Annotated in this window: 219 protein-coding genes, 3 tRNA genes, 2 rRNA genes, 1 other RNA gene, 1 pseudogene and 1 riboswitch (2 of these 227 only partly in view); of the genes and pseudogenes, 125 read left to right on the top strand and 101 right to left on the bottom strand. The window is 58.8% G+C overall.

What is annotated here, in order from left to right; genetic code table 11:
• The 12 genes from queG to guaA all read left to right on the top strand — a co-directional run.
• Positions 1 to 152, top strand: partial view of a tRNA epoxyqueuosine(34) reductase QueG gene (queG, locus tag ATU_RS01400; protein WP_085944105.1) — the final stretch only. Its footprint begins 1,000 nt before the window's first position; only the last 152 of its 1,152 coding nucleotides appear in the window; its start codon lies off the left edge, out of view; its stop codon occupies positions 150 to 152.
• A 3-nt stretch (positions 153 to 155) separates the two neighbouring features.
• Positions 156 to 1,028, top strand: a complete 873-nt coding sequence (locus ATU_RS01395) for an SDR family oxidoreductase (RefSeq protein ID WP_010970799.1) — start codon at positions 156 to 158, stop codon at positions 1,026 to 1,028.
• 426 nt (positions 1,029 to 1,454) lie between these two features.
• Positions 1,455 to 1,823, top strand: coding sequence for a septal ring lytic transglycosylase RlpA family protein (locus ATU_RS01390; protein WP_010970798.1), 369 nt, complete (start codon positions 1,455 to 1,457; stop codon positions 1,821 to 1,823).
• A 61-nt stretch (positions 1,824 to 1,884) separates the two neighbouring features.
• Positions 1,885 to 3,174, top strand: coding sequence for an RsmB/NOP family class I SAM-dependent RNA methyltransferase (locus ATU_RS01385; RefSeq protein WP_010970797.1), 1,290 nt, complete (start codon positions 1,885 to 1,887; stop codon positions 3,172 to 3,174).
• 155 nt (positions 3,175 to 3,329) lie between these two features.
• The gene (locus ATU_RS01380) at positions 3,330 to 4,607 is read left to right on the top strand and encodes an imelysin family protein (protein ID WP_010970796.1); all 1,278 of its coding nucleotides are present in this window, start codon (positions 3,330 to 3,332) and stop codon (positions 4,605 to 4,607) included.
• A gap of 59 nt (positions 4,608 to 4,666) precedes the next feature.
• Positions 4,667 to 6,190: a di-heme oxidoreductase family protein gene (locus ATU_RS01375; protein ID WP_035256673.1), complete on the top strand. Its 1,524-nt coding sequence runs from the start codon at positions 4,667 to 4,669 to the stop codon at positions 6,188 to 6,190.
• The gene (locus ATU_RS01370) at positions 6,190 to 7,311 is read left to right on the top strand and encodes an imelysin family protein (RefSeq protein ID WP_010970794.1); all 1,122 of its coding nucleotides are present in this window, start codon (positions 6,190 to 6,192) and stop codon (positions 7,309 to 7,311) included. Before ATU_RS01375 ends, ATU_RS01370 begins: the two co-directional genes overlap by 1 nt.
• 3 nt (positions 7,312 to 7,314) lie before the next feature.
• The gene (locus ATU_RS01365; protein WP_010970793.1) at positions 7,315 to 8,409 is read left to right on the top strand and encodes a DUF1513 domain-containing protein; all 1,095 of its coding nucleotides are present in this window, start codon (positions 7,315 to 7,317) and stop codon (positions 8,407 to 8,409) included.
• 50 nt (positions 8,410 to 8,459) lie between these two features.
• A complete protein-coding gene (locus ATU_RS01360; protein WP_010970792.1) occupies positions 8,460 to 8,912 on the top strand; it encodes a TspO/MBR family protein in 453 nt (150 codons plus the stop codon).
• 78 nt (positions 8,913 to 8,990) lie between these two features.
• Positions 8,991 to 9,440, top strand: a complete 450-nt coding sequence (locus tag ATU_RS01355) for a PaaI family thioesterase (RefSeq protein ID WP_006310129.1) — start codon at positions 8,991 to 8,993, stop codon at positions 9,438 to 9,440.
• Positions 9,437 to 10,075 carry a 5'-methylthioadenosine/S-adenosylhomocysteine nucleosidase gene (locus ATU_RS01350; protein ID WP_010970791.1) on the top strand — a complete coding sequence of 213 codons (639 nt, stop codon included), beginning with the start codon at positions 9,437 to 9,439 and terminating at the stop codon, positions 10,073 to 10,075. Before ATU_RS01355 ends, ATU_RS01350 begins: the two co-directional genes overlap by 4 nt.
• Before the next feature lie 83 nt (positions 10,076 to 10,158).
• Entirely contained in the window at positions 10,159 to 11,736 is a 1,578-nt protein-coding gene (gene guaA, locus ATU_RS01345; RefSeq protein WP_006310127.1) for a glutamine-hydrolyzing GMP synthase, read from the top strand.
• Positions 11,737 to 11,810: 74 nt separating this feature from the next.
• On the opposite strand, the gene ATU_RS01340 is transcribed toward guaA, so the two are convergent.
• Together ATU_RS01340 and ATU_RS01335 are read right to left on the bottom strand one after the other, a co-directional pair.
• Positions 11,811 to 12,299 carry a hypothetical protein gene (locus ATU_RS01340; protein ID WP_010970790.1) on the bottom strand — a complete coding sequence of 163 codons (489 nt, stop codon included), beginning with the start codon at positions 12,297 to 12,299 and terminating at the stop codon, positions 11,811 to 11,813.
• 141 nt (positions 12,300 to 12,440) lie between these two features.
• Entirely contained in the window at positions 12,441 to 13,019 is a 579-nt protein-coding gene (locus ATU_RS01335; protein ID WP_010970789.1) for a TetR/AcrR family transcriptional regulator, read from the bottom strand.
• A gap of 169 nt (positions 13,020 to 13,188) precedes the next feature.
• Here ATU_RS01335 and ATU_RS01330 point away from each other — a divergent pair, with 169 nt between their 5' ends.
• Positions 13,189 to 13,905, top strand: a complete 717-nt coding sequence (locus ATU_RS01330; protein WP_035256117.1) for a 2'-5' RNA ligase family protein — start codon at positions 13,189 to 13,191, stop codon at positions 13,903 to 13,905.
• 174 nt (positions 13,906 to 14,079) lie between these two features.
• Here ATU_RS01330 and ATU_RS26505 read toward each other — a convergent pair whose 3' ends face one another.
• On the bottom strand, positions 14,080 to 14,247 hold the full coding sequence (locus ATU_RS26505) for a hypothetical protein (protein ID WP_003503889.1): 168 nt from the start codon (positions 14,245 to 14,247) through the stop codon (positions 14,080 to 14,082).
• A 233-nt stretch (positions 14,248 to 14,480) separates the two neighbouring features.
• Here ATU_RS26505 and ATU_RS01325 point away from each other — a divergent pair, with 233 nt between their 5' ends.
• From ATU_RS01325 to ATU_RS01315, 3 genes are all read left to right on the top strand, one after another.
• Positions 14,481 to 14,828: an ArsC family reductase gene (locus tag ATU_RS01325; RefSeq protein WP_010970786.1), complete on the top strand. Its 348-nt coding sequence runs from the start codon at positions 14,481 to 14,483 to the stop codon at positions 14,826 to 14,828.
• Between the two features lie 12 nt (positions 14,829 to 14,840).
• Positions 14,841 to 15,317: a Cys-tRNA(Pro) deacylase gene (gene ybaK / locus ATU_RS01320; protein ID WP_010970785.1), complete on the top strand. Its 477-nt coding sequence runs from the start codon at positions 14,841 to 14,843 to the stop codon at positions 15,315 to 15,317.
• Positions 15,318 to 15,405: 88 nt separating this feature from the next.
• Positions 15,406 to 16,644 (top strand): aminopeptidase, encoded by a 1,239-nt coding sequence (locus ATU_RS01315; protein WP_010970784.1) that lies wholly within the window; start codon positions 15,406 to 15,408, stop codon positions 16,642 to 16,644.
• Positions 16,645 to 16,652: 8 nt separating this feature from the next.
• Here ATU_RS01315 and pecM read toward each other — a convergent pair whose 3' ends face one another.
• Positions 16,653 to 17,516 carry a 4-hydroxybenzaldehyde efflux transporter PecM gene (gene pecM, locus ATU_RS01310; protein WP_010970783.1) on the bottom strand — a complete coding sequence of 288 codons (864 nt, stop codon included), beginning with the start codon at positions 17,514 to 17,516 and terminating at the stop codon, positions 16,653 to 16,655.
• Between the two features lie 81 nt (positions 17,517 to 17,597).
• Here pecM and ATU_RS01305 point away from each other — a divergent pair, with 81 nt between their 5' ends.
• From ATU_RS01305 to ATU_RS01295, 3 genes are all read left to right on the top strand, one after another.
• Positions 17,598 to 18,098: a MarR family winged helix-turn-helix transcriptional regulator gene (locus tag ATU_RS01305; protein WP_035256110.1), complete on the top strand. Its 501-nt coding sequence runs from the start codon at positions 17,598 to 17,600 to the stop codon at positions 18,096 to 18,098.
• A gap of 110 nt (positions 18,099 to 18,208) precedes the next feature.
• Positions 18,209 to 18,916 (top strand): FadR/GntR family transcriptional regulator, encoded by a 708-nt coding sequence (locus ATU_RS01300; RefSeq protein ID WP_010970781.1) that lies wholly within the window; start codon positions 18,209 to 18,211, stop codon positions 18,914 to 18,916.
• A gap of 50 nt (positions 18,917 to 18,966) precedes the next feature.
• Positions 18,967 to 20,169 (top strand): mandelate racemase/muconate lactonizing enzyme family protein, encoded by a 1,203-nt coding sequence (locus tag ATU_RS01295; RefSeq protein ID WP_010970780.1) that lies wholly within the window; start codon positions 18,967 to 18,969, stop codon positions 20,167 to 20,169.
• Here ATU_RS01295 and xseA read toward each other — a convergent pair whose 3' ends face one another.
• Positions 20,170 to 21,768, bottom strand: coding sequence for an exodeoxyribonuclease VII large subunit (gene xseA / locus ATU_RS01290; RefSeq protein ID WP_010970779.1), 1,599 nt, complete (start codon positions 21,766 to 21,768; stop codon positions 20,170 to 20,172).
• A 189-nt stretch (positions 21,769 to 21,957) separates the two neighbouring features.
• Here xseA and ATU_RS01285 point away from each other — a divergent pair, with 189 nt between their 5' ends.
• Positions 21,958 to 22,200: a hypothetical protein gene (locus ATU_RS01285; protein ID WP_010970778.1), complete on the top strand. Its 243-nt coding sequence runs from the start codon at positions 21,958 to 21,960 to the stop codon at positions 22,198 to 22,200.
• Between the two features lie 11 nt (positions 22,201 to 22,211).
• Positions 22,212 to 22,565, top strand: coding sequence for a hypothetical protein (locus ATU_RS01280; protein ID WP_010970777.1), 354 nt, complete (start codon positions 22,212 to 22,214; stop codon positions 22,563 to 22,565).
• Here the strand turns inward: ATU_RS01280 and ATU_RS01275 are convergent.
• Positions 22,562 to 23,545, bottom strand: a complete 984-nt coding sequence (locus ATU_RS01275) for a Gfo/Idh/MocA family protein (RefSeq protein ID WP_010970776.1) — start codon at positions 23,543 to 23,545, stop codon at positions 22,562 to 22,564. The genes ATU_RS01280 and ATU_RS01275 overlap by 4 nt on opposite strands.
• 180 nt (positions 23,546 to 23,725) lie before the next feature.
• Here ATU_RS01275 and ATU_RS01270 point away from each other — a divergent pair, with 180 nt between their 5' ends.
• From ATU_RS01270 to ATU_RS01255, 4 genes are all read left to right on the top strand, one after another.
• Positions 23,726 to 24,286 carry a cysteine hydrolase family protein gene (locus tag ATU_RS01270; protein WP_010970775.1) on the top strand — a complete coding sequence of 187 codons (561 nt, stop codon included), beginning with the start codon at positions 23,726 to 23,728 and terminating at the stop codon, positions 24,284 to 24,286.
• Positions 24,286 to 25,269, top strand: coding sequence for a GlxA family transcriptional regulator (locus ATU_RS01265; protein ID WP_010970774.1), 984 nt, complete (start codon positions 24,286 to 24,288; stop codon positions 25,267 to 25,269). The genes ATU_RS01270 and ATU_RS01265 overlap by 1 nt, the downstream gene beginning before the upstream one ends.
• Positions 25,270 to 25,377: 108 nt before the next feature.
• The gene (locus ATU_RS01260) at positions 25,378 to 26,328 is read left to right on the top strand and encodes an aldo/keto reductase (RefSeq protein WP_010970773.1); all 951 of its coding nucleotides are present in this window, start codon (positions 25,378 to 25,380) and stop codon (positions 26,326 to 26,328) included.
• A 1-nt stretch (position 26,329) separates the two neighbouring features.
• Positions 26,330 to 26,773, top strand: a complete 444-nt coding sequence (locus ATU_RS01255) for a GNAT family N-acetyltransferase (protein ID WP_010970772.1) — start codon at positions 26,330 to 26,332, stop codon at positions 26,771 to 26,773.
• On the opposite strand, the gene ATU_RS01250 is transcribed toward ATU_RS01255, so the two are convergent.
• Positions 26,774 to 27,664, bottom strand: coding sequence for a LysR family transcriptional regulator (locus ATU_RS01250; protein WP_010970771.1), 891 nt, complete (start codon positions 27,662 to 27,664; stop codon positions 26,774 to 26,776). It abuts the gene before it with no gap.
• A 116-nt stretch (positions 27,665 to 27,780) separates the two neighbouring features.
• On the opposite strand from ATU_RS01250, the gene ATU_RS01245 reads away from it, so the two are divergent.
• The gene (locus ATU_RS01245) at positions 27,781 to 28,782 is read left to right on the top strand and encodes an aldo/keto reductase (RefSeq protein WP_010970770.1); all 1,002 of its coding nucleotides are present in this window, start codon (positions 27,781 to 27,783) and stop codon (positions 28,780 to 28,782) included.
• 59 nt (positions 28,783 to 28,841) lie between these two features.
• On the opposite strand, the gene pheT is transcribed toward ATU_RS01245, so the two are convergent.
• The 6 genes from pheT to infC all read right to left on the bottom strand — a co-directional run bounded on the left by pheT (position 28,842) and on the right by infC (position 34,782).
• Positions 28,842 to 31,265: a phenylalanine--tRNA ligase subunit beta gene (gene pheT / locus ATU_RS01240; protein WP_010970769.1), complete on the bottom strand. Its 2,424-nt coding sequence runs from the start codon at positions 31,263 to 31,265 to the stop codon at positions 28,842 to 28,844.
• 24 nt (positions 31,266 to 31,289) lie between these two features.
• Positions 31,290 to 32,372, bottom strand: coding sequence for a phenylalanine--tRNA ligase subunit alpha (pheS, locus tag ATU_RS01235; protein WP_006310105.1), 1,083 nt, complete (start codon positions 32,370 to 32,372; stop codon positions 31,290 to 31,292).
• A complete protein-coding gene (locus tag ATU_RS01230) occupies positions 32,365 to 33,243 on the bottom strand; it encodes a lipopolysaccharide kinase InaA family protein (RefSeq protein WP_010970767.1) in 879 nt (292 codons plus the stop codon). Before ATU_RS01230 ends, pheS begins: the two co-directional genes overlap by 8 nt.
• A gap of 164 nt (positions 33,244 to 33,407) precedes the next feature.
• Positions 33,408 to 33,812 carry a 50S ribosomal protein L20 gene (gene rplT / locus ATU_RS01225; protein ID WP_010970766.1) on the bottom strand — a complete coding sequence of 135 codons (405 nt, stop codon included), beginning with the start codon at positions 33,810 to 33,812 and terminating at the stop codon, positions 33,408 to 33,410.
• Between the two features lie 40 nt (positions 33,813 to 33,852).
• Positions 33,853 to 34,056: a 50S ribosomal protein L35 gene (gene rpmI / locus ATU_RS01220; RefSeq protein WP_003493355.1), complete on the bottom strand. Its 204-nt coding sequence runs from the start codon at positions 34,054 to 34,056 to the stop codon at positions 33,853 to 33,855.
• A gap of 189 nt (positions 34,057 to 34,245) precedes the next feature.
• Positions 34,246 to 34,782 (bottom strand): translation initiation factor IF-3, encoded by a 537-nt coding sequence (gene infC / locus ATU_RS01215; RefSeq protein ID WP_080728780.1) that lies wholly within the window; start codon positions 34,780 to 34,782, stop codon positions 34,246 to 34,248.
• A 187-nt stretch (positions 34,783 to 34,969) separates the two neighbouring features.
• On the opposite strand from infC, the gene ATU_RS01210 reads away from it, so the two are divergent.
• Positions 34,970 to 35,758: an alpha/beta hydrolase gene (locus ATU_RS01210; RefSeq protein ID WP_010970765.1), complete on the top strand. Its 789-nt coding sequence runs from the start codon at positions 34,970 to 34,972 to the stop codon at positions 35,756 to 35,758.
• A gap of 119 nt (positions 35,759 to 35,877) precedes the next feature.
• Positions 35,878 to 36,492, top strand: coding sequence for a transglutaminase-like cysteine peptidase (locus ATU_RS01205; protein ID WP_006310099.1), 615 nt, complete (start codon positions 35,878 to 35,880; stop codon positions 36,490 to 36,492).
• A gap of 64 nt (positions 36,493 to 36,556) precedes the next feature.
• On the opposite strand, the gene mbfA is transcribed toward ATU_RS01205, so the two are convergent.
• Positions 36,557 to 37,540: an iron exporter MbfA gene (mbfA, locus tag ATU_RS01200; RefSeq protein WP_006310098.1), complete on the bottom strand. Its 984-nt coding sequence runs from the start codon at positions 37,538 to 37,540 to the stop codon at positions 36,557 to 36,559.
• Positions 37,541 to 37,680: 140 nt separating this feature from the next.
• On the opposite strand from mbfA, the gene ATU_RS01195 reads away from it, so the two are divergent.
• Both ATU_RS01195 and ATU_RS01190 read left to right on the top strand, forming a co-directional pair.
• Positions 37,681 to 38,154 (top strand): group III truncated hemoglobin, encoded by a 474-nt coding sequence (locus ATU_RS01195; RefSeq protein WP_035256104.1) that lies wholly within the window; start codon positions 37,681 to 37,683, stop codon positions 38,152 to 38,154.
• A 127-nt stretch (positions 38,155 to 38,281) separates the two neighbouring features.
• Complete coding sequence (locus tag ATU_RS01190; RefSeq protein WP_010970762.1) at positions 38,282 to 39,385, top strand: TRAP transporter substrate-binding protein; 1,104 nt, start codon at positions 38,282 to 38,284, stop codon at positions 39,383 to 39,385.
• Positions 39,386 to 39,388: 3 nt separating this feature from the next.
• Here the strand turns inward: ATU_RS01190 and ATU_RS01185 are convergent, their stop codons facing one another.
• Positions 39,389 to 40,480 (bottom strand): helix-turn-helix domain-containing protein, encoded by a 1,092-nt coding sequence (locus tag ATU_RS01185; protein ID WP_035256670.1) that lies wholly within the window; start codon positions 40,478 to 40,480, stop codon positions 39,389 to 39,391.
• Between the two features lie 143 nt (positions 40,481 to 40,623).
• Between ATU_RS01185 and ATU_RS01180 the strand changes: the two genes are divergently transcribed.
• Positions 40,624 to 41,697: an alpha/beta hydrolase family protein gene (locus ATU_RS01180; RefSeq protein WP_010970760.1), complete on the top strand. Its 1,074-nt coding sequence runs from the start codon at positions 40,624 to 40,626 to the stop codon at positions 41,695 to 41,697.
• A 14-nt stretch (positions 41,698 to 41,711) separates the two neighbouring features.
• On the opposite strand, the gene ATU_RS01175 is transcribed toward ATU_RS01180, so the two are convergent.
• From ATU_RS01175 to ATU_RS01165, 3 genes are all read right to left on the bottom strand, one after another.
• On the bottom strand, positions 41,712 to 42,230 hold the full coding sequence (locus ATU_RS01175) for a GNAT family N-acetyltransferase (protein ID WP_010970759.1): 519 nt from the start codon (positions 42,228 to 42,230) through the stop codon (positions 41,712 to 41,714).
• A 17-nt stretch (positions 42,231 to 42,247) separates the two neighbouring features.
• Positions 42,248 to 42,829, bottom strand: coding sequence for a helix-turn-helix domain-containing protein (locus ATU_RS01170; RefSeq protein ID WP_010970758.1), 582 nt, complete (start codon positions 42,827 to 42,829; stop codon positions 42,248 to 42,250).
• A 96-nt stretch (positions 42,830 to 42,925) separates the two neighbouring features.
• Entirely contained in the window at positions 42,926 to 43,327 is a 402-nt protein-coding gene (locus ATU_RS01165) for a ketosteroid isomerase-related protein (RefSeq protein WP_010972626.1), read from the bottom strand.
• A 72-nt stretch (positions 43,328 to 43,399) separates the two neighbouring features.
• Between ATU_RS01165 and ATU_RS01160 the strand changes: the two genes are divergently transcribed.
• From ATU_RS01160 to lepA, 3 genes are all read left to right on the top strand, one after another.
• Entirely contained in the window at positions 43,400 to 44,005 is a 606-nt protein-coding gene (locus ATU_RS01160; protein ID WP_035256100.1) for a GNAT family N-acetyltransferase, read from the top strand.
• Positions 44,002 to 44,871, top strand: coding sequence for a carbon-nitrogen hydrolase family protein (locus ATU_RS01155; RefSeq protein WP_010970756.1), 870 nt, complete (start codon positions 44,002 to 44,004; stop codon positions 44,869 to 44,871). Before ATU_RS01160 ends, ATU_RS01155 begins: the two co-directional genes overlap by 4 nt.
• A gap of 72 nt (positions 44,872 to 44,943) precedes the next feature.
• Positions 44,944 to 46,770, top strand: a complete 1,827-nt coding sequence (lepA, locus tag ATU_RS01150) for a translation elongation factor 4 (protein ID WP_010970755.1) — start codon at positions 44,944 to 44,946, stop codon at positions 46,768 to 46,770.
• Between the two features lie 67 nt (positions 46,771 to 46,837).
• Here lepA and ATU_RS01145 read toward each other — a convergent pair whose 3' ends face one another.
• Entirely contained in the window at positions 46,838 to 47,245 is a 408-nt protein-coding gene (locus ATU_RS01145; protein ID WP_010970754.1) for a DUF2000 family protein, read from the bottom strand.
• Positions 47,246 to 47,339: 94 nt separating this feature from the next.
• Between ATU_RS01145 and ATU_RS01140 the strand changes: the two genes are divergently transcribed.
• Complete coding sequence (locus tag ATU_RS01140) at positions 47,340 to 48,116, top strand: AraC family transcriptional regulator (protein WP_035256096.1); 777 nt, start codon at positions 47,340 to 47,342, stop codon at positions 48,114 to 48,116.
• Here ATU_RS01140 and ATU_RS01135 read toward each other — a convergent pair.
• The gene (locus tag ATU_RS01135; protein ID WP_010970752.1) at positions 48,113 to 49,006 is read right to left on the bottom strand and encodes an NAD(P)/FAD-dependent oxidoreductase; all 894 of its coding nucleotides are present in this window, start codon (positions 49,004 to 49,006) and stop codon (positions 48,113 to 48,115) included. The two genes, ATU_RS01140 and ATU_RS01135, sit on opposite strands and share 4 nt — an antisense overlap.
• Before the next feature lie 154 nt (positions 49,007 to 49,160).
• Here ATU_RS01135 and ATU_RS01130 point away from each other — a divergent pair, with 154 nt between their 5' ends.
• Positions 49,161 to 49,619: an Rrf2 family transcriptional regulator gene (locus tag ATU_RS01130; protein WP_010970751.1), complete on the top strand. Its 459-nt coding sequence runs from the start codon at positions 49,161 to 49,163 to the stop codon at positions 49,617 to 49,619.
• Between the two features lie 71 nt (positions 49,620 to 49,690).
• On the opposite strand, the gene ATU_RS01125 is transcribed toward ATU_RS01130, so the two are convergent.
• Positions 49,691 to 50,008, bottom strand: coding sequence for a hypothetical protein (locus ATU_RS01125; protein WP_010970750.1), 318 nt, complete (start codon positions 50,006 to 50,008; stop codon positions 49,691 to 49,693).
• Positions 50,009 to 50,103: 95 nt separating this feature from the next.
• Positions 50,104 to 51,477, bottom strand: coding sequence for an aminotransferase-like domain-containing protein (locus ATU_RS01120; protein ID WP_010970749.1), 1,374 nt, complete (start codon positions 51,475 to 51,477; stop codon positions 50,104 to 50,106).
• Between the two features lie 131 nt (positions 51,478 to 51,608).
• Between ATU_RS01120 and ATU_RS01115 the strand changes: the two genes are divergently transcribed.
• A complete protein-coding gene (locus ATU_RS01115) occupies positions 51,609 to 52,484 on the top strand; it encodes a DMT family transporter (RefSeq protein WP_010970748.1) in 876 nt (291 codons plus the stop codon).
• 3 nt (positions 52,485 to 52,487) lie between these two features.
• On the opposite strand, the gene ATU_RS01110 is transcribed toward ATU_RS01115, so the two are convergent.
• The 4 genes from ATU_RS01110 to ATU_RS01095 form a co-directional block, all read right to left on the bottom strand.
• Complete coding sequence (locus ATU_RS01110) at positions 52,488 to 53,585, bottom strand: glycoside hydrolase family 25 protein (RefSeq protein ID WP_010970747.1); 1,098 nt, start codon at positions 53,583 to 53,585, stop codon at positions 52,488 to 52,490.
• 182 nt (positions 53,586 to 53,767) lie between these two features.
• Positions 53,768 to 53,956 carry a YegP family protein gene (locus tag ATU_RS01105; protein WP_010970746.1) on the bottom strand — a complete coding sequence of 63 codons (189 nt, stop codon included), beginning with the start codon at positions 53,954 to 53,956 and terminating at the stop codon, positions 53,768 to 53,770.
• A gap of 87 nt (positions 53,957 to 54,043) precedes the next feature.
• Positions 54,044 to 54,742, bottom strand: coding sequence for a type 1 glutamine amidotransferase (locus tag ATU_RS01100; RefSeq protein ID WP_035256093.1), 699 nt, complete (start codon positions 54,740 to 54,742; stop codon positions 54,044 to 54,046).
• Positions 54,743 to 54,878: 136 nt separating this feature from the next.
• Positions 54,879 to 55,328 (bottom strand): DoxX family protein, encoded by a 450-nt coding sequence (locus ATU_RS01095; protein WP_010970744.1) that lies wholly within the window; start codon positions 55,326 to 55,328, stop codon positions 54,879 to 54,881.
• A gap of 137 nt (positions 55,329 to 55,465) precedes the next feature.
• Between ATU_RS01095 and ATU_RS01090 the strand changes: the two genes are divergently transcribed.
• Together ATU_RS01090 and ATU_RS01085 are read left to right on the top strand one after the other, a co-directional pair.
• Positions 55,466 to 55,771 (top strand): Rdx family protein, encoded by a 306-nt coding sequence (locus ATU_RS01090; RefSeq protein ID WP_010970743.1) that lies wholly within the window; start codon positions 55,466 to 55,468, stop codon positions 55,769 to 55,771.
• 119 nt (positions 55,772 to 55,890) lie between these two features.
• Positions 55,891 to 55,977: transfer RNA gene (locus ATU_RS01085), tRNA-Leu, on the top strand.
• Between the two features lie 186 nt (positions 55,978 to 56,163).
• On the opposite strand, the gene ATU_RS01080 is transcribed toward ATU_RS01085, so the two are convergent.
• Positions 56,164 to 56,547 carry a pilus assembly protein N-terminal domain-containing protein gene (locus ATU_RS01080; RefSeq protein ID WP_010970742.1) on the bottom strand — a complete coding sequence of 128 codons (384 nt, stop codon included), beginning with the start codon at positions 56,545 to 56,547 and terminating at the stop codon, positions 56,164 to 56,166.
• Between the two features lie 443 nt (positions 56,548 to 56,990).
• Here ATU_RS01080 and ATU_RS01075 point away from each other — a divergent pair, with 443 nt between their 5' ends.
• The 9 genes from ATU_RS01075 to ATU_RS01035 all read left to right on the top strand — a co-directional run bounded on the left by ATU_RS01075 (position 56,991) and on the right by ATU_RS01035 (position 65,907).
• Complete coding sequence (locus tag ATU_RS01075; protein WP_006310069.1) at positions 56,991 to 57,182, top strand: Flp family type IVb pilin; 192 nt, start codon at positions 56,991 to 56,993, stop codon at positions 57,180 to 57,182.
• Positions 57,183 to 57,283: 101 nt separating this feature from the next.
• The gene (locus tag ATU_RS01070) at positions 57,284 to 57,796 is read left to right on the top strand and encodes an A24 family peptidase (RefSeq protein WP_006310068.1); all 513 of its coding nucleotides are present in this window, start codon (positions 57,284 to 57,286) and stop codon (positions 57,794 to 57,796) included.
• A gap of 133 nt (positions 57,797 to 57,929) precedes the next feature.
• The gene (cpaB, locus tag ATU_RS01065) at positions 57,930 to 58,736 is read left to right on the top strand and encodes a Flp pilus assembly protein CpaB (protein ID WP_006310067.1); all 807 of its coding nucleotides are present in this window, start codon (positions 57,930 to 57,932) and stop codon (positions 58,734 to 58,736) included.
• Positions 58,733 to 60,316 (top strand): type II and III secretion system protein family protein, encoded by a 1,584-nt coding sequence (locus tag ATU_RS01060; RefSeq protein WP_010970740.1) that lies wholly within the window; start codon positions 58,733 to 58,735, stop codon positions 60,314 to 60,316. Before cpaB ends, ATU_RS01060 begins: the two co-directional genes overlap by 4 nt.
• Positions 60,317 to 60,372: 56 nt before the next feature.
• Positions 60,373 to 61,065, top strand: a complete 693-nt coding sequence (locus ATU_RS01055) for a CpaD family pilus assembly protein (RefSeq protein WP_035256089.1) — start codon at positions 60,373 to 60,375, stop codon at positions 61,063 to 61,065.
• A gap of 34 nt (positions 61,066 to 61,099) precedes the next feature.
• Positions 61,100 to 62,383 (top strand): CpaE/TadZ family protein, encoded by a 1,284-nt coding sequence (locus tag ATU_RS01050; protein WP_010970738.1) that lies wholly within the window; start codon positions 61,100 to 61,102, stop codon positions 62,381 to 62,383.
• 33 nt (positions 62,384 to 62,416) lie between these two features.
• Entirely contained in the window at positions 62,417 to 63,892 is a 1,476-nt protein-coding gene (locus ATU_RS01045) for a TadA family conjugal transfer-associated ATPase (protein WP_010970737.1), read from the top strand.
• Between the two features lie 14 nt (positions 63,893 to 63,906).
• Positions 63,907 to 64,911 carry a type II secretion system F family protein gene (locus tag ATU_RS01040; protein ID WP_010970736.1) on the top strand — a complete coding sequence of 335 codons (1,005 nt, stop codon included), beginning with the start codon at positions 63,907 to 63,909 and terminating at the stop codon, positions 64,909 to 64,911.
• Positions 64,912 to 64,920: 9 nt separating this feature from the next.
• The gene (locus tag ATU_RS01035; RefSeq protein ID WP_006310061.1) at positions 64,921 to 65,907 is read left to right on the top strand and encodes a type II secretion system F family protein; all 987 of its coding nucleotides are present in this window, start codon (positions 64,921 to 64,923) and stop codon (positions 65,905 to 65,907) included.
• Between the two features lie 63 nt (positions 65,908 to 65,970).
• Here the strand turns inward: ATU_RS01035 and ATU_RS01030 are convergent, their stop codons facing one another.
• Complete coding sequence (locus ATU_RS01030) at positions 65,971 to 66,795, bottom strand: tetratricopeptide repeat protein (RefSeq protein ID WP_010970735.1); 825 nt, start codon at positions 66,793 to 66,795, stop codon at positions 65,971 to 65,973.
• A 142-nt stretch (positions 66,796 to 66,937) separates the two neighbouring features.
• On the opposite strand from ATU_RS01030, the gene ATU_RS01025 reads away from it, so the two are divergent.
• Complete coding sequence (locus ATU_RS01025) at positions 66,938 to 68,332, top strand: leucyl aminopeptidase (RefSeq protein WP_006310059.1); 1,395 nt, start codon at positions 66,938 to 66,940, stop codon at positions 68,330 to 68,332.
• Positions 68,333 to 68,390: 58 nt separating this feature from the next.
• On the opposite strand, the gene pncB is transcribed toward ATU_RS01025, so the two are convergent.
• From pncB to ATU_RS00985, 8 genes are all read right to left on the bottom strand, one after another.
• A complete protein-coding gene (gene pncB / locus ATU_RS01020) occupies positions 68,391 to 69,695 on the bottom strand; it encodes a nicotinate phosphoribosyltransferase (RefSeq protein ID WP_010970734.1) in 1,305 nt (434 codons plus the stop codon).
• Between the two features lie 191 nt (positions 69,696 to 69,886).
• Positions 69,887 to 70,246: a hypothetical protein gene (locus ATU_RS01015; protein WP_010970733.1), complete on the bottom strand. Its 360-nt coding sequence runs from the start codon at positions 70,244 to 70,246 to the stop codon at positions 69,887 to 69,889.
• A gap of 95 nt (positions 70,247 to 70,341) precedes the next feature.
• The gene (locus ATU_RS01010; RefSeq protein WP_010970732.1) at positions 70,342 to 71,193 is read right to left on the bottom strand and encodes a C40 family peptidase; all 852 of its coding nucleotides are present in this window, start codon (positions 71,191 to 71,193) and stop codon (positions 70,342 to 70,344) included.
• Positions 71,194 to 71,211: 18 nt separating this feature from the next.
• A complete protein-coding gene (locus tag ATU_RS01005; protein WP_010970731.1) occupies positions 71,212 to 71,556 on the bottom strand; it encodes a MarR family transcriptional regulator in 345 nt (114 codons plus the stop codon).
• A 364-nt stretch (positions 71,557 to 71,920) separates the two neighbouring features.
• Positions 71,921 to 73,027, bottom strand: coding sequence for a DUF475 domain-containing protein (locus tag ATU_RS01000; protein ID WP_010970730.1), 1,107 nt, complete (start codon positions 73,025 to 73,027; stop codon positions 71,921 to 71,923).
• A gap of 290 nt (positions 73,028 to 73,317) precedes the next feature.
• A complete protein-coding gene (locus ATU_RS00995; RefSeq protein WP_169539081.1) occupies positions 73,318 to 74,244 on the bottom strand; it encodes a DMT family transporter in 927 nt (308 codons plus the stop codon).
• A gap of 116 nt (positions 74,245 to 74,360) precedes the next feature.
• Positions 74,361 to 75,242: a LysR family transcriptional regulator gene (locus ATU_RS00990; RefSeq protein WP_010970728.1), complete on the bottom strand. Its 882-nt coding sequence runs from the start codon at positions 75,240 to 75,242 to the stop codon at positions 74,361 to 74,363.
• Positions 75,239 to 75,529 carry a putative quinol monooxygenase gene (locus ATU_RS00985; protein WP_035256082.1) on the bottom strand — a complete coding sequence of 97 codons (291 nt, stop codon included), beginning with the start codon at positions 75,527 to 75,529 and terminating at the stop codon, positions 75,239 to 75,241. Before ATU_RS00985 ends, ATU_RS00990 begins: the two co-directional genes overlap by 4 nt.
• A gap of 198 nt (positions 75,530 to 75,727) precedes the next feature.
• Here ATU_RS00985 and ATU_RS00980 point away from each other — a divergent pair, with 198 nt between their 5' ends.
• From ATU_RS00980 to ATU_RS00970, 3 genes are all read left to right on the top strand, one after another.
• Positions 75,728 to 77,224 carry a CoA-acylating methylmalonate-semialdehyde dehydrogenase gene (locus ATU_RS00980; protein WP_035256080.1) on the top strand — a complete coding sequence of 499 codons (1,497 nt, stop codon included), beginning with the start codon at positions 75,728 to 75,730 and terminating at the stop codon, positions 77,222 to 77,224.
• A 223-nt stretch (positions 77,225 to 77,447) separates the two neighbouring features.
• Complete coding sequence (locus ATU_RS00975; RefSeq protein ID WP_010970725.1) at positions 77,448 to 78,551, top strand: YjgN family protein; 1,104 nt, start codon at positions 77,448 to 77,450, stop codon at positions 78,549 to 78,551.
• Positions 78,541 to 79,611: a M48 family metallopeptidase gene (locus ATU_RS00970; protein WP_035256078.1), complete on the top strand. Its 1,071-nt coding sequence runs from the start codon at positions 78,541 to 78,543 to the stop codon at positions 79,609 to 79,611. The genes ATU_RS00975 and ATU_RS00970 overlap by 11 nt, the downstream gene beginning before the upstream one ends.
• A 24-nt stretch (positions 79,612 to 79,635) precedes the next feature.
• Here the strand turns inward: ATU_RS00970 and ATU_RS00965 are convergent, their stop codons facing one another.
• Positions 79,636 to 80,685, bottom strand: a complete 1,050-nt coding sequence (locus tag ATU_RS00965) for a Fe(3+) ABC transporter substrate-binding protein (RefSeq protein WP_046033477.1) — start codon at positions 80,683 to 80,685, stop codon at positions 79,636 to 79,638.
• 173 nt (positions 80,686 to 80,858) lie between these two features.
• Between ATU_RS00965 and rirA the strand changes: the two genes are divergently transcribed.
• The 7 genes from rirA (at position 80,859) to ATU_RS00930 (ending at position 87,125) form a co-directional block, all read left to right on the top strand.
• Positions 80,859 to 81,329 (top strand): iron-responsive transcriptional regulator RirA, encoded by a 471-nt coding sequence (rirA, locus tag ATU_RS00960; RefSeq protein WP_006310047.1) that lies wholly within the window; start codon positions 80,859 to 80,861, stop codon positions 81,327 to 81,329.
• Positions 81,330 to 81,497: 168 nt separating this feature from the next.
• Positions 81,498 to 82,544: an AbrB family transcriptional regulator gene (locus ATU_RS00955; RefSeq protein ID WP_010970722.1), complete on the top strand. Its 1,047-nt coding sequence runs from the start codon at positions 81,498 to 81,500 to the stop codon at positions 82,542 to 82,544.
• A 150-nt stretch (positions 82,545 to 82,694) separates the two neighbouring features.
• Complete coding sequence (gene osmF / locus ATU_RS00950; protein WP_010970721.1) at positions 82,695 to 83,606, top strand: glycine betaine ABC transporter substrate-binding protein OsmF; 912 nt, start codon at positions 82,695 to 82,697, stop codon at positions 83,604 to 83,606.
• Between the two features lie 83 nt (positions 83,607 to 83,689).
• Positions 83,690 to 84,856: an ABC transporter permease gene (locus ATU_RS00945; protein WP_035256075.1), complete on the top strand. Its 1,167-nt coding sequence runs from the start codon at positions 83,690 to 83,692 to the stop codon at positions 84,854 to 84,856.
• Positions 84,853 to 85,791 (top strand): ABC transporter ATP-binding protein, encoded by a 939-nt coding sequence (locus tag ATU_RS00940; protein WP_010970719.1) that lies wholly within the window; start codon positions 84,853 to 84,855, stop codon positions 85,789 to 85,791. Before ATU_RS00945 ends, ATU_RS00940 begins: the two co-directional genes overlap by 4 nt.
• The gene (locus tag ATU_RS00935; RefSeq protein WP_010970718.1) at positions 85,788 to 86,528 is read left to right on the top strand and encodes an ABC transporter permease; all 741 of its coding nucleotides are present in this window, start codon (positions 85,788 to 85,790) and stop codon (positions 86,526 to 86,528) included. Before ATU_RS00940 ends, ATU_RS00935 begins: the two co-directional genes overlap by 4 nt.
• A gap of 108 nt (positions 86,529 to 86,636) precedes the next feature.
• Positions 86,637 to 87,125 carry a gluconokinase gene (locus ATU_RS00930; RefSeq protein ID WP_035256071.1) on the top strand — a complete coding sequence of 163 codons (489 nt, stop codon included), beginning with the start codon at positions 86,637 to 86,639 and terminating at the stop codon, positions 87,123 to 87,125.
• Positions 87,126 to 87,224: 99 nt separating this feature from the next.
• Here ATU_RS00930 and ATU_RS00925 read toward each other — a convergent pair whose 3' ends face one another.
• The 7 genes and pseudogenes from ATU_RS00925 to ATU_RS00895 form a co-directional block, all read right to left on the bottom strand.
• A complete protein-coding gene (locus ATU_RS00925) occupies positions 87,225 to 88,526 on the bottom strand; it encodes an NAD(P)/FAD-dependent oxidoreductase (protein WP_035256068.1) in 1,302 nt (433 codons plus the stop codon).
• 1 nt (position 88,527) lies between these two features.
• Positions 88,528 to 89,889 carry a glutamine synthetase family protein gene (locus ATU_RS00920; RefSeq protein ID WP_035214563.1) on the bottom strand — a complete coding sequence of 454 codons (1,362 nt, stop codon included), beginning with the start codon at positions 89,887 to 89,889 and terminating at the stop codon, positions 88,528 to 88,530.
• A gap of 172 nt (positions 89,890 to 90,061) precedes the next feature.
• Positions 90,062 to 91,310 (bottom strand): annotated as a pseudogene (locus tag ATU_RS00915) (NAD(P)/FAD-dependent oxidoreductase).
• Positions 91,311 to 91,409: 99 nt separating this feature from the next.
• Positions 91,410 to 93,050: an ABC transporter ATP-binding protein gene (locus ATU_RS00910; RefSeq protein ID WP_010970714.1), complete on the bottom strand. Its 1,641-nt coding sequence runs from the start codon at positions 93,048 to 93,050 to the stop codon at positions 91,410 to 91,412.
• Between the two features lie 5 nt (positions 93,051 to 93,055).
• Positions 93,056 to 94,201 carry an ABC transporter permease gene (locus ATU_RS00905; protein ID WP_010970713.1) on the bottom strand — a complete coding sequence of 382 codons (1,146 nt, stop codon included), beginning with the start codon at positions 94,199 to 94,201 and terminating at the stop codon, positions 93,056 to 93,058.
• Positions 94,201 to 95,295, bottom strand: a complete 1,095-nt coding sequence (locus tag ATU_RS00900; protein ID WP_006310022.1) for a microcin C ABC transporter permease YejB — start codon at positions 95,293 to 95,295, stop codon at positions 94,201 to 94,203. Before ATU_RS00900 ends, ATU_RS00905 begins: the two co-directional genes overlap by 1 nt.
• A gap of 141 nt (positions 95,296 to 95,436) precedes the next feature.
• Complete coding sequence (locus ATU_RS00895) at positions 95,437 to 97,281, bottom strand: extracellular solute-binding protein (protein WP_010970712.1); 1,845 nt, start codon at positions 97,279 to 97,281, stop codon at positions 95,437 to 95,439.
• Positions 97,282 to 97,483: 202 nt separating this feature from the next.
• On the opposite strand from ATU_RS00895, the gene mepA reads away from it, so the two are divergent.
• The 4 genes from mepA to dapB all read left to right on the top strand — a co-directional run bounded on the left by mepA (position 97,484) and on the right by dapB (position 101,041).
• The gene (gene mepA, locus ATU_RS00890; protein ID WP_006310018.1) at positions 97,484 to 98,539 is read left to right on the top strand and encodes a penicillin-insensitive murein endopeptidase; all 1,056 of its coding nucleotides are present in this window, start codon (positions 97,484 to 97,486) and stop codon (positions 98,537 to 98,539) included.
• 99 nt (positions 98,540 to 98,638) lie between these two features.
• Complete coding sequence (locus tag ATU_RS00885; RefSeq protein ID WP_006310016.1) at positions 98,639 to 99,022, top strand: methylglyoxal synthase; 384 nt, start codon at positions 98,639 to 98,641, stop codon at positions 99,020 to 99,022.
• Positions 99,023 to 99,049: 27 nt separating this feature from the next.
• Positions 99,050 to 100,072 carry a glucokinase gene (locus ATU_RS00880; RefSeq protein ID WP_010970711.1) on the top strand — a complete coding sequence of 341 codons (1,023 nt, stop codon included), beginning with the start codon at positions 99,050 to 99,052 and terminating at the stop codon, positions 100,070 to 100,072.
• A 141-nt stretch (positions 100,073 to 100,213) separates the two neighbouring features.
• Positions 100,214 to 101,041, top strand: coding sequence for a 4-hydroxy-tetrahydrodipicolinate reductase (gene dapB, locus ATU_RS00875; protein ID WP_006310011.1), 828 nt, complete (start codon positions 100,214 to 100,216; stop codon positions 101,039 to 101,041).
• Positions 101,042 to 101,050: 9 nt separating this feature from the next.
• Here the strand turns inward: dapB and phnF are convergent, their stop codons facing one another.
• Positions 101,051 to 101,788 carry a phosphonate metabolism transcriptional regulator PhnF gene (gene phnF, locus ATU_RS00870; RefSeq protein ID WP_010970710.1) on the bottom strand — a complete coding sequence of 246 codons (738 nt, stop codon included), beginning with the start codon at positions 101,786 to 101,788 and terminating at the stop codon, positions 101,051 to 101,053.
• An 82-nt stretch (positions 101,789 to 101,870) separates the two neighbouring features.
• Here phnF and phnG point away from each other — a divergent pair, with 82 nt between their 5' ends.
• The 16 genes from phnG to ATU_RS00790 all read left to right on the top strand — a co-directional run bounded on the left by phnG (position 101,871) and on the right by ATU_RS00790 (position 116,262).
• Positions 101,871 to 102,332, top strand: coding sequence for a phosphonate C-P lyase system protein PhnG (phnG, locus tag ATU_RS00865; RefSeq protein WP_010970709.1), 462 nt, complete (start codon positions 101,871 to 101,873; stop codon positions 102,330 to 102,332).
• On the top strand, positions 102,332 to 102,940 hold the full coding sequence (gene phnH / locus ATU_RS00860) for a phosphonate C-P lyase system protein PhnH (RefSeq protein WP_035256060.1): 609 nt from the start codon (positions 102,332 to 102,334) through the stop codon (positions 102,938 to 102,940). Before phnG ends, phnH begins: the two co-directional genes overlap by 1 nt.
• A 1-nt stretch (position 102,941) precedes the next feature.
• Positions 102,942 to 104,051, top strand: a complete 1,110-nt coding sequence (locus ATU_RS00855; protein WP_010970707.1) for a carbon-phosphorus lyase complex subunit — start codon at positions 102,942 to 102,944, stop codon at positions 104,049 to 104,051.
• A gap of 133 nt (positions 104,052 to 104,184) precedes the next feature.
• On the top strand, positions 104,185 to 105,087 hold the full coding sequence (locus tag ATU_RS00850) for an alpha-D-ribose 1-methylphosphonate 5-phosphate C-P-lyase PhnJ (RefSeq protein WP_006310001.1): 903 nt from the start codon (positions 104,185 to 104,187) through the stop codon (positions 105,085 to 105,087).
• Entirely contained in the window at positions 105,084 to 105,860 is a 777-nt protein-coding gene (gene phnK, locus ATU_RS00845) for a phosphonate C-P lyase system protein PhnK (protein ID WP_003524419.1), read from the top strand. The genes ATU_RS00850 and phnK overlap by 4 nt, the downstream gene beginning before the upstream one ends.
• A gap of 67 nt (positions 105,861 to 105,927) precedes the next feature.
• Positions 105,928 to 106,635 carry a phosphonate C-P lyase system protein PhnL gene (gene phnL, locus ATU_RS00840; protein ID WP_010970706.1) on the top strand — a complete coding sequence of 236 codons (708 nt, stop codon included), beginning with the start codon at positions 105,928 to 105,930 and terminating at the stop codon, positions 106,633 to 106,635.
• Positions 106,632 to 107,249 carry a transferase hexapeptide repeat family protein gene (locus tag ATU_RS00835; RefSeq protein ID WP_010970705.1) on the top strand — a complete coding sequence of 206 codons (618 nt, stop codon included), beginning with the start codon at positions 106,632 to 106,634 and terminating at the stop codon, positions 107,247 to 107,249. The genes phnL and ATU_RS00835 overlap by 4 nt, the downstream gene beginning before the upstream one ends.
• Positions 107,250 to 107,465: 216 nt before the next feature.
• On the top strand, positions 107,466 to 108,326 hold the full coding sequence (phnC, locus tag ATU_RS00830; RefSeq protein ID WP_010970704.1) for a phosphonate ABC transporter ATP-binding protein: 861 nt from the start codon (positions 107,466 to 107,468) through the stop codon (positions 108,324 to 108,326).
• A gap of 85 nt (positions 108,327 to 108,411) precedes the next feature.
• Positions 108,412 to 109,317, top strand: a complete 906-nt coding sequence (gene phnD / locus ATU_RS00825; protein ID WP_010970703.1) for a phosphonate ABC transporter substrate-binding protein — start codon at positions 108,412 to 108,414, stop codon at positions 109,315 to 109,317.
• A 70-nt stretch (positions 109,318 to 109,387) separates the two neighbouring features.
• Positions 109,388 to 110,374, top strand: a complete 987-nt coding sequence (phnE, locus tag ATU_RS00820; RefSeq protein WP_010970702.1) for a phosphonate ABC transporter, permease protein PhnE — start codon at positions 109,388 to 109,390, stop codon at positions 110,372 to 110,374.
• Entirely contained in the window at positions 110,374 to 111,723 is a 1,350-nt protein-coding gene (gene phnE, locus ATU_RS00815; protein ID WP_010970701.1) for a phosphonate ABC transporter, permease protein PhnE, read from the top strand. Before phnE (ATU_RS00820) ends, phnE (ATU_RS00815) begins: the two co-directional genes overlap by 1 nt.
• A gap of 274 nt (positions 111,724 to 111,997) precedes the next feature.
• Positions 111,998 to 112,696 carry a DUF1045 domain-containing protein gene (locus ATU_RS00810; RefSeq protein WP_162180288.1) on the top strand — a complete coding sequence of 233 codons (699 nt, stop codon included), beginning with the start codon at positions 111,998 to 112,000 and terminating at the stop codon, positions 112,694 to 112,696.
• Positions 112,693 to 113,829 carry an alpha-D-ribose 1-methylphosphonate 5-triphosphate diphosphatase gene (locus tag ATU_RS00805; protein ID WP_010970699.1) on the top strand — a complete coding sequence of 379 codons (1,137 nt, stop codon included), beginning with the start codon at positions 112,693 to 112,695 and terminating at the stop codon, positions 113,827 to 113,829. The genes ATU_RS00810 and ATU_RS00805 overlap by 4 nt, the downstream gene beginning before the upstream one ends.
• Positions 113,826 to 114,425, top strand: coding sequence for a phosphonate metabolism protein/1,5-bisphosphokinase (PRPP-forming) PhnN (gene phnN / locus ATU_RS00800; protein WP_035256056.1), 600 nt, complete (start codon positions 113,826 to 113,828; stop codon positions 114,423 to 114,425). The genes ATU_RS00805 and phnN overlap by 4 nt, the downstream gene beginning before the upstream one ends.
• 87 nt (positions 114,426 to 114,512) lie before the next feature.
• Entirely contained in the window at positions 114,513 to 115,553 is a 1,041-nt protein-coding gene (locus ATU_RS00795; protein ID WP_010970697.1) for an AraC family transcriptional regulator, read from the top strand.
• Positions 115,554 to 116,016: 463 nt separating this feature from the next.
• Positions 116,017 to 116,262 carry a helix-turn-helix domain-containing protein gene (locus tag ATU_RS00790; RefSeq protein WP_010970695.1) on the top strand — a complete coding sequence of 82 codons (246 nt, stop codon included), beginning with the start codon at positions 116,017 to 116,019 and terminating at the stop codon, positions 116,260 to 116,262.
• 220 nt (positions 116,263 to 116,482) lie between these two features.
• On the opposite strand, the gene ATU_RS00785 is transcribed toward ATU_RS00790, so the two are convergent.
• The 8 genes from ATU_RS00785 to ATU_RS00750 form a co-directional block, all read right to left on the bottom strand.
• A complete protein-coding gene (locus tag ATU_RS00785; RefSeq protein ID WP_010970694.1) occupies positions 116,483 to 117,472 on the bottom strand; it encodes an Ldh family oxidoreductase in 990 nt (329 codons plus the stop codon).
• A gap of 142 nt (positions 117,473 to 117,614) precedes the next feature.
• Entirely contained in the window at positions 117,615 to 118,538 is a 924-nt protein-coding gene (locus tag ATU_RS00780; protein ID WP_010970693.1) for an energy transducer TonB family protein, read from the bottom strand.
• Positions 118,535 to 119,038: a TonB system transport protein ExbD gene (gene exbD, locus ATU_RS00775; RefSeq protein ID WP_010970692.1), complete on the bottom strand. Its 504-nt coding sequence runs from the start codon at positions 119,036 to 119,038 to the stop codon at positions 118,535 to 118,537. The genes ATU_RS00780 and exbD overlap by 4 nt, the downstream gene beginning before the upstream one ends.
• Positions 119,039 to 119,044: 6 nt before the next feature.
• Positions 119,045 to 120,139 (bottom strand): tonB-system energizer ExbB, encoded by a 1,095-nt coding sequence (gene exbB / locus ATU_RS00770; RefSeq protein ID WP_035256051.1) that lies wholly within the window; start codon positions 120,137 to 120,139, stop codon positions 119,045 to 119,047.
• Between the two features lie 193 nt (positions 120,140 to 120,332).
• Positions 120,333 to 121,070 carry a histidine utilization repressor gene (hutC, locus tag ATU_RS00765; RefSeq protein ID WP_010970690.1) on the bottom strand — a complete coding sequence of 246 codons (738 nt, stop codon included), beginning with the start codon at positions 121,068 to 121,070 and terminating at the stop codon, positions 120,333 to 120,335.
• Positions 121,071 to 121,104: 34 nt separating this feature from the next.
• Entirely contained in the window at positions 121,105 to 121,890 is a 786-nt protein-coding gene (locus tag ATU_RS00760; protein WP_010970689.1) for an ABC transporter ATP-binding protein, read from the bottom strand.
• Positions 121,890 to 122,663 (bottom strand): ABC transporter permease, encoded by a 774-nt coding sequence (locus tag ATU_RS00755; RefSeq protein WP_006309981.1) that lies wholly within the window; start codon positions 122,661 to 122,663, stop codon positions 121,890 to 121,892. The genes ATU_RS00760 and ATU_RS00755 overlap by 1 nt, the downstream gene beginning before the upstream one ends.
• 138 nt (positions 122,664 to 122,801) lie before the next feature.
• Positions 122,802 to 123,743 carry an ABC transporter substrate-binding protein gene (locus ATU_RS00750; RefSeq protein WP_035256048.1) on the bottom strand — a complete coding sequence of 314 codons (942 nt, stop codon included), beginning with the start codon at positions 123,741 to 123,743 and terminating at the stop codon, positions 122,802 to 122,804.
• 206 nt (positions 123,744 to 123,949) lie between these two features.
• Here ATU_RS00750 and ATU_RS00745 point away from each other — a divergent pair, with 206 nt between their 5' ends.
• A complete protein-coding gene (locus ATU_RS00745) occupies positions 123,950 to 124,660 on the top strand; it encodes a YoaK family protein (RefSeq protein WP_010970687.1) in 711 nt (236 codons plus the stop codon).
• A 12-nt stretch (positions 124,661 to 124,672) separates the two neighbouring features.
• Here the strand turns inward: ATU_RS00745 and ATU_RS00740 are convergent, their stop codons facing one another.
• A complete protein-coding gene (locus ATU_RS00740; protein ID WP_010972625.1) occupies positions 124,673 to 125,191 on the bottom strand; it encodes a hypothetical protein in 519 nt (172 codons plus the stop codon).
• Between the two features lie 78 nt (positions 125,192 to 125,269).
• On the opposite strand from ATU_RS00740, the gene ATU_RS00735 reads away from it, so the two are divergent.
• On the top strand, positions 125,270 to 125,908 hold the full coding sequence (locus tag ATU_RS00735) for a trimeric intracellular cation channel family protein (RefSeq protein ID WP_006309976.1): 639 nt from the start codon (positions 125,270 to 125,272) through the stop codon (positions 125,906 to 125,908).
• A 75-nt stretch (positions 125,909 to 125,983) separates the two neighbouring features.
• On the opposite strand, the gene irrA is transcribed toward ATU_RS00735, so the two are convergent.
• Positions 125,984 to 126,403: an iron response transcriptional regulator IrrA gene (gene irrA, locus ATU_RS00730; RefSeq protein ID WP_006309975.1), complete on the bottom strand. Its 420-nt coding sequence runs from the start codon at positions 126,401 to 126,403 to the stop codon at positions 125,984 to 125,986.
• A 317-nt stretch (positions 126,404 to 126,720) separates the two neighbouring features.
• On the opposite strand from irrA, the gene fabA reads away from it, so the two are divergent.
• From fabA to ATU_RS00705, 5 genes are all read left to right on the top strand, one after another.
• Positions 126,721 to 127,236 carry a 3-hydroxyacyl-[acyl-carrier-protein] dehydratase FabA gene (gene fabA, locus ATU_RS00725; protein ID WP_006309974.1) on the top strand — a complete coding sequence of 172 codons (516 nt, stop codon included), beginning with the start codon at positions 126,721 to 126,723 and terminating at the stop codon, positions 127,234 to 127,236.
• A gap of 75 nt (positions 127,237 to 127,311) precedes the next feature.
• Positions 127,312 to 128,535 (top strand): beta-ketoacyl-ACP synthase I, encoded by a 1,224-nt coding sequence (gene fabB, locus ATU_RS00720; RefSeq protein WP_010970685.1) that lies wholly within the window; start codon positions 127,312 to 127,314, stop codon positions 128,533 to 128,535.
• Between the two features lie 6 nt (positions 128,536 to 128,541).
• The gene (fabI, locus tag ATU_RS00715; protein WP_010970684.1) at positions 128,542 to 129,348 is read left to right on the top strand and encodes an enoyl-ACP reductase FabI; all 807 of its coding nucleotides are present in this window, start codon (positions 128,542 to 128,544) and stop codon (positions 129,346 to 129,348) included.
• A gap of 184 nt (positions 129,349 to 129,532) precedes the next feature.
• The gene (locus ATU_RS00710; protein WP_010970683.1) at positions 129,533 to 130,129 is read left to right on the top strand and encodes a TadE/TadG family type IV pilus assembly protein; all 597 of its coding nucleotides are present in this window, start codon (positions 129,533 to 129,535) and stop codon (positions 130,127 to 130,129) included.
• Complete coding sequence (locus ATU_RS00705) at positions 130,126 to 130,719, top strand: TadE/TadG family type IV pilus assembly protein (protein WP_006309970.1); 594 nt, start codon at positions 130,126 to 130,128, stop codon at positions 130,717 to 130,719. Before ATU_RS00710 ends, ATU_RS00705 begins: the two co-directional genes overlap by 4 nt.
• A 38-nt stretch (positions 130,720 to 130,757) precedes the next feature.
• Here the strand turns inward: ATU_RS00705 and ATU_RS00700 are convergent, their stop codons facing one another.
• The 3 genes from ATU_RS00700 to ATU_RS00690 all read right to left on the bottom strand — a co-directional run bounded on the left by ATU_RS00700 (position 130,758) and on the right by ATU_RS00690 (position 139,756).
• Positions 130,758 to 132,527 carry a sulfite reductase subunit alpha gene (locus ATU_RS00700; RefSeq protein ID WP_010970681.1) on the bottom strand — a complete coding sequence of 590 codons (1,770 nt, stop codon included), beginning with the start codon at positions 132,525 to 132,527 and terminating at the stop codon, positions 130,758 to 130,760.
• Positions 132,524 to 138,028 (bottom strand): glutamate synthase-related protein, encoded by a 5,505-nt coding sequence (locus tag ATU_RS00695; protein ID WP_035256044.1) that lies wholly within the window; start codon positions 138,026 to 138,028, stop codon positions 132,524 to 132,526. Before ATU_RS00695 ends, ATU_RS00700 begins: the two co-directional genes overlap by 4 nt.
• A gap of 405 nt (positions 138,029 to 138,433) precedes the next feature.
• The gene (locus tag ATU_RS00690) at positions 138,434 to 139,756 is read right to left on the bottom strand and encodes an MFS transporter (protein WP_006309966.1); all 1,323 of its coding nucleotides are present in this window, start codon (positions 139,754 to 139,756) and stop codon (positions 138,434 to 138,436) included.
• A gap of 305 nt (positions 139,757 to 140,061) precedes the next feature.
• On the opposite strand from ATU_RS00690, the gene cyoA reads away from it, so the two are divergent.
• From cyoA to ATU_RS00645, 9 genes are all read left to right on the top strand, one after another.
• Positions 140,062 to 141,135, top strand: coding sequence for a ubiquinol oxidase subunit II (gene cyoA, locus ATU_RS00685; protein ID WP_006309965.1), 1,074 nt, complete (start codon positions 140,062 to 140,064; stop codon positions 141,133 to 141,135).
• Positions 141,136 to 141,211: 76 nt separating this feature from the next.
• Complete coding sequence (gene cyoB, locus ATU_RS00680) at positions 141,212 to 143,215, top strand: cytochrome o ubiquinol oxidase subunit I (protein WP_010970677.1); 2,004 nt, start codon at positions 141,212 to 141,214, stop codon at positions 143,213 to 143,215.
• A 6-nt stretch (positions 143,216 to 143,221) separates the two neighbouring features.
• Positions 143,222 to 143,848, top strand: coding sequence for a cytochrome o ubiquinol oxidase subunit III (cyoC, locus tag ATU_RS00675; RefSeq protein WP_010970676.1), 627 nt, complete (start codon positions 143,222 to 143,224; stop codon positions 143,846 to 143,848).
• A complete protein-coding gene (gene cyoD / locus ATU_RS00670; protein WP_006309962.1) occupies positions 143,848 to 144,240 on the top strand; it encodes a cytochrome o ubiquinol oxidase subunit IV in 393 nt (130 codons plus the stop codon). Before cyoC ends, cyoD begins: the two co-directional genes overlap by 1 nt.
• Positions 144,241 to 144,418: 178 nt before the next feature.
• Entirely contained in the window at positions 144,419 to 145,180 is a 762-nt protein-coding gene (locus tag ATU_RS00665) for an SURF1 family protein (protein WP_035256654.1), read from the top strand.
• A gap of 115 nt (positions 145,181 to 145,295) precedes the next feature.
• On the top strand, positions 145,296 to 146,516 hold the full coding sequence (locus ATU_RS00660; protein ID WP_006309960.1) for a phosphopentomutase: 1,221 nt from the start codon (positions 145,296 to 145,298) through the stop codon (positions 146,514 to 146,516).
• Positions 146,513 to 147,490 carry an adenosine deaminase gene (locus ATU_RS00655; protein WP_010970674.1) on the top strand — a complete coding sequence of 326 codons (978 nt, stop codon included), beginning with the start codon at positions 146,513 to 146,515 and terminating at the stop codon, positions 147,488 to 147,490. The genes ATU_RS00660 and ATU_RS00655 overlap by 4 nt, the downstream gene beginning before the upstream one ends.
• Positions 147,491 to 147,585: 95 nt before the next feature.
• Positions 147,586 to 148,215: a uracil phosphoribosyltransferase gene (gene upp / locus ATU_RS00650; protein ID WP_004439188.1), complete on the top strand. Its 630-nt coding sequence runs from the start codon at positions 147,586 to 147,588 to the stop codon at positions 148,213 to 148,215.
• 134 nt (positions 148,216 to 148,349) lie between these two features.
• Complete coding sequence (locus ATU_RS00645; RefSeq protein ID WP_035256042.1) at positions 148,350 to 148,871, top strand: TIGR02281 family clan AA aspartic protease; 522 nt, start codon at positions 148,350 to 148,352, stop codon at positions 148,869 to 148,871.
• On the opposite strand, the gene deoA is transcribed toward ATU_RS00645, so the two are convergent.
• The 10 genes from deoA to ATU_RS00595 all read right to left on the bottom strand — a co-directional run bounded on the left by deoA (position 148,864) and on the right by ATU_RS00595 (position 158,085).
• The gene (gene deoA, locus ATU_RS00640; RefSeq protein ID WP_010970672.1) at positions 148,864 to 150,180 is read right to left on the bottom strand and encodes a thymidine phosphorylase; all 1,317 of its coding nucleotides are present in this window, start codon (positions 150,178 to 150,180) and stop codon (positions 148,864 to 148,866) included. The two genes, ATU_RS00645 and deoA, sit on opposite strands and share 8 nt — an antisense overlap.
• Positions 150,177 to 150,950: a deoxyribose-phosphate aldolase gene (gene deoC / locus ATU_RS00635; RefSeq protein ID WP_010970671.1), complete on the bottom strand. Its 774-nt coding sequence runs from the start codon at positions 150,948 to 150,950 to the stop codon at positions 150,177 to 150,179. Before deoC ends, deoA begins: the two co-directional genes overlap by 4 nt.
• A 2-nt stretch (positions 150,951 to 150,952) precedes the next feature.
• Positions 150,953 to 151,753 (bottom strand): purine-nucleoside phosphorylase, encoded by an 801-nt coding sequence (locus tag ATU_RS00630; protein ID WP_010970670.1) that lies wholly within the window; start codon positions 151,751 to 151,753, stop codon positions 150,953 to 150,955.
• Positions 151,753 to 152,157: a cytidine deaminase gene (locus tag ATU_RS00625; RefSeq protein WP_010970669.1), complete on the bottom strand. Its 405-nt coding sequence runs from the start codon at positions 152,155 to 152,157 to the stop codon at positions 151,753 to 151,755. The genes ATU_RS00630 and ATU_RS00625 overlap by 1 nt, the downstream gene beginning before the upstream one ends.
• Positions 152,158 to 152,161: 4 nt before the next feature.
• On the bottom strand, positions 152,162 to 153,133 hold the full coding sequence (locus tag ATU_RS00620; protein WP_006309952.1) for an ABC transporter permease: 972 nt from the start codon (positions 153,131 to 153,133) through the stop codon (positions 152,162 to 152,164).
• 6 nt (positions 153,134 to 153,139) lie between these two features.
• Positions 153,140 to 154,243, bottom strand: coding sequence for an ABC transporter permease (locus ATU_RS00615; protein WP_010970668.1), 1,104 nt, complete (start codon positions 154,241 to 154,243; stop codon positions 153,140 to 153,142).
• Positions 154,244 to 154,250: 7 nt separating this feature from the next.
• The gene (locus ATU_RS00610; RefSeq protein ID WP_010970667.1) at positions 154,251 to 155,756 is read right to left on the bottom strand and encodes an ABC transporter ATP-binding protein; all 1,506 of its coding nucleotides are present in this window, start codon (positions 155,754 to 155,756) and stop codon (positions 154,251 to 154,253) included.
• Positions 155,757 to 155,838: 82 nt separating this feature from the next.
• Complete coding sequence (locus ATU_RS00605; protein WP_006309949.1) at positions 155,839 to 156,831, bottom strand: BMP family lipoprotein; 993 nt, start codon at positions 156,829 to 156,831, stop codon at positions 155,839 to 155,841.
• 213 nt (positions 156,832 to 157,044) lie between these two features.
• Positions 157,045 to 157,695, bottom strand: a complete 651-nt coding sequence (gene msrA / locus ATU_RS00600; RefSeq protein ID WP_006309948.1) for a peptide-methionine (S)-S-oxide reductase MsrA — start codon at positions 157,693 to 157,695, stop codon at positions 157,045 to 157,047.
• A 72-nt stretch (positions 157,696 to 157,767) separates the two neighbouring features.
• Complete coding sequence (locus tag ATU_RS00595) at positions 157,768 to 158,085, bottom strand: hypothetical protein (protein WP_006309947.1); 318 nt, start codon at positions 158,083 to 158,085, stop codon at positions 157,768 to 157,770.
• 221 nt (positions 158,086 to 158,306) lie between these two features.
• On the opposite strand from ATU_RS00595, the gene ATU_RS00590 reads away from it, so the two are divergent.
• The 3 genes from ATU_RS00590 (at position 158,307) to dnaJ (ending at position 161,828) form a co-directional block, all read left to right on the top strand.
• Positions 158,307 to 158,396, top strand: a tRNA-Ser gene (locus ATU_RS00590).
• Positions 158,397 to 158,702: 306 nt separating this feature from the next.
• Positions 158,703 to 160,604 (top strand): molecular chaperone DnaK, encoded by a 1,902-nt coding sequence (gene dnaK, locus ATU_RS00585; protein WP_006309946.1) that lies wholly within the window; start codon positions 158,703 to 158,705, stop codon positions 160,602 to 160,604.
• A gap of 90 nt (positions 160,605 to 160,694) precedes the next feature.
• Positions 160,695 to 161,828, top strand: coding sequence for a molecular chaperone DnaJ (dnaJ, locus tag ATU_RS00580; protein ID WP_006309945.1), 1,134 nt, complete (start codon positions 160,695 to 160,697; stop codon positions 161,826 to 161,828).
• A 68-nt stretch (positions 161,829 to 161,896) separates the two neighbouring features.
• On the opposite strand, the gene ATU_RS00575 is transcribed toward dnaJ, so the two are convergent.
• The 10 genes from ATU_RS00575 to polA form a co-directional block, all read right to left on the bottom strand.
• Entirely contained in the window at positions 161,897 to 162,448 is a 552-nt protein-coding gene (locus tag ATU_RS00575; protein ID WP_010970666.1) for a DUF924 family protein, read from the bottom strand.
• Between the two features lie 13 nt (positions 162,449 to 162,461).
• The gene (locus tag ATU_RS00570; protein WP_010970665.1) at positions 162,462 to 162,674 is read right to left on the bottom strand and encodes a SlyX family protein; all 213 of its coding nucleotides are present in this window, start codon (positions 162,672 to 162,674) and stop codon (positions 162,462 to 162,464) included.
• A gap of 146 nt (positions 162,675 to 162,820) precedes the next feature.
• The gene (locus ATU_RS00565) at positions 162,821 to 164,326 is read right to left on the bottom strand and encodes a tripartite tricarboxylate transporter permease (protein ID WP_006309942.1); all 1,506 of its coding nucleotides are present in this window, start codon (positions 164,324 to 164,326) and stop codon (positions 162,821 to 162,823) included.
• Positions 164,327 to 164,335: 9 nt separating this feature from the next.
• Positions 164,336 to 164,797, bottom strand: coding sequence for a tripartite tricarboxylate transporter TctB family protein (locus ATU_RS00560; RefSeq protein WP_006309941.1), 462 nt, complete (start codon positions 164,795 to 164,797; stop codon positions 164,336 to 164,338).
• Positions 164,798 to 164,896: 99 nt separating this feature from the next.
• Positions 164,897 to 165,880, bottom strand: a complete 984-nt coding sequence (locus ATU_RS00555; protein ID WP_035256651.1) for a tripartite tricarboxylate transporter substrate-binding protein — start codon at positions 165,878 to 165,880, stop codon at positions 164,897 to 164,899.
• 199 nt (positions 165,881 to 166,079) lie between these two features.
• On the bottom strand, positions 166,080 to 167,426 hold the full coding sequence (locus tag ATU_RS00550) for a sigma-54-dependent transcriptional regulator (protein ID WP_006309938.1): 1,347 nt from the start codon (positions 167,424 to 167,426) through the stop codon (positions 166,080 to 166,082).
• Complete coding sequence (locus ATU_RS00545) at positions 167,423 to 169,225, bottom strand: sensor histidine kinase (RefSeq protein ID WP_035256037.1); 1,803 nt, start codon at positions 169,223 to 169,225, stop codon at positions 167,423 to 167,425. The genes ATU_RS00550 and ATU_RS00545 overlap by 4 nt, the downstream gene beginning before the upstream one ends.
• 186 nt (positions 169,226 to 169,411) lie before the next feature.
• Positions 169,412 to 169,597, bottom strand: a complete 186-nt coding sequence (gene rpmF / locus ATU_RS00540) for a 50S ribosomal protein L32 (protein WP_003507205.1) — start codon at positions 169,595 to 169,597, stop codon at positions 169,412 to 169,414.
• A 193-nt stretch (positions 169,598 to 169,790) separates the two neighbouring features.
• Positions 169,791 to 170,510 (bottom strand): DUF1868 domain-containing protein, encoded by a 720-nt coding sequence (locus ATU_RS00535; RefSeq protein WP_010970661.1) that lies wholly within the window; start codon positions 170,508 to 170,510, stop codon positions 169,791 to 169,793.
• 76 nt (positions 170,511 to 170,586) lie between these two features.
• A complete protein-coding gene (gene polA, locus ATU_RS00530; RefSeq protein ID WP_010970660.1) occupies positions 170,587 to 173,583 on the bottom strand; it encodes a DNA polymerase I in 2,997 nt (998 codons plus the stop codon).
• A 91-nt stretch (positions 173,584 to 173,674) separates the two neighbouring features.
• Here polA and ATU_RS00525 point away from each other — a divergent pair, with 91 nt between their 5' ends.
• The 3 genes from ATU_RS00525 to ATU_RS00515 all read left to right on the top strand — a co-directional run bounded on the left by ATU_RS00525 (position 173,675) and on the right by ATU_RS00515 (position 176,365).
• Positions 173,675 to 174,085, top strand: coding sequence for a hypothetical protein (locus tag ATU_RS00525; protein ID WP_006309934.1), 411 nt, complete (start codon positions 173,675 to 173,677; stop codon positions 174,083 to 174,085).
• Between the two features lie 289 nt (positions 174,086 to 174,374).
• On the top strand, positions 174,375 to 174,809 hold the full coding sequence (locus ATU_RS00520; RefSeq protein WP_035214523.1) for a MarR family winged helix-turn-helix transcriptional regulator: 435 nt from the start codon (positions 174,375 to 174,377) through the stop codon (positions 174,807 to 174,809).
• A gap of 164 nt (positions 174,810 to 174,973) precedes the next feature.
• Complete coding sequence (locus ATU_RS00515) at positions 174,974 to 176,365, top strand: dipeptidase (protein WP_010970659.1); 1,392 nt, start codon at positions 174,974 to 174,976, stop codon at positions 176,363 to 176,365.
• 411 nt (positions 176,366 to 176,776) lie between these two features.
• Here the strand turns inward: ATU_RS00515 and ATU_RS00510 are convergent, their stop codons facing one another.
• Positions 176,777 to 176,986 carry a cold-shock protein gene (locus ATU_RS00510; RefSeq protein WP_006309931.1) on the bottom strand — a complete coding sequence of 70 codons (210 nt, stop codon included), beginning with the start codon at positions 176,984 to 176,986 and terminating at the stop codon, positions 176,777 to 176,779.
• Positions 176,987 to 177,455: 469 nt separating this feature from the next.
• Here ATU_RS00510 and ATU_RS00505 point away from each other — a divergent pair, with 469 nt between their 5' ends.
• The 3 genes from ATU_RS00505 (at position 177,456) to ATU_RS00495 (ending at position 181,339) form a co-directional block, all read left to right on the top strand.
• Complete coding sequence (locus tag ATU_RS00505; protein WP_010970656.1) at positions 177,456 to 177,914, top strand: YbaK/EbsC family protein; 459 nt, start codon at positions 177,456 to 177,458, stop codon at positions 177,912 to 177,914.
• Between the two features lie 116 nt (positions 177,915 to 178,030).
• Positions 178,031 to 180,325 (top strand): transglycosylase domain-containing protein, encoded by a 2,295-nt coding sequence (locus ATU_RS00500; RefSeq protein ID WP_010970655.1) that lies wholly within the window; start codon positions 178,031 to 178,033, stop codon positions 180,323 to 180,325.
• Between the two features lie 288 nt (positions 180,326 to 180,613).
• Positions 180,614 to 181,339, top strand: a complete 726-nt coding sequence (locus ATU_RS00495) for a sugar transferase (protein WP_006309927.1) — start codon at positions 180,614 to 180,616, stop codon at positions 181,337 to 181,339.
• A 94-nt stretch (positions 181,340 to 181,433) separates the two neighbouring features.
• On the opposite strand, the gene ATU_RS00490 is transcribed toward ATU_RS00495, so the two are convergent.
• Positions 181,434 to 182,012, bottom strand: a complete 579-nt coding sequence (locus ATU_RS00490; protein ID WP_006309926.1) for a c-type cytochrome — start codon at positions 182,010 to 182,012, stop codon at positions 181,434 to 181,436.
• Positions 182,013 to 182,162: 150 nt separating this feature from the next.
• On the opposite strand from ATU_RS00490, the gene ATU_RS00485 reads away from it, so the two are divergent.
• Positions 182,163 to 182,918 (top strand): 3-deoxy-manno-octulosonate cytidylyltransferase, encoded by a 756-nt coding sequence (locus tag ATU_RS00485; RefSeq protein WP_010970654.1) that lies wholly within the window; start codon positions 182,163 to 182,165, stop codon positions 182,916 to 182,918.
• Positions 182,919 to 182,929: 11 nt separating this feature from the next.
• Entirely contained in the window at positions 182,930 to 183,793 is an 864-nt protein-coding gene (locus ATU_RS00480) for a prephenate dehydratase (RefSeq protein ID WP_010970653.1), read from the top strand.
• A 15-nt stretch (positions 183,794 to 183,808) separates the two neighbouring features.
• Here the strand turns inward: ATU_RS00480 and nudC are convergent, their stop codons facing one another.
• Together nudC and ATU_RS00470 are read right to left on the bottom strand one after the other, a co-directional pair.
• Positions 183,809 to 184,768, bottom strand: coding sequence for an NAD(+) diphosphatase (nudC, locus tag ATU_RS00475; RefSeq protein WP_035256649.1), 960 nt, complete (start codon positions 184,766 to 184,768; stop codon positions 183,809 to 183,811).
• A gap of 2 nt (positions 184,769 to 184,770) precedes the next feature.
• Positions 184,771 to 185,199 (bottom strand): HIT domain-containing protein, encoded by a 429-nt coding sequence (locus ATU_RS00470; protein ID WP_035256036.1) that lies wholly within the window; start codon positions 185,197 to 185,199, stop codon positions 184,771 to 184,773.
• Between the two features lie 65 nt (positions 185,200 to 185,264).
• Here ATU_RS00470 and ffs point away from each other — a divergent pair.
• From ffs to ATU_RS00455, 3 genes are all read left to right on the top strand, one after another.
• An RNA gene (gene ffs / locus ATU_RS00465) (signal recognition particle sRNA small type) lies at positions 185,265 to 185,361 on the top strand.
• A 79-nt stretch (positions 185,362 to 185,440) separates the two neighbouring features.
• A complete protein-coding gene (locus ATU_RS00460) occupies positions 185,441 to 187,315 on the top strand; it encodes a DNA polymerase III subunit gamma/tau (protein ID WP_010970650.1) in 1,875 nt (624 codons plus the stop codon).
• 24 nt (positions 187,316 to 187,339) lie between these two features.
• Entirely contained in the window at positions 187,340 to 187,663 is a 324-nt protein-coding gene (locus ATU_RS00455; protein WP_006309920.1) for a YbaB/EbfC family nucleoid-associated protein, read from the top strand.
• Between the two features lie 59 nt (positions 187,664 to 187,722).
• Here ATU_RS00455 and ATU_RS00450 read toward each other — a convergent pair whose 3' ends face one another.
• A complete protein-coding gene (locus ATU_RS00450) occupies positions 187,723 to 188,358 on the bottom strand; it encodes an MOSC domain-containing protein (RefSeq protein WP_006309919.1) in 636 nt (211 codons plus the stop codon).
• 37 nt (positions 188,359 to 188,395) lie between these two features.
• On the opposite strand from ATU_RS00450, the gene recR reads away from it, so the two are divergent.
• Together recR and ATU_RS00440 are read left to right on the top strand one after the other, a co-directional pair.
• Positions 188,396 to 189,001, top strand: coding sequence for a recombination mediator RecR (recR, locus tag ATU_RS00445; RefSeq protein WP_006309918.1), 606 nt, complete (start codon positions 188,396 to 188,398; stop codon positions 188,999 to 189,001).
• Positions 189,002 to 189,035: 34 nt separating this feature from the next.
• Positions 189,036 to 190,301, top strand: a complete 1,266-nt coding sequence (locus ATU_RS00440) for a lytic murein transglycosylase (RefSeq protein WP_010970648.1) — start codon at positions 189,036 to 189,038, stop codon at positions 190,299 to 190,301.
• A gap of 22 nt (positions 190,302 to 190,323) precedes the next feature.
• Here the strand turns inward: ATU_RS00440 and ATU_RS00435 are convergent, their stop codons facing one another.
• Positions 190,324 to 191,952: an MFS transporter gene (locus ATU_RS00435; protein WP_035214521.1), complete on the bottom strand. Its 1,629-nt coding sequence runs from the start codon at positions 191,950 to 191,952 to the stop codon at positions 190,324 to 190,326.
• A 288-nt stretch (positions 191,953 to 192,240) separates the two neighbouring features.
• On the opposite strand from ATU_RS00435, the gene rimP reads away from it, so the two are divergent.
• The 9 genes from rimP (at position 192,241) to ATU_RS00390 (ending at position 203,496) form a co-directional block, all read left to right on the top strand.
• Positions 192,241 to 192,837 (top strand): ribosome maturation factor RimP, encoded by a 597-nt coding sequence (gene rimP, locus ATU_RS00430; RefSeq protein WP_010970647.1) that lies wholly within the window; start codon positions 192,241 to 192,243, stop codon positions 192,835 to 192,837.
• A 63-nt stretch (positions 192,838 to 192,900) separates the two neighbouring features.
• Complete coding sequence (gene nusA, locus ATU_RS00425) at positions 192,901 to 194,517, top strand: transcription termination factor NusA (protein ID WP_006309913.1); 1,617 nt, start codon at positions 192,901 to 192,903, stop codon at positions 194,515 to 194,517.
• The gene (locus ATU_RS00420; protein ID WP_010970646.1) at positions 194,514 to 195,215 is read left to right on the top strand and encodes an RNA-binding protein; all 702 of its coding nucleotides are present in this window, start codon (positions 194,514 to 194,516) and stop codon (positions 195,213 to 195,215) included. The genes nusA and ATU_RS00420 overlap by 4 nt, the downstream gene beginning before the upstream one ends.
• 102 nt (positions 195,216 to 195,317) lie before the next feature.
• A complete protein-coding gene (infB, locus tag ATU_RS00415; RefSeq protein ID WP_010970645.1) occupies positions 195,318 to 198,059 on the top strand; it encodes a translation initiation factor IF-2 in 2,742 nt (913 codons plus the stop codon).
• A 75-nt stretch (positions 198,060 to 198,134) separates the two neighbouring features.
• Positions 198,135 to 198,551, top strand: coding sequence for a 30S ribosome-binding factor RbfA (rbfA, locus tag ATU_RS00410; protein ID WP_006309910.1), 417 nt, complete (start codon positions 198,135 to 198,137; stop codon positions 198,549 to 198,551).
• A 3-nt stretch (positions 198,552 to 198,554) separates the two neighbouring features.
• Positions 198,555 to 199,502, top strand: a complete 948-nt coding sequence (gene truB / locus ATU_RS00405; protein ID WP_006309909.1) for a tRNA pseudouridine(55) synthase TruB — start codon at positions 198,555 to 198,557, stop codon at positions 199,500 to 199,502.
• 165 nt (positions 199,503 to 199,667) lie between these two features.
• The gene (rpsO, locus tag ATU_RS00400) at positions 199,668 to 199,937 is read left to right on the top strand and encodes a 30S ribosomal protein S15 (protein ID WP_006309908.1); all 270 of its coding nucleotides are present in this window, start codon (positions 199,668 to 199,670) and stop codon (positions 199,935 to 199,937) included.
• Between the two features lie 265 nt (positions 199,938 to 200,202).
• Entirely contained in the window at positions 200,203 to 202,344 is a 2,142-nt protein-coding gene (gene pnp / locus ATU_RS00395) for a polyribonucleotide nucleotidyltransferase (protein WP_010970644.1), read from the top strand.
• A gap of 135 nt (positions 202,345 to 202,479) precedes the next feature.
• Complete coding sequence (locus tag ATU_RS00390; RefSeq protein ID WP_010970643.1) at positions 202,480 to 203,496, top strand: class I SAM-dependent methyltransferase; 1,017 nt, start codon at positions 202,480 to 202,482, stop codon at positions 203,494 to 203,496.
• A 6-nt stretch (positions 203,497 to 203,502) separates the two neighbouring features.
• Here the strand turns inward: ATU_RS00390 and ATU_RS00385 are convergent, their stop codons facing one another.
• A complete protein-coding gene (locus ATU_RS00385) occupies positions 203,503 to 204,447 on the bottom strand; it encodes an AEC family transporter (RefSeq protein ID WP_010970642.1) in 945 nt (314 codons plus the stop codon).
• Between the two features lie 477 nt (positions 204,448 to 204,924).
• Here ATU_RS00385 and ATU_RS00380 point away from each other — a divergent pair, with 477 nt between their 5' ends.
• Positions 204,925 to 205,917 carry an adenosine kinase gene (locus ATU_RS00380; RefSeq protein ID WP_010970641.1) on the top strand — a complete coding sequence of 331 codons (993 nt, stop codon included), beginning with the start codon at positions 204,925 to 204,927 and terminating at the stop codon, positions 205,915 to 205,917.
• Here ATU_RS00380 and ATU_RS00375 read toward each other — a convergent pair.
• On the bottom strand, positions 205,910 to 206,443 hold the full coding sequence (locus tag ATU_RS00375) for an SH3 domain-containing protein (protein ID WP_035214555.1): 534 nt from the start codon (positions 206,441 to 206,443) through the stop codon (positions 205,910 to 205,912). The genes ATU_RS00380 and ATU_RS00375 overlap by 8 nt on opposite strands.
• A gap of 180 nt (positions 206,444 to 206,623) precedes the next feature.
• Between ATU_RS00375 and ATU_RS00370 the strand changes: the two genes are divergently transcribed.
• Positions 206,624 to 207,628 carry a 2-hydroxyacid dehydrogenase gene (locus ATU_RS00370; RefSeq protein WP_006309901.1) on the top strand — a complete coding sequence of 335 codons (1,005 nt, stop codon included), beginning with the start codon at positions 206,624 to 206,626 and terminating at the stop codon, positions 207,626 to 207,628.
• Between the two features lie 48 nt (positions 207,629 to 207,676).
• Entirely contained in the window at positions 207,677 to 208,366 is a 690-nt protein-coding gene (locus ATU_RS00365; protein ID WP_010970640.1) for a hypothetical protein, read from the top strand.
• A gap of 6 nt (positions 208,367 to 208,372) precedes the next feature.
• On the opposite strand, the gene ATU_RS00360 is transcribed toward ATU_RS00365, so the two are convergent.
• The 3 genes from ATU_RS00360 to recF are packed head-to-tail and all read right to left on the bottom strand — an operon-like array spanning position 208,373 to position 210,764.
• Positions 208,373 to 208,849: a GNAT family N-acetyltransferase gene (locus tag ATU_RS00360; RefSeq protein ID WP_006309899.1), complete on the bottom strand. Its 477-nt coding sequence runs from the start codon at positions 208,847 to 208,849 to the stop codon at positions 208,373 to 208,375.
• Between the two features lie 3 nt (positions 208,850 to 208,852).
• Positions 208,853 to 209,614, bottom strand: a complete 762-nt coding sequence (locus tag ATU_RS00355; RefSeq protein ID WP_010970639.1) for a molybdopterin-synthase adenylyltransferase MoeB — start codon at positions 209,612 to 209,614, stop codon at positions 208,853 to 208,855.
• A gap of 22 nt (positions 209,615 to 209,636) precedes the next feature.
• Positions 209,637 to 210,764 carry a DNA replication/repair protein RecF gene (gene recF / locus ATU_RS00350; protein WP_010970638.1) on the bottom strand — a complete coding sequence of 376 codons (1,128 nt, stop codon included), beginning with the start codon at positions 210,762 to 210,764 and terminating at the stop codon, positions 209,637 to 209,639.
• 151 nt (positions 210,765 to 210,915) lie between these two features.
• On the opposite strand from recF, the gene ATU_RS00345 reads away from it, so the two are divergent.
• The gene (locus ATU_RS00345; RefSeq protein WP_035256033.1) at positions 210,916 to 212,028 is read left to right on the top strand and encodes an alpha/beta hydrolase; all 1,113 of its coding nucleotides are present in this window, start codon (positions 210,916 to 210,918) and stop codon (positions 212,026 to 212,028) included.
• Positions 212,029 to 212,057: 29 nt separating this feature from the next.
• On the opposite strand, the gene nrdF is transcribed toward ATU_RS00345, so the two are convergent.
• The 8 genes from nrdF to ATU_RS00305 all read right to left on the bottom strand — a co-directional run bounded on the left by nrdF (position 212,058) and on the right by ATU_RS00305 (position 220,258).
• A complete protein-coding gene (gene nrdF, locus ATU_RS00340) occupies positions 212,058 to 213,032 on the bottom strand; it encodes a class 1b ribonucleoside-diphosphate reductase subunit beta (RefSeq protein ID WP_010970636.1) in 975 nt (324 codons plus the stop codon).
• A gap of 16 nt (positions 213,033 to 213,048) precedes the next feature.
• Entirely contained in the window at positions 213,049 to 215,235 is a 2,187-nt protein-coding gene (gene nrdE / locus ATU_RS00335) for a class 1b ribonucleoside-diphosphate reductase subunit alpha (RefSeq protein ID WP_080728778.1), read from the bottom strand.
• The gene (gene nrdI, locus ATU_RS00330; protein ID WP_006309893.1) at positions 215,223 to 215,621 is read right to left on the bottom strand and encodes a class Ib ribonucleoside-diphosphate reductase assembly flavoprotein NrdI; all 399 of its coding nucleotides are present in this window, start codon (positions 215,619 to 215,621) and stop codon (positions 215,223 to 215,225) included. The genes nrdE and nrdI overlap by 13 nt, the downstream gene beginning before the upstream one ends.
• Positions 215,622 to 215,634: 13 nt before the next feature.
• A complete protein-coding gene (gene nrdH, locus ATU_RS00325; protein ID WP_010970634.1) occupies positions 215,635 to 215,856 on the bottom strand; it encodes a glutaredoxin-like protein NrdH in 222 nt (73 codons plus the stop codon).
• A gap of 308 nt (positions 215,857 to 216,164) precedes the next feature.
• A riboswitch (cobalamin riboswitch) is annotated at positions 216,165 to 216,388 on the bottom strand.
• Between the two features lie 132 nt (positions 216,389 to 216,520).
• Positions 216,521 to 217,150: a nucleoside triphosphate hydrolase gene (locus ATU_RS00320; RefSeq protein WP_010970633.1), complete on the bottom strand. Its 630-nt coding sequence runs from the start codon at positions 217,148 to 217,150 to the stop codon at positions 216,521 to 216,523.
• Entirely contained in the window at positions 217,147 to 217,929 is a 783-nt protein-coding gene (locus ATU_RS00315) for an ATP-binding cassette domain-containing protein (protein ID WP_006309890.1), read from the bottom strand. Before ATU_RS00315 ends, ATU_RS00320 begins: the two co-directional genes overlap by 4 nt.
• Positions 217,929 to 219,011, bottom strand: a complete 1,083-nt coding sequence (locus ATU_RS00310; RefSeq protein ID WP_006309889.1) for an ABC transporter permease — start codon at positions 219,009 to 219,011, stop codon at positions 217,929 to 217,931. Before ATU_RS00310 ends, ATU_RS00315 begins: the two co-directional genes overlap by 1 nt.
• A gap of 224 nt (positions 219,012 to 219,235) precedes the next feature.
• Positions 219,236 to 220,258 carry a sugar ABC transporter substrate-binding protein gene (locus tag ATU_RS00305; RefSeq protein WP_006309888.1) on the bottom strand — a complete coding sequence of 341 codons (1,023 nt, stop codon included), beginning with the start codon at positions 220,256 to 220,258 and terminating at the stop codon, positions 219,236 to 219,238.
• A 264-nt stretch (positions 220,259 to 220,522) separates the two neighbouring features.
• On the opposite strand from ATU_RS00305, the gene ATU_RS00300 reads away from it, so the two are divergent.
• Positions 220,523 to 221,755: an ROK family transcriptional regulator gene (locus ATU_RS00300; protein WP_010970632.1), complete on the top strand. Its 1,233-nt coding sequence runs from the start codon at positions 220,523 to 220,525 to the stop codon at positions 221,753 to 221,755.
• Positions 221,756 to 221,804: 49 nt separating this feature from the next.
• On the opposite strand, the gene recQ is transcribed toward ATU_RS00300, so the two are convergent.
• From recQ to ATU_RS00280, 4 genes are all read right to left on the bottom strand, one after another.
• A complete protein-coding gene (gene recQ, locus ATU_RS00295) occupies positions 221,805 to 223,613 on the bottom strand; it encodes a DNA helicase RecQ (protein ID WP_010970631.1) in 1,809 nt (602 codons plus the stop codon).
• 155 nt (positions 223,614 to 223,768) lie between these two features.
• A tRNA-Met gene (locus ATU_RS00290) sits at positions 223,769 to 223,845 on the bottom strand.
• 240 nt (positions 223,846 to 224,085) lie between these two features.
• Positions 224,086 to 224,200 (bottom strand): 5S ribosomal RNA (gene rrf / locus ATU_RS00285).
• A gap of 267 nt (positions 224,201 to 224,467) precedes the next feature.
• Positions 224,468 to 226,808 (bottom strand): 23S ribosomal RNA (locus ATU_RS00280); it runs 481 nt beyond the window's last position.

The following is a 226,808-nucleotide window of genomic DNA, read 5'->3' as shown; positions in this document are numbered from 1 at the left end:
CGGAGGCCGACCCTTCCGCGGAAGTGCGCGGCATGGCCGCATGGGCTTTGTCGCGGCTTATGGACAGGGACGAATTCCGTACATACTCTGCCGGTCGCGCACCGGAGACTGATCCGGAGGCGGAAATGGAATGGCAACTGGCAGAGGCATGAAGCATGCATGTGATGATTTTCGGCGCGGGATATTCAGGGAAAGCCATTGCCAACGCGTTGAAAACCAAGGCTGCAAGTGTCTGCGGCACCACACGCAGCGCGGATAAGTTCGCAAACCTCGCCGCCGCCGGCATGACGCCGCTGCTCTTCGACGGCGTCCATCTCGATGACGATCTCATCGCTGCGATGCGCAATGTTACCCATCTCGTGCAATCCATCGCTCCAGGCAAGGACGGCGACCCTCTGTTTGCGCTTCTGGGCGGCGATCTGAAAAAGCTCCTGCCCAATCTGAAATGGTTAGCCTATCTTTCCACCGTCGGCGTCTATGGCGACCATCACGGCGCCTGGGTGAACGAGACGACACCCTGTCGCCCGGTCTCCGCACGCTCCGTGGAGCGGGTAGCCGCCGAGGCCGCGTGGACTGAGGCAGCCCAAAGCGCAGATGTGCCGCTTTCCATCCTGCGCCTGTCCGGAATTTATGGCCCGGGACGCAATACCTTCATGAATTTCGAGAAGGGAACGGCGCGACGGCTGGTGAAGAAGGATCAGGTATTCAATCGCATCCGTGTCGAGGATATCGGCGCGGCAATCGCCTTTCTGGCACTGAAGAACGAACGCGGCATCTTCAACGTGACCGACGACGAACCCTGCCCACCGCAGGATGTGGTGAGCTTCGCGGCCGACCTAATGGGTGTTGTCCCCCCTGCTGAACAGGATTTCGGAACCGCCGATCTGACGCCGATGGCGCGCTCTTTTTATGGCGAAAACAAGCGCGTTTCCAATGCTAAAATAAGGGAACTCGGCTTTGATTTCCGCTTTCCGGAGTATCGGCAGTCGCTGAAGCAATTATGGGAAAGCAGCCTCTGGCGTGGCTGAAAACAACCCCGTCAAAAACGACGAAAAATCCATCCAACGCCGTTTTGGCGGATAGTTTTCGTTGTATTTAAGCGAATTAAGACTTAATTAACTACGGCGAATCGCTAAAATCCTACTCATTGGAAAAATATTTCACTCACATTTCGTGAAGTGGATTCACGAAGCCGTGACTTGCAATAGCATTTCCATTGAACGTTGATTCTGCGTTATTTTTTCCGAGTTTTGACGGGAACGTCCACGCGACGCCTCTCCGGCTAACGATCACGAATATTACAGACTGTAACACTTCGTGATTTGAGATCAGCTTTTTTTCGCCATTTTTCCCTCGCCCTACAATCTCGCATCAAAAGGCGTTCAGGCCAGTTCATGGCCGTTTAGCAAGGGCACAATCAATCGGCGCGGGGCCGATTTTCAGGGAAGTACAGTTTGTTGAATATCCGTCGTATAACTTTCACCGCTGCAACTATAGCCGCCTGTTCCATCATCGCGCCTCTTCAGGCGAATGCGGCAAATGGTTGTGGAGGCGCATCGTGGTATGCGTTGTCCTCCAAGACTGCTTCGGGCGAGCGCATGAACGCCGCCAACCTGACCGCCGCTCACCGCTCCCTGCGGTTCGGCACCAAGGTCAAGGTGACGAATGCCCGCAATGGCAAGGCCGTTGTAGTGCGCATCAACGACCGCGGGCCGTTCATCAAGGGCCGCGTTCTCGATCTTTCCAAAGCTGCCGCCAAGAATATCGGCATGATCAGCTCCGGCACTGCCAAGGTCTGCTACGAGATCGTCAAGGCCGATTGAGCCTTGCCCTCGCCGCCATTCGCGTCTACCAACCGGGCTTATCAGCAAGAAGAGGTAGACAATGCGTTTGGGCGGGCGTTTGGCCGGAGCAATCGAAGTATTGGCGGATATTGAGGGACGCAGGCGTCCCGTCGCCGATGCGCTGAAGGATTGGGGTCTCGCCCATCGTTTTGCCGGCTCCGGCGACAGGGCCGCCATCGGCAACATCGTTTATGACGCGCTTCGTATGAAACTGTCGCACGCCTGGCTGATGGATGACGATAGCGCCGCCTCGCTTGCCTATGCTGTTCTGCTGCGGCAATGGGGCAAAAGCTTTGCGGAACTGACGGCGGAATTCGACGGCGATAAATTCGCCCCCGCCGCGCCCGACGCGGAAAGGCAGCAGGCCTTTCTTTCCCGTTCACTTTCCGACGCGCCGGCCTATATTCAGGGCGATGTTCCCGAATGGGTTCAATCTTCCCTCGAAACTGCCTTCGGGGAGCGTTGGCTCGCCGAGGCGCAGGCGCTCAACGAGCGACCGACCCTAGACCTGCGCGCCAACACGCTGAAGGCAACCCGGGACAAGGTTCTGAAGGCGCTTGAGGAAAGCGGCGCGGAAGCCACTCGGATTGCCCGGCAGGGTCTGCGTATACCCGCCGGTGAAGGCCCTTCCCGCCTGCCGAATGTCACCGCCGAACTTTCCTTCCAGAAGGGTTGGTTCGAGGTGCAGGATGAAGGCTCACAGATCGTCGCCGATCTTGCCGGTGCCCGGGAAGGTGAACAGGTCCTCGATTATTGCGCCGGTGGTGGCGGCAAGACGTTGGCCATGGCCGCCAGCATGAACAATAAAGGTCAGGTCCACGCTTTCGATGCCGATCGCAAGCGGCTCGCGCCGATCATCGAGCGGCTGAAGCGGGCCGGTACGCGCAATGTGCAGGTGCATGATCGCGCAGCGGGTCTTGCGCCGTTCCAGGAAAAATTCGACCGCGTTCTGGTCGATGCACCCTGCACCGGCACCGGAACCTGGCGCCGCCGCCCCGACACCAAATGGCGGCTGACGGCGCGCAATCTGGAAGAACGCGTGCAGCAGCAGGGCGAGGCGCTTTCGCAAGCCAAGGGTTTCGTGCGCCCGGGCGGCGAGCTACTTTATGTTACCTGTTCGGTTCTGCCCGAGGAAAATGAGCAGCAGGTCAGGCGCTTCTGCGAGGAAAATCCAGAATTTGCCATCGGTTCGGCTCTGGAGCGCTGGCAGTCGATTTTCAGTGGCAATGCGAATAAACCGCATTCTTCAGATGGCAAGACGGTGACGCTCACGCCTGCAACCACAGATACGGACGGTTTCTTCTTCTGCTTGATGAAACGCAAAGCATAAAGCAGGTTTTGCACGCAGCGATTTTACTTGGGAAATACCGCGCGGGCTTGTTTCAAAGCATTCTAAACTAGAATGTTTGACACAAGTTTGTGATTGGGTCAGAACTCGCTGGCCGCAGCCTGATGTCTTTTCATGGCTGCCCAAGGAGAGGGATCATGATCCGCAAAACCATTCTCAGCGCGTCTTTCGTGCTTCTGGCCGCATCGGCGGCCTTCACCGCGCTTCCCGCACAGGCTGCCACCGACGCTGCCGCCGTCATCAAGCATTATGCCGATGTCGCGCATGCCAAATACGAGGATTCGCTGACCACGGCGAAGGCGCTGGACAAGGCTATCGACGCTCTGATCGCAACGCCGAGCGAAGAAACCCTCAAAGCCGCGCGCGAAGCCTGGATCAAGGCACGTGTTCCCTACCAGCAGTCGGAAGTCTACCGCTTCGGCAATCCGCTTGTCGATGCTTGGGAAGGCAAGGTGAATGCGTGGCCGCTGGATGAAGGCCTGATCGACTATGTCGACGCCTCTTACGGCACCGAAAGCGACGAGAACGAACTTTACGTCGCAAACATCATCGCCAATCCGAAGATCAAGATCAGCGGCGAAGAGGTCGATGCCTCCAAGATCACCCCGGAACTGATCGAAAGCCTGCACGAGGCGGGCGATGTCGAAGCCAATGTGACGACCGGTTATCACGCCATCGAATTTCTGCTCTGGGGCCAGGATCTGAACGGCACCGGGCCGGGCGCGGGCAACCGCCCCTATACCGACTATGACAAGGCAAAATGCACGAATGGCAATTGCGACCGCCGCGCCGATTACCTGAAATCCGCATCGAGTCTGCTGGTCAAGGACTTGCAGGAGATGGTAGACGCCTGGGCGCCGGAGGGTGAAGCCACGAAGACGGTGGAAGCCGATCCGAAAGCGGGCCTCACCGCCATTCTGACCGGCATGGGCTCACTCTCCTATGGTGAGCTGGCGGGCGAGCGCATGAAGCTCGGCCTGCTGCTGCACGATCCGGAAGAAGAGCATGATTGCTTCTCCGACAACACCTATAACTCCCATCTCAACGACGCCATCGGCATCGCTTCGGCCTATACCGGCGACTATACCCGCGTCGACGGCACGAAGATGACCGGCGCCTCGCTGGCAGAACTCGTCGGCGCCAAGGACAAGGCGCTAAACGACGAAATGACGGCGAAGCTGAACAAGACGCTGAATGCCATGCATGCGATGGAAAAGCGCGCCCAGACGGTTGAAGCTTATGACCAGATGATCGGCGAAGGCAACAAGGAAGGCAACGCCGTGGTTCAGGCGGCCATCGACGGTCTCATTGACCAGACGAAGACCGTTGAACGTGTCATCGCGGCACTTGATCTTGGTAAGATCGAGCTTGAAGGCTCCGCGAGCCTCGACAACCCGAACGCCGTCTTCAAATAAGCGGCAAGGCGGGCCGCGATCCACTGCGGCCCGCCTACCAAATGTGCCTTCCGACCCCCATGGAATTGTCGCTGTCCCCGATCCGCAAGCCGTTTTTCTTCGCCGGGGCAGCCTGCCTTGTGGCCTCAGTGACGCTTGCCGCGCCGCTGCGTGACGACCTGACGGAGAAAGACCGAAGCCGCGTCCTGGCTGTCACTGCGCCTACGACCGATTTTACGAAGCCGAATCCCTTCGAGGCCATGTCCGGCGGCGCAACCACCAGCACCGGCACAGCCGGTGGCAACGCATTTTCCCAGCCCTCCGCCACCATGCCTTTCGAGCGGAAGCAGGATTTCAAGCTCGGCAACGCGCTGTTCCAGAAGCTCTGGGTCTCCTCACCCTCCTCCACGCAGGCTTCGGATGGGCTCGGCCCTTTTTATAACGCCCGATCCTGCCAGACTTGCCATGTGAAGGATGGCAGAGGCCGCCCGCCACTTGCCGGCGAAGACGCCGTTTCCCTGTTTCTGCGGTTGGCGCGACCGGCCCGGGACGAGACGGAACGGGCCGCGATTGCGCGCCATGAGGTGCTGAATTTTCCCGATGAGACCTATGGCCGGCAGTTGCAGAATCTTGCGATCCCCGGCCTCGCCGCCGAGGGCAGGCCGGTCATCACCTACACGGAAAGGCCCGTGCGCCTTTCGGATGGCGAAGTGGTGTCGCTGCGCAAGCCCACTTATGCCGCTACGGCCCTGAGATATGGCCCGCTCGGTACGGACACAACAGTCTCGGCCCGCATTGCGATGCCGACGCTCGGCCTGGGCTTGATCGAGGCCATTGCCGATGCCGATATTCTCGCCGGCGCAGACCCCGATGACAAAAATGGCGATGGCATTGCCGGGCGCCCGGCCTGGGTCAAGGATCATCGCACCGGCGAGATAAAACTCGGACGGTTCGGCTGGAAAGCACAGAATGCAAGCGTGCGCGACCAGAGCGCCAGCGCCTTCTCCCACGATATCGGCATTTCTACACCGGATGCGCCGAATGCCTATGGCGATTGCACCGATGCCCAGAAGGACTGTCTGGCCATGCCAACAGGCGTGCAGCCGCGGCTGGGGCCGGTGGAAGCGCCAGACCCCGTTCTCGATCTCGTGACCTTCTACACCGAAAACCTCGCGGTGCCACAGCGGCGCAATGCGGGGGATCGAACAGTTCTTGAGGGCAAGCAGCTTTTCTATACATCCGGCTGCACAGCCTGCCATACACCGAAATTCGTCACCCGCCGCGATGCTGGCGATCCGATGCATTCCTTCCAGCTGATCTGGCCCTATTCGGACTTCCTCCTGCATGACATGGGAGAGGAGCTTGCCGATGGCCAGCAGGTGGGGGAAGCCAGCGGTCGGCACTGGCGCACGCAGCCGCTCTGGGGCATAGGTCTGACGCAAAGAGTGAATGGCAACGGCTTTTACCTGCATGACGGGCGGGCGCGCAGCCTTACGGAAGCCATATTGTGGCATGGCGGTGAAGGGCAAAAAGCGCGCAACGCCTTTGCCGCCTTGCAAAAATCCGACCGGCAGGCTTTGCTGGCTTTTCTGGAGTCTCTCTAATGAACTTTGCCATGCGAAAAATTTCCGGCGTCATCTCCGTGCTGCTGCTTCTCACCACGCCGCCGGCAAGGGCACAGGATGTGGAACTGTTGCCACCCCCACCGCTCGACCCTGCGCAGGTGCGGGGCGTGATGGAAAAAGCGGTGAATGGCTTCATCCGTCCCGGTTATGACCACTTCCGGCAATCTGCGGAAACGCTGGAAGGCAGCATGAAGGCTTTCTGCGCCGCGCCCTCCAAAACGACGGAGGCGGCGGCACAGGCGGCTTTTATTGAAACGGTCTTGAACTGGTCGACAATCGAGATCGTGCGTGTCGGCCCTGTCATCGAGAAGAACCGTTTCGAACGCGTGCTCTATTACCCCGACAAGAAGGGTCTCGGACTGAAGCAGGTGCAGCGTTACCTCTCGGACAAGGATGAAAGCGTTACCACCGCCGACGGCTTGAAGGGCAAGAGCGTCGCGGCACAGGGGCTTGGCGCGCTGGAGTTCGTGCTTTACGGCACCGGCGCGGAAGAACTGCTAGACAAGAAAGGCGATTTTCGCTGCCGTTTCGGCGCCGCCATCGCCGGTAACATCGCCAATGTGGCGACGGAGCTTTCCAATAGCTGGAACGCACCTGACGGTGCGCAGAAAAACTGGACACAGCCGGGACCGGACAACCCCGTTTTTCGCGATGAACGCGAGGCGTTGGTTGCGCTGCTCGGCATTCTCGTGCACGGTGCAGAGGCTATCCGCGACCAGCGGATCGAAACCTTCTACAAGGGGCCGGACAAGGCGAAATTTCCCCGCACCGCCATCTACTGGCGCTCCGGCCTGACCTGGAAGAGCATCTCCACCAATATCAAGGCCGTGCAGACTCTCCTGCATACCGCCGACATGGTCGAACTCGTACCGCCCGATCAGCGCTCCATCGTCAACTCCATTGACTTCATCGCCAAATCGATGATCCGCGTTGCCGCAACGATCGATACGGATGTGGAAAAGGCACTGGACAAGGACGACCAGCGCGCCAAGGTGGATTACCTGTTGCTCAACGGCAAAGACCTGATCTACCGCCTCAACGACCAATATGGCGGCGCCATCGGCCTCAGCTCCGGCTTTTCCTTTGCTGACGGAGACTAAACGATGATCTCCGGCAGCAAGCGGATGCTGATCGACCGGCGCAGCTTCATCAAGGCGGCGGGTATTCCCTTTCTTGCCGCCCTCGCCCCGCGGTCGCTCCATGCGCTGGAACGCACAGACGCCGTCTTCGCCTCCGCCTTCCGCGCCCGTGATGGATCCTACGGCATTGCGACGGTAAGCGAGCGCGGCGAAATCATCGACCGCGTTGCGCTTCCCGCCCGCGCCCATGGAATGGCGACGAGCCATGCGACCGGTAGGACCGTGGCCTTCGCGCGCCGTCCCGGCACTTTCTTCATGGCTTTCGATCCCGTGCAACGTCAGGAGCCTGTCGTGATGCACGCGCCGGAGAACCGGCACTTTTATGGCCACGGGCAATTTTCACCCGATGGCGCAATTCTCTATGCCAGCGAAAACGACTTCGACGGTAACCGCGGCGTCATCGGCCTTTACGACGCCCGCAACGGCTTTGCCCGCATCGGTGAATATGACGCGCATGGTGTCGGCACCCATGACATGACGGTCAGCGATGACGGACGGCTGATCGTGATCGCCAATGGCGGCATCGAGACCCACCCGGATTTCGGCCGAACAAAGCTCAATATCGACAGCATGGAACCGTCACTCGTGCTTCTGGACGCCGCCACCGGCCAGCTGATCCAGAAACATGTAATGCCGGAGCAGCTGCGGCAGCTTTCCACCCGCCACGTCGATCTCGGCGATAACGGCCGCATCTGGTTCGCCTGCCAATATGAAGGACCGCGCAACAATCTTCCGCCGCTTGTCGGCCATTTCTCGAAGGGTGAGGATGTAGCCTTTGTCGATCTGCCGGAGGAAACGACGGTGCGGCTTGCCAATTATGTCGGGGCCATCGCCGTCAACCGGCGCGAAGGGCTGGTGGGTCTGACCTCGCCGAGCGGCAACGCCGCCGTGACGCTCGATGCAAAGACGGGCAGTGTGGTCTCCGAGGTCACCGTGCGGGAGGCGGCGGGCGTTGCGACGGCTGCAGGCGGCATTGCGGTTTCCTCTTATGACGGATTTTTCGAGGCTATTCGCAGCGACGTGGCCTGGGACCAGCATATCGTACGCCTGTCCGGCTAAAATACTGAAAAGGCAGGGAACAAAAGCATGGCCAGCGCATTTGAGGCGTCATGAAGAACCTTGCCGTGTATATTATTTTTGTGGTTGTTGTTGTTGCCATCGGGGCGTTGATCGGCGTCAACAATGTGCCGGGCGAATGGTATCAATCGCTGCAGAAACCATTCTTCAATCCCCCCAACTGGATTTTCGGGCCGGTCTGGACTGCGCTTTACGTGCTGATCGGCATCGCCGGCGCACGGACGTGGATACGGAAACCGATGGGGACGCGCATGCGCCTCTGGTTCACGCAGATGGTGCTGAATTTCCTGTGGTCGCCGATCTTTTTCGGCATGCAGAGCCCGGCCGGCGCGCTCGTCATCATCATCCCCATGCTGATCTGCATCATCGCCTTCATGGCACTGACCTACCGTCGCGACCGCATATCCATGTGGCTTTTCGCACCCTATGCCCTATGGGTCGCCTTTGCCACGGTGCTCAACGCAAGTATCGGCATGCTGAACTAATTCGCCTTACGCCCTTGCCTTGCCCGACGCCACGCGCCATGTCAGTCTGCGACGGGGCAGAAGGCAGGCAGGTAGGCCATGGAGATTACGGATCCCGGCGATTTTCGCCAGCGGATAGAAACAAGCTTCGCGCGGCAGGGCGTGGTGCAGGCCATCAATGCCGAGATAAGCCGCATCGAACACCGGCTGGTGGAAATAGAACTGCCCTTCCATGAAAAGCTGACACAGCAGCATGGCATATTGCATGCGGGCGTCATCGCCGCTGGCCTCGACACCGCCTGCACTTACGCGGCCTATACGATCATCGAACCGGAAGCCTCGCTACTGACCATCGAATTCAAGGTCAACCTCATGTCGCCGGGACGTGGTGAGCGGTTTCTGTTTCGCGGCGAGATCATCAAGCCCGGCAACAATCTGATCGTGGCGGATGGTCGTGCCTATGCCCTGTCCGATGGACCGGCGAAGCTGATCGCCTCGATGACGGGCACGATGATGGTGGTGAAGGGGCGCGAGGATATTACCGGATGAGCTACCGGCTTTCGCATGTTGCGGATAAATCCGTTCTTTTCGTTATGGCGGCCTCCGCTGAATACGGCCCCCATCTGCAGGCGCGCATCGCGCCACTCATGACCGGCGTCGGCCCAGTCGAGGCGGCCATTTCGGTGACCGCCATTCTTGCCGGTCTCGATGCCGCCGACAATTTGCCCGACCTCGTCGTTTCGCTTGGCTCCGCGGGTTCGCGGACATTGCAACAGACGGGCATCTATCAGGCGGTTTCGGTTTCCTATCGCGATATGGATGCATCCGCCTTCGGTTTCGAAAAGGGGCGAACGCCGTTTCTCGATCTGCCCGCCGAAGTTGCCCTGCCTTTGCGGATACCCGATATTGCCGAGGCTAGGCTTTCCACCGGCGGCAACGTCGTTTCCGGAGAGGCCTATGGGTTGATCGATGCCGATATGGTGGAAATGGAGACCTTTGCGGTCCTGCGAGCATGTCAGCGCTTCGGTGTGCCGCTCATCAGCCTGCGCGGTATTTCCGACGGCAAGGCCGATGTGAACCATGTGGATGACTGGACGGCGTATCTTGATATCATCGATGAAAAGCTCGCCAATGCCGTCGATCGGCTCTGCCGCGCCATCGAGGATGGGGTGATTGCCCTTTGAAACCTTGCGATTTTCGCAAATTTCCGCCCTTTGACGCCCGCTTCCGGGTTGCCTAAAGCCCCGCTTTTCTTTAAAGGCTCGCCATGACCCAGATAGCCCATCCCGACAGCATTCTCATCATCGATTTCGGCAGCCAGGTGACGCAGCTGATTGCGCGCCGCATCCGCGAAGCCGGGGTCTATTGCGAAATCCACCCGTTCCAGAATGCCGCAGAGGCTTTCGAGAAGCTTCAGCCCAAGGGCGTGATCTTCTCCGGCGGCCCCGCATCCGTAACGGCTGAAGGCAGCCCGCGCGCGCCGCAGGCGGTGTTCGACAGCAAGGTTCCGATCCTCGGCATCTGCTACGGCCAGCAGACGCTCTGCACGCAGCTCGGCGGTGTGGTCGAAGGTGGCCACGCGGCGGAATTCGGCCGTGCGGATATCGATATCAAGAAGGCTAGCCCGCTGTTCGAAGGTTTCTGGGAACAGGGCAAGAGCTACCCGGTGTGGATGAGCCATGGCGACCGCGTAACAAAGCTGCCGGAAGGTTTCGAGGTCATCGCGACCTCCGAGAACGCTCCTTTCGCCATCGCGGCTGACGAGAAGCGTCACTATTACACCACCATGTTCCACCCGGAGGTGGTGCATACGCCTGACGGCGGCAAGCTGCTCTCCAATTTCGTGCACAAGATCGTCGGCCTCAAATCCGACTGGACGATGGCTGCCTACCGCGCCGAGATGATCCGCAAGATCCGCGAGCAGGTCGGCACTGGCCGGGTGCTCTGCGCACTTTCCGGCGGCGTCGATTCCTCGGTTGCAGCCATTCTCATTCATGAGGCGATCGGTGATCAGCTGACCTGCGTTTATGTCGACCACGGCCTGATGCGGCTTGGCGAAAGCGAGCAGGTCGTCGGCATGTTCCGCGATCACTACAATATTCCGCTTGTTCACGTCGACGCCGCCGATCTGTTCCTCGGCGAATTGTCTGGCGTTTCCGATCCGGAAGTGAAGCGCAAGACCATCGGCCGCCTGTTCATCGAGGTGTTCGAAGCTGAGGCGGCCAAGATTGCCGCCGATGGCAAGGGTGCGCCCAAGTTCCTCGCTCAGGGCACGCTTTACCCTGACGTCATCGAAAGTGTATCCTTCTCCGGTGGCCCTTCGGTCACCATCAAGAGTCACCACAATGTCGGTGGCCTTCCCGAGCGCATGAACATGCAGCTCGTCGAGCCGCTGCGTGAACTCTTCAAGGATGAAGTGCGCGCACTTGGCCGCGAACTCGGCCTGCCGGAAAGCTTCATCGGTCGTCATCCCTTCCCCGGTCCAGGTCTCGCGATCCGCTGCCCGGGCGCGATCACTCGTGAGAAGCTCGATATCCTGCGCAAGGCGGATGCGATCTATCTCGACGAAATCCGCAAGGCCGGTCTCTACGATACCATCTGGCAGGCCTTTGCCGTGCTGCTGCCGGTGCAGACCGTGGGCGTGATGGGCGACTACCGCACCTACGACTTCGTCTGCGCGCTGCGCGCCGTGACGTCAGTGGATGGCATGACGGCGGATTTCTATCCCTACGACATGAACTTCCTCGGTCGTGCGGCAACCCGCATCATCAACGAAGTGCGCGGCATTAACCGTGTGGTCTACGACGTGACGAGCAAGCCGCCCGGCACGATCGAGTGGGAGTAAGGACTATAATCGACACAGCGTGTTGCTGCGGCAATACCACTGTGTCGAGCACAGTTTGAACGATAACGCCGCGACTAGTTCGCGGCGTTTCTGTTTTGTCTTGCGAGATAGATGATCTGGGCGGCAAGACCGACAACGAGGATCGCCAGCAAACCCGCCTGAACGCCGAGAAGCAGCGGTGATTTCAGATCGGTGACAAAAGGATGACCGTCCGGAACACGGCGCAGCGTCTCGGTCGCTGTCGGCACCATCAATAGAAACGCGCTGACACTGAGACAGATGGTCTCAACATATCTGGCGACGCGCGTTGAGCCGAGAATGCGCTCGATCCCGTAACCTGCAAGCAGGAACAGGATGGTCAGCGCGCCAATGGCGTAGCTGACCGGCTGATGCGCCACGAGGAAGGCCGTCGCAGCACCGATCAGCATGGAAACAAAATAGATTGCACCCGGCGTGGATCGGGGAACGATTCGACCGTGACGGGCAAACATGTAGATGGCCACGGGAATGGCCGGCAGGCTGCCGAGTGTGTGGACCCAGCCAAGCGGAGAAATACCGAACATATGAGATTGCCTTTCTCTTCCAGAAAGATGGGTGGTCCTGGGAGCAGATTGTCACCGACATATCTGCAAGCGTAGCGTTGTCTGTTGATTGGTCGGCAGCTCGCTCGGGTCATGCATCCACGCCCCTTACAAGGTGTAATTTCAAGCGGTGATGCGCTCCAGCATGGGGCGGGTTATCGCGCCAAAGGTCGCGGCATCGCCGTGCGCACGCGCTGAAAGCATTGCGCCGTGCACCGTAGCCATGAAGATTTCAGCATTGGCCCGTGCTGTTCCCGTCAGTACAAGGCGTCCCTGGGCAATGCCGCGCTCCAGCACGGCGGTGAGCCAGTCCGAGAGACTTCTAAAATGCGCACGCACTTCAAGAACGACCGTTTCGGGAAGAACCGGTATCTCGCTGGCAAGCAGCGCACAGACGCAGAAAGGATGGGTCGCGTCAGCGATACAGCCTTCCCAATAGCCGATATAGGCGCGAAGCTGTTCCAGCGGATCAGAAATGTTTTTTTCCAACTCGGCGATCCCTGCTTCAGCTTCCTGCCTGTATTGTGAGACCAGTTTGCAGACCAGGTCAGATTTGCTGGGAAAATGGTGGTGAATGCTCGCATTGCGAATACCAACTACCTGGGAGATATCCGCGTAGCTGAAACTGTTATAGCCACCTCTTATGATCAGGGTGCGTGCGCACTGGAGAATATCATCGGCTTTGCTTTGAGGGTTTTTCATGCGCGATACCTACCAATTAGTAGGTAGATTGTCAATGGTGCCGTGTCATAAGGCTATCGATCTTTCCGGCATGCGGCGCGGACACCGCAATTCGTTCTCTTTTTGTTCTTTTAATTTCTCATTGGCGATGATAATGTCGCGAGCTTGGAATAGACCGTGGAGCATCGTCATGGGTTTGGAGTTGACGGATAAAGAAGGGTTGAGGCAGCTTTTCCTTGAAGGGTTCGAGCTGGAGAAACAACGCCGGATCAATCCGCGATTTAGCAGCAAGGTTCTGATCGTGGTGAAACCGCCGGCGGCCTTGGCGGAGAGAATTTTCACCGATGCGTCGAGCCATGCCGCAGGGCGGACGAAGCGTGAGGCCTATCCTGCGGAGCTTCTGCATATCACCCTGCTCTGTGTCGGGTGTTTCGACACCGTGCCTCGCGGCCTGGCAAACCGGCTGAAGGAAGCACTGGGGGAGATAAGGGCGCGGCCCGTTCCGATCACATTCGATGGGAGTTCGCTTTTCGGCAATCGCAACTGTCTGGTGCTAAACAGCCGCCGCGAGATGCTGGAGCTCAGGGCTTTGGCGAAGGTGGTGCAGCGCGCCCTCTGGCGGGCAAATCTTCCCTATATCGCCGCATCATCGTTTATGCCGCACCTGACTATGATCTATGGCTGCGGGAAAATCGAAACCATGCCGGTTGAAAAACCCTATAGCTGGCTGGCAGGCAGTTTCGAAGTCATCTTCAGCCATAATGGGGAAACGCGGCACGAGTCCCTGGGACGCTTCGCGCTTTCCGCGAAGGCGGACCGCTACGAGCAGCCGGAGAGTCAATTATATCTGCCGCAAAAAGTATTCGGTCCATCGAAGCGGCCAACCCATAAGATAGCGGCGCGATAAGGTGGGGCCAAAAAAGCGTGGCTCCCATGCCCGAAATTATCCGCCTCCGCTGCTGGGCAACTATACGAACAAAGGCGCAGTTCAAATCATCCGAGGCGCCTGCGGAAAACCGACGTGGATTCCGGTGCCAGGCGCAAGCGAGGCGAAGTCGCCTCGCTACAAACGATAACCAGCTTAGAGCTGGACCTTGTCGAAAGCCTTGCCGTCGATACCGAGAGCTTCGAGATCGGCGCGAGCGGGCTTGCGATGTGCGCGAACAGCGGCCGAAACCGAGAGCGCTGCACCGAGAACGGCGAAAGTTTCACCGAAGAAGTTACGCGATGTCTTTGCAACCTGACGCATTTTTCTCTCCATCTTTGATGCCTAAATAATGGGGATTTCCACCGCGTTCTACAACTCATGATGTAGCAGGGAAGCCATGCAGCTTTGCTCGCGCTCGTTCGGATATCAGCCACTTCGATTTTGCATGGCTCAGGCATCATGCTTCGAAAATGGCGCAACGCACCTCAGGCGGCGGCTTGAATAAGATGGATATTTTGTTATGCCGAAAAGCTTAAAGACGAAGAGGCGGTAGCATGACGGTCACGATTTACGGCATCAAGAATTGCGACACGATGAAGAAGGCCAGAAGCTGGCTGGAGTTGAACGGCATCGATTATTCTTTCCACGACTACAAGGCAGCCGGCATCGACCGCGCCCATCTGGAAACATGGTGTGATGCCGCCGGCTGGGAAACGGTTCTCAACCGGGCCGGCACGACCTTCAAGAAACTCGACGACAGCCAGAAGGCCGATCTTACCCGCGAAAAGGCCATCGGACTGATGTTGGATCAGCCCTCGATGATCAAGCGCCCGGTGCTGGAGGCGAAGGGCAAGATAACCGTCGGCTTCAAGCCGGAAATCTACCAGACCGTTTTTGCCTGAACGCAGCCCACCATGTCCAAAACGACCCGCGCCACCCAGATGCTGACGAAGGCCGGCATTGCCTTCGCCACCGTCACCTATGATTACGACCCGAATGCCGACCGCATCGGCCTGCAGGCGGCCGAGGCGATCGGTGAGGCTCCGCATCTTGTGCTGAAGACGCTGATGGCGGAGCTGGACGGCAAGCCGGTTTGCGTTGTCGTCCCCTCCGACCGCGAGGTGAGCATGAAGAAGCTTGCCGCCGCCTTCGGTGGCAAATCCGCCAACATGATGAAACCCGCCGATGCGGAGCGGGCGACGGGTTACCATGTCGGCGGCATCAGCCCTTTCGGTCAGAAGAAACAGGTGCCGACAGCCATTGAAGCCGATGCCATGGTGCATGATTACGTCTACATGAATGGCGGGCAACGTGGTTTGCAGGTAAGGCTTTCGCCCCGTGATGCCCAGAAAGTGCTTGATGCCATTGTCGCACCGCTGGTCGCGGAATGAGGCGAAACGGCGGCCCTTGAAAGCATTTGGCTTTCGGAAGGAATGGGCTATGGTCGGCGCCTCCTATTGAAATAGACGAAGGCAGATCATGACCGTTTCCCCCATCGATCCCGTCAAACTCGAAAAACTCGCGGAAGTCGCCATCAAGGTCGGCCTGCAATTGCAGAAGGATCAGGATCTGGTGATCACTGCCCCGCTGGCGGCCCTGCCGCTGGTCAGGCTCTTGACCAAGCATGCCTATATCGCGGGCGGCGGGCTCGTTACCACTTTCTACTCTGACGAGGAAACCACGCTTTCGCGCTACCGCCACGCCAGCGACGCGAATTTCGACCGGGCTTCCGGCTGGCTCTATGAGGGCATGGCGAAGGCCTATGCCAATGGCGCGGCGCGGCTGGCGATTGCCGGTGATAACCCCATGCTGCTTGCCGAAGAGGACCCCGCCAAGGTCGCGCGCGCCAACAAGGCCAACTCCACGGCCTATAAGCCGGCGCTGGAGAAGATTTCCAATTTCGATATCAACTGGAACATCATTTCTTATCCCAACCCCTCCTGGGCAAAGCAGGTCTTCCCCGGCCTCACCGAGGATGAAGCGGTGCGCAAGCTCGCGGATGCCATCTTCGCCGCTTCGAGGGTGGATGTGGCCGATCCCGTCGCCGCATGGGCGCAGCACAATGCCAATCTCGCTAAGCGCTCCGCATGGCTGAATGGCGAACGCTTTTCTGCGCTGCACTTCACTGGCCCGGGCACCGACGTAAAGATCGGCCTGGCGGATGGCCACGAATGGCATGGCGGCGCTTCCATGGCGAAAAACGGCGTGACCTGCAACCCGAATATTCCGACCGAAGAAGTCTTCACCACACCGCATGCGCTGCGCGTTGACGGTTACGTCTCCAGCACCAAGCCGCTGTCGCATCAGGGAACGCTGATCGACGATATCCAGGTGAAGTTCGAAGCCGGTCGCATCGTCGAAGCCAAGGCTTCCAAGGGCGAAGCCGTGCTGAACAAGGTGCTCGACACCGATGAAGGCGCGCGGCGTCTCGGCGAAGTGGCGCTTGTGCCGCATTCCTCGCCGATTTCGGCAAGCGGCATCCTGTTCTACAACACGCTGTTCGATGAAAACGCCTCGTGCCATATCGCGCTCGGCCAATGCTATTCAAAATGCTTCCTCGACGGCGCCTCGCTGTCGCAGGATCAGATCAAGGCGCAGGGCGGCAATTCCAGCCTCATCCATATTGACTGGATGATTGGCTCCAACAAGGTGGATATCGATGGCGTGAAGCCGGATGGCTCCACGGTTCCTGTCATGCGCAAGGGCGAATGGGCCTGACGGGCCCCCTACCTCGGTAACTGGCTGCGCTGACTGAGCCAGATGCTGAAAAGCACGGCAATGAACCCGGCAATCTGCGCTGGCGCAAGGCTTTGGCCAAGCGCCAGCCAGCCCAGCAGGGTGGCCACGACAGGACTTAAAAAACCGAGCGATGCGGCCGCAGAAGGCTCGATGCGGGCGAGCCCACGAAACCACAGAAGATAGGTGAGCGCCGCACCGATGAGGCCGAGATAGGCCATGCCCATCACATTGACCGCCGTTGGCGCTGGCAGGGCCGGCTCCAGAGCATAAGCGACCGGCAAAAGAAGAATGCCACCGGCCGTCAATTGCCAAGCTGTGAAGGTGAGGTTCGAGACGGGCGGGCGCCATTTGCGGGTCAGCACCGTTCCGAAGGCCATGGAAACGGCGCCGGCAAGACCCGCGGCAACACCGATACCATCTAGTGCCGCGCCGGGCGTTAGCACCAGAAGCGCAACACCGGCAATGCCGAGAAAACCGGCGCCGATGGCGAGCGGCCGCACCGGGGTTGAGAGAAACAGCCGCGACAGACCGATAACGATGAGTGGTTGCACCGCCCCCACCGTTGCGGCGACACCGCCGGGCAACCGATAGGCCGAAACGAAAAGCATTGCCCAGAAAAACGAGAAATTCAGCGCGCCGAGAATGAAGCTGCGCGGCCACCAGATACCCTGTGGCAGCTTTCGGACGAGAAGCAGCAGCAGGATACCGGCCGGCAAGGCGCGCAGCATGGCGACATGCAACGGATATCCCTGCGGCAAAAATTCCGTCGTGACGAAATAGGTGGTCCCCCAGATGGCGGGAGCAAGTGCTGTGACCAGCACATCGGCGGCATAGGTCATATTTTTCTTCATCTCAAGAATCTCTATATCAAGATAGATTCAGCTTAGTCGATTTTATCTTGACGTCAAGATATCAATTGTTATGCCTTGGTGATGAGCAAGAAACCCATGGACCACGTCGACCATATTCTCGCGCAATGGCGCAAGGAACGACCCGATCTCGATGTCGGCCCGATGGGGCTGCTCGGGCGCCTGCACCGGCTCAGCACGTATCTTGGCCGCGAGGTGGAGGCGGTGCTCCTAAAACATGGCCTCTCCTCCTCCGCTTTCGATGTGCTGGCGACATTGCGACGCGCGGGCTCGCCCTACCAACTCTCTCCCGGCGATCTGCTGGCTATGACCATGGTTAGCTCCGGCACCATGACAAACCGGATCGACCAGCTGGAAAAAGCCGGGCTGGTGGAGCGCATTCACAATCCGCAGGACCGGCGCAGCGTCTTGATATCGCTGACGGAGCGTGGCTTTGCCATCGTCGAGGAGGCGGTGGGTGCGCATGTCGACAACCAGCATCGTCTTGTCGCCCATCTCAGCGAAGAGGAGCGGGATACCCTTGATGGGTTGCTGAAGCGGTTTCTGCAGGACTTCGAGGAATAGATTTACGTCGCAGATGGAACCGTGCAATCGCGCGGGCCAGGGCGCTTGTCTACGTAGAGAAAATCCTGTAAGCAATTTTCCATAAACCTGTACTACAGGTTGGAGGAAAAATGTTAAACGCCATTTCGCATGATTCCGGCCTCGTCAGCAGCACGATCGGCGCGATCACCCGCCATATCCGCGAAAACGAGCTGGCGCCCGGCGCGAAGCTGCCGAGCGAACTTTCGCTCTCGCAACAGCTGGGCGTCTCGCGCACGGTCGTTCGCGAGGCTTTCCGGTCTCTGTCGGCCATGCGGCTGATCGACGTCAACGCGGGCAAGCGCGCAACCGTGGCGACGCTGGACCATGGTGCGATGTCGCTGATGTTCGAGCATGGCATTCACACCGAGCAGATCAACATCCAGCAGATTTACGACGTACGCCGCACCATCGAAGTCAGAACCGTAACGCTCGCAGCGCTCCGGCGCACCGACGCGGAAGCGCTTACCATCCTCGACCACGCCAACAATATGGAGCGGGACTTCAGCGACAATGACAGGGTGATGGAGCATGACCTTGCCTTTCACCTTGCTGTTGCCAGAGCCTCCAAGAACCCGGTTTTCGAACTCATTCTCGGCGCTTTCCAGAATGTGACACGCCAGACCTGGCCGATCGGCTGGAAAAGCCGCACCTCCGATGCACAGCGCCTCGCCGCGTGCGAACTGCATATCGCCATCGGACAGGCCATTGCCGCAGGCGACCCGCAAACCGCCTCAACGCTGATGGCGCGGCATTTCGATGAAAGTGTGCATGCACTTCTGGCAGCCGGCATCGCCTGATTTTTTCAACGCAGTCCCAGATGGAAACGACTGCCTCTGGAGGAGACACCATGAAAATCACAAAACTCGAGACCGTCCGTGTGGCGGAACGGACGAACCTGCTCTGGGTTCTGGTCCATACGGATGAGGGCATTACCGGGCTCGGCGAAACCTTCTTCGGAGCGGAGACGGTGGAGACCTATGTGCATGAATATATCGCCCCCCGCGTGATCGGCCGCGATCCGCTGCAGATCGACCTGCTGGCTCAGGACCTTGTCGGTTATCTCGGATTCCGTTCATCGGGAGCGGAAGTGCGCGGCAATTCAGCCTTCGATATCGCGCTGTGGGACATTTTCGGCAAGGCCACCAACCAGCCTATCGCCCAGCTGCTCGGCGGCTTCAGCCGCAGGGAAATCCGCACCTACAATACCTGCGCGGGCACCGAATATATCAAGAAGGCCACCGGCCAGCAGACGGCTAATTATGGCCTCTCCGGCGGCAAGGACTATGATGATCTGAACGGCTTCCTGCATAGGGCGGACGAGCTTGCCCATTCGCTGCTGGAAGACGGCATCACCGCCATGAAGATCTGGCCGTTTGATGCGGCGGCGGAAAAGACGCGCGGGCAATATATCTCGATGCCGGACCTGAAAAGCGCGCTCGAGCCGTTTGAAAAAATCCGCAAGGCGGTGGGCGACAAGATGGATATCATGGTGGAGTTCCACTCCATGTGGCAGCTTCTGCCCGCCATGCAGATCGCCAAGGCGCTTACCCCCTACCAGACCTTCTGGCATGAAGATCCGATCAAGATGGATAGCCTTTCCAGCCTGACACGGTATGCCGCCGTGTCGCCCGCACCGATTTCCGCGTCCGAAACGCTCGGTTCCCGCTGGGCTTTCCGCGATCTCCTGGAAACGGGTGCTGCCGGTGTTGTCATGCTTGACATCAGCTGGTGCGGCGGCCTTTCGGAAGCGCGCAAGATCGCCTCCATGGCGGAAGCCTGGCACCTGCCGGTGGCGCCGCACGATTGCACGGGGCCGGTGGTGCTCTGCGCCTCCACGCATCTGTCCCTCAATGCGCCGAATGCGCTGGTGCAGGAAAGCGTGCGCGCCTTCTACAAGACCTGGTATCGCGATCTCGTCACCGCTTTGCCCGAGGTGAAAAACGGCATGATCACCGTGCCGCCGGGTGCTGGCCTCGGCATGGAGCTGCATCCAGATATCGAAAAGACCTTCACCGTCAGCCGCCGTTTTTCGGATGCGGCGTCGATCTGATCAGAACAGGTTGCCCTGATTACCCGGGTCAGAAGAAGCCGGTTTCGCCGGCTTCTTTTTTGGCGCGGCGGCGGTCTCCGGGGCGGGTGTCCCCTCTCCCGTCGTGATGGCAGAAACGCGACCATCGGCAAATTCCATCGAGACCGCAGCGCCTGAGGCAATGGCGGCGGCACGGGTCAGCGGCCGGTTCTCTTCGTCACGGATCACGGCATAACCGCGATTCAGCACGTTCTTGTAGGACAGAGATTGCAGGATACGATCATGAGCGGCGAGACCGGAACGGTTCTGCGCCATGCGGTGCAGCACCGCTGTATCGGCCCGGCGTGCTGCGGTGACGACCCGTTCCTTCTGCCGTTCCAGCTGGCCAAGCAGGCGGGCAGGAAGCGAACGCAGCGCGGAATCGAATGAATCAACCCGGCCTTTGCCCTGCAACAGACGGCGCTCCACCAGGGTCTCGGCCCGGTGCATACGCTCGGTGATGCGCTGCCTATGGTGTTTGAGGCCGTTCAGCAGGGTTTCCGGTCTCAGTCCCGAGGCGGAACGTTCGAAAGCGCGGCGCTTGTTCAGCGTCGTCAATTCCAATCCACGCCCAAGACCACTCGCAGCCTCATCGAAACGGCGGCGCGGCAGGGCCAGAAGTTGATCGAGCGACGGCAAAGCGCGCACCAAAGCGCGCACGCCCTGGCGGCGATTGTCCATTTGCCGCGAGACCGAACCGGAAAGGCGGGCAGCGAGACCGGAAAGCTGCGCTTCGAGTTCCGCCCGTACCGGCACCGCCATTTCGGCAGCGCCTGTCGGCGTCGGCGCGCGCACATCAGCGGCATAATCGATCAATGTCGTATCGGTCTCGTGTCCGACGGCAGAAATCAGCGGGATTTCGCTCTCAGCTGCCGCGCGCACGACGATTTCGTCGTTGAAGCTCCAGAGGTCTTCCAGGCTGCCGCCCCCGCGCGCGACGATCAGCACGTCGGGACGGGCAATGTCGCCACCGGGCTTCAGCGCATTAAAACCGCGAATGGCGTTCGCCACCTCCTCGCCCGAGCCTTCGCCCTGCACCTTGACCGGCCAGACGACGACGTGGACCGGAAACCGATCCGAGATACGGTGAAGAATATCGCGAATGACCGCACCCGTGGGCGAAGTGACGACGCCGATGACACGCGGCATGAATGGCAGGGGACGCTTGCGGGCCGAATCAAAAAGCCCCTCTGCCGCCAGCCGCCGGCGGCGATCTTCCAGAAGCGCCATCAGCGCGCCGGCACCGGCAGGCTCCAGGCTTTCGATGACGATCTGGTATTTCGAAGAGCCGGGGAAGGTGGTGATCTTGCCGGTGGCGATCACTTCCATCCCCTCTTCCGGGCGGAACTTCAGCCGTGAAAACGTGCCCTTCCAGATCACCGCGTCGATACGGGCACGATCATCCTTCAGCGAGAAATAGGCGTGGCCGGAAGAATGCGGGCCACGATAACCGGAAATCTCGCCGCGCACCCGCACCTGCTCGAAAGCCGTCTCCACCGTGCGTTTGATGGAACCCGACAGTTCGGACACCGAAAATTCGGCAAGATTGCTCAAGGCGGTGTGGGAGAAGATATCGCTCATGACCGTTTGTAACCAAAAGCCGTCGATTCGGAAATGCCGACATCGGCTCACCGATTTTAACGTCGATGAAACCATATCCTCAACTAACGAGTTAGCAAAACAGGGATTGGAGGAGAAAACAAGGGTTCGTTAGGGAACGAGACGCTACGTCTTGTTCCAGACCCGGCAACCAAAAGAGGAGGCGGCATCATGATTTTTCTTACCGCCACAGTGCTTGGCGTAACCGCAGTGGCGTTGCGCTCTGTCTTCAGCATCGTTTTCATCTGCATGATGATTATCGGCGCCTACGGTGTCGCGATGGTGCTTTCTTCCACGGCCGTGCCGCTGATGTCGCTGCTTCTGGCGCTTGCCGGTTATAATTTCGGCGTCGTGGGTGTCGTGATCGGCCTTCTGGTGCTGCAGCGCCCGCGCTCCACGCAGCCGACGCTTTAAAGCCCACCCCGTTGAGACTTCCGCACTTCGCGCTGACCGAAATTTGCGGATTGGCCGTCGATCTTGCCGTTACCTGTGTGCTTATTTTCTATCTCCGCGTCGATCCGCTGGTGGCCCGGTTACCGGGTGCGGCGGCGGGACTTGCGACGAGCTGGCAGCTTAACCGTTCGAATGGCGCAGAGTTGAACGGCTTTCTGAAGAATGCCGTCACACTCATATCCCGGATCGTCGGCGTCGGCCTGTTTGCCCTGTTGCTATGGCGCAACCCGCTTTTGCAGCCGTTCATCCCGCTCGCACTTTCAGCGATCGCAGCATTGGTCCTGGCGCTTTACGGATATTTTCGGCTGCAAAAACAGCGGACTTAAACCGTTTCCCAACCATCCTTTTCCGCCGCGCGGTAGATGGCGTCGATGAAAAGCTGGTTCTTCCTCGAATTTTCCAAAGTAACGACCTCTCCCTCGCCTCTCACCGCACGGGCAAAGGCCTCCGCCTCGAGCTTGTACTGACGGCTATCCTGAAACCGGAAGACCTGCGACTGGTTATGGGCCTGATTGGTCAGTTCGATTTCCTCAGCCCCCCAGCGATTGGCGTTGAACGGAGATTTGACCTCGATGTAGCCATCGGTGCCGTGGAAGACCATGAGCTGACGGGAGGCAAGCTGGGTTGCCAGATAGAAGCTCAGCTCGAACGTGCCGAAATCGGCCCGGACGCTGGAATAGATATCGGTGCCGAATTCCCTGTCACGCTCCACCGTGGCCTGCACGCGCCTGGGCTCGGCGCCGGTGGCGAAGCGGGTAACGATGGTCGGGTAGACGCCGATATCAGGCAGCGCCCCACCACCCAATTCGGGAATATTGCGCATATTGCCGGGATCCCGATTGAAATAGCTGAAAGCGCCCTGCACATGTTTCAGTGTACCGATGGCGCCCGACGCCAGCAATTCCTTCACCTTGGCCCAAACAGGGGAATAGGTGACCATGAAAGCCTCGGACACGATGACACCATTGCGGTCCCTCGCAGCGATGAGCGTATCGATCTCTTCTGCCTTCAACGCAATCGGCTTTTCGCAGAGAACATGTTTGCCGGCATTGGCGGCCTTGATCGTCCACTCCACATGTTGCGCGGTGGGAAGCGGAATATAGACCGCATCGATCACATCCGATGCGAGCATCTCCTCATAGGAACCGAAGGCATGAGGCACGGAAAAACGCTCGGCAACCGCGCGCGCTCTGGCGTGATCGCGGCTGGCGATGGCACTGACCACGCAGTTTTCCGCATCCTGTATCGCCGGAATGACGTGATCCTGAGCGATTTTCGCCGTTGAGATTATTCCGAAGCGCAGCATTCCATTCTCCCACTCTGCCATTTGCCGGAAACTTATCACCATCGCAGGAGCTGGCAAGCCGCCGGCAGGCAACGAGATAAGGTATGGCCGGATTTGTCCTCCCTTTGTCGGTTTTTTTGCTTTTATCCGCATAGGAGAAGGAGAATTATGCTACCCATGACCACACTGGAGAATCATAAAATGTCCTCGTCCAACACCGCACTTCTCGTCATCGACGTTCAGGAATCCTTTCGGCATGCCCCCTATTTCGAGGAAAGCGGGCTTGCCGCCTATCTGGAGAAGCAGCAGGCACTGATCGACGGCGCCAAGGCAGCGGGAATCCCCGTCGTGCAAATCTTCCATGTCGATGGCGACCGGGCCTTCTCGAAAGACAGCGGTTATATCCGCGCGCTGGAGGGTGTGCGGATTACCCCTGATGTCACCTTTCACAAGAGCCGGCACTCGGCCTTCGCCGGCACCGGTCTCGAGATCTGGCTGACGCAGAGAGGCATAAACCGGCTGATCGTTTCCGGCATCCGCACTGAGCAATGCTGCGAAACCACCACCCGGCACGCATCCGATCTCGGATATAGCGTCGATTACATCACCGAGGCGACGCTGACCTTTCCGATGACGCATCCCTCCGGCACGGTGTTCAGCGCGGATGACATCCGCAAGCGGACCGAGCTGGTGCTGGCCGGCCGCTTCGCGCGCATCGCCACTGTGAGCGAGGCACTTGCACCGCTGAAGGCGGCAGCCTGATGGATAAAGGCGGCACACGCGTCATTCCCTTTTATACGCTTGTGCCGCCGCACGCGTTGCTGCTCGATATTGCCGGGCCATTGCAGGTGATCCGCTATGCCAATAACGAGCAGAACGATGTTTTTTTCGACTGCCGCTACATCGCAGCACAGGAAAAGCAGCAGTCCTCGATCGGCCTTGGCATTTGCGGGCTTGAAACACTGCCTGCCACCCTGCCGGAGAATGCCTTTCTGCTGATCTCCGGCAGCACCTCGCGCTCCGAGAGCGAACCGGAAACCCGGCGGGAGCGGCAGGCATTGGCAGCATGGCTGCGCCGCGTCGTGGGTCTCGACACGACAGTCATTTCCATCTGCTCCGGCGCATTGCTGGCGGGTGAGGCCGGGCTTTTCGACGGGCGGAGCTGCACCACGCATAGCGACTGCATCGAGACGCTCCGCCGTGTCGCGCCCTTGTCCCAGGTGGCCGAAAACCGGCTGTTTGTCGAGGATGGCAACCGTTTTTCCAGCGCAGGCATCTCCACCGGCATCGACCTGATGCTGCATGTGGTTTCGCGGCTGACATCCCTCGCCGTCGCGGCGCGCATCGCCCAAACCATGGTCGTTTACCTCCGGCGCAACGGCAATGATCCGCAGATTTCCCCCTGGCTGACCGGCCGCAACCACATGCACCCCGCCATCCACCGGGTGCAGGACCGGGTGATGGCCGAACCAGCGCGGGACTGGTCGCTGGAGAGGTTGGCCGATATCGCAGCACTCAGCGAAAGGCATCTGTCGCGCCTGTTTCGCGAGCATACCGGCATCAGCGTCATCGATTACGTCAACCTGATGCGGGTCAATCTGGCCCGTGACATTCTTTCAAATAGCCGTCTCGATATGGAAGCCATCGCCGAGCGGGCGGGCTTTGCCTCTGCCCGGCATTTGCGGCGCGTCTGGCAACAGCATAATCGTTATCCGCCCAGCCATTATCGCGGCTTTCAGGCCTGATTTTCCCGGCTGTCACCCGCTCGCTGATGAGTGACATCAAAGGAATTGAATGGTTATGCAGGCGGGCAGTTGCTAACCTGCGGCAAAGTCAGCAACAGGAGCATTCCCGTGGAAAAACGAAGCCTTGGCCGCACCGGCCTCTCCATCGCGCCGATCGTCTTCGGTGGCAACGTGTTCGGCTGGACAGCGGATGAAAAGACTTCGTTTGCCCTGCTCGATGCATTTTTCGACGTCGGGTTCAACGCCATCGACACCGCGGATGTCTATTCCGCCTGGGTGGACGGGCATGTGGGCGGCGAATCCGAGGCGATCATCGGCAAATGGCTTAAGCAATCGAGCGTGAAGCGCGAGGATGCCGTTATCGTCACCAAGGTCGGTTTCGACAATCGCGGCCAGAAGACCGGCCTCAGCGCCAAGTGGATCGCGGAAGCTGTCGAAGCCTCGCTGAAGCGGCTGCAAACCGACTATATCGACCTTTATCTCGCCCATAAACCCGATCCTGAAGTGCCGCTGGAAGAGACGCTTGCCGCCTTCGCAAAACTGAAGGAACAGGGAAAAATCCGCGCCATCGGCTGCTCCAACTATTCCGCGAGCCAACTTCAGGAGGCGCTGGACGTGGCCACGAAGAATAATCTTCCGCGTTATGATGTGCTGCAGCCCGAATATAACCTCTATAACCGCGCGGATTTTGAAGGTCCTATTGCTGACCTTTGCGTCAAGGAAGAGATCGGCGTCATCAATTATTACAGCCTCGCCGCTGGTTTCCTGACCGGGAAATATCGCGCCAAGGCCGATACGGAAGGCGTCGCCCGCAGCTATCGCGTCGGCGACTATGTCAACACACGGGGTCTTGCCGTTTTGGGCGCCATGGATGCTGTGGCAGTACAGACCGGGGCCAAGCTCGCGGATATCGCGCTGGCCTGGCTGTTGCGGAAAAAAGCGGTGACGGCGCCAATCGCGAGCGCCACAAGCCTGTCGCAGCTTGAAAGCTTCAAACGCGCCGTCGATCTGAAGCTGACGGATGAGATGATGACCCTTCTCGACAAGGCAGGCGCATAAGATGGAACTCACAATTCGCGACACAAAGCCCGCTGACCGGGCGGAATGGCTGCGCCTCTGGAACGATTACCTTGCCTTTTACAAGGTCGATCTTGCCGAGGATGTGACGGAACACACTTGGGCGCGTATCCTCGATCCCACATCCCGCGTTTCCATGCGCGTGGCCATGCTCGGTGAGCGAATGGCCGGTTTCGCCATCCACCATTTCCATGATTCCACCTGGGTGAAGACACCGGACTGCTATCTGGAAGATCTGTTTGTCGATGGCACGATCCGCGGGAAGGGAACGGGCCGGGCGCTGATGGACGACCTGATCACTATTTGCAAGGATAGGGGCTGGTCGCGGCTTTACTGGAACACCGACGAAGGCAATCACCGCGCCCAGAAGCTTTACGACAACTACGTGAAGAGCGACGGGCATATCCGCTATCGCATCACGTTCTGATCAACCGCGGAAGCGGAAGAAATCCACGAAGGCCCTCAGCGCCGGGCGCATCTGCCGGCGCGAGGGATAATAAATATAAAAGCCGTCGAAGGGTGCGCACCAGTCTTCCAGCACGCGGATGAGCCGGCCTTCCGCGATATCTTCCTCAACGCGCTGCTCGAAAACAAAGGCGAGCCCTGCGCCGTCGATTGCCGCCCGACGAATGAGGCTCTGGTCCGACAGGATCAGCGGCCCTTGAACATCAACCACCAGTGGCTTGCCGTTTTTCTCCAGTTCCCAGCGATAGATCAGGCCACTGGAGAAGCGCCGGCGAATACAGCGATGGCGGATGAGATCTCTTGGCTCGCGCGGCGGTGCATTTTCCGCGAAATAGGCGGGAGCGCCGACGATCGCCCCGCGCCATGCGCCGCTCGCCTTCACCGCAATCATATCCGCATCGAGATGTTCTCCGAGACGCAGACCGGCATCGAAACCCTTCGCGACAATGTCTTCGAAGCGATCATCCGTTGAGATTTCGAGGGAAATATCGGGATAAAGTCGGAGGAATTCACCCAGCCGTGGCACGATGAGATCCTCGGCGGCCAGTCTCGGCAAGGTGATGCGCAGGGGGCCAGCGGGTCTTCCACCATGCTCGGCAAGGGTCTCGATAACCGCATCAATGTCGGCAAGCGCTGGACCCAGTGTCTCTAGGAGCTGCCTGCCCTCCTCTGTCGGTGAAACGCTGCGGGTGGTACGATGCAGCAGGCGTAGGCCCAGGCTTGCCTCAAGAGATGATACCGCATGGCTGACGGCGGAAGGCGCAATGGCCAGCTCGGCGGCGGCCTTGCGGAAGCTGCGGCCTTCGGCGACGGCGGCGAGAACTGCCAGCTGGGAGAGTTGCACACGGTTCATTGTTCTAAATGATAGAACAACCCAAGCGGATTTGCAGCGATTATTTTTACCGCCATGAGACGCTATTTTCTGATCACGCCCTGATGACGGGCGGTTCCTTATGGAAGGACGAACAGATGAAAAAAAGAACCCTCGGAAACAACCTTTCCGTTTCGGCGCTTGGCCTGGGCTGCATGGGAATGACCCATGCCTATAGCCCGACCGGCGATGAAAACAGCGCAATAGCGACGCTGCACCGCGCCGTGGAACTTGGTGTCACCTTTTTTGATACGGCAGAGGTTTATGGGCCTTACAATAACGAAATTCTCGTCGGCAAAGGTTTGAAGCCCTATCGCGATAAGGTGGTCATCGCCACCAAGTTCGGTTTCAGGATCGACCCCAGCAAACCCGCAGGCCAGATGATGGTGGGCACCGACAGCCGGCCGGAAAACGTGCGCGCCGTCGCAGAAGCTTCGCTCAAACGCCTCGGTGTCGATGTCATCGACCTGTTCTACCAGCACCGCGTCGATCCCAATGTCCCGATCGAGGATACGCTAGGCGCCATGGCCGAGTTGGTCCAACAGGGCAAGGTGAAATATCTCGGCCTGTCGGAAGCGAGCGCTGAAACTCTTCGCAAAGCGCACGCTGTTCATCCGATTGCGGCCATTCAGAGCGAATATTCGCTGTGGACCCGTGACGTGGAGGAAAACGGCGTGCTGGAAACCTGCCGCGAACTCGGCATCGGTTTTGTCCCCTTCAGCCCGCTCGGTCGCGGCGCTTTGACGGGCGCGCTGAAGTCACTCGACGGCCTTGCCGCCGATGATTTCCGCCGCGGCCTGCCGCGCTTCCAAAGCGAGAACTTCGACGCCAATCTGGCGCTCATCAAGCTTCTGGAGGACATGGCTGCCGAGAAGGGCGTCACCGCCGGGCAACTGGCACTCGCCTGGGTTCTGGCGCAGGGCGACTTCATCGTTCCAATCCCTGGCACCACGAAGATTGCCAACCTGGAAAAGAACGTGGCTGCAACGGATGTTTCGCTGACGGCGGACGAAGTCGCCAGCCTCGGTGCGTTGCTCTCGCCGGCAAAGGTTGCAGGGGAACGATATCCCGAACGCATGTCGCAGATGGCCAACCGCTAAAAAGAAAAGCCGCGGCAACTGCCGCGGCTTTTTTCATTCTATCATCCGCTCTCAGGCTTTCAGGCGCGTAGAACGCCGCCCGTCGATTTCTCGACATTGCCAACGATCTTGGCCGTCAAGGCTTCGAAATCCTCGTCGGTCAGCGTCTTGTCGACTGGCTGGATCTGGACCTCGATGGCCACCGACTTGCGGTTTTCGCCGAGCGATGCGCCTTCGAAGATGTCGAATACGTTGACGCCGGTGATCAGCTTTCGGTCAGCGCTCGTTGCGGCCTTGATGATGGCTCCTGCTTCCACCGACTTGTCGACCACGAAAGCGAAGTCGCGCTTGACCGCCTGGAACGGCGAAAGCTCGAGTGCAGGCTTGGTGCGGGTCGCTTTCTTCTTCGGCTCTGGCATGGCGTCGAGATAAATCTCGAAACCGCAATAGGTGCCAGAAACATCCAGCTCGGACAGCGTCTTGGGATGGAACTCACCGAAATAACCGAGCACGACCTTCGGACCCATCTTGATGGTGCCGGAACGGCCGGGGTGATACCAGGCGGGAGCGCCTGCTTCGATCTGCACATTGGCCATGGGCAGGCCGCAGGCTTCCAGCACCGAGAGAGCATCGGCCTTGGCATCATAGACATCCACCGGCTTGCCGCCACCCTTGGCCGCGTTGGACCACATGCGGCCGCTGCCAGCGAGCGAGGCCGTGCCACGGCGGATACCGCCGGCAACGCGACGCTGCTTCTCAGGCGTATCGCCCTCATAGGTGCCGGAAACCTCGAAGATCGCCACGTCGCCATGGCCCTTGTCGGCATTGCGCTGGGCGGCGGTGAGAAGGCCCGGCAGCAGCGAGGGCCGCATATCCGACATGTCGGCCGCGATGGGATTGGCCAGTTTCAGCGCGGGCGAACCGCCGCTAAAAAGCTTCGCCTGCGCTTCCGGGATGAAGGACCATGTGACGGCCTCCAGCATGCCACGGCTTGCCAAGGCACGGCGCGCAGTACGGGTGCGGATCTGCAGCGTGGTCAGGATACGGCCGTTGACGGCACCGAAGTTTTCCAGCGGTTCCGGCTTGATATTGTCAACGCCGTGGATGCGCATGACTTCTTCGACCAGATCAGCCTTGCCGTCGACGTCAGGACGCCAGGACGGGACGGTAACGGATACGCGCTCGCCCGTTCCTTCGACGCCAAAACCGAGGCCTTTGAGAATGGCGAGGCTTTCTTCCGACGAAACTTCGAGACCGGTCAGGCGCTTCACTTCCGACAGCGGAAAATCCACGACCTTGGGCTGATGCCCCTTGTAACCGACGATCTTGGCTTCGCCAGCGATGCCGCCGCAAAGTTCCAGAACCAGTTCGGTGGTGCGTTCGAGACCCGGAACCATATATTCCGGATCGACGCCGCGCTCGAACCGATAACGCGCATCGGTGATGATGCCGAGCGAACGGCCGGTCTTGGCAATGTTGATCGGATCCCAGAGAGCGGATTCGATCAGCACGTCGATGGTGTTTTCGTCGCAGCCGGAATGTTCACCGCCCATGACGCCGCCGATGGACTCGAGGCCCTTTTCGTCGGCGATGACGACATTGTTCGGGCCGAGCTTGTATTCGCGCTGATCGAGCGCGAGGATCGTCTCGCCGTCTTTTGCGCGACGCACGGTGAGATCACCCTTGACCTTGGCGGCGTCGAAGACGTGCATCGGCCGGCCCTGATCGAAGGTCATGTAGTTGGTGATGTCAACAAGCGCGTTGATGGGACGCAGGCCAATCGCCATCAGGCGCTGCTGCATCCATTTCGGACTCGGGCCGTTCTTGACGCCGCGCACGATACGCAGGGAAAAGCCGGGGCAGAGGGCCGCATCGTCCAGTTCCAGCTTCACGTCGACGGGCGTTGCGCCTTCCACCTTGAAGGAGGGCGCAGCCTTCGTCTTCAGCTTGCCGAGGCCGGAAGCGGCGAGATCGCGGGCAATGCCGTAGATCGACGTGCAATCCGGACGGTTGGGTGTCAGGTTGATCTCGATGACCGGATCGTCGAGACCGGCATAGGTGGCGAAAGACGTGCCGACAGGCGCATCTTCCGGCAGATCGATGATGCCGTCGTGATCGTCGGAAATGTTAAGCTCCTTTTCGGAGCACATCATGCCGTGGCTTTCGACGCCGCGTATCTTGCCAACGGCAAGCGTAACATCGATGCCCGGAACGTAAACGCCGGGACGCGCCAGCGCGCCGACGAGGCCGGCGCGCGCATTCGGCGCGCCGCAGACGATCTGCACCGGCTTGCCGTCACCCGCATCCACCATCAGCACCTTGAGACGGTCCGCCTCCGGATGTTTTTCGGCGGAGACGACCTTAGCGATGACGAAAGGCTTGTAGGCCGCCTTGTCATCGACATCCTCGACTTCAAGACCGATCGCCGTCAGCCGTTCGCAAATCTCGTCCAGAGTCGCATCCGTTTCGAGATGCTCTTTCAGCCAGGAAAGAGTGAATTTCATGTCGTTGCTCCTTGGCTAACCGGATTAAACGCTCAGACCGCCGAACAGCGTCGGCATGTCGAGCGGGCGGAAGCCGTAATGGTTCATCCAGCGGACATCGGCGTTGAAGAAATCGCGCAGGTCCGGCATGCCGTATTTCAGCATGGCGATGCGGTCGAGGCCCATGCCCCAGGCAAAGCCCTGATATTCATCCGGATCCAGTCCGCCGGCGCGCAGCACATTGGGGTGCACCATGCCGCAGCCGAGGATTTCCATCCAGTCCTTGCCTTCGCCGAACTTGACGATGGGGCCGGAACGGTCGCACTGGATGTCCACCTCGAAGCTCGGTTCCGTGAAGGGGAAGAAAGACGGGCGGAAGCGCATGACGACGCTATCGACCTCGAAGAAGGTCTTGCAGAACTCTTCCAGCACCCAGCGCAGATTGCCGACATGCGCCTTCTTGTCGATGACAAGACCCTCAACCTGATGGAACATCGGCGAATGGGTGGCATCGGAATCCTGACGATAGGTCTTGCCAGGAATGACGATGCGGATCGGCGGCTTCTGGCTTTCCATGGTGCGGATCTGCACCGGCGAGGTGTGGGTGCGCAGCACCTTGCGCTCGCCTTTTTCGTCCGGCTGGAAGAAGAAGGTGTCGTGCATCTCGCGTGCCGGATGGCCTTCAGGGAAATTCAGTGCCGTGAAGTTGTAATAGTCGGTCTCGATGTCAGGACCTTCGGCGATCGAGAAACCCATATCCGCGAAGATGGCGGTGATTTCATCGACGATCTGGCTGATCGGATGGATACGGCCACGTTCGGTAGGCGACTGGCGCACCGGCAGGCTGACATCCACCGTTTCCGCCTTCAGCCGGGCGGCGATGGCCGCATCCTTCAGCGCGTTCTTGCGCTCGCCGATAAGGTCGGTGATTTCGGTCTTCAGCTGGTTGATGGCAGCGCCACGGGTCTGGCGCTCCTCCGGCGTCATGCTGCCAAGCGTCTTCAGAAGCTCCGAAACCGAGCCCTTCTTGCCGAGCGCGGAGACGCGCACGGCCTCGATGGCCGGCTCATCGGCAGCGGCGGCGATCTCCGACATCAGTTGCGATTTCAAGGTATCAAGTTCAGTCATCTTTTCCTGCCTTGCCGGACTTTTTAACAGCGGCGTCGGTGTTCACAGCATTCATCAGATAGTCGGTCGCCATGATAAAGCGTCGCAGATCACTACCCATCCGCACGCGCCCGATCAACCGGGCAAGCGGTAAAAATCGCCCGAGAATGCCGGTCAGGCGGCTTAATTCTTCGACTGCCCGGGGCGGGGTGTTTTCAAGCCAGCGTGAAAAGGCTGCGTCGCGGGTTTTAGGGGCATCACAGGCACGGGTCGCGACCTGCAGAAACAGCAGCCAGATATCGCGGGCCTGCGCCGTTTCAAGCGGCATGACCTCCTGCGGGCGCTCCTCGAAATCCATGAAACCGACACGGCCGTCCTTTAAAAAGAAATCACGCACATGCGGGCGGCCGTGGCAGAGGCCCGCAGCATGCAGCTCGCCGAGCGCTTCCGCGGATTTCACAAGCAAGGCATCATGCTCCACCGGATCGGACGACTTCAGCGCATCCATCCGCTCCATGAGCGTCGGTCCGACATCTCCCAGCACCACCGCCGTGCGTGAAGAATAGATCAGCGGCGGAACCGGGAAGCCGCGTTGCTGGAACTGCTGCAATGTTTCCAGTTCTCGCTGCATGAGGCCCGCACCGTCAAGCGGTTCGGAAGGACGAAGAAAGGTGTAGGGCAGAAGTTTCGACAGCAGCTTCTGCATTTTCATCCACCAGGTCACCCGTTCCGTGCCCTGCCGTTTGATCCATACCGTCAGCTGCGAAAGCTCGACCTTCTGAATGCGCCGGTCACTTTTCAGGAGGACGCGCATCACGGTTGCGATGTCATCGTCGTCAAGATGAACGCGAAAACCTTCCGTTTCCACAACCTCACTTTTATTGACCAGCATTTTCGTCCACCAAAGGTTTCGCTCCAAACGGCGTGAATACTCCAACTCTTCTAAATTTCTAAATTAAAAAACACCGATGGAAATGTATCAGCAGCTCAAAACGAAAAACCCGCGCCGGTTTCCCGACGCGGGTTTAAAATGACAACAGATTGTCCGCGCCGTAATTACTTTACAGCGGTTTCAAACTCGTTGGTCGTACCGGCATCCTTGAGGTACTCAAGCGCCTTCTTCGCGGCTTCAACGAGCGCGCCGAATGCTGCCGGCTCATGGATAGCCATGTCGGACAGAACCTTGCGGTCGACTTCGATGCCAGCCTTGTTCAGGCCGTCGATGAAGCGGCCGTAGGTCAGGCCGGATTCGCGAACAGCAGCGTTGATACGCTGGATCCACAGAGCGCGGAAGTTGCGCTTGTTGACCTTGCGGTCGCGGTAAGCGTACTGCTTGGAACGATCCACGGCAGCCTTTGCTGCGCGGATGGTGTTCTTGCGGCGGCCGTAGAAGCCCTTGGCTGCCTTGAGTGTCTTGGTGTGCTTGGCGCGGGAAGTTACGCCACGTTTTACGCGTGCCATGTCATGATCTCCTTAAAGTGTCCAAAAGTGCGGAAAAGTCTCAGAGACCGTTCGGCAGGTAGTTCTTGACGACTTTCTTGCCGTCAGCTTCGGCGAGAACCATGGTTCCACGCGCGTCGCGAATGAACTTGTTGGTACGCTTGATCATGCCGTGGCGCTTACCGGCGGCGGCTGCAACAACCTTACCGGTGGCGGTGATCTTGAACCGCTTTTTTGCAGCGGACTTCGTCTTCATCTTGGGCATTTTGCTACTCCGTTTTTTGTATCGAAACAGGCAGACGAGGCCTATTTCAAGCTATTCAGGAACGGCCTCGGCATGCCCTGCCGGACCGTTCGGACGCGCGCTTATAACCGCAGTCGGCTAAAAGCGCAACGGGGAATGAAAATTTCCCCTTGCGGCGGTGATTTACGCAGCTTTCAGAACTGGCGCAAATTATCTCGGGGCGAGAACCATCATCATCTGACGGCCTTCCAGCTTCGGCTCGGCTTCCACCTTGGCAATTGCCTGGGTATCTTCCTTAACCTGAAGGAGAAGCTTCATGCCGAGTTCCTGGTGGGCCATTTCACGGCCACGGAACTTCAGGGTCACCTTCACCTTGTCACCCTCGTCAAAGAACCGGTTCATCGCCTTCATCTTCACGTCATAGTCATGCGTGTCGATGTTTGGGCGCATCTTGATTTCTTTGACTTCGACGATCTTCTGTTTCTTGCGCGCTTCAGCGGCCTTTTTCTGGGTCGAGTACTTAAGCTTGCCGAGATCGAGGATCTTGCATACCGGCGGTTCAGCGTTAGGCGAAATCTCGACGAGATCGAGACCGGCCTCTTCCGCCATTTTCAAAGCCTGATCCGTCGGCATGCTACCGAGGTTCTGGCCCTCTTCATCAATAAGCTGAACTCTGGGAACCCGAATTTCCCGGTTGGAGCGCGGGCCCTCCTTAACGGGGGCATCGGCTTTGAAAGGTCTGCGAATGGTCGTATTCTCCTGATCTGTTTCTGGATCACGTCAGCAAAAAACAGCTTGTTTGGTACAAGCGGCGGAAATGTCGTTATTGCCGTGGCGAAGTCAATAGCATATCTGCCCGAAAAGATCACCTGTTGCCACGGTTTTTGCAAATACGCCGCCGATATTGCACGAAAATCAGGAGAACTGCATATACATGACCGAACAAGCTGCTGAATTCCTGCATATAGGAATGGGCGAGGATGCCCGCAACATCGCCTTCCTCCATCGCCCAGCAACATCTCAGCCGGATGCACCCACGCTCGTCTGGCTCGGCGGCTATCGCTCCGACATGACGGGAACCAAAGCGGTTGAACTCGATCGCTTCGCAGCGGAAAACGGCCTTGCCTGCCTGCGGCTCGATTATTCCGGCCACGGCGCTTCCGGCGGCGATTTCAACAAAGGCACGATCTCGCGATGGCTCGAAGAGGCACTTGCAGTAGTGCGCGCCAAGGCATCGTCGCGCGTCGTTCTCGTCGGCTCGTCGATGGGCGGGTGGATTGCGTTGCGCATGATCGAGGAGTTGCGCAAGTCGGGTGGCGCGCCCTCGGTCGCCGGTCTGGTTCTCATCGCGCCTGCGCCCGATTTCACGCAGGAACTGATAGAGCCCAGCCTTTCGGACGCGGAAAAGACCTCTCTCGCAGAGCGGGGTTATTTCGAGGAACATTCGGACTATAGCCCCGAGCCCAACATCTTCACCCGCGCGCTGATGGAAGACGGAAAGCAGAACCGTGTGCTCACGGGCATCATCACCACCGGCTGCCCGGTTCATGTTCTGCAGGGCATGCGCGATCCCGATGTTCCCTATCAGCATGCGCTAAAGCTCATCGAACATCTTCCGTCCGACGATGTCGTGCTGACGTTGATCCGCGACGGCGACCACCGGCTTTCCCGGCCGCAGGATATCGAGCGGATGCTCGCGGCCGTCAAAGCCCTTGCAATATAGGCATTTGCGCAACGCTCTTAACCATATTCAACGAGTCTTGCGCGCCATCGATTGCTAATGATTGACTCCTACCCCCCATCCCTCTTAACTTTTCGTTAAGAATTTAAGGGACGGGTTTCATGATGAACGCACCGCTGGCGCGTGCTCTGCTGTTTGCAGTTGCTGCCGGGCTAATGACTGCTGCCTCCGCCATGGCGGAAATCAAGGGAAGCCCTTCCATGGTAACGGGCGGGATCACGTCCCAGCCAATCGGCCATTACGAGTTCTGTCAGAAATACGCCGACGAGTGCAACATCCGCAGCAAGGTGACACCGCCGCCGCGCGTCACCGACTATGGCTGGGGCGTCATTCGCGAGATCAATACTTCCGTTAACACCACCATCGTGGCGATGACCGACCAGGAAATCTACGGCAAGGACGAGGTCTGGGAATATCCGACGACCGCCGGCGACTGCGAAGATTTCGTGCTGCTGAAGCGCAAGAAGCTGATCGAGCGCGGGTTTTCCGTGGCCGATCTGCTGATCACCGTCGTCCGCAAGCCTGACGGAGAAGGCCATGCCGTGCTGACGCTTCGCACCACGGATGGAGATTATATTCTCGACAACCTCACCGACGACGTGAAGCTGTGGACCGACACCAACTACACCTATCTGAAGCGGCAGGCGTCCTTCAATACGGGCCGCTGGATTTCCATCGAAGATGGTCGCGACGTTCTGGTCGGCGCGTTGCGCTGACACTCAAATTCCAAGTCTGATAGAATTCTGATTGAGCCCGCCATCGCGGGCTCTTTCTTTTTTTTCACGCGTTGCCGATGATAATGCCGGCCGCCAGCACCAGCGAGCCACCCAGCACCACCTGAAACACCGCCCGCAGGAACGGCGTTTCCATGAAGCGGTTCTGAATGAAGGCAATGGCCCAGAGTTCCACAAAAACGACGATGGCGGCAATCGCCGTGGCCGTCCAGAAATGCGGGATGAGATAGGGCAGCGCGTGGCCGAGACCGCCAACGGCCGTCATGATGCCCGACGCCAGGCCGCGCTTCAACGGTGATCCACGGCCGGAAAGCTTGCCGTCGTCATGAGCGGCCTCCGTAAAGCCCATGGAGATACCCGCACCGACCGAGGCGGAAAGACCGATCAGGAAGGTCTGCCACGTATCCTGTGTGGCAAAGGCCGCCGCGAAGATCGGCGCCAGCGTCGAGACGGAGCCGTCCATAAGGCCGGCAAGGCCCGGCTGCACATAGGTCAGAAGGAACTGCCGCTTGGCGGTTTCCTCCTCTTCCGTGCGGCCGCCCTCATCAAGATGTTTTTCCTCCAGCATTTGGGCGATGTCTTCATGACCCCGTTCCGCCTCGGCCAGATCACCCAGGAGCTTGCGGGTGGATGCATCGGTGGTGCGCTTGACGGCCTCATCGTAAAAGCGGATCGCCTGCGCTTCCATCAATTCGGCCTGGGCGCGGATTTTCTCGAGCGACAGGTTCTTCACCAGCCAGTCCGGCGTGCGTTCGTAAAAACCGCGCACATGTTCGCGACGGATCAGCGGAATGGTTTCGCCGAAACGACGGCGATGCATGTCGATCAGGACATTCCGATGCTGCTGCTCGACCTCGGCCATATCCTCGAAAACTTTGGCCGATTGTGGATATTGCGCGCGAAGGTGATCGGCATAGGAGCGGTATATACGGGAATCGTCCTCTTCGGACGAAATGGCGAGTGCCAGGATTTCCTGTTCGCCGAGTGAGGAAAAAGGGCGTTTGGACAGGGAAAAAAGACTGCGAAACATGGTTCAAACCTTTTTTAGAATAATTCTAAATACATCCGCCTCGTGTCGAGATCAAGTCGTTTTAGAATAATTCTAACAAGGCAATAGGTCGCATTGCAGCCAGCGGCGCTGCGCGGTAAATTTGCCAAAAAGGAAAGACGATGCAGTATCAAATTGCAGGGCGAGCCGTCCACAATGCGGAAATTCAGGACAGAGCGGAAAAGGCCATGGCTGAGATCGGCGTCGACGCCGCTTTCATCGATCTGCTGGTGGAGACCTTTTACGGCCGTGTTCTTGAACACCAGACGCTTGGCCCTGTTTTCGATGCACGGCTTGCCGGGCGCTGGCCGGAACATATGGCCAGGATGAAACAGTTCTGGACGGCTATCGCCTTCAAGAATGGTAGCTATGGTGGCAAACCCGTGCAGGCGCATCTGGGGGTGCAAGGCATGTCGGCGGAGCTTTTTCCTCAATGGCTCGCACTTTTTTCAGTGACGCTCGATGACATCGCACCGAGCAGGAAGGCGCATGACTGGTTCATGGAAACGGCGGAACGCATCGCCAGAAGCCTGACGCTTTCGCTGTTTTATAATCCTGCAATGGATGACCCGGCGGTAAAACGCAGTAGGTCTTAAGGCAAAGAAAGAGCCACGCGAGTTTCAATATTCCCTCTTGATGGCCGCAGGGATAAATGTTTAGTAGCCAGCGGGAGGCGTACCGTGCGGTTCGCCTGTATTTGCAGAGATAGCAGGGCTTATCGACATGGATCGCAGATCATTTATCCGCAAGGCGGGCGCCGTCGGCGCCGGTGTTACCGCAACCGCTCTGGCCGCTCCGGCCATCGCGCAGGAAAACCCCAAGATTACCTGGCGCATGACGTCGTCCTTCACGAAGGGCCTCGACATTCTTTTCGGCGCAGGCCAGATCGTTGCCGACCATGTCAAGGAAGCCTCCGGCGGCAATTTCGTCATCCAGCATTTTGCCGGCGGCGAAATCGTGCCGGCGTTGCAGGCGGCGGATGCGGTGACGGCTGGCACCGTTGAAATGGCGCATACCTGCTCGTATTATTATGTCGGCAAGGACCCGACCTTCGCCCTTGGAACCTCCGTCCCCTTCGGTCTCAATGCACGCCAGACAAATGCCTGGTTCAACCAGGCCGGTGGCAACGAGCTGCTCAATGAATTCCTTGCCCAGCACAATATCTACTCGATCCTGCTCGGCAATACCGGCGCCCAGATGGGCGGCTGGTTCCGTAAGGAAATCAACACCATCGATGACCTCAAGGGCCTGAAGATGCGCATTGCCGGCCTGACCGGCCAGGTGATGCAGAAGGTTGGCGTGACACCGCAGCAGATTGCCGGCGGCGATGTTTATGCCGCGCTGGAAAAGGGCACGATCGACGCCACAGAATTCGTCGGCCCCTATGACGACCAGAAGCTCGGTTTCTACAAGGTCGCGAAATATTACTACTACCCGGCATGGTGGGAAGGCGGCCCGGCCGTGCATGCTTTCGTGAACCTGCAGAAGTTCAATGATCTGCCTGAGAACTACAAGCGCATTCTGAAAGACGCCTGCGCCGCCGGCAGCGCCAGCATGCTGGAGCGCTACGATGCCCGCAACCCGAAGGCGCTAAAGGAACTCGTGGCACAGGGCGCCATCCTGCGCCCCTTCAGCCAGGAAATTCTCGACGTCTGCCACAAGGCAGCGCAGGATACCTATGCGGAGATTTCGGCCAAGAACGAGAGCTTCAAGAAGATCTATGAAAGCCAGCAGGCCTTCAAGAAGGACGCCTATCTCTGGGCCCAGATCGCCGAATATACCTATGATACCTACATGATGATCCAGCAGCGCAACGGCACGCTCTGATCCTCATTTCAATATCCTCAAACGGCCATCCGGCATCTGCCAGGTGGCCGTTTTTGTGTTCGATACCAGCTTCCACACCTCGCGTTCACGCCAGTCCACCGGGCTCATGCCGGTAACACGGCGAAATTCCCGATTGAAATTAGACTTGGTCTGAAAGCCGGCGGACAACATGATGGCCGTCACCGATTGCTCCGTCTCCTCCAGCAGCCGGCAGGCTTCGCGGATGCGGAGCTGATTGACATATTGCGAGACATTGACGCCGAGGGAGCGGTTGATCGCACCCGAGATTTGCCGACTTGGCAGGCCGAGGCGTCTCGCAAGCCGGGACAGGTTGAGGTTCTCGTCGCGATAAAGCGCCTGCACCTCCATCAGCCGGTCGACCCTTGCGACGATGTCCCTGTCCTGTTCGGATGGTTCTGCCGGAGACGATAAGTCCGAAATCGGCTCCGCCGCCGTTTGCGGCGCTTTGCTTTTACCGGCGAGAGCCGCCATGAGGCCGATCAACAACAATCCGAAAAGATTGGCATTGCTGACGAGTGCTGCAACATTCTGCCCCTGCGCCCATTCGAAATCAAAAAACACCAGCAGATCGAAAAGTGCAGAAACACAAAGAGCAACGGCGGCGATGATGAGCGCCCGGTGTGCCGAGGCGACGCTGGCGAATTGCGCCTCGTCCAGCCCATCCGGCCCCTTCCTCCCAAGAAGAAGAAGCGCGACGGCGTGGCCGACAAAAATGGTGATCAGCGCGATGTCGATCGCCGCCGGAAATGCAAATTCCAGCACCACGATCAACAGTGGCGACAAGGCCAAACTGGCGAGCATCACCCTGCGGCTCTCCACCCCCGCCCCCATCAATCCGCGAAAGGCAATGTAGATAAGAGGCGGCAGGCAGGCGGCAAGGATCGGCAGGGCATAACGCATTTCGCTGATGCCATAACCCCAACGTAGCCCGACGAGGACAGATTGCACGGCGCAAAGGGCAATGGACGCCAGAAAGGCCCGGTTGGTCCGCACATCGTCTCCGCTTCGCAGGAAGACGATGAACATGACGACCAGCAGAAGCCCCACGACAAAAGGCAGCGGAATGAACAGCACGAACAATATCCCCTAAGCGAGACCCTATTTTGCCCAGTCATGGACCAGATCGCGTTTCGGTACGACCTCAAACGCGATCAAGGACGCAAAAAACCGGTGACGGCGCAGATTGCATCTCGTTCTTTTCACCGCACGGGGTTTTCATGCGCACCTTTACGACCATCACGACCTTCCTGTTTTCCGCTCTCGCCATCCAGCCGCTTTTCGCGGGCGAGGCCGTTGGCGTCAGCGACATCGCCATCCATTCGCCGGACCGCGGCAAGGATCTTGCCGTGACGATCTGGTATCCATCCGACGGCAAGGGTACACAGGTGCTTTCCGGAGAGGATCGGATTTTTCAGGGCACACCCGCCTTCAAGGACGCTGCGGTGCAGCCGGGCCGCCTTCCGTTGGTGCTTTTATCTCACGGCTCGGGTTCACGAGTGAGCGGCATGGCCTGGATCGCCGAAAAACTTGCGAGTGAGGGTTTCATCGTCGCCGGCACCAACCATCCCGGCACCACCAGCGGCGATTCCACACCGGCCGATACGCCGAAAATCTGGGAGCGTACCAGCGATCTTTCCGCGATCGTCACGGCGCTCACGACACAAGGCAAATGGTCCGCCTCGATTGATGCGGGGAGAATCGGCGTCCTCGGCTTTTCGCTGGGCGGTAGCGCGGCAATGGAGATATCCGGCGCCCGCGCCGATCTCGAAGCCTATGCGCGTTATTGTGAAAAGGAGGCAGCGATGATGGATTGCCAATGGTTTGACGGTGGCCAGGCCTATGTCAATAACGAGCCGGTCAGCGTGCCGAAGCTCGATCTCAGAACCCTCGACAAGGCCCGTTTCGAACAGCAGAACCGCGACCCCCGTATCCGTTCCGCCGTACTGGTCGATCCCGGCCTCGCACTCGCCTTCCAACCTGAGAGCTTGAGAAAGATCGACATTCCGCTCACCTTCATCAATCTCGGCAGCAAGGGAAAAATTCCGCCGGCGGTGCTGGCGGACAGGCTGGCGGCCGAAGTGCCGGGTGCAACCTATCGGCAGGTCGACGAGGCCGACCATTTCAGCTTCCTGCCCCTCTGCAAGGAAGGCGCCAGCGCATTTCTCAAATCCGTCGGCGAGCGGGATCCGATCTGCGAACCGACCGGGCCGCGGGATCGTTCCGATATTCACGCCGAGCTGGAAAAGATGATCGTTGCCGCCTTCAACCGAACGCTGAAGCCCGGACAGTAAGCCCCAGCAATGTGCTAGCCGATGCGCTTGTAAAACAGGGTCGTGCCGCAATAACGCCCGTCGGGAAACAGGGCGTAATCGGGAATGACGCCAACCCGCTGCCAGCCGAGACGGGGATAGATCGCCTCGGCATCACTGCCGGTGGCCGTATCCAGCACCAGAAGGGTACGGCCACGAGCAGCCGCTTCCTGCTCCGCCTTCTCCATGAGCTTGCGGGCGAGACCAAGTCCCCGCGCCTCGGGATGCACGAGAAGCTTCATCAGATCGCCGCGATGCGGCTGGTTGGGTTTGGAAGCAAGGCCGACCTGCACGGTGCCGACCACCCTGCCATCCACTTCCGCCACCACATGGATCGTGCCGCCCTCGCCCACGTTTTCCGCCACGGAGCGCCAATAGGGTTCTGCATCCCGCGGGGAGAAGGGCAACATGAAGCCGACGGATGCGCCGCCCTTCACACATTCGGCAAGGACATCGCAGAGTTCGGGCAGGGCATCGATGGTCTCCTGCCCGTTTAATACGCGGATGGTGGCCATATGAACTCCTCTGGGAATCAGCGCTGTCTTTGATCCAGCACGACGGCATAACGGGCGGGTTTTTGGGAAGGATTGTGAAAGACATGCCCCTCGCCCACCGGCATGAAAAGGCAGTCTCCGGGATCCATCAGGTGCACGACACCGCCGCTCGTCATTTCCAGAACACCTTCAAAAAGCCAGACATATTGCGTCATTCCCCGGCTTGCCGCGTGCGGCGGAAAACCGACACGCGCGCCTGCCGGAAATTCAACTTCAACGATATCGACATCGGACCCCACCCGTGGTGGGGAAATGGCGCGGCGGACATAACCGGTCTCCGGGTCTTTCCACAGCTGCTGGTCGCGTTTCTTCACCAGCGGGGAAACCGCCTCTTCGTTTTCCGCGAAGAAACCGGAGAGCGACAGGCCGAGTGCTGCGCAGATGCGCGCAAGCAGCGACGCGGTGGGGCTCGCCTCCCCTCGCTCGATGCGCGAAATCATGGCGCGACTGACGCCGGATTCGGAGGCGAGCCGTTCCAGCGTCAGGCCGCTTTCAGCCCGCAACACCTTGATCCGCTCGCCGATGGAGCGTTCTAGAATTCGATCTTCAGTTTCCATCATATGATGATTATTATTCTCATATGATGGAGTCAATATCCACGATAATGGAAATTATGATTGCCTCTTTGCGGCCGGTTCCGCCTGGCAAATGACGGTTCAGGCGCCGACCTGGGCGATCCAGTCGTTCAGATTATAGTAGTTTGTTACTCGGCTAACTTTCCCGTCCTTCAGGTCGAAGAAGGCGCCGGCCGGCAGCACGTATTTCTGACCGTTCGCTTCCGGCAAGCCCTCATCGGTTTTGAGATATTCCCCGTTCACGACGAATTCAGCGGATGCGCGTTTGCCGTCTTCGCTCGCCATGATCACCATGTCCGTGAGGTTTTCCCGGTAGCAGCGGTTCATATGATCCATGAAGGAGGCGAAGGCGGCCTTGCCGGTCTGGCGCTCGCCCTGATTGATGTCATGTACCACCTCATCGTGAAGCAGCGCCAGGAAGGCATCCATGTCCTGGCGGTTGAAGGCATCGTAATAGGCGCGGATGGTCTCGGCAGCGGTCATCGTCTTCTCCGTTCATGCTTGCGCGGGTGTTCCATGACGATATAACCAGTACAACCGAGAGTGAAAATGCCCATGACCGTCGAAATCAAGTCTCTTTCCGGCATTGACGCCGAACCCTATTTCGATGACCTCGCACGCTTGCGGATCGAGGTGTTTCGCGCTTTTCCCTACCTCTATGACGGCTCGCTGGATTATGAGCGCAAATATCTCGCGACCTATGCCGATACTGACGGCGCAGTGTTCGTGCTGGCGCTCGATGACGGGCGCGTTGTCGGTATGTCTACCGGCATGCCGATGATCGCGGAAACCGATGAGGTGAAGACACCCTTCCTCAAGACAGGTTACGACCCTAACCGGATATTTTATTTCGGAGAAAGCGTGCTCCTACACGACTATCGCGGTCACGGGATAGGAGTGCGCTTCTTCGAGGAACGGGAGGCCCATGCAAAACGCCTGGGCTTCGACTGGTGCACCTTCTGCGCTGTCGAGCGGCCCGCTGATCATCCGCGCCGTCCGGCGGATTACGTGCCGCTGAATGAATTCTGGGAAAAGCGGGGTTATCGCCACCATCCCGAATTGCGCACCAGCTTCACATGGCAGGACCTCGACGAGAGCAGTGAAAGCGCAAAACCGCTATCCTTCTGGATGAAGACCATTGCCGGAGATGTAAACGAATGACACGGTTAGCGGCCAGCCAATATGCCATCGAACTGATCGAGACATGGGAGGCCTATGCCGCGCATCTTTCCGCCATCGTCCGCGAGGCCAAGGAAAAGGGCGCGGAACTGCTGCTTCTGCCGGAATATTCGGCGATGGCGCTGACCGGGCAATTGCCACCCGATGCGCGCTCCGATCTGCACCGTTCCATCGAAGAGATACAGCCGCTCATCCCCTCCTGGGTGGAGCTTTGCGAAGAGCTAGCGCGGCAACATCAAATTCTGTTTCAGCCCGGCAGTGCGCCGGTGAAGGACCCGGACGGCAGGTTCCGCAACCGGGCCTGGCTCTTTGGCCCTGATGGCCTGATCGGTTATCAGGACAAGCAGATCATGACCCGCTTCGAGCGGGAGCAATGGAACATTCATGCCGGGGTCGAGGGTTTGAAAGCCTTCGAGACGAGCATCGGCAGACTCGGTATTTTGATCTGTTACGACAATGAGTTTCCAATGCTCGGCCGCAAGCTGGCAGAACTCGGAGTTGAACTGGTGCTCGCGCCCAGCTGCACCGACACTTTGGCCGGCGCTTACCGGGTGCGCATCGGCGCGCAGGCCCGGGCGCTGGAAAATCAATATGCCGTTCTTTCCTCCCCCACCGCGGGCGAGGCTCCATGGTCTCCCGCCGTCGATGAAAATCGCGGGCGGGCCGCCCTTTACGTGCCGTCCGACTATGGGATGCCGGCATCCGGCATCCTCGCGGAAAGCGAAAGCGATGCGGTGACGGAGAGCTTGATGCTGATCGCCGATATCGATCTTGCCACTGTGGCAAGGTTGCGTACCGAGGGACAGGTTGCCACCCGCCGCGACTGGCCAGAGCAATTTGCGGTCTGAAAGCCCATTTTAAAGGGCTTTTAACCAAATTCCCGCTTTGCGGCATGACAAGCCCCTGCTATAGCGCGGAACATGAGCACAAATTCGACCCGCACGCCCCTGGACCATATCCGCAACTTCTCGATCGTTGCCCACATCGATCACGGCAAATCGACGCTGGCCGACCGGTTGATCCAGTCGACGGGCGGCCTTGCCGAGCGCGACATGTCGGAACAGGTTCTCGATTCGATGGATATCGAGCGCGAGCGCGGCATCACCATCAAGGCCCAGACCGTACGCCTGCACTACAAGGCGAATAACGGCGAGACCTATGTGCTAAACCTCATCGACACGCCCGGTCATGTCGACTTTGCCTACGAAGTATCCCGCTCGCTTTCAGCCTGCGAAGGTTCCCTGCTGGTGGTTGACGCATCGCAGGGCGTGGAAGCCCAGACGCTCGCCAACGTTTATCAGGCGATCGACAATAATCACGAGCTGGTCACGGTCTTGAACAAGATCGACCTGCCGGCGGCCGAACCAGAACGCATCAAGGAACAGATCGAGGAAGTGATCGGTATCGACGCCTCCGACGCCGTGATGATCTCGGCCAAGACCGGTCTTGGCATTCCCGATGTTCTGGAAGCCATTGTCAACCGTTTGCCGCCGCCGAAAAGCGATGTCGGCGAAAACGGGCCGCTGAAGGCACTGCTGGTCGACAGCTGGTACGACACCTATTTGGGCGTCATGGTTCTGGTGCGCGTCATCGACGGCGTGCTGACCAAGGGCCAGCAGATCCGCATGATGGGTTCCGGCGCGAAATACGGCGTCGAGCGCGTTGGCGTACTTACCCCGAAGATGGTCAATGTCGATAGCCTCGGCCCCGGCGAGATCGGCTTCATCACCGCCTCGATCAAGGAAGTCGCCGATACCCGCGTTGGCGACACGATCACCGACGACAAGCGCCCGACGGCGCAAGCCCTGCCCGGATTCAAGCCCGCGCAGCCGGTGGTATTCTGTGGTCTCTTCCCGGTCGATGCGGCAGACTTCGAAGACCTGCGCGCGGCTGTCGGCAAACTTCGCCTCAACGACGCTTCCTTCTCCTTCGAAATGGAATCGTCAGCCGCCCTCGGTTTCGGTTTCCGCTGCGGCTTCCTCGGCCTGCTGCATCTCGAAATCATCCAGGAACGCCTTGAGCGCGAGTTCAATCTCGATCTCGTCGCCACCGCCCCTTCGGTTGTCTATGAAATGACGCTGACGGATGGCACGGAAAAGGAACTTCACAACCCGGCAGATATGCCTGACGTGGTGAAGATCAAGGAAATCCGCGAGCCGTGGATCAAGGCGACGATCCTGACGCCGGATGAATATCTCGGCGGCATCCTGAAGCTCTGTCAGGACCGGCGCGGCCTGCAGACGGAGCTGACCTATGTCGGCAACCGCGCGATGATCACCTATGAACTGCCGCTCAACGAAGTGGTGTTCGATTTCTACGACCGCCTGAAATCCATCTCCAAGGGTTACGCCTCGTTCGATTACAACATCATCGACTATCGCGAAGGCGATCTCGTCAAGATGTCGATCCTCGTCAATGGCGATCCTGTCGATGCCCTCTCCATGCTGGTGCACCGCTCTGCGGCCGACCGGCGCGGGCGCGGCATGTGCGAAAAGCTGAAGGAACTCATTCCGCCGCACATGTTCCAGATCCCCATCCAGGCGGCCATCGGCGGCAAGGTCATCGCCCGCGAAACCGTGCGCGCGCTGCGCAAGGACGTGACGGCGAAGTGTTACGGCGGTGACGCAACGCGCAAGCGCAAGCTTCTGGACAAACAGAAGGAAGGCAAAAAGCGCATGCGCCAGTTCGGCAAGGTGGAAATTCCGCAGGAAGCCTTTATCGCCGCTCTGAAGATGAACGACGAATAAGCGGCAATCACTGCATCGCTGTTAAAGGGAGGCCCACAGCCTCCCTTTTGCGTTTGAAGGCCGATCCTCAAGCGTGCAGCTTCGCACCCTTGGTGATCTTGTCGACGATCTTCCTGTCGGCCCTCAGCGCCATGCCGACCACCTTGGCAGTATCGGGAGAAAAATGCGAAAACACCTGGCGGTTGGCGGCATCGTGGCCGGTGGCGAACATTTCCTCGATGTAGAGCGATGTCGTGATGTCACGCTCGAGGGAACGCTGGTGGATTTTCCGCAACGCCTCCTGATCCGTGGCCATGACGACGATTGGCTGAATGGACAGGGGATTGTAGACGTTGCCTGCGCCATCGCGGTATGGTTCCCCGATAATCTCTCCGGTCTGGGCGACAATGCCGGACATGAGAAATGCGGTGACGTTCAGTTTTTGCCATACGGCAAGGTCATCACGAAGAATGACGGCGATCTTGGTATCAAACATGCGAACTCAATCTGGCTGTGGTTACGAAAGAGAAGCGATCCTAGCGCCTCGGGGCAGCAACGATCTTGAACGTTCGTGCAAATTCGAAGGGATCGTGCAGGCTCGCTCCAGCGAAGGCATCGAGCGCATAGACGCGCGCTTTCACGGCAACGCCTATGCGCCGCATCGCCATGATACCTATGCGCTCGGCGTGACGCTTTCCGGCGTACAGACCTTTTCCTATCGCGGCACATCGCATTTCAGCATGCCGGGAAACGTCATCGTTCTGCATCCCGATGAAATTCACGATGGTGGCGCGGGCACGGACGAAGGCCTGCACTATCGCATGCTCTACCTTCCACCGGAGAAAACGACGGAGGCGGGATATAACACGCTGCCCTTTGCCCGAAGTGCCGTCATCGAGGACGAAGAGTTCCGCCAATGCCTGACCGAGGCACTCGGCAATCTCGACGGCGAACCTGACAGTCTGCTTCTCACCGACTGGCAATCGCGGCTTTCGGATCTGCTCTGGAAACATTCGAACGGAAGCGCCAGATCCATCAAGTGGATCGACCGCGCCGCCGTTCTACTGTGCCGCGACTATCTGCTGGAGAACAGCGCCGACACCGTTGTGTCGCAGGAGCTGGAACAGATAAGCGGGCTCGACCGCTTCACACTCTTCCGTCACTTTCGTTGCGTGTTCGGCACCAGCCCGCACCGCTATCTCATCATGCGCCGGCTGCAAAAATGCAAGGACATGATGCGCGCGGGTGCGAGCCTTGCCGAAACGGCGTTTGCCTGCGGTTTCGCGGACCAGGCGCATTTCACCCGGCATTTCAAAAATGCCTTCGGCATGCCCCCGGGCCGTTGGCTGAGCCTCGTCTCACATTAGCGCATTTCCGGGAACAGGATGGACCGGTGAGCCGCAGCGCCCGCCATGGCGCCATCGCCCACCGCAAGGGCGACCGAGCCGGCCGGTCTTGCCACATCGCCACACGCGAAGATGCCGCGGGCGGTGGTCTGTTTCATCGGGTCCGTCACGATGGTCGATCCCATTGGCCCTTCCTCCACCGCGCAGCCGAGTTTTTCGATCCAATCCACAGTGATGCGCAATTTCGGCTGGGTGAAAAGCCCGGCCAGTGCGATGCTGCGGCCATCCGCCAGAACGACATCCGCATGCCCGGCAATCTCCCTGATGCGGGTTGTTTCTACCCGGACGCCGCGCGCTGCCAGCAGCGCATGCTGATCCGCATCCGGCTCGACTATGCCATTGGTAAAAAAGGTCGTCTCGCCCCAGTCGGGAAGCATCAACGCGTGGTGGATAGCCATTGGCGAAGCGGCGATGACGCCGATTTTTCCCTGATCGAGTTCATAGCCATGGCAATAGGGGCAATGAAAGACCGCAGAACCCCAGCGCTCCCTCAGCCCGGCAATCTCAGGAAGTTCATCGGTCACACCCATGGCGAGGATAAGCCGGCCCGCCGTCTCCCGGCGGCCGCCGTCGATCTCAACGATGAACTCACCGAAAGAGCCCTTGGCGTCGGTCACCCTGCCTTCGACCCAATGTATGGTCGGGTAACGTTCGATCTGCCGGCGTGCCTCGGCGATAATCTCGCCCGGCGCCTTGCCATCTTGCCCGAGGAAACCGTGTGAATGGCTGGCGAAACGATTTCTGCGTTCGCCGGCATCCACGAGCAGGATGTTTTTTCTGGCGCGACCAAGCTGCAGGGCGGCGGAAAGGCCGGCATAGCTGCCGCCGATAATGATGACGTCGAATTTCATGATGCACCCATTGTTCAGGGAATGAGGCGGAAGCGCCGTTCATTTTCATGAAACTTATATTGTTACATGAATTTTGAAGTCAATAGTCACGCAACTTATATTGTTACGTCACATCCAAACTGATAGCGTTCCCGATAAATGGATGGGCTGAGCAATGAGACACGACACACGCCTTTCTCGGGTGCTGCATATTCTGATCCATATGGAAAAACATGAGGGTGCCGCGACCTCCGAAAACATCGCGGCGATGCTGCAGACCAATCCCGTGGTGGTGCGCCGCACGATGGCTGGCTTGCGGGAGCATGGTTACGTATCGTCGGAAAAAGGCCATGGCGGCGGGTGGGTGCTGGCACAGCCGCTCACCGAGATCACGCTGCTCGACATTTACCGGGCGCTTGGCGCACCGGAGTTGTTCTCGATCGGGCTGGCCGGCGACAATCCTAATTGCGTCATCGAACAGGCGGTCAATGCAGCACTTTTCGACGCCATGAACGAGGCGGAAAACATCCTGTTGTCCCGCTTTGGAAGCATAACGCTTTCGACGCTCGCAGAGGAATCGATCGATCGTTGGTCGAAGCTTTCCAACTGCCCCTCCGCCATGGAGCAGCTTTAAGGGCGGCTGGCTTTCCACAAAGAAAAACCGCCTGCTGAAAAGCAGGCGGTTCTATCATATCAATCAACCCGTTAAGGCTGGGTCTGCGTGCCACCCGTATTCGGGCTTGCCGGTGCCGTGTTGTTCACGGGCGGCGTTGCCGGGGTGGTCGGAGCCATCGGCGCCGGTGCCTGATCCGTTGCCGCAGGCGGCGTGGTGGAGGACGTCGTTGCCGGATCGGTGGTCGGGCCGCTCATTTGCGACCAGGCGAAAACGCCGACCAGAACGACAACGATGATCGCCAACCACGGTACCCAGGACGACGACGTGCGGGCTTGCGGTTCATTGCTGATATTCAGTTCCGGACGTAAATCGCGGTCCGGACGCGGGTTATTGGGATCGAATGTCATGGTGTTTCCTCCTCTTCATTCTGCGGAGAAAACGACGTTCACGGGATTTTGTTCCGATTTCCTTCAAATGCCGATAAATGGGTAAGGCCAGTCACTCATCGAAGGGCATCCGCGAGCACCGTCATGACCTGCGGGCCGACCATTTGCGACACGTTGAAACGCATGAAACCGGAAGCGTTCTGCGACGAGCTGAACACATTGCCGGGGGCCAGCACCACCTGCCGTGCAAGCGCTCGCTGCGCCACATCGGCGGCATCTGTCCCTTCCGGCAGGCGGCACCACAGGAACATGCCCGCCTGCGGCTCGATCCACGGCATACATCCGATCGATCTCAGACGGGTTGCCGCCTCCGGCACCGCAGCCGCAAGACGCTGCCGGAGAGCCTCGACATGCTTGCGATAACTTCCATCCGTCAAAAGCGACAGGACAAGCGCCGCCGAAAAATGCGTTCCACCGAAAGCCGTGGCGATCTTGAGGTCGGTCAGGGCTTCCACCCACGCCCGGGGTGCCGCGATGAAACCGCATCGCACGGAGGCGGACAGCGTCTTGGAAAAGCTGCCGATCTGGACAACGCGGTTCAGACCATCAAAAGCCGCCAGCCGGGGAGCCGCCTGCGTTTCGAAATCGGCAAAAATATCATCCTCGATGATGGTCAGGCCCGGCTGTTCGGCCAGCATCAGCAGGCGATGGGCGGAAACGGCGGATAGTCTTGCGCCAGTCGGATTATGGATCGCGGAATTGGTGATATAAAGCCGCGGCTGGTGCTCTTTCAGCGCCTGCTCGAAAAGTGGCAGGTCGGGTCCAGCAGGTGTATAGGGCACCCCGACGATCTTCACCCGATGCGCTCGCAACAGGGCGTGGAAATTAAAGTAACAGGGGTCGTCGACAACAACCGTATCCCCCGGCTGCAGCAGGAAACGGCAGAGAAGATCGATTGCCTGCGTGCCGGAATCGGTAAGCATGATCTGGCTGGCACCCGCCTGTACACCGTGTTCGGCCAGCCGGCGTGAAAGAAGCTGGCGCAACGGCAACAGCCCCATCGGGCTGCCGTAATCCGTCAGCAGGGCGTCATCGGCACGGGCCAGCCCTCGCATCGCCCGCCGCAATGCCTCCTGTGGCATCCACGATGCCGGAAGCCAGCCGCAGCCGGGCTTGGCGAGAGCTGAACCGTCATCCAGCGCCTGCCGCGAAACCCATAAAGGGTCCACCGCCCTGTCGAGCCGCGGTTCGATATCGGCAAGCGAGAGTGGCGCAAGCGGACCTGCAACAAAAAAACCGGAGCCGGGGCGTGAGCTTATCGTACCATCCGCCACAAGCCGGTCATAAGCCTCGACAATGGTGGACGTGGAAAGCTGCATGGTCTTTGCCAGCGCCCGCACGGATGGCAGGCGAGCACCCGGAACAAGGCTGCGCGAGGTGATGCGCTGGCGGATATTCGCCATCACCTTTTCTATACGTGTGCCTGCCATGACCTTCCCGTCCACATCCATCCCTAACCGTACTGCTTTTAAGACCATAACAGTTTATTGATATTGTATCGTATTGTCGCTGTTCCTGCCAGCCATTCCGGATCAAGAAAGGCAAAAGGCAGGAGACGATCATGGACAAGACGACAAGCGGTTGGCTGAACGGGCTGACGGGCGTGGTGATATTTAGCGGGTCTCTGCCCGCGACACGCCTTGCGGTAACGGGTTTCGACCCCGTGTTCCTGACCGCTGCCCGCGCCAGCATTGCGGGCCTGTTGGCGCTGGCGCTGCTGTTTCTGTTCAGGCAGAAGCGCCCGGCGCGCGGTGATCTGACATCGCTGATCATCGTCTCGATTGGGGTCGTGGTGGGTTTCCCGCTTTTGACCGCGCTTGCGCTGCGGCATGTCACCTCGGCGCATTCCATCATTTTTGTGGGGCTGCTGCCGCTTGCAACTGCAATCTTTGCGGTTATGCGCGGCGGAGAGCGCCCGCGCCCTGTCTTCTGGCTGTTCTCCTGCCTCGGCAGCGCGCTGGTGGCGGGTTTCTCCCTGTCGAATTCGTTCGCCGCCCGGATCGAGGCCTCGCTTGCCGGCGATCTTCTCATGCTCGGCGCAATCATCGTCTGCGGACTTGGTTATGCGGAGGGCGCTGCCCTCTCCCGCAAGCTGGGCGGCTGGCAGGTCATCTCCTGGGCGCTGGTGCTTTCCCTGCCCGTAATGCTGCCGCTCGCCTTTTTTACCGGGCCGGAAACGCTCGGCGGCATAGACCCGCAGGCCTGGGGCGGCCTTGCCTATGTCTCGCTGTTCAGCATGCTGATCGGTTTCATTTTCTGGTATCGCGGGCTGGCGCTGGGCGGTATCGCTGCGGTGGGGCAGCTGCAATTGCTCCAGCCCTTCTTCGGGCTAGCGCTCGCCGCAACTCTGCTGCACGAAGAGGTGAGCCCGGCCATGATCGGCGTGACGCTGGTGGTGGTGCTGTGCGTTGCGGGCGCGCGAAAATTCGCGCGCTGATCATCAACTCGAACGACGATCGACCCAGCGATGCCAGGATTCCTCGCTGCCGTTGAAGACATTGAGATCGATACGGCCATCGACGCCATGCGACAGGCCGGAGCCGGAATATTGCCAGAATAGCCACTTGCGACCGGGATAGACCGCTGACGGGTGCTGAGCGACTGCACGCAGCCAGAAGGGATAATCGTGGAATTCGCCCTGGAGGTTGTCCTTGTAGAAATCGGGCGCCGTATAGATGATCGGCCGCTGACCATAATGGCGCTCGAGCTTGTCCATGAAGACACGCATCTTTTCCAAAACGCGTTCACGGGAATGGCGCATCTTGCAGCTCGATTCACCGTTATATTCCACGTCGATGACCGGCGGCAGCGCATCCGGATCGCGCGGCACGTTGCGAATGAACCAGTCCGCCTGTTCGCTGGCGTTGCGGCACCAATAAAAGAAGTGGTAAGCGCCGCGGCGGATGCCTGCTTCCTTCGCGCGCTGCCAGTTGGTGCGGAACATCGGATCGAGATGATCGCCGCCATCCGTCGCCTTGATGAACGCGAAATTCGCACCGCGGGTGCGCAGCTGCGGCCAGTCTATATTCGCCTGCCAGCGGGACACATCCACACCATGGACCTGGAAATGGCGCGGCTGAACCCGGCCGAAATTGATGGGCTTGGCGTCGCTGAAACTGGAACGGAAGATGCGGGAGCGGATCTGCGCGCCAGCGCTCGCCGCCGGAGCGGCAGCCATGGCCAATTGCACCGGGCGCTCCATCGGCCGTTCTGCCGGTCGCACCATTCCGGTCTGCGAAGGAACGGGCAGACGGATTTCAGGCGCATTCTGCGGCAGGGATGCCTTCGGCGTGACGGCGGAAAAGGCCTTGGGCTCATCCGGCACCGGCCCGCCCCACGCCAGGACTTCCTGCCGTGGCTGAGCCGTAATCGGCTGCGTGCCGACACTTGCCTGCGGCACCGGCGCCGATGGCTTGACCGAACTGGTGGTTTCCTTCGACGGCAAGCCAGCCATCAGGCTTTCCGGCCCGGAACTGGACGTGCAGCCGCCAAGCAGAAGGCAACCGAAGAGAAGTGCTGGTACAGCCGATGAACGCATGAGAACCCGTACGCAAAACAAAAGTGGGGGGGACACTCAGACGCCACCCGCAGACCTCGAAAGACAAATGCTAACGGAAGATTATCAAAAAAGACTGAATCTTATCTTTACGCCGGCACCTGTCGATGCGCCCGTCATTTATGACAGGCGAAACGCTTCGAGTTCTCGCGCAAGGGCGGCGCTCAGGCCGTCATTGTGGTGAGATCGACGGTATCGGCACCGGCAGAGTTTCTCTTGATCGATTCGATCGCGTGGATAGCCGATGCCTTTGCCTTGTACCCTTCCGACGAAAACATCGTCTCGCCATTGGATGCCTTGAAGCGGAAGCGATATTCGCCGGCTTTGTCCTGATAGATTTCGAATTTATACATGATCTTTGCGCCTCTGTTGCAAATCGAAGTGAACCCGTCGCAATCTTGAGCAGAACCTGTTCAATTCGCAACCGAAAATCACCGCTGTCAGATCAGCCGAATCCAGGCGCGGGCTATTTCCAGACCCGTCATGTCGGCCATCTGCGCCCGCGTGCCACGGTGGTCACCGTAATTTTCCAGCCAGCCGGGCGACATTCTTTCGACGGAACCCGGAAATCTCCGACACCATTCGTCGACAACCTCGGTGGAAGCCTCGAAATGGAACTGGGTGCCATAGGCCGCCCGTCCGATACGAAAGGCCTGGTTTTGTGTCGCGGCATTGGTCGCAAGGCGCGTGGCATCGGGCGGAAGCGTAAAAGTGTCACAATGCCACTGAAAGATCGGGAAGTTCTGCTGCTGCCCGGCCAAAAGCGGATCGGATAAGCCCTCCGGCGTCAGGGACACATCCTGCCAACCGAATTCCGGCGGGCCTGAGAGAATATTCTCTCCGCCATAGGCGCGCGCCAGCAACTGGCTGCCGAGGCAAACACCCATGACCGCCTTGCCCGCATCACCGAAAGCCTTCATCAGAAGCGCCAAGTCCGGAAGATAGGGATAAAGCACATCATCTACCGCATTCTGTTCGCCGCCCAGAACAACAAGCGCATCATGGTCGTCCGCATCTTCAGGAAGAGGATCGCCCGCATAGGCGCGGATGATGTGAATATCCGCCGCCGCCTCTCGCAGGGCGACGCCAATTTGTCCATGCGGCGTGCCCGCCATGTTTTCTATGATTGCAACGCGCATAAGACCTCTTGGCGACGACGATGGACTCAATCGGCAAAAATTGCCAATTGAGTCCAGCTTCACCACGGGAAAAAACGATTTTCAAGAGCGCGGCATCGTCTTTGAGGCGGTAGCGGACGGCGCGGCGTTTTAAGCCTCAGAATTCACGCGTCAGCTTGGCGTCCACCGAATGACGGTTGCCGCCGCGCACGGCGAAGAACAGGAAAATCGCAGCCCAGAGAATCGATTTTTCCGCACCGCCCAAGCCTTCCGCCTTTACGATGCCGTGAAAATAGACCGTGACCAATAGCACGATCATGGCCGCGAAAGATGCTGGCCGCGTGAACAGGCCGATGGCGACAAGAATGCCGCCGAAAAATTCCGTGGCGGCAAGCAGCGGTGACCAGAAGACGCCTGGGTGAAAGCCAAGGCTCTCCACCATGCCGACGGCGCCGAAAGGATTGACGATCTTGCCAAACCCATGGGTCACCAGAAGAAGCCCGGCCGCGACGCGCAGAATGGTCTCCACCAGATCATGGGTCGAATTATAAAGCGGCGCGACCGCCGGAACGAAAAGACGCTGACGATTATTCTCGAACTGGGCCATAGGATCTCCACGTTTCAGCCTTCGACAGCTTCTCTGTTGGCAAAGCCACATGATAAGAACAAGCACGCGCCCGGTAAAAACATGAGTGTTATAGTTGACATTATCGTGAGCATCATTGCGCTGAAGGAGATTTAGGGATGACCGAGACCAAACCCCGCATAGCCATTCGCTACTGCACACAATGCAACTGGCTGCTGCGCGCGGGCTGGATGGCGCAGGAAATCCTGCAAACCTTCGCGTCTGATATCGGCGAAGTCAGTCTCATTCCCTCGACCGGCGGTCTGTTTGAGATCACCGTTGATGGGACGATTATATGGGAACGCAAACGCGATGGCGGTTTTCCCGGTCCAAAAGAACTCAAGCAGAGAATCCGTGACCTCATCGATCCGGAGCGTGACCTCGGTCATGTCGACAGAACGAAGCACGAGGGCCTCGACACCTGACCCGGCGACATGTTTCAACAGCCCGGATTAAGTTTTTTCCCTTTAAAATCAATGATCGTCATAAAAGTTCAAAAAGTCTGTTGACACCGGGCGGCTGCCCTCGTACATCGCTCTCCGTCGCCCAGATGGCGGAATTGGTAGACGCGCCAGCTTCAGGTGCTGGTACTCGAAAGGGTGTGGAGGTTCGAGTCCTCTTCTGGGCACCATTCCATTTTTGATCTTAGCCAGATCAAATACTTATCCGAAAAAAAGCAACATATAGCCGACCGGCAAACGCCGGGAAGCATGTTTCTTTTTTCGTCTTTTTCAAGTTCAGAAAAGCTGAAGACGAGCGACTTCCGTTTCCATCGGAAGGCCTGCTATCATGTCAGAATGATGCAAAAAGTGCCCTGTCAGGGCTGAGCGTCCTTGTCGCCGCTATTTTGCGAATGCTGTTCGCAATTCGGCGTACAGGACAGCACCGTGCGCTCCGTCTGGCGGAATACACGAACCGTATTACCCTCGTCGATGGAGACGAGAATGCGCTCATCCACGATGGGATTGCCTTCGGCATCAAGAAGCACAAGATTGGTCGTGCCAAAACTGCGCCCGGTTAGAACGATGGTCGTTGCATCAGCGACCGTGGCATCAGCGACCTTGGAGTTTCCGACGATAACCTTGCTCACGGGACGGTCGAGGCGGAGAACGCGGGCGTGATTCATCGAAACGCGCAATATATCGTCCTGGGCAAAAACCGGCTGCGCCGCAGCCCCGAGGAAGACGGACAAGCCGACCATGATTTTCGCCAGTTTTCCGGATGACACGCGTTTGGCCCTTGCTTACTATCAGCACAGTTTATTGCGCCACAGAATGCGCGGTTTTAGTGAATGAAGCGTTAAATGGCACGAATCCGCAATGCGGATGATCGTCACGTGTAACGAGATGGTATTTTCATCACTCTTCAATCGCCTCAAAACTGAACATGTGCGTCTCCATGAAACGGCACTTCTAAAAAAGAGAAAAGTGATAAGGCTTAAAATACACTTATTTATCCGCAAATATAAAAATGCAGAAAATACTTTTAATTTTTATTTACCAAGAGGAACTCATCCTTCCGTTTACTTTGAGTTAATCGTTTTTTTTAAGCGCTTGGAAATCGCTCGGCTGTAGTTTGAACGCAACCGAACAACGGAGAACAGTTGTCGGCGTGCTGAACCAAACAAGATTTAGGAGAGACCTCATGACCAAGATTTTCGCTCGTTTCCTCAAGGACGAATCCGGCGCGACCGCCATCGAATACGGCTTGATCGCTGCCCTCATTTCTGTCGCCATCATCGGCGGCGCTTCAACGCTCGGCGGCAAGCTCAAGGACACATTTACCTTTATTGGCAAGTCGTTCACGGACTCCAAGGCTTCGACCGGCGGCGTCTGATCATTGAAAAGCATCGTGCAGGTGACGACCCCACACAAGTGCGGACGTTGCCTGCATTTTCGCGTGGCCGGCAGCACTAGGTCAACGAAGGTAGGCTATTTATGATTGTCGCGGCAATTTTTCTTATTCTTCCGCTTTGCCTTTGTTTTGCTGCTTTAAATGACCTTTTCAGCATGACGATCCCTAACGTGATAACCGTCGTGCTTTTATTGTCTTTCGCTTTTATCGCTCCCTTCGCGGGAATGGATTTTCAGACATTTGGTTTGAGTTTAGCGGGCGGACTGATTGTATTTCTTGGCTGTTTCGCGCTTTTTGCCGCCAATGTCATGGGCGGAGGCGATGCTAAGCTCTTAACTGGAGCGGCAGTGTGGTACGGTTTCAACATTTCTCTGGTAGAGTTTCTACTTGCCGTAACACTGGTCGGCGGAGCATTAACAGTCGGCATCCTGCTTCTGCGATCTCGGTCACAGGAAATCATGGCTTTCGGAATTCCCATTCCCGATTCCCTGATGGTTGCGCAGAAAATTCCCTACGGAATTGGTATCGCGATTGCGGGGCTTCTAACCTATGGCGAAGCTCCTCTCGTCAAAGCAGCGATCGCCAGTATTTTATAATTCCGAAAATTCTTATTTTTATCCAGCGATTAGAAGTTTGTTAACCACATACTTCAGGACAATATTAACCATAAATATACCAATCAAGCGCCATCCTAAGGGAAGAAGAATCTGATTCCCTCAAGGATCGAGCATGAAACCGTCGCGTATCGTCATTCTTTCCGTTGCCCTGGTGGCCGCCGGTCTTGCCGGCCTTGTCGCCATGCAGATTTCCGGCGCGAAGCAGGTTATCGAAAAAGCGGAAACGATTATCCAGAAAGAACCGACGGTCAACGTTCTCATCTCTTCCGTCAATCTGCCCGTCGGCAGCCGTCTGAACGACAGCTCCATGCGCTGGACACCCTGGCCACAGGGCAATGTGGTCGACAGTTTCATAACGCAAGCGAAAAGGCCCGACGCCATCACCGAGCTCGCGGGCACGGTCGTGCGGTTGCCCCTGTTCGAAGGTGAGCCGATCCGGCCGGAAAAAGTGGTCGATTCCAGCACCCGCATCATGTCTTCGCTTTTGCCCGCCGGCAAACGCGCCGTCGCTACCGAGATTTCCGTCTCGACCGGTGCGGGTGGCTTCGTACTGCCGAACGACCGGGTTGATGTCATCATGGTCCGCAAGGGCGAGAATGGTAACTTCCTGACCGAAAATGTTTTGAACAACGTCCGTGTTCTGGCGATCGACCAGCAGATCAAGGAAGGCGAAGACGGCATAGCGGCCGTGGTCGGCGCTACCGCGACGCTCGAACTGACCCCCGAACAGGCAAAGATCATAACCGTGGCGCAACAGATGGCGGACCGTCTCACGCTCGCCTTGCGTTCAGTCGCAGATGCGCAGGAAAACGATACGCTTTCGGCCGGCCATCTTCTCAGCGGAAGTTCCGGCCAGCCGGAAATTCAGGTGATCAAATCCGGCTCGATCGTGAAGAGCGGTCAAGGAGCCTCACAATGACCGGGGGGCTCATGACAAAACGTTTCAAACACCATCTGCGCTCGTCGATGGCAGGCGGGCTTGCATTCTGCCTGACTTTTTCAGGCGTTCCCGGCCGGCATTCTCCCGATTTTCTGCGCACCAGCGAGGCGGAAGCGCAAAGCGCAAGCATCGTTCGGATCACCGAAAGTGGCACGGGCATTCGCAAGCGCCTTAAACTCGGGCTGAACAAGGCGCTCGTCATCGACCTGCCGGAAGATGCGCACGACATTCTCGTTGCCGACCCGAGCCTTGCCGACGCTGTGACCCGAACATCGAGACGCATCTACCTTTTCGGGAAAATGGTGGGACAGACCAACATCTTCATTTTTGGTGATGGTGGTCGGGAAATCGTCAGCCTCGATCTCGAGGTTGAGCGCGACATTTCGGGGCTGGAGGCGAATATCCGCCGCTTTATTCCCGAGTCGGACATCAAGGTGGAAATCGTCTCGGACAACATCGTTCTCACGGGATCGGTGCGCACGCCGCAGGATTCCGCACGCGCGGTGCAACTTGCCGACGCCTTTCTGAAGGGCGGCGAGGCCACCACACGCAACATATCGCTCACGGGCGGCAACAATGGCGGCGATGCGGCAATTTTTGCCGAGCGCCGACAGGTATCGCAAATCGTCAACATGCTGACGATTGAAGGCGAAGATCAGGTGACGCTGAAAGTCACTGTTGCGGAAGTCAGCAGGCAGGTTTTGAAACAGCTCGGTTTCAACGGCTCGATCAGCAGCTCGACAAGCGGCAATGGGTTCGAATTTGCAAATCCGTCTAATCTTGGCAATGCGATCGATGGCGCGTCGAGGATTGCAAGCGGCGCAATTGGCTCGGGCTCCCTCAGATTTGCTTCTTATCTCAATGCCATGGAGCAGGCTGGCGTCATGCGCACATTGGCGGAGCCGAGCCTGACTGCTATTTCCGGAGAGCAGGCGAAGTTCTATGTCGGAGGTGATTTCAGGCTTGCCGCAGAGCAGGAAGTCGACATCGACAAGGAAACCGGACGGCCGACGATTACACGAACGACCAATACAGTCGACTATGGCATCACTTTGAACTTCAAGCCTGTCGTGCTTTCACCCGGCCGCATCAGTCTCAAGATTGAGACCAATGTTTCCGAGCCTACCTATGAAGGCAACGTTGTAACCGGAAATGGGGGTCGAACGATCCCCGGCTCGACCTACATGTCGGTGCGCAAGCGCGAGACCTCCACAACGGTTGAGCTTCCCTCCGGCGGATCGATCGTGATTGCGGGTCTTGTCCAGGATAATGTGCGGCAGGCGATGTCCGGGCTTCCCGGCATGTCAAAAATCCCGATCTTTGGCACGCTTTTCCGCAGCAAGGAGTTCCTGCGCAACGAAACGGAACTTGTCATCATCGCGACGCCCTATCTGGTGCGTCCCGTTGCCCGCAACCAGATCGCCCGGCCGGATGACAACTTCAACCCGGAAAACGATGCGGCGATGTATTTCATGAACCGCGTCAACAAGGTCTATGGCCGCAAGGATCAGGTTCAGGCGGCTCCCTATCAGGGATCAGTGGGGTTCATCTACAAATGACGACGCGCGCACCCAGTTCCCTCTCCACAGCGAGCCCGATCCGGGCAGGAAACGTCATGCAGGAAAACTCTTCCACCTTTTCCCTCCAGCTGCCCGGAAGAAGGGCTGGCCTCATCGCCGTTGCCGCGCTTGCTGCCGGCCTGCTGCAGGGCTGCGCACGCGACCCAATGACCACCAACGCCATTCCCGACGATTATCGCACGCGCCACCCTATCACCTTGTCGGAAGCCGAGCATTCGCTTGATATTCCGGTTTCGGCAGGCGACAGCCGGTTGACCACGGCCATGGCAGACAATGTCCGTGGTTTCGCCCAGAATTATGCGTCGATGTCGACGGGTATCGTCAACATTCAGATGCCTTCGGGATCGCCCAATTCCGCAACGGCAGCGAGAATGGCGAAACAGATTCGCTCCACGCTTTCCGGCGCGGGTGTGGCTCAAGGCAAGATCATGGAAACGCGCTATGCCGCTTCTCCGAATGGCGACTCCGCTCCCATCCGCCTGAGCTATGTCGCCGTTACCGCGATGACCGGCCAATGCGGCCAGTGGCCTGAGGATCTTTCGGACAATACCTTCGCAAACAAGAACTGGTACAACTTCGGATGCGCCTCACAGAGCAATCTGGCAGCGCAGATCGCCAATCCCATGGATCTGGTCGGCCCGCGCGGCATGAGCCCAATTGATGCCGAACGCCGGGCGGTGGTCATCGACACCTATCGCAGCGGTACTGCGACGGCACCGACAAACTGATGCAGGTCCACCATTTCTCACGGCAGGAAAAACGATGAGCGCTGTAGAATACGACATCAAGCTGAGCGGCGGCGCGGAAGCCGAACCGCCGCTGCGCGCTTCGGATATGGATCGCCTGCGGCCCCTGCCGCGTATCTCCATCCATGCCTTCTGCGTCAGCGACACTATGCAGGCCGTCATGGAAGCTCTGTCGAGCGACAGGCGCTTGAGCAGGGTTACCCTGCGGGTGACGAAAGGTGATATCAATGCGGCGGCGACGATGTTTTCCGCATCGCCCACGCCTAATCTCATCATTCTCGAAACGGCAAGCGCGACTGCATCACTGCTGAACGATCTCGCGCCGCTGGCGGAAGTGTGTGATCCCTCCACCCGCGTCATCATTATCGGCCGTCACAACGACATCACGCTTTATCGCGATCTCATCCGCAACGGCATTTCCGAATATCTCGTTGCACCGGTCAACATGGCCGATCTGCTCGGTTCGATCGCCGCGATCTTCGTCGATCCGGAAGCCGAACCGCTCGGCCGCAACATCGCCTTCATCGGCGCCAAAGGCGGCGTGGGTTCCTCCACCATCGCGCATAATTGCGCTTTTGGCATTTCTAGCCTCTTCTCCACGGAAACCATTCTGGCGGATATGGATCTTGCCTATGGAACGGCCAATATCGATTTCGATCAGGATCCCGCCCAGGGCATGGCTGAAGCTGTCTTTTCACCGGAGCGACTGGACGAGGTTTTTCTCGACCGCCTTCTGACGAAATGTTCCGACCACCTGTCGCTCCTGGCAGCACCGTCTCTTCTCGACAGGACCTATGATCTCGATCGTCAGGCGTTTCTGCCGATCCTCGAGGTCTTGCAGCGAAGCGCACCCGTTGCTGTTCTCGATCTTCCCCACCAATGGTGCGACTGGACCCGGGCAGTCCTTGCGGAAGCCGACGAGGTGGTCATTACGGCGGTTCCCGATCTTGCCAATCTACGCAACACGAAGAACCTCTTTGATGCGCTGATCAAGCTCAGACCCAACGACAAGTTACCGCATCTCGTTCTCAATCAGGTCGGTATGCCGAAACGTCCGGAAATTACGCCGGCGGATTTTCTTGAGCCCTTGGAAATCGAGCCGATCGCGATCATCCCCTTCGACGCACAATTGTTCGGAAATGCCGCCAATAGCGGCCGTATGATCAGCGAGATGGACGAAAAATCCCAGACTGCGGAAACCTTCTCGCAGATCGCACACACCATCACAGGCCGCTCCGTGCTGCGCAAAAACCGGCGCGGCGGTCTGGAAAAACTGAAGAATATTCTCAAGCGCAAGTAGGCCTTCTGCCTGCGCCCTTAGACGGAAAAGCCGATGTTCGGAAAACGCGGGCCTGAAGGCCCAGCCAGAAGCACGAAGCTGGAACCTGTTGCACCTGCGGTATCCATGCAGGTGGCGACAGCGTCTGAGCCTCGCTCTCCTGCCACTGATACGCTCGAGCCCGGCCAATCACCCGTCACCCGCCAGGTGACGACGGGCGCACCACTCTCACAGAAAAAACGCGCCCGCACGGAAGACTATTACAATACCAAAAGCCAGGTATTTTCCGCCCTCATCGATACCATCGACCTTTCGCAGCTCGCCAAGCTCGACGCCGAAAGCGCGCGCGAGGAAATTCGCGATATCGTCAACGATATCATCACGATCAAAAATTTCGCCATGTCGATTGCCGAGCAGGAAGAACTGCTCGAGGACATCTGCAACGACGTCTTGGGCTACGGGCCGCTGGAGCCGCTTCTCGCGCGCGACGACATTGCCGATATCATGGTCAATGGTTCCGGTCAGACCTTTATCGAAGTCGGCGGCAAGACTATCGAATCCGATATTCGCTTTCGCGACAATGCGCAGTTGCTCTCCATCTGCCAGCGCATCGTCAGCCAGGTAGGCAGACGCGTGGATGAATCGAGCCCGATATGCGACGCCCGCCTGCCGGACGGATCGCGTGTCAACGTCATTGCACCACCGCTCGCCATCGACGGACCTGCACTGACGATCCGAAAATTCAAGAGGGACAAGCTGACGCTCGACCAGCTCGTGCGTTTCGGAGCGATCACGCCCGAAGGCGCGACATTGCTCAAGATCATCGGTCGCGTTCGTTGCAATGTCGTCATCTCTGGCGGCACCGGCTCGGGCAAGACGACGCTCCTCAATTGCCTGACGAGCTTCATCGACAAGGATGAACGCGTCATCACCTGTGAAGACACCGCAGAATTGCAGCTTCAGCAGCCGCACGTGGTGAGGCTTGAAACGCGTCCGCCGAATATCGAGGGCGAAGGCGAAATCACCATGCGCGATCTCGTCAAGAACTGCCTTCGTATGCGGCCTGAGCGTATCGTCGTCGGCGAAGTGCGCGGACCGGAGGTTTTTGACCTGCTTCAGGCCATGAACACCGGCCATGACGGCTCGATGGGAACACTGCACGCCAATACGCCGCGTGAATGCCTCAGCCGTATCGAATCGATGATCGCCATGGGCGGATTCACGCTGCCGGCCAAGACCGTGCGCGAAATCATCTCAGGCTCGATCGATGTCGTCATTCAGGCGGCCCGCCTGCGCGACGGGTCGCGGCGGATAACGCAGATCACCGAAGTGATCGGCATGGAAGGCGATGTCATCGTCACCCAGGATCTGATGCGATATGAGATCGAAGGCGAAGATGCGCAGGGCAGGCTGATCGGCAGGCATGTATCGACCGGTATCAGCAAGCCGCATTTCTGGGATCGTGCACGGTATTACGGCGAAGATAAACGTCTGGCGGCCGCGCTCGATGAGATGGAAAAGTCATCCTAAGGAAAGCGACCGCCATGGACCCGACAATAGTGTTACTGGCCGTACTCGTCGCCATATCGGCAGGAGCGCTCGCCTATGCCTTTCTTTTCCAGCAGATAGAGGTCGAGAAAAAGACCACCAGCCGCTTCAAGCGCGTGCAGGCCGCAGAGACGGATCATACAAATATCAAGGCTGCGCGCGACCGGGTCCAGGAACTCAGCAAGCGCCGCAAATCCATGCAGGACAGCCTGCGGGACATGGAAAAGAAACAGAATGAGAAGGCAAAAAAAGCAAAGAATGTCAGCCTGCGCGATAAACTCGTGCAGGCAGGGCTCACAATTTCCGTTCGGCAATTCCACCTTCTGAGCGCCGGCGCGGCGGCTTGTGCCGCTTTCATCTCACTTATCTATGGTCTGTCCTTGTTGACCGCCCTCCCGATAGCCGTCGTCGCGGCTTTGGGACTGCCGCGCTGGGTATTGGCATTTCTCCTCAAACGCCGGCAGAAAAAATTTCTTGAGGAGTTTCCCAATGCGCTTGATGTCATGTGCCGCTCGATCAAATCAGGTTTGCCGCTGAACGATGCGGTACGACTGATCGCCTCAGACGGCCAGGAACCGGTAAAAACGGAGTTCCAGCGGGTTGTCGATGCGCAGCAGGTCGGCATCGGCATTCCCCAGGGAATCGAGCGCATGATGCTGACCATGCCGCTTTTCGAAGTCAGCTTCTTCAGCATCGTCATCAACATCCAGGCACAGGCAGGCGGCAACCTTTCGGAGGCATTGTCTAACCTCTCGAGGGTGTTGCGAGATCGTAGAAAGATGCGCGCCAAGGTGAATGCCCTGTCGATGGAGGCGAAAGCGTCCGCCGTCATCATTGGCGCACTGCCTTTCATCGTGATGCTGCTGGTGCATTTCACGTCGCCGGACTACCTCTCGATACTTTTCACGGATACGCGCGGACACCTCATTCTGGGTGCATCCGCAATATGGATGCTCATCGGGATTTTCATTATGCGTCAAATGATCAACTTCGATATTTGAGAGGCGACGATGACAGGAGATCTTTTTTCCCGCCTGACGGATCCGCAGACGATCATAGCCATTCTCGTGACGCTCGCGGTTTTCGCGACCCTCTATACGCTGATCATGCCTTTCCTGGAGCGGAAAGACCTCGCCAAGCGCATGAAAGCCGTTTCGTCTGAACGGGAACTCATTCGCAGCCGCGAACGCGAGCGCCTGGCGACTGTGACCCGCGACGGCAGAACATCCCTTCGCGGCAACAATAATAAATCCGCGCGGCGCATCGTGGAAAAATTCAATCTTCGGGAAGCGCTTGCCGACCAGAACACGATGAACAAGCTGCGTGCCGCCGGTTTCCGTTCACAGAATGCGCTCAATACATTTCTTGCCGCCCGGTTCGTCTTGCCGTTCATTTTCCTGGCGGTGGCATTCACTTGGGTTTTCGTGCTCGGAAACCTGGCTGACAAGGCTTTTGTCGTTCGGCTGATGGCCGTGCTTGTTTTCGGCTATATCGGTTTTTACGCCCCCAATATCTATGTCTCTAACCGCATGACCAAGCGGCAGGCCTCTATCAAGCGGGCATGGCCGGATGCGCTCGATCTGATGCTGATCTGCATCGAATCTGGCGTGTCAATGGAATCGGCAATGCGTCGTGTGGCGGAGGAAATGGGTGAGCAATCGCCTGAACTGGCGGAGGAGATGATCCTGACGACGGCCGAACTGTCTTTCCTCCAGGACAGGCGCACGGCTCTTGAGAATTTCGGTATGCGTACCCAGCTGGACGGCGTCAAAAGTGTGGTGCAGGCTCTTATCCAGGCAGAACGGTATGGAACCCCGCTCGCTCAGGCGCTGCGTGTTCTTGCGCAGGAAGGCCGCGACGAGCGCATGAATGAGGCCGAGAAAAAGGCTGCCGCTTTGCCGCCGAAACTGACCGTGCCGATGATCATATTTTTCCTGCCGGTCCTAATCGCGGTCATTCTCGGGCCAGCTGGCATTCGCGTTGCCGATACGTTCTGACGTTTACGCACAGCAGCAATCATTTATCTGCCGGGCCGCACTACAAATGTTTCAGAAAACCCATCAACCAGCCGGCTTGCGGTCTTTCTTCGCCAGCTGCTGCCAAGAGTTCTGCTGAGAAAGCATCGCACGCAGATAAGTCAGGTTAGCCTGCGCCTGCTGAGCAGAGAGCTCCTGAACCGCAATTCGTTCGGCTTCAGCAAAGCGGCCCTGGAGTCCGACCACGAGTGCAAGGTTCTGGCGGACGCGGCTATCGGCGCCCGGCTGGGAAATGGCCGATTGCAGATAGGTTTCAGCGGTGCGTGGATCGCTCGACAGGACATAGGACATGCCGAGATTGGACAGGACGCTCGGATCATTCGGCTTGAGGTCAAGCGCCTGACGATATCTGGAACGCGCCTCGTTCGACCGTCCAAGCTGGTCGAGCACCGCACCCTCGGCGGAGTAGAGCCGCCAGTCGGGACGATCAGGCGTCTGTGCGCGCTGGATGGTCGAAAGCGCCTGCTCCAGCTGGCCGGCAGCCGCCTGCGACTTGCCATAGGCTGCAAGCACTTCACGGTCGGCCGGATTGGCAATGGCGATCTGCTGCATGACGGCGAGAGCCTGCGTATTCTTGCCGGTCATCATCAGCACGCTGGCATAATTCATGCCGACGGACCTGTCCTTGGGGTTACGTTCATAGGCTTTGCCGGCGGTCTCTTCCGCCTGCCGAAGCTGCTCCATGTTCAGGTGGTCATAAGAACGCGTGGCGGCGGGAATGGAGCCGGTGGACATGCGATCCGGCTTGTTGGTGCTCGCGCATCCGGAAACAGCCAAAACCAGCGCTGCAAGACATGCACCCCGCAACAACCCTGTCCGGCGTGTCTCACCCAAAGAAAATGCAGTCATGGCAGCGCCCCCGCCCGAGAATGATCGATCTTGCGCCCGACACACGACAGACTCACATGACGCAACTTTCGCTTAAGCAATAATCTGTTAACCCTAACAGAGCGTTAATCGCACCGATTCTCGACATTTACGGAAGCATACCATGGCGCCCTATCAGTTCATCGAACGCCCCACCCCTTTCAGCTCGAAGGCCGGCAGCACATTGCCGGTTTTTGCCGTCACGCCAGCCCATATCGAACAGGGTGCCATAGACCCGGTCGCTCTGGACTGGGCGAAAAAGGCGGGGTTCAAGGCGGAAGCCGGCGCCGTCCTGCTCGTTCCCTCCTCTGATGGATCGCTGGGCGGTGTGCTGCTCGGCCTTGGTGGCAATCCTTCCGAAGTTCCCTTCATCACCGGGAAACTCGCCCGTGAGCTGCCGGAGGGCGAGTGGCACATCGAAACCGCGCCCCTGACGGCCAATCGCCTCGCGCTCGGTTTCGGCCTCGGCAGCTACCGCTTCGACAAATACAAGACCACCAAGACCAGCGGGGCAAAGCTTCTCATTCCGCAGGACGCTGAAGATGGCGAGATCAAGCGCGTTCTGGCAGGTGTCTTCCTTGCGCGCGACCTCATCAATGTTCCGGCCAATGACATGGGGCCGGACGAGCTCGAGATTGCCTTCCGAGCGCTTGCCGCCCACTACAAGGCCAAGGTGAACGTTACGACGGGCGATGATCTGCTTAAAGAAAACTTCCCGCTCATCCATGCCGTTGGCCGCGCCAGTGAGAGCGCACCGCGCCTTCTGGAGATGAACTGGGGCAAAAAAGGCAATCCGCGACTGACACTGGTGGGCAAGGGCGTCTGCTTCGACACCGGCGGTCTCGACATCAAGCCTGCGGCCTCCATGGCATTGATGAAGAAGGATATGGGTGGCGCCGCCAATGTTCTCGGCCTTGCGCTGATGATCATGGATGCAAAGCTGCCGGTCGATCTGCGCGTTCTCGTGCCGGCGGTCGAGAACTCCATTTCCGCCAATGCCTTCCGTCCTGGCGATATCTATAAAAGCCGAAAGGGGCTGACGGTACAGATCGACAATACCGATGCGGAGGGTCGTCTCGTTCTGGCGGATGCGCTCGCTTATGCCGATGAGGATGCGCCGGACCTGATGATCGACATGGCAACGCTGACGGGTGCCGCGCGTGTGGCGCTGGGTCCCGATCTGCCGCCCTTCTACACAGATGACGCGGATCTGGCGCATGATATCGCGGAAGCCAGCATCGATACGGATGACCCGCTGTGGCGCATGCCGCTTTACATGGGATATGACAAGGATATCCGCTCGCGCGCAGCCGATATCACCAATGCGCCTTCAGGCGGCATGGGCGGATCGATCACCGCTGCCCTGTTCCTGAAGCGCTTTGTCACCAATACCAAGCGCTGGGCGCATTTCGACATCTACGGCTGGTCGCTGAGTGAGCGTCACCATTCGTCGATTGGCGGGGAAGCACAGGGTATCCGCGCGCTCTTCCATTACATCGCACATCAATTCGCGAAGTAGTCTGGTGAATCGAGAACAGATTTGAAGGGCGCTTCCTTAACGGGAGCGCCCGGTTGCCTTACACCAGAACCTTCTGTTCCTTGTGGTCTTCCTCGCCGAAGAACTTCAGATACCGTTCCACTTCGGCCGGATCGCCAGTGGCTTTTTGCGGATTGTCCGAGAGCTTCACCGCTGGGCGGCCATTGGCATCGCTCACCTTGCAGACGATGGAAATCGGCTTGAGGCTGGCAATGGTCTTCGGCGCGCAGCCGGCAAAATCATTGGTGAGGTTGGTGCCCCAGCCGAAGCTCATACGGACGCGGCCTTCAAAATGCCTGTAGGTATCGACGATGGCATCGACATCGAGACCATCTGAGAAGATCAGCATCTTCGTGCGCGGGTCGCGGCCCATCTTCCGCCACCACTCGATAATCTTTTCACCGCCTTCAATGGGCGGCGCGCTGTCGGGGCGAAAGCCCGTCCAGTCAGCCACCCATTCCGGCGCATTGCGAAGAAACGCCGCCGTGCCAAAGGCGTCCGGCAGCACGATCAGCAGGTTACCGCCATAAAGCCGGTTCCAGTCCTTTAGAACCTGATAGGGGGCGGCGGCCAGTTCCTCGTTCGTCTGCGCCAGTGCGGCAACCACCATCGGTAACTCATGCGCGTTGGTGCCGACGGCTTCGAGGTCGGAATCCATGGCGAGCAGGACATTGCTCGTGCCGGTAAAGGCAGGGCCGATGCCTTCCTTCAGCGCCTCGACGCACCAGCGCTGCCACAGGAAGCTATGGCGGCGGCGGGTGCCGAAATCGGAAATGCGCAGCCCCGGCAGTTCACGCAACCGCTCGACCTTTTCCCACATCTTGGCCTTGGCGCGGGCATAAAGCACGTCCAGCGTGAAATAACCGAGCGAACGCATGGCGCTGCGCGAGCGCAGCTCGTTGATGATAGACAGCGCCGGGATTTCCCAGAGTGTCGTGTCCATCCAGCGGCCATGGAAATTCAGCTCATATTGCCCGTCGCGCTTGAAAAGCTCGTATTCCGGCAATTGATAGCTGGAAAGCCAGGAGAGAAATTCCGGCTCGAAAATCTGCGAGCGGCCGTAAAACGTATTACCCGCAAGCCAGATATTTTCCTTTTTGGAGAGACGCAGGGTGCGCGCATGATCGAGCTGCTCGCGCAGTTCCATCTCGTCGATCTCTTCCGCCAGCCGCACAGTCTTGGTGCGGTTGATCAGGGAAAACGTCGCGTCGACTTCCGGATAGAGTTTCCAGATCATCTGCAACATCAACAGCTTGTAGAAATCTGTATCAATCAGGCTGCGGACGATCGGGTCTAGCTTCCAAGTATGATTGTGGACACGGGTGGCTATATCGGTCTTCGTCATACTTGCATTCCCCAATATCGGCCAAAGGTCAAAAAATAGCCGATGTCACTCCGCACCCCGGCAGGTATCAACCTGTCACGCAGAAGATTTATCTGAAAAAGCGACGACAAGTCCAGAGCGCCGGCAGCGGCAAATGGTTCCTCTCATTCCTGATGGACGATTTTCCGCAAACGCAGCTGGGCAAAACCGCTTCAGAAGGTCGGATCGACAGGGTTGATACCGGGATACCAGTCCTTGGAGATGGGATTTTTACCACCGAAACTGGAAATGCCGTTTTCATCGGTGCAGCGATACCCCTGAACAGGAAGCCCACGGCTGCCGAAAACATCCCGGTAGGGACCTCGGGAGTATCCCGTCACGCCGAGTTCGCTATGGCAGTTATAACGGACCTTGGGCTGCAGCGTTCGCGGGTCCTTGACGCCGGGCAGGTTTGCATAAGCATCCGGCGCAGGGGCAAAACCATTCTGGAAAACGGTCTGCGCCTCGGCCGATGTGTTCAGCAAGGCCGCCGTGAGGATCGCTGCCAGTCGTGTCGCCGTTCGTGTCTTCATCCGTGCCAATCCCGTACCATCATCCAACCGATGTAGGCCGTCGGGGGCTCTCGCACAAAGGGCCGGGCGGGCACAATGTCGTGAAAGCCGCCGTCTCAGCCTTCCCGGCGGCGGAAAGCCGTCGGCTTTTCATAAAGCCAGCCGATGCGCTCGATGGCCGCATCGAGATTTTCGCGGGCGACATTCATCGTGTGGCCATTGGCATGCAGCAACGTTTCCTCGTTTTCCATGAGGCCGACATGGCCCTTCCAGAAGACGAAATCGCCGCGACGCAACTCATCACGCTCGATTTCCACGCCCAGCGACTTCACCTGCATATCCGTGTCGCGCAGAACCCGGCGGCCGGTCATCGCCATGGAAAGCTGCACGAGGCCGGAACAATCGATACCGAAGCCGGAGCGCCCGCCCCAGAGGTAGGGTGTCTCGATAAAACGCAGAGCCACCGCCACATAGTCTTCTTCAAGTGCCGCATCCAAGGCCCGGCAATGGGCGGCAATGATGCCCTCGCCTTTTTCGGTCATCAGGTAGCGGGTGCCGCGGGTCTCCGCCTCACCGACGATACGGATCAGGCTGCCCATGGATAGCGCCGCGACCGGCGGTTTGCGCAACTCGGCCGAAGGATAAAGGAATGTGCGCGGTGCGATGATCTGATGCGTGGCGGCGACAACATTGCCGATCGCCGTTTCCGGCACATAACCGGCATAGCCATCCACATCCGCCTGCACCCAGGCCCAGCCATTTGCCCTGTCGAAAACGCGCACCGTTTCGCCGCAGAGCAGCTCGGTGTCTATACCGGTGGCGAGATCGGGGGTCGGCCGCAGGCCAATGACCGGTGCGGTGACCTGTGCGGGCGAACCGCTGACGAAACGTTCGGCCTCTACCACACCCTGCAGTTTCGCATCGGCGAGATCGGGGCGGAAGACATTCAGGCGGCGGTCGAGCATCATGGGTTTCGCATCCAGGGGTTAGATCTTGCGCGCCTGATCAATAATCAGATCGCCGAATTTTTCCAGATAAAGCGCACCGGCCACGGTGCGTTTTATCACGACATTGCGCCTGTCCCGCTCATCCCGAACCCGGTCGACCAATCCCAGCGCGCCTAGACTGTCGAGTGCGCGGGTGATGACCGGTTTGGTGACCCCCAGCATGGCGGCGAGACCCCGAACGGTATGCGGCGGCGGCACGAGATAAATCTGCAGCAGAATGGCCGTCTGACGCAAGGTCAAATCCGGCTGATCGTCAATGACCTGCGCCGTGGATACACGGTGCCAGAGGCCCAAGGCCTCCGTGGGTGACAATTGTGCAGGCAAGCAGGTGACCCTTCCCGTCGTTGTTCCACTGTTTTCATCCAACGCAATGGAAAACTCAAGAACCAACCGCACAAACAAAACCGCCGCGCGGCGCAGACCTTTAAAGATCGCGCGGCGCGGCGGCGTTATAGACCGGTTTTCCGGGCTTTTACGTCCCCTCTGGACTTGCCAGATGAGATGCAGGAAGCGTGCCAGTTTTATTGCAACGCACAAAATTCAGGTAAAACAATAACTTGGAACAAACATCCGCTTTTATGGGCAAATTTCCCTCAAGGAGAAAATAGCGACAAAAACAGGCAACAGGAGATATGATGCTTAAAAACTGCCTTCCGCCACCACGGCGGAAGGCGAGGATCGTTGTGGATCAGATTTCCGCACCGCGCGCCGCATCTGCGGTACCGGCACTTTGTTGCCGGTTATGCCGGATCGATGACCAGAGCGAAATGCCGATCAGGGTCGCGCCACCAAGACCGGTGATGACCTCCGGTATATGGAACATGGTCTGCACATACATGATGACCGACAGGATCAGGATCGCGTAAAAAGCGCCGTGTTCCAGATAGCGGTATTCGGCCAGCGTTCCCTTCTCCACCAGCATGATCGTCATCGAGCGCACATACATGGCGCCGATGCCGAGGCCGATGGCGATGATGAAGAGGTTCTGCGTCAGTGCGAAAGCACCGATCACGCCATCAAAGGAGAAGCTGGCATCCAGCACTTCGAGATAAAGAAACGCACCGAAACCGCCTTTGGCCGCGCCTTCCAGCATTTCCTGGCTGCGATCGAGAATACCACCGACAACTTCCACCAGCAGGAAGGTCAAAAGACCCCAGATCGCCGAATGGAAGAAGGTGTTGGCAGCGACCGGACCGAGTTCCGGGTTGTCACTGGCACCGATGATACGAGAAAACACCAGCATGACGATAAGAACGAAGGCAATCTCGATGCCCTTGACGGAAGAATAGGTCGCAGCCTTTTCCTCGATCCAGCGCACCCAATGGACATCCTTTTCATGGTCGAAGAAGAAGTTGAGACCAACCATCATCAGGAAGGTGCCGCCGAAAGCCGCAATCGGCAGATGGGCGTCACGCATGATTTCCGCATAACGCTCCGGCTGCGTGGCCGCCATCACAAGCGCCGTCCAGGGGCCGACATTGGCGGCAACGACGACGATGAGCAACGGGAAGACAATTCGCATGCCGAAAACGGCAATGAGAATACCCCAGGTCAGGAAGCGATGTTGCCAGACCGGTGTCATGTCCTTGAGCTTGTTGGCGTTGACGATGGCATTGTCGAAGGACAGCGAGATTTCCAGCACGGCAAGCACCGCGCAGATGAAGAAAATCGTCGCTGTGCCGCCGATCGTGCCGGTCATTTCCCAGCCGAGGTAACCGCCGAGGATCAGACCAACGACGGTGACGATAAATGCCCATTTGAAGTAAGAAAGCGTGGTTTTCTGGGCGGCGCTCATGTCCGGTCTCCTGCGATGACGAGCAGGTTCGCGGACCGACGTAGAGCGTCAGGCCGCACGCAAAAAGCACGCGCGCGAAGCACATTCAGGTTTTTCATAGTTTTTAATCCGCCGGCCAATTTGCAGGCGGTACCGACATCACGAGAGCGCCGTAAAACTCTCGCCAGAGGGGCCCGGCACCTTTGTTTCCTCTGCCCATACGAGACAAATTATCGCAGGGCCCTCTCTTACTTCCTGAAGATCACGCCTTCGTCAAGTCCCGTGATTGTGACCAAGACTAACTAGAAAGATCAAACCTGCTCCGCAGCCAGTCTGTCGGCCGCGTCGCGGCGTCGCTTGAGTGTATTTTCGCGGAAGAAAATATAAAGGCCGGAAAAAACAATTAGGCCTGCACCGACAACGATACTGGTCTGCGGCACATCGTTGAAGAACAGCCAGCCGAAGATGACCGCCCAGAGCAGCAGGGTATATTGCAGCGGCGCGACGGTGGCGGCGTCGGCAAGCTTCAAGGCCCGGTTGACCAGCACATGCGCCGCCATGGCGACCACGCCGAGCAGGCTCAGAAACGCCAGGTCGAAGCTGGACTGGACCGGCAGCCAGCCGGATGGGGTCATGAATACCGCAACGATGCCCGCAAGCCCTGCGCCGATGATCTGCCAGAAGGCAAGCACCGTATCCGGCGTGTTGCGCAGCTGGCGGCCTGACAACATCATAAAGGCGAAGGCCGCGCTGCCGAGAATGGAAAAGAGTGCTGCGGAGGTGAGGCTTGCCGAGCTGGGTTTGAGCGCGATGAGAACGCCGACAAAACCGATGGCGATGGCCGTCCAGCGGCGCCAACCGACCTTTTCTCCGAGCAGAAACGGCGCCAGAGCGGCCACATAAATGGGAGCCGCCAGCCAGTAGGTCATGACATCCGCCAGCGGCAGGCTCGCCACTGCGAAATAGAAACAGAAAAGTTCGGCCGTCGAGAAGAACACACGCGCGACCTGCAGGCCGGGCCGCTCGACATTCACGAGGCCGGAAAGGCCGGCTCTCCAGACGATCGGAACGAGAATGACAAGTGCTGCCGCACTTCTGATCAGGATGACCTGACCCTGGCTATAGGTTGATACCAGCCATTTGCCCATGGCGTCGTTCAATGCAAAAAGCAGCATTCCAAGCAGCATGACGGCCACGCCGAGGCCAGTCGGCGAAAGCTTTCTTATCATAGTCGACATGTTAGATTCCGATTTCTCCCAATGGCTGCATTGGTCGTCCAGCCAGCAGCCCTTTGTCAAGCCCGGAACGACCTGCCATCAGCAATTAATAGTACTAATAGATCAACAGGCGGATGTCAGATGAAGATTCGCCGCTCTTCCGCGACCAGTTCCTGGAGAAAATCGACGACCGTGCGGACACGGACCAGCTGGCGGGCGGATTCGTGATAGGCCGTCCAGTAGGAGCGGCTGATACCGAGATGTGGCATGATCCGCATAAGTTCGGGATATTGCCCGGCGATGTAATTGTGCAGGATGCCGATCCCCGCCCCCGACCGCACCGCCTCCGTCTGGCCGGTGGCGCTGGAGATTTCGAAGGCCGCGTCCCAGTCTCGCATGATCTCGCCAGTATAATTGAGCGAGGGTGAAAAGATCAAATCCTCCACATATCCGATCCGCCGGTGACGCTTCAGCGCCTCGACATCGTCAGGCGTTCCGTGGTCGGCCAGATAATCTGCGGAGGCATAGAGGCCCAGCGAATAATCTGTCAGTTTCGAAAACATCAACCTGCCCTGCTCCGGCCGCTCGATGGTGATGGCGATATCGGCCTCGCGCTGCGACAAAGAGAAGGACCGGGGCACGGGCACGAGCTGGATTTTCAGGTCGGGGTAACGGGCCGTCAGCCGGCCGAGCCGTGGCGCGAGGAAGGAGACGCCGAGGCCATCTGGCGCGCCGATGCGCACCGTTCCCGCCACCGCCGTATCGACCCGTCCGAGATTTGCCTGGGCATTCAGCATTTCGGTTTCCATGCGCTCGGCGGCACCCAGAAACCGCTGACCCTCCTCGGTCATTTCGCAGCCATTCGTCCGACGGATAAACAACTGGGTCTTCAGCGCCTGCTCCAGCAGCGTCAATCGCCGCGAAAGCGTTGCATGGTTGAGTCCAAGCCGTTTCGATGCGGCGAGTATCTGCCCGGAACGGGCAACGGCAAGGAATATGCGGACGTCATCCCAATTCATGGCTTGCTGCGCATCATTACGGGTTCAACCTCGATCAAAGTGAGCGATGTCACCATTCCCGCCACACCCTCCTTGTATTTCAGGAAGTGCGGCGTCTGCAGATGAGCCTCGTATGCCGCCTGGTTCGCATAAACTTCGAGGATGCGAAGCTTTTCCGGGCTGCCTTTGATCGCCACAGCGTTTAACGCAAGCACGCCATTTTCGAGACGGACCGAAGCCTCGATTTCCTCTGCAAGCAATCTGCGATAGGCTTCCAGATGGGTCGGATCGATCTCTATTTCAGCCATCCTCACGACGGGTTCATCGCTCGCCAATTTTTTGACTTTCTTTTTGGTCGGCGAACTCGCCGCTATCGGACATCAGGAAACGCCTCAAAACACTTATCGTACTTTAATTTACGCACAACGGTTTCTTATCCGAGTTCATTGCTTTGTACAAATTCAAGTGCAATGCTGCACCCATCAAAAAATCGCGGAGGATTACCCATGAAGGAAATCGGTCATTTCATTAATGGCAAGCATGTGCCGGGCGCCAGCGGCCGCACATCGAATGTCTATAACCCGGCAACCGGCGAAGTGCAGGCAACTGTCGCGCTTGCAAGCGACGCCGAGCTGCGCGCCGCCGTGGAAAGCGCCAAGGCGGCACAGCCGAAGTGGGCCGCCACCAACCCGCAGCGCCGCGCCCGCGTTTTCTTCAAGTTCGTCGAACTTCTGAACCGCGACCTCAACGAGCTTGCGGTTCTTCTCTCCAGCGAGCACGGCAAGACCGTCGAGGATTCCAAGGGTGATATCATCCGCGGCCTCGAAGTCTGCGAATTCGTCTGCGGCATTCCGCATCTGCAGAAGGGTGAGTTCACCGAAGGCGCCGGCCCTGCCATCGACATGTATTCGATCCGCCAGCCGGTCGGCATCGGCGCGGGTATCACCCCGTTCAACTTCCCCGGCATGATCCCGATGTGGATGTTCGCGCCGGCGATCGCCTGTGGCAATGCCTTCATCCTCAAGCCTTCCGAGCGCGATCCGTCGCTGCCAATCCGGCTTGCCGAACTGATGATCGAAGCCGGCCTTCCGGCTGGCATGCTCAACGTCGTCAACGGCGACAAGGGTGCTGTCGACGCTATCCTTACCGACCCGGATATCGGCGCGGTCTCCTTCGTCGGCTCGACGCCGATCGCCCGCTATGTTTACGGCACCGCCGCCATGAACGGCAAGCGCGCGCAATGCTTCGGCGGCGCGAAGAACCACATGATCATCATGCCGGATGCCGATCTCGATCAGGCCGTGAACGCATTGATGGGCGCTGGTTACGGTTCGGCCGGCGAGCGCTGCATGGCCGTTTCCGTTGCGGTTCCGGTCGGTGAAGATACGGCCAATCGTCTTGTCGAAAAGCTCATTCCGCAGATCGAAAGCCTCAGAATCGGCCCCTACACAGACGACAAGGCCGATATGGGCCCGCTCGTCACCAAGGAAGCCCAGACGCGCGTCAGGGGCCTGATCGACAGCGGTGTCGAGCAGGGTGCGAAGCTGCTGGTCGACGGCCGTGATTTCAAACTTCAGGGTTATGAGGATGGCTATTTCGTCGGCGGCTGCCTGTTTGACCACGTCACCCCCGACATGGACATCTACAAGACGGAAATTTTCGGACCGGTTCTGTCCGTCGTTCGTGCCAAGAACTACGAAGATGCGCTGGAACTGCCGATGAAGCACGAATATGGCAATGGCGTCGCGATCTACACCCGTGACGGCGACGCTGCCCGTGACTTCGCAAGCCGTATCAATATCGGCATGATCGGCATCAACGTTCCGATCCCGGTTCCGCTCGCCTATCACTCCTTCGGCGGCTGGAAGGCTTCAAGCTTCGGCGATCTCAACCAGCACGGCACGGATTCCATCAAGTTCTGGACGAAAACCAAAACGATCACCTCGCGCTGGCCGTCCGGCATCAAGTCCGGTGCCGAATTCGTCATGCCGACGATGAAATAAGCCGGAAAGCCGGTAGACAGGATAAAAAGCCCCGCTGTTGTTGCAGCGGGGCTTTTTTAGCACAAGTACAAATAGTTTATTCAAGTTTTTTAACCAGATATATTTCAATTAGAGCTATTGTCTTCTACAACATGCATCGTGGCATGGCGGGGATGCTGCAACACGGGCCATCTAGTGTTTGTAAAACTCGCTAGACCCGGAGTATGCGTGTCAAGGGGGCTTTATGAACGACATCTCTGTCAGTGCCGACCGGCACGCAATTGAACGCGGCTCTTTCAATGGAAATGCGAAGGAATATTTCGGCATCTGGATCGTCAATATCCTTCTGACGATCATGACATTGGGTATCTATTCCGCGTGGGCCAAGGTGCGCCGAAAGCGCTACTTCAATGGTAATACCCTATTGGCTGGCCGCGCCTTCGGTTATCACGCCACCGGCGGACAAATCTTCAAGGGGCGGCTGATTGCCTTTGCCTTCATCGTCTTTTCGCAACTCGTCGGCCTCATCCATCCATTTCTAGTCTTCGCGCCGACGATCCTGCTCTTAATCTTTCTCCCTTGGGTGATCACGCGTAGCATTCGTTTTAACGCGCGAGTGACCAGCTACCGTAATGTCCGGTTTGATTTCGTCGGCACCGCCTGGGGCGCTTTCGTCTCCATCCTGCTTGGCAGTTTCGTTGCGCTCCTTTCCATAGGTATTCTGGCGCCTTTGGCGAGCCGCTGGGCAAACCGCTATATCGTCAGCAACCTGCATTATGGCGATCGACGATTTAGCACTGATCCGAAGATTGGCGCACTCTACCGTGCCTGGATCATCCCCGCTTTGCTCGTGGTGGTTGGAGGCGTGCTTGCGGTTTTCCTCTTGATATTTCTCGCTATGGTTTTGGTGCAGGCTGCCGGAATAGGATCGCGCGAACTTGCGACTGCTCCAGAAAATTATGAGATAGTTACACTATTTGGTCTGGGCCAAATCTTGATCAACCTCCTCGTGGCAATGCTCATCTATGGTTTCGCCAGTACCGTGTACAAAGCTGGTGTTCGTAATGTAGTTGTGTCTTCCACGCTGCTTGACGGAAAGCACGAATTGCATAGCGACCTTCATCGGGGCCGCTACCTCTGGATTGTCTTCTCCAACTTGATCGTTACGATCTTCACCTTCGGCCTTATGCGACCATGGGCGGCAGTGCGCGAAGCGCAATATGCGGTTGAGCGGATGGGGATCAGCTTCAAGGGCGATATGGGGGAGGTTCTCTCCTCGATGGAAGCGACGGGTGCGGCCGTCAGCGCCGAATATATGGATATGGAAGGTTTCGAATTTGGCTTCTGATCCCCGAGAAACCGTTTCTGGAGAATGGTATGCCGCACGCTCTAACCTTTCCAGTGCCGCCAGGCTGAGGCACGGCGGCACGCTCCTTCTCGTTCTTGACGCAAAAGACAATCACGTCATAACCAAGGCCGAGATAAAAGCGGTGGAGATCAGCCACCGCGTGGGTACCATTCCGCGAGAGATTCATTTTCCCGATGGGTCATTGTTCGAAACAAGCGACAATGAGGGCGTTGACCGTCTGCTCGGTCTATACCTCCCCAAACGCGCGGGATTTGTGCACCGGCTGGAGCAATTCCGCCCCAGGCTGATCGGCATCACCGCCGCAGCCGTTCTTCTGGCTTATGGCACCTACAAGCTGGCGCTTCCGGCTGTGGTGGAACTGGCGGTTGCCATGACCCCGCCAATCGTTCCAAAAATCATGTCGGCCAGTACCATGCAGGCTTTGGATCAAACGGTCTTCTCCGCGAGCGAGTTGCCACTGGAAGAGCAGAATGCCATCCGCGTGCAATTTTCCCGGATTGCCGCCCATGCGGAAGGTTCGCCTGAGGACTACAAGCTGAATTTCCGCAAAGGCGGTTATATCGGCCCCAATGCCTTCGCGCTGCCGGACGGGACGCTGGTCTTGACGGATGAACTGGTCGAGCTGGCAGGCGGCGACAGACAAATGATTATCGGGGTTCTCGCGCATGAAATCGGCCATGTGGAATATGAACACAGCCTGCGGCAGCTTTATCGCGCCGCCGGCGTCGCCGGTCTTGTCATGCTCATTGCCGGCGATGTCGGTTCGGCCATGGAAGATATTCTCACCCAGGGCGGCGGTCTTCTGGCGCTCTCGCATTCACGCGATGCCGAGCGGCAGGCGGATCAGCGCTCAGTCGAGCTGATGCGAAAGGCCGATCTAGACCCCACCGCCATCGAACGTTTCTTTGCGCTGCTGGAGGAAAAACTCGGCGACAAGGGCGGCACCAGCATCATCTCTACCCACCCCGGAACGCCGCAAAGGCGCAAGGCTATCATTGATTACAATGCGTCACTGGATAACAAGCCGGCGGGCAATTGACCCGCCGGTATTGCGAAAACGGCGTCAGTTGGTCGGGCCGTCGTTGAAACCCACTTCGTCCACCAGCTCTGAAGCCTGTTTGCGATGAGCGGCAATGTCCGTCAGCGGCAGCTTGTCAGGATTGATGGGGCCGAACCCTTTAACGACGTCGGACGGCTCCGCACCCGACAGTACCGGATATTCGAAGACCTGCTTGGCGTAGATTTCCTGTGCCTCCCGCGAGGCCAGGAATTCCATCAGCTTCAGCGCATTGTCCCTGTTGGGCGCATATTTTGTCAGGGCCATGCCGGAAATATTCACATGCGTGCCGCGATCGCCAGCATTGGGGAAGATTACCCGCACCGAACCCGCCCATATTTTTTCGTCCGGTTCCTGATCATTGGTCAGCATCAAGCCGACATAATAGGTATTGCCGAGCGCGATATCGCATTCGCCGGAAAAGATCGATTTCGCCTGGCTGCGGTCGGTTCCATCAGGCTTGCGGGCGAGATTATTCTTCAGGCCCGTCAGCCATGTGCGTGTATAATCGACGCCGTGATGGGCGATCATCGAGGCAATCAGCGCGATATTGTAGGAGTGCTGACCATCGCGGATGCAGATCTTGCCCTTCCATTTCGGGTCGGCAAGCTCTTCATAGGTAATATCCTTCTGGGTCACCCGCTCCTTCGAAGCATAGACAACCCGGCCGCGGGTCGTGAGGCCAAACCATTCGCCCTCCGGATCACGCAGATTGGCGGGAATATCCTTTTCGATGACAGGATCAGCCAGAACCGGCTGCGTGACCTTGCCCTCTTTCGCCTCGACGAGACGGGCGATATCGACCGTCAGCAGCACATCCGCAGGTGAGTTGACGCCCTCTGCCTGGATGCGTTCCACCAGCCCCTTGTCGAGAAAGAGGACGTTCGTCTCGATCCCGGTTTCCTTGGTGAAGGCATCGAGCAGCGGCTGGATCAGTTCAGGTTGGCGATAGGAATAGACGTTAACCTCCCCCTCTGCCAGAGCGGCGGGCGCGAGGGAAAGGATCGTCAGCCCTGAAAAAACGGCAGCGGAAAAGCGTGATTTCAAGCTTGCCATTATGAATGCCTCCATTACATTCCGATTCTTGACTTGTTTGTTCATGAATCATGAGGGCGGTCAACAAGGCTGTTCGAGAAATATCGGATGGATGCCAGTTTTTTCAGTTTCTGGAATTGTTCTAAACTGAAAAAGAGACTATATAACTCCACATTGAGAGTTAGGAGACCAGCATGCGTTTGACCAAACAGACCAACTATGCCGTTCGCATGTTGATGTATTGCGCTGCGAATGAAGGCAAGTTGAGCCGCATTCCGGAGATCGCCAGGGCTTACGGCGTATCTGAGCTGTTCCTTTTCAAGATCCTGCAGCCGCTCAACAAGGCGGGCCTCGTGGAAACCGTGCGTGGCCGCAATGGCGGCGTGCGCCTTGGCAAACCTGCCGAAAAAATCAGCCTGTTTGACGTCGTTCGTGTAACCGAAGACAGCTTCGCCATGGCTGAGTGCTTTGAGGACGGCGCCGTGGAATGTCCGCTCGTGGACAGCTGCGGCCTGAACTCGGCGCTGCGCAAGGCGCTGAATGCCTTCTTTGATGTACTGGCGGAATATTCGATCGATGATCTCGTCAAGGCGCGCCCGCAGATCAACTTCCTGCTCGGGATCGATACGGAAATGCCGAAGATTGCCGCACTTCCGGCAGCCTGATCGTTCCATAATTTATCCGGCAATTGCCAAGCCCGTGGCCACAAGTCACGGGCTTTTCTTTTATCGAATGTGCAGGAAATATAATATTTTTAGTCCCGCGTGTTGACGTCGCGGAAGGAAGCGGCGCATTTGGTCGCGAGCTTTTTCAAGCAACCAACCAGCGTCGCAATGATCATCAAGCCTGAGTTCCATACATTTGCGCTTACCGCCCTTGTCGGCAGCATGGGCGCACTGCTTGCCAGCCTGCTGCATATTCCCGCCCCCTTTCTTTCGGGACCGGCGCTCGCGGTAACCATCACCGGACTGGCGGGTGTCAAGCTCGGAATTCCCGCCTTCATCCGCAACGCCTGTTTCGTCGTCGTCGGCATTTCCATGGGAACGAGTGTCACGCCTTCGGTTATCGATGCCGCAAAGACATGGCCATTGAGTTTCATCGTCGTGCTCGTCGCCGTCGTGATCATGCTCTACGTCGCTTACTGGATCCTGCATTACGGTTTCGGTTACGACCGGACAACGGCGATGCTCGGCGCTTCCCCCGGCCATCTCAGCTACATCATCAGCCTCGGTGCCGAGACGAAAAGCGACCTTGCGACCGTCAGCATTGTGCAGAGCGTGCGCGTGCTGGCGCTAACGCTTTCCGTGCCGCTGATCGTCGAATATTTCGATCTGGTCAGCACGGAACCCTTGATCACAAACCCGCCAATGGGCTTTTTTACGCTGGCGCTCACCATCGCCGCCTCGCTTCTGACTGGATGGCTTTTCCTGCGCTGGAAATTTCCCGCCGCCCTGTTGCTTGGTGGCGTTGCGATCTCCATCGGCACACATATTACCGGCCTCACCGAAGGTGGCGTGCCCAGCTGGCTCAGCCTGCCGGTCTATGTGCTGATCGGCTGCCTCATCGGCACGCGCTTTTCGAATGTCTCGCTGATGGAAGTGCGCAAGGGCTTTCTGGCCGGCTTCGTGGTCACCATTGCCGTGATGGTGATTGCAGGCACCATTGCCTGGCTGATTTCACGCGTGACAGGTGTTCCGCTCAATGCCGTCATGATCGCCTATGCGCCGGGCGGTCTCGAAACCATGGCGGCCATGGCGGTGATGATGCATGCCGATACCGCCTATGTCGGTTCGCATCATGTCATCCGGCTTCTCTTCTTGTCCGTGCTGATGCCCCTCGTCATGGGCAAAGATGCGCGCAAACGGGACGGCGACACCTGACGAACACTGGCCATCCGTGCCGACAGGAGCCATCGACGCAAAAATGCGGATGGCGTGCAACCTTTTTTTCTTCCGGCCGTTGATACTTCGCCGCAATTGCGGCGGCGATTTTTCGCCTGTTCGGCAGGCTGACCCACCGGAGGACTATTCATGAACCGCTTGATGACGTTGACGGGCGCCGGACTTGCGCTTGCCTTTTCTGTTTCCATCGCTCAGGCGCAGGTGGTGGTGTCATCGAAGATCGACACCGAGGGCGGCGTTCTCGGCAACATCATTCTCGCCGTTCTCAACCAGAACAAGATCGAGACGACGGATCGCATCCAGCTCGGCGCTACCCCGGTCGTAAGAAAAGCGATCACCGCGGGCGAGATCGACATCTATCCGGAATATACCGGCAATGCCGCCTTCTTTTTCTCCAAGGCGGATGACCCGCTCTGGAAGGATGCCGCCAAAGGCTATGAAGAGGCAAAAACACTCGACTATGACGCCAACAAGATTGTCTGGCTTGCGCCCTCGCCTGCCAACAACACCTGGGCGATCGCGCTGCGCAAGGATGTCGCCGACAAGAACAATCTCAAGACGCTTTCCGACTTCGGCAAATATGTCGCCGGTGGCGGCACGGTCGTTCTCGCTGCTTCCTCCGAATTCGTCAATTCCGCCGCTGCTCTGCCCGCCTTTCAGACGACCTATGGTTTCACCATGAAGCCGGATCAGCTGATCACGCTTTCCGGTGGTGACACCGCGGCGACGATCGCCGCCGCCGCGAACCAGACGAACAATGCCAATGCCGCCATGGTCTATGGCACGGATGGCGGCATTGCCCCTTCCGGCCTTGTGGTTCTGGAAGACGACAAGCATGTGCAGCCGGTCTATCAGCCCGCGCCGATCATTCGCGAAGAGGTTTTGAAAAAGCACCCCAATATCGAGGAGCTGCTGAAGCCCGTGTTCGAAAAGCTTGATCTCGCAACCCTGCAGGATCTGAATGCCCGCGTGCAGGTGGGCGGCGAGCAGGCGAAGACGGTGGCGATGGACTTCCTGACAAAGAACGGTTTCGCCAAGTAGGGGCTCATGGCGCGGGAAGAGGATCATGAGAACGGAAGCGCTCTCATCATCCGATCCCAACCCAGGAGACAGGGGAGCAGGATTTGACGAAATGGCCTGACAAGGTGGGCGTGCTGATTTCGTGCCTGCTTCTTTATGCACTTTTTGCGTCGCCATTCATGACGTTTCGCGCCAACAGGATCGTTCAGGGGGAAACACGAACGATCTTTGAGGCCCTTCCATCAGCGGCCGCGACGCTCCTTGCAGCCATCATTCTTCTTGCGGTCTTCTTCGCCTTTTTCCGCTTTCCCGCGTGGTTGAAACTCGCAGCGGCGCTGGCCGGTCTCGCGGCGCTCGCAGTTTTCGTCGGACAGGCGGCCTCCTTTCTCACGCCGGACGGGAATAGTTTTGCCCGGGTTTCGCCGTCCAGCGGTTTCTGGTTCCTCTTTGTTGGGCTCGCTTTGCTCGCCACGGATTGTATCGCGCGTCTGGAGCCCAAACCCGCCATCCGGATCTTGCTGTTGCTCCTGGCGATAGCGGCGCTTTCCGCGATATTGGCAAGCGGCCTCTGGAACGATCTCTCCATCATCAAGGAATATACCGGCCGAGCCGACATATTCTGGATCGAGGCGGTGCGGCATGTGGAGCTCGCCATCGGGTCGCTGATCGCCGCGACCGTCGCGGGCATTCCGCTGGGCATCCTCTGTTACAAGGTCGAGCGGCTGCGGGCAGGCGTCCTGAACAGTCTCAACATCGTCCAGACCATTCCCTCCATCGCGCTGTTCGGGCTTCTGATCGCGCCGCTCGGATGGATTGCGGCCACCGTTCCGGGCGCGGCGAGGATCGGCATTGCCGGCATCGGCATGGCGCCGGCTTTCGTGGCGCTGTTTCTCTATTCGCTGCTGCCGGTCGTTTCCAACACGGTGGTCGGTCTTGCCGGCGTTTCCCACGCGATCCGGGAAGCGGCGCGTGGGCTTGGCATGACACCGGTCCAGCGTTTGCTGCGGGTGGAATTTCCGCTCGCCATGCCGGTCATCCTCACCGGCATCCGCATCGTGCTGGTGCAGAATATCGGGCTCGCGACAATCGCCGCCCTGATCGGCGGCGGCGGTTTTGGCGTTTTCGTGTTTCAGGGCATCGGGCAGACGGCCATGGACCTCGTGCTGCTCGGCACCGTGCCGACCGTTCTCCTCGGCTTTGCCGCCGCGATCACACTCGACGCCCTCATAGACAGCAATCTCTTCAGCGCAGGCGGAAGGCAGAAGCCATGATCGAAATCGACACCATCACGAAACGATATGGCGATACGACCGTTGTGGACCAGGTCTCGCTGACCGTCGCGCCGCGTACCGTCACCGTCATCGTCGGCACATCAGGATCGGGGAAAACCACCCTGCTGCGCATGATCAACCGGCTTGTGGAACCGACCTCCGGCACGATCCGCATCGACGGCGAAGACATCAGCGCCATTCCTGGTTTCAAACTGCGCCGCCAGATCGGCTACGCCATCCAGGGGCATGGGCTGTTTCCGCATCGAACCGTGGCGGAAAATATCGCGACCGTGCCGCAGCTGATCGGTTGGGATCGCCAGCGCATCAAGGCCAAGATCGATGCGCTCATGCATCTGTTCCAGCTTGATCCCGCGCTTTATGCGGATCGTTTTCCGCATGAGCTTTCCGGCGGCCAGCAGCAGCGTGTCGGCGTGGCCCGTGCACTGGCCGCGGAACCAAACATTCTCCTGATGGACGAACCCTTCGGCGCGCTGGACCCGGTGATCCGCGCCAAGGCCCAGAACGACCTTCTCGATATCCAGAAGAAACTCGGTGTTACCATCGTCCTCGTCACGCACGACATGGACGAGGCTTTCCATCTGGCGGATCGCATTGCCGTGATGGACAAGGGCCGCATCGTGCAGGATTGCCCGCCGGCCGAGCTGGTGCTGAAACCGGCGACGGATTTCGTCCGCACCATGATTGGCGAAAACGAACGCGCGTTGAAACTGCTTTCGGTTCTGACCGTCGCCGACATCGTGGAGCCGGGAAGTGCAGAAGGTGCGCCGCTCACCGAAGGCACCAGCCAGCGCGATGCCCTGTCGGCCATGTTATGGGCGGGTCGCGATGTCTTGCCTGTCATAAAGGACGATGGGCAACCCATTGGCCGGGTGCGGCGTGATGTTCTCCTTCAGCGTGCCACTGGCGCCCCATGAAAAACGCCTTCTCTTTTCTCTCTCTCGGGCTTCTGGTGCTGGCGCTGATCATTTTTCTTGCCGCGCCGCAAATCTTCGCACCGATCTTCCGCCCTCTCGTGCAGGCCAATGCGCCGGCCATCTACACGCAGGCCAATCTCTTTTCCCTGACGCTGTCGCATCTGACCATCGTTGCGATCGCGACCGGCCTCGCCACGCTCACGGCAGGGGCGCTTGCGGTTCTCGTCACCCGGCCTTTCGGGGCGGATTTCCTGCCGCTGTCGCGCAGCATCGTCAATATCGGCCAGACCTTTCCGCCGGTGGCGGTGTTGGCGCTGGCCGTGCCGATGATCGGCTTTGGCGAGAAACCCACGCTCATCGCCCTGTTTCTCTATGCACTTCTGCCGGTGTTCGAAAATACGCTGACCGGGCTGACAACCCTGCCCGCCACGGTGATGGATGCCGCCAGAGGCAGCGGTATGACCGGCTGGCAACGGCTCACCAAAGTGGAGCTGCCGCTTGCCCTTCCGGCCATTCTCGCCGGCGTCAGGCTGTCGGCGGTCATCAGCCTTTCCACCGCGACCATTGGGTCCACGGTTGCCGCCCGCACGCTCGGCGAAGTGATCATCGCCGGCCTGCAATCCAACAATCTCGCCTTCATTCTCCAGGGCGGTTTGATCGTTGCTGCACTGGCGATCCTGATCCACGCTGGCTTTTCCGCACTGGAAAGATCCGCAGCCCGCAAAACCGGACACTGACATGCGGAGCCGTCCAAATTTAAGGTTCCCGGCACCCGCCGCACATGGTAGGGGCTGACCGTCGAAACAGAAACATCAGAGGTTCGGGTGACACAGGCAATCGTCGTGATGGGAGTGAGCGGCTCCGGCAAGTCCACGGTCGCAGAGGGACTGGCGGAGAAGCTGGGTATCGCCTTCATTGAAGGCGACAAGCTGCACCCGAAATCCAATGTCGACAAGATGTCGGAAGGCATTCCGCTGACCGACGACGACCGCTGGCCATGGCTCGATCTGATCGGCGCGGAACTGCGCAATGGCAGTGAAGGCAAGGGCGTTTTGGTTTCCTGCTCCGCCCTCAAGAAAATCTATCGCGACCGCCTTCGTGAGGCGACCGGTGGCCCACTCGCCTTCGTTTATCTTGATGGCAGCCTGGAGCTTCTCAGCCGGCGCATGGGTGAACGCAAGGGTCATTTCATGCCGCTCTCGCTGCTTCAGACCCAGCTTGCCACGCTGGAAGTGCCGACCGGGGAACCGGGTGTCGTCACGGTCAGCATCGATTCCACACCTGAGGAGATCGTAGCGAATGCGCTGGCTGGCCTGAAGACGCTAAAATTCTAGAGCACGTCCGGTCTAAACGGAAGCGGGAGACGCGCTCTATCTCTTTGTTTTATCTTATTGTCCGGACGTAAACCGCTACGCAGTTTTACTGGAAATGCTCTAGAGTCCGAGCTTGTCCCTCAAACCGTACCACCATGCACCAAGCATGGTCAGCGGCACGCGGAACGTCTTGCCGCCGGGGAACGGGTAGTTCGGCAGCGAGCTCCAGATATCGAAACGTTCGGCGTGGCCGGCAACGGCCTCGCCCAATATCTTGCCGAGCAGATGGGTGGTCGTGACCCCATGGCCGCTGTCGCCGTGTGAGAAATAGATATTATCCGAGAGCCTGCCCATATGCGGGATGCGCGTGAGCGTCAGTGCGAAGTTGCCACTCCAGGCGAATTCGATCTTGGTCTTTTCCAGCTGCGGAAAGGTCTTCAGCATGTTCGGCCGGATCACACCCGTCAGATCGGCCGGGTCACTGCCGCCGTACCCTATACCGCCGCCATAAAGCAGGCGGTTATCCGAGGTGCGGCGGTAATAATCAAGAATGTAATTCGCATCCTCGACGCAATAATTGGCGGGCAGAAGGGCCTCGATAAGGTCGGCATCGAGCGGCTCCGTCGCCATGACCTGGCTTGAGACCGGCATCATCCGCTCGCCGATTTCCGGCAGCAAAGTGCCGAGATAGGCATTACCGCAGACGAGAACGTATTTCGCCTTCACGCTGCCCATTGCCGTGCGCACGATGGGATTGGCGCCCTGCTCCACCGCGATGACGCGCGAATTCTCGAATATGCGGGCTCCCAGGCTTTCAGCCGCCGCCGCTTCGCCCTGCACCAGATTAAGCGGGTGGATGTGACCACCGAAGCGGTCGATCATGCCGCCGGCATAACGGTTCGTCTTCACATATTGGCCGACATCCGCCTCGGAGACCATTTCCAGACCGCCATGGCCGTGTTTTTCCCAATGGGCTTTGTGCGCTTCCATTTCGCGGATCTGCTTCGGCGTAAAGGCGGCGAAGAAGCCGCCGTCGACCAGATCGCAGTCGATGCCGTATTTGGCGACACGGCTGCGGATGATCGTCCCGCCCTCCAGCGACATTTCTCCGAGCTTCACCGCCTTTTCGTGGCCGTAACGTCGGGCGATGGTTTCGAGATCACGGCTATAGCCGTTGACGATCTGGCCGCCATTGCGGCCGGAAGCGCCGAAGCCGACCCTAACGCCTTCCAGAACGATGACGGCATAACCGCGTTCACTGAGTTCCAGCGCGGCTGAAATGCCGGTGAAACCGCCGCCGATGATGCAGACATCGGCCTCCAGCGCGCCCTCAAGCGTCGGTCGCACGGATTTGACATTGGCGGAGGCCGCATACCACGACGATGTGTGGCCGGGATTGGGAATGTTCGTTACCTCAGCCATCTCACACCGTCCTGATATAGGCGTCATATTCGACGTCGGTTACACGCAGGGAAAATTCGGAAAGCTCCTGCTGCTTGCAGGCGGAAAACAGCGTGCGGTACTTCTGGCCGAGCGTCGCATAGGCAAAGCTCGAACGCGTGAAGCGCTGCAATGCATAGTCCCAGTTGGTGGGAAGCGGTTCGTGATTGATCGCGTGGCTGTCACCGGCAATCGCGCCGCCGGGCTGGCGCTTCTCCTTCATGCCGGCGATAGCGGCGCTGAGGATCATCGCGAGGACCAGGTAGGGATTGGTGTCGGCGCCGGCGACGCGGTGTTCGATGCGGGTTGCCGCCTTGCTGGCCACGATGACGCGGACCGCCGCCGAGCGGTTGTCGATACCCCACGAAGCGTAGGTCGGCGCGTGTTCGCTTGGGGTGAGGCGGCGATAGGAATTGGCATGGGGAGCGAAGATCGCCATGCTCTCCCCCATGTTTTCCAACAGGCCGCCGACCGAGTGCATCAGCGCATCCGACGGACCGTTTTCCCCGGCGTAGATATTCCTGCCGTCCCTGTCGAGAACGGAAAAATGCACATGCATGCCGTTGCCGGCCTGCAGCCCATAGGGCTTGGCCATGAAGGTGGCGTCGAGTTCGTGCCGTCGCGCCACACCTTTGACGATGCGTTTCAGGAAGACGGCAAAATCGGCGGCCTGCAGGGCATCCGGCACGTGGTTGAGGTTGATCTCATATTGCCCGGGGCCATTTTCCCGCAGCGTCGTATCTGCAAGCACACCCTGGGCGCGGCAGGCTGTCGCGATATCATGGAAGACATCCTCGAAATCCTGCAATTCGGAAATCGATAGAACCTGCGTCTGGCCGGTGTGCCAGCGACCTTCGCGGCTGTGCGGCGGGCGCACCGGGTCAAGCGCCGAGCGGACGGGATCGATGAGGTAGAATTCCAGTTCGGTCGCCACGACCGGCGTGAGGCCAGCCTTTTTATAGGCGTTCAGAACCTGCGACAGAACATGGCGCGGATCACCATAAAATCCGGTCCCATCCGCGTTTTTCATCGCCAGCAGAACCTGCGCCGTCGGCCGGCCAAGCCATGTTACCCGTGACAGCGTACCGGGAACGGGGAAACAAAAACCATCAGGATCACCCGTGCCTTCGGCGAGACCTGCGGCGTGCACATCCCGGCCCCAGATATCCAGCGCATAAACGGATCGCGGGATCGCCATTCCCTTTTCAAGCACGTCAATTGCTCTCTCACGCGGAATCCATTTACCGCGCGGAACGCCGTTCGCATCTATGACGAAAGCTTCGAGAATTTCGATATCGGGATTATCAGCGAAAAATTTCTTTGCGTTTTCAATATCATACATTATGCACCAGCAAGCCGTTTCCATCTCGTTTCATGCGCAGCGAGTTTCGCTAACGAAAGTCGTCCTGCTGCTGATAGATGAGAAACCTCGCCACCATGATGACGTTTGCCCCTTTTCCCCTTTGTATATGATCATGTTACGTGGGCTGTCACAGGAAGGCCAGCGGATTCGGCTATCAGGGATTGAACCTTTCCGGACGATAGGCATCGATAGCGATAACAGGCGCTTCTCCCAGCATGGTTTCCGCCAGAACACGGCCGGTGATCGGCCCAAGCGTCAGTCCGTGATGGGCGTGCCCGAAGGCGAACCACAACGTTCTGTGGCGCGGCGCCTTGCCGATGATCGGCATCATATCCGGCGTGCAGGGCCTGGCACCCATCCAAGGTTCCGCATCCAGCCGGCCGCCAAGGGGAAAGACTGTGCGGGCAACCCGTTCCGCCCGCTCGATCTGCACGGGGGATTTCGGTGCATCGCGTTCGGCAAATTCGGCACCGGTTGTCAGGCGGATGCCCTTGCGCATCGGCGCCAGGAAATATCCCCGCTCGGCATCGATCAGCCAGTTGTTAAGCTTTGTGCCTTCCTGCGGCGCATAATGCATATGATAGCCGCGCTTGACGCCAAGCGGGAAGCGATAGCCCAGCCTTTCCGTCACCGCGTCCGCCCAGGGGCCAAGTGCCACAACGGCCTGCTCGGCCTCCACCGCCCCCGTCTCGGTACGCACTGTCCAGCCGCTTGTCGTCTGGCTGAGGGTGGAGGCATCGCCCCGGACAAAGGGTTCCACCGAGGCTTTCGAACAGTTTGACATAAGCAAGCGTCAGCGCGTGCGGATCTCGTACTGACCAGGGATCATTCCATTTCAGGCCGCCGGCGAAATTACGACTGAGATGCGGTTCTGCCGTTGCCAGCTCTTCAGCGTCTAGTTTCGTATGGGAAATGCCGTGCTCGCGCGAAAGACGCTCAGCAAAAGCATAGTCAGCGTCCCGCCTCTCGGCGGTTCTATAGGCCTCCATCCAGCCATTTTTGACGATCAGATCGGCGGCTTTCGCCTCATCGATGAGGATATTGTGCTCGGACACGGAGTGCTCGATCAGCGGCGAATAGGCGCGGGCAATCGCGGCATGCCTGATGGCTGCGGAATTATACCAGTAGCGACCAAGGAAAGGCGCAATCTTCGGCAGGGCCGAGAGGCGATAACGGACATCGATCCTGTTGTTCAGTGAATAGCGCAGCAACAGCGCAAGGTCCTGCGGGAAGCCATAGGGCACCACGCCCTCTCTCTGGATCAGACCGGCATTGCCGAAAGAGGTCTCTTCGCCCGGTCCGCGCCGGTCCAACAGCACCACCGATTTGCCCCTGCGGGCCAGTTGCAAAGCGACAGAGACCCCGATGATCCCCGCTCCCAAAACGACCACATCCGCTGCCATCGCAATCAATCCGTTTCCATGTCACGCTGACCACAACATGGGTCGGCGTTTTCCGCAAAGCAACAAAAAATCATTGCCTTAATGGAAAGATGATGTGTCTTACTGGCTGACCGCCTTTGTTTCCACCGCCTCTATATTGAAGGCCGCTGCCAGCAGTGCCTTGGTGTAATCCTGCTGCGGATTGGCGAAAATCTCAGCCGCCGGACCGCTCTCCACCACCTTGCCGTGGCGCATGACGATCAGGTCGTTGGCGAGCGCCTTCACCACCCTCAGATCATGGCTGATGAAGAGGTAGGCCAGTTCATGCTTTGCCTGAAGATCGCGCAGCAGATCGACCACCTGCGCCTGCACGCTCATATCGAGAGCGGATGTAGGCTCGTCCAGCATGACGAAACGGGGTTTAAGCACCATGGCGCGGGCAATCGCGATGCGCTGGCGCTGGCCGCCGGAAAACTCATGCGGATACCGCCAGCGGGTGGCAGGATCGAGGCCCACCTCTTCCAGTGCCGTGGCAACCCGCGTATCGCGCTCGTCGGCGGAGAGAGACCGCTCATGGACCTTCAGGCCTTCGGCGATGATTTCGCCGACCGACATGCGCGGGCTGAGCGAACCATAGGGATCCTGAAAAACCACCTGCAGCCGGTTCCTGAGCGGCTTCATCATCTCATAGGAATAGCTGTCGATCGACTGGCCGATGAAGCTGATGCGACCCTTCGAGGCAATCAGCCGCGAGAGAGCGAGACCAAGCGTCGTCTTGCCGGAGCCGGATTCGCCCACTACGCCCACGGTCTGGCCGGCGCGCAGGGTAATGTCGATACCATCAACCGCCTTCACATGGTCGATCACCCGGCGCATCAGTCCCGCCTTGATGGGGAACCAGACCTTGATGTCGTCACCCTGCATAACCACCGGTTTGCTGGCATCGGAATGCGGCGGCTCACCCTTCGGTTCGGCTGCCAGCAAATGGCGGGTATAGGCGTGCTGCGGATCGGTAAATACCTGCTCCACCGTGCCGGTTTCAACGATCTTGCCCTTGGTCATGACGCAGACGCGATCGGCAAATTTGCGGACGATGCCGAGATCATGGGTGATGAACAGCATGGACATGCCGTGCTGCGTTTTCAGATCACCGAGCAGTTCCAGGATCTGCGCCTGCACCGTCACATCGAGCGCGGTGGTCGGCTCGTCGGCGATCAGCAGTTTCGGCCGGTTGGCGAGCGCCATGGCGATCATCACGCGCTGCCGCTGGCCACCGGACAATTCGTGCGGATAGGCCTTCAGGCGCTTTTCCGGCTCGCGGATGCCGACCTGCAACAGCAGTTCCAATGTGCGTTGGCGCGCCTCTGCACCAGTGATTGCCTGATGCAGCTCCAGTATCTCGCCGATCTGCCGCTCGATGGTGTGGAGCGGGTTGAGCGAGGTCATCGGCTCCTGGAAGATCATGGTGATGTCGTTGCCGCGCACGGCACGCAACGCCCGTTCCGGCAGGGTCAACATGTCCTTGCCGTCGAACAGGATTTTACCCGAGGGATGGCTCGCTGCCGGATAGGGCAGCAATTTGAGAATGGAATTCGCCGTCACCGACTTGCCGGAACCGGATTCGCCGACGAGTGCGACGACTTCGCCCGGCATCAGGTCGAAGGAGACGTGATCGACAGCGACGCTGGTTGCACCACCCTGATGGAAGGCGACGGAGAGATCACGGACAGAAAGAAGCGGCTGGGTATTTGTTTCCTTCATGGCGATCACCGGAACGTCTTGCGTGGATCGAAGGCGTCGCGCACCGCTTCACCCACGAAGATCAATAGCGAGAGCATGATGGACATGGTGAAGAAGGCGGTGAGGCCAAGCCAGGGGGCCTGAAGGTTGTTCTTGCCCTGCGCGATCATCTCACCCAGAGACGGCGATCCCGGCGGCATGCCGAAGCCGAGGAAATCGAGCGAGGTGAGCGTCGTGATCGAACCGGAGAGGATAAACGGCAGAAATGTCAGCGTTGCCACCATGGCATTGGGCAGAAGATGCCGGAACATGATCGTCCAATTGCCGACGCCAAGCGCACGGGCGGCACGGACATATTCGAAATTTCTGGCACGCAGGAATTCGGCGCGGACAATGCCGACGAAGCCGACCCATGAAAACAACAGCATGATGCCGAGCAGCACGAAGAAGCCCGGCGGCAGAATGGCCGCGATAATCAGCAGGATATAAAGCACCGGCATGGACGACCAGATTTCGATGAAACGCTGCAAAAGCAGGTCCGTCCAGCCACCGAAATACCCCTGAATGGCGCCGGCCGTGACGCCGACGAGGGCCGATGCGATAGTCAGTGTCAGGCCGAACAGCACGGAGATGCGGAAACCGTAGATCATGCGTGCCGTGACATCGCGCGCCTGATTGTCCGTTCCAAGCCAGTTGAGATTGCCAAGCGTACAGCCGGGATCGGCATTGCCTTGCGGGTAAGCCGAGCAGCGCTCCTTTTCATCCATCAGCCAGAAGGGTGCCGTGGGCGCCGAATGCGGAATATTGGAATTGACAGTCTGGTAGGAATAACGGATCGGCGGCCAGATCATCCAGCCATTGGCGTTGATCTCATCCTGAATGAAGGAGGATTTGTAATCGGTCTGGGCAAGAAAACCGCCAAATTTTTCTTCCGGATAATCGACCATGACCGGCACGAGAATCTCGCCCTTGTAGGAGGCGAGGATCGGTTTGTCATTGGCGATGAATTCAGCGATCAGGCTCAGGAAAAACAGGATCAGGAACAGCCAGAAGGACCAATAACCGCGGCGGTTGGCCTTGAAATTCTGCCAGCGGCGCTTGGTCGTCGGTGAAAACCATGGGCGCTTCGGCTTTACCAGCGTTTCGGTTCCGGCGGGCTGGGCAAGCGACATCACACGTCCCTCCGCTCGAAATCGATGCGCGGATCGATCCATGTGTAGATCAGGTCGGATAGTAGTCCGACCACGAGGCCCATCAGCGAGAAGATGAAGAGCGTGCCAAAGACGATTGGATAATCCCGGTTGACCACCGAGAGATAACCGAGACGACCGAGACCATCCAGCGAGAAGATATTTTCGATCAGCAGCGAACCGGTGAAGAAGGCCGAGATGAAGGCGCCCGGAAAACCGGCGATCACGATCAGCATCGCGTTGCGGAAGACATGGCCGTAGAGAACCTTGCGTTCGGAGAGACCCTTGGCGCGGGCGGTGACGACATATTGCTTCTTGATCTCATCGATGAAGGAATTCTTGGTGAGTAGCGTCGTCGTCGCGAAGGCCGAAAGCGAAAGCGCGATCAACGGCAGGGTCAGGTGCCAGAAATAGTCGATGATCTTCTGCCACCAGTTCAGCTGGTCGAAATTATCCGAGACCAGACCGCGCAGCGGAAACCAGTCGAAGAATGATCCGCCGGCGAAAAGCACGATTAGCAGGATACCGAACAGGAAGCTCGGCACCGCATATCCGATGATGATGATGCCCGATGTCCAGACATCGAAGGTCGAGCCATCGGAGACGGCCTTCTTGATGCCGAGCGGAATGGAAATCACATAGGAAATGATCAGGATCCAGAAGCCGAGGGAGGCCGAGACCGGCAGCTTATCGATGATGAGATCGATGACCGAGGAATTGCGGAAGAAGCTGTCACCGAAATCGAAGCGGATGTAATTCCACATCATTTCAAGAAAACGGGTGAGCGGTGGCTTGTCGAAGCCGAACTGTTTTTCGAGCTTCTTGATCAGCTCTGGATCAAGACCCTGCGCGCCGCGATATTTCGAGCCGCTTTCATCGAAACCACCGGACTGGCCCATGAGATCGCCGCCGCCCGAGAGCCGGTCGGAGGCGCTGTCGCCCTGCCCGGTCAGCTGCGCCACGACCTGTTCCACCGGCCCGCCCGGCGCGAACTGGATGACGAGAAACGAAATGCCCATGATGCCGACGATCGTCGGGATCATCAGTGCCAGACGTCTGAGAATATAGGCGCCCATCAGCCTCTGCTCCCGGCCGTTACGCCAGCGGTTTTCGTTTCAGTCAAACCCGGTCCTTTCGTGAAAGCGCCTTGCGTGCGCTCCAAGCGATTCGTCTCGCCCTATGTGAATCAAGCCTTCGCCGCGAAAGCAAGGCCGGCCTCAGTTCCCGGCCTTGCCGGACCACCACGCATCCGGAAAACCGACGCCATATTCGGGCAGGTTTTCAGGGCGGATGAGGGTGTTCCAGTAAGCGATGAACATCTCGCCACGGTAAAATTGCGGAATGACATAGCTGTTCGCCAGAAGCACCCGGTCGAGCGCGCGGGCGGCGGCCACCTGTTCATCCCGGTTGGGCGCAAATATGACCTTCCGGACCAAGGCATCGACGGCGGGGTTCTTGATGCCGGCGAGATTGTTGGACCCCTGCCGGTCCGCGGCGGCCGATCCCCAGAAATCCGCCTGTTCGTTGCCGGGATTGGCTGATGTCGCCCAGAGCTTGATCGTGACGTCAAAATCGAAGCTGCGGGTACGGTTGGTATATTGTGAGGCATCGACGGTGCGAATGGTGGCGTTGATGCCGATCTTCTTCAGGTTCTGGACATAGGGAAGAATAGTTCTTTCCATACCGGAGGAATCGATCAGAAACTCCATATCAAGCTGCTGCCCGGTTGCCGCATTGACCATGCGGTTGCCACGCAATTCGTAACCGGCCTCCTTCATCAGCTTCACCGCTTCGCGCAGATTGTCGCGCTGTTTGGCGGGATCGCCTGCTACCGGGTTGCGATATTCCGTCGTGAAGACTTCCGGCGGAACCTGATCCTTCAGCTCCTGAAGAATTTCCAGTTCGCGGCCTGTCGGCAGGCCGGAGGAAGCCAGTTCGCTGCCCATGAAGAAGCTGGTGATGCGCTGGAACTGACCGTAAGCCAGCGTGCGGTTCAGTTCCTCGAAATCGAAGGCGTAGTTCAGTGCCTTGCGTAGTTTCGGGTTCTGGAACTTCTCGCGCCGCATGTTCGGCACGAAGGCCTGCATGATACCGACGGAGCGATAGATATTCGGCAGTTCCTCTTTTTTAACGCGGCCTTCCTTCACGGCAGGAAAATCATAACCCGTGACCCAGCGGCTGGAGGACGCTTCCTGCCGGAAATCGACGGTGCCGGACTTGAAAGCCTGGAACTCCACGTCCTGATCGGCAAAGAAGGTGTAGGCGATGGTTTTGAAATTGTTCATCCCCACATTCACATTGACGTCCTTGCCCCAATAATCGTCCCGGCGCTCATAGGTGACGGACGAGCCGGGAGAAACGGCCGCGATCTTGTAAGGGCCGGAGCCCATGACCGGCTCCAGCGTCCCGCGCGATATGTCACGCGGCTTGCCGTCGGGACCTGTGCCTTCCCACCAGTGCTTGGGAACGATCAGCAATTGCCCGACGATCTGCGGCAATTCGCGATTGTTCTTTTCATCGAAGGTGAAGGTAATGTCCCTTTCGCCGCTCACCTCTGCCTTGGTGACGTGGGTGTAATAGGTCGCGAGTTGCGGGCTCAGATCCTTCGCTTTTTCGAAGCTGAAGACGACATCCTCAGGCGTTACCGGTTTGCCATCAGCCCATTTGGCGTCCTGCCGCAGCCGGAATGTCGCCTTTTCAATATCGTCGGGATAACTCACGCCCTCGGCCAGCAAACCGTAGGAGGCCGACAGCTCCTCTTCCGTTGATTTCATCAGCGTATCGTAAACCAGCGACAGGCCCGTTGCCCTCTCGCCCTTGGCAAGCAGCGGGTTGAGCGTATCGAACGTGCCTGATGTCGACAGGCGCAAGGTGCCGCCCTTCGGGGCCTTTGTATTCACATAGTCGAAATGGTCGAAACCATCAGGATGTTTCAGCTCCCCGACCGTCGAAATCCCCTTTCGCCAGACATCCGTCGACTGGGCGGAAGCCACCGCGGGTATCAGCAGGGCGGATGCAGCGAGAGCGATAAGGATACGGGATTTCAGTGGTGCCAATATCATCGGGGGAATGTCCCTGTTTTTGTTCTTGGTGGAGAGAGCATAAAAGAAAGATTGGCAAAAAACAGATGCACTGACTCACAAGCTCTTTATCGGCGTCTTTATCCCCGCTTTGCGAGGGCCAGGCGAAACATGGTTTCAACAAAATCCAGTTCCAGTTTATTCTCGGGGCAAGAGAATCACCTGATCGGACGGGCACGGTTATATGACGGCGGGATCACCAAGAGTTTTGAAGGCAGCCCTGCTGGCGATGTCGGTCGTCTCGGCGCTGCAGTTGCAGATCGAGACCGCATCGGCCGAAGACAGGCCCGCGAAAGAGGTGTTTGGCCACATGGCCCTGCCTTCTGCGGCGGCCTCTCAACCGATTGGCTCCTATGCCAAGGGCTGCCAGTCCGGCGCCATCGCCATGCCGACCGATGGTCCCGGCTGGCAGGCCATGCGGCTTTCGCGCAACCGGCGTTGGGGCCAGCCGCAGCTGATTTCCTTCTTGGAGCGATTTTCGCAGGATGCGCAGAAGATCGGCTGGCCGGGATTGCTGCTCGGCGATATTTCCCAGCCGCGCGGCGGCCCGATGCTGACCGGCCACGCCTCGCACCAGATCGGCCTCGATGTCGACGTCTGGTGGCGGCCGATGCCCTCCCCCCGGCTGACCGTGGAGCAGCGCGAAACGGTGCCTTTCATCTCGATGCTGGACAAGAGCAAGTTCCTGACGGTCGACGACCGCAAATGGTCACCGCTCAATGCCCGTCTGGTGATGATGGCGGCAAGTTACCCGCAGGTGGAGCGTGTCTTCGTCAACCCGGCCATCAAGCAGAAGCTCTGCCAGACATGGACCGGCGACCGCACCTTCATGGGCAAGATCAGGCCGATCTACGGCCATGACGAACATTTCCACATCCGTCTCGAATGCCCGCCCGGCGCGCCCAACTGCAAACCGCAGGCGGAGGTCGGCAAAGGCGACGGCTGCGACAAGTCGCTTGCCTGGTGGTTCACCAAGGAACCATGGGCGCCGCCGAAAAAGGACCCCAATGCCAAGCCGGTGAAACCGCGCCAGGTCATGGTCTCGGATTTGCCGGCGGCCTGCGCTGCTGTTGCGGCAGCTCCTTCCGCCAATCCCGAGGGGATTGCGGCTCAGGCCTATTCCTCCTCCCCTGCCCAGGCCGTGCGTCAGCAGAATGTGGAACAGGTCATTCAAAACGCCCCGGCGATCCAGCCACCGTCCGATATTCCGCTTCCGACCCAACGTCCGACATTGAACTGAAACAGAAATGAGGCATTGAACAGCTTCCCTTTTCAAATGGCGGCAAGCTGTTATAGAAGGCTTCAAATCGATTTAATTCTTTGAGGACAGGCTGGGACCATGGAAGGGCAACGCTGTATCGCGCTCATCGCTCACGACGAGAAAAAGGACGATATGGCGGATTTCGCCCGTCACCATCAGAAGGTGCTTGCCAGTTTCAGGATCGTCGCCACCGGCACCACCGGCGGGCGTGTGCAGGAAGCCTGCCCGGGGCTTGAGGTCATCCGCCTCAAAAGCGGTCCTCTTGGCGGCGACCAGCAGATCGGCGCGATGATCGCCACTGGCGAAGTGGACATGCTGATCTTCTTTACCGATCCGCTGACTGCCATGCCGCATGATGTCGATGTGAAGGCGCTGACGCGTCTTGCCACGGTCTACGACATTCCCATGGCGCTCAACCGCGCCACCGCAGAAAACCTCATCGACTTCAATTCCGCCGACTGACCCGAACCCACCACAATGGAACAGGCAATGCCGAAGACGTCCGATACCGAATATCTGTCCTTTCCGATCCTTCTTGGCGACATCGGCGGCACCAATGCCCGCTTTTCCATCCTGATCGATTCCTTTGCTGAACCGGTGCACCTCACCACGGTGAAGACGGCGGAATATCCTGGTATCGATGACGCGATCCAGCAGGCGGTTCTGGACAAGACCTCTCTTCAGCCGGTCTCGACCATTCTTGCAATTGCCGGCCCGATCGAAGGCGACGAGATTCCGTTGACCAACTGCCACTGGGTCGTCAAGCCGAAGGACATGCTGGCCAAGCTCGGCCTGAAGGACGTCATCGTCATCAACGACTTTGAGGCGCAGGCTCTGGCGATTGCGGCTCTTGACGACGACAACCGGGAGCCTATCGGCTCCGGTAAAAAGGACATGCTGGCGTCGCGCGTCGTTCTTGGACCGGGCACGGGGCTTGGCGTCGCCGGGCTGGTCTATGCCCGCCATATGTGGTTTCCGGTGCCTGGCGAAGGCGGGCATATCGATATCGGCCCGAGAAGCGCGCGCGACTATGTGGTTTTCCCCCATATCGAAACCATCGAGGGCCGCGTCGCCGGCGAACAGATCCTGTGCGGACGCGGGCTGGTCAATCTTTATCGGGCCATCTGCAAAGCCGACGGCATCGAGCCTGTCTTTTCCGATCCGGCCGACATCACCTCGCAGGGGCTTTCGGGCCAGAACGCGCAGGCAAAAGAAACGCTGTCGCTGTTCAGCACCTATCTCGGCCGCGTGGCGGGCGACCTTGCGCTGATCTTCATGGCCAAGGGCGGCGTTTATCTGGCCGGCGGTATTTCGCAGAAGATCATCCCTGCGCTGAAGAGCCCGGAATTCCGGGCGGCGTTCGAAGACAAGGCGCCGCACAGCGCTCTGATGCGGACCATTCCGACATTCGTCGTCACCCATCCTCAGGCGGCCCTTTCCGGCCTCGCCACCTATGCGAGAACGCCTGCCGATTTCGGTCTTGCGCTGGACGGGCGGCGCTGGAGGGCTTGATCGCTCTCCTCTCAAAGGGGGCTATCCTTCCTATGTGATGCTTGCGAAGCGGGCGGGCGATCTTTAACGTCGCTGCTGCAAACATCAATCGACCGATACCGGCGGGTTCCGATCCGCCTGACATGAAAAGTGAGTGAAAACATGGGCAGCAGCGGCATGAAACTGGTGGTGGTCGGCGCAGCGGGCCGTATGGGACAGGCACTGATCCGTCTCATTCACCAGACACCCGGCGTTCAGCTGCATGCCGCAGTGGCGCGTGAAGGTTCGGCTTTTGTTGGCCGCGATGCCGGCGAGATCGCCGGTCTTGGCCCCATCGGCATCGAAATCACCAGCGATCCCTTACAGGCATTTCTGCATGCCGAAGGGGTGATCGATTTCACCTCACCGGCAACCAGCATCACCTTTGCCGGCCTTGCCGCGCAGGCCCGTATCGTGCACGTCGTCGGCACGACTGGTTGCTCGCCGCAAGACGAGGAAAAGTTCAAGGCGGCGTCGCGCCATGCCCGCATCGTCAAGTCAGGCAATATGAGCCTCGGCGTCAACCTGCTCAGCGTTCTCACCCAGCAGGCGGCGCAGGCGCTGGATGCGCAGAACTGGGATATCGAAATTCTGGAAATGCACCACAAGCACAAGGTCGATGCGCCCTCGGGCACCGCGCTGCTGCTGGGCGAAGCCGCCGCCGCCGGCCGCAAGGTCGATCTCACCGCCGCCTCCGTGCGCGTGCGTGACGGACACACGGGCGCACGTGAGGCCGGTACCATCGGTTTTGCCACGCTGCGTGGCGGCTCGGTCATCGGTGAACATTCGGTGATCTTCGCCGGCGAAGGCGAGCGCGTCGAGCTTTCCCATTATGCCGGCGACCGCTCCATCTTCGCACGCGGCGCGATCACGGCAGCAGTCTGGGCCTTCGACAAGAAGCCCGGTTTCTATTCCATGCTGGATGTGCTCGGCCTTTCGCAGGCGGAATAAAACCGTACCCTAATTCTCCACCGTGAATTCGACCGTATCGGCAGAAAATCGGCTGACGGCATATTGCACCGGCACGCCATCCATATCGGCATTCAATGCCTGCGTGACAAGCAGAATGGCCCCGGGCGATAGTTCGAGATCGGCCAAATCCTGCGTATCCGCGTGGATAGCAGAAATGACGGTGGAAATGCGCACGTAGTCCGCCACGCCAAGCGCTTTGAAAGCGGCCGTAATCGAGCCGCTTTTCCGATAGGCCTCGCCTATTCCGGCGAAACGATCCGCCGGGAACCATGTGGTCGAACGCGACACGGGGCGGGTGTCCGCCTTGCGCAAGGTTTCCAGACGAACGAGCGGCGCACCTGATGGCAATTGCAGCCGGGCTGCGAGATCGGCACTTGCCGGTTCGGTCGTGTGGGAAAGAAGCAGCGCCTCCATTTCCTTCACCTGATCGCCGATGCCAGCCGTGAAGCGCGTGCGCAGCGAAATCGGAAAGCTCAAACGCTCCTTGCGGGCGATCATCGTGCCCCGTCCCTGCATCGGCTCAAGAATGCCTTCGCTCGCCAGTGCGGCGATCGCACTCCGGACGGTATGGCGGTTGACGCCGAATTTTTCGGCCAGCGTCATCTCCGGCGGCAACATGCCGGTTTCGTCGTGATCACCGGCCGCGATCTCGCCTCTGATCCGGTCGGCGATCTGCCGCCAGAGCGCCACGCCGTTCTTTCTTTTCATCGCTGCTACAGGGCTCATGTCACACGCTTGTCATTCATCGACGTTAATTGTAACTTATATTGTATAGTTGTCTATATCAATAGACATTTGAGGTCAAGCGATGAATAACGAAGCTGCGAATATAGACAGTGAAAGGAAACGGGTGGCGGCGCTTCTTGCCCGCGCCACCGTTCAGGAACTGGAAACGGTCTGGAGCCGTCAGGATGCCAGCCCGCAGACGGAAAACGTGCGGGGGCCGGAAACCGGTCTCGTCATGGTGAAGGGCCGTATCGGCGGCGGCGGTGCGCCCTTTAATCTCGGCGAAACCACCGTCACACGCGCGACCGTCAAGCTGGCCTCGGGAACCGTCGGCCATGCGCATGTTCTCGGCACCGGCCGCAAGAAGGCCTGGTATGCCGCCGTTTTCGACGCGCTGTGGCAGGAAAGCCAGACCCGGGGCTTCATCGAGGCCGAGCTCCTTTCACCGGTCGAAAAGAGACTGAGCGAAGAGAAGCAACGGAAAACCAAAGAAACCGCAGCCACGCGGGTCGATTTCTTCACCATGGTTCGAGGAGAGGATTGATGGGTGTGAAAGCCGAAGCATTGACGGGCGGCTTTTCCAGCGCCGTCTTCGATTCCCAGCGTATTTTCAAGAAGCTGATGGACGGCATGGCCCGTCCGGGCACGCCGCAGACAATCGAAACGGCGGTCGCCCCGCCGCTGCCGCTTGCCGCCGCCACCGGTGCGGTTCTGCTGGCGCTATGCGACCACGACACACCGGTCTGGCTGAACGGCGCATTGCGCAAGACCGCGGTGCCGGGCTGGATCGGATTTCACACCGGCGCACCCGCGACGGAAGAAAAAGGGGCTGCGCATTTCGCCGTCATCGAGGCGGGCAGCGCCATCGCGTCCTTCGGCCTTTTCGCCCAGGGCAGCCAGGAATATCCCGACCGCTCGACGACACTCATCATCGAATTGTCCGATCTGGACGGCGGGCGGGAATTGCTGCTCTCCGGCCCCGGCATCCGCCACGTCAACATCATCAGCCCTTCCGGCCTTCCGGATATATTCCCAATGCTTTGGGCTGAGAACAACGCCATCTTCCCGCGCGGCGTCGATGTCATCCTGACCGCTGGCGATAAATTCGTCTGCCTGCCGCGTACGACGCGCATCAAACCCGTGGAGGCATAAGATGTATGTTGCAGTCAAAGGCGGGGAGACCGCCATCGCCAATGCTCACCGGCTGCTGGCCGACCAGCGGCGCGGAGACCGCGACCTGCCCGCCATGACCGTGGCGCAGATCGTTTCGCAGCTGTCGCTCGCCGTCGACCGCGTGATGGCGGAAGCCTCGCTCTACGACCAGTCGCTTGCGGCCCTTGCCGTCAAGCAGGCGCGCGGCGACATGATCGAAGCCATCTTCCTGCTGCGCGCCTATCGCACCACGCTGCCGCGCTTCGGCTATTCGGTTCCGGTGGATACCGCTGACATGGTGGTACAGCGGCGTGTTTCCGCAACCTATAAGGATCTGCCCGGCGGGCAATTGCTGGGTCCGACCTTCGACTACACCCACCGGCTGCTCGATCCCTCCCTCCTCGAAGACGAGGGCGTCGAAACCGCTACCCAGCGGGAAGGTGAGCCGGAATACGTCGTGCGCGTTTCCGATATCCTCGCCCAGGAGGGGCTGATCGAAAGCGACGGCGACATGCCGGACGATCATATTGCCGGCGACCTGACACGGGAACCGATGGAGTTTCCCATGCCGCGTGATCTGCGCCTGCAATCACTGGCGCGCGGCGACGAAGGTTTCCTTCTGGCGCTCGCCTATTCGACGCAGCGCGGTTACGGCCGCACCCACCCCTTCGTCGGCGAAATCCGCATCGGTGAGGTGGAAGTCGAGCTTGATGTGCCGGAACTCGGCTTTTCCGTCTCGCTCGGCGATATCAAGGTCACCGAATGCCAGATGGTCAACCAGTTCAAGGGTTCAGCCAAGGCACCGCCGCAATTTACGCGTGGTTACGGCCTGGTCTTCGGCCAGAGCGAACGCAAGGCGATGGCGATGTCGCTCGTCGATCGGGCGTTGCGCGCCGGCGAATTCGGCGAAGATGTCGTCGCCCCTGCGCAGGACGAGGAATTCGTCATCTCACATGCCGACAATGTGCAGGCGACAGGTTTCGTCGAGCATCTGAAACTGCCGCATTACGTGGATTTTCAGGCCGAACTCGGTCTGGTGCGCAAGATGCGCGCCGATTTCGAGGCAATCAACGCCAATGGCGCGGAATGGATGAGCGATGCGGCCGAATAGCTCAGCGGCTGTGCTGCTCGCCAAACCAGAAGGCGCAAAAGACGGTCGATGCTGCAAAGACAGCAAAGAACACGGCTGCAAGAATTCCAATCTCCATGAGCTTGTACTCCTTTTTTCACAAGGCTAACGCGCAATGCTTAAAGAAGTTTCATTTGACGACGGGCTGGCTGCCTACAACTTCGCCTATCTGGACGAACAGACCAAGCGGATGATCCGCCGGGCGATCCTGAAAGCCATCGCCATTCCCGGTTACCAGGTTCCCTTCGCTTCCCGTGAAATGCCCATGCCCTATGGCTGGGGCACCGGTGGCGTGCAGTTGACCGCCTCCATCCTCGGCCCTGATGATGTGCTGAAGGTCATCGACCAGGGCGCCGACGACACGACCAATGCGGTTTCCATCCGTGCCTTTTTCCAGAAGGTGGCCGATGTGGCCGTCACCACCCGTACGAAGGACGCGACGATCATCCAGACGCGGCACCGCATTCCCGAAGAGGAACTGCATTCGGGTCAGGTACTGGTCTATCAGGTTCCCATCCCCGAGCCCCTACGCTTCCTCGAGCCGCGCGAGACCGAAACCCGTGTCATGCACGCACTGGAGGAGTATGGCCTGATGCACGTCAAGCTTTACGAGGACATCGCCCGCAACGGCCGCATCTCCACCACCTATGCCTATCCGGTGAAGGTGGCCGGGCGCTACGTGATGGACCCGTCGCCGACACCGAAATTCGACAATCCGAAAATGAATATGTCGGACGCCCTGCAACTGTTCGGCGCCGGGCGCGAAAAGCGAATTTACGCCGTGCCGCCCTATACCGATGTCGTCAGCCTCGACTTCGAAGATCACCCCTTCGAAATCCAGCGCTTCGACAAGCCCTGCGCCCTGTGCGGCGGGGAGAATGTCTATCTCGACGAAGTGGTACTGGATGACAAGGGCGGGCGCATGTTCGTCTGCTCCGATACCGACCATTGCGAAGACCGCCGTGCTCATGGCCACAAGGGCCATCTGCTGGCGGATGTGAAGGAGGCCGCAGAATGAGCGACGCACCGCTTCTGAAAGTCCGGGACGTTTCCAAATATTACGGCGACCGCGCCGGTTGCCGCAACGTCTCCTTCGAGCTTTATCCGGGCGAGGTGCTGGCGATCGTCGGTGAATCCGGTTCCGGCAAAACCACGTTGCTCAACTGCATTTCCACCCGGCTGATGCCAACGGCGGGCAGCGTGGAATATCGCATGCGCGATGGCTCGGTGCGCGACCTCTATCATATGGGTGAGGCCGAACGGCGTTTTCTGATGCGCACCGACTGGGGTTTCGTACACCAGAACCCGGCGGATGGACTGCGCATGGCGGTGTCTGCCGGCGCCAATGTCGGCGAGCGGCTGATGGCCGTGGGTAACCGGCATTACGGTAATATCAGGCAATCGGCGAGCGAATGGCTGGAGCGGGTGGAAATCGGCACCGACCGTATCGACGACCAGCCGCGCGCCTTTTCCGGCGGCATGCGCCAGCGCCTGCAGATTGCCCGCAACCTCGTCACCTCGCCGCGCCTTGTCTTCATGGATGAACCGACCGGCGGCCTCGATGTTTCGGTGCAGGCACGCCTGCTCGATCTCGTGCGCGGTCTCGTCAACGATCTCGGCCTTGCGGTCGTCGTCGTCACCCATGATCTCGCGGTTGCGCGGCTGTTATCCCATCGCATGATGGTGATGAAGGGCGGCGACGTCATCGAACATGGCCTCACCGACCGGGTGCTGGATGATCCGCGTGAGCCCTACACGCAATTGCTTGTTTCCTCCATTTTGCAGGTCTAGCCGCGTCGTTCCGAAAAGTGGTCCCCGGTTTTCGGATAAAATCACGCGCAGGAAGAAAGAACCCACCATGACGACGCCCCTTATCGTTTCAGAAGTCTTCAAAAGCTTCACCATGCATCTTCGTGACGGCATCGAATTGCCTGTCGTCCGCGATGTCAGTTTTTCCGTTTCGGGCGGCGAATGCGTCGTGCTCGGCGGCCCTTCGGGCATCGGCAAAAGCTCGATCCTGAAAATGCTCTATGGCAACTACGCCATCGACAGTGGACAGATTCTCATCCGCCATCAGGGTGAGGTCATCGATATGGGCAATGCCTCGCCGCGAACGATCCTCGATATCCGCCACCGCACCATCGGTTATGTCAGCCAGTTCCTGCGCACGGTGCCGCGTGTCGCGGCCATCGACGTCGTTGCCGAGCCGCTTCTGGCGCGCAAGGTTGCCGCTGAAGATGCGCGTGAGCAGGCGGCCATGCTGCTTTCGAAACTCAACCTGCCACGGGAATTGTGGTCGCTACCACCAGCAACCTTTTCGGGCGGTGAGCAGCAGCGGGTCAATATCGCCCGCGGTTTCATCACCGATCATGCGATCCTGCTTCTCGACGAGCCGACCGCCTCGCTCGACGCCACCAACCGGCGTGTGGTGGTCGACATGATCAGGGAGAAAAAAGAAAAGGGCACCGCGCTGCTCGGCATCTTCCACGACGAGGAGGTGCGCGAAGCCGTGGCTGACCGCATTCTCGACGTTTCGCAATTCTCTCCGCGGAAGGCAGCGGCATGAGTGTCAAGGTCGGTCTCGAACCCGTCATCCATGAAAGTGCCCGCGTCACCAATTCTTCGATCGGCCGCTATACCGAAATTTCGGAGCGCTGCCGCCTCGAGGAGGTCGAGATGGGCGACTACTCCTACGTCATGCAGGATGGCGCAATCTGGTGTGCCACCATCGGCAAATTCGTCAACATCGCCGCTTCCGTCCGCATCAATGCCACCAATCATCCGATGCAGCGGGCCACATTGCACCATTTCACCTATCGCGCCCGCAGCTACTGGGACGACGCCGAAGATGAAACTGACTTCTTCGCCGCCCGCCGCGCCAAACGGGTGGTGATCGGCCACGATGTCTGGATCGGCCATGGTGCGACCATCCTGCCCGGCATCACGGTGGGGAACGGTGCAGTCATCGGGGCCGGGGCGGTCGTTTCCAAAGATGTTGCGCCCTACACCATCGTCGGCGGCGTGCCCGCCCGGCTGATCCGCGAGCGTTTTCCCGCGGAGCTTGGCAAGCGCATGGATGATCTGAATTGGTGGGATTGGGACCATGCGAGGCTGCGCAGCGCGCTGGAGGATTTCCGCGCACTCGACGCCGAGGATTTCGTGGCGAAATATGGCGGATGAACTCCGCTTATCCCGAAGCAATTGCATTCCCGGGGCCATGTCCCGGGATTTCTGTTTGTCGGCTCCCACCGCATGACAAGCCTGACGAAGGTTTGTCGGCGAACCCCCCGGGTGTCGTATCTGTGAATTATGTAATATTTTCTTCATCAAACTGACACTCCCGCTTCACGCACCGCTGTTACGTCGAACCCCGTCAAAAGAAGATTGGACGGGGAAATGAGCTTTCACCTGAAGCAAGTCACGCGCCGTTTCGGCAAGCACACTGCGGTCGATTCCGTTGATGTCGAGATACCGCAGGGTCAGATGGTCGGTGTGATCGGACGCTCGGGCGCCGGCAAATCGACGCTGTTGCGCATGATCAACCGCCTCGTCGATCCGTCTTCGGGTTCCATTCATTTCAACGATACGGAAGTCTCGTCGCTGAAGGGTGCGGCGCTGCGCGCCTGGCAGCGCGACTGCGCCATGATCTTCCAGCAGTTCAATCTGGTGCCGCGCCTCGACGTGCTCACCAACGTCATGCTCGGCCGCCTCAACCACCGTTCGACGGCTCTGAGCCTGTTCAACATCTTCAGCCATGAAGAACGGCTGATGGCGATCGCCGCGCTGGAGCGCCTCGGCATCGAGCATGTGGCCATGCAGGCGGCGGGTACGCTTTCCGGGGGCCAGCAGCAGCGCGTCGCCATTGCCCGCGCACTGATGCAGTCTCCGAAGATGGTGCTGGCCGATGAGCCGATCGCCTCGCTCGATCCCCTCAATGCCAAGATCGTGATGGACGCGCTGCGCGACATCAACGAACGCGAAGGCATCACCGTCATCACCAACCTGCACACGCTGGATACGGCGCGCAATTATTGCGAACGCATCATCGGCATGTCTCAGGGTCGTGTCGTCTTTGATGGAACCCCCGCCGAGTTGACGGCTGCCGCCGTTACCGAGATTTACGGAACCGATTCTCAAGGCTCCGGCATCGACGAGACCATGACCTCGACCAGCATCAATATTCCCGGCGCGCAGCTTGCCGCGCGTCCGGTTCAGCAATCTGCCGGCCCCGAACCGCTCGCTCTCGCCGGGCTCTGAGGAACCGCTCAGCATCGTTTGCGCCCGCGTCAAGGGCCGACATTTCACAACAAACTCCGGCTCGCCGGGAAACAGGAGAAAGTCCATGTTGAAGAAAGTCCTTCTTTCGGCAGTCGCCCTTGGCGTTCTGGCCGGTTCCGCCATGGCTCAGGACGTCAAGGTTCTGCGCATCGGTCTCGACGGTTCCGAAAACGAAGCCGACCAGATCCGCAACACCAAGTGCGTTGCCGATGGCCTCAAGGCTGCAACCGGCGTTTCCGAAGTTCAGGTTTTCCCGTCGCCGGATTATAACGGCGTCATCCAGGGCCTGCTCGGCGGCACCATCGACATCGCCTCCATGGGCGCATCCTCCTACGCCAAGATCGCTCTGGCCGACCCGAAGGCTGTCGACCCGATCCTGACCACGGCCGGCGCCGATGGTTCGACCGGTTATTACACGATCATGGTTGCCCGCAAGGACAGCGGCATCAAGACGCTGGCTGATGCCAAGGGCAAGAAGATCGGCTTCGCCGACCCCGACTCCACCTCCGGCTTCCTCGTTCCGAACGTGGCTATCCCGAAGGAAACCGGCGTTCCGGTCAAGGAATACTTCTCCGAAACCGGTTTCGGCGGCGGCCATGAGAACCTCGTTCTCGCCGTTCTCGACAAGAAGTTCGACGTCGGCACCACCTTCGGTTCGGGCGTTGGCAAGTGGGAAGAAGGCTACACCGCCGGCAACCTCTACCAGATGGTCAAGAAGGGCAATCTGGACATGGACGATATCGTTCAGGTCTGGAAGTCGCCGCTGATCCCGAACGGTCCGCTGATGGTCACCAACAAGCTCGGCGACGCGATGAAGCAGAAAGTCGAAGACTTCTTCATGGAACTGCCAAAGAAGGACCTCGCATGCTTCCAGGGCTTCACCCAGGGCAAGAACACCGCCTACATCAAGGTCGATCCGTCCTTCTACCAGACGATCATCGACGCCCGTAAGTCCGTTATCGGCGGCTGATCCTCAGATCATATTCGGAAGCGGCGGTGCCTTGCGGCGTCGCCGCTTTTGCCAATAAAGGAAAAGCGGCATGGCGACCACACTGCACAATGGTACCCTATCACCCGAGGGGTTGAGCGCATCGTCCCGGACGGTCATGCGCCATTATCAACAGCAGCTTGCGACACGACGGATCTATACCGTCATTTCGCTCGTGATCTTTCTCGTCATCCTCGCCGCCTCCCTGAATTTCGCCAATGCGGCCAATTCAGGCAAGTTCTTCGAGCGCCTGCCCTATTTCTTCGATTTCATGAAGACCTTCGTGCCTGACAGTCCGCTGGAAATCTTCCGGGCGATGTTCGACCTGCCGTCGCCTTATGCGGACGGTTCGCTGAAATATAATTATGTCGCCGATCGCGTTTACATCACCGACGGTTTCTACATCCCGCACTTCATCTACCAGCTGATCATCACGCTCAATATCGCCCTTGTCTCGACAATCATCGGCACGAGTTTCGCCTTCGTGCTCTGCTTCTTTGCCTCCACCAATCTCGTCGGCGCCGGTCTTGTGCGCTGGGTGGTGCGCCGGGTGATGGAAGTGCTGCGCGCCTTTCCGGAAATCGTCGTCGCCGGGCTGCTGACCGCTATCCTCTCGATCGGTCCGATCGCCGCCATCATCGCGATTTCGGTCCATACGATTGGTGCGCTGGGCAAGCTGTTCTTCGAAGTCGTGGAAAATGCCGATATGAAGCCGGATGAAGGCCTGCGTGCCGCCGGTGCCAACTGGCTGGAGCGGGTACGCTTCGCCATCGTGCCGCAGGTCCTGCCCAATTTCGTCTCCTACGCACTGCTGCGCGCCGAAATCAATGTGCGCGCTTCCACGATCATCGGCGCCGTCGGCGGCGGCGGCATCGGCGAGGTCTTCCGTCTGTCGATCGGAAACGATCACGCCTCGAAGACCTATGCCATCATCATCCTTCTGCTGATCACCATCATCGCCGTCGACCAGTTCTCCAGCTGGCTGCGCCGCAGACTGATCGGCCAACAATCCTTCGAATTCGGACGGGGAGCGGCCTGATGTCGTCCAGCTTCATTCTCAACACCGCCGAGCGCGAGAGGCTGACGGCTGCACATCGCCATGTGTTCAACCGCAGTTTCATGCAACGATATGGTCTGCTCGTCGGCCTTCTCGTCGCCACCGCCTATCTCATCGGCTGCTTTTTCTTCTTCAATGTCGGCCCGGCTTTCATGCAGGGCCGGTGGGATCGCGCTTCCAGCTATATTCAGGACTGGTATTCCTGGCGTGCCCAGCCGCGCCTGCGTTTCGAAGACGGCAAGGTCGCGCCGCAATGGTCGAGCCGCGGGCAATATCCGGCCGATGCGAAGATCGACTGGCTGCAGCCCCTGCCGGACGGCGGTTACAGCGTCGTTTATGCGGGCACACAAAACCGCCTCGATATAACGCCGACCCGGGTGGATGTTTATGTCGACGGCAAGAACTACCCCGTCATCATCAACGACGATGCTGTTGTCGCGCCGCAGGGCCTGCCCGACGAAATCCAGCAGGACGGCAAGAAGGTTCTCGTGCATTACGGTTTTGCCGGCCAGGCGGAAATCCGCACCAGCCAGGTCTATGTACAGCGCCGCTTCCTTGGATGGGCGAACTTCCTGTTCGACACCAAATCTGAATTCTGGGGCAAGGGTTATGGCGAGCTTGCGGCTCTCGCGCTCTGGGGAGAGCGGCTCGATCCCGCGCGCTCCAATATCGGCCATATGGTCGATGATTTCCTCGACAACAGCGTCTGGCAACATGCCGATATCCTGTCCAAGCTGATGCAGACGCTGGTCATGGCATTTGTCGGCACGCTGTTCGGCACGCTTGTCGCCCTGCCGCTCGCCTTCATCGCAGCGCGCAACATCACCGCCAACAGGGCGGCAAACTGGGGCATGAAGCGCCTGTTCGATTTCCTGCGTTCCATCGACATGCTGATCTGGGCGCTGTTCTTCACCCGCAGTTTCGGCCCGGGACCGATCCCGGGAATTGCCGCGATCTTCTTCACCGATACCGGCGCGCTCGGCAAGGTCTATGCCGAGGCGCTGGAAAATGTCGACGACAAGCAGCGCGAGGGCGTCAAGTCGGTCGGCGCATCCCCGATTGCGGTCAACCGCTTCGGCGTGTTGCCGCAGGTGTTGCCGGTCTTCATTTCCCAATCGCTGTATTTCTGGGAAAGCAATACCCGCTCCGCCACGATCATCGGTGCGGTGGGTGCCGGCGGCATCGGCCTGAAACTGCTGGAAGCGATGGGTACCAATGCCGACTGGGACAAGGTCGCCTATATGGTCCTGCTCATCCTCTTCGTCGTCTTCCTGTTCGACCATATTTCCAATTCGCTGCGTTCGCGCCTGATCGGTAAAACACAGCACTAGGCCCAAGCGGGCGGGATAACGAAAGTCGCGATGACGTTCGTTATCCCGCACCGCGCACGCTCACGCAGTCCTGGTTTGCGCTGGCCATATCTCCTCACCATCTCCCTCTACGACTTCAGCGCGTTCGGAAGATTTGCCGCGTTTTGAATGCGCTTTTTTCCATCTGCATCATCATTCTGTCACGGAAAGCGATTACCTCGCACTCCTGACCTTGCGGGAAGCGGGCGAGTCACGCCAAATAGCTTCTCATCCCTGGTTTTCATGACACCGAAGAGTGCTTGCCGTGCGCTACGCCATCTATTTTTCTCCGGCTAAAGATCATCCGCTGACTGAAGCAGCGTCGCGCTGGCTGGGCCGCAATGCGTTTTCCGGCACGTTGCATGACGACCACGACGACTATGCCGATTTGACGGAGGAACCGCGCCGTTACGGTTTCCACGCGACCCTGAAAGCACCTTTCGAGCTCGCCGAAAAATACAGCGAGGCCGAGCTGCTCGCAGCGGTCGAAGATTTCGCGGCCAATCAGTCCGCCTTCGAGATCCCACGCGTCGTCGTCGGCGCGCTTGGGCCGTTTTTCGCGCTGGTCCCGGATCGCGTTTACCAGCCGCTGCAGGATTTTGCCGCAGAGGTCGTTGATCACTTCGATCGGTTCCGCGCGCCCCTGTCCGAGACCGATATTGCCCGCCGGCGGCCGCAAATGCTGACGGAAAGCCAGCGACAAAATCTCTCTCTCTGGGGTTATCCGCATGTCATGGATGACTTCCGTTTTCACATGACGCTGACCGGCCGTATCGACGAGGAAGAGCAGCCCGCCATGCAAGAGATTCTCTCGACCCGGTTTGCCGAATTCGTCGATCAGCCTCTCGCCATTTCCGGCCTCGCTTTATTCATTGAAGAAACGCGCGGCGCGCCATTTACCGTTCATCGCTGGCACCCGCTTGGCCAGCAGCCAAAGAAAGATGCGAACCCATGACCGAGCACGCCCTGTCCAATGCCCGTATCGTTTTGGAAGACGATATTATTTTGGGATCCGTTCTGATCCGTGACGGCAAGATTGCCGATATCAGCGAAGGTGCTTCCAAAACCGGAGAAGACCTCGAAGGCGATTTCCTTATCCCCGGTCTGGTGGAACTGCATACCGACCATCTGGAACAGCACTACTCACCACGTCCGGGCGTGATCTGGGACAAGATCGCCGCCATTCAGGCCCATGATGCACAGGTTGCGTCGTCCGGCATCACCACCGTGTTCGATTGCCTGCGGCTCGGCTCGGACGAGGATGGCGGTTTCAAAAAGGGCGAAATGCGCGAAATGGCTGACGCCATCGAGGCGGCAGCGGATCAGAACCGCCTGCGTGCGGACCACCTGCTGCATCTGCGCTGTGAGGTCGCTTCCGCCGATGTGCTTGAGCATTTCGAAGACTTCGAAACCGATCCGCGCGTGCGGCTGATTTCGCTGATGGATCACTCCCCGGGCCAGCGCCAGTTCCAGTCGATGGACCAGTATATCTTCTATTATCAGAAGAAGCGCGGATTGAGCGACGAGGCTTTTGCCGAATTCGTGCGCCGCCGACAGGCCGCATCGGCCGAATATTCCGCCAAGCACCGCGATTATCTGGCGGCCAGCTGCGCCAAGCGCGGCATCACGGTCGCAAGCCATGACGACGCGACCGAAGCGCATGTGGGCGAAGCCATCGGTCACGGCGTTAAACTGGCGGAATTTCCCACCAGCGTCGAGGCTGCGAAAGCTTCGCACAGCGCCGGCATGAGCGTCCTGATGGGTGCGCCGAACATCGTTCGCGGCAAGTCCCATTCCGGCAATATCGCCGCCCGCGATCTGGCCGAGATCGGCGTGCTGGATGTTCTTTCTTCCGATTACGTGCCGTTCAGCCTGCTCTTCGCGCCGTTCCTGCTCGCCGATCAGGTGGAAGCTATCAGCCTGTCGGAAGCACTGCGCATGGTCACCGCCACGCCGGCACGCACGGTCGGCCTTGTCGACCGTGGCCGTATCGCGACCGGGTTGCGGGCCGATCTGGTGCGGGTTCATCGCGAGGATGGTGTGCCGGTTGCTCGTTCGGTCTGGCGCCAGGGCAAGCGCGTGGCATGACCACCGGTGGAGAAGATAGCCGGCGCACATTGTCGCCCGGCACGATGATCGTGATTGTCGGCCCGAGCGGGGCCGGCAAGGACACGCTGATGGACTATGCGGCGGCACAGCTGTCCGGCCGCCCGGGTTTCCATTTCACGCGCCGTGTCATTACCCGCAGCTGTGATGCGGGCGGGGAAAATCACGATGCCGTTTCGATGCACGAGTTCAACCAGCTGGAAGACGCAGGTGCCTTCGCGGTCTCCTGGCAGGCGCACGGTCTGAAATACGGCATTCCGGCCGCCGTCTATCGCCATCTCGAAGCGGGAGATGTTGTCATCGCCAATGGGTCGCGCTCTGCCCTCCCGCATTTCGGCACGGCCTTTTCCCGTCTGAAGGTCGTGAACATCGTTGCACGGCCAGATGTGCTGGCGAGGCGGCTGGAACAGCGCGGACGGGAAAGCCGGGACGATATCCTGCGCCGGCTGGAACGCAGCTCGCTGGCTGTCGCCGGGGATTTCGATGTCACGACAGTCGATAATAGCGGCGCAATCGAAGATGCTGGCAAAACCATCATGCAGGTGCTGCAGCAAAGCGCCGGTTCCAGCCAACCTTAAAATGCCGCAGTCGGTCTGCTCGACAAACGCGCTTTCAAGGCTTACCATCAGGCGACAATTTCCAAACATGGTACGCCAAGGCGAGGGATGCCCGAAAAAAGGGTCAGTGACGAGATATCTGTGGTCGCCGGTCTGGCCGCTGGCGTCAGTAATTATGCCCGCTCACGGGGCATCGATATCGTTCCCATTTGCAAGGCGCTGGATATTGATCCCGCCACATTCAGCAGCCTGACGGAACGCATCAGCCTCGACAGATTTTCCCGTCTGCTCGAAACCTGCGCCTTGATTTCCGGCGATGACGCCTTCGGCCTGCAATGCGCCGCTACCTTTCCAGCCGGTGCATCCGGCGCGTTCGGTTATGGGCTGATCAGCGCTCCCACGGTTCGGTCGTTCCTGCGTTTTCTTCAGGACCATGTTTATTACGCCACCAACAACAGCAATTTTACCATGGTAGCGGATGCTACGCAGGTGACCCTCTCATGGTCCTTCGCGCCTGGGATCGCCAAACGCGATCAATATGTAGATTTGTCACTTGCCGTTCTGGTTCAGCGGCTACGCGATATTCTCGGAGAGCGCGTAAACCAGATCGAAATCGGTCTGGAGCGACAAAAACCCATTAATATTCAGCTATTTAAAGAGAGACTGACCAGACGGGTCAGTTTTTCCCAGGCCATCCACACGATGCGACTTCCGGCATCGCTTCTGGATGTGGCCAATCCGAATGCGGATGAGCGCCTGTTCGAATTGATGAACTTGCAATGCCGGATGTTGCGGCCTGAAACATCGGCGGACCCGACCCATTTCATCGATCAGGTGAAACGCTACATGCAGATGCGGCTGTCGGACGCAGAACTTTCACTCGGAGAGATCGCGCCCTATTTCAACCTGTCGGAACGGAGTTTCCAAAGGCGGCTCGCCGAGCTTGGCACAAATCTCAACGAGATAAAGGACGCCATTCGCAAAAATGCCGGTTTCAAACTCCTTGTCGAAAGCGATCTTCCGGTATCCGACATCAGTTACAGGCTGGGTTACTCCACACCCGGCGCCTTTTCGCGCTCCGTTTCGCGCTGGTTCGGGGCAACACCGACGGATATTCGCAGGAAACACGCGCATCATTCCGCCGGCTGACAGATATCACCGGCATCAATATTTCGAAAATACGCATAAAACTTGAGAAATATGTCGGCGTTTTTTGGAAGATGTGCCGAAACGTAACAATAGAAATGCAAAACTTGGCGCCCGATGTTATTTTATTGGCGCGGCACATCGCTTATGAGAGCGCCGCATATCCCGGGGATATGACGGAAACATTCCAGAGCTTTGAAACTGCATTCTGCGCAAGACCCGTGATTGTGATCTCGGCAATTGGCGTGGCAGTTCCTCCAAAGCCCCGGAATAACGTCCCCATCGGGATCGGCTGCTGCGAAAGCGGCTTTTTACTGCATAATTCCTGATGCGAGATGAAACCTCTCGGCGAAATTCACGTTTCTGTTCGCGTGTAGGCAGAGCGGTTAACGCGCCAGTGTCGGAGGCGAGATCAACAGATGGTCGCGCACCCGGGACAGGTCCATCTCTTTTGAGGCTGAAAGAAATGTCTTCAAAAACGCCGCATGAACATCGTCAGACGCGCGATATCGTCCTTTCGGATCGTGAGCGACAATATCTGGGGCTCGTTGCACGGGGTAAACATCCGTCCCACGTCGCCCTGATAACCGGCGCGGACGAAACGGAAGTGAAGGATACTCTGGAACGGGTGCGAAACAGGCTAGGTGCTGCCAATCTGCTGAACGCCGTCAGCATTGCCCTGCTGCGCGGCCTGATCGAACAGGACGCATGATCAACCCTCTGCTTTATCCAGGCTTACGCGAAACGTCCCCTTGCGTAAGCTAAAAACCGAATGAGCGGCTTTCTGCGTCAAATCCTTCCATGTCAATGGCGGGATGGCGGACCAAAAGCGGGCTGGACATGATGTCCGGCCCAATCGACGCAAATGCGAAGCAGCCATATCCGGTTTGCCCGGCGGATCATATTCGATCCGCCGGGTTTTTCTTGTCGGTTCAAAGCGATTGGATTTCGGCCAGAATGTCGCTTTCGATCGCAATGCCGCTTTCGAGCGCCTGCTTGCGGATGCCCTGGCTGCGGCGACCGGGCAACCGCACATTTTCCTGCTTTTCGATCTCACCCGCGATGAGGGCCAGCCGCTCGGTAAAGGCTGCGCCGCCAGAGGATACCGGGTCGATGGCGATGATCGTATGGCCGAGGGAGGGCGGCGCACCCTTATCATCCAGAAGGGACGATGCCTGGAATGCGAAATTTCCACCAGTCACCGCAGCTGCCATGATCTCCACCATCAGCGCCAGAGCAGCGCCCTTGGCTTCACCCGCGGGGACCATGGTTCCGGCAATGGCCTCCTCTGGATCGGTCGTCGGCCGGCCGTTTCTATCGAGCGCCCAGTCGCCGGGAATGGTTTCACCCTTCTGTCGTGCCGCCATGATCTTGCCGCGCGCGACCTTTGACAGGGCCAGATCGATGACGAGCGGATCGGCGCCGCCAATGGGGGCCGCAAAGGCGATGGGGTTGGTGCCATAAAGCGGCGTGTGGCCGCCCCAGGGAGCCATGGAGGCTGGTGCATTGGCGAACATGAGCGCGACAAGGCCCATTTCCGCAAAACGCTCGACCGTCAGAGCCATGACGCCTGCATGGTGGGAGCGATGGATCGCTGCCAGCGCAATGCCCTGCTGTCGGGCCATTTCAGGCAATTCTTCAAGAGCGCAGTCGATCGCCGGATAGGCATAACCATGATTGGCGTCGATCGAGAGCACGCCCGGCTTCACGCGCCTCACCACGGGACGCGCCTGACCGTCCACCTTTCCAACCCGCGCCTGACGGACATAAACGGGAATACGGCGAAAACCATGGCCGCCCTGGCCAGCCGCCTCGGAGGCGACCAGCGCCTTTGCCACAGAACGGGCATTTTGCGGCAGAACGCCATTGCGCTCAAAGATAGAGGATACGAGATCCTCCGCCTCTGCGATTGAGAATTTCATGATTTTCGTGATTCCTGTTGGCTCGCATGCGATGGGATGTATGAGCCCCACTTTGCGGCATAGGGTCGCTGCAAATCAACATGGAAAATGAACCGGCCACCCGTCCTCTTCAGAGTCGGGATGGTCTCATGCAATTCCAACCCTACTCGAAGAGAACCGGTAAGGTAAAACTCGGGTTTACGCCCGGTGGCGGCGGCGAGACGGATGTTTTTTGTATGACGGCCAGCAACTTCTGATCCATCGCGGAGTTACCAGTCGACGAAAGGATACTCACGCCGCCCACGGATCCACCGCTATCTATCTTAAATGACACCGTAATTGCCATTCCGGATTTTCCAGCCGCACGGGCCAGTCGCCGTTTGATGGCCGAACGTACTTTTGCGTCCCAATCGGCCTTGGACACGGACGACGACGAGAAGAAGCCGGCATTGCTGCGCGACGCCGCTGTCCGGTTCGACTGCTGGGCCTCTGCCTTTGCTGTTTCGCGGAATTCCGATGCCTGCTGCGGTTTGGGACGCTGGCGCTCGACCTTCTTTTTCTCTTCCGGCTCTTTCTTTTCCACCTTCTTTTCGACGCGTGGTGGCGGCGGCCGCATGACGGGCAAGGGAACCTCGACATTTTCGAGTTCCGCCATCATCTGTTCCTGCACGGGATCGATCGGCTCCACCGGCTCGGGAATTTCCTGCGGTTCAACGATCTCCTCGACCGGCGGTTCGGGTGGCTGCACGGGCTCGGGCGGCGGCGTTTCCGCAACCGGTTCCGGCGGGGGTGGCTCTTCCGGAGCAGCTTCCTCCACAGGTTCGCTGCTTTCGCTCTTCACCTCCCGGGTGTCTTCGACATCTTGCGCCTGTGTCGTTTCCTCGGTTTTGACGGCTTCCGGTATCGCCGCCATTTCAATCATGATCGCGGCAGGCGGCTGCCCGCCGGCATCCTGTTCCTCGGGCTCCTGCATCAGATAATAGGCAAAACCGGCATGAACACTCAGCATGAGCAGCGCCGCGGCAGACCACAGCGTCACTTCCCCAAGACGGGAATGGCGGGCCTGCGGGAAGCCGTTTTCAGTCATGGTGCTGTTCCCTGCCCCGCCGGCGCGGCGGGCTGACCGGAGGGTTGTGCCGTCGTGGAACCAGCAGGCTGAGACACCGCCGCTGCGTTTTCCAACCCGACAAGGGCGATTTTCAGATAACCGGCATCCCGCAGGAGGTTCATGATTTCCATGAAGTGACCGTAATCAACGGCCTTGTCGGCCCGCAGGAAGATGCGCGTATCCTTCTTGCCACCCGTCTGGCGGTCTATCGCTGCCGCAAGAGCCTCGCGGGCAACCGCATCATTGCCGAGATTGAGCGAGAGATCGTCCTTGACCGTCAGATAAAGCGGCTCCTCCGGGCGCTCCGCCGGCTTCGCAGTAGATGCGGGCAGATCCACATTCACGTCGACGGTCGCCAGCGGTGCGGCCACCATGAAGATGATGAGCAGAACCAGCATCACGTCGATAAAGGGCGTGACGTTGATTTCGTGGTTCTCGGAGAGATCGTCTCCGCTATTTTCGCGAATACCGCCAGCCATGACCGATCACCGTCCAACCAGCGACACGGCAGGCTTGCTGGTGCTGCCGGGCGGAATGCGGCGAAAATCGAGGTCGCGGCTGACGAGGCGCTCCACGCCGGCTGCGGCATCCGCCAGCAGATGACGGTATCCGGTAATCGAGCGGGCGAAGACGTTGTAGATCACCACGGCCGGAATGGCTGCGACAAGACCGATGGCGGTGGCGAGAAGCGCTTCTGCGATACCGGGTGCGACGACGGCGAGATTGGTGGTCTGCGATTCCGAAATGCTGATGAAGGAATTCATGATGCCCCAGACCGTGCCAAAGAGGCCGACGAAGGGCGCGGTGGAACCGATGGTCGCCAGAGCACCCGTTCCGCGTGACATACGGCGACCCGCATGGGTCTCGATCCGCGACAGCGCCGAGGAAACGCGCTCCTTGATGCCGCCGCCATCGGTGTGCTCCACCACCGCATCGGAAAGCTGCATTTCGTGGGTTGCCATGCGCAGCATCAGCGCGGCGGGCCCACCCTTGTTTTCGACAGCATCGGTGGCCTCAGCAAGTGTTTTTGCCCGGCGAATGACCTTGAGCGTCGAGCCGGCACGCACACGCGCACCTGCGAGCTCTATCGATTTCGCCACCCAGACCGTCCAGGTGACGAGCGAGGCGAAGGCGAGGCCGATCATCACGCCCTTGACGACCCAGTCCGCCGCCATGAACATGCCCCAAGGCGACAGGTTGTGCGGAATGTCCGTGCGACGTTCGGCGCTGGCCGGCTCGGCGTTAACGGTTTCTACCGGGGTGGAGGTTTCACTCGGCGCGGGCGTCTGGTTCGTCTGGGCGGGTTGCTCGAACTGCGCAGGCTGGGGCGATGAGGGCTGCGCGGTTGGGGAAGGCTCGGCGGTTGGTGCGCTCGGCGTTGCGGGAGCTACCGGCGCCTGTGAAGGCTGAACCGTTTCCGTCGGTGGCGCGGATTGAATCTGGGTTTCAGGGGCCTGCTGAGCAAACACCGCACCGGCACTCAGGCCCGTCAGCAAGGTGACAGCCATGGCAAGGGAGGCATGCCGTCTTGTGTTTGCCTTGGTGAAGGACGCGGAAGAAGTGAAGGTCTCAGCTGACATAATTTTTATCCCGGATTTCCGTCGATGAACTCATCCGCAGATTGACCGGTCCTGAAAACCGGGGCCATCAACGGACGCCGTCGTGTAAGCTTGACGTTCCGATAATAAACCTGAGTTCTTTTGACAACTATTATATTGTCAAAAGACGACCCGTAAACTCTTCTTTGCAAAAAATTGATCGCCCCAAGCAGTTTCAGCTGTTTTGGGAAGGTGAAAACTGCGCAACCAGCGCATGCCGGTCTCCGGGATAGGTAACCCGGACGCGGGTGATGTAATCCGCCCCGTGCCAGGTGCGGCGATCGATGACCAGACAGGCCGCCCCGGAGGCAATACCCAGTGCCACGGCGTTTTTGCGATCTGCGGAAACGGCGCTGATGCGATGTTCGGCGGCGCTCCAGGGTACCATCTTCAGCAGCCAGGTTCCCGGCCCAACCTGCGAAAAATCAGTACCCTCCGCCTCGGGAACGGCGGCGATATTAACAATGCGTTCCTCAAGGCAAAAGGGAACGCCACCGGCAAAATGCGTGCAGGTGAGTTCCAGAACCGGGGCATCGGCGGCAAGCGCCATGGCCGCGCCATCTTCCTTGCCTGCAGGGCGCAGCCGTCGTTTATCAAGACGGTAGCCGTAAACGAGACCGATCGCCTGCACCTCCCGCTCGATATCGTGGATTTCCAACACGGCGGATTGCGCATGGGGCTGGCGAACGAAGGTGCCGAGACGCCGGCGTCTTTCAATCAGGCCACGCTGCACCAGTTCACCAAGCGCCTTGTTCACCGTCATACGCGAACAGCCATATTGCCGGGTCATCTCGTGTTCGAAGGGAATACGATATCCCGGCGGCCATTCGCCAGACATGATGTGGCGCTCGACATCGTTACGGATGCGCTGGTGCAGCGATTTTTCCTCAAGATCGGCGCCTGTGCTCCTCATCCCGATACGTCTCTCCTCCCCTTTGCCGGATCAGCTATCCATGGGCAGCGGCGGCGATCGCCTCGCTGCGTATTTCCTCCGTGAGTTTCGCCCGCAGCTCGGAAAACTCCGGACTGGCCTTGATGGTGTAGTGCCGCGGATGCGGCAGGTCGACCGGTGTGATCGACTTGATGCGGCCCGGCCTTGCGGACATGGTCACGACACGCGAGGCCATGAAGACTGCTTCCTCGATATCATGGGTGACGAAAATGACCGTCTTCTGCTCACGTTCCCATATACCGAGCAGCAATTCCTGCATCAGGCCGCGCGTTTGGTTGTCGAGGGCGCCGAAAGGCTCGTCCAGCAACAGGATTTTCGGGCCATTCGCCAAGGCACGGGCAATCGCCGTTCTCTGCTGCATGCCGCCGGACAGTTGTTTCGGCCAATGGTTTTCGAAACCTCGCAGGCCGACCTTGTCGATATAGCTGTCAACGATCTCCCATTTTTCCTTCTCGGCAACGCCGCGCTCGCGCAGGCCGAAGGCTACGTTTTCACGGATCGTCAGCCAGGGAAACAGCGTGTAGGACTGGAACACCATGCCGCGATCCGCACCCGGACCGGTCACCGCCTTGCCGGACAGCAGCACCTCGCCAGTCGTCGGGCGATCGAGGCCGGCGATGATGCGCAGCAAGGTCGATTTTCCGCATCCCGATGGCCCGAGGATGGTGACGAAATCATTGCGTGGGATTTCCAGATTGGTCGGCTGCAGAGCCAGCGTCGGCTGACCGCCCTGCACGCCCGGAAAAGTGCGGCTGACGCCCTTGATAACGAGTTCGCTCATCAGGCAAGCCTCCATGCGAAAAGCTTCCGGTTCAGCGATTTGAACGCGAAATCCGAGATAAGGCCGATGACACCGATGACGATGATGCCGAAGATGATCTGCCCGGTCGCCATCAGCGCCTGGCTGTTGATGATCATATAACCGATGCCCGAGGAAGCGCCGATCAGTTCCGCTACGATGACATAGGTCCAGGCCCAGCCAAGGACGAGGCGGAGAATTTCGGCAATGTCAGGCGCATTTGCGGGAATGAGGACGCGGCGCACCACACCACGGTCCTTCGCGCCCAGCGTATAGGCGGCCTCCACCAGATCACGCCTTGTGCCGGCAACCGCCACGGCCACCATCAGGATGATCTGGAAGACGGCACCGATGAAGATCACCAGCAGCTTCTGCATTTCGCCGATGCCGGCCCAGAGAATGAGCAGCGGCACGAAAGCGGAAGCCGGAAGATAGCGCGCAAAGGACACGAAGGGCTCAAGCAGCGCCTCGATCGGCTTGTAAGCCCCCATGGCGATACCAACAGGCACGGCAATCAGCGACGCCAGCACGAAACCGCCCACCACGCGCCAGATGGTCATGCCGATATCGCCGGCGAAACCTTGATCGGTCAGCAGATAGATGCCGTCCTTGAGCATGGTGATCGGATCGGCCAGAAAGGTCGGCGACACGAAACCGCCGAGCGTGGCAAAGCCCCAGGCCGAGAAAAACAGCACGAAGAACAGGATGCCGAGGATGATCCTCGTGCTGTTCTTGATGGGTTGAAGAGGTTGCATTCTACCGCCTGTCCGGAAAACCGGCGCGGCACTTTCGCCGCGCCATCAGAGCACCGCATGCCTTTCAGGGCACACAATCGGCGCTCTCAAATTATCACTGGCTGCGCATTCCCCGCAGGGCTGTCGCCGCCTTTTCTCTCACTTGATGAAAGACGTATCCGCGAGTGTCGAAAGATCGGGTTTCGACTTTATCACGCCAATTTCAAGCAGCAGATCCGCCGACTTTTCGGAGAACGTCTTGAATTCACCCTCGAAGAATTTCTGGTTGGCGGCCTTGTCCTGCCATTCGAGGAATTTTGCCGAAGCGGCGAAAGCCTCGCCCGCCTGTTTCACATCCGCGCCCATCGTCGCATAGGATTTTTCCGGGTCGGCCTTGATGAGTTCCAATGCCTGGAAATAACTGTCCGCCAGCGCCTTGGCCGCCTGCGGATTGGCCTTCAGGAAGTCCGGTGTGCAACCGAAAGTATCCATGACCGCAGGATAATCCAGCGTCGTGGCGAGAATCTTGCCCTTGTCCGGTGCGGCACGCACGGTGGACAGATAAGGCTCATAGGTCATGGCCGCATCATTCTGGCCGGCGACGAAAGCCTGTGCTGCCGGTCCCGGCTCAAGGTTGACGACCTTCACATCCTTCAGCGTCAGGCCGTTTTCCTTGAGAATCCAGGCAAGGAAGAAATAAGGGGAGGTACCCGGCGCGGAAGCGGCGACGGTCTTGCCCTTGAGGTCCGCGACCTTAGAGACATCGCTGCGCACCGCGATGCCATCGGCACCGTGCGATTTGTCCATCTGGAAAATCTGGGTGGATTTCACGCCATTGGCGTTCCAAGCGATCCATGTTTCCACCGTCGTGGCCGCGCACTGAATGTCACCGGAAGCAAGGGCGAGATGGCGGCTGGCCTGGGGTATCTTCTTGATATCGACCTTCAGGCCGTTCTTTTCGAAAATGCCGGCCTGCTTGGCAAGCGTCAGCGGTGCAAAGCCGGTCCAGCCGGACATGCCGATGGTCACGGCCGTTTCGGCATAGGCGGAAGCAGACGAAACAAGCGTCGCGATTGCGGCGATAACCCATGTTCTTTTCATGATCGGAACCCCTTTTTGATTTATTTTTGTGCGATATTTTTTTCGCTTTATTTGAGGCATGCTAGGCAGGGATTTTACATTTGTCTAGACAAAATAGAGGTACTGAAACGCTTCCAGAAAGATTGCAAACGGACCGCCCGGCATTCTAGACATAGGATAACACAGCCAGGCGCATCGGCCCGCTGTTTTCTATATCGAGTCTTTCCATGACCAGACAGAGACGCCGTAACATCATCAGGGCAAGGCGCACCGGCACCGGTATTGCGCTTGTCGCCGCCATTTCATTCATCGCCGGAATGACGGATGCGGTGGGTCTTCATCTGTCCGGCGATTTCGTTTCCTTCATGACTGGCAACACCACCCGTGCGGCCATCTCACTGGAAGCGGGCGTTTATTCCCATGCCGCGAAACTGCTTTTCGCGATCGTCGCTTTTGTGGCGGGCAATGCCGGGGGCATCGTGGTTGCGCATAAATTCGACCGGAGCATCCTTGCCGTTCTTGTGGGCGTGGGGTTGCTGGTGGCGATTGCCGCCTTGCTGCGCGGCGACGCTTTCGCCCTGACACAGTTTTATCTTGTGGTTTTCGCCATGGGCATGGTCAACGCGGCCGTTGAGCATATTGAGGGCCTGCCAATCGGCCTCACTTATGTTACCGGCGCCCTTTCCCGTTTCGGGCGTGGCATCGGCCGCTTTCTTCTGGGGGAGCGAAGTCTCGATTGGGGCATTCAGATCGTGCCCTGGCTCGGCATGATCAGCGGGGCAATCTGCGGGGCCGTATTGGGCGTCACGCTACAGTCCGGCGCCCTGTGGGTGGTTGCGGCAACCGTTTTTGCGGTCGCCGTCGCCACCTTGGTCATTCCGCGTTCGCTGCGCCACCGCTATAATCAAAGGGTCCGGATCAGGCGCATCGCGCCTTGACGGACCGCACCGTCACTTTCGCGAAATCGTCACGAATTTCGTGCCGCGGACCCGCACCGTCATCAGGCAGGGTTCCTTATCGGTGCGCTCGCAATAACGCGGATGCATCTTCAGCACAAAAACCATGTTTCCGAACCGCTTGATGAAATCATAGCTGTAGATCCGGGCGGTGGCGATCATCAGATAACCACCCTCTTTGACCTGGACGTAGAAATTATAGGGGCATCCTTCGTCGTCGCAGCTACGGCCCTTTTCTCCGTCGCAATCCAGAACGCCGTGATTGACGACGGCATCCATCAGGCCGTCATTGTTGATATCCAGCCGCGTGACGAAATCATCGCCAAAGGCCGCCACCTTGCACTCATTGCGGAAATGATCCTTCTCGTAAATCTCCGGGTCGCTCACCAGCTGCTGCTGCGCCGAGAGCGCTACCGGAAACATCAAGAGGACCAGCGCCTGAAGAGCGGCAACGAGAGCGATTCGCACGGCATTTTCCTTTGCATCCGTTTCGGTTATGGATGTTGCGATCATCCGGGCGGTCAGCCTAGAGTTTAGTGCTTGCGCGACACTGACGTGTTTGCGGGCCGTCTTTCTGGGGGGAACCTTTTCATGACGCTGCTGGGTTTTCTCGATTATGCCGGTGTCGCCGTCTTTGCCGCAACCGGCGCCTTGGCCGCCTCACGCAAGCAGCTCGACCTGATCGGCTTCCTGTTCTTCGCGGCGGCGACCGGCATTGGCGGCGGCACGGTTCGCGATCTCGTGCTGGGCAGAACGCCGGTGTTCTGGGTGATAAACCCCACCTATATTCTCGTCTGTGTCTCGGTCGCGGTTCTGCTGTTCTTTACCGCGCATCTTTTCGAATCCCGTTATCGGGTATTGATCTGGCTTGATGCGCTCGGCCTTTCCGCCTATTGCGTCATGGGAGCAGCCAAAGGTCTCGCTGCAAGCGGCTCGGCAACCGTCGCCATCGTCACAGGTGTTCTGACGGCGACGTTCGGTGGTGTTTTGCGCGATATTATGGCCGGAGAGCCGTCGGTTCTGCTGCGCCCGGAAATCTACATCACCTGCGCGCTTTTGGGCTCTTCCATCTTCATTGTCGTCTATTTCTTCGGCGCACCGCTCTATGCCGCATCAGCGGCGGGTTTCCTGACGGCCTTCTGCGTCCGATCCGGCGCGCTGATCTTCGGATGGACCTTCCCGCCCTATAAGGGCAAACCGGGCAGACGGCCGGAAGACGTCATGAAGTGATATATAGAAATGACCGCTGAAAACAGAGATGGCGCCCAGGGGCGCCATTTTCACATTCTATACCAGACAAAAACGTCAACCGCGCTTGCGACGAAGGCGGATGACCACGTCCACGTGGGCGATTTCCATGCCCTCTGGCGCTTCCGGCAGATTGTCGATCTGGAGATTGTTGATGGGAATATCGAGAACCTCGTTCTCACCCTCCACGAAGAAGTGATGGTGATCCGAAACGTTTGTATCGAAGTAGGTGCGGGCACCTTCCACGGCAAGAACGCGGATCAGGCCGGCTTCAGTGAACTGATGCAGCGTGTTGTAGACCGTGGCGAGAGAAACGGGCACGCCGGCGGTGACCGCCTCGTCATGCAGCTCCTCGACCGTCAGGTGGCGATCGCCCTTTGCGAAAAGAAGATCACCCAAAGCAACGCGCTGGCGCGTTGGCCGCAGCCCAGAGCGCCGCAGCCTCGTTCCGATATCCAATGTGGCGTCAAATGCCATGCAATCCCGTTCCAAACAGAGATATGAAACCCGTCAATTGCAATAGCATATATCTTTTGCAGGGAATGCTTTCAATAGTTTCAGCGTCGCCGAGTGTCGCAAATGGTTGTAAACCGGCTATTCCTGCAAATTTCCTCTGGTTCCAGCCGGATGGTTCCTGTATGCGGACGGCATATTGAGGTAATGACTTCTGCAAAGAAGGTTCTGAAGACAAAGAATGGGGCCGGAGCGGCCTCTGCCCTTGCAGCGCTTCATTTTGAACCTAACTTGCTCTAGTGAAGTCGTTCAACACCAGTGATTGGGGAAGTGAAAGCGGTATGGCAACCAGGCAATCAAGTTACAACTACGAGGAGATCCTGTCCTGCGGTCGCGGCGAATTGTTCGGCCCGGGAAATGCCCAGCTCCCATTGCCCCCCATGCTCATGGTTCACCGGATCACCGAAATTTCCGAAACCGGCGGCGCCTTCGACAAGGGTTTCATCCGCGCCGAATACGATGTCAGCCCCGACGACTGGTATTTCCCCTGCCACTTCCAGGGCAACCCGATCATGCCGGGTTGCCTCGGACTTGACGGCATGTGGCAGCTGACCGGTTTCTTCCTCGGCTGGCTGGGCGAAGAAGGCCGCGGCATGGCGCTTTCCACCGGCGAAGTGAAGTTCAAGGGCATGGTACGCCCTAACACCAAGCTGCTTCAGTATGGTATTGATTTCAAGCGCGTGATGCGTGGCCGGCTGGTGCTTGGCACTGCCGATGGCTGGCTGAAGGCGGATGGCGAAACCATATATCAGGCTTCGGACCTTCGGGTCGGCCTGTCCAAGGAAAAGGCTGCCTGAGGCAGACGGAATAGTTCAGACAAACGCCGGGCGGCTTCGGTCGTCCGGCCGAAATCTTAAGAAAAGGTCCCTTTCATGAGACGAGTTGTTGTCACCGGCCTCGGTATTGTTTCCTCCATCGGCGGTGATGCCGCTGAGGTCACCGCGTCGCTGCGCCAAGCCAAGTCCGGCATTTCATTTTCGCCGGATTTTGCCGAGCACGGTTTCAAATGCCAGGTCTGGGGCAAGCCCTCTCTCGACCCGACCGATCTGGTCGACCGCCGCGCCATGCGCTTCCTGTCGCAGGGTGGCGCGTGGAACCATGTGGCCATGAAGCAGGCGATCGCCGATTCCGGTCTCGAAGAGAGCGATATCAGCGGCAATGAGCGCACTGGCATCATCATGGGTTCGGGCGGCCCTTCCACCCGCACCATCGTCGAAGCCGCCGATATTACGCTCAAGAACAACAGCCCGAAGCGCATCGGCCCCTTCGCCGTGCCGAAGGCCATGTCATCGACCGCCTCGGCCACGCTCGCGACCTGGTTCAAGATCCACGGCGTCAACTATTCGATCTCGTCGGCCTGCTCCACCTCGGCGCATTGCATCGGCAACGCCGCCGAGATGATCCAGTGGGGCAAACAGGACGTGATGTTTGCGGGCGGCCATGAGGATCTCGACTGGTCGATGTCCAACCTCTTCGACGCCATGGGCGCAATGTCGTCCAAATACAATGAAACACCCGGCGTCGCCTCGCGCGCCTATGACGTCAACCGCGACGGTTTCGTGATCGCCGGCGGTGCAGGCGTGCTGGTTCTCGAAGAACTGGAACATGCCAAGGCGCGCGGCGCCAAGATTTACGCCGAGATCGTCGGTTATGGCGCAACCTCTGATGGTTACGACATGGTGGCTCCTTCAGGCGAAGGCGCGATCCGCTGCATGCGTCAGGCGCTTGCCACCGTCAAGGGTGACATTGACTACATCAACACCCACGGCACCTCCACGCCGGTTGGCGACAGCAAGGAAATCGGCGCGATCCGCGAAGTCTTCGGCGACAAGATTCCGCATATCCAGTCGACCAAGTCGCTCACCGGCCATTCGCTTGGTGCTGCTGGCGTGCAGGAATCGATCTACGGCCTGTTGATGATGCAGGAACGTTTCATCGGCGAAAGCGCGCATATTTCCGAACTCGATCCGGAATTTGCGGGCGTTCCGATTGTTCGCAGCCGCATCGACGACGCCAAGATCGACACCATCCTTTCCAATTCCTTCGGCTTCGGCGGCACCAACGCCACGCTCGTCTTCCAGCGTCATAACGGATAATTGCCCATGAACGGCATCATGCAAGGTAAGCGCGGCCTCATCATGGGCGTCGCTAACAATCACTCGATCGCCTGGGGTATTTCCAAGGCACTTGCGGCACAGGGCGCGGAACTGGCCTTCACCTATCAGGGTGAAGCGCTTGGCAAGCGCGTGAAACCGCTCGCCGCGGAACTGGGCTCGGACTTCATCGTACCTTGCGATGTCGAGGATATCGCTTCTGTGGATGCGCTTTTTGCGACGATCCGCGAAAAATGGGGCGCGCTGGATTTCGTCGTGCACGCCATCGGCTTTTCCGACAAGAACGAGCTGAAGGGTCTCTACGCCAACACGACGCGCGAGAATTTCAGCCGCACCATGGTCATTTCCTGTTTCTCCTTCACGGAAATCGCCAAGCGCGCCGCTGAACTGATGACCAATGGCGGCTCCATGCTGACGCTGACCTATAATGGTTCGCAGCGCGTCATTCCAAACTACAACGTCATGGGCGTCGCCAAGGCGGCTCTCGAGGCATCCGTGCGTTATCTCGCCGCCGATTACGGCCCGCGCGATATCCGCGTCAACGCCATCTCGGCCGGCCCGGTCCGCACGCTGGCGGGTGCCGGCATTTCGGATGCGCGCGCAATTTACGCGTGGAACCAGAAAAACGCACCGTTGCGGCGAACGGCTGACATCGACGACATCGGCGGCTCCGCACTTTACCTGCTGTCCAGCCTGTCGCGCGGCGTGACCGGCGAATGTCATTACGTGGATTGCGGTTACAATATCACCTCGACGCCCACGCTTGAGGTTCTGTCCAAGGCAGACGCGGAATAAGTCGTCTTCTGATATTCGACAAAAGCCCGGCCATGTGCCGGGCTTTTTTATGCGCCGTATCAATTTTGGAAATCACTAAAGTATAGTTTATCGAAGTAACTGAATTTAAACATGGGGTGGTTATGGTCCGCAACAAATTCAACGGTTGCGCTTGCCGCATATTCTTAGAGATCGACACCACCTCATGCGACTGGCCAGACTGAAGCCATTGCTGGAAAAATTCGGGTTCTCCCGTGACGGGACAGCAGCCATCGAATTCGCGATCCTGGCCATTCCTTATTTCCTCGTCGTTTTTGCGATCATCGAGACCTTCATCGCCCTCATGGCGGAACAGGTCGTCGCCAACGCCACCGAGACCATGTCGCGGCGTCTGCGCACCGGGCAGATCAGCAGCTCGATTACGAAAGAGGATTTTCGCAGGAGTTTCTGCAACGAAGTTTCTGTGATGATCGCCTGCTCGGAAGACGAGATCAAAAAAGAAGAGAAACTGTATGTCGACCTTCGCTCTTTTACCGCCTTCAAGGATATTCCGACCACGATACCCCTGAAAGCCTATGGCGAATATTACGATCTCGATACGGCCCAGTTCGGTTTCAAGCCAGGCGGACCGGAAACCATCAACATGTTGCGCGTCTATTATCGCTGGCGTGTGGTCGCCGATATCATCCGACCCTATCTCACCAAAATACGCCCCGCCGACGGATCGATGCCCTCCCATTTCCTCATCGTCGCGACGAGTGCGTTCATGAGCGAGAAATACATCACAGGCGGGGGGGCATGATGGAAAGGCTTGTCTTGGTTGCGGCAAGCGGCAGGCGGCGTCTGATCGCGCTCGTTTCACGCTTTGCCGGAGATAGCCGGGGCGTGGGCGCGGTGGAATTCGCCATCGTCTTCCCGATATTGCTCGCGCTTTATCTGACCTCTTTCGAGTTGACGATCGGCTACAATACCTACAAGCGGGCAAGCAGTGCGGCCGCCACCATCAACGACCTGATATCAAAAACAGGTTCCGTCGACAAAACCTACCTCACAGGCATGCAGGATGTCGCAGCCGCGGTTTTTGCGCCCTACAGTACCAAGGGCCTGAAACTGAAGATCAGCGGCATCAAGATCGACGCGCAAAAACAGGCAAAAATCACCTGGTCCTGGGATGAGAAGAATCTGAGACCCTATGCGGTGGGATCAGTGGTCACCGTTCCGACGCGCCTGCTGGTGCAAGACAGCTTCCTCATTCATGTGGAACTTTCCGTCCCACATGAATTGCTGATGTTCATGCCTGATGTCGCCTCATCCGGCACAAAGTCGATCACGATCGGCAGGGATTATTTCTTCAAGCAGCGTGACGCCGAGACCGCCTGCACCAATTGCTGAGGCAATCGGTGCTCCGGCGGCCCCTTTTACGGTTGGGTCTAATAGACGTCGCGCAGATAGCGTTTTTCACGCTTTAGCCGGTTGACATAGTCGCTTGCGGCCTCGGCGGAGATGCCGGCCTCATCGCTTATGATGCTGTGCAGGGCGTCATCGACATCCTTGGCCATACGGGTCGCATCGCCGCAGACGTAGAAATAACCGCCCTCCTCCAGCCATTGATAAAGCGCCTTACCGTTCTGCCGCATGCGGGTCTGGACATAGATTTTCTCCGCCTGATCCCGTGAAAAAGCAAGGTCGAGGCGTGTCAGCACGCCGTCGCGGCTCATGTCGCCAAGTTCGTTTTCATAGATGAAGTCCGATTGCCGGTGCTGGTCGCCGAAAAACAGCCAGTTCTTGCCCCTGGCGCCGCGTGCCTGCCGTTCCTGCAAAAAGGCCCGAAACGGCGCAATACCCGTGCCCGGTCCAACCATGATAACAGGCGCATTATCGTCCTGCGGGACACGGAATGCCTTGTTGGGCGAAACGAAAATACCGGCGCTCTGCCCAGCCTCCACCCGATCTGCGAGATAGGTGGAGCATACGCCGCCACGCTCCCGGCCCTCGGCGCGATACCGCACGCTGGCGATCGTCAGATGCACGCTGTCTTTCGCAAGCAGAGGGCTTGAGGAGATGGAATAGGCGCGGTGCTGCAAGGGTTTCAGGAAGGTGACGAATTCGGCAAGCTCGAAGAGCGGCTTTCCGCCTAGATTGAGCAGGTCGAGAATATCCTTGCTCCAGAGAAAGGCGGCCAGCTGCTCCTTGTCGCCATTCGCAAGGATATGGGAAAGTTCTTCATGCCCAGCGCGCTTGCCGATTTCAGCCACCAGTTCGCGTGAGGGCGTTGAAATCTCGTAGATGTTGAGAAGCGCATCGCCAACCGGCCGGTCCAGCCCGGCGACTTGGCTGTCTCCGACCGCTCCGAAATGGCCGAGAAGCGCGCCGGCCAGTTTCGGATTGTTAAGCGGAACAACACCAAGCGCGTCACCCGCCTCATAATCGAGCCCGCTTTCGCGGAGATCGAATTCGTAGTGGCGGATTTCCTTGGACGAGCCGGAACCGGACAGGCGGCGATTAACGCCTACCGTCGCTGGATAGGGGTTCTTGCGGCTCCAGCCCGATTTTGCCCGCGTTGGCTGCGCGGCGATGTCGGGCATGGTGACAGCGGCTTCCTTGCCGCCATCGACGGCCAGCGCAAGCGGCAGGGCCTCACCGATCCACGCAGCGGCTGCATCCTCAAAGTCGATATCGCAGTCGATACGCGCTTTCATGCGCCTGCCGCCGAGCTGTTCAAAACGCGTGTCGATAAGCTTACCCGCCTGGCAGAACCCGTCATAACCGGTATCACCCAAGGCAAGTACGGCGAAATTCATCTCGTCCAGCCGCGGCGCGCTGTCAGCAGCAAGCGCCTCCCAGAACAGCTGGGCATTGTCAGGCATCTCGCCTTCGCCATAGGTCGAAGTGACGACGATGACCCGCTTCATGGAGCCGAGGCTGTCCATGGAGACGTCATCCAGAGCCGTCACCACCGGCTGCATGCCCTGAGTGCGCGCCGCAGCGGCGATATCCATGGCAAGCGCTTCGGCATTGCCCGTCTGGGTGCCGACAAGGATGTTCAACACGCTGGCCGCCGATTTGGGGGCAGCGGCGGCGACGGAGGTCTCCAGACCGATGGCGGTGCGGGAGTGGAGCCCGGCCAGAAAGCCGGCGAGCCAGGCGCGCTGATCTCCGTTGAAGGGCGCATCCTGTGGAATGTAAGGTATCTTCATCATGCCGCCCTGCTATGACTGGATGCGGTGGCAAGGTCCGGAATGGCGCGCGCGGCGAAAAGCTCCTCGAAGCCCGGCAGACGGCCGATCTTCTCGATGTTTTTCCGGTTCTGCTGAATGATCCAGCCATAGGTGCCGGGGCTGTCCACCGACCAGATATTCCGGCGGGCCAGCGCCTGCTTGTAGTCGTCGAGGCGTTTGGCGGCGATCATCACCGCAAGCTGCTGGTCGCTATGGTCGGAAAGCGCTTCACGGGCATATTTCAGCAGGCGCTGCATGAGTGCGTAATCTTCCGTGAGGATGAGATTGCGCACGGCTTTTTCGATGGCGGGATCAGAAGGGCCCGATGCCATCGGCAACCGTTGCAGGGCGATGGCCTGCGCCATGCTCAACACGGTATAATTGTTGATGAGCGCGTACATGTCCTCCGTGTCCGTCTCACCATAACCCGGCACCGTTCCGTTGAGCACGGCCTTGCGGTCACGATAGGCAAGCTTGAACTTGCGTAGCTGATAGCCGGCAAGCGCAGAGGCCAGTTCCTCCAGCAGCTCCTTGCGGGGCTTGGCTTTCAGAATTTCATCACTGTCCTGATAGAGCAGCAGGGCGCGCGGCATGCCATAGGCGAAATTATGCTGCTCGCTTTCCCAGTTTTCCAGAAGCCATGCGGCCTTGGCAGAGCCGGTTTCCGCGACATGCAGGGTCAGAAGCTGGTGAACGGCCTGATTGTGGATGGCGGCCTGTTCATCCTCACCCGTGATCGAGCCGAGCAGGATCGAATCATGGCTGACCTTCTTCGGCAGATCGCCATAGGGATCGTATTGATAAACGAAGCCGCCGCTCATGCCGTTACCGAACCCTTTGCCGAAACTGCCAAGGTTGAGAACGGCGCCGTTTGTCATATATTCGCAGGCGAAATCGCCAACGCCTTCGACCACGGCGGTCGCGCCGGAGTTACGCACGGCGAACCGGTCGCCCGCCTGCCCTTCCACGAAGGTACGGCCGCCGGTGGCGCCGAACAGTGCAAAATTGCCGACCAGCACATTGCCACCAGTCTCCTTCGATCCGCCGCCGGGGGAACGCACGACAATCGTGCCGCCGCAGGCGCTCTTGCCGACGCCGTCGTTGCAGGTGCCGGTGTGGACCATGATCATGCCGTCATTGCAGAAAGCGCCGAACGACTGACCGGCGGAACCTGACGTATCAATGCGCACTGAACCCGCTTCCAGAAAACGGCGACCACGGCTATCCCGCTTGACGGCCGGCAGCGCATCCAGCTGCTCATCGGAAAGTTCGTGGTTCAACATCCGTTCGATATCGACAGCAAGCTGGCCGCCGACGCTCTTGTTGCAATTGTTGAGGAAACGGTTGCCGCCAAGCTCGATGTTTTCGCGCCTGCTGTCGACCAGAGCCGAACGCACAAGTTCGATGAAGGCGTCGTCCAGCGCAAAGTCCTTTTCCATATAGACCGGGTTGTCGATCTTCACCTCCTCGACCACGGCAAGCATTGCCCGGAGGTCAAGCTGGCCGACGCTCGCCGGATGATCGAGGAGGTGAAGAAGATCGGAGCGGCCCCTGGCTTCCCGCAAGGAGCGCAGACCTAGACCTGCCAGAATCTCGCGCGTCTCATGGGCGATGTTCATGAGATATTGCGCCAGCGCCCTCGGGTCGCCGTTAAAGGCTTCCTGATTGGTGGTAAGGCCGGCCGGGCATTTGATGTTGCAGTTCTTCGCCATGACGCATTTCAGCATCATCAGCGCCGTGGTGCCGAATTCAAAGCTGTCGCCGCCTAGAAGGGCCGACTTCACCACGTCGCTCGCAGTCTGGTGGGCGCCGGAGCAGCGCAACAGCACCTTGGCGCGCAGGCCGGTGGCGCAGAGCGCCTGATGCACCTCGGCGATGCCGATTTCCGCCGCGCGGCCGGTATATTTCAAGCTGGTGACGGCTGCCGCGCCCGTGCCGCCGGTATTGCCTGCGACGTTGATGACATCTGCGCCCGCCTTGGCGACGCCTACCGCAATCGTGCCGATGCCTTCCGAAGAGACGAGCTTGACGATGACCCGCACGCGCGCTGCCTTGGCATCGTGGATGAGCTGGGCCAGATCTTCGATCGAATAGGTATCGTGATGCGGCGGCGGCGAAACGAGTTCGACGCCGGGCGTGCCACCGCGTGCGGCGGCGATTTCCACCGTCACCTTCGGCGATGGCAACTGTCCGCCTTCTCCGGGCTTTGCGCCCTGGCCGATCTTGATCTCGATTTCCTCCAGCATTGGATCGGCAAGATAACCGGCCCAGACACCGAAGCGGCCGGAGGCGAACTGCTTGATGCGCGAGGCGCGGATGGTGCCGTAACGGGAGATATGCTCGCCGCCCTCACCCGAATTGGACATGCCGCCAACCATGTTGGTGCCATGCGCCACCGCCTCATGGGCAGCGGCGACAAGCGCGCCGTGGCTCATGGCGCCCGATGCCAGCGTCTTGGTGATCTCGCTCGCCTTCTGCACCGTCTCAAGCGGAATGCTGTTCGGTGCGGTGCGGATAAGCGACATATAGGCGAAGGCCTCACCCTTTGCCTGAACCATGAGCGCGCCGCCTTCCAGCCAATGGCCGGCGATATCGTCATCAAAACGGTCGAGCAGCGACTGGCCGAGTGCGGCGAGGCGGGCAAGTTCATGACCGTGCGGGCCGATCAACTGTAGCCGGAACGAGCCGTCTGCCGCCTCGTCACAGCGCAAGCCGCGCACCATGAAGCTGTTATTTCCATGCCTGCAAAAACGGCCCATTTCCCGGCGGAACTCTTCGGCCGAACCGGCGAAGGTCACGTCGGCCGGTAGTTCCAGAACATCACGCAGGGCGGCAGGGCGGCGCGCTCTTTCTTCCGCCATCATGCGGGAAAAGGCGCGGTAACCGGGCGTTACCTCGAATGCGTCGATTGCGTCAGGGGTCAGCCTGTCGAAACTGTTGTGATAATAGGCAGCATCGTTGAGACCGAAGGCATCCTCCAGCCGGTTTAGCGGCAGTAGGCGCAATGCCTCCTCGTTCTCGGTCCCCTTGTCGAAACCGATCTTTTCCTCCGTCATATCAACGAAGCCGCGAACCGCCGTCGTGCCATAGGAGTGGCCGGCACCTTCGGCACGTTCTTTGAAGAGACCGAGCAGCGGAATGTCGTTTTCGCCTTTCACCGACAGCGCCTTGCGGTGCCAGTCGGCGACTGCCTGTGCGATGACGGCGAAGGTGACGCCACCGACCGGGGTCTTCACATTCGGGAAATAACGCTTCAGCACCGGATCGCTGGTATCGAGGAAATTCGGCTCGAAGAATTCGCCGCCGATATAACTTTCCGCGGTACACAGCCCGACCTTGCCCATGGTCTTCATCAGCGACTTTTCTGCCGCCTTGGCGAAGCGCTTGAAGGCCTTGTCGGCATCGGCGCCAAACTTCTCTTCAGCACGGAACTGCACGCCGAGCGGATAGACGGCTGAAGCTCCAAAGCCGAGGCCGGCTGCAATGTGATGCGAGGAGGAAAACTGCCCGCTTTCGACGATCAGGGAGATACGCAGCCGCAGGCCTTCCTCGATCAGCCGCTGATTGATGGCGGAAACGACCATGATCATCGGCAAGGCCGCGCGGCCGGCCGAAACGTGCCGGTCGGTGACAACGGCGATGCCGCCTTCCTCCGCCGCGAAAGCCACGACCTCACCGCAGAGACCGTCGATGGCCTGTCGGAGAGCCGCTTCATTGGCATCCTCCGCATCGAAGACCGGCGTATAAAGCATTTCGAAACGACGAACGGGCGTCTCGGGCTGTTCGCGAATACGCAGCATGTCGAGGTGGGTCAGGATCGGGGAGCGCACGACGATCTGGCGGGCCTTCTTCGCGCCGCTGTTCGGCTTTGCGCCGAGAGCCACCCGCAGCGTCATCCCATCAGCCTCGCGAATGCTGTCGAGCGGCGGATTGGTGACCTGCGCGAAACGCTGCGAGAAATATTTGGCCACCCCGCCTTCCTGATCGGAAAGCGCATTGATGGCATTGCCATAACCCATGGCCGAGATTTTTTCCGCACCAGAGGCCAGCATCGGGTCCATCAGGAATTTGAAGCTTTCCTGATTGTGCGAATAGGCGACATAACGCTGGTGCCGTTCCAGATCGCCATTGTAGCGAAGCGGTGATCCTTGCTTGTCAGCGGGCACCTCCGGCAGATCACCAAGCATCACGCGCGCATCAGACAGCAGCGACGAGTAGTCCCGTCGCGAGGCCAGAAGCTCCAGCGCCTCGACCGTGGAAAAGGCGCGACGCTCAGTGTGGTCGTAATACAGCATGCCACCCGCCTCGATGCGGCCGCGGCGGATGACGCTTTCGGCAGGAAAGGCGATCTGCCCCGCCTCCGACATGACGCAGAGATAATCGTCTGTCTCGACGGTCCGCAGCGGGCGCAGGCCGAGGCGATCAAGCCGTGCGCCGATGATGGTGCCGTCGCCGAAAATCAGCGCGGCCGGGCCGTCATTCTTTTCCTCATATAGCGAGAAATATTCCAGCATCGACTTCACGCCCGGCGACAGGGTGTCGTCGTTTTCCCAGGCCGGCGGCATCATCGAGACCACGGCGGTGACGAGGTCGAGGCCATCCTCCATCACCCGCGCCTGCAATGTCTGGTCCAGACGGCAGCTGTCCGACTGGCCTTTGGGCCTGACGATGCTGGCATTCTTCGCCAGCGCCACAGCCGCTTCCGAAAGACGGTTTTTCTTGTCGGTGTTGAGTTCGCCATTATGCGCCATCAGGCGGAAGGGCTGCGCCATGGAAGGGTGCGGATCGGTATTGGTGGAAAACCGCGTGTGGAAATACATCGTATGCACTTTATGACGCGGATCGGTGAGGTCGCAGAAGTAGGGCATGACCTCCTGAGAGTTCAGACGCCCCTTAAGGACCTGCGTGCGCGCGCTGAGCGACAGCGGGTAAAAACCGGCAAGATCCGGCACGGTATAGGCAAGCGCTTCGATGGCGAGCAGAGCCTTGTGGATACGCCAGTCGAATTCGGCAAGGGTTGCGCATTCCACCGGAGCTGAAAAGACCCATTGGCGGATCGGTAACTGGTAAGGGATTGCGGCGGGACGGATGGCCGTATCATTGACGGGCACATCACGGACCAGCAGGACCGAGAACCCCTGCTCTTTCAGAGCATTGCCGATGATGCCGACGGCCTCACCGTGGAAAGCCGGGTTCTGCGGCAGAAAAAAATTGCCGACGCCGAACCGCCCGGCCGGTAGGGCAGCGTCGCCTGTCAGCTCTCGGAAAAAGGAGAGCGAGAGGTCCAGCGACACGCCCGCACCATCACCCACGCCTTCGGCCGACATGCCACCGCGATGCGGCACGGCACAGAGCGCCTCGTGACCGCGCTTGAGCACATCATGTGTCTGCACGCCGTCCTTGCGGGTGATGAAACCGACACCACAGCTGCTTTTTTCAAAAGCCGCATCGTAAAGGCCGAATTTTTGCTCCGTCACACTCAAGGCACTCTCCCTTCGTTGCGCATTTCGCGCGGCATCGCCCTCTTTCCCGAAACCCGGCGCGTCAGCCGGCACTCTGCGGGCGGAGCCGCAGGCGACCTGGCTGCTCCTCTTTTTTTGGCTATCGGCGTTTAATGGCGCGAACGGTCGTTTTGCGGCCGTCAAGCGGCGTGGCGGCAATGGCCGCTTTCTCGCAAATAATGATCGTCGTCGTTCGCATCGCGTTCCCTGGTGACCGGCATTCCGGCAATAAGACACACTGAATTATGTCAGTATTACTTACATAATATTTCATGATGTGGCGAGTCAAGATTAAAATCGCGGTCACGCAATAAAAAAACAAAAACGCCGCGAAATCCGACAGGATTCCGCGGCGCGAAGGCTGCAGGGATTGTTAAATTGCCGGGATCACTCCGAAGGCATTTCCAGCGTCCGGCTGAACCAAAGGGCAACCAGCGTACAGACAGCTCCCGACATCAGGTAAATTCCGACCGCGAACAATCCGAATTTGGACGAAAATCCGAGTGCCACGAGCGGTGCGAAACCGGCACCGATCAGCCAGGAAATATCCGAGGTGAGCGACGCGCCGGTGTAGCGGTATTCACGGCTGAAACGGGAGGCGAGCGCACCGCCCGCCTGGCCGAAGGAGAGACCCAGCAACGAAAAGCCGATCAGGACGAAGAGATAACGACCGATATCGCCCGAACTCAGGAGAACGGGTGCTACGAGGCTGAAGAGACCGATGAGAGCTGCGGCGATGGCCAGAAGCTTCCGCCGGCCGATCCTGTCGGCCAGAATGCCGGATACCACGATCATGCCGCCGCAAATGATGGCGCTGACGAATTGCACGAACAGGAAGTCGGAAACACGCTGGCTGGTATTAAGGGAAACCCAGCTCAGCGGGAAGACCGTAACGAGGTGAAACAGCGCAAAACTTGCCAGCGGCACGAAGGCGCCCGTGAGAACCACCGGAAACTGCGAACGCAACATCCTGAACATCGGGCGCGGTTCCAACTCATGCTGTTCCAGCATGGCCTGGAATTCCGGCGTCACGATCATGCGCAGGCGGGCAAAGAGTGCCAGAACATTGAGCGCCAGCGCCACGAAGAACGGGAAACGCCAGCCCCAGGCGAGGAACTCGGCATTGGAAAGCTGGGTGACGAAAACGATGAAGAAAGCGCTGGCGAGACCGAAGCCCATGGCCGCACCGATCTGCGGCATCATGGCGTACCAGCCGCGCTGCTTCTGCGGTGCATTCATGGCAAGCAGCGAGACAAGACCGTCCCAGGCACCGCCAAGGCCGAGGCCCTGACCGATACGGAACGCGGCCAGAAGACAGGGCGCAAGCATGCCCGCTTCGTCATAAGAAGGAAGGAAGCTGATCGCCATGGTGGAACCACAGAGCGTGAAGAGCGCCGCCATCAGCTTGACCGCTCGACCGAACTTGCGATCGATCTGGAGGAAGATCAGCGAGCCGATCGGTCTTGCGATAAAGGCAAGCGAGAATACCGCAAAGGAATAAAGCGTGGCCGTCAGAGGATCGACGAAGGAAAAGAAGACGTGCGGAAAAACAAGCGCAGAGGCGATGGCATAGATGAAAAAGTCAAAGAATTCAGTCATTCTCGCAAGAATGACCGCAATCGTGATGCGATCCGGATCGACGCTCGTGGGACCAGCCCCGTTTGCCTCCGGTGCCTGCCCAAAGGATGGAGCAGCATTGGTATAACTCATAATATCCCTCCTGCGTCATGGACGAACCATTCCCTGTAACGCTCGGGCTCCTCTTCCGTTGCGTTACGATGCGACGGATTGTCACACGCACCCTACGTAACGTCAATTGAAGTTTGACAATAAAGGGTTGCCGAGCGCGCCGACCGTGCGATAATGCAGCCGCTCGCCTCTAAACGTAGTACTGCCTGGCATATGGTGCATCGCGAAGGCTTCGCTGCACCGCGACAATATACCTCATTTCAAAAATGACCTTCGGCAATTATTCGCGGCGTAATCCAAACTGTACGAGTTCAAAGAACGTGCGCATGATCAAAAAACTCCCATCCGCCCTTCTGGCAATCCCGGCCCTGCTGTTGCTCAGCGGCTGCAATCTGGTCGTCATGAACCCTTCGGGCGACGTGGCTATCCAGCAGCGCGATCTTATCATCACGTCAACAGTCCTGATGCTGCTGATCATCGTCCCGGTCATCGTCCTGACGCTGTTTTTCGCCTGGAAGTACCGCGAGTCGGCCAAGGCCGAAGATTACGATCCCGAGTGGCATCACTCTACACGCCTTGAAATGGTGATCTGGTCGGCTCCCGTCGCCATCATCCTGATGCTCGGCACCGTGACGTGGATTTCCACCCACCGTCTCGACCCCTATCGCCCGCTTGAACGCATCGACGAGAACCGTCAGGTTACCGCCGATATCAAGCCGATCACGGTGGAAGTGGTGGCCATGGACTGGAAGTGGCTGTTCTTCTATCCCGAACTCGGCATCGGCAGCGTCAACGAATTTGCCGCGCCGGTCGATGTTCCGATCAATTTCAAGATCACCGGCACGACCGCGATGAACTCCTTCTTCGTTCCCGCACTTGCCGGCCAGATCTACGCCATGGGCGGCATGCAGACCAAGCTGCACGCGGTCATCAACAAGGAAGGTGTCTACGACGGCATCTCGGCCAACTTCTCCGGCCCCGGCTTCTCGCATATGCGCTTCAAGTTCCATGGCCTCAGCCAGCAGGGCTTCGACCAGTGGGTGGCCAAGGTGAAAGAAGGCGGCAAGGGCTTCGGCCGGCAGGAATATCTGGAATTCGCCAAGCCTTCCGAGCGTGAGCCGGTGCAATATTTCGCTTCGGTCGATCCGGAGCTGTACAGCGCCATCCTCAACCGCTGCGTGGAACCCAACAAGCTCTGCATGCGCGACATGATGCATATCGACGCCAATGGCGGCGGCGGCAAGGAAGGTATCGACATCGCCAAGGCGCTGAACTCCGTCGTCTGCACACCGCTTGCGCCTTACGGCGTCGCCAGCGGACCCCAATCCACTCCGGCTGCGATCAAAGGTCAGACTTTTGAACCCGCAGCGCTGCCGGAAACGAAACAAGTCGCTGGCTGACGGATACGTCCCGGCATTCTGCGGCGCGGCCAATGGCTGCGCCGATCTTACGTCTTAGAATCGCAAGAGGCTGAAAATGATCGTCAATTCCGATCAAACGTCGTTCCTGTTCGGGAAGCTGACATGGGAATCCATCCCGCTTCACGAGCCCATTCTTGTCGCCACCTTCGCGGCTGTGGCCCTGGGCGGCATCGTCGTCGTCGGCGCCCTCACCTACTTCCGCCTGTGGGGCTACCTCTGGAATGAATGGTTCACGAGCATCGATCACAAGAAGATCGGTATCATGTACATCATTCTGGCGCTGGTCATGCTGCTGCGCGGCTTTGCGGATGCCATCATGATGCGTGTCCAGCAGGCGATCGCGTCCGGCGGATCGGAGGGTTACCTTCCGCCGCATCACTACGACCAGATCTTCACGGCCCATGGCGTCATCATGATCTTTTTCATGGCCATGCCGATGATCACCGGCCTCATGAACTTCGTCGTGCCGCTGCAGATCGGCGCCCGCGACGTTTCGTTCCCCTTCCTCAACAACTTCTCCTTCTGGATGACCACGGCTGGCGCCATCATCACCATGATCTCGCTGTTCGTGGGTGAATATGCGCAGACCGGCTGGCTCGCCTATCCGCCGCTGTCCGGCATCGATGGCAGCCCTGGGGTCGGGGTCGATTATTACATTTGGGGTCTGCAGATCGCCGGTGTGGGAACGACGCTATCGGGCATCAACCTGATCGTGACCATCATCAAGATGCGCGCGCCTGGCATGACCATGATGCGCATGCCGATCTTCGTCTGGACGTCGCTGTGTTCTAACATCCTGATCGTCGCATCCTTCCCGATCCTGACTGCGACGCTCGCGCTTCTGACCCTTGACCGCTACGCTGGTACGAATTTCTTCACCAACGATCTCGGCGGCAATCCGATGATGTATGTCAACCTCATCTGGATCTGGGGCCACCCCGAGGTTTACATTCTGGTGCTGCCGGCTTTCGGTATCTTCTCCGAAATCGTTGCCACCTTCTCGGGCAAGCGTCTGTTCGGTTACGCGTCGATGGTTTACGCCACCGCCGTCATCACCATCCTCTCCTACCTCGTCTGGCTGCACCACTTCTTCACCATGGGTTCGGGCGCCAACGTCAATGCCTTCTTCGGCATCACCACGATGATCATCTCGATCCCCACGGGTGCGAAGATTTTCAACTGGCTCTTCACCATGTATAAGGGCCGCATCAAGTTCGACGTGCCGATGCTGTGGACGATCGGCTTCATGATCACCTTCGTCATCGGTGGCATGACCGGCGTTCTTCTCGCCGTTCCGCCGGCGGACTTCGTGCTGCACAACTCGCTGTTCCTGATCGCGCATTTCCACAACACGATCATCGGCGGCGTGGTCTTCGGCGTTCTGGCCGGTATCGTCTACTGGTTCCCGAAAGCCTTCGGTTACCGTCTCGATCCGTTCTGGGGCAAGCTGTCCTTCTGGTTCTGGTTCATCGGCTTCTATTTCGCCTTCATGCCGCTCTATATTCTCGGCCTGATGGGCATCACCCGCCGTATCAGCCAGTTCGAGGATAATTCACTGCAGATCTGGTTCGTGATTGCCGCCTTCGGCGCCTTCCTGATCGCGCTCGGCATCGCCTCCTTCATCATCCAGCTCATCGTCAGCTTCCTGAAGCGCGACCAGCTGCGTGACGTCACCGGCGATCCCTACAACGCCCGTACGCTGGAATGGTCGACATCGTCGCCACCGCCGCAGTACAACTTCGCCTTCACGCCGGTCATTCACGACGTGGATGCCTGGCATGATATGAAGAAGCGCGGCTACAGCCGTCCGCTGGACGGCTTCATTCCGATCCATATGCCGAAGAATACCGGTGCAGGCGTCATCATCAGCGCCATCAGCGTGGTGCTCGGCTTCGCCCTGGTGTGGCACATCTGGTGGCTCGCCGCGCTGTCCTTCATCGGCGTCATCGCGGTCTCCATCGCCCACACCTTCAACTACAATCGCGATTATTACATTCCCGCGTCCGACGTTTCGACCGTCGAGGCGGAGCGTACGAAGCTGCTCGCGAAACAGGCGTAACGGAACATGGCTCATACACCTGCACAAAGCGTCGACGGCGCTGAACCACCGGTCTTTTACCTGAAGGAAGACCACCACCCGGAAAACGGCACTTCGATCGGCTTCTGGCTCTATCTGATGAGCGACTGCCTGATCTTTGCCGTGCTCTTCGCCACCTATGCCGTTCTCGGCCGCAGCTATGCGGCCGGTCCTTCAGGCGCGGATCTTTTCGATCTCAAGCTCGTGGCTATCAACACCGGCTTCCTGCTTCTCTCCTCCATCACCTATGGCTTCGCCATGCTGGAAATGGAAAAGCAGAAGGTGAAGTCGACGCTGATCTGGCTCGGCATCACCGGCCTCTTCGGCCTCGCCTTCCTTGCCGTGGAACTTTACGAGTTTCACCACCTGATCGAAGAAGGTGCCGGCCCGCAACGTTCGGCCTTCCTTTCGGCTTTCTTCGCTCTGGTCGGCACCCACGGTCTGCACGTCACCTTCGGCACCATCTGGCTCGTTACGCTGATGGTTCAGGTAGCAAAACACGGCCTGATCGCCGCAAACAAGCGCCGCCTGATGTGCCTTTCAATGTTCTGGCACTTCCTTGACGTCATCTGGATCGGCGTCTTCTCCTTCGTTTACCTCATGGGAGTTCTTTGATGAGTTCCGAAGCACACGCACATCACGACGCGCATGGCGACGACCATCACCATGATGGCGCAAGCCACGGCACGTTCAAAAGCTACATGATCGGCTTCGTCCTGTCGGTCATTCTGACGGCGATCCCCTTTTGGCTGGTCATGGGTGGCGTTCTTGAAAACAAGACCCTGCTCGTCATCGCCATCATGGGTCTCGGCGTCATCCAGATCTTCGTGCACATGATCTACTTCCTGCACATGGACACCAGGTCCGAAGGCGGCTGGACCTTCATGGCGCTGATCTTCACCGTTGTGGTGCTGCTGATCACGCTCTCCGGCTCGCTTTGGGTCATGTACAACATGAACAAGAACATGATGCCGCTGCACATCGAGGATGTGAAGAACCTGCCCTGAGCAGCGATAAATCAGCGGCCTGCCGGAAGCCGGCAGGCCGCTTTCCGCGCCAACACATAACCCCATGAATCCTGGCGCGATTTATGGGGTTATTTGCTGGAGGAAGCGCATGCGGGCGGAACGAGGCCCGCCGAAGCAGACGATCTCTCTGCCGGTTGCGCTTCGCAAGGACCGTGACATGAGCGAAATCGCACCCCAAAACCGGCGCATCCGCCCTGCGGCAATCGTCGTCCTGTTTTTGACCATTGCCCTGACGGGCTGCCTGCTGGCGCTTGGAACATGGCAGGTTCAGCGCCTTTTCTGGAAACTAGACCTGATCGAGCGCGTCGACGTCCGCGCCCATGCCGAGCCAGTCGATGCCCCTGCCGCCAGCGACTGGCCGGCCCTCGGCAATCCCTCGGATTACGAATATCGTCGCGTGAAACTGACCGGCACACTCCTTAACGACAGGGAAGTTCAGGTCTACACGGTCACCGATCTCGGGCCCGGCTACTGGGTCATGACCCCGCTTCGGCGCGACGATGGTTCAAGCATCATCGTCAATCGCGGTTTCGTGCCCTCCGACCGGCGCGATCCATCCTCGCGCACGGGAGGTGAACCGACCGGAAACGTCGAGATCGTCGGGCTGATGCGCGCGCCGGAAACCGGTGGGCTTTTCCTTAGAACCAACGACCCGGCAAATGGCCGCTGGTATTCCCGCAATATCCCTCAGATCACGCAGGCATCCGGGCTTTCAGACGTCGCGCCCTTTTATGTCGATGCGGATGCGACACCCAATCCGGGTGGCCTGCCGGTTGGCGGCAAGACCATGCTCACTTTCCCCAACAACCACCTCTCCTACGCCGTGACATGGTATATTCTGGCGGCGATGGTGGTGGCGGCCGGCTGGTATGTGCTACGCAACCTCAACGCACCGAAATCGAAACGGGATGCTGATTGAACCGCTGGTTTTACCGGATGGTTCATAAAAGCGCTTCCTTCTTCACGTTTTGCTGATCTATAACGACAGTTCGGCCTGACATTGCCCCGTCGGCGCAATTTTGTTTCGGTGAGCTATGGCAAGAGCATTTCTTCTCGTTCTGGATTCCTTCGGTGTCGGCGGTGCGCCTGACGCAGAGCGTTATGGCGATCTTGGTGCAAATACGCTCGGTCATATCGCGGAATTCTGCGCGGCAGGGGCGGCGGATAGAGCCGGGCTTCGGGCCGGTCCGCTGAAGCTGCCGAACATGTGTTCGCTAGGTCTCCTGGAGATCGCAAGGCAGGCAAGCGGCGACATTCCCGCCGGCATGGAACCGCCGGAGCGGATTTTTGGCCTGCATGGCTCAGCCAGCGAAATCTCCAAGGGCAAGGACACGCCTTCGGGCCATTGGGAGATCGCCGGAACGCCGGTGACCTTCGACTGGGGTTATTTCCCGACGGAGGGCGACGCCTTTTCACCGGAGCTGGTTGAGGCGATCTGCAGGCAAGCCGATATTCCCGGCATCCTCGGCAATTGCCATGCTTCCGGTACCGAGATCATCGCTGCGCTCGGTGAAGAACATATCCGGAGCGGCAAGCCGATCTGCTACACCTCTTCCGATTCCGTGTTCCAGATTGCCGCGCATGAAACCCACTTTGGTCTGGATCGGCTTATCGCGCTCTGCGAGACGGTGCGCAAACTGCTCGATCCCCTGAATATCGGTCGTGTGATCGCCCGCCCCTTCATCGGCGAGACGGTCGCCACCTTCGAACGCACCGGCAACCGCCGGGACTTCTCCGTCCCGCCGCCGGAGCCGACCCTGCTCGACCGGCTGGTGGAGGCGGGCCGCAAGGTGCATGCCATCGGCAAGATCGGCGACATCTATGCCCATCAGGGTGTGACGCGCGTCATCAAGGCAAATGGCAACGCCGCCTTGATGGATGCGACGCTGCATGCCATTGACGAGGCTGAAAACGGCGATCTCGTCTTCACCAATTTCGTCGATTTCGACATGCTTTACGGCCACCGCCGAGACGTTGCCGGTTATGCGGCGGCGCTTGAGGCCTTCGATGCGCGTATTCCGGAAATCCACCGCAAGATGGCACCTGGCGATATAGCGCTTCTCACCGCCGACCATGGTTGCGATCCCACCTGGCGGGGCACGGACCATACGCGCGAAAGGGTGCCGATCATGGCATTCGGGCCAGGCATCCGTTCCCGCGATGTCGGTATTCGTTCAAGCTACGCCGATATTGGCGAAAGTATCGCCCACCATCTTGGCATAGAGGCCGGTTCACACGGCAGGAGCTTCATTTGACATCGCATTTGCTGAAAGCGGAAATTCACTGCCACCTCGAAGGTGCAGCACCCCCCGCCCTCGTTGTGAAACAGGCGGAGAAATACGGCATAGACACCAGCGGCTTTCTGCGCGACGGCCAATATGTCTGGTCGGATTTTGCGGAATTCATCCAGTGCTACGATGCGGTGGCGCAGGTATTCAAGTCCGATGAGGACTATGCGGTCCTGACGGAAACCTATCTGACGGAACTGGCCGAGGCCAATACGATCTATAGCGAACTGATCATTTCGCCGGATCATGGCGATCGCATCGGGCTTGGCGCGGACGCCTATCTCGCCGGCGTTGCCGAGGGTATCCGCATCGCGAAAGAAAAGACCGGCATCGAAACCCGCATCATCGTCACGGGCGAGCGGCATTTCGGCCCCGAGCGGGTGATCGCGGCGGCCGAATATGCGGCGCGGATCAGGCATCCGCTGGTAACCGGCTTCAACATGGCGGGCGAAGAACGCATGGGCCGGGTTGCCGATTACGCCCGCGCCTTCGATATCGCCCGTGATGCGGGACTTGGGTTGACGATCCATGCCGGTGAGGTTTGCGGGCCGGAAAGCGTTGCCGACGCGCTCGATCTCGTCAAACCGTCGCGTATCGGCCACGGCGTGCGCGCTATCGAAGATGCCGCTCTCATCTCCCGGCTGGTCGAGACAGGAACAGTCCTCGAAGTCTGCCCCGGCTCCAATATCGCGCTCAGCGTCTATCCCGATTTTGCCAGCCACCCGCTGAAAGCTCTGAGCGATGCCGGGGTGCGCGTCTGCATCAGTTCCGACGACCCGCCGTTCTTCTTCACCTCGCTTGCGCGGGAATATGCGCTGGCTGCGGACGCTTTCGGTTTCAACGATGCCGAGATCAACCGCATGACTCGCACCGCACTGGAATGCGCCTTTGTGGACGAGGCAACGCGCGAGCGGCTGCTTGCTAGATTGGGTGACGCCTGAGACGGTTGTTGGCAGGGTAAAACCGCGAAGAAGGCTTGCGAAAAACGTGCTTTCGGTGAATTACAGGGCATAAGATAAAAAGGAAGGCCAGTTTCATGGACGGCGTCACAGTCATCGAACATCCGCTGGTGCGGCACAAACTCACCATCATGCGCAAGAAGGAAACTTCCACGGCCGGCTTCCGCCGTCTGCTCAGGGAAATTTCGACGCTGCTCTGCTATGAAGTGACGCGTGATCTTGAAATGACGATGGAAACCATCGATACGCCGCTCGAGACCATTCAGGCACCGGTTCTGGAAGGCAAGAAGCTGGTTTTCGCTTCCATCCTGCGCGCTGGCAATGGTCTTCTGGAAGGCATGCTGGAGTTGGTTCCGTCCGCACGCGTGGCGCATGTCGGCGTCTATCGTGACCACGATACGCTTGAGGCCGTCGAATATTATTTCAAGGCTCCCGAAAGCCTCGATGCCCGCCTGGTCATCGTTGTCGATCCGATGCTGGCGACCGGCAATTCCTCCATCGCCGCCGTTGAAAAGCTCAAAGAGCGCGGTGCGAAGAACATCCGTTTCCTGTGTCTGCTGGCGGCACCAGAGGGCATCAAGAATTTCCGTGAAGCGCATCCCGATGTGCCGATTTACACGGCCGCAATCGACCGGCACCTGAACGAAAAAGGCTATATCGTTCCCGGCCTCGGCGATGCCGGTGACCGCATGTACGGCACCAAATAACGCCGTTCATCCTTGCTTAACCGTTTGAGCCATTCGCCGCCCGATAAGCGGCGAATGGCTTTTTCTTTTAAGATTTCAGCATGTTTTGCGCCTATGCTGCAGAGGGTTAACCCTTGCCCATGAGGAGCAATCACTTGCTGGCGCGTGCGATTTTTCTGCTTGTCGGTCTTTCAGTCAGCGCCACGCAGATTCCAGCGCTGATGGAAAAATTTCAGCCGCACCCGGAAACCGGCGCTGCAAAATCCGGCGCCACCGCCGAAGCTTCCAGACCGCAGCCGGTTTCGCTGGGCAGCGTCAGCCTGAAGGCGGATGAACGCGGTCACTTCAATGCCACCTTCCGCATCAACGGCAAATCATTCGACGGGCTTGTCGATACCGGTGCCTCCATGGTGGCGATCAACGAGACGATGGCGCGCCGGCTCGGTTACGGCGTCAACAGCCTCGATTTCAAATATGCGATTTCGACAGCCAATGGTCAGACCCTGGCGGCCCATGTGAAACTCGACCGGGTGGAGATTGGCGCGATCCGCGTTCAGAATGTCGATACCATGGTGCTGAAGGACAATGCACTGAGCAACATGCTGGTCGGCATGAGCTTTTTGAAGCAACTATCGTCCTTTAAGGTATCGGGCGGCGAAATGCGGCTGGTCAGGTGATCCGCTCGAGGACAGATGCCGCGATTTCCGGAGCGTTATCCGCAATCCCAAAACAGTCCTCTATTCTCTTGACCGCACGCTCCGCGTCTTCGCTGGAGGCTGCGTGAACGACGGCGATCGGCTCGCCCTTCTCCACCCTTACGCCAAGCGGCAGAATATCCGAAATACCGACTGCCGGATTGATGGTGTCCGAGGGTTTTGTTCTGCCGCCGCCGAGTTCGACGACAACCATGCCGAGATCGCGCGTTGCACAGGATGCGAGCCAGCCGCTTCGTGCAGCGGGAACCGGGAGGATGATCGGTGCACAGGCCAAGTAACGGGATGGATTCTCGATAAAATCCGACGGGCCGCCCAGTACCGAAACCATCCGCGCGAAGATCTCCATGGCGCGGCCGGAGGAGAGAGCCGCCGACGCCAGCGCCTCGCCTTCCTCCAATGTCGCGGCTTTGCGAGCCTGCACCAGCATTTCTGCGGCGAAGGATAGGACCACCTTCTCCAGACGGGTGCCGGCCTTTCCACCGGCCAGAAACTCCAGGCAGTTGACAATTTCGACGGCATTGCCGGCTGCATCGCAGAGCGGCTGGTTCATGTCGGTGATCAGCGCCGTCGTCGGCAGGCCGGCGCCATTCGCCACATCGACCAGCGCGCGGGCGAGAATGCGGGCATCCTCCAGGCTTTGCATGAAGGCGCCGTTGCCGACCTTCACGTCGAGAACCAGCGTCTCAAGCCCGGCCGCGAGCTTCTTCGAAAGAATGGAAGCGGTAATCAGCGGAATGGAATCGACGGTCGCCGTCACGTCCCTGATAGCGTAGAGGCGTTTGTCGGCGGGGGCGAGATCGCCCGTCTGGCCGATGATGGCGCAGCCCACCGACTGCACCGTCCGGCGAAACAGAGCCTCATCCGGCATGACATCATAACCGGGGATGGCTTCCAGCTTGTCGAGCGTGCCACCGGTGTGGCCAAGGCCCCTGCCTGATATCATCGGCACCGCAAGACCGCAGGCGGCAACGATGGGAGCCAGCATCAGGGAGACATTGTCACCGACACCGCCGGTGGAATGCTTGTCCGCCACCGGCCTGCCAATATCGCGCCAGGAGAGGACATCGCCGCTGTCGCGCATGGCAAGCGTCAGCGCCACCATTTCGTCGCGGTTCATGCCACGGAAAAACACCGCCATGGCAAAAGCGGCCGCCTGCCCTTCCGATATGCCGTCTTTCGACAGCGCTTCGATGAAAGCGGCAATCTCCTGTGGCGCGAGCGACAGGCCATCGCGTTTGCGGCGGATGATTTCCTGCGGGATCAAGCTCAATACCCGCTGGCGGCCTTGGCCGGTTCGCCGCCGGCCAGCACGTTCAGCACATCATCGAGGACGCCCGAGGCACCGAAACGGAAGGTCGACGGCATGGCCCAGTTGGGCGCCATGATGGTTTCCGCCAGCCGCAGGTATAGTGTCGCGTCCTCCACCGTGCCGATGCCGCCGGCCGGCTTGAAGCCCACCTTCTTTTTGCTGTCCCGGATCGCCTGCAGCATGATATCGGCCGCTTCCAGCGTGGCATTGACGGCGACCTTGCCGGTCGAGGTCTTGATGAAATCCGCCCCTTCGGCAATGGCGATTTCCGAGGCACGGCGGATCAGGGCCTTGTCCTTCAGCTCACCGGTCTCAAGAATGACCTTGAGCAACACAGGTGCCGCGCAAGCCTTACGCACGGCCGCGATCATTTCGGCCACCGCCGATTCATCGCCTGCCATGAATTTACGATAGGGAATGACCAGATCGATTTCGTCGGCGCCATCGCCGATTGCAGCTTCCGTTTCCGCAACCACGGTCGCGACATCGAGATCGCCGGAGGGGAAATTCACGACCGTTGCGATGCGAATCGTGTGGTCTTTTCCGAACGCCGCTCGGGCCTGCGCGACGAAACGCGGCCAGATGCAAATGGCAGCGGTGTTGCCAAACTCCGTATGCGCCCGCTGGCAGAGGGTTGCGATCTGCTGCGGCGTGCAGTCTTCCCTAAGATTGGTCAGGTCCAGCAAGGACAAAGTGAGGGCAGCCGCTTCGCGCGGACGCTGGAGTTCCATGGTCACGCTCCTCCTGCGATCATTTCCTTTAGGATGGCGGCAAGTCTTTTGCCGCCCACGGGAGCCATATCCTTGGTTTCTTCATGGCTCAGTTCCGCGCCGGTCATGCCGGCACCGTAGTTGGTAATAACCGATGCGGCAGCAACGCGCATCCCGAAAAAGCGCGCAAGGATGACTTCCGGCACCGTGGACATGCCGACGGCATCTGCACCCAGCACCCGCGCCATGCGGATTTCTGCCGGCGTTTCGAAGCTCGGTCCCGAAAACCACATATAGACGCCGCCGAACAGCGGAACTGTCGCGCGGATGGCGGCATTGCGCATGGCGAGCATGAGATCCGGATCATAAGCCGTAGTCATGCCAACGAAGCGGCGGTCGCTTTCTTCACCGATCAGCGGGTTCATGCCGGAATAATTGATATGGTCAGTGATCTGCATGACCGAGCCGGGCGGCATGTCCTGCCTGACTGAACCCGCCGAATTGGTGAGGATGAGCGATTGTACGCCGAGACCGGCAAGCGCTTCGATGACCGCGCGCATGGCGGCCGGATCACCCTTTTCGTAATAATGCACCCGGCCGGAGAGCATCATGACAGGCTCACCACCCAGATAACCAGCCACCAGCTCGCCCGCATGGCCGGAAACGCCGCTTGTGGGGAAGCCGGGAAGATTGGCATAGGGCACGCGGATCGGATCGCTTACCTCTTCCACCAGCGAACCAAGGCCAGACCCCAGAACTATGGCGACGCGCGGCATGAGGCCGTTCAGGCGCTCCACCAGAATATCGATCAGACCGTCCGTCATCAGGGCAGCTCGGTCTTGAAGACGGAGGGCAAAAGCTCTTCCATGGTCATGACTTTCTGGACGCCAGTTTCGTCGCAAAGATAAATCTTCGTCTCCGGCGTGGCGAATTCCGCAATCTTCTGCCGGCAACCGCCGCAGGGAGAGCAGAGCGGCAGCTTTTCAGCGATGACGGCCACTTCGCTGATCTTTTTCGCTCCGCCCATGATCATGGCGCTGATGGCTGATGGCTCCGCGCACCAGCCTTGAGGGAAGGAGATATTCTCGATATTGGCGCCCGTATAGATTTTTCCATCTTCAGCGCGGATCGCTGCGCCGACCGGAAATTTCGAATAGGGCGCATAAGCGAAGGCCATGGCCTCCACCGCCGCCTCGAACAGGGCATGGGATTTTGGGTCGGAGGACATGGGTTTAACGCTCCTTCGCATAGGCAACGCCACCGGCCTTGGGGGGCTTGGCAACGCCGATGAAACCGGCAAGCAGGATGCAGGTCAGGATATAGGGCATGGCCTGGAAAATCTGCACCGGCACCTCGCCGATGCCAGGCACGGATTTGCCCTGCATGAAATTGGCGAAAGCATCCAGAAAACCGAACAGCAGGCAGGCAAACATGACTGGCACCGGCTTCCATTTCGCGAAGATCAGCGCGGCAAGCGCAATATAACCCTTGCCGGCCGACATGTTGGCGATGAAGGCAGCCGATTGTGCAACGGCGAGATAGGCACCTGAGAAACCGCAGAGGAAACCGGCGACGATGACAGCGCGGTAACGCATCCATGTCACCGAAATGCCGGCCGTATCGACAGCACCCGGATTTTCACCGACGGCGCGCAGGCGCAGGCCAAAACGGGTGCGGTACAGCACCCACCAGGAGAGCGGCACCGCGAGGAATGCGAGATAGGTCAGGATATTGTTGCCGGAAATGACATTGGCATAAAGCGGGCCGATGAAGGGCACCTCGCGCATCGCATCCGCACCGGGCAGGATGATCGGCGCAAAACGCCCTTCCCCCGGTAATTGCGGCGTGCGCCCGCCCTGTCCGAACCAGGCCTGCCCCAGAACCACCGTCAGTCCGGCGGCGATGAAGTTGAGCGCCACGCCTGACACGATCTGGTTGCCGCGATTGGTGATGACGGCAAAGCCATGGATCAGAGAAAACAGTATGGAGACCCCAATGCCGGCCAGAAGGCCAGCCCACGGGTTTGCGGTAAGATAGGCGACGCAGGCGGAAGCAAAGGCCGCCGCCAGCATCTTGCCTTCAAGGCCGATATCGAACACGCCGGCGCGCTCGGAAAACAGCCCGGCAAGTGCGGTGAAGAGCAGCGGGATGGTGAGGCGGACGGTCGAGCCGAGAATGCTGACCAGCATATCGAAAAAATCCATGTCAGCTCACCCCTTTGCCAGACGCTGGTAGATGTGGACGATCGCGGGCCGGTACATATATTCCAGCGCGCCGGCGAACAGGATTACCAGACCCTGGATGACCACGATCATCTCGCGGGTAATGTTGGGCATCTCGAAGGAAAGGTCTGCGCCGCCCTGATAGAGAATGCCGAACAGCAATGCCGAGAAGATGATGCCGAGCGGATGACTCCGCCCCATCAGCGAAACAGCAATGCCGACAAAGCCCGCACCCCCGACAAATTCCACCTGCAGGCGGGCGGACGCGCCCATGACCGGGTTCAGCGCCATCATGCCCGCCAGACCGCCGGAAATGAGCATGGCGATGATGACGGTGCGTGAATAGGGAATGCCGGCATAGATGGCTGCCGACGGGCTGACGCCCAGCGTGCGCATTTCATAACCGAGCTTGGTGCGCCAGATCAGCACCCAGACGAGAAAACACATGACCAGAGCGATGAGGAAGGACACGTTGAACGGTGCCGGTCCGAGCTTGAGGCCGAACCACGCCATCAGCCAGTCCAGCTTCGGCAGTTGGCCACCGGGCAAGAAGGTGCGCGTTTCCGGCGCCATCTTGCCCGGCACGATCAGCACATTCACCAAAAGATAAACCATCAAGGCCGCAGCGATGAAGTTGAACATGATGGTGGTGATGACGACATGGCTACCGCGTTTGGCTTGAAGCCAGGCCGGAATAAAGGCCCAGGCGGCACCAAAAACCGCAGCACCGATGACGGCGAAGGGCATCGTCACATACCAGGGCACGTAACGGTCAAGCGCCAGCGCCACCAGCGCCGCACCCAGACCACCAACATAGGCCTGACCTTCGGAGCCGATGTTGAACAGACCGGCATGGAAGGCAACGGCAACGGAGAGGCCGGTGAAGATGAAGCTCGTCGTGTAAAACAGCGTGAAGCCAATGGCGTCACCTCGGCCGAGCGCGCCTTCGATCAGCAGGCGAAGCGCCGCCAGCGGGTTTTCCCCAATCGACCAGACGACGAGGCCGGAAATCAGGAAGGCGGTGACGACATTCAGCAGCGGCAACAGGCCGTAGCTGATCCAGTTTGGCAGGGGGGTGGAAGCGGTGCTCATTCATGCCTCATGCGGCGATACCGGCCATCATCAGGCCCAGCGTCTGTTCTTCGGCTTCCGCCGTTTTTTCTCCAACGACACGGCCCGCGAACATGACCATGATCCGGTCCGAAAGGGAACGAATTTCATCGAGTTCGACCGAAACCAGCAAGATCGCCTTTCCGGCATCGCGCATCTCGATGATGCGGCGATGGATGAATTCGATCGCGCCGATATCGACACCGCGGGTGGGCTGGCCGATGATCAGCATCTTCGGGTCGCGTTCGATTTCGCGGGCGACGACGATCTTCTGCTGGTTGCCGCCGGAAAAATTGGCTGTCTTCAGCTGCGGGTTCGGCGGGCGGATATCGTATTTCTCGATCTTCTCGACCGCATCCTTACGAATGGCCTCGGGGTTCAGGAAGGGTCCTTTGCCGTAACGCTCGTCATGGTGATAACCGAGGATGGAGTTTTCATATTCCTCGAATTTCAGCACCAGCCCCATATGGTGGCGGTCTTCCGGGATATGGGCGAGGCCAAGCTTGCGCAGGATCGCCGGATCCGGGCGGTCCACCTTCTGTCCGTCCACCCAGATTTCGCCGGAATAGGGCTTGCGGATGCCGGCGATAGCTTCCAGCAGCTCTGACTGACCATTGCCGGCAACACCGGCAATGCCGACGATTTCACCGGCGCGGACATCGAGCGAGACATCATCCACCATGGTGACACCACGGCTGTCCTTGACGGTGAGATTGCGAATGGACAGCAACACATCGCCCGGCGTCGTCTCGCCCTTTTCTACCCGCAGCAGCACGCGGCGGCCGACCATCAGTTCGGCCAGTTCCTCGACACTCGTTTCGGATGTCTTGCGGGTCGCCACCATTTCGCCGCGGCGCATGACGGAGACGGAATCCGTGATCGCCATGATTTCACGCAGCTTGTGGGTGATGAGAATGATGGTCTTGCCCTGCTCGCGCAGAACGCCAAGGATCTTGAACAGGTGATCCGCCTCAGCCGGGGTCAGGACACCGGTCGGCTCATCAAGGATCAGGATTTCGGCGCCACGATACATGGCTTTGAGGATTTCGACGCGCTGCTGCAGACCAACAGGCAGTTCCTCGATCACCGCATCGGGATCGACTTCCAGCCCGTAATCGTCTTCAAGACGCTTCAGTTCCCTGCGCGCTCCTGCCCGGCCCCTGGCCAGCAATGCGCCGCCTTCTGCACCCAGCATGACATTTTCCAGCACGGTGAAATTTTCCACGAGCATGAAATGCTGGTGCACCATGCCGATGCCGGCACTAATCGCGGCCTGACTGTCACGGATCGTAACAGGCTTGCCATTCACGCGGATTTCACCGGCATCCGCCTGGTAAAAACCGTAGAGGATCGACATCAGGGTCGATTTTCCGGCACCGTTTTCCCCGATGATGCCGTGGATCGTACCCTTGGCAACGCTCAGATTGATATTTTTATTGGCGTGAACGGCACCGAATTTCTTGTCGATGCCCATAAGCTCGATTGCAGGGTCCATACTCAAACCTAACCTCTCCGAAGGCTGGATATGAAAAGGGCGCAAGATGAAAATTCATCATGCGCCCCAGACACATATCATATCATTTCGGGCAGGAATTGTCCGCCATATAGTCATGAACCTTGACGGTGCCGGCGATGATGTCGGCCTTGGCCTTGTCCACGGCGGCGGTCATTTCCGGCGTGATAAGGGCCTTGTTGTTGTCATCAAGCGCGTAAGCCACGCCGTCTTCCTTGACGCCCAGCGCAACGATGCCGGGGGTGAACTTGTCGTCCTTGGCGTCCTTGTAGGCGTTGTAGACGGCCAGATCGACGCGCTTGACCATCGAGGTCAGAACGGAACCCGGATGCAGATGGTTCTGGTTGGAATCGACGCCGATCGAGAACTTCTTGTTGTCGGCAGCGGTCTGCAACACGCCGATACCGGTCGCGCCGGCTGCCGCGTAAATCACGTCCGCGCCCTGGTCGATCTGGTTCTTGGTGAGTTCACCGCCCCGCACCGGATCGTTCCACGCAGCACCGGTGGTGCCGGTCATGTTCTGGAAGACTTCGATCTTGTCATTGGCCGCCTTGGCGCCCTGCGCATAACCACAGGCGAACTTGCGGATCAGCGGAATATCCATACCGCCGATGAAGCCGACCTTGCCGGTCTTGGAAGCCATGCCTGCCAGAAGACCAACGAGGTAGGAACCTTCATGCTCCTTGTAGACGACGGAGCGGACATTCGGCAGCTCGACGACGGAATCAACGATCACGAACTTGGTATCGGGGAATTCGGCTGCGACCTTTTCCATGGCCGAGGTCCAGGCGAAGGACACGGCAACGACCGGGTTGAAGCCCTTGCTGGCAAAGTTGCGGATGGCCTGTTCGCCCTGCGTGTCGCTGGTCGGTTCGAAGTCACGGAAATCGATGCCCGTTTCCGCCTTGAACTTTTCAGCGCCGGCCGCAGCGGCCTCGTTGAACGACTTGTCGAACTTGCCGCCCGTGCCATAAACCAGCGCCGGCTTGATATCCGCGGCGAGCGCGGAAGCCGACATTGCGGCAAGCGCAAAAAGCGTCAGAAGGGATTTTTTCATTGTGCAGCCCTGTTGTTGCAATTGATATTTTAAGGGTCCTCCCGCAATCCCGTTAACCGGGAATGTCTGCGGAACCGCCAGCCGTTATCCCGGCTGTGCTTGCCTGATATCCTTGCATGGCTCAATGAAAAATTCATCCGGTTTTTTTGACCCGGTGGAAAAACTTTGATCTGGCGCTTTTTTAGCCTTTCCACCGGGCTAGCTGCAAAAAATCTAGCCTATATTACAGCTTACGCCGGTTCCCCGCAGCCCGCAGTAGCCGCCCGGGTTCTTGGCAAGATATTGCTGATGATAGTCCTCGGCATAATAAAATGTTTCAAGCGGGCCGATTTCGGTGGTGATGGCGTGGCCGTGGCCGGCCTCATCCAGAGCCTGCTGGAAAGCATCCCGCGCCTTCTGCGCCTGCTGCAGTTGGCCTTCCGTCGTCGCATAAATGGCGGAACGATAGGTCGTACCGACATCGTTGCCCTGTCGCATGCCTTGAGTCGGATCGTGCTCCTCGAAGAATATCTTGAGCAGGCCCGACAGTGAGATCACGGCCGGATCGTAGACCACCTTCACCACTTCGGCGTGGCCCGTCTGGCCGGTCGTTGTTTCGTGGTAGGTCGGGTTGCGGGTAAAGCCGCCGGCATATCCAACCGCCGTCACCCATACGCCCGGCGTTTTCCAGAACAGCCGCTCTGCGCCCCAGAAGCAGCCCATGCCGAGATAGATGATTTCCAAACCATCGGGATAAGGCCCCTTCAAAGGCCGGCCATTCACGAAATGGGTTTCCGGCACTGCAAGTGCCTCTTCACGGCCGGGCAGAGCCGTTTCCTCGGTCGGCATCGTCGTCTTTTTTGAAAGCGTATCGAACAGGAACATTCGGTCCTCCGTGCGGCCGGTTCCGCCGCGTCTCAAGGGTTCACATCTGCGAGGCGCTGGCTTTTCACCTTGTCAGACTGACGAGCGTCTCATCACTTTGCGCTTCCTGTAACCGGCCATCCAGCAGAGCAAGGATAACGCCAGGAAAAGGGCAAATGCAGGAACTCCCGACAGGGCATTTTCAAAAAAGCGCCACGCTTCAGGGTGAATATAGTGAGCCAAGGCCGCTTCCACCATGGTGCGCGAGGCAGGAAGAAGATAGTTCCAGACCGATAGGATGCCGGTGATGTTGACCGAGGATGTGGAAACCGAGCGGATCGAGTCGAGCACACCAAGAAAAATTGCCGCAATAAGGAGAAGAAAGCTCAAAAACCGCAAAAAAGCTTTCATCAGGTACACCTCGGCTACGGCCCATCGTTTCGACAGCCACGTTTTAGAACATATATTGCATCGATAAAGCCGGGAAAACCGGTTTGCAACCGCGTTGAAAGGCAGGAAATTGCCGACATTTCAAAAAACTGTCAGATTCGTGTTGATCCCTGCGAATTCATCGGTATATATCGCGCCGTTCCAGTGATTTGCATTTCTTCAAACATGCAGATTTGAAAAAAGGACAGGTGGCCGAGTGGTTTAAGGCGCACGCCTGGAACGCGTGTGTGCGTGAAAGCGTACCGTGGGTTCGAATCCCACCCTGTCCGCCATTTCCCCTTGCCATTACCGAGTCTGACCATTGCAAGTCCCTGCCAAGTATTGCGGCAAGGGTCCTCACTTAACGCCGCATCAAGCCGCGTTTTCCCGTTTCTATAGGCCTTGATGGCTATGCTTCTGCACAGACAACAGTTTCCTGCGCTTTTTGCTGCGCTTCCCCCTCTCTTGCGCCTTGCAGCAGGAAAAATCGCTCCTTATATACGCCGCATAACAGCAGCGAAGGCTGCAAATCCAAGTCAAGGTGCTGTCACAGGAATGCCTCACGGGGTTCAGACAGCTCGCTTCAAGGAGAGAAGAGCATGGCAAAAGTAATCGGTATCGACCTTGGCACGACCAACTCCTGCGTCGCAGTGATGGATGGCAAGGACACGAAAGTAATTGAAAACGCAGAAGGCGCGCGGACCACGCCGTCGATGGTGGCATTTTCCGACGATGGCGAACGCCTTGTCGGCCAGCCGGCCAAGCGCCAGGCAGTCACCAACCCGACCAACACCCTGTTTGCGGTCAAGCGCCTTATCGGCCGCCGTTATGAAGACCCGACCGTCGAGAAGGACAAGGCACTCGTCCCCTTCGAAATCGTCAAGGGCGACAATGGCGACGCCTGGGTGAAGGCTCAGGACAAGAATTATTCCCCTTCGCAGATTTCCGCGATGATCCTTCAAAAGATGAAGGAAACGGCTGAATCCTATCTCGGCGAAAAGGTCGAGAAGGCCGTCATCACCGTTCCGGCCTACTTTAACGACGCCCAGCGTCAGGCCACCAAGGATGCCGGCCGCATCGCCGGTCTCGATGTTCTGCGTATCATCAACGAGCCGACGGCAGCAGCCCTCGCTTACGGCCTCGACAAGAAGGAAGGCAAGACCATTGCCGTTTACGACCTTGGCGGCGGCACGTTCGATATTTCCGTTCTGGAAATCGGCGACGGCGTCTTTGAAGTGAAGTCGACCAACGGTGATACCTTCCTCGGTGGTGAAGACTTCGACATGCGTCTGGTCGAATATCTGGCCGGCGAGTTCAAGAAGGATCAGGGCATCGACCTGAAGAACGACAAGCTCGCTCTGCAGCGCCTCAAGGAAGCTGCCGAAAAGGCGAAGATCGAACTTTCGTCCTCGCAGCAGACCGAAATCAACCTGCCGTTCATCACGGCTGATGCTTCCGGTCCGAAGCACCTGACGCTGAAGCTGACCCGCGCCAAGTTCGAAAGCCTGGTTGACGATCTGGTGCAACGCACTGTCGCCCCTTGCAAGGCAGCACTGAAGGATGCCGGCGTTACCGCGGCCGAGATCGACGAAGTCGTTCTCGTCGGCGGCATGAGCCGCATGCCTAAGGTTCAGGAAGTCGTCAAGCAGCTGTTCGGCAAGGAGCCGCACAAGGGCGTGAACCCGGATGAAGTGGTTGCCATGGGCGCCGCTATTCAGGCCGGCGTTCTGCAGGGCGACGTCAAGGACGTTCTGCTGCTCGACGTGACCCCGCTGTCGCTCGGCATCGAAACGCTGGGTGGCGTCTTCACGCGTCTGATCGATCGCAACACCACGATCCCGACGAAGAAGAGCCAGACCTTCTCGACTGCCGAAGACAACCAGTCGGCCGTGACCATCCGCGTTTCGCAGGGTGAGCGCGAAATGGCACAGGACAACAAGCTGCTCGGCCAGTTCGACCTCGTCGGTCTGCCGCCGTCGCCACGCGGCGTTCCGCAGATCGAAGTGACCTTCGATATCGACGCCAACGGCATCGTGCAGGTATCCGCCAAGGACAAGGGCACCGGCAAGGAGCAGCAGATCCGCATCCAGGCCTCCGGTGGTCTCTCCGACGCCGACATCGAAAAGATGGTGAAGGACGCCGAAGCCAATGCCGAGGCCGACAAGAAGCGTCGCGCCGGTGTCGAAGCCAAGAACCAGGCCGAAAGCCTCATTCACTCCACCGAAAAGTCGGTGAAGGAATATGGCGACAAGGTTTCCGAGACCGACCGCAAGGCGATCGAAGACGCCATTGCCAGCCTGAAGACCGCTGTCGAAGCCGCCGAGCCTGACGCAGACGACATTCAGGCCAAGACCCAGACCCTCATGGAAGTCTCCATGAAGCTTGGTCAGGCCATCTACGAAGCACAGCAGGCCGAGGCCGGTGATGCTTCCGCAGAAGGCAAGGATGACGTCGTCGATGCCGACTATGAAGAAATCAAGGACGACAAGAAGTCCGCATAATCGCGTGGCTTCCCTACTCCTCACACCATATGCAAGACATCCGGCTGCCGACGTGCAGCCGGAAATCCATTTGCGGGGCTTGTTATCTTAATGGCGAAAGCAGACTTTTACGAAACACTTGGCGTCAGCAAGACCGCGGACGAAAAAGAGCTGAAAAGCGCCTTCCGCAAACTCGCGATGAAGTTCCATCCGGACAAAAACCCTGATGATGCCGATTCCGAACGGAAATTCAAAGAAATCAACGAAGCCTACGAAACGCTGAAGGACCCGCAGAAGCGCGCGGCCTATGACCGTTTCGGCCACGCCGCCTTTGAAAATGGCGGCATGGGTGGCGGTGGCATGGGCGGCGGCGGTTTCGCCAATGGCGGTTTTTCCGATATTTTCGAAGACATCTTCGGCGAGATGATGGGCGGCGGCCGTGCGCGCCGGTCCTCCGGCGGACGCGAACGCGGCGCCGACCTTCGCTACAATATGGAAATCACGCTGGAAGAAGCCTTTGCCGGCAAGACCGCACAGATCAGGGTTCCGACCTCGATCACCTGCGACGTCTGTTCCGGCTCCGGCGCCAAGCCTGGCACGCAGCCCAAGACATGCGCAACCTGCCAGGGCTCCGGCCGCGTGCGCGCCGCGCAGGGCTTCTTCTCGGTGGAACGCACCTGCCCGACCTGCCACGGCCGCGGGCAGACGATCTCCGACCCCTGCGGTAAGTGCCATGGTCAGGGCCGTGTGACGGAAGAGCGTTCGCTGTCCGTCAACATTCCCTCGGGCATCGAGGATGGCACGCGCATTCGCCTGCAGGGCGAAGGCGAAGCCGGTATGCGTGGCGGGCCGGCGGGCGATCTCTATATCTTCCTGTCCGTGCGTCCGCATGAGTTCTTCCAGCGCGACGGCGCCGATCTTTATTGCACCGTGCCGATCTCGATGACCACGGCAGCGCTTGGCGGCACTTTCGATGTCACGACACTTGATGGCACGAAATCGCGCGTCACGGTTCCGGAAGGCACCCAGCCGGGTAAGCAGTTCCGTCTGAAGGGCAAGGGCATGCCGGTGCTGCGTTCAGCGCAGACGGGTGATCTCTACATCCAGATTCAGATCGAGACACCACAGAAGCTCAGCAAGCGCCAGCGTGAGCTGTTGCAGGAGTTCGAGCAGCTATCCTCCAAGGAGAACAATCCGGAATCGACGGGCTTCTTTGCCCGGATGAAGGAATTCTTCGACGGCTGATCGCCGCCGGTCTTAAACATCAGAAACGCCGCCATCCTTCGGGATTGGCGGCGTTTTTTGTTTCGGATTCAGCCGGAAAAGCCGCCCTCTTCCAGATATTGCCGTTCCTCCGGCGTCGTTTCCCGCAGCAATATCCCGTTGCGATGCGGAAAGCGGCCGAAACGCTCGACAATATCGCGATGTTCTTCGGCGTGGTGGAGATAAAGCCCGCCAAGCGGCTGGTTCAGGTCACAGGCGCGTTGCTGGGCCGCGATATCCTCCGCATGCGAGAACGGTAGATAGAAGAAAACGCGTAAATCCTCGCTCACCGCCTGATCATGACCACGGCGGATGGCCTCGTCGGCAAAGAACCGCGCCAGCGGGTCCGTGGCATACATATGTGCTGTGCCGCGAAAACAGTTGCGCGGGAATTGATCCAGCAGAAGCATCAAAGCAAGGCTGCTTTCTGCGCCTTCCAGCCAGCCATCCAGTTCACGCCTTGCGGCAGCAAAATGGGCATCACGGAAGCGATCGTGAAAGTGATTGTCGAAGGCGGCATCCTTGTCGAACCATTTGTCCGGTCCGGCCTTCTTCCAGAAATCGACGATATCGGCGGCAAGTGCTGCTGTGTCGTTTTTCATCTGCTCTTCCCTGTCAATAATGCGGCGGCCTGGTGATGGCAGGCGCGTCCAGAGATTGCTCCTCAAGGCTCAGGAACCTTTCCGTCAACCGGTCGAGTTTGGCGCGGGTCTGCTCCACCACCTTCCACTGTTCCGCCAACTGGTCGGACAGTTCCTCAATGGTCTTTGCCTGATGCGCGATCGTTTCCTCGAGCGCAATGATCCGTTTTTCGGTTTCCGACGTCATATCGACCTCTCTTTCCCGCCCTTCCTTGAGCTTAAAGGCGCGTGAGTCAACCATATGTCGCTTTCGCGAAGCGAATCGTCACGGCTGACCAGACACAAAAAAGCCAGCGATGTTTCCATCGCCGGCGTCTCACATTTTGATGCTGCTCAGTCTTCTTCGACGAAAACCTCTTCGCGTTTCTTCTTCACGCTCGGCAGGAAGACGATGATCAGAACGGCCAGAGCGATGAAAAGCAGGGTGGCGCTGATCGGCCGGGTGACGAAGGTCGTCGGATCTCCGCGCGACAGGATCATCGCGCGCCTCAGGTTCTCCTCCAGCAGCGGCCCGAGCACGAAACCGAGCAGCAGCGGGGCGGGTTCGCAGCGCAATTTCACCAGCACGTAACCGATGAAACCGAAGAAGGCGACGGCGTAGAGATCAAAGACGTTGGAATTGACGCTGTAGACCCCGATGGCGCAGAAGGCCATGATGATGGGGAACAGCACGTAATAAGGCACCGTCAAGAGCTTAACCCACAGCCCGATCAAGGGCAGGTTGAGGATGACGAGCATCAGGTTGCCGATCCACATGGAGGCGATGATGCCCCAGAACAACGCCGGCTGTTCGGTCGCGACGTTCGGACCCGGCACGATGCCCTGAATGATCATCGCACCGATCATCAACGCCATCACCGGGTTGGCGGGGATGCCGAGGGTGAGCAGCGGAATGAAGGATGTCTGGGCACCGGCATTGTTGGCCGATTCCGGACCGGCAACACCGGCCACCGCGCCATGCCCGAATTCTTCCGGGTTCTTGGAGACGCGTTTTTCGACGGTATAGGATGCAAAGGCAGCGAGAATCGCTCCGCCTCCGGGCAGGATACCCAGTGCAGAACCGATGGCGGTGCCGCGCAGCACCGGACCGATCATGGCCTTGAAGTCCTCCTTCGACGGCATCAGGCTGCTGACTTTGGCGATCAGCACAGAGCGGGTCCGCTCGTTTTCGAGGTTGCGCAGGATTTCGGCGATACCGAACACCCCCACGGCGACAGCCACGAAATTCAAGCCATCGGCATATTCGCGAATGCCGAGGGTGAAGCGCGGCGTGCCACTGTAAATATCGGTGCCGACAAGACCGAGCAGCAGACCAAGGACGACCATGGCCAGCGCCTTGACGATGGAGCCATGTGCAAGCGCGATCGACGACACGAGGCCGACAACCATCAACGAGAAATATTCCGCCGCGCCGAATTCCAGCGCAATCGCCGTCAAGGGCGGCGCGAAGATCGCCACGAGGAAGGTGGAAACCGTGCCGGCGAAGAACGAGCCGATAGCGGCAATGGCAAGTGCGGCACCGGCCTTGCCCTTACGTGCCATCTGATAGCCATCGATGGCGGTGACGGCTGAGGACGATTCACCGGGCATATTGATCAGGATGGCGGTGGTGGAACCGCCATATTGCGCGCCGTAATAAATGCCGGCGAGCATGATCAGCGACGAGACGGGTTCGAGCTGGAACGTGATCGGCAGCAGCATGGCGATGGTCGCCGTCGCGCCGATACCGGGCAGCACGCCGATCAGGGTGCCAAGCAGCACGCCGATCAGGCAGAAGAACAGGTTTGCCAGCGATGAGGCGGTGACGAAACCGAGAGCAAGATTATTGAGCAGATCCATCGCAGCACCTCAAAATTTAAGCCAGGGGCCGAAGCGCTGGAACGGCAGGCCGAGACCATAATTGAAAACAGCGACGGAAAAGACCGTGATGGCTGCGGAAAGAATGACCGCCATGAGCGGGCTCATCTTGTGCGAGGCGAAGGAGGCGATGAGCGCGCTGAAAAACAGTGCCGGCACAAAGCCAAGACCCCGGACAGTGAAACCGAAAAAGATCGGCGCGGGCAAAATGAAAAATATGCCGCGCCAGGCGATTGCTCCAATCCCCTCACCGGCCGGGCGGGCCGACCGCAGGAATATGATACCGCCGAGCAGGATCAGGATGATTGCCAGAACGAGCGGGAAATAGCCGGGACCCATACGAAAGGCGGTTCCGATTTCCAGCCCATAGGACTGCAAAGCGAAAAAGACGCCGAGCCCCATGAAAATTGCCCCGCAGATTGCCTCGGCAGGGTCATTAAATAAAGACTTCATGAAAGATGCCCCTCCATCACGGCCGGCGCCACACCGGTCCGCCTGTTGAAACGACCGCAGTCGACCGGCGGCGAGATACCGCCGGTCGTTCCGCGTTCATCAATCGGCATATTGGCCGGCGGACTCGATGACCGGCTTCCAGCGAGCGATTTCGCTCTCAAGCTTGGCCTTCAGCGCCGCCGGCGTCGCATCGCTTTCCGACGAGGGCGTGGTGCCGAGTTCGGCAAAACGGGCCGCGACATTCTTATCCTTCAGCGCGACTTGCAGCGACTTGGAGAGCTTCTCGTTGATTTCGGCAGGCGTACCCTTCGGCGTGTAGATACCGTGCCAGATACCCACCTCAAGCTTCGGGAGGCCCGCTTCGACAACCGTCGGCACATCCGGCAGCACGTCCAGCCGCTTGGCCGTCGTTACGGCATAGGCTTTCACGGTCCCGCCCTGGATCTGCTTGGTGGTGTTGGTGGTCTGGTCACACATGATATCCACCTGGCCGCCGAGCAGATCGGTCATGGCAGGGCCGGTGCCCTTGTAAGGGACTGTGACCAGTGGCGTCTCGATGGCGCTCATGAACAGCATGCCGCACAGGTGGGACGCCGCGCCGATGCCGGCATTGGCGACGGTGACCTTATCCTTGTTCGCCTTGGCGTAGTCGATCAGACCCTTGAGGTCCTTGGTCTCGAGGTTCTTGCGCGACAGGATGGTCATCGGTACTTCGGTGACAAGGCCGACATATTCGAAGGCGTTTGTCGTATCGTAGGCGAGCTTGCGATAAAGCGTGGCGCTGGTCGCCATGCCGATGTGGTGCAGAAGCACCGTATAGCCGTCCGGATCAGCTGCGGCCACACGGCCAGCACCCAGCGTACCGCCTGCACCGCCGACATTTTCAACGATGATCTGCTGGCCGAGATCCTTCGACATGGATTCTGCGACAAGGCGCGCGACCGTATCCGTCGGACCGCCGGCGGCAAAGGGCACGACCATGGTGATATTACGCTCGGGATAGTTCTGAGCGGATGCGGACAGCGCAAAAAGGGAAACGGCAGCGGCGGCAGCAAGGCCGGTAACTGTGTTCAGTATTTTCATCGATTCCTCCCGGATGAAAATGATCGCCACTTCAGCCGCGCATGCTCCTCCATGGCGGCCGGGGTGACGGTATTTGCGATCCGAGATCGCCGTTCAGCAACGGCGCTCTCTTCACGCCATCCACTTTTATCGCTATCAATGGATGGCAATGGGTGGATTTCAACCCAAAGAGCCTCATCCATGGGTGGAAATCCACCCATCAGACCTCGGTCATATGCCGATGCAGCCCGTATTTCTGCATTTTTTCATATAGCGTTTTGCGTGAAATACCGAGGCTTTCATAGACGGATTTCAAATTTCCGCCATGCACTGCAATGGCATGCGCGATCAGGCTTTTTTCATAAGCGGCAACCCGCGGCGCCAGCGTCGAGGTGCCGTCATCATCAAGCGCCAGCGACACCTCGGACACATCGCTTTCCAAACCGAGCACGAAACGATCCGCGGCATTGCGCAATTCCCGCACGTTGCCCGGCCATTCCCGCAGCGAAACGGCGGAAAGCAGATGCTGCGGCACGTCCATATCCTCCCGCCCGTAACGGGCGGCGGCTTCCCGTACCAGATGCAGGAAGAGCAGCGGTATGTCCGCACTCCGCTGCGAAAGCGAAGGCACAAGAAGCGTCGCCACGTTCAGGCGATAAAGAAGGTCTGCGCGGAACCGGCCGGCCGCAACTTCCTGCTCCAGATCGACCTTGCTGGTGGCGATGAAGCGGACATCGAGTTCGACCGTCTCATTGGAGCCGAGACGGGTAATCACCCGCTCTTGCAAGACGCGCAGGAAGCGCCCCTGCAATTCGAAAGGCATGGAGCCAATCTCATCCAGCAGGATGGTGCCGCCCCGGGCATGTTCGAACTTGCCATAACGGGAGCGCAGTGCGCCCGGAAAAGCACCGGCCTCATGGCCGAACAATTCGCTCTCGATCAGCGTCTGCGGAAGGGCAGCACAATTGATCGCGACGAAGGGTCGGTTGGCTCTGGCGCTGATATCGTGCAGCGCCCGCGCCACCACCTCCTTGCCGGCCCCAGTATCACCCACGATCAGCGTATCGGCGTCTGTCGCGCCGATGGCGCGGATGCGGTAGCGCAGATCGACCATGACCTGGGTTCTGCCGGGCAGGCGTGTTTCGAGATCGTCATGCTTGCCGGCAACCGCCTTCAGGCGGCGGTTTTCCAGCACCAGTGCGCGCCGGTCATTTGCCCTCTTGATGATGCCGGCGAGATATTGCGGGGTGAAGGGTTTTTCGATGAAGTCATAAGCACCGTTGCGCATGGCGTTGACGGCAAGCTGCACATCGCCATGGCCCGTCATCAGGATGACGGGTATTTCCGGGTCAAGCTCCCGTACCTTCTGCAGCAGCGTCATGCCATCCATGCCGGGCATGCGGATATCGCTGACCACGACACCGTCGAAGCTGTAGCCGATCAGTTCGAGCGCATGTTCCGCGCTCGCCAGCATGGTGACGGCAAAACCGGAAAGCTCCAGTGCCTGGGCGGTGGAAAAGCGCAGCTCCTCCTCGTCGTCGATCAACAGAACCCGCGACATGGTCATTCCGCAGCCGCCTCCGTGCGCCACGCCGCCGCTGGCAATTCTATCTCAAACTCCGCGCCGCTCTCTTCGTGGTTCTTCACCCGCAGCTGACCGCCGAAATCCTTGATAATGTTATAGGAGATGGAAAGGCCGAGACCGAGGCCACGACCGACACCCTTGGTAGTGAAAAACGGATCGAAGATGCGTTCCGAAATCGCCGCCGGTACGCCGGGGCCATGGTCGCGGATGAAAATCGATACCGCCTGCCCGTGCTGCACGGTCTGTAGCGAAATGCGGCGATCTTCGCGCCCTTCCACGGCATCGGCAGCATTGGAGATGATGTTGACGAGGACCTGCTGCAGGCGCACCGGACCAGCTTTCACGGCAAGCGGCACCGGACCAAGATCAATATCCAGCATTGCATCGGCGGCTTTCAGCCGCGGGCCCACAATTTCGAGCGTATCGCGAATTACGGTTTCCAGACCCACCGCTGCCGTTTTCTCGTTGGGCTTGCGGGCAAAGTTCCTGAGATGTTTGCTGATCGACGCCATACGGTCGATCAGGCCGGAAATACGCCTGAGATTTTCCGTCACCTCTTCCAGACGCCCGCGCTCCACCAGAAGCGAGGCGTTTTCGGCATAGTTCTTGGCGGCTGCCAGCGGCTGGTTAAATTCGTGAGACAGCGCCGCCGACATCTGCCCAAGTGCCGCCAGCTTGCCCGCCTGCACCAGATCATTCTGCATCTTGCGCAGCTGCTTTTCGGTCTGGCGTCGCTCGGCGATCTCGTGTTTGATTTCCTGATTGACCCGTGCCAGATCGGCCGTGCGCTCCTCCACCCGGCGCTCCAGCTCCGCCTGCGCTTCCGCCTGGTGGGTCAGGCGCTCGCGCAGACGCCGCCGTCTCTGCAGCATGGCGGCAATCAGCGCCGCAGCGAGGCACAGGCAGAGGATGATGGCAATCATCGCGGTCTTGACCTGCGTGCGGAGCGAACCCGTATCCATCAGCACGCTGACGGTCCAGCCGGCATCCTGCATCGGCTGCGACAGGACCATATATTCCCTGTCACCATCATTCTGGGCGATCGTCATCAGCTGGTGCGAGCCGAAATTGCCGTTTTTAAGCGGCAGTTCCGTGAGGGTCGCATTAGCATAACGACGGGAGGCTTCGGTGCGCGCCAGCCTCTCCGGCGTCAGTGGCATCAGGCCGGAATAAAGCCATTGCGGCGTGCCGGTCATGAAGATAATGCCTTCCGGGTCCGAAACCAGAATGCGGTTTTCGCCATCCCCGAAGGATGCCTCTATGCCTTCAATATCCACCTTGAAGACAATGACGCCCTTGATTTCTTCATTAAAGAGAATCGGCGCGGAGAAATAATAACCGCGCTTGTGGGAGGTGGTGCCGAGAGCAAAAAAGCGGGACTTGAGGCCCTTGGCGGCATCCTGAAAATAGGGCCGGTAACTGAAATTCTCACCGACGAAACTCGTTGGCCCATCGTAATTGCTGGCCGCGATCGTCTCCCCATCCAGCGTGATGATATAGATATCGGAGGATTCCAGCAGGGTGTTGATGGATTTGAGGTAGACATTGGCGCGCTGGCGCAGGGCTTCATCCTTGGGATGCGCGACCAGTTCCTCGATGTCGTCATGATCGGCGATTAGCGCGGGAAGTGGCTCATAGCGGCTAAGGAGCCCGCCAAGTGCCGAGACGGCTAGCCGGAGCGTCGTGTGGCCCTGATCGGACATTTCGCCGAAATAGCTTTCCGCGATGATGCCGCCACCTCTCGTCACGGCGCCATAACCGAGACCTAGGCCGAGAAACATCAACAAAATCCAGCGATATTTCACCGAAACTCCCCTCCTGCCGCAGGCCTCAAACCCGCTCTCCATGAAAGAGTGTAGGAGGAGTGGCGGAATTTTCCAAGTGAGCGGAAAAGGCAGCCGGACAGTCCTGAAAACAAAAAACCGGCCACGAGGACCGGTTTTTTGCAAAGATGATGTCGGAAAAGCTTATGCGCTTTCCTTCGGCGTCAGAACCTGACGGCCGCGATACATACCGGTCTTCAGATCGATATGGTGCGGACGGCGCAGTTCGCCGGAGTTCTTGTCTTCAACATAGGTTGCAGACTTGAGACCGTCAGCCGAGCGGCGCATGCCACGCTTGGACGGGCTTGTTTTTCTTTTTGGTACAGCCATTTTTGTTACTCCACTTAAGCGGCGAAACAACGGAACCGGCCAGAACCAAAGGCCGAATGTCGGATGTCTCGATATCGGAAATTTGGCGCGCTTATACATGCCCAAACGGGCTTTGACCAGCCCTGATACGCATCTTTTTCCGATTCAGCGGAATCGACATGCAGAACCGCAGTGGGTGGCTGCAAATCCCACCTCACCTCTTATCGAAAACGACAAGTTCCTTGAAGTGGTTCATATCCTTGAATTCACAGAAAGCTGGCGGGCGCATCTGTATAACAGGCGCTGCGACGCGCAGTTTTTCCAGTTCCTCATCGAGCATCGCCTGCCAGCGCGGCAGACACTCGGGTTCAAACCAACTGACAATGTAGGACAAGGTGATATGAAACTCATAGGTGTCATGATCGGGATGACGGTAGCCGAAAAAATCGGCGAATGTATCGCGCCAAAGAGCCACGATGCTATCGTCCTCAGCAGTCGCTCCCTTCATGACCATTCCGACCGGGCGCAGGCCCGTAACCCGCATGTTGAATGCCGGCAGTGTCGGAAAAGTAGAAAGACGATCACGATAATAGTCCGTCACCGCGTCGATCGGCGTATCGAGCGGCAAGGTCTGCGGCCAGTAGGGCAGAGCCCGGCGCGACTCGATAACACCTTGAAAAACCGTCATATGCAGGCTGGAAACCGGTGTGAAGGCGAGTTGCGACGCCTCCGGCATGTCAAGGAAACGCTGACGGGTCGAGACGATAGCGCTTTCGGTCTGCGATCCCTCGACAAGATGGCACACGACCGTATTGCCGGGCTCCGGCAAAAACTCACCCTCTGCACTGAAACGGCTGCCCAGATGGCGTGGTGGCTGATCGTGGTTGGCGGTAGAGATATAGTCGAGGTCTTTCGAAACGAGCGGGGCGTGCATGGGAAACTCCTTGTGAGATGTTTCCCCCTAGTCTGCACAGACGACAAAGCAATGACATCGACCGCTCAAAGGCCAGTCAATGCGCCTCATCCCAATTGTCGGCCGCCCGCGCATCCACTTTCAACGGTACCCTCATTGAAATAGCCGGCATGGCCGCATCCTCCATGACTGAGACGACGACAGGCAGGGTCTTTTCGATTTCCGCTTCCTCGACTTCGAAGATGAGTTCGTCATGCACCTGCAACAGCATGCGGGCGGAGAGCTTTTCCGCCTCCAGCGCCGGCTCGATGCGGATCATGGCGCGGCGAATGATATCGGCAGCCGAGCCCTGGATCGGCGCATTGATGGCTGCGCGTTCGTTGAAGGCTTTCACGGATGGGTTGGAAGAGCGGATTTCCGGATAGTGGGCACGGCGGCCGAAAATCGTCTCGACATAACCGTTCTCGCGGGCGAACGCCTTGGTCGCTTCCATGTAGTCACGAATGCCGGGAAACCGCTCGAAGTATTTCTTGATATAGTCCCCCGCCTCCGAGCGGGCTATGCTGAGCTGGTTGGCGAGGCCGAAAGCGGAAATGCCGTAGATGATGCCGAAATTGATCGCCTTGGCGCGGCGGCGCACTTCCGATGGCATGCCTTCCACCGGTACACCGAACATTTCCGATGCGGTCATCGCATGAATGTCGATACCATTTTCGAAGGCGTTTCTGAGCTGCGGGATATCGGCGACATGGGCAAGCACGCGCAGTTCGATCTGGCTGTAGTCGGCCGACAGAAGCTTGTGTCCTGGCGTGGAGATGAAGGCCGTGCGAATCTTGCGGCCTTCGGCGGTGCGGACCGGGATGTTCTGAAGGTTCGGCTCCGACGACGACAGGCGCCCCGTGGTGGTGGAGGCGAGCGCGTAGGAGGTGTGCACCCGTTTCGTCTCGGGATGGATATAGCTGGGTAGCGCATCCGTATAGGTGGATTTCAGCTTGGTGAGCTGCCGCCAGTCGACGATCTTGCGCGGCAGCTCCGCCCCTTCCGCCGCGAGATCCTCCAGAACCTGCGCCGAGGTCGACCACTGGCCGGTCTTGGTCTTGGAGCCGCCCGGCAGTCCCATCCGGCCAAACAGGATATCGCCGAGCTGTTTTGGCGAGCCGATGTTAAAGCGCTCCCCCGCCAGCTCGTAGATTTCCTCTTCGAAGCTCGCAGCCTTCTGCGCAAGTTCGCCAGAAAGGCGTGACAGGATCTGCCGGTCGACGGTGATGCCGCGCTCCTCCATATGTGCCAATACGGGCACGAGAGGCCGTTCCAGCCGCTCATAAACCTTGGTTAGCCGTTCCGAGACGAGCCGGGGCTTAAGCGCCATCCACAGCCGCAGGGTGACGTCAGCATCCTCAGCCGCATAGGCGGTTGCCTTGTCGATGTTGACAAAATCGAAGGTGATGCTCGACTTGCCCGATCCTGTTACATCCTTATAGGCGATCGGCGTGTGACCCAGCCAGCGTTCGGACAGCGTATCCATGCCATGCGTGGTCTTGCCGGCTTCGAGCACATAGGAAATCAGCATCGTATCGTCGAAGCTGCGCATAACCACGCCGTGGCGTTTCATCAGCAGGTAATCGTATTTGAGGTTCTGCGCGACCTTGAGGACAGCCTCGTCCTCAAGCAGGTCCTTCAGACGCTCCAGCGCTTCGGCAAAGGGCGCCTGGCCCTCTGCGAGCTTGATGCCATCGCTGAAGAGATCGCCACCGGAGCCGGTCTTGTGCGTCAAAGGGACATAGGCGGCGCGGATATCCGTGCCTGAGGCATCCTTGCCATTATCGGCAATGGCCAGCGAAAAACCGACGAGTTCAGCCTGCATCGGGTCGAGCGAGGTCGTTTCCGTATCGAAGGCGACGACCCCCGCCTCCCTGGCCGCGGCGATCCAGAGATCCAGCGTCGCGATATCCCTGATCGCCGTATAGGCGGTGGTATCGATCTTGGTGGCGGCAAAAAGCGCCTGTCGCGCCGTGGTGAGATCGGCGGGCGTGCTGCCTTCGCCAATCATCCTTTTTGCGGGAGCTACAGCCGAAGCCGGCCTATTGTTACCCTCGGCGGACACGTCACCAGCCATAGCGGCGGCCGGCGCATCGAGATCGGGACCATGGGCATCGGCGCCCCATTGCACCGGCACATTGGCGGGGTCGATGGCAGAGGCATCGCTGTCAGTCGCTTCGGCGACGCGGCGGGTCAGCGTCGTGAATTCCATGGCCTTCAGGAAGGCAATGAGCTTCGGACCGTTCTGCGGCTCAAGCACCAGTTCCTCGAGAGACTGCTCCAGCGGCACATCGGTTCTGAGCGCCACGAGCTGTCTGGAAAGGCGGGCAAGCTCCGCATTGGCGATGATGTTTTCCCGGCGTTTCTGCTGCTTGATTTCCCCTGCCCGCGCCAGAAGCGTATCGAGATCGCCATATTCCTCCAGCAGCTGCGCCGCCGTCTTCGGCCCGATGCCGGGAATGCCCGGAACATTATCAGTGGAATCGCCGGTCATCGCCTGCAGGTCGATCATCTTTTCGGGGCCGACGCCCCATTTTTCGATGACGTCGGGAACGCCGATCTGCTTGTCCTTCATGGCATCGTACATATGCACATTGGCGGTGACGAGCTGCATCAGATCCTTGTCGGACGAGATGATGGTGACATCGGCGCCGATCGCCTCGGCCTGCCGGGCATAAGTGGCGATGATATCGTCTGCCTCGAAGCCTTCCGTTTCGATGCAGGGAAGGTTGAAAGCGCGCGTCGCCTCGCGGATCAGACCGAATTGCGGCACCAGATCTTCCGGCGGCGCAGAGCGATTGGCCTTGTAGAGGTCGTAGAGCTCGTTGCGGAAGGTTTTTGACGAATAGTCGAAAATGACAGCGAAATGGGTCGGCGTGACGCCGACATCGGTATTGCGCGCATCCTTCAGAAGCTTCCACAACATGTTGCAGAAGCCGGAGACGGCGTTGACCGGCAGCCCGTCCGACTTGCGGTTCAGCGGCGGGATGGCATGGAAGGCCCGGAAAATGAAACCGGAGCCGTCAACGAGGAAGAGATGATCGCCTTTTTTCATGGGTAGCATGGATAGCGCGCCAGAGGTGAAAGGTCTATCGTCGAGATCAGATGCGAGGCTATATCTTTGATGATTTCTAGGGAAAAAGCCGATGTCCAAAGTTTCTATATTTAAGGCCTATTTCGGAGCAGTTTTTCTCACCGCCATAATCGCGATTGCCGCTTGGTGGCAGGGGGATAACGCAACAACGATTTTTCACAAAGCCCTCGTCGTGCCGCTTTACCTGTTAGCGAGCACGGGTCTGCGCAGCTATTTCCCAGAGATATTCGACTCTAAACGCGGTATTTTGGGCACGCTTGAGTTTCACATCCTTAATTCAGCGATCCTGGCGGCATTCTTCATTCTTGTACTCCGTCCTTTTCCAGACGACATTGGCAACCAGCTAGTATCTTTCTTCTTCTTGATCGCCTTTACGGGGACCGCCAATTTCGCAAGGGCGATGCACGCGAGGAAGAAAAATCAATACAGCGACCAAACGTCACCACACCTTACCGATTTGTAATCCGCTCTTCCCTTGAAAAGCCGCATTTGCACACACATTTCTTAGAGGACGGCGCCTGATCACGCCGTAGTCTGATAGCTGGCTCGTCCCCCGCCGCGTCAGACCGGACAAAGGCCTTTCCCCCTCTCCGGGCCTTTGTCCTCCAATATGACCGCCATGGCCGACCCCTCCCGGCCATGGCGGTTTTATTTTGCCCCCTGTTTGGGCTAGTCTAAACATATCATGCGATATATACCACGCTATTAAAGTTACCGGCTTTCCGCTGGTGGCGACGTGCATGGACGGAAGAATGGGTTTTTCCCGGGATGAATCGGCAATCTATCTCGCCGCGAAGATGGCGCGGGAATTTACCATGGCGCTGCAGAAAAGAGCCGCTGCGCTCGGTTTTTCTCCCGGCCAATTTCCCATCCTCATCGAGCTCTGGCATGAAGAAGGCCTGACCCAGCGGCAATTGCTTGATCGAATCGATGTCGAACAGGCAACGCTTGCCAACACGCTGTCTCGCATGGAACGTGACGGGCTGATTGTCCGCAAATCCCATCCGAGCGATCGCCGCGCCCAGATCATCGAACTGACCCAGCGTGGCAGGGATCTGGAGGCGAATGCCATCGCCGCTTCCGAGGCCACCGAAGACACATTGCTTGCGAATTTCCGCCGCTTCGAGCGACAGCTTTTGCTGGAATATATGCGCCGGGCGATCGAAAGCGCAAAAAAAGCAAAATAACGTCTACGGTCCAAAACCGCTTCGCAGTTTTCGTGAACTGCTCTATCGTTCCGGCGGCCACGCGCTTGCCGATTCACGACAAGCCCGCGCCTTGTTTCCCGCGATGTGCGATGCCCGGATATTTCGTCTTTCGCCGGGTCACGACAGACATGACAGGATCAGCGATGACAGACGTTTCCCCTATTCTTTCCAACGCCGACGACAATCTGACTTCCAGCCTGGAGCGGCTTTTCGAACTCGTGCGCATTCCGTCGATTTCCACCGATCCCGCCTATAAGGCAGAATGCCGCAAGGCTGCGGACTGGCTGGTGAGGACGCTTTCCGCGCTCGGTTTTACGGCTTCGGTGCGCGATACGGCCGGTCACCCGATGGTGGTTGCGCATCACGATGCGGCGACCAAGGATGCGCCGCATGTACTTTTTTACGGCCATTATGACGTTCAGCCGGTCGATCCGCTGGAACTCTGGGAAAATGATCCGTTCGAGCCTGCCATCAAGGATATCGGCGCCGGCCGGAAGGTGATCACCGGACGTGGCACGGCTGACGACAAGGGCCAGCTGATGACCTTCGTCGAGGCCTGCCGGGCCTATAAGGCAGTCAATGGTGTCCTGCCAGTGCGTGTTACCATTCTGTTTGAAGGCGAAGAGGAATCCGGCTCGCCTTCGCTGAAACCGTTCCTCGACGCCAACGCGCAGGAACTGAAGGCCGATTATGCGCTGGTCTGCGATACCGGCATGTGGGACCGGGATACGCCCGCCATCGCCGCTGCGCTTCGCGGGCTGGTTGGCGAAGAGATCGTCATCACCGCGGCAGACCGCGACCTGCATTCCGGCCTTTTTGGCGGCGCCGCCGCAAATCCGATCCACATCCTCACCGATATCCTCGCCGGACTGCATGACGAGACGGGCCGCGTGACGCTTGCCGGCTTTTATGACGGTGTGGAAGAACCCCCTGCCAACATCAAGGCATCCTGGGAAACGCTCGGACGTTCGGCGGAAGCCTTCCTCGGTGAAGTCGGCCTTTCGGTTCCCTCGGGTGAAAAGGGCCGTTCCGTGCTGGAGCAGACCTGGGCGCGGCCGACGGCGGAAGTCAACGGCATCATCGGCGGCTACACCGGCGATGGTTTCAAGACCGTGATTGCGGCGAAAGCCTCCGCCAAGGTGTCGTTCCGCCTCGTCGGCGAGCAGAACCCCGCAGCCATTCGCGACAGCTTCCGGGCCTATGTGCGCTCCAAAATTCCAGCCGATTGCTCCGTGGAGTTCCACGAGCATGGCGCATCACCAGCCATCCAGCTGTCTTACGACTCGCCCGTGCTCACCAAGGCCAAAAACGCGCTATCGGAAGAGTGGCCAAAACCCGCCGTTGTCATCGGCATGGGCGGCTCGATCCCGATCGTCGGCGATTTCCAGAAGATGCTGGGCATGGATTCGCTGCTCGTCGGCTTCGGCCTGACTGACGACCGCATTCATTCGCCGAATGAAAAATACGAGCTGCAATCCTTCCATAAGGGCATCCGCTCCTGGGTCCGCATTCTGGACGCACTCGCAGCGAAATGACAAAAAAAAGAGGAAGCACCGGGTAATCCGGCGCTTCCTCTTTTCCGTTTGCGCATCGCAAAAACAAAAAGGCCGGGCGAGCCCGACCTTTCCATCCGTTTTTCGTCAGTGCCAGTACATCCGTGGTCAAAGCGTTCAACGGTCTGATGTTCCAGGGCGCGTCTATTTTTATGGACGCTGCCTTTCACCATCAGGATCGGCTGCTTCGGTTAATCTTTGGTTAACACGATAACAGCGGCACTTTCAAAATGCCCGCCTGACAGTTTTCATCCGAAACACTGCTGAACCCTATATTGGTATGCACTCCCGCCTTTTCAAGACCTGCCTGTTCGGCACGTCTTTCAAAAGAAAAAGGCCGGAAAAATCCGGCCTCTCCATTCATGCGAATGACCCTTAAGGCCAAAGCGCTTATCAGGAAGCGACGAGCTCACCTGCGGACATCTTGCCCGAGCGGCGGTCCTGCATCAGCTCGTAGGAGAGCTTCTGACCGTCGTTGAGGGCGGTCAGACCAGCACGCTCAACAGCGGAGATGTGAACGAATACGTCCTGCGAACCGTCGTCCGGCTGAATGAAGCCGTAGCCCTTGGTTGCGTTGAACCACTTTACTGTACCAGTCGCCATAACGATTTCCTTCCGTTGGCAATTGTATTTGCACTGCAAGCAGTGCGGACTTGGGTCGAATTTGAAGGAAAAGATCGTCGTGAGCGTCTGGAAAGACGCCGAAGCTCTGGTCGTCAAACAAATATCGATGGCGAAGTACGTAGGTTGGAAGGGTCTCAAAGTCAAGTTTCTTTGAACAGCGCAGCGTCTCAGAGAGGAGGGATAAAAAGACAACCAGATCGCCAAAAACGCAAAAACCCGGCGCGGGAGGAGGTGCGCCGGGTTCTTGAAACTGACTGACAATTGGGAGGAGGAGTATTGTCAGTCCAATCGGGCGACGCTGGGAGGAGGAGTGCGTCGCTTCGATGATTTGAAGATACAGGATACCAGCTTAAAAAACAGACGTTTCATCGCAGCGCAGCATTGCAAAAAATGCATAGCTATTTCAGGGCGACTTGAAGCCTGCCCGCGTAGCGCCTAATAAATACGCATGTCTATCGAATCCGTCAGAGCCTTTTTCATCGAGAAATCACCCGGAGTGACCGTGATTGAAACGGAAGGGAGTTCGGCGACGGTTGCACTGGCCGCTGAAGCGCATGGGGTCGACCCCGACCAGATCGCCAAAACCATCTGCCTGAAGGCTGGCGACACCATTCTTCTCGTCGTCGCCGCCGGCACCAGACGTCTCGACAACCGCAAATTCCGCGATCATTTCGGTGCGAAGCCACGCATGCTCGGAGCGGAAGAGGTAGTTGCGGTGACCAGCCATCCCATCGGTGGCGTGTGTCCTTTCGGCCTTCCTTCGGCCCTACCGGTGTTTTGCGACATATCGTTGAAAAACTATCAAGAGGTGGTTCCAGCGGCTGGCGCCACCAATGCGGCGGTGAAGATTTCGCCTGATGTCATGGTTGAATTGACCGGAGCGGAATGGGTCGACGTCTGTCAATGACGCCGATTTGATCCTGCCAGGACTTAACCCCGCCTTAAATCGCCGCATTTACACTCTTCATCCTGGATTAAGGATCGCGCAGGCATAGAGACGCGAATAGGAGCGACTTAGGCTGGATGGCAGGCAAGGGTAAATCACGCGAACGGGTAGAACCTTCTTTCGGGGATTTTCACGAGTCCGGTGATGACCTGCGTCTTGACGCCAGCGAACGCATCAGCGGAGCCTCAAAACAGCAAGCCAAGAAACCGAGACCGGCATCCGGCCGTACCAAATCCCGGAAGAAAGAAAAGCGTAGCCGCAATTCGGGCCGGGGCGTGACGGGCTTCATCCGCTCCCTCTTCTACTGGTGCATCGTGCTCGGCATCTGGGGCGGTATCGGCGTTGCCGGGCTTGTCCTTTATTATGGTGCGCGCATGCCGAGCGCCAGCAGCTGGTCCATTCCCGAACGGCCGCCGAATGTGAAGATCGTTTCGGTCAATGGCAGCGTGCTTGCCAATCGCGGCACCACCGGCGGCGAGGCGCTCGCGCTGGAAGACATGTCGCCCTATATTCCGCAGGCGGTCATGGCGATCGAAGATCGCCGGTTTTATTCGCATTTCGGGGTCGATCCGCTGGGTCTCGGACGCGCCATCGTGACGAATGTGCTGACGGGACGAGCTGTCCAGGGCGGATCGACGCTGACGCAGCAACTGGCGAAAAACCTGTTTCTCTCGCCCGACCGGACGCTGGAACGCAAGGTGCAGGAAGTGCTTCTGTCCTTCTGGCTGGAGCACGAATTCACCAAGGACCAGATCCTCGCGATGTATCTCAATCGCGTCTATTTCGGCTCCAATGCCTATGGCGTCGAAGCGGCTTCCCGGCGCTACTTCAACAAATCCGCGCGCGACGTCAATCTGGGCGAAGCGGCAATGCTGGCCGGGCTTCTCAAAGCGCCCTCACGCCTTTCGCCGGCGCGCGATCCGCAGGCGGCGGAAGAGCGGGCGCAGGTGGTGCTGCAATCCATGCGCGATGTCGGCTTCATCACCGATGACGAAATCAAGACCGCGATGTCGCAGCCGCCGACAAAGGCGAAGCGGTTCTGGTCGGGTGCCGAACATTACGCCGCCGATATGGTGCTGGAGGAAGTCCGCGGCCTGGTGGGCGAGGTCAAGCAGGACATCGTTGTCGATACAACCATCGACCCCAATCTCGAGCGCGACGCCGAAAAGGCGCTGACCCATGTGCTGCAGGGTGACGGCAAAAAACAGGGTGCCTCGCAGGCGGCGCTGGTTTCGATAGACGGTACGGGCGCGATCCGGGCCGTCGTCGGCGGGGCAGATTATGCGCAAAGCCAGTTCAACCGCGCCGTAAAGGCAAAACGGCAACCGGGTTCCGCCTTCAAGCCCTTCGTTTACGTCGCCGCACTCGAATCGGGGCTTACCCCCTACACGATCCGCAATGACGGGCCGGTGCGCATCGGAAACTGGACACCGGAAAACTACGAAAAGAAGTATCGCGGCGAAGTCACGCTCGCCACCGCGCTTGCCAATTCACTGAACACGATCGCCGCACAACTGGTGATGGAGGTCGGCCCGGAACGGGTGACGCAGGTGGCGCATCGCATGGGCATCGAATCGGAGCTGCAGAACAATGCCTCCATCGCCCTCGGCACCTCTGAGGTGTCGCTGATGGAGCTGACCGCCTCCTATGCTCCCTTCATGAATGGCGGCTACAAGGCGACGCCGCACATCGTCAAGCGTATCACCGATGCCGACGGCAAGGTTCTTTACGAAAACAAATACGATAATCCACCGCGCGTGCTGAGCGAAGAGATTGCCGCGACCATGAACGGCATGTTGTCCCGCGTCATCACCGAAGGCACCGGCAAGGCCGCGCGCCTGCAAGGCTGGCAGGCGGCAGGAAAATCCGGCACGACCCAGTCCTTCCGCGATGCACTTTTTGTCGGCTACACAAGCAACCTCACCACCGGCGTCTGGTTCGGCAATGACGACGGCACCTCCATGAAGAAGGTCACCGGCGGCGGACTGCCGGCACGGGCATGGAAGGATTTCATGACCGCTGCCCATTCCGGGCTCTCGCCTTCGCCGCTTTTCGGCCTCGGCGCAGGTGGCGTACCGCCGCTCGGGGACATGCAGCAGCCGGCACCGGAAGCCGCCCCCTCATCCATCGGCGAGATCATTTCCAATGCGCTGGGTGGCGGAACGACGGACACCCGCGCCTATCCCGATGCGCCGGTTTCACCCAACCAGCCGGGCATGGCCATGCCGCCGGCGAACATACCCTCCCGCGATATCGAACCAGGCTACCAGGCCGGCAACGGGCCCGTGCCACCCGCCGACATAGGCGGCCAGGCCCCCGCACAATCGGGGCCGAAGCAGACGACGCTGCTTGACATTCTGATGGGAAATTGACCCGCGTCTGGTAATGGGCCAGCGGAGATCATCACGAATGGCGAGATGGTAGCAACACACTCGCCCTCCCGAAAAACCCCGCTTTTCCGGAGACTTTGCCCTTCGCATCCGCAGCCATGAGCGGAGGCGGCGCGACGGCGCAACATATGCGTGCGCGCCGATTAACCCTAGATTGCCATTTGCGCAAATACGACTACATTTCGGGTGACTTTTTAGGGTAAATGAATTATTAATCGTTCATATAAATTAATTTTCTTGTTTCAAAATAACTTTTCAGGGTTCCATATTATGCTGGGTACTAAAAGCTCATCGCATGCCGTTTTTTACGGCGCTCCCTATCCTGCCGTCCCGTTTGAAACGGCGGAAATGCAATCTCCCATATCGGATAAAAAACCATCTTCATTGCAGCGCGGTCAGTTTGCGCTCAAAAGAACCATAGACATTGCAGGGGCGTCCATCGCCCTTGTCGCACTTGCCCCTGTATTGGCGACCGTCGCATTGCTGGTAAAGCTCGACAGCAAAGGCCCGGTCCTGTTCTCGCAGGTCCGCTGGGGCATGAATGGAAGAAAAATCCGCGTCTATAAATTTCGCTCGATGCAGGCCGAACTGGGTGATGTCACCGGAGTAGCGCAAACGGTGAAGAACGACCCGCGGATAACCCGTATTGGCGCCATTCTCCGGCGTACGAATATCGACGAACTGCCGCAGCTGATCAATGTCCTGAAGGGCGACATGTCGCTGGTGGGCCCACGCTGCCATGCCGTCGGCATGCTGGCAGCCGGCCGTCTTTATGAGGAGCTGGTTCCGCACTATCACATGCGGCACCGAATGCGGCCCGGCATTACCGGCCTCGCCCAGATGCGGGGACTACGCGGCCCGACGGATCGCAGCGACAAGGCTCGTGCCCGAATCGTCTCCGATCTCTATTATGTCGAGAATTTTTCGGTCTGGCTGGATATCAAGATCATGGTCGGAACGGTGATTTCCGAATTGCGCGGCGGCAAGGGCTTCTGATTTTTCAGGCGCCATTGCCGTATTTTCAATCCGCCCGTCCAAAAACAAAAGCCCGGCAGCGATACCGGGCTTTTATCATGAACCATCATGATCATCAGTTCATCGGTGCGGGAGCCGCATTCGGATCCGGAAGCGGAGCCGGGTTTGCCGAAAGTGAGCGCAGATAAGCGATGAGGTCGGCTCTTTCCGTTTCCTTCTTCACACCCGCAAATCCCATGGCCGTGCCGGGAACGTGTTTCTTGGGGGCTTCGAGGAAGTAGTTGAGATGATCGTAATCCCAATGCACGGAAGCACCCTTGGAGAAATCCTTCATCCCAGCGGAGTAGCTGAAACCTTCGTGGCTGGCGATCGGCCGGTTGACGACATCGAAGAGATTGGGGCCGACCTTGTTTGCACCACCACTCTCTCCGGTATGACAGCTCGTACACTTCTTGAAGACCGCTTCACCCTTGGCGGCATCGGCGCTCGCAAGCAATTTTGCGATCGGCGTCGCGGCTGCAGCGGCTTCTCCGCCACCGGCTTCACCACCGCCGCTTTCTGCCGCAACAATGGTGTAACCTTCCTTTTCGGGCGCAGGCGCATGAAAAATGCCCTCAGACGCAATCGACACCGACATCAGGACGAAAACCGTGCCCAGCAACGCCCCAACGCCCATATTAACATAAGAATTCATCTATATGCGCTCCCTCGCATCCGCTCCATATAACCGGGCATCTTGAAATTACTCGAAAGCTATGGCTTTTGCACAGCCTGCGCAACTTGAATGATGGTCCCCACTCCGTGACGTTTTGACACTTTTCGGGCGGGATTTGAAGGGTGTCGGATGAAGAATCGGGATTTCGAGAAAGCGGTGGTCCTTATACCGGCCCGGATGGCATCCACACGCCTTCCAGGCAAGCCGCTCGCGGATATTGGCGGCAGGCCAATGATCGTGCAGGTGGCGTTGCGCGCACGCGAGGCCGGTGCGGAACGAATCGTTGTCGCAGTCGACGACGAGCAGGTATTTGCAGCCGTTCAAAACGCCGGTTTCGACGTGATGATGACACGCGGCGACCACCAGTCCGGCTCCGACCGCATTTTCGAGGCGCTGCAAAAGGCCGACCCCTATGGCAAGGCGGAATACGTCATCAACGTCCAAGGCGACCTTCCGACCATCGAGGCGGAAACTATCCGTGCCTCGCTACGCCCGATGGAAAATGCTGCCGTCGATATTGCGACGTTAACGGTTGAAATCACCGACGAAGAGGAAAAAACCAATCCGAACGTGGTGAAAGTCGTTGGCAGCCCGCTTTCCGAAACACGATTGCGCGCGCTTTATTTCACCCGCACCACCGCGCCTTATGGTGATGGGCCGCTTTATCACCACATCGGGCTTTACACCTATCGCCGCGCCGCACTTGAAACATTCGTGCGCCTGCCGCCCTCGCCTCTGGAATTGCGTGAGCGGCTGGAACAGCTGCGTGCGTTGGAAGCGGGCATGCGCATCGATGCGGAAATCGTCCGGTCTGTTCCGCTTGGCGTCGACACGCCGCACGATCTCGAAAAAGCCCGCAAGATTCTTGCAGGCAGAACCCTCTAACGGACAGTCCCATGAATTTGATTACAAATCGCATTGCCTTTCAGGGCGAGTTCGGCGCGAATTCCGACATGGCATGCCGTGACATGTTTCCGGATATGGAGCCATTGCCATGCCCGACATTCGAGGATGCCTTCAACGCTATCGAAAATGGCGAAGCCGATCTCGGCATGATCCCGATTGAAAACACGCTGGCCGGCCGAGTCGCGGATATTCATCACCTGCTGCCCGAATCACGCCTGCACATCATCGGCGAATATTTCATGCCGATCCGTTTCCAGCTGATGGTGGTGCCGGGCGTGACGAAAGACGAGATCCGCACCGTCCACAGCCATATCCATGCACTGGGCCAGTGCCGCAAGATCATCCGTTCGAACGGCTGGAAGCCCGTCATCGCCGGCGATACGGCGGGCTCCGCAAGGCTGGTTTCCGAAAAGGGCGACCGCAGCATGGCGGCTCTCGCGCCGCGTCTTGCCGCGGATCTCTACGGTCTCGATATTCTCGCTGAAAATGTCGAGGATTCGGAAAACAACGTTACGCGCTTCGTCGTGCTCTCCCGCGATGAGAACTGGGCCAAGCGTCAGTCGAGCGACGAAATTGTCGTCACGACTTTTGTCTTCAATGTTCGCAACATTCCGGCCGCGCTCTACAAGGCCATGGGCGGTTTTGCCACCAACGGCATCAATATGACGAAGCTCGAAAGCTACCAGCTCGGCGGCAAATTCGTGGCGACGCAGTTTTATGCCGATATTGAAGGCCACCCCGATGACGAACCGGTGCGGCATGCGCTGGACGAGCTGCGCTTCTTCTCGGAAAAAGTCCGCATTCTCGGCGTCTACAACGGCCATGCGATGCGCGGCAAGCTCAACCAGAGCTGAGCCTGCCGCAACCCCTCACTCGGGCCATTCCACCCAGTCGCGCATCAGCCGATGCGCGATGGCGCCGATCGGCGGGGCTGAAAAACCTTCCCCCGCCGGGGCCTCCAGCATCTTGGCTACTTCTTCCCTGGTGAACCACCGGCAATCCTCAAGCTCGATCTCGTCGCGGGCAATATCGGACGAGAGAGCCTCGGCGTAACAGCCGATCATCAGCGTGTGCGGCATCGGCCAGGGCTGGGAGGCGTGATACCGCACCCGGCCGATTTCGACCCCGGATTCCTCATGCGTTTCACGGCGCACTGCCTGCTCTATCGTCTCGCCCGGCTCCACGAAACCGGCAAGGCAGGAATACATGCCCGATGCAAAATGCGCGCCGCGACCAAGCAGGCAGAGATCACGCTCGATATCGATCGTCATCATGATGACAACGGGATCGGTGCGCGGAAAAATGGTGTGACTACAGGAGGCGCAGATGCGCTTGTAGCCGCCAATCCGCTGCTCCATGGTCCCACCGCACCTGCCACAGAAGCGGTTATCGGCATTCCAGTGGGTGAGGCTGACGGCCTGGGCGACCTCGCTCAGCAATTCCTCGTCGAGAAGATGATCTCGATAAAGCGTGCGGGCGTCCGCCAGCTTGTAGTGGCTCGCCAGCTGGTCTTCGGCCACGGCAACCGGCACCGCGATTCTCGGTTCGCCGGTTTCGCGATATCCCAGCAGCACGGCATTGTCGAAATCCGGCTGCAACTCGGCCAGCTCATAGGCGGAAAACAGGGGATCGATGACCTGCTCGTCATGTTTCAGAACAAGCCGGTTGCCCGAAAAGGCAAAAATATGGGTGCCGTCAACCTTCAGAGCCTCGGCAACACATTCCTCGGTTCGCTTTTCAGCGAAACGGTCGAGAGCATTTTTGGAAAAGGCCGTCAGCAGGCTTGCTTCGGGATGGGGGGCAGTGGTTTCAAAAATTTTCATTGACATCATCAGAGCGCGCCGGAGATTTTTTTCATCAAACTTTCCTTCTCGCCCACCGCATAAGGCACCGCCGTTCCGTGCCCCCAGATAGGACCGGGCCAGCAGGTGTCGCCTTCATTGCGGGCGATAATATGGACATGCAGCTGCCGGACGATATTGCCCAAGGCACCGACATTTATCTTGGTGGCTCCGGTGATTTCCTTCAAGGCGGATGCGACGAGATTGGTCTCGAATGTCAGCACGGCCTGATCGAGCGGGGTGAGATCGAACAATTCGCTGACGCCGTCTCTTTGCGGCACCAGCAACAGCCAGGGCCAGCGATTGTCATTCTGCAAGCGAAGCTCGCAAAGACCCAATCGTGTCACCAGGACGCTGTCGCGCGCCAGTCTCTCGTCCAGCCGGAATGTCTCCAAGGTGTCCTCCATGTTTGTTTTCATCGTGATAGCAGTTTTTTGAAGGCTTGGCTTGCATTTGCTGTCGATATTGCCGATATGTGGCCCCGGGAGGTTGGTGGTGGACGAGCCACTCGCCAACCGGGTCAGGTCCGGAAGGAAGCAGCCCTAACGAGCCAGGCACGGGTCGCCGTGCCAGCCTCCCACCTTTTTTAAAAGACGTGCTCAGCTTTCGCCGGGCCAGTTCCGCGCCCCGAGACAACTGGCAAAACAAACTGGCGAGGCAATGAGCGATACCGTACCCCCCAAATCAAGCGAATCCCAGGTCGGGACCGGCTACCGGGTACTGGCGCGCAAATATCGCCCGAAGGATTTCTCCGATCTGATGGTCGGCCAGGAGCCGATGGTTCGAACGCTGACCAACGCGTTTGAGACCGGCCGCATCGCGCAGGCCTATATGCTGACCGGCGTTCGCGGCGTGGGCAAGACGACCACGGCCCGCATTCTCGCCCGCGCACTGAATTACAAGACCGACACCATCGACAAACCGACCATCGACCTTCGTATTCCCGGCGAACATTGCCAGGCGATCATGGAAGGCCGGCATGTCGACGTGATCGAGATGGACGCCGCATCCCATACCGGCATCGACGATATTCGTGAGATCATCGAGCAGGTGCGCTATCGCCCGGTCTCGGCGCGCTACAAGGTCTATATCATCGACGAAGTGCACATGCTGTCGACGCAGGCTTTCAACGGTCTTCTGAAGACCCTGGAAGAGCCGCCGGAGCATGTGAAATTCATCTTCGCGACCACCGAAATCCGCAAGGTGCCGATTACCGTTCTGTCGCGCTGCCAGCGTTTCGACCTGCGCCGCATCAGCGCCGCCGATCTTGTCGGCCTGTTCACCGCCATTGCCGGCAAGGAAGGTTTCGAAGCCGAGCCGCAGGCGCTGTCAATGATCGCCCGCGCAGCCGAGGGTTCCGCCCGTGACGGTCTTTCCCTGCTCGACCAGGCGATTGCCCATGGCGGCGGCCGTGTGGAGGCCGAAGCGGTGCGCGGCATGCTCGGCCTTGCCGACCGTGCGCGCATTGTCGATCTCTTCCAGCATGTCGTCAAAGGCGATGTGGCGGCTGCCCTTTCGGAATTCAACGGACAATATGAGGCTGGCGCAAACCCGGTTGTCGTTTTGAACGACCTCGCCGATTTCACCCATCTCGTCACCCGCATGAAATACGTTCCCGACGCAGCGGAAGACCCCTCGCTTTCCGAAATCGAGCGCACGCGCGGCGCGGAGTTTGCCGAAACCATCGCTGTAACGGCGCTGTCACGCATCTGGCAAATGCTGCTGAAGGGCATTCCGGAAACGGAAAACGCTTCGCGCCCGGCGGGTGCCGCTGAAATGGTGCTGATCCGGCTTTCGCATGCCGCCAATCTGCCGGCACCGGAAGATGCGGCGCGGCGCCTGCTGGAGCTTTCCAGCGCTGACGGCAGTTACACCAATGGCGGACCTTCCGGCGGCGGCAACGGCGGTGGCGCGCGCGCCTATTCGTCGGCGCAGACCGTGGCAGCGGCAAGACCTGCAGAATTTGCCGCCCCGAGGCAGGCCGGTCCGCAGCCCTCCACCATGCTGCGCGCCGTTCCAGACAGCCGGCCGCAGGAGATGCAGGTCGCGGCCCCGAAAACCGAAGAACGGCCGGAGCCGAAGGTTCCCGTCAATTCGCTGCAGGATATTGCCGATCTCTGCCAGAAAAACCGTGATCCTGTCATGCGGGCGAAGGTGCGCAACTTCGTGCGGCTGGTTCGGCTGGAGCCCGGCCGCCTTGATATGCGCCTCGGCGAAGGCGCCCCCGGCTCGCTGCCCGGTGAGCTTGGCGTCAAGCTGAAGGAATGGACCGGTATCCACTGGATCGTCAGCCTCAGCAAGGAACAGGGCGAGCCGACCTTGGTCGAGGCGGAAGGCAATGCCCGCGATGCCCGCCTGGTCGACGCGCGTCAGGATCCTGATGTTGCCGCGATCCTGGCGCAGTTTCCCGGCGCAAAAATCACCGACGTACGTATTCGCGCGGCGATACAGGATGAGGCGGAGGATATCACCCCGCCATCGGTTGCCGAATCGAGCGAAGGCGACATCCTTCCCGGCGACGACATCGAGTTTTAAACAAGAAGAACAGGAGATTGGCACATGCGCGACATCATGGGTATGATGGGCAAGGTCAAGGAAATGCAGTCCAAGATGGAGAAGGTGCAGCAGGAAATTGCCGCCCTCGAAATCGAAGGCCGGGCCGGTGGCGGTCTGGTGACCGTCATTTTGAACGGCAAGGGCGAAATGCGCGGCCTGAAAATCGATCCTTCGCTCTTCAAGGAAGACGAGGTCGAAATCCTCGAGGATCTGATCGTTGCGGCCCACAAGGACGCCAAGGAAAAGGGTGAAGCGCAGGCCCAGGAAAAGATGGCTGACCTGACCGCAGGTCTGCCGCTACCGCCCGGCATGAAGCTGCCTTTCTGAGATATTCCAACTGAAGAGGATGGCGTTGAGCATTCGCCATCCTCATCTCAGGACACGGCCTAAGATTCCAGCATCGCACGAAATCGGCTTGCGAGCGGTGTTTCAAGATAGGCCGTGCGTTCGGCCTCGTTGAGTTGCATGGGACGGAAGCGCTGCAGGATAGTCGGTATCGGCAGTTTCGTTCCCGGATAGGGTTCGAACATCACCTCCTCACCGGCCGCAAGCATTCCACCTTTCAGCACCCGGCAATAAAAACCCGACTGGCCCGCCTGCCGGAAACGCGGGGCAAAATTGGGATCGCCGATGCGGGCCGACAGCGTGGCGCAGGGGATGCGGGCAGCGGTCACCTCCAGCACGACGTCGTTGGCCGTAAACCTGTCGCCCACATGCAGTTTTGCGCTGTCGACACCATCAAGCACGAGATTCTCGCCGAAAAATCCGGGTTCGACCGTGGAGCCCAAGGTGCTGGACCAGAAGTCGAGATCGACTGAGCCCATCACGTAAATCGCCTGATCCGGTCCGCCATGATGTTTGCGATTGCAGACGGCGTCGCTGACAATGCCTTCCGCGTCGACCATGACTGGGCCGTTCACGGCATGTTTGAAGATGCCCGTCTTCGTCGTCTTTCCCGGCAGGCTTTTTGCCTCGCCCCGGCACACCGCCCTGATTTTCATCGACTGCCCTTCAAGCTTCATGATTCCCGTTTCCCGATTTATGCAGTAGAAAGCGCTCATGGCAAAACGAGTCACCGGTCCCGAAATTGAAAAACTGATCCAGCTTCTGGCAAAAGTGCCGGGGCTTGGCCCCCGCTCGGCGCGGCGGGCGGCATTGCATCTCATCAAGAAGAAAGAACAGCTTCTCGGGCCGCTCGGCCATGCCATGGGCGAAGCCTATGACAAGGTGAAGATCTGCTCCTGCTGCGGCAATGTCGATACGATCGATCCCTGCACTGTCTGCGCCGATGACCGGCGTGACCAGTCCGTCATCATCGTGGTGGAAGACGTGTCGGATCTCTGGGCACTGGAGCGGGCGGGCGCGATGAACACAGCCTATCACGTTCTGGGTGGCACACTGTCACCGCTCGATGGCGTCGGACCGGAGGACCTGAACATCAAGGGCCTGATCGACCGCGTGAGTGCTGGCGGCATTCGCGAGCTCATCATCGCCGTCAATGCGACGGTGGAAGGACAGGCGACTGCCCATTACATCACAGACCGCCTCTCCGGCCTCGGCATCAAGATCACGAGGCTCGCCCATGGCGTGCCTGTGGGCGGTGAGCTTGATTATCTCGACGAGGGCACATTGACGGCGGCGCTTCGGGCGCGAACGACGATCTGAAGCCTTCCCTCCCCACCATCCAAGAGGAGACCGAATGCCACACCGATTTGCTACCAAGGCACTGGCCGCCATTCTTTCCGTTTTTTCAGCAACGACAGTTCTTGCACAGTCCGCCCCGAAAGGTGCTGCTGCCGCCAAATATGATGCAGACTTCAATGCCTGGCTGAAAAAGGAAATCTGGCCGGAGGCCCGCAAGGCCGGCATTTCCCAAGAGACGCTGGAGGCCACGCTCAGCGGTCTTTCCATCAGCTGGAACCTGCCCGATCTTGTCATTCCCGGTCAGAAACCGCCGAAGGAACAGAGCCAGAGCCAGGCGGAATTCTCCTCGCCTGGCGCTTATTTCTCCGAAAAGCGGTTACAGGGGCTTGCCGTTACCGGCCGTTCGCTTGCGGCCACGCACGCAGCGACGCTGCGCAGGATCGAGACGAAATATGGTGTTCCCGGCGATATCGTCGTTGCGATCTGGGGCCGCGAATCCGGTTTTGGTCGGGCAAAATTGCCGCATTCGGTGGTCGATGTGCTGGCCACGAAAGCCTATATGTCGACCCGCAAGGAGATGTTCCGCACCGAGCTGATCGATGCGCTGAAGATCGTCGAAAGCGGCGATATAGCGGCTTCACGCATGATGGGCTCCTGGGCCGGCGCGCTTGGCCAGCCGCAATTCATGCCGTCGAGCTATCTCAAATATGCCGTGGATTTCGATGGCGATGGCCACCGCGATATCTGGAATTCGGTGCCGGATGCACTGGCATCCATAGCGAACTATCTTTCCCAGCGCGGCTGGCAGCGCAATCGCGACTGGGGCTTCGAAGTCTCCATCCCCGCCAATGTTTCCTGCGCGCAGGAAGGCCCTGATCTGGCCCGACCGGTGGCCGACTGGGCGAAGATGGGCATTACCCGCATTTCCGGAAAAGCCTTTCCTGTCAATGACCTGACCGCCGACGGCATGATGCTGGTGCCGGCCGGGCGCCATGGGCCGGAATTCGTGGTGACGCCGAATTTCTATGTCATCAAGGAATATAATAATTCTGACCTCTACGCGCTCTTCATTGGCAATCTCGCCGACCGCATCGCCCATGGGGCGGGACCGTTCAAGGGGGAATGGGGCAATGTCGGGTCAATGCTGCGCTCCGACGTGCTGACCATGCAGAAGGCTCTGGTCGCCAAGGGTTACGATGTCGGCAAGGCGGACGGGCTGGCGGGCTTCAAGACGCGCCGCTCACTCGGTGACTGGCAGTCGAAAAACGGCCTTGCACCGACATGTTTTCCCGATGCGACACTGAAGGCGAAGCTGAAATAATCCGTCTCCGGCCCATCGTCTTTTAATGCTGGTCGGTATGGGGCTTGTGAAAGATATCGTCGGTTGGCGGAATGGTCTGCCGTTCGATCATCCGGTGCACCCGCGGCCGCGTCTTGCCGCGGTGAAGCTCCAGTAGCCGGTCCCAGGCTTCCGCATCCGCCTGGGTGCGACGATGGTTGTGGCGGACATATTCCACCCATGTCGGCACGTGGTAACTTTCCGTCCAGATATCGGGGTTTTCGAGATCGCGCATCAGGTTCCAGTTGCGTGCGCCATCGCGCAGACGGATGCGGCGGCGCTCCGCCATCAGCGGCAGGAATTCGCCAAGATCCTCATCATGGATTTCATAATCGATCAGAATGGCGATGGGTCCACTACGCGGCTTGACGTCGAGTCTCAGCGGCGGCTCCACGAAACGATTGAGCGGATCGAGATTGAGCGAAGCGAAGGCGGGCATGGCGAGCTTGAGGCCGACGACAACGCCGAGCAGCATCAGCACGCACGAACAGAGAAGCGAATAGGAAATGCCGTAATCTTCCGCCAACTCGCCCCACAGCCAGCTGCCGACAGCGATGCCGCCGAAGGTGAGCGTCTGATAGAGCGACAGCGCCCGGCCGACCACCCAGCGCGGGGTGGACAGCTGGACGATCGTGTTGAAGAGCGATAGCGCCAGCACCCAGCAGGCACCGGCTATGGCGAGAACCAGCGAGGTGATAATCGAACTGGTGCTGACCGCCGTTACGCCGGAGCTGAAAGCGAAGCCCAGAAAGGCAACACGCACGATCCATTCGCTGGACATGACTTCCCGCAACCGGGCGCTGACGAGCGCACCGCCAATGGCGCCGACGCCGAAGGCACCCAGCATGACGCCGTAGGTCAGCGGGCCGCCCTCGACCAGATCGCGGGCGACAATGGGCATCAGGGCAAGAATGGCACTGGCGGAGAGGCCGAAGAGAAAGCCGCGCACCAGCACCTTGCCGATATTGGGCGACATCGCCACGTAACGCATGCCGGCCGAGATGGCGGCCAGAAGCTGCTCGCGCGGCAGGGTCGACGCATATTTGGGCGGCTGCCAGCGAAACAGCGCATAGATCAGGGTGAAATAGCTCAGCGCATTCACGAAAAAGGCGGCAGCAGCACCGGCGGCGGCAACGATGATACCGCCGATGGCCGGGCCGACGCTGCGGGTGATGTTGAAGCCGACGCTGTTCAGCGTCACGGCGGCGGGCAAATCCTCACGCGGCACCATTTCGCCGACCGAGGCCTGCCAGGAGGGATTGTTGAGCGCCGTTCCGCAGCCGATCATGAAGGTGAAGAACAACAGCAGCCAGGGCGTGAGCCAGCCGGACCAGGCAAAGACGGTGAGCAGCACGGAGGCCGTCAGCATCAGAAGCTGCGCCGAAATCATAATGCGGCGACGGTCGAAACTGTCGGCCAGCGCGCCTGAAATCAGCGAGAACATCATGATCGGCAAAGAGGTGGAAGCCTGCACCAGCGCGATCATGTTTTCCGAACTCGAAAGCGAGGTCATCATCCACGCGGCACCCACCGCCTGGATCAATCCGCCGAAATTCGAGGCAAGGCTCGCGATCCAGATTCGTCTGTAAGTCAAATGCCTTAAAGGCGCGAGTGGCGATTTACGGTCAGGCACGCTCTGTCCACTTGATGCAACTGCGATTTGTCAAACGGCAACTATAGACAGTGCCGACGATCATGCCAGCCTTTCCGACACGGTAAGGGAGAAAATGTGGCAGAGGCGGCACCCAAAGCGGAAGAGCCCGGTAAAACCTTGCAATCCTGCCCCGATGGGTCTATATGACCCCTGAAATTCTTGATCGCTTGATGAAGAGTGGGGCCGCAAGGCTCCGCTCTTTTTCGTTAGGCGAACCGGAAACCACGGGCTAAGTGCCCGGTGAAAATCTAAAGACCGGAAGGCCAGATGGCAGACACCGCACAAGAACCGCGACTGATAACCGAAACGGGCATTGACCAGCGCATTGCCGAGATCATCGAGCCTGTTCTGACGGGCATGGGATATCTCCTGGTGCGCGTGCGGCTCTCCAACCAGAACGGCATGACGCTGCAGGTGATGGCCGAGCGGGAAGACGGAACGATGAACGTTCAGGACTGTGAGGCCATCTCCATGGCGATTTCACCGGTTCTTGATGTGGAAGATCCGGTCGAGAAAGCGTATCATCTCGAAGTTTCCTCGCCCGGCATCGACCGGCCGATGGTTCGTAAAACGGATTTCACCCGCTGGCAGGGCCATCTGGTGAAGGTCGAGACCTCCATTCTGGTCGAAAACCGCAAGCGGTTTCGCGGCAAGATCGTTGAGGTCGATGCGGATAGTTTCAAGCTGGAACGCGATCAGATTGCCTATGGCGAAGAGCCGACGGTCGTCGTTCCGTTCAATGCGCTTTCCGATGCGAAGCTCATTCTGACGGACGACCTTATTCGTGATGCGCTGCGGGCAGACAAGGCGGCAAAGGCCGCCGCCGCAAACCAGAACGACGAAAACGAAGCAGACGAAGACTAATTCCAACGTAACGCCCGGAAAACGGGCGATCCCCGCAATTATGCGACTTACGGAGATAAAAAAATGGCAGTGAGTGCTAACCGGCTTGAGCTTCTGCAGATCGCCGATGCTGTGGCGCGCGAAAAGGTCATCGACCGCGAAATCGTGCTTGCCGCAATGGCCGACGCTATCCAGAAAGCCGCCCGCTCGCGCTATGGTTCGGAAACCAACATCCGCGCCGACATCAACTCCAAGACCGGCGAAATCCGCCTGCAGCGTCTTCTGGAAGTGGTGGAAGCAGCCGAAGACTATTCGACCCAGATTCCGCTCGAACTTGCCCGCGACCGCAACCCCGACGCCAAGCTCGGCGACTTCATCGCCGATCCGCTGCCGCCGATGGATTTCGGCCGTATCGCTGCCCAGTCCGCCAAGCAGGTCATCGTGCAGAAGGTACGTGAAGCCGAGCGCGATCGTCAGTATGACGAGTTCAAGGACCGCATCGGCGAAATCGTCAACGGCACCGTGAAGCGCGTCGAATATGGCAATGTCATCGTCGATCTCGGCCGTGGCGAAGGCATCATCCGTCGCGACGAGATGATCCCGCGCGAAAACATGCGTTATGGCGACCGCGTTCGCGCCTATGTCTACGACGTTCGCCGCGAACAGCGTGGCCCGCAGATTTTCCTGTCGCGTACCCATCCGCAGTTCATGGTGAAGCTGTTCACCATGGAAGTCCCGGAAATCTACGACGGCATCATCCAGATCAAGTCGGTTGCCCGTGACCCCGGTTCGCGCGCCAAAATCGCCGTCATCTCGAACGATAGCTCGATCGATCCGGTCGGCGCCTGCGTCGGTATGCGCGGTTCGCGCGTTCAGGCCGTTGTCGGCGAACTCCAGGGCGAGAAGATCGACATCATTCCGTGGAGCCAGGAACCGGCTTCCTTCATCGTCAACGCCCTGCAGCCGGCGGAAGTCGCCAAAGTCGTTCTGGATGAAGAATCCGAGCGTATCGAAGTGGTTGTTCCCGACGAGCAGCTGTCGCTCGCCATCGGCCGCCGCGGTCAGAACGTGCGTCTGGCATCGCAGCTGACCGGCTGGGATATCGACATCATGACCGAGCAGGAAGAATCCGAGCGTCGCCAGAAGGAATTCAACGAGCGCACGGCACTCTTCATGGAAGCGCTGGATGTCGACGAAATGGTCGGCCAGGTTCTGGCTTCGGAAGGGTTCGCGCAGGTTGAAGAACTGGCCTATGTCGATCTCGACGAAATTACCTCGATCGATGGCTTCGACGAAGACACTGCTGATGAAATCCAGACCCGCGCCCGCGAATATCTGGAACGGCTGGAAGCCGAAATGGACGCCAAGCGCAAGGAACTCGGCGTTACCGACGAGCTGCGCCAGATCGATGGCCTGACCTCGCAGATGATGGTCGCGCTCGGTGAAGACGGCATCAAGACCATCGAGGACTTTGCCGGCTGCGCAGCGGACGATCTGGTCGGCTGGAGCGAACGCAAGGACGGCGAGACGAAGAAGTTCGAAGGCATCTTCTCCAAGCTCGATGTTTCGCGCGTCGAAGCCGAGAACATGGTGGTGCAGGCCCGTCTTCTGGCAGGCTGGATCACCGCTGAAGAGCTTGCTTCCGAACAGGAAGTCGAGGCGGAAGCTGCCGAGGAGGCGGATACCGCCGAACAGGAATGACATCGCAGGCGCATGAGCCGGACGATCTGCCCGAGACTGACGATGACGGGCGGATCAAGGGCGACGTCAATGGACGTATGTGCATTGTGACACGGCAGAGCGGATCGCCAGATGAGTTGATCCGCTTCGTCGCAGGCCCGGACGGCAACGTCGTTCCGGATCTGAAACGCCAATTGCCGGGGCGCGGTTGCTGGGTGACACCCGAGCGCGCCCTGATCGAAAAGGCCATCGCGAAGAAGCTCTTCGCGCGGGCTCTCAAACGCGACGTCAAGGCCGGGCCGGAGCTTCTCGCTCTTCTCGACCGGCTGATGGCGCAGCAGCTTGCAGGCATGATGAACATGGCGCGCAAGGCGGGTCAGTTCATCAGCGGCGCAACGAAGGTCGATGCAGCCGTCCGGTCCGGGAACGCGATCGCCGTGTTCCACGCGACCGATGCTGCGGCCGACGGTGTGAGAAAACTGGACCAGGCCCGCAAGGCCTGGGCGCTCGGCAGCGATGCCGGCAATGAAATTCCGTCCTTCCGGCTCTCCAGCGAAGCCGAAATGGACGAGTTGATGGGCCAGAATGCTTTTATCCATGCCTGCGCGCTTGCAGGGCAGGCGGGTGAGGGTGTAGTGAAGCGCGCAACGATGCTTGAGCAGTACCGCCTTGGCGGTCGATCTCAGGCGGAACGCGACGCTGCCCGGACAGAACAATGACGCGGTTAACCGACATCAACGGTCGCCGCGTTCCGATGCAGCAATTGAACGACGAGACCTGATGGACGTCATCCGGTTCTCGTCCGAAGGAACGGGAACGGAATGACCGACAACAACGACGACAAGACACTCAATGCGCCGGCCAAGAAGACTCTTACCCTGAAACCGGGCGGGATGAATCAGGGCACCGTGCGGCAGGATATGGGTCGAGGTCGCACCAACGCGGTTGTCGTGGAAACACGCAAGCGCCGCCCCCATCGACCTGAAGACGAGAAGCCGGTTCAGCCTGTTGTGGCAGCACCGAAGCCTGCCGCCCCTGCCCCGGTGGCGGCGCGTCCGCAGGCTCCCCAGCCGCGTATTCACCAGCCAGGCGGCCAGCAGCAGCGTCCGGGTTCCTCCCAGTCGCAGCAACGCTCCGGCTCGTCCGCGCCCCAGCAGCGCCAGGCCGACCGTCCGCGTGGCAATGTTCTGCATGATCTTTCGGCAGGCGAAATGGAAGCCCGTCGCCGCGCGCTGATGGAAGCGCAGGCTCGCGACGTGGTTGAAGCCAAGCAGCGCGCCGAAGATGAAGCCCGCCGCAAGGTCGAGGAAGAACAGCGTATCGCCGCCGAAAAAATGGAAGCAGCAAACCGCGCCGCCGAAGAGGCTGCGGCCGCCAAGGTGGCTGCAAGCCAGCCTGCCGCTGAAGTAAGAGCCGAGCCTGCCAGCGAAAGGCCGGCTGCGGCCGCCGCGCCGGCGCCTCGCACTGACGCCCGCCCGCAGTCTGCGGCCGCCGCTCCCCGTTCCGCTCCCGCCACACCCGACGCTGCCGCTCCGCGCGGACGCCGTACCGGTGGTGACGATGAGGACGATCGTGGTGCCGTGCGTCGCGGCAGCAGCCTTCCGGCCCGCGGCAAGGTCGTGGCTCCGGCTCCGGCCAAGCCCGCTGCTCGTCTCAAGACGGAAGAAGAACGCCGTCGTGGCAAGCTGACCGTCACATCCAATCTGGAGGAAGACGGCACGCCGCGCGGCCGCTCCATGGCATCCATGCGCCGCCGGCAGGAGAAATTCCGCCGCAGCCAGATGCAGGAAACCCGCGAAAAGGTTTTGCGCGAGGTCATCCTGCCGGAAACCATCACCATTCAGGAATTGTCGCAGCGTATGTCCGAACGGGCCGTTGACGTCATCAAGTTCCTGATGAAGGAAGGCCAGATGTTGAAGCCGGGCGACGTGATCGACGCCGATCTGGCCGAACTGATCGCGGTCGAATTCGGCCACACCGTCAAGCGCGTGTCTGAATCCGACGTCGAAGAAGGCATCTTCAACCAGACGGACGATGAAGGCGAGATGGTTTCCCGTCCGCCGGTCGTCACCATCATGGGTCACGTCGACCACGGCAAGACGTCGCTGCTCGACGCCATCCGTCAGGCAAATGTGGTTTCCGGTGAAGCCGGTGGCATCACCCAGCATATCGGCGCCTATCAGGTCGAGAAGAACGGTCACAAGATCACCTTCATCGACACGCCCGGCCACGCCGCCTTTACGGCCATGCGTGCCCGTGGTGCGCAGGCAACCGACATTGCCGTTCTGGTTGTTGCCGCAGACGACAGCGTGATGCCGCAGACGATCGAGTCCATCAATCACGCCAAGGCAGCCGGTGTTCCGATCGTCGTTGCGATCAACAAGATCGACAAGCACGAGGCAAACCCGGACAAGGTTCGCCAGCAGCTGCTGCAGCACGAAGTGTTCGTGGAATCGATGGGTGGTGAAGTTCTTGACGTCGAAGTATCGGCCAAGAACAAGCTCAATCTCGACAAGCTGCTCGAGGCGATCCTGCTTCAGGCCGAAATCCTCGATCTGAAGGCAGATCCGAGCCGCACGGCGGAAGGCACGGTCATCGAGGCCGAACTGGACCGTGGACGTGGCGCCGTCGCCACCGTTCTCGTGCAGAAGGGTACACTGAAGCCCGGCCAGATCATCGTCGCCGGCGACCAGTGGGGCCGTGTGCGCGCGCTCGTCAACGACAAGGGCGACCACGTCAAGGAAGCCGGTCCGGCCATGCCGGTCGAAATTCTCGGCCTTTCCGGCACGCCCTCGGCCGGTGACCGTTTTGCGGTCGTCGAAAACGAAAGCCGCGCCCGCGAGATTTCCGAGTACCGCCAGCGTCTGGCCCGCGACAAGGCTGTCGCTCGTCAGACCGGCCAGCGCGGCTCGCTCGAACAGATGATGAGCCAGTTGCAGACTTCAGGATTGAAGGAATTCCCGCTGGTCATCAAGGCGGACGTGCAGGGTTCGGTCGAAGCCATTATCGCTTCGCTCGACAAGCTCGGCACAGACGAAGTCCGCGCTCGTGTCGTTCACTCTGGTGCTGGTGCCATCACGGAATCGGATATCTCGCTTGCCGAGGCATCGAACGCCGCGATCATCGGCTTCAACGTTCGCGCCAACGCACAGGCACGTACGGCGTCCGAACGCGCCGGTATCGAAATCCGCTACTACAACATCATCTACGATCTGGTGGATGACGTGAAGGCGGCGATGTCGGGTCTGCTTTCGCCGGAACGTCGCGAGACCTTCCTCGGCAATGCCGAAATTCTCGAGGTGTTCAACATCACCAAGGTCGGCAAGGTCGCGGGTTGCCGCGTTGTCGAGGGCAAGGTGGAACGTGGTGCGGGTGTGCGTCTGGTGCGCGACAACGTCGTCATCCACGAAGGCAAGCTCAAGACCCTCAAGCGCTTCAAGGACGAAGTCAACGAAGTGCCGGTCGGTCAGGAGTGCGGTATGGCCTTCGAAAACTACGAAGACATCCGCGCCGGCGACACCATCGAGTGCTTCCGCGTCGAACACATCACGAGAACGCTCTAAGCGTTCTCGCCGCAAAACAGGAATTTACTGTCGGGCGCCGGCTTACCGGCGCTCGCTCCGTTTGAGGCATTACCCATGGCAAAAGCTACATCATCGGCCCCTTCGCAACGCATGCTGCGTGTTGGCGAACAGGTGCGCGCCGCCCTGACACAAATTCTCCAGCGCGGCGAAGTTCGCGACGATCTGATCGAAGGCACCGTCATTTCCATCTCGGAAGTGCGCATGTCGCCCGATCTCAAGATCGCAACCGCTTACGTGACGCCGCTTGGCGTTGCCGATCACACCGACATCATCAGCGCGCTGAACCGCCACGCAAAATTCATGCGCGGCCGCCTCGGCCCGCAGCTTCGGCAGATGAAATACATGCCGGAACTGCGCTTCCGCGACGATACGAGTTTCGACAATTACCAGAAGATCGACGCGCTCCTGCGCTCGCCCGAAGTTCAGCGCGATCTCGGTCCTTCAAACGAAAAAGACGACGAACAGAACTGAAGCATGTCCAAACCACGTAAACAGCAACACCGCAAACCCAAAGGCCGTCCGATTTCGGGCTGGCTCATCCTCGACAAGCCGCTCGATTTCGGCTCCACAGAGGCCGTTTCCAAGATCAAATGGCTGTTCAACGCCCAGAAGGCGGGCCACGCCGGTACGCTTGATCCGCTCGCTTCCGGCATGCTGCCGATCGCGCTCGGTGACGCCACCAAGACCGTGCCCTACGTCATGGACGGCCGGAAGATCTACGAATTTACCGTGACCTGGGGCGAACAGCGCGCGACGGACGATCTCGAGGGTGAGGTGGTCGAATCCTCTGACCAGCGCCCGGAAGAGCAGGCGATCCGCGATATTCTGCCCAATTATACCGGCGTGATCATGCAGACCCCGCCGCAGTTTTCCGCCATCAAAATCGCTGGCGAGCGCGCCTATGATCTGGCGCGTGATGGTGAGACGGTGGAAATTCCTGCACGCGAAGTAGAAATCCATCGCCTGACGCTGCTGGCCTGCCCGGACGCCGATACCGCGCATTTCGAAGTGGAATGTGGCAAGGGCACCTACGTGCGGGCGCTGGCCCGCGACATGGGCCGCGATCTCGGGTGTTTCGGCCATATCTCGGAACTGCGCCGCACCATGGTCGCCCCCTTCGGCGAAGACATGATGGTGCCCCTTGAAACCTTGACGGCGCTGGAAGCGATAGAAGATCGTGACGAACGGCTGGAAGCACTGGATGCCTTCCTGATCGATACGGCCGAGGCGTTGTCCTCACTTCCCCGCCTCATCATCAACGATGATCAGGCGCACAGGCTGAAGATGGGCAACCCCATCCTGCTGCGTGGGCGCGATGCGCCAGCCAATCACCCGGAAGCCTATGCCACCGCGCAAGGCAAACTGGTCGCCATCGGCGAGATCGGCGAAGGCGAGTTCAGGCCGAAGCGGGTTTTTGGCTAACCATACGGCGCGGAGGCGCTGTCAATCGCCTCTTTCAATTGCACCCGGAATAGTTTATAGGCAGCGCCAGCTTGGGCTTTGCCTATGCTGCTGAATGGCCAGAGCTGGACGACATCCCGGCTCTAGGCGTCCCCGTTTTTCCTTAAAACAAGAAAGGATCGTACGATGTCGATTACTGCAGAGCGCAAAGCCGCCCTCATCACGGAATATGCCACCAAGGCAGGCGACACCGGTTCTCCGGAAGTTCAGGTCGCAATCCTGACCGAGCGGATCAACAACCTGACCGGTCACTTCAAGGACCACAAGAAGGACAACCACTCCCGTCGTGGCCTTCTGACGCTCGTTTCGAGCCGCCGTTCGCTTCTCGACTATCTGAAGAAGAAGGACGAAGCCCGTTACACCAAGCTGATCGGTGCTCTCGGCATTCGCCGCTAAAATCTTATCCGGCGGGTTTCACAACGATACCCGCCGGTTTTTATATCGGGCCTTTTGAAGGCCACATGAATTTCCGGGCGTCTGCCGCAAATGTGGCCCCGGACCGATAAGGTAGACCCGGATGGGCCGGTGTCGCCTTTTCAACCGCAGACCTGTCATGGGGCAGGATTGCAGGATGCTTGATCTTGAAAGCCTCCCGCTGTCTTGCCCGTGATTGCGTCATTCGTTGCCCCTTTTTGGTGGCACGCACAAACAAGGACAAGATATGTTCAATAAACACTCCGTGGAAATCGAATGGGCAGGCCGCCCGTTGAAGCTCGAGACCGGCAAGGTTGCCCGTCAGGCTGACGGCGCCGTCATCGCAACCTACGGCGAGACGATGGTTCTCGCGACCGTGGTTTCCGCAAAGTCTCCGAAGCCCGGCCAGGACTTCTTCCCGCTGACCGTCAACTATCAGGAAAAGACCTACGCAGCCGGCAAGATCCCCGGTGGCTATTTCAAGCGCGAAGGTCGTCCGTCGGAAAAGGAAACACTGGTTTCCCGCCTGATCGACCGTCCGATCCGCCCGCTTTTCCCTGAAGGTTACAAGAACGACACGCAGGTTGTCGTCACGGTCATTCAGCACGATCTGGAAAATGATCCGGACGTTCTGTCGATGGTTGCCGCATCCGCTGCGCTCACACTGTCCGGCATTCCTTTCATGGGTCCGGTCGGCGGCGCGCGTGTTGGCTACATCAACGGCGAATACGTTCTGAACCCGCATCTCGACGAGATGGATGAATCGGTTCTGGATCTGGTTGTTGCCGGCACGCAGGACGCCGTCCTGATGGTGGAATCGGAAGCCAAGGAACTCAACGAAGAGATCATGCTCGGCGCCGTCATGTTCGGCCACAAGGGCTTCCAGCCGGTTATCGACGCGATCATCAAGCTCGCTGAAGTTGCCGCCAAGGAGCCACGCGAATTCGAGCCGGAGGATTTCTCCGCACTCGAAAACGAAATGCTCGGCCTTGCCGAAACCGAACTGCGCACCGCCTACAAGATCACCGAAAAGGCTGCCCGTTACGCTGCCGTCGACGCCGTCAAGACGAAGGTCAAGGCGCACTTCCTGCCGGAAGAAGGCGAAGCGAAGTACAGCCCGGAAGAAATCGGCGCTGTCTTCAAGCACCTTCAGGCCAAGATCGTTCGCTGGAACGTTCTCGACACCAAGAGCCGCATCGACGGCCGCGACCTGTCGACCGTTCGCCCGATCGTTTCCGAAGTCGGCATTCTGCCGCGCACCCACGGTTCGGCGCTGTTCACTCGTGGTGAAACGCAGGCGATCGTTGTTGCGACGCTCGGCACAGGCGAAGACGAACAGTATGTCGATAGCCTGACCGGCATGTACAAGGAACGTTTCCTGCTGCATTACAACTTCCCGCCCTACTCGGTCGGCGAAACAGGCCGCATGGGTTCCCCGGGCCGTCGCGAAATCGGTCACGGCAAGCTCGCATGGCGCGCTATCCGTCCGATGCTGCCGACTGCGGAACAGTTCCCCTACACGCTGCGCGTCGTTTCCGAAATCACCGAGTCCAACGGCTCCTCGTCGATGGCAACGGTTTGCGGCACCTCGCTTGCTCTGATGGACGCCGGCGTGCCGCTTGCTAAGCCGGTTGCCGGTATCGCCATGGGCCTGATCCTTGAGGGCGAGCGCTTTGCGGTTCTCTCCGACATCCTGGGTGACGAAGATCACCTCGGCGACATGGACTTCAAGGTTGCGGGTACGGCCGACGGCATCACCTCGCTGCAGATGGACATCAAGATTGCCGGTATCACCGAAGAGATCATGAAGATCGCTCTGGAGCAGGCACAGGGTGGCCGCAAGCACATCCTCGGCGAAATGGCCAACGCCATCACCGAGAGCCGTGGCCAGCTCGGCGAATTCGCACCGCGCATCGAAGTCATGAACATTCCGGTCGACAAGATTCGTGAAGTCATCGGTTCGGGCGGCAAGGTCATTCGCGAAATCGTCGAAAAGACCGGCGCCAAGATCAACATCGAAGACGACGGCACCGTCAAGATCGCTTCTGCTTCCGGCAAGGAAATCGAAGCGGCCCGCAAGTGGATCCACTCGATCGTTGCGGAACCGGAAGTCGGCCAGATCTACGAAGGCACTGTTGTCAAGACCGCTGACTTCGGCGCTTTCGTCAACTTCTTCGGCGCCCGTGACGGCCTCGTCCACATCTCGCAGCTCGCTTCCGAGCGCGTTGCCAAGACCTCCGACGTCGTCAAGGAAGGGGACAAGGTCTGGGTCAAGCTGATGGGCTTTGATGAGCGCGGCAAGGTTCGCCTGTCCATGAAGGTTGTCGACCAGGCAACCGGCAAGGAAGTGGCTGCCGACAAGAAAGACGGCGAAGCCGCTGCCGAATAAGGCTGCGCCGCCAGACCCTATCGAGGCGCGGGTTCTGCCCGCGCCTTTTTTTCGTTTTTGTTATCGTTTGTCTTTTCGGGAAAACCGGTTTCCACTTTTCCCTGACAAACTCCATCCTACCTTGAGGACGCTCCAATGAGCCGTGACGCCGTGAAAACCCTTTTCCATCCCTTTGCCTCGGACATGCTTGCCATGCCGAAAGAAGGCGAACGCGTTCTGTTTCTGGGCGCGGAAGCCGGCCCACGGCTGGATGGCTTCGATGCGGAGATCGTCGCGGTTCAGCATCTTCGCCCGCTCTATCGCGCTCTTGAGGCTCAGGGCACAGGGGTTGCCCCAGACGTTTCGGGCGAAGACTACGATGCGGCGCTGCTGCTCTGCGGCAAGCACCGTGGCGAGAACGAAAACCGTGTCGCAGAAGCGCTTTCGCGCGTGAAGGCCGGCGGCTTGATCGTCGCGGCCGGATCGAAGGAAGATGGCATTGTGACGCTGCGCAAGACGCTGTCAAAGCTCGGCATCGAGTCGGAATCGACACCGAAATATCACGGCGTCGCAATCTGGTTCAAACGGCCGGAGGATGTCTCCGCCGCCGTCTTGAAGCTTGCCCAGAAGCCCGCCACTGTCGAGGGTCGCTTTACCGCCCTGCCCGGCATGTTCTCCCATGATCGCGTGGATGACGGTTCGGAGCTTCTCGCATCGCGCCTGCCGACCGACTTTGACGGCAATGCCGCCGATTTCGGTGCAGGCTGGGGTTATCTCTCCATCATGCTGGCGGAAAAATCGCCGCGCACCGCCCGTATCGATCTTTTCGAAGCGGACTGGAATGCGCTGGAATTCGCCAAGACCAATCTTCTCGAAAACAATCCGCGACTGACGGCACGCTTCTTCTGGCAGGATCTGGCAAACGAGCCGCCGAAGGAAAAATACGACCTCATCATCATGAACCCGCCTTTCCATGCAGCCGGACAGGCGGCGGAACCAGCGTTGGGCCAGGCCTTCATCAAGGCTGCGGCCGGTGCGTTGCGCAGCGGCGGCAAGCTGCTGATGGTGGCCAATCGCGGTCTGCCCTACGAACCGGTTCTGGCGGCGGAATTCCGCACGACCGCCGAAGTGTGCCGCAACGCCCGCTTCAAGATCCTGAGCGCCCAGAAATAACCAAAATCAGCTCAGCAGCCAGGCCCATAGAGACACGGACAGAACGCCGGTCGCTGTGGAAATGCTGATGGTGGAGGCCGCGACACTGTGGCCGATACCGAAGCGGTTGGCGATCAGCCATGCATTCACGCCCGTCGGCACCGACGAGGTGAGCACCAGCGCCGCCGTCCATTCGCGGCTGAGGCCGAGCGCGTGGCCCATGGCCCATACGCAGGCGGGCAGAAGCAGCAGCTTGAAAACGGTCATGGTGACGGCGATGCCCATATTGCCGCGAATGGTGTATTTCGTCAGCGCCATGCCCAGCGAGATAAGAGCCGCCGGCCCCGCCATCGAGGCGACCTGATCGACCACGGTTTTCAAAATGGGTGTCAGCGCGACGCCGGAAACATTGGTCGAGAGCCCGATGGCAAGACCGATCACCAGCGGATTGGTCACGAGATTGCGGCCCACCTGTTTGAACACCGCAGCCATGCCGCGCTTTTCGCCCCCGACCGCCTTGTGTGTGGCATTTTCCATCAGGATGGTGCCTGCAATCATCATGACCGGCAGATGGATGGCGAGCAGGATGGAGAGAGCCACCAGCCCCTCATCCCCCACCGAACGCCCGACCAGCGGCAGGCCGATGAAGATATTATTCGCGAAAGCCGAGGAAATGCCGGCGATGACGGCGATGCGCACATCCTGCTTGAAGACATAACGGGTGACGATATGCCCGAACGCCCAGGTGACGGCCACGCCGGCGAAATAGGTGATCCAGAGGCGGAAGGGCGATGCGCCGTGAAAATTCGCCTCTGCAAGCGTGCGGAAGATCAATGTCGGCACCGCGATCTTGAAGACGAAATCGCTGAGGATATCGCCGGCATCCGCCCTGAGCAGGCCAGCCTTGACGGTCAGCCAACCGATCAGGATAAGAATGAAAATCGGGGCGACATTCGCGGCAACGGCAGACATGGAGGGAAAGCTTTCGCGGCTTTTGCGGGAGATACTCCGCTTTAGAGCCTTTTCCGCGGGAATGGAATCGCGAATACGCTTTCACTCTTTGTTTTCATCAAATGAGGCGTGTCGGAGGGAAGTAACTTTGAGAGCCATGGGCAGAACCGCCGCTCACCATCCGCACGATACCGCAGGCTGGAACGTCCCCAAAAAAGAAAAAGCGGGGTCACCCCCGCCTTTTATGTCCGTTAAATGCCGCCAGTACATCCGTGGCGGAGATAACGGTTGAGCCAGAAGACCTCATGTCCTCTATTTCGGTACGCATACACACACCTTTTGCTCTGATCGGAGTAATAGCTTAACCACATTACAGAGAAATGACGCGCTTGCGCTTGTCGTTGAGAACCGCATATTTTCTCTTTGGGCTTTTCTTGCAGCCAGAAATGTTTAAGACCATTCGAAAAAAGCACACCCCGTGCGAACCGGATAGGGCCTATGACGAAATTCGACGTACTGACTGTCGGCAATGCCATCGTCGACATCATCTCCCGCTGCGATGATCGCTTTCTCAACGACAATGCCATCACCAAGGGTGCGATGAACCTGATCGACGCGGAACGCGCCGAACTGCTTTATTCGCTGATGGGACCGGCGCTCGAAGCCTCCGGCGGCAGCGCGGGCAACACGGCGGCGGGCGTTGCGAATTTCGGCGGCAAGGCCGCTTATTTCGGCAAGGTGGCCGAAGACCAGCTCGGCGAAATCTTCCAGCACGATATCCGCGCCCAGGGCGTCTATTTCGAAACCAAACCGGAAGGCACATTCCCGCCGACAGCACGTTCGATGATCTTCGTGACCGAAGACGGCGAACGCTCGATGAATACCTATCTCGGTGCCTGCGTCGATCTCGGCCCGGAAGACGTAGAAGATGACGTGGTGGCGAAGACCAAGGTCACCTATTTCGAAGGTTACCTGTGGGATCCGCCGCGTGCCAAGGATGCCATTCGCGAATGCGCCCGCATTGCCCATGAAAACGGCCGCGAAGTCTCCATGACGCTCTCCGACAGCTTCTGCGTCGGCCGCTACCGCGACGAGTTTCTGGACCTGATGCGGTCTGGCACGGTGGACATCGTCTTCGCCAACAAGCAGGAAGCGCTTTCGCTTTACGAAACCGAGGATTTTGAGCTGGCGCTGACGAAAATCGCCGCCGATTGCAAGATCGCCGCGGTGACGATGAGCGAAGAAGGCGCCGTCATCCTGCGCGGCACGGAACGTGTGAAGGTGGAAGCCTATCCCGTGCATGACGTGGTCGATACGACGGGTGCGGGCGATCTTTTCGCCGCAGGTTTCCTCTTCGGTTATACGCAGGACCGTTCGCTTGAAGATTGCGGCAAACTCGGCTGCCTTGCGGCGGCTGCCGTCATTCAGCAGGTCGGACCACGCCCCATGTCATCCCTGAAGGCGCTGGGCGAAAAACACGGCCTTATTTAAAGGCTTCGCCGGGGTAAGCGCCCCAGATTTCCCCCTGGGATACCCAGCCCGAGGCCTGACCGGCCTCGGCACGGCACCAGTCACCATTGCATTCGCCGATCCGGAAGACGACGCCTGGCTCCAGCCGGGCGGTCACGGCAGCGCCAGACTGTGCCTCACGGCGCATGTTCACATAGACTTCCTTGCCCTTGCCGCGCATCCACGGGGCGGCGACGGCCGTACGTTCGCCTGATAACAGAGCCTGATTGACCCAGCCTTCCGTCCCGTCGGCATCGCGGATGCGTCGCCAGTTTTCATATTCCTGAATGATTTCCACCGGCATTCCCGATTTCAGATACATCCAAGACACGGCATAATCCGTGCTGGGGCCGATGCGCATGTTGACGCGCTTGGATTTCAGGCTGACGAAACGCGGCAGCGGCAGGCCGCTTGCGCCCTTGGCCGCACCCTGCGCCATGGCTTCTCCCGCCGCACCGAGGAGGCCGAGAGACAATGCAATGCAAACGATAGAAACCACACTGCGCATGCCCATTTCCGTTTCCCGCCTTCTGCAAACCGGATGATATTCGAGGGGGCGCGTTTCCACATGCCTCAAGCCACGGCGAGTTTTATTTGTCTTCGCCGGTGGGTCTGGTAGAAACGCCCTGATTGAAAGAAATTATCGCTCTTTCTGGTTAATGACTTCTGAACAAGGCAGCGGCAAACGATGACCCACAAGAAGAGACCGACAGTCTATATCACCCGCAAATTGCCTGACGTCGTCGAGACCAGAATGCGCGAACTCTTCGATGCGGAACTGAATATCGACGACAGCCCACGCAGTGAGGAAGAGCTTGTCGCCGCCATGCAGCGCGTGGACGTGCTGGTGCCGACCGTGACCGACCGCATCACCGCTGCGATGATCGAGAAAGCCGGACCGCAGCTGAAGCTGATCGCCAGCTTCTCCAACGGCATCGACCATGTGGATGTCGACGCGGCCGCCCGCAAAGGTATCACCGTCACCAACACACCGAATGTGCTGACTGAGGATAGCGCCGATATCACCATGGCGCTGGTGCTGGCGGTGCCGCGCCGCATGATCGAGGGAACGCGCGTGCTTGCCAATGGCGCCGATGAATGGCTGGGCTGGTCTCCGACCTGGATGCTCGGACGCCGCATTTCCGGCAAGCGTATCGGCATTGTCGGCATGGGCCGCATCGGCACCGCAGTTGCGCGGCGCGCCAAGGCCTTCGGGCTTTCCATCCATTACCACAACCGCAAGCGCGTCAATCCGGCAACGGAGGCGGAGCTTGAAGCCACCTACTGGGACAGTCTCGACCAGATGCTGGCCCGGGTGGATATCGTATCGGTCAATTGCCCTTCGACGCCGGCGACCTATCACCTGATCTCGGCACGGCGGCTGGCCTTGATGCAGCCGACCAGCTACATCGTCAACACAGCGCGCGGCGATATCATCGACGAGGCGGCGATGATCCAGTGCCTGCGCGAGGGCAAGATCGCCGGCGCCGGTCTCGATGTCTATGAGAATGAGCCGCAGGTGAATCCAAAGCTCATCAAACTCGCCAAGGAAGGCAAGGTCGTGCTGCTGCCGCATATGGGCTCGGCAACGATCGAAGGCCGCATCGAAATGGGTGACAAGGTCATCATCAATATCCGCACATTGTTCGACGGGCACCGCCCACCGAACCGGGTGCTGCCGGGGCGGAACTAAGCCGGCTTAGCCAAGCATCTTTCGAGCAACACAGGGAGTGAGAGTTCAATGGGAATACAGGCAAAGTTTTTGTTGCTGATCTCCGTTCTGCTCGTGCTGGTCGGCAGCCCGGCCGGGGCTCAACCGCCATCACCGGAAGAGACCGCCGAACTCTATTACCGCGCGTGGCTGAATTTTGATCGCGCCAGCATGGTCCGCCTGGACAAAGAGTGGGGAGCGTCTGGCAGCGGGCAGCGCTATACCGATATGGAACTGGTTGCAGACCCGATCGCATGGCAACGTCAATACAAGGGCGTGCATTCCCCCAAGGGAACGACGAGCGAACAATCGGACCAGTTCGCAAAGCTCTGGGTGGCGAGTACTGCGCGGGTGCTCTGCAAGGCGGAGCCTGCACATGTCGGCTCGCAAACGCCTGCTGGTGTTTTTGTCGTCCGTATAAAAATGAACTGCTCTCTGCCGGATGTCGGGCCAGCCTTCCAGCGGCTGAAGGCCGCCACAAGTGCCGATGAGATTGGTGACAGAACCCGTATGCCTTCCGTAAAACTCATGAAACAGATGGTGGAAGCGACGAGGACGGCTCCGCTGACCCACAAGGTCACGACGGAAGTTCAGCTCGTCAGCGGGCCGGACAAGAGCATCTGGCGAGTGGGAACGGCAGAAATCCAGCCGCAGACCGGTATTGACCGCGTGTCTTCCGTCTTCCTCTCCCAGATGGTGCAATCCGGCCTTTTGCAATAGGCGGCTTCAGCCGAGGAATTTGGTCATTTCGATCGAGGTGGTCCGATCATAACCCGCATGAGCGTTTTCAGCGGTCTTGACGAAACCCCAGGCGGCGAACTTCGTATGGTTGGAGAGAAGCTCGATACGCGTTTCCAGCCTGAGCGCCGGCAGCGCCAGTTCCCGGGCCAGCGCTTCAGCCTGCAGCAGAAGCAGCTTGCCGATACCTTTTCCCTGCGCTTTCGGAGAAACGCAGAGCTTGCCGACATAAAGCGAGGCCGGCGGTTCCGGCCGGCAAAACAGGCAGCCGAGCAGCTCATCACTATCGAGCGCCACGAAAGCGATTTCTGCCCTGGCTTTTTCGGCTAGATTTTCGAGCGTCAGACGGTAGGCCGACGATGGGGGGTCAATGACACCATCCATATAGGCAAAGGAGGTCATGATGAGCGCCAGCAGATCCTGCCAGCGATCGAAGTCATCGCCGATCTTCGCTATCTCGATCATGGTTTATTTCTCCCTTGCCCGACGTTTGTATTTTACCGTTTCGAACCGCGCCGACAAAGCATCGTAAAGCAGCAGTCTTCCAATGAGGGGCTCACCGGCACCGGTAATCACCTTGATTGCTTCCATCGCCATCAGCGTACCGATGACCCCGGTCAGCGCGCCGACAATGCCCGTTTCCGCGCAGTTGGGAATGAGGCCCTGTGGCGGCGGCGCCGGGAACAGGTCGCGATAACCCGGCAGCAAACTGCCTTCCGCGTTGGTCTCATAGGGTTTCAGGACCGTTACCGAGCCATCGAAACGACCAACAGCGCCTGTGACCAGCGGTCTTTTTGCCGCCTCCGCGGCATCCGCTGCGGCGTAACGTGTATCGAAGTTGTCCGAACCATCGATCAGGAGATCGAAGGATGGCAGGTGGTCGTGCGCCCAGACCTGCGAGAAACGTTCTTCATACATAAGCGTGCGGACATGCGGATTGAGCCGGGCGATGGTCTTGCGGGCACTTTCCGTTTTCAACTCGCCAATGGTGCCGGTGTCGTGGATCACCTGCCGCTGGAGATTGGAGAGGGAGACCACATCATCATCGATCATGCCGAGCGTGCCGACCCCGGCGGCGGCGAGATAATGAAGGACGGGAGCGCCGAGACCGCCCGCGCCTATCACCAGCACACGCGCCGCTTTCAGCCGCTGCTGCCCGGCACCGCCGATTTCCGGCAGCAGGATATGGCGCTTGTAGCGTTCGATTTCTTCCGGGCTCAGCGGGTCCATGCCGTCCTCCATTTCTCTGCCGTCATGCCGTGATGCCTCCATGGGAAACATTGAAGAACTGTGCCCGCTCGCCGAGAGCGGAGAACATGGCCGCATCCGTTCCGGTCATGAAACTCTGACCGCCCAGCGCGTGGATGAGATCGAACAGGGCGGCTCGCCTGCCCTCGTCCAGATGAGCGGCAATTTCGTCCAGCAGCAGAACTGGCGCGTAACCGGTCATATTGGCTGTCAGCTGCGCATGGGCAAGCACCAGCCCCACCAACAGCGCCTTCTGCTCCCCGGTCGAACAGCGTTCGGCTTCCATGTTCTTTTCCGCGTGGCGCACGAAAAGGTCGACCCGGTGCGGCCCATCCAGCGTGCGGCCTGCGGCTGCGTCCCGATACCGACCATCCCGCAGCATGAGACCATATTCGTCTTCCAGATCGACAGCCGGGCGGTTCAGCCTGTCATCCATAAAGCCGGCGAGCGACAACGTTGCCGACGGAAAGGCTGCATTGCCGGCCCTGCCTTCAATCAGGGTCTTCAACAGGCCGAGCATTTCATAACGGGCGACCGCCATGGAGATGCCGAGTTCGGCCATCTGTTTTTCTATGCCGTCCAGCCAGACCGGATCAAAACGGCCTTCCGAAAGCAGGCGGTTGCGGCCGCGCATGGCTTTTTCGAAATCGCTTGCCCGCCGGCCGTGGCCCGGATCGAGCGACAGGACCAACCGATCGAGAAAACGCCGGCGGTCCGATGAAGAACCGGTAAAGAGGCCATCCATGGCGGGCGTCAGCCACAGAACCCGCAGATGGTCGGTCAATTCATCGACGGACTTCACCGGCGTACCGTTCAGCCGCAGGCGACGTGACACTACCTCGCCATCACCCTCGATCCCGGTGCCGATGGCGACTTCGCCATCCATGCCATCAACATCGGCGAAGATCGAAAAACCGGTGGCTTCCGCGCCAACGCGCGTAACGTCGGACAGGACCGCACGGCGCAGGCCGCGTCCCGGCGAAAGAAACGAAACCGCCTCCAGAAGGTTGGTCTTGCCGGAACCGTTGTCGCCGGTCAGCACCACATGGCGCTCATCAAGCACAAGTGCGGCAGCCGCATAGTTGCGGAAGTCCGTAAGTTTCAGTCGGGAAAGCGACACCTTGTTCGTCATCATTACGGCCTAAAACGAAGCTGGCCGGATGGCAAGGTGGCGAATGCCAGACCCCATCGACCAGCACCAAAACCACGCGAATTATTCAGTAGTGGCAACTTTTTTAGCGGGCAGCTATTTATGGACTTTCATTGTCACCGGTAACCCGTCCATGCGCCTCATTATTTCTCTCGTTCTTATGATCAGCCTTCTGTCGTCCTGCGCCGGGCGGCCGGGAGCGGACGTGCTGCAAGCCGTCAATACGAGGGCGAAGGACGCGAAAATCGTTACCGCCTATGTGGCGAGTACACGTGAAAAAAGCGAAGAGGCAAAAAAGGGGTTCAGCGCCCTTCGCGCGGCCGAGCCGAACTATGCCCGCTTCGATATTTCGATACCACCGACCCACAAGAGTGGAAAAATAGAATGGTCGACCGGCAAACCTGATGCGAAAAAGGATTTCGTCGTCACAAAGGCGCAGATGCTGAGCAAGACAAGTTTCACCACCGATCTCGGCGATATTTCCCGCTCCGGCAAACAGATCGCGCTTTTCGTGCACGGTTATAATTACAGCTATCAGGAAGCACTCTTCCGCGCGGCGCAGATGGCTGCCGATGCAAATATGGATGGTGTACCGCTGGTCTTTTCCTGGCCGTCGCAAGCCAACCTCACCGGTTATGTGGCCGACAAGGAATCAGCGACCTACTCGCGTGATGCACTGGCCACATTGTTGACCGACCTTACCCGGCAGACCCCGCGCAAAAGCATTGTCGTGTTCGGTCACAGCATGGGCGGCTGGCTTGTCATGGAGGCGTTGCGCCAACTGCGCTTCGAGGGCCGAAATGACGTTATCGCCAAGCTGCAGGTGGTGCTGGCCGCACCCGATATCGATGCCGATGTCTTCCGCAAGCAGATCGAGGTGGTCGGCAGGCTCAATCCGCCCCTCACAGTCCTGGTCTCCAAGGATGACCGCGCCCTCAAGGCGTCGTCCATCCTGGGCGCAGACGTGACGCGGATCGGCGCACTGGATGTCGCCGATCCCCAGGTGCAGGAGGCAGCATTGAAGGAAGGTGTTCAGTTCGTGGATATTTCCAACCTGAAAGCCTCGGATCCGCTCAACCATGACCGCTACGCGGCGTTGGCGTCGCTGGTGCCGCAGCTGGAGGCAAGCCGGAACGGCAATGGACAAAACGGCATCGGTCGCGCCGGCGCCTTCGTGTTCGATGCAATCGGCGCAACCGTCTCCAGCCCCTTCCGGCTTGCGAGTCAGGTGGTGAACCCGCAATAGTTTGTGGACTTGTGCTGACAGTCCCGGCTTCAGAAATCCCAGTCTTCATCCTCGGTGGCGACCGCCTTGCCAATGACATAGGACGAGCCGGAACCTGAGAAAAAGTCGTGATTTTCATCGGCATTGGGTGAGAGCGCCGAGAGGATCGCCGGATTGACCCGGCAGGCTTCGGCGGGAAACAGCGCTTCATAACCCAGATTCATCAGGGCCTTGTTGGCGTTGTAATGCAGGAACTGCTTGACGTCTTCCGTTAGGCCGACGCCGTCATAAAGGTCTTCGGTATATTTCGCCTCATTGTCGTAAAGCTCGAGGAGGAGATCGAAGGCGAAATCCTTGATCTCCTGCCTTTGCGCCTCGCCAAGACGGTCCAGCGCCCGCTGGAACTTGTAACCGATATAATAGCCGTGCACGGCCTCATCGCGGATGATGAGGCGGATGAGGTCTGCCGTGTTGGTGAGCTTGGCGCGGCTTGACCAGAACATCGGCAGGTAGAAGCCGGAATAGAACAGGAAGCTTTCCAGAAACACGCTGGCGATCTTCTTCTTCAGCGGATCGCCGCTGTCATATTCCCGCATGATGATCGCGGATTTGCGTTGCAGGAACTCGTTCTCCTCAGACCAGCGATAGGCATCATCGACGTCAGGCGTGGAGCAGAGCGTCGAGAAGATCGACGAATAAGAACGGGCGTGCACGGCCTCCATGAACGAGATGTTGGAGAGCACCGCCTCCTCATGTGGCGTCGCCGAATCCGGCATCAGGCGCACGGCGCCTACACCGTTCTGGATGGTGTCGAGCAATGTCAGCCCGGTGAAGACACGGATCGTCAGTTCCTGTTCTTCCGGCTTCAGTGTTCCCCAGGAGGGAATGTCGTTAGAAAGCGGGACCTTTTCAGGCAGCCAGAAGTTCGAGGTCAGGCGGTTCCAGACTTCGAGGTCCTTGTCATCCTCAATGCGGTTCCAGTTGACCGCGCGGATGCGGGACGCTGGTTTTACGGCGATGTTCATTCTCTTGTCCCTCAAATCAGAGCGTGCAGGAAACGCAGCCCTGAACCTGCGTGCCTTCCAGCGCCATCTGGCGCAACCGAATGTAATAGATGGTCTTGATGCCTCGTCTCCAGGCGTAAATCTGCGCCCGGTTGATATCGCGCGTCGTGGCGGTATCGCGGAAGAATAACGTCAGCGACAGGCCCTGATCGACATGCTGGGTGGCCGCCGCATAGGTGTCGATGATCTTTTCCGGCCCGATCTCATAGGCATCCTGATAATATTCGAGATTATCGTTCGAGAGATAGGAAGCCGGGTAATAAACGCGACCGATCTTACCCTCTTTACGAATTTCGATTTTCGAAACGATCGGATGAATGGAAGAAGTGGAGTGGTTGATATAGGAGATCGAGCCCGTCGGCGGCACGGCCTGAAGGTTCTGGTTATAGAGGCCTGATGCCATGACGTCCTGTTTCAACGCCGTCCAGTCTTCCTGCGTCGGAATGGCAATACCGGCCTTTTCGAACAGGTCGCGGACCTTTTCCGTCGCGGGCAACCATTCCCGGTCGGTATATTTGTCGAAATAGTCGCCCGAGGCATATTTGGAGTTCTCAAAGCCCTTGAAACTCTGGCCCCGTTCCACGGCGAGCCGGTTGCTGGCACGGATGGCGTGATAGGTCACGGTGTAGAAATAGATATTGGTGAAGTCGATACCTTCCTCCGAACCGTAGAAGATGCGCTCACGCGCCAGATAACCGTGCAGGTTCATCTGGCCAAGGCCGATGGCGTGGCTGGCATCATTGCCCTTTTCCACCGAAGGAACGGAGGAAATATGACTCATGTCCGATACGGCGGTCAGTGCCCGGATGGAGGTCTCGATCGTCTTGCCGAAATCAGCGGAGTCCATGGCAGAGGCAATGTTGAGCGAGCCGAGATTGCACGAGATATCCTTGCCCATATGGCTATAGGAGAGATCGGCGTTGAACTCGCTCGCTTCGCTGACCTGCAAAATTTCCGAGCAGAGATTGCTCATGCTGATGCGGCCGGCGACCGGATTGGCGCGGTTCACCGTATCCTCGAACATGATGTAGGGGTAACCGCTTTCGAACTGGATTTCGGCGATCACCTGGAAGAATTCACGTGCCTTGATCTTCTTCTTGCGGATGCGGCTGTCGGCAACCATCTCGTGATATTTTTCGGTGACCGAGATCTCCGTCAACGGCACGCCATAGACCCGCTCCACATCATAGGGCGAGAACAGGTACATATCCTCATTGTTGCGGGCGAGCTCGAAGGTAATGTCGGGGATGACGACGCCGAGCGACAGGGTCTTGATACGGATTTTTTCGTCAGCATTTTCGCGTTTGGTATCGAGGAAACGCATGATATCAGGGTGGTGGGCATGCAGATAGACCGCGCCCGCGCCCTGGCGTGCACCCAACTGGTTGGCGTAGGAAAAGCTGTCTTCCAGAAGCTTCATGACAGGAATGACGCCGGAAGACTGGTTTTCGATCTGCTTGATCGGTGCCCCGAATTCGCGAATATTGGTCAGGGACAGCGCCACACCGCCGCCACGCTTGGAAAGCTGGAGAGCCGAATTGATCGAGCGGCCAATGCTTTCCATATTGTCTTCCACGCGCAGCAGAAAACACGAGACCAGCTCGCCGCGGCTTTTCTTGCCGGCGTTGAGGAATGTCGGGGTTGCCGGCTGAAAACGGCCGGAAATGATCTCGTCCATGAGATCACGGGCCAGCTGCTCGTCGCCGCGCGCAAGAGCCAGCGCCACCATGCAGACCCGGTCCTCGTAACGCTCGAGATAACGTTTTCCGTCGAAGGTCTTCAGCGTATAAGACGTGTAATATTTGAACGCGCCGAGGAAGGTCGGAAAACGAAACTTCCGGGAATAGGCCTCGTCATAGAGGTCACGGACGAAATTGAAGGAGTACTGGTCCAGCACTTCCTGCTCGTAATATCCCTCCGTTACCAGATAATCGAGCTTCTCCCGCAGATTATGGAAGAAGACGGTGTTCTGGTTGACGTGCTGGAGGAAATATTGCCGGGCAGCCAGACGGTCCTTGTCGAGCTGGATCTTTCCGTTCTCGTCATAAAGGTTCAGCATCGCGTTCAGCGCGTGATAATCCAGTCCCGTATCAACCGGTTTCTGGCTTGCGGCTACGGGCTGTTTGGCATCCTTGCGCAGCGCGCTTGAGGTCAGCGTGTCCAAAATCGTTCCAATCCATGTTTGACGTTGGCGACATCTTCTTCCGTGCCGAGAAGCTCGAAACGATAGAGAAACGGCACCGCGCATTTGCGCGAGACGATATCTCCGGCGGATGCGAAAGCTGCGCCAAAATTCGTGTTGCCCGCCGCGATGACACCGCGAATGAGATTTCGGTTGGAGGGCTCGTTCAAAAACCGGATGACCGGCTTCGGCACGGCCCCTTTCGTGCCGCCGCCGCCGTAGGTGGGAGTAACGAGCACATAGGGCTCCGACACCTGAGGCACATCTTCCTCAGCGCCAAGCGGCAGGCGAAACAAACGCCGTTCCAGTTTCAGAAGGAAACGATGGGTGTTTTCAGAACGGCTGGAATAATAGACGATCAGGCCCATCGCCCCCGCCGCCTCAGCTGATCGAGCCGATCATATCAGGCCGGAAACCTGCCCAATGGCGCTCGCCAGCGACGACGACGGGAACCTGCATGTAGCCGAGGCCGCGAACATGATCGAGGGCATCCGTATCTTCGGAAATGTCGATAATCTCATAGGGAACGCCGATGCGGTCGAGCGCGCGATAGGTGGCTGTGCATTGGACGCAGGCGGGCTTGCTGTAAACGGTGACGGTCATAATTTCCCTTTCGAAGCCGATTTCGGACACGGCTCAACATTGCCGATTGCAATCGCAATCGGGTGGCGATGGATCTGTCATTCAGGCGAGGCGCGCGGCTTGAGAGTTCGTCGTATTTTCAGGCGGGAAAACCGGTTCCCATTCCCTGACATACTCCAAGCCGCGGAAAATCACTTTCTACGCCGACGAGCGTAGCAACTCAAAGAAATGCACTGGCATGACTTCACCCCGAAGCTTGTTCTGGAGGGGCAGAAAAGGGCGCACGCAAATCATTTGCGTCAAACACCTTCCTCCGGACACCCCGCCCGTGGACATTTGCGCTCAAGGCAGGTCTCCTGACTTGCGGGTCACAACATCTATTCCAGCCTTCCCGGAGCTTTTGGCTCCAGTGGCTCAAATCGGAACGATGCTCGCCGCTCACAGTTGCGGGGGCAGTTTCGGCCTTGCTCCGCCGTGATGGCGTTACGCACCGAATTCCCGTCTTAGCTCCCAACCCTAGCGAATCGGAAGAACCTTGAACACCACATATAGTATATGAGGAAATTTTCTCGTCAATAAGTAGACACACAAAAGCCCCACCCTGTGGATCAAAAAGATTCAACACATGGTCAACAAAGGCTTAACGGCAGATCGGAACTGCCACTCAAGGGGGAAAAGTGTTAATCTATTCCCAGATATCGATGTGGATATCGGCGGGACGGGCGTTTTCGATCACCCTTTTTCCGTTGGGAAGATCGTTTTCAAACAGTTTGGCGTGGATTTGAGCGGCATTGAGCCCATAGCCCTGCCATCTGTTGCGCAGCCTCTCTTCAAGCACCGCGACGGATGGACCCACAAAAATGGTGAGATCGAAACTCCCGGAAAGCACCGTCCATGGCGCCTCGTTGAGCAGCAGATAATTGCCCTCGGCAAGGATCAGGCGCGTGTCCGGCGCAATCGCTCGGGCGGAGGCAATGGCGATCTCGCGGGAGCGGTCGAAAACCGGGACAAGAACTTCCTGCCCGCCCTCGCGGACGGCGGAGACGATATCAAGGAAGCCACGCACGTCGAATGTTTCGGGCGCACCCTTTCGTGACAGCAGACCCCGTTCTTCGAGAATTCCGTTGTCCATATGGAAGCCATCCATGGGCAACACGGCGGCCGTTTCGCCGCGAGCGCGCAAGGCATCACAAAGCGCGTCCGCCAGCGTGGATTTGCCGGCCCCTGGGGGACCGGCAATGGCAATGATGAAACGGGATTGACCCTCTGCCCGTCGAAGCACGTCTTCGACGATCGTCTCAAGCTTCAGCGTCATGCGGCAAGCGTTTCCTGGGGCGCTTCCTTGGCACCGGTCATGAAGGCGACGGCATCCGACATCGAATAGTCCTTCGGATTGATGACGCAAAGGCGTTTGCCCAGCCGATGAATATGGATGCGATCCGCAACCTCGAACACATGCGGCATGTTGTGCGAGATCAGAACGATCGGCAGACCGCGTGAGCGCACATCGAGAATAAGCTCCAGCACGCGGCGGCTTTCCTTGACGCCAAGCGCCGCCGTCGGTTCGTCGAGGATGACGACCTTGGAGCCGAAGGCTGCCGCACGCGCCACAGCCACACCCTGACGCTGGCCACCCGAAAGGGTTTCCACCGCCTGGTTGATGTTCTGGATCGTCATCAGGCCGAGTTCGGACAGTTTCTCGCGGGCGAATTTCTCCATTGCCGGACGGTCGAGCGCGCGGAACAGGCTGCCCTGAATGCCGGGTTTACGGATCTCCCGGCCCAGAAACATATTGTCAGCTATGGAAAGCGCCGGCGAGAGCGCAAGGTTCTGATAGACCGTTTCAATACCCGCCTTGCGCGCCTCAATGGGCGAACGGAACTGGACGGGCTGGCCTTCGAGCCTGATTTCCCCTTCATCGGGCGTCACCGCACCGGAAATCGCCTTGATGAGCGAGGATTTTCCGGCGCCGTTATCACCGATGACCGCGAGGATTTCGCCCGGATAAAGATCGAAGTCAGCATTATCGAGTGCGGTCACGCGACCGTAGCGTTTAACGAGATTGCGCGCTGTGAGGATAGGTTCTTTTGCCATCAGCCTGCTACCTTTCTAATCCACTGGTCGATTGCCACGGCCAAGATGATGAGGACGCCAATCAACAGATAGGTCCATTGCGGATCTGTCCCGATGAGCCTGAGGCCCAGCGAAAAGACGCCGACGATCAGCGCACCGAAGATCATGCCCATGATGGAACCGCGTCCGCCGAACAGCGAGATGCCGCCGATGACCACTGCAGTGATGGATTCAATGTTGGCGAACTGACCGGCAGTCGGCGACACCGAGCCGATGCGACCGATGAGAGCCCAACCCGCGAAGGCGCAGATAAGGCCGGACAGGGTATAGACGGTCGTCAGCATGCGCTTGACGTTAACGCCAGCAAGTTCAGCCGCGTCTGGATCGTCACCGACCGCATAAAGATGGCGCCCCCAAGCGGTGCGGTTGAGCACATACCAGAGCAAAGCGACGAGCAGAACCATCGCGAGAACGCCGTAGGTGAAGACGGCATTGCCGATACGAATATTATTGCCGAAAAACTGAAGAATGGGCGCTTGCTGGACAATGTCCTGAGCGCGGATCGTCTCGTTAGCCGAATAGAGGAAATTGGTGGCCAGCACGATCTGCCACATGCCGAGCGTGACGATGAAGGGCGGCAGCCGCATGCGCGATACCAGCACGCCGTTGATGAAACCACAAAACGCGCCGACTGCGAGACCGCAGATAATGGAAAGTTCCGCAGGCAGACCATAACGGAAGGTGAACTGGCCCATGACGACGGAGGAGAGAACCATGATGGCACCGACCGAAAGATCGATACCCGCGGTCAGAATGACCAGCGACTGCGCCGCGCCGACAATGCCGACGATTGCCACCTGCTGAAGAATAAGCGTCAGCGAGAAAGCCGAAAAGAACTTGCCGCCCAGCGTCATGCCGAAGATGGCAAGTGACAGCACCAGAACGATCAGGGGAACAGCCGCAGGGCTGGAATGCAGAAAGTGCTGGAATTTTTCCAGCAAACTCTTGTTGTGCGTATCAAAAGCAGCGACCTGGGTCGAACTTCCTGACAGCACTTTTTCAAATTCATTGTGCGGTTGCGCCCGCACTGGCTGATCGCTCATGGATTTTCCTCCCGATCGCTCCATCGCATCAGCCCTGAAGCCGGGATCGCTCTCCGGAGGGGGATAATGCGTAGATTCAAACTGTTGAGAAGCGTGCCTCAGTTCCGTCAGCGGTCGCCCGGCGCGCTCGTTTGTTTCTGTCCGATCACCCAGATCGAGCTCTTAAACCATTCAGGTTAATGGGCGGGGGCAGATTGCCCCCGCGGCTTTTCAAAGGCGCGGCATCAGCCCCAGCACTTCTTCAGGCCTTCCTTGGTGTCGATGGAATCGAGGCCCTTGACCGGCTTGTCCGTTACCAGCGTCACGCCGGTGTCGAAAAAGTTCTTGCCAGCTGTCGGCTTCGGCTTTTCGCCCGTGTCGGCAAACTTCTTGACGGCTTCGACACCGAGCGCCGCCATCAGCAACGGATATTGCTGGGACGTTGCACCAATCACGCCTTCCGCGACGTTCTTAACGCCTGGGCAACCGCCATCGACGGAAACGATCAGTACGTCCTTTTCGCGGCCGACGGCCTTCAGCGCTTCATAAGCGCCAGCAGCAGCAGGCTCGTTGATCGTGTGGACGACGTTGATCGTCGGGTCTTTCTGAAGCAGATTTTCCATCGCCGAACGGCCACCTTCTTCGTTACCGTTGGTAACGTCGTGGCCAACGATGCGCTTGTCGTCTTCATCGCCGATCTTGTTGATGTCCTTCACGTCGATGCCGAAGCCCTTCATGAAGCCCTGGTTGCGCAGCACGTCAACCGTCGGCTGGGAGGGGGTAAGGTTGAGGAAGGCAATTTTTGCGTCCTTGGCCTTGTCGCCAAGGGTACCGGCGGCCCATTTGCCGATCAGCTCGCCGGCCAGAAGATTGTCGGTGGCGAAAGTGGAATCGGCGGCATCGACGGGTTCCAGAGGCGTATCGAGGGCAATGACGAGAAGGCCGGCGTCACGCGCCTTCTGTACGGCCGGAACGATGCCCTTGGTGTCCGATGCGGTGATCAGGATACCCTTGGCGCCATCGGCGATGCAGGTCTCGATCGCGGCAACCTGGCTTTCGGAATCACCGTCGATCTTGCCGGCATAGGACTTCAGCGTCACGCCGAGTTCTTTCGCCTTGGCGGTCGCGCCTTCTTTCATCTTGACGAAAAAGGGGTTGGTGTCGGTTTTGGTAATCAGGCAAACCGACGTATCGGCGGCAGATGCAGCGGAAGCGAAAGAAACGCCAAGCGCGAGCGCGCCCAGAAGAGCGGAAACAGTGGTCTTCATGAGATCCTCCCAATGGATATTTGAGCACCGTGACGGTTACCCGACGATCCCGTCTCCTCCGAGATCGACGACCGTTGATGCAGATGGAACCACCAAAGGAAACGGCTGTCAATAAATAAATCCGATTGAATTATTAATTCCGTATGGCATTCTGACAAGCGGCAAGGAGGAATATCGCCGCGTCGTTTAACGTTGCGATAGCAAGATTGCCATAAAGCCCCCTGTATCGGTCACGGCGGATATGGCGGGCGGGAGGATGACATTATGAGACAATCTGTCGAGACGGCGCCGCAAGCGCCGCCCACTACCATGGATATGAGCGGCGGTGCCAACCAGATCGGGGTGCGCGCTTATAACGAGCGGCTCGTGCTGTCCCTCGTTCGCCGTCATGGCGGGCTGTCAAAAGCCGAAATATCAAGACTTTGCGGCCTTTCGGCGCAGACCGTTTCCGTCATCATGCGTTCGCTTGAAAAGGATGGTCTTCTCATTCGTGGCGAAAGACTGCGCGGCAAGGTGGGCCAGCCATCGACGCCGATGCGCCTTAATCCCGATGCCGTATTTTCTTTTGGCGTCAAGATCGGCCGTCGCAGTGTCGATCTCGTGCTGATGGATTTCGTCGGGCGCATCAGGCTCAAGCTCCGCAAGACCTATCCCTACCCCATGCCGGAGTGGATATTGCCCTTTGTCATAGAGGGCATATCCGAGCTCGAATCAAAACTCTCTGCGGTCGAGCGGCAAAAAATTGCCGGTGTCGGCATCGCCGCCCCGTTCGAATTGTGGAACTGGGCCCAGGAAGTGGGCGCCCCGCAAGCCGAAATGGAACGGTGGCGGGACGTCGATATCCGCTCAGAAATTGCCAATGGCATCAGTTACCCGGTCTTTCTACAAAATGACGCCACAAGCGCTTGCGGTGCCGAACTGGTTTTCGGCGCGGGCCAGAACTATGCGGATTTTCTTTACGTCTTCATCGGCTCCTTCATCGGCGGTGGTGTGGTCTTGAATTCAGCACTGTTTTCCGGAAAGACGGGCACCGCCGGCGCGATCGGTCCATTGCCGGTACAAGGGCAGGATGGCAATACGGTTCAATTGCTGAAAATCGCCTCGATCTTCGTTCTGGAAAACATGCTGCGCGAAAGGGGCATTGATCCCCGTCCCCTATGGTTCTCCCCGGACGAGTGGATCGACTTCGGCGAACCGCTGGAAAACTGGATTCAAAAAACCGCCGCCGCGCTGGCCCAGGCTGTTATTGCCGCGGCCTCCATTATAGATTTTTCCAGCGTCATCATCGATGGTGGCTTTCCCGACTGGGTTCGGACAAGAATCGTTTCCGCCACCCGGCTTGCCCTGAAGCATCACGATCTTCAGGGTGTCACGCTGCCGGAGATCGTCGAAGGTGCGGTTGGCAGCCAGGCTCGGGCAATCGGCGGTGCAAGCCTTCCGCTGTTTTCGCGTTATCTCATCGATCAGAACGTTCTGTTCAAGGATACGACGGGCTGAGAGCCTTTACCGGGTTCCTTACCCGGCTCTTTTTTGGCTCATCTGGCGATTATTCACCAGCAGCGTGCTGCATTATCGTGTCAAGAAAGGCGGGACCGTATCGCTCCAGCTTGGTTTGCCCAACGCCGGCGATCTGCGCCATCTCCTTCGCAGAGGCAGGTCTCGCCGCCGCGAGTTCAATGAGGGTCTTGTCGTGAAAGATCACATAGGGCGGAACGTTCTGTGCGCGGGCAATTTCCATGCGCTTGGCACGCAGCGCCTCAAAGAGGCCCCGGTCTGCCTCCGGCAGAGCCGTCGACATTGCATTCCGTGGCGCATCCCGTCGTGTCGACCGCGGCGCTGACGGTATCCTCAGCATCAGGGAAGGCTTTTCGCGCAGGAACCGCCTCCCGTTCTCTGAAATGGACAATCCGCCATGCCCGGACAGATCCACCTCAATCAGGCGCAACGCCACCAGCTGACGCAGAATGGCCCGCCAGGTGCGATTGTCGTGTTCCTTGCCGATCCCGTAAGTCGTGATGCTATCGTGCCCGAACTTTGTAATCCGTTCATCCTGCGCGCCCAGCAATACGCTGATGACATAGGCCTGTCCGAAACGTTCTCCCGTGCGGTAAATGCAGGAAAGCAGCTTCTGTGCGGCAATGGCCCCCTCGAATAGATCGGGCGGCGACGAGCAGGTATCGCAATTGCCGCAAGGCTCGCACCGGTCGCCAAAATAGGAGAGCAGCACCTGCCTCCGGCAACCCGCGGTTTCCGCAAGGCCAAGCAGCGCATCGAGCTTCTGTCGTTCCATGTATTTGCGCTGGTCCGCAGCGTCCGACTCCTCGATGAAACGGTTGCGCAGGGCAATATCTTCATAACCATAGAGCATCAATACATCGGACGGCAGGCCATCGCGCCCGGCCCGGCCGGTTTCCTGATAATAGGCCTCGATGCTTCCGGGCAGATCGATATGGACGACGAAGCGCACATCCGGCTTGTCGATGCCCATACCGAAGGCAACCGTCGCGACGATGATGACTGCCTCACCATGCTGGAAACGGGTCTGGTTTTCCTCGCGGGCGGCCTTATCCATGCCGGCGTGATAGGGCAACGCGTCACGGCCCTCTTCCCGCAGCCATGCCGCCGTTTCTTCCACTTTGCGTTTCGACAGGCAATAAACGATGCCGCTTTCATTTTCCCGGCCGTTGAGAAAACGTTTCAACTGAGTACGGGGATTGTCCTTCTCCATGATCGCATAGCGGATGTTGGGGCGATCGAAGCCGGCAATGAAGGCATCAGCTTCATCAATGGCAAGATGGCCGAGAATCTCTGCACGGGTGGGTTCGTCAGCCGTCGCCGTCAGCGCCATCCTCGGTGTATTGGGAAAACGCGCGATCAACATATCGAGCTGGCGATAAGGCGGTCGGAAATCATGCCCCCATTGCGACAGGCAATGGGCCTCGTCGACGGCGATCAGCGACAGGTCAATGGATTGAAGTGCATCAAGGACATCAGGCTTCAAAAGAGTTTCCGGCGCGGCGTAGAGAATATCGACATTGCCGGCTCGCACATCCCGCCAGAGCGTGCGGCGCTCTTCCGGAGAAAGGTCTGAATTGAGAGCTTCGGCTCTTACACCGGCCTGACGCAGCGCGGCAACCTGATCAACCATCAGCGCGATCAGCGGCGAAACGACAAGCCCCATGCCCTCTCTGGCAAGCGCAGGGATCTGGTAACAAAGCGACTTTCCGCCACCCGTCGGCATCAGAACGAACGCATTGTTGCCTGCCACCACATGCTGGATGATTTCGCCCTGCCGTCCGCGAAACGCATCATAACCATAGACGGCCTTGAGGATATTTAAGGGATCGGCATTCACGTCGTTTTTCCATGCTGGGCTTGATGGCGCATCATGTCCATTTCAGGCATCCTGGCAATGCCGGAGATGGCTTTTCTGAGGGCTGTTACCGTTTCTGGAGGAACGCAAAAAGGCTCCGAGTTTCCTCGAAGCCTTTTGATATTGGGTTTAAATTTTGGTTGCGGGGGCAGGATTTGAACCTGCGGCCTTCAGGTTATGAGCCTGACGAGCTACCGGGCTGCTCCACCCCGCGTCCAGCGCATTCGGCAAGGCCGAATGTCGCGGTTACGTCGTTGCTTTAGCGACGACGGATCTTTGCCGGAGATAAATTGCGGCACAATTTATCTCCTTTAAGGGGCGCACAAGATTTTGTACGCCATTTCATTGCCTTTAAAGCCCTGCCTTAAACGACGAAAGGCCGCTTGGATAGCGGCCCTTGGTGTCGGCTGGGCCGAGGTATGTGAATGAGAAGATTTTGAGTTGCGTTTTGCAGACCTGGCAGCGACCTACTCTCCCGCGTCTTGAGACGGAGTACCATTGGCGCTGGGGCGTTTCACGGCCGTGTTCGGAATGGGAACGGGTGCAGCCGCCCCGCGATAACCACCAGGTCGGCAAAACGCAACATTGTTCATGTTTTAACATGGACTGTTGTTTTCGAGAAGCTGGCAGACTTTCGTCTGATTTAATTTAACACGTCTTTCTGTGACTGGTCTGTTTGCCTGCCTTACTCGAGATCGAGCTTGGCAGCCATACAGGACGCTAGTCCGTCGCCAATCGTTTGGCGCGCCGTCTGCAGCGTAGTGGCCGAAGGCCACGTCAGCGTGAAGACAGAACAGATGTCATCGACCTTTGTTCGATGAACATAATCAATGGGAACGAAGAAGTCGATCGAGCTATTAGTAACGGTAAGCTTCACACATTGCTGTGCTTCCACACCCGTCCTATCAACGTGGTCGTCTTCCACGGCTCTGATAGGGAACACTCGTTTTCAGGTTGGTTTCCCGCTTAGATGCCTTCAGCGGTTATCCATTCCGTATATAGCTACTCTGCTATGCCCTTGGCAGGACAACAGATCCACCAGAGATACGTCCATCCCGGTCCTCTCGTACTAGGGACAGATCCTGTCAATATTCCTACACCCACGGCAGATAGGGACCGAACTGTCTCACGACGTTCTGAACCCAACTCACGTACCGCTTTAAATGGCGAACAGCCATACCCTTGGGACCTGCTCCAGCCCCAGGATGCGATGAGTCGACATCGAGGTGCCAAACAACCCCGTCGATATGGACTCTTGGGGGTCATCAGCCTGTTATCCCCGGCGTACCTTTTATCCGTTGAGCGATGGCCCTTCCACACGGGACCACCGGATCACTATGACCGACTTTCGTCTCTGCTCGACTTGTCAGTCTCGCAGTCAGGCGGGCTTATGCCATTGCACTCGACGACCGATTTCCGACCGGTCTGAGCCCACCATCGCGCGCCTCCGTTACTCTTTCGGAGGCGACCGCCCCAGTCAAACTACCCACCATACACTGTCCCGGATCCGGATAACGGACCGCGGTTAGACATCCACGAAGATAAGGGTGGTATTTCAAGGATGGCTCCACACGAACTGGCGTCCATGCTTCAAAGCCTACCACCTATCCTACACATGCCTTGGCGAATGCCAGTGTAAAGCTATAGTAAAGGTGCACGGGGTCTTTCCGTCTGACCGCAGGAACCCCGCATCTTCACGGGGAATTCAATTTCACTGAGTCTATGTTGGAGACAGCGGGGAAGTCGTTACGCCATTCGTGCAGGTCGGAACTTACCCGACAAGGAATTTCGCTACCTTAGGACCGTTATAGTTACGGCCGCCGTTTACTGGGGCTTCAGTTCAGAGCTTGCACCCCTCCCTTTAACCTTCCAGCACCGGGCAGGCGTCAGACCCTATACGTCGTATTGCTACTTCGCAGAGCCCTGTGTTTTTGATAAACAGTCGCTACCCCCTGGTCTGTGCCACCCCATCATACTTGCGTACAAAAGGGTCACGCTTCTTCCGAAGTTACGCGTGCAATTTGCCGAGTTCCTTCAACATAGTTCTCTCAAGCGCCTTGGTATACTCTACCTGACCACCTGTGTCGGTTTCGGGTACGGTCTATACGGTGGAGCTATTTCCTGGAACCTCTTCGCCGCACATTCAATCCAGTAAGAATGTACAACACACGAGATCCGTCACTACCACCAGGCCCACGAATATTAACGTGGTTCCCATCGACTACGCGTGTCCGCCTCGTCTTAGGGGCCGGCTAACCCTGCTCAGATTAACTTTAAGCAGGAACCCTTGGTCTTTCGGCGAGGGAGTCTCTCACTCCCTTTATCGTTACTCATGTCAACATTCGCACTTCCGATATCTCCAGCAGCCCTCACGGGTCCGCCTTCACAGACTTACGGAACGCTCCGCTACCACTGAAGCAACCCGAAGGTTGCCACAATCCTCAGCTTCGGTGCATGGCTTTAGCCCCGTTACATTTTCGGCGCAAAGACCCTTATTTAGACCAGTGAGCTGTTACGCTTTCTTTAAATGATGGCTGCTTCTAAGCCAACATCCTGGTTGTTTTGGGATCCTCACATCCTTTCCCACTTAGCCATGACTTGGGGACCTTAGCTGGAGGTCAGGGTTGTTGCCCTTTTCACGACGGACGTTAGCACCCGCCGTGTGTCTGCCGACTAGTACTCCTCGGTATTCGGAGTTTGGTTAGGATCAGTAAGACGGTGAGTCCCCATAGCCCATCCAGTGCTCTACCCCCGAGGGTATTCGGTCGACGCTCTACCTAAATAGATTTCGCGGAGAACCAGCTATTTCCGAGTTTGATTGGCCTTTCACCCCTAGCCACAAGTCATCCCAATCTATTGCAACAGATACGGGTTCGGCCCTCCAGTTGGTGTTACCCAACCTTCAGCCTGCTCATGGCTAGATCACTCGGTTTCGGGTCTAATGCAACTAACTAAATCGCCCTATTCAGACTCGCTTTCGCTGCGCCTACACCTACCGGCTTAAGCTTGCTAGTTACACTAAGTCGTTGACCCATTATACAAAAGGTACGCCGTCACCCAACCTACTAAAAGGCTCGGGCTCCGACTGTTTGTAGGCATCCGGTTTCAGGTTCTATTTCACTCCCCTCGTCGGGGTGCTTTTCACCTTTCCCTCACGGTACTTGTTCGCTATCGGTC

Source organism: Agrobacterium fabrum str. C58, from assembly GCF_000092025.1.
In the GTDB taxonomy this organism is placed as follows: domain Bacteria; phylum Pseudomonadota; class Alphaproteobacteria; order Rhizobiales; family Rhizobiaceae; genus Agrobacterium; species Agrobacterium fabrum.
This window is presented reverse-complemented; position numbering and strand designations above follow the sequence as displayed.

Excerpts from the sequence above, each read along its gene's own strand:
- rpsO (WP_006309908.1), top strand. The coding sequence starts at position 199,668 with ATGTCGATTACTGCAGAGCGCAAAGCCGCCCTCATCACGGAATATGCC.
- ATU_RS00485 (WP_010970654.1), top strand. The coding sequence starts at position 182,163 with ATGAAGAATCGGGATTTCGAGAAAGCGGTGGTCCTTATACCGGCCCGG.
- ATU_RS01120 (WP_010970749.1), bottom strand. The coding sequence starts at position 51,477 with ATGGCAGGCACACGTATAGAAAAGGTGATGGCGAATATCCGCCAGCGC.
- phnN (WP_035256056.1), top strand. The coding sequence starts at position 113,826 with ATGACCACCGGTGGAGAAGATAGCCGGCGCACATTGTCGCCCGGCACG.
- phnH (WP_035256060.1), top strand. The coding sequence starts at position 102,332 with ATGGGTGTGAAAGCCGAAGCATTGACGGGCGGCTTTTCCAGCGCCGTC.
- ATU_RS01030 (WP_010970735.1), bottom strand. The coding sequence starts at position 66,795 with ATGACTGCATTTTCTTTGGGTGAGACACGCCGGACAGGGTTGTTGCGG.
- ATU_RS01055 (WP_035256089.1), top strand. The coding sequence starts at position 60,373 with ATGCAGGAAAACTCTTCCACCTTTTCCCTCCAGCTGCCCGGAAGAAGG.
- cyoB (WP_010970677.1), top strand. The coding sequence starts at position 141,212 with ATGATCGTCAATTCCGATCAAACGTCGTTCCTGTTCGGGAAGCTGACA.
- dapB (WP_006310011.1), top strand. The coding sequence starts at position 100,214 with ATGGGCAGCAGCGGCATGAAACTGGTGGTGGTCGGCGCAGCGGGCCGT.
- ATU_RS00620 (WP_006309952.1), bottom strand. The coding sequence starts at position 153,133 with ATGGATTTTTTCGATATGCTGGTCAGCATTCTCGGCTCGACCGTCCGC.
- ATU_RS26505 (WP_003503889.1), bottom strand. The coding sequence starts at position 14,247 with ATGCGTCAGGTTGCAAAGACATCGCGTAACTTCTTCGGTGAAACTTTC.
- irrA (WP_006309975.1), bottom strand. The coding sequence starts at position 126,403 with ATGGCATTTGACGCCACATTGGATATCGGAACGAGGCTGCGGCGCTCT.
- ATU_RS00880 (WP_010970711.1), top strand. The coding sequence starts at position 99,050 with ATGCCGAAGACGTCCGATACCGAATATCTGTCCTTTCCGATCCTTCTT.
- ATU_RS01350 (WP_010970791.1), top strand. The coding sequence starts at position 9,437 with ATGAGCTACCGGCTTTCGCATGTTGCGGATAAATCCGTTCTTTTCGTT.
- ATU_RS00785 (WP_010970694.1), bottom strand. The coding sequence starts at position 117,472 with ATGAAATTCTCAATCGCAGAGGCGGAGGATCTCGTATCCTCTATCTTT.
- ATU_RS00300 (WP_010970632.1), top strand. The coding sequence starts at position 220,523 with ATGAGACAATCTGTCGAGACGGCGCCGCAAGCGCCGCCCACTACCATG.
- ATU_RS01295 (WP_010970780.1), top strand. The coding sequence starts at position 18,967 with ATGAAAATCACAAAACTCGAGACCGTCCGTGTGGCGGAACGGACGAAC.
- ATU_RS01010 (WP_010970732.1), bottom strand. The coding sequence starts at position 71,193 with ATGATGCTCGACCGCCGCCTGAATGTCTTCCGCCCCGATCTCGCCGAT.
- ATU_RS01275 (WP_010970776.1), bottom strand. The coding sequence starts at position 23,545 with ATGCTGCGCTTCGGAATAATCTCAACGGCGAAAATCGCTCAGGATCAC.
- ATU_RS00630 (WP_010970670.1), bottom strand. The coding sequence starts at position 151,753 with ATGACGGACGGTCTGATCGATATTCTGGTGGAGCGCCTGAACGGCCTC.
- ATU_RS00495 (WP_006309927.1), top strand. The coding sequence starts at position 180,614 with ATGCTGGGTACTAAAAGCTCATCGCATGCCGTTTTTTACGGCGCTCCC.
- fabB (WP_010970685.1), top strand. The coding sequence starts at position 127,312 with ATGAGACGAGTTGTTGTCACCGGCCTCGGTATTGTTTCCTCCATCGGC.
- phnK (WP_003524419.1), top strand. The coding sequence starts at position 105,084 with ATGAGCGACGCACCGCTTCTGAAAGTCCGGGACGTTTCCAAATATTAC.
- ATU_RS01160 (WP_035256100.1), top strand. The coding sequence starts at position 43,400 with ATGACCGTCGAAATCAAGTCTCTTTCCGGCATTGACGCCGAACCCTAT.
- msrA (WP_006309948.1), bottom strand. The coding sequence starts at position 157,695 with ATGTTCCTGTTCGATACGCTTTCAAAAAAGACGACGATGCCGACCGAG.
- ATU_RS00545 (WP_035256037.1), bottom strand. The coding sequence starts at position 169,225 with ATGTTTCTCGGCCTAGGTCTCGGTTATGGCGCCGTGACGAGAGGTGGC.
- ATU_RS01075 (WP_006310069.1), top strand. The coding sequence starts at position 56,991 with ATGACCAAGATTTTCGCTCGTTTCCTCAAGGACGAATCCGGCGCGACC.
- truB (WP_006309909.1), top strand. The coding sequence starts at position 198,555 with ATGTCCAAACCACGTAAACAGCAACACCGCAAACCCAAAGGCCGTCCG.
- ATU_RS01125 (WP_010970750.1), bottom strand. The coding sequence starts at position 50,008 with ATGACATTCGATCCCAATAACCCGCGTCCGGACCGCGATTTACGTCCG.
- ATU_RS00555 (WP_035256651.1), bottom strand. The coding sequence starts at position 165,880 with ATGAAAATACTGAACACAGTTACCGGCCTTGCTGCCGCCGCTGCCGTT.
- ATU_RS01330 (WP_035256117.1), top strand. The coding sequence starts at position 13,189 with ATGGGTTTGGAGTTGACGGATAAAGAAGGGTTGAGGCAGCTTTTCCTT.
- ATU_RS01110 (WP_010970747.1), bottom strand. The coding sequence starts at position 53,585 with ATGCGTTCATCGGCTGTACCAGCACTTCTCTTCGGTTGCCTTCTGCTT.
- ATU_RS01035 (WP_006310061.1), top strand. The coding sequence starts at position 64,921 with ATGACAGGAGATCTTTTTTCCCGCCTGACGGATCCGCAGACGATCATA.
- ATU_RS01255 (WP_010970772.1), top strand. The coding sequence starts at position 26,330 with ATGGAACTCACAATTCGCGACACAAAGCCCGCTGACCGGGCGGAATGG.
- upp (WP_004439188.1), top strand. The coding sequence starts at position 147,586 with ATGGACGGCGTCACAGTCATCGAACATCCGCTGGTGCGGCACAAACTC.
- ATU_RS00855 (WP_010970707.1), top strand. The coding sequence starts at position 102,942 with ATGTATGTTGCAGTCAAAGGCGGGGAGACCGCCATCGCCAATGCTCAC.
- ATU_RS01360 (WP_010970792.1), top strand. The coding sequence starts at position 8,460 with ATGAAGAACCTTGCCGTGTATATTATTTTTGTGGTTGTTGTTGTTGCC.
- ATU_RS00930 (WP_035256071.1), top strand. The coding sequence starts at position 86,637 with ATGGGAGTGAGCGGCTCCGGCAAGTCCACGGTCGCAGAGGGACTGGCG.
- phnG (WP_010970709.1), top strand. The coding sequence starts at position 101,871 with ATGAATAACGAAGCTGCGAATATAGACAGTGAAAGGAAACGGGTGGCG.
- ATU_RS00370 (WP_006309901.1), top strand. The coding sequence starts at position 206,624 with ATGACCCACAAGAAGAGACCGACAGTCTATATCACCCGCAAATTGCCT.
- ATU_RS01265 (WP_010970774.1), top strand. The coding sequence starts at position 24,286 with ATGGATAAAGGCGGCACACGCGTCATTCCCTTTTATACGCTTGTGCCG.
- ATU_RS00505 (WP_010970656.1), top strand. The coding sequence starts at position 177,456 with ATGTCTATCGAATCCGTCAGAGCCTTTTTCATCGAGAAATCACCCGGA.
- ATU_RS01050 (WP_010970738.1), top strand. The coding sequence starts at position 61,100 with ATGAGCGCTGTAGAATACGACATCAAGCTGAGCGGCGGCGCGGAAGCC.
- ATU_RS00750 (WP_035256048.1), bottom strand. The coding sequence starts at position 123,743 with ATGAAAAGAACATGGGTTATCGCCGCAATCGCGACGCTTGTTTCGTCT.
- ATU_RS01395 (WP_010970799.1), top strand. The coding sequence starts at position 156 with ATGCATGTGATGATTTTCGGCGCGGGATATTCAGGGAAAGCCATTGCC.
- ATU_RS01170 (WP_010970758.1), bottom strand. The coding sequence starts at position 42,829 with ATGATGGAAACTGAAGATCGAATTCTAGAACGCTCCATCGGCGAGCGG.
- ATU_RS01370 (WP_010970794.1), top strand. The coding sequence starts at position 6,190 with ATGAACTTTGCCATGCGAAAAATTTCCGGCGTCATCTCCGTGCTGCTG.
- exbD (WP_010970692.1), bottom strand. The coding sequence starts at position 119,038 with ATGGCTGGCGGTATTCGCGAAAATAGCGGAGACGATCTCTCCGAGAAC.
- ATU_RS00420 (WP_010970646.1), top strand. The coding sequence starts at position 194,514 with ATGACATCGCAGGCGCATGAGCCGGACGATCTGCCCGAGACTGACGAT.
- infB (WP_010970645.1), top strand. The coding sequence starts at position 195,318 with ATGACCGACAACAACGACGACAAGACACTCAATGCGCCGGCCAAGAAG.
- ATU_RS01060 (WP_010970740.1), top strand. The coding sequence starts at position 58,733 with ATGACCGGGGGGCTCATGACAAAACGTTTCAAACACCATCTGCGCTCG.
- ATU_RS00780 (WP_010970693.1), bottom strand. The coding sequence starts at position 118,538 with ATGACTGAAAACGGCTTCCCGCAGGCCCGCCATTCCCGTCTTGGGGAA.
- ATU_RS00480 (WP_010970653.1), top strand. The coding sequence starts at position 182,930 with ATGAATTTGATTACAAATCGCATTGCCTTTCAGGGCGAGTTCGGCGCG.
- ATU_RS01100 (WP_035256093.1), bottom strand. The coding sequence starts at position 54,742 with ATGCGCGTTGCAATCATAGAAAACATGGCGGGCACGCCGCATGGACAA.
- ATU_RS00385 (WP_010970642.1), bottom strand. The coding sequence starts at position 204,447 with ATGTCTGCCGTTGCCGCGAATGTCGCCCCGATTTTCATTCTTATCCTG.
- ATU_RS00705 (WP_006309970.1), top strand. The coding sequence starts at position 130,126 with ATGATGGAAAGGCTTGTCTTGGTTGCGGCAAGCGGCAGGCGGCGTCTG.
- ATU_RS01245 (WP_010970770.1), top strand. The coding sequence starts at position 27,781 with ATGAAAAAAAGAACCCTCGGAAACAACCTTTCCGTTTCGGCGCTTGGC.
- ATU_RS01190 (WP_010970762.1), top strand. The coding sequence starts at position 38,282 with ATGGATCGCAGATCATTTATCCGCAAGGCGGGCGCCGTCGGCGCCGGT.
- ATU_RS01250 (WP_010970771.1), bottom strand. The coding sequence starts at position 27,664 with ATGAACCGTGTGCAACTCTCCCAGCTGGCAGTTCTCGCCGCCGTCGCC.
- rplT (WP_010970766.1), bottom strand. The coding sequence starts at position 33,812 with ATGGCACGCGTAAAACGTGGCGTAACTTCCCGCGCCAAGCACACCAAG.
- ATU_RS01180 (WP_010970760.1), top strand. The coding sequence starts at position 40,624 with ATGCGCACCTTTACGACCATCACGACCTTCCTGTTTTCCGCTCTCGCC.
- ATU_RS01285 (WP_010970778.1), top strand. The coding sequence starts at position 21,958 with ATGATTTTTCTTACCGCCACAGTGCTTGGCGTAACCGCAGTGGCGTTG.
- osmF (WP_010970721.1), top strand. The coding sequence starts at position 82,695 with ATGAACCGCTTGATGACGTTGACGGGCGCCGGACTTGCGCTTGCCTTT.
- ATU_RS01025 (WP_006310059.1), top strand. The coding sequence starts at position 66,938 with ATGGCGCCCTATCAGTTCATCGAACGCCCCACCCCTTTCAGCTCGAAG.
- nrdF (WP_010970636.1), bottom strand. The coding sequence starts at position 213,032 with ATGAACATCGCCGTAAAACCAGCGTCCCGCATCCGCGCGGTCAACTGG.
- ATU_RS00310 (WP_006309889.1), bottom strand. The coding sequence starts at position 219,011 with ATGAGCGATCAGCCAGTGCGGGCGCAACCGCACAATGAATTTGAAAAA.
- ATU_RS00440 (WP_010970648.1), top strand. The coding sequence starts at position 189,036 with ATGCCACACCGATTTGCTACCAAGGCACTGGCCGCCATTCTTTCCGTT.
- dnaK (WP_006309946.1), top strand. The coding sequence starts at position 158,703 with ATGGCAAAAGTAATCGGTATCGACCTTGGCACGACCAACTCCTGCGTC.
- guaA (WP_006310127.1), top strand. The coding sequence starts at position 10,159 with ATGACCCAGATAGCCCATCCCGACAGCATTCTCATCATCGATTTCGGC.
- ATU_RS00460 (WP_010970650.1), top strand. The coding sequence starts at position 185,441 with ATGAGCGATACCGTACCCCCCAAATCAAGCGAATCCCAGGTCGGGACC.
- ATU_RS00910 (WP_010970714.1), bottom strand. The coding sequence starts at position 93,050 with ATGAAGGAAACAAATACCCAGCCGCTTCTTTCTGTCCGTGATCTCTCC.
- ATU_RS01315 (WP_010970784.1), top strand. The coding sequence starts at position 15,406 with ATGACCGTTTCCCCCATCGATCCCGTCAAACTCGAAAAACTCGCGGAA.
- ATU_RS00975 (WP_010970725.1), top strand. The coding sequence starts at position 77,448 with ATGAACGACATCTCTGTCAGTGCCGACCGGCACGCAATTGAACGCGGC.
- ATU_RS00455 (WP_006309920.1), top strand. The coding sequence starts at position 187,340 with ATGCGCGACATCATGGGTATGATGGGCAAGGTCAAGGAAATGCAGTCC.
- polA (WP_010970660.1), bottom strand. The coding sequence starts at position 173,583 with ATGAAAAAAGGCGATCATCTCTTCCTCGTTGACGGCTCCGGTTTCATT.
- phnC (WP_010970704.1), top strand. The coding sequence starts at position 107,466 with ATGAGCTTTCACCTGAAGCAAGTCACGCGCCGTTTCGGCAAGCACACT.
- ATU_RS00745 (WP_010970687.1), top strand. The coding sequence starts at position 123,950 with ATGACCAGACAGAGACGCCGTAACATCATCAGGGCAAGGCGCACCGGC.
- xseA (WP_010970779.1), bottom strand. The coding sequence starts at position 21,768 with ATGAGCGATATCTTCTCCCACACCGCCTTGAGCAATCTTGCCGAATTT.
- rirA (WP_006310047.1), top strand. The coding sequence starts at position 80,859 with ATGCGTTTGACCAAACAGACCAACTATGCCGTTCGCATGTTGATGTAT.
- ATU_RS00660 (WP_006309960.1), top strand. The coding sequence starts at position 145,296 with ATGGCAAGAGCATTTCTTCTCGTTCTGGATTCCTTCGGTGTCGGCGGT.
- ATU_RS01105 (WP_010970746.1), bottom strand. The coding sequence starts at position 53,956 with ATGTATAAATTCGAAATCTATCAGGACAAAGCCGGCGAATATCGCTTC.
- ATU_RS00575 (WP_010970666.1), bottom strand. The coding sequence starts at position 162,448 with ATGAAAAACGACACAGCAGCACTTGCCGCCGATATCGTCGATTTCTGG.
- ATU_RS01015 (WP_010970733.1), bottom strand. The coding sequence starts at position 70,246 with ATGAAGACACGAACGGCGACACGACTGGCAGCGATCCTCACGGCGGCC.
- phnE (WP_010970702.1), top strand. The coding sequence starts at position 109,388 with ATGGCGACCACACTGCACAATGGTACCCTATCACCCGAGGGGTTGAGC.
- ATU_RS00885 (WP_006310016.1), top strand. The coding sequence starts at position 98,639 with ATGGAAGGGCAACGCTGTATCGCGCTCATCGCTCACGACGAGAAAAAG.
- fabI (WP_010970684.1), top strand. The coding sequence starts at position 128,542 with ATGAACGGCATCATGCAAGGTAAGCGCGGCCTCATCATGGGCGTCGCT.
- ATU_RS01195 (WP_035256104.1), top strand. The coding sequence starts at position 37,681 with ATGCAGTATCAAATTGCAGGGCGAGCCGTCCACAATGCGGAAATTCAG.
- ATU_RS00805 (WP_010970699.1), top strand. The coding sequence starts at position 112,693 with ATGACCGAGCACGCCCTGTCCAATGCCCGTATCGTTTTGGAAGACGAT.
- ATU_RS00535 (WP_010970661.1), bottom strand. The coding sequence starts at position 170,510 with ATGCACGCCCCGCTCGTTTCGAAAGACCTCGACTATATCTCTACCGCC.
- ATU_RS00450 (WP_006309919.1), bottom strand. The coding sequence starts at position 188,358 with ATGAAGCTTGAAGGGCAGTCGATGAAAATCAGGGCGGTGTGCCGGGGC.
- cyoC (WP_010970676.1), top strand. The coding sequence starts at position 143,222 with ATGGCTCATACACCTGCACAAAGCGTCGACGGCGCTGAACCACCGGTC.
- nusA (WP_006309913.1), top strand. The coding sequence starts at position 192,901 with ATGGCAGTGAGTGCTAACCGGCTTGAGCTTCTGCAGATCGCCGATGCT.
- ATU_RS00955 (WP_010970722.1), top strand. The coding sequence starts at position 81,498 with ATGATCATCAAGCCTGAGTTCCATACATTTGCGCTTACCGCCCTTGTC.
- ATU_RS00510 (WP_006309931.1), bottom strand. The coding sequence starts at position 176,986 with ATGGCGACTGGTACAGTAAAGTGGTTCAACGCAACCAAGGGCTACGGC.
- ATU_RS00570 (WP_010970665.1), bottom strand. The coding sequence starts at position 162,674 with ATGACGTCGGAAACCGAAAAACGGATCATTGCGCTCGAGGAAACGATC.
- ATU_RS01095 (WP_010970744.1), bottom strand. The coding sequence starts at position 55,328 with ATGGCCCAGTTCGAGAATAATCGTCAGCGTCTTTTCGTTCCGGCGGTC.
- ATU_RS00735 (WP_006309976.1), top strand. The coding sequence starts at position 125,270 with ATGACGCTGCTGGGTTTTCTCGATTATGCCGGTGTCGCCGTCTTTGCC.
- ATU_RS01270 (WP_010970775.1), top strand. The coding sequence starts at position 23,726 with ATGTCCTCGTCCAACACCGCACTTCTCGTCATCGACGTTCAGGAATCC.
- ATU_RS00850 (WP_006310001.1), top strand. The coding sequence starts at position 104,185 with ATGCTTAAAGAAGTTTCATTTGACGACGGGCTGGCTGCCTACAACTTC.
- ATU_RS00790 (WP_010970695.1), top strand. The coding sequence starts at position 116,017 with ATGTCTTCAAAAACGCCGCATGAACATCGTCAGACGCGCGATATCGTC.
- ATU_RS01375 (WP_035256673.1), top strand. The coding sequence starts at position 4,667 with ATGGAATTGTCGCTGTCCCCGATCCGCAAGCCGTTTTTCTTCGCCGGG.
- ATU_RS00565 (WP_006309942.1), bottom strand. The coding sequence starts at position 164,326 with ATGGATCTGCTCAATAATCTTGCTCTCGGTTTCGTCACCGCCTCATCG.
- ATU_RS00525 (WP_006309934.1), top strand. The coding sequence starts at position 173,675 with ATGTCCAAAGTTTCTATATTTAAGGCCTATTTCGGAGCAGTTTTTCTC.
- ATU_RS01300 (WP_010970781.1), top strand. The coding sequence starts at position 18,209 with ATGTTAAACGCCATTTCGCATGATTCCGGCCTCGTCAGCAGCACGATC.
- pecM (WP_010970783.1), bottom strand. The coding sequence starts at position 17,516 with ATGAAGAAAAATATGACCTATGCCGCCGATGTGCTGGTCACAGCACTT.
- ATU_RS00700 (WP_010970681.1), bottom strand. The coding sequence starts at position 132,527 with ATGATGAAGATACCTTACATTCCACAGGATGCGCCCTTCAACGGAGAT.
- ATU_RS00520 (WP_035214523.1), top strand. The coding sequence starts at position 174,375 with ATGGGTTTTTCCCGGGATGAATCGGCAATCTATCTCGCCGCGAAGATG.
- ATU_RS00905 (WP_010970713.1), bottom strand. The coding sequence starts at position 94,201 with ATGTCGCTTGCCCAGCCCGCCGGAACCGAAACGCTGGTAAAGCCGAAG.
- ATU_RS00995 (WP_169539081.1), bottom strand. The coding sequence starts at position 74,244 with ATGTCGACTATGATAAGAAAGCTTTCGCCGACTGGCCTCGGCGTGGCC.
- deoC (WP_010970671.1), bottom strand. The coding sequence starts at position 150,950 with ATGGAACTCCAGCGTCCGCGCGAAGCGGCTGCCCTCACTTTGTCCTTG.
- ATU_RS01230 (WP_010970767.1), bottom strand. The coding sequence starts at position 33,243 with ATGCTGGTCAATAAAAGTGAGGTTGTGGAAACGGAAGGTTTTCGCGTT.
- ATU_RS00605 (WP_006309949.1), bottom strand. The coding sequence starts at position 156,831 with ATGAAAAAATCCCTTCTGACGCTTTTTGCGCTTGCCGCAATGTCGGCT.
- ATU_RS01165 (WP_010972626.1), bottom strand. The coding sequence starts at position 43,327 with ATGACCGCTGCCGAGACCATCCGCGCCTATTACGATGCCTTCAACCGC.
- ATU_RS00305 (WP_006309888.1), bottom strand. The coding sequence starts at position 220,258 with ATGAAGACCACTGTTTCCGCTCTTCTGGGCGCGCTCGCGCTTGGCGTT.
- ATU_RS00610 (WP_010970667.1), bottom strand. The coding sequence starts at position 155,756 with ATGGACCCTGCAATCGAGCTTATGGGCATCGACAAGAAATTCGGTGCC.
- ATU_RS01305 (WP_035256110.1), top strand. The coding sequence starts at position 17,598 with ATGAGCAAGAAACCCATGGACCACGTCGACCATATTCTCGCGCAATGG.
- ATU_RS00665 (WP_035256654.1), top strand. The coding sequence starts at position 144,419 with ATGAGCGAAATCGCACCCCAAAACCGGCGCATCCGCCCTGCGGCAATC.
- rpmF (WP_003507205.1), bottom strand. The coding sequence starts at position 169,597 with ATGGCTGTACCAAAAAGAAAAACAAGCCCGTCCAAGCGTGGCATGCGC.
- ATU_RS01130 (WP_010970751.1), top strand. The coding sequence starts at position 49,161 with ATGAGACACGACACACGCCTTTCTCGGGTGCTGCATATTCTGATCCAT.
- ATU_RS01090 (WP_010970743.1), top strand. The coding sequence starts at position 55,466 with ATGACCGAGACCAAACCCCGCATAGCCATTCGCTACTGCACACAATGC.
- ATU_RS01115 (WP_010970748.1), top strand. The coding sequence starts at position 51,609 with ATGGACAAGACGACAAGCGGTTGGCTGAACGGGCTGACGGGCGTGGTG.
- ATU_RS01080 (WP_010970742.1), bottom strand. The coding sequence starts at position 56,547 with ATGGTCGGCTTGTCCGTCTTCCTCGGGGCTGCGGCGCAGCCGGTTTTT.
- ATU_RS00345 (WP_035256033.1), top strand. The coding sequence starts at position 210,916 with ATGCGCCTCATTATTTCTCTCGTTCTTATGATCAGCCTTCTGTCGTCC.
- lepA (WP_010970755.1), top strand. The coding sequence starts at position 44,944 with ATGAGCACAAATTCGACCCGCACGCCCCTGGACCATATCCGCAACTTC.
- ATU_RS00755 (WP_006309981.1), bottom strand. The coding sequence starts at position 122,663 with ATGCAACCTCTTCAACCCATCAAGAACAGCACGAGGATCATCCTCGGC.
- phnL (WP_010970706.1), top strand. The coding sequence starts at position 105,928 with ATGACGACGCCCCTTATCGTTTCAGAAGTCTTCAAAAGCTTCACCATG.
- ATU_RS00355 (WP_010970639.1), bottom strand. The coding sequence starts at position 209,614 with ATGGACCCGCTGAGCCCGGAAGAAATCGAACGCTACAAGCGCCATATC.
- cpaB (WP_006310067.1), top strand. The coding sequence starts at position 57,930 with ATGAAACCGTCGCGTATCGTCATTCTTTCCGTTGCCCTGGTGGCCGCC.
- ATU_RS00985 (WP_035256082.1), bottom strand. The coding sequence starts at position 75,529 with ATGGCTGAAATAGAGATCGATCCGACCCATCTGGAAGCCTATCGCAGA.
- ATU_RS01335 (WP_010970789.1), bottom strand. The coding sequence starts at position 13,019 with ATGAAAAACCCTCAAAGCAAAGCCGATGATATTCTCCAGTGCGCACGC.
- ATU_RS01045 (WP_010970737.1), top strand. The coding sequence starts at position 62,417 with ATGTTCGGAAAACGCGGGCCTGAAGGCCCAGCCAGAAGCACGAAGCTG.
- nrdI (WP_006309893.1), bottom strand. The coding sequence starts at position 215,621 with ATGGGCCTGATCGTCTATTATTCCAGCCGTTCTGAAAACACCCATCGT.
- ATU_RS00615 (WP_010970668.1), bottom strand. The coding sequence starts at position 154,243 with ATGAGCACCGCTTCCACCCCCCTGCCAAACTGGATCAGCTACGGCCTG.
- cyoD (WP_006309962.1), top strand. The coding sequence starts at position 143,848 with ATGAGTTCCGAAGCACACGCACATCACGACGCGCATGGCGACGACCAT.
- nudC (WP_035256649.1), bottom strand. The coding sequence starts at position 184,768 with ATGTCAATGAAAATTTTTGAAACCACTGCCCCCCATCCCGAAGCAAGC.
- ATU_RS00380 (WP_010970641.1), top strand. The coding sequence starts at position 204,925 with ATGACGAAATTCGACGTACTGACTGTCGGCAATGCCATCGTCGACATC.
- phnE (WP_010970701.1), top strand. The coding sequence starts at position 110,374 with ATGTCGTCCAGCTTCATTCTCAACACCGCCGAGCGCGAGAGGCTGACG.
- pnp (WP_010970644.1), top strand. The coding sequence starts at position 200,203 with ATGTTCAATAAACACTCCGTGGAAATCGAATGGGCAGGCCGCCCGTTG.
- ATU_RS00710 (WP_010970683.1), top strand. The coding sequence starts at position 129,533 with ATGCGACTGGCCAGACTGAAGCCATTGCTGGAAAAATTCGGGTTCTCC.
- ATU_RS00895 (WP_010970712.1), bottom strand. The coding sequence starts at position 97,281 with ATGATATTGGCACCACTGAAATCCCGTATCCTTATCGCTCTCGCTGCA.
- ATU_RS01340 (WP_010970790.1), bottom strand. The coding sequence starts at position 12,299 with ATGTTCGGTATTTCTCCGCTTGGCTGGGTCCACACACTCGGCAGCCTG.
- ATU_RS00515 (WP_010970659.1), top strand. The coding sequence starts at position 174,974 with ATGACAGACGTTTCCCCTATTCTTTCCAACGCCGACGACAATCTGACT.
- ATU_RS00980 (WP_035256080.1), top strand. The coding sequence starts at position 75,728 with ATGAAGGAAATCGGTCATTTCATTAATGGCAAGCATGTGCCGGGCGCC.
- ATU_RS01145 (WP_010970754.1), bottom strand. The coding sequence starts at position 47,245 with ATGTTTGATACCAAGATCGCCGTCATTCTTCGTGATGACCTTGCCGTA.
- phnD (WP_010970703.1), top strand. The coding sequence starts at position 108,412 with ATGTTGAAGAAAGTCCTTCTTTCGGCAGTCGCCCTTGGCGTTCTGGCC.
- rpmI (WP_003493355.1), bottom strand. The coding sequence starts at position 34,056 with ATGCCCAAGATGAAGACGAAGTCCGCTGCAAAAAAGCGGTTCAAGATC.
- ATU_RS00315 (WP_006309890.1), bottom strand. The coding sequence starts at position 217,929 with ATGGCAAAAGAACCTATCCTCACAGCGCGCAATCTCGTTAAACGCTAC.
- ATU_RS00925 (WP_035256068.1), bottom strand. The coding sequence starts at position 88,526 with ATGGCTGAGGTAACGAACATTCCCAATCCCGGCCACACATCGTCGTGG.
- ATU_RS01070 (WP_006310068.1), top strand. The coding sequence starts at position 57,284 with ATGATTGTCGCGGCAATTTTTCTTATTCTTCCGCTTTGCCTTTGTTTT.
- ATU_RS00690 (WP_006309966.1), bottom strand. The coding sequence starts at position 139,756 with ATGAGTTATACCAATGCTGCTCCATCCTTTGGGCAGGCACCGGAGGCA.
- ATU_RS00595 (WP_006309947.1), bottom strand. The coding sequence starts at position 158,085 with ATGAAAGCTTTTTTGCGGTTTTTGAGCTTTCTTCTCCTTATTGCGGCA.
- ATU_RS00490 (WP_006309926.1), bottom strand. The coding sequence starts at position 182,012 with ATGAATTCTTATGTTAATATGGGCGTTGGGGCGTTGCTGGGCACGGTT.
- ATU_RS00360 (WP_006309899.1), bottom strand. The coding sequence starts at position 208,849 with ATGATCGAGATAGCGAAGATCGGCGATGACTTCGATCGCTGGCAGGAT.
- phnF (WP_010970710.1), bottom strand. The coding sequence starts at position 101,788 with ATGAGCCCTGTAGCAGCGATGAAAAGAAAGAACGGCGTGGCGCTCTGG.
- ATU_RS01205 (WP_006310099.1), top strand. The coding sequence starts at position 35,878 with ATGATGAACGCACCGCTGGCGCGTGCTCTGCTGTTTGCAGTTGCTGCC.
- dnaJ (WP_006309945.1), top strand. The coding sequence starts at position 160,695 with ATGGCGAAAGCAGACTTTTACGAAACACTTGGCGTCAGCAAGACCGCG.
- ATU_RS01385 (WP_010970797.1), top strand. The coding sequence starts at position 1,885 with ATGCGTTTGGGCGGGCGTTTGGCCGGAGCAATCGAAGTATTGGCGGAT.
- ATU_RS01000 (WP_010970730.1), bottom strand. The coding sequence starts at position 73,027 with ATGAGCGCCGCCCAGAAAACCACGCTTTCTTACTTCAAATGGGCATTT.
- ATU_RS01355 (WP_006310129.1), top strand. The coding sequence starts at position 8,991 with ATGGAGATTACGGATCCCGGCGATTTTCGCCAGCGGATAGAAACAAGC.
- pheT (WP_010970769.1), bottom strand. The coding sequence starts at position 31,265 with ATGAAATTCACTCTTTCCTGGCTGAAAGAGCATCTCGAAACGGATGCG.
- ATU_RS00990 (WP_010970728.1), bottom strand. The coding sequence starts at position 75,242 with ATGAATTGGGATGACGTCCGCATATTCCTTGCCGTTGCCCGTTCCGGG.
- exbB (WP_035256051.1), bottom strand. The coding sequence starts at position 120,139 with ATGTCAGCTGAGACCTTCACTTCTTCCGCGTCCTTCACCAAGGCAAAC.
- fabA (WP_006309974.1), top strand. The coding sequence starts at position 126,721 with ATGGCAACCAGGCAATCAAGTTACAACTACGAGGAGATCCTGTCCTGC.
- ATU_RS00320 (WP_010970633.1), bottom strand. The coding sequence starts at position 217,150 with ATGACGCTGAAGCTTGAGACGATCGTCGAAGACGTGCTTCGACGGGCA.
- cyoA (WP_006309965.1), top strand. The coding sequence starts at position 140,062 with ATGATCAAAAAACTCCCATCCGCCCTTCTGGCAATCCCGGCCCTGCTG.
- ATU_RS00940 (WP_010970719.1), top strand. The coding sequence starts at position 84,853 with ATGATCGAAATCGACACCATCACGAAACGATATGGCGATACGACCGTT.
- ATU_RS00965 (WP_046033477.1), bottom strand. The coding sequence starts at position 80,685 with ATGGCAAGCTTGAAATCACGCTTTTCCGCTGCCGTTTTTTCAGGGCTG.
- ATU_RS00900 (WP_006310022.1), bottom strand. The coding sequence starts at position 95,295 with ATGGGCGCCTATATTCTCAGACGTCTGGCACTGATGATCCCGACGATC.
- ATU_RS00375 (WP_035214555.1), bottom strand. The coding sequence starts at position 206,443 with ATGCGCAGTGTGGTTTCTATCGTTTGCATTGCATTGTCTCTCGGCCTC.
- ATU_RS01040 (WP_010970736.1), top strand. The coding sequence starts at position 63,907 with ATGGACCCGACAATAGTGTTACTGGCCGTACTCGTCGCCATATCGGCA.
- ATU_RS01175 (WP_010970759.1), bottom strand. The coding sequence starts at position 42,230 with ATGGCCACCATCCGCGTATTAAACGGGCAGGAGACCATCGATGCCCTG.
- recR (WP_006309918.1), top strand. The coding sequence starts at position 188,396 with ATGGCAAAACGAGTCACCGGTCCCGAAATTGAAAAACTGATCCAGCTT.
- mepA (WP_006310018.1), top strand. The coding sequence starts at position 97,484 with ATGACGGCGGGATCACCAAGAGTTTTGAAGGCAGCCCTGCTGGCGATG.
- ATU_RS00760 (WP_010970689.1), bottom strand. The coding sequence starts at position 121,890 with ATGAGCGAACTCGTTATCAAGGGCGTCAGCCGCACTTTTCCGGGCGTG.
- hutC (WP_010970690.1), bottom strand. The coding sequence starts at position 121,070 with ATGAGGAGCACAGGCGCCGATCTTGAGGAAAAATCGCTGCACCAGCGC.
- ATU_RS01210 (WP_010970765.1), top strand. The coding sequence starts at position 34,970 with ATGACCGAACAAGCTGCTGAATTCCTGCATATAGGAATGGGCGAGGAT.
- ATU_RS00500 (WP_010970655.1), top strand. The coding sequence starts at position 178,031 with ATGGCAGGCAAGGGTAAATCACGCGAACGGGTAGAACCTTCTTTCGGG.
- ATU_RS00835 (WP_010970705.1), top strand. The coding sequence starts at position 106,632 with ATGAGTGTCAAGGTCGGTCTCGAACCCGTCATCCATGAAAGTGCCCGC.
- ATU_RS00560 (WP_006309941.1), bottom strand. The coding sequence starts at position 164,797 with ATGAAGTCTTTATTTAATGACCCTGCCGAGGCAATCTGCGGGGCAATT.
- ATU_RS00795 (WP_010970697.1), top strand. The coding sequence starts at position 114,513 with ATGCCCGAAAAAAGGGTCAGTGACGAGATATCTGTGGTCGCCGGTCTG.
- ATU_RS00740 (WP_010972625.1), bottom strand. The coding sequence starts at position 125,191 with ATGATCGCAACATCCATAACCGAAACGGATGCAAAGGAAAATGCCGTG.
- rbfA (WP_006309910.1), top strand. The coding sequence starts at position 198,135 with ATGGCAAAAGCTACATCATCGGCCCCTTCGCAACGCATGCTGCGTGTT.
- ATU_RS00390 (WP_010970643.1), top strand. The coding sequence starts at position 202,480 with ATGAGCCGTGACGCCGTGAAAACCCTTTTCCATCCCTTTGCCTCGGAC.
- ATU_RS00470 (WP_035256036.1), bottom strand. The coding sequence starts at position 185,199 with ATGAAAACAAACATGGAGGACACCTTGGAGACATTCCGGCTGGACGAG.
- ATU_RS01380 (WP_010970796.1), top strand. The coding sequence starts at position 3,330 with ATGATCCGCAAAACCATTCTCAGCGCGTCTTTCGTGCTTCTGGCCGCA.
- ATU_RS00365 (WP_010970640.1), top strand. The coding sequence starts at position 207,677 with ATGGGAATACAGGCAAAGTTTTTGTTGCTGATCTCCGTTCTGCTCGTG.
- ATU_RS01135 (WP_010970752.1), bottom strand. The coding sequence starts at position 49,006 with ATGAAATTCGACGTCATCATTATCGGCGGCAGCTATGCCGGCCTTTCC.
- ATU_RS01325 (WP_010970786.1), top strand. The coding sequence starts at position 14,481 with ATGACGGTCACGATTTACGGCATCAAGAATTGCGACACGATGAAGAAG.
- pheS (WP_006310105.1), bottom strand. The coding sequence starts at position 32,372 with ATGACTGAACTTGATACCTTGAAATCGCAACTGATGTCGGAGATCGCC.
- pncB (WP_010970734.1), bottom strand. The coding sequence starts at position 69,695 with ATGACGAAGACCGATATAGCCACCCGTGTCCACAATCATACTTGGAAG.
- ATU_RS00935 (WP_010970718.1), top strand. The coding sequence starts at position 85,788 with ATGAAAAACGCCTTCTCTTTTCTCTCTCTCGGGCTTCTGGTGCTGGCG.
- rimP (WP_010970647.1), top strand. The coding sequence starts at position 192,241 with ATGGCAGACACCGCACAAGAACCGCGACTGATAACCGAAACGGGCATT.
- ATU_RS00625 (WP_010970669.1), bottom strand. The coding sequence starts at position 152,157 with ATGTCCTCCGACCCAAAATCCCATGCCCTGTTCGAGGCGGCGGTGGAG.
- mbfA (WP_006310098.1), bottom strand. The coding sequence starts at position 37,540 with ATGTTTCGCAGTCTTTTTTCCCTGTCCAAACGCCCTTTTTCCTCACTC.
- nrdH (WP_010970634.1), bottom strand. The coding sequence starts at position 215,856 with ATGACCGTCACCGTTTACAGCAAGCCCGCCTGCGTCCAATGCACAGCC.
- ybaK (WP_010970785.1), top strand. The coding sequence starts at position 14,841 with ATGTCCAAAACGACCCGCGCCACCCAGATGCTGACGAAGGCCGGCATT.
- ATU_RS01365 (WP_010970793.1), top strand. The coding sequence starts at position 7,315 with ATGATCTCCGGCAGCAAGCGGATGCTGATCGACCGGCGCAGCTTCATC.
- ATU_RS00550 (WP_006309938.1), bottom strand. The coding sequence starts at position 167,426 with ATGACCATGTCGCGGGTTCTGTTGATCGACGACGAGGAGGAGCTGCGC.
- ATU_RS01155 (WP_010970756.1), top strand. The coding sequence starts at position 44,002 with ATGACACGGTTAGCGGCCAGCCAATATGCCATCGAACTGATCGAGACA.
- recF (WP_010970638.1), bottom strand. The coding sequence starts at position 210,764 with ATGACGAACAAGGTGTCGCTTTCCCGACTGAAACTTACGGACTTCCGC.